Annotated in this window: 217 protein-coding genes, 1 tRNA gene and 1 pseudogene (1 of these 219 running past the window's edge); 97 read left to right on the forward strand and 122 right to left on the reverse strand. The window is 66.9% G+C overall.

The window, feature by feature from the left end; all coding sequences use genetic code 11:
* Positions 1-350, reverse strand: a 350-nt coding sequence (locus AC1DQJ_RS00005) for a hypothetical protein (protein ID WP_477599004.1), incomplete at its 3' end; no start/stop codon positions are given.
* A 147-nt stretch (positions 351-497) separates the two neighbouring features.
* Positions 498-1364: a 50S ribosomal protein L11 methyltransferase gene (locus AC1DQJ_RS00010; RefSeq protein WP_477599006.1), complete on the reverse strand. Its 867-nt coding sequence runs from the start codon at positions 1362-1364 to the stop codon at positions 498-500.
* Positions 1365-1498: 134 nt separating this feature from the next.
* Here AC1DQJ_RS00010 and AC1DQJ_RS00015 point away from each other — a divergent pair, with 134 nt between their 5' ends.
* Positions 1499-1894 carry a DUF7662 domain-containing protein gene (locus AC1DQJ_RS00015; RefSeq protein WP_477599007.1) on the forward strand — a complete coding sequence of 132 codons (396 nt, stop codon included), beginning with the start codon at positions 1499-1501 and terminating at the stop codon, positions 1892-1894.
* Here the strand turns inward: AC1DQJ_RS00015 and AC1DQJ_RS00020 are convergent.
* From AC1DQJ_RS00020 to AC1DQJ_RS00030, 3 genes are all read right to left on the reverse strand, one after another.
* A complete protein-coding gene (locus AC1DQJ_RS00020; RefSeq protein ID WP_477599009.1) occupies positions 1891-2487 on the reverse strand; it encodes a PEPxxWA-CTERM sorting domain-containing protein in 597 nt (198 codons plus the stop codon). The genes AC1DQJ_RS00015 and AC1DQJ_RS00020 overlap by 4 nt on opposite strands.
* Positions 2488-2573: 86 nt before the next feature.
* Entirely contained in the window at positions 2574-3476 is a 903-nt protein-coding gene (locus AC1DQJ_RS00025) for an alpha/beta fold hydrolase (RefSeq protein WP_477599011.1), read from the reverse strand.
* An 82-nt stretch (positions 3477-3558) separates the two neighbouring features.
* Positions 3559-5913, reverse strand: coding sequence for an ATP-dependent helicase (locus tag AC1DQJ_RS00030; protein WP_477599013.1), 2355 nt, complete (start codon positions 5911-5913; stop codon positions 3559-3561).
* 98 nt (positions 5914-6011) lie between these two features.
* Here AC1DQJ_RS00030 and AC1DQJ_RS00035 point away from each other — a divergent pair, with 98 nt between their 5' ends.
* Together AC1DQJ_RS00035 and AC1DQJ_RS00040 are read left to right on the forward strand one after the other, a co-directional pair.
* Positions 6012-6236, forward strand: coding sequence for a hypothetical protein (locus tag AC1DQJ_RS00035; RefSeq protein ID WP_477599015.1), 225 nt, complete (start codon positions 6012-6014; stop codon positions 6234-6236).
* A 3-nt stretch (positions 6237-6239) separates the two neighbouring features.
* Positions 6240-6401, forward strand: coding sequence for a hypothetical protein (locus AC1DQJ_RS00040; protein WP_477599017.1), 162 nt, complete (start codon positions 6240-6242; stop codon positions 6399-6401).
* Here AC1DQJ_RS00040 and AC1DQJ_RS00045 read toward each other — a convergent pair.
* Positions 6398-6610, reverse strand: coding sequence for a ribbon-helix-helix domain-containing protein (locus AC1DQJ_RS00045; protein WP_477599019.1), 213 nt, complete (start codon positions 6608-6610; stop codon positions 6398-6400). The genes AC1DQJ_RS00040 and AC1DQJ_RS00045 overlap by 4 nt on opposite strands.
* A gap of 116 nt (positions 6611-6726) precedes the next feature.
* On the opposite strand from AC1DQJ_RS00045, the gene AC1DQJ_RS00050 reads away from it, so the two are divergent.
* Complete coding sequence (locus tag AC1DQJ_RS00050) at positions 6727-7509, forward strand: Coq4 family protein (RefSeq protein ID WP_477599021.1); 783 nt, start codon at positions 6727-6729, stop codon at positions 7507-7509.
* Positions 7510-7610: 101 nt separating this feature from the next.
* Here the strand turns inward: AC1DQJ_RS00050 and AC1DQJ_RS00055 are convergent, their stop codons facing one another.
* On the reverse strand, positions 7611-7787 hold the full coding sequence (locus AC1DQJ_RS00055; protein WP_477599023.1) for a DUF4169 family protein: 177 nt from the start codon (positions 7785-7787) through the stop codon (positions 7611-7613).
* 147 nt (positions 7788-7934) lie between these two features.
* Between AC1DQJ_RS00055 and AC1DQJ_RS00060 the strand changes: the two genes are divergently transcribed.
* Both AC1DQJ_RS00060 and AC1DQJ_RS00065 read left to right on the forward strand, forming a co-directional pair.
* Positions 7935-9599 (forward strand): CHASE domain-containing protein, encoded by a 1665-nt coding sequence (locus AC1DQJ_RS00060; protein WP_477599025.1) that lies wholly within the window; start codon positions 7935-7937, stop codon positions 9597-9599.
* A gap of 77 nt (positions 9600-9676) precedes the next feature.
* Positions 9677-9907 carry a DUF2171 domain-containing protein gene (locus AC1DQJ_RS00065; RefSeq protein WP_477599027.1) on the forward strand — a complete coding sequence of 77 codons (231 nt, stop codon included), beginning with the start codon at positions 9677-9679 and terminating at the stop codon, positions 9905-9907.
* A 36-nt stretch (positions 9908-9943) separates the two neighbouring features.
* On the opposite strand, the gene AC1DQJ_RS00070 is transcribed toward AC1DQJ_RS00065, so the two are convergent.
* Positions 9944-10150 carry a hypothetical protein gene (locus AC1DQJ_RS00070; RefSeq protein WP_477599029.1) on the reverse strand — a complete coding sequence of 69 codons (207 nt, stop codon included), beginning with the start codon at positions 10148-10150 and terminating at the stop codon, positions 9944-9946.
* 227 nt (positions 10151-10377) lie between these two features.
* On the opposite strand from AC1DQJ_RS00070, the gene AC1DQJ_RS00075 reads away from it, so the two are divergent.
* Both AC1DQJ_RS00075 and AC1DQJ_RS00080 read left to right on the forward strand, forming a co-directional pair.
* Positions 10378-10587, forward strand: a complete 210-nt coding sequence (locus AC1DQJ_RS00075; RefSeq protein WP_477599031.1) for a cold-shock protein — start codon at positions 10378-10380, stop codon at positions 10585-10587.
* Between the two features lie 142 nt (positions 10588-10729).
* Complete coding sequence (locus tag AC1DQJ_RS00080) at positions 10730-11470, forward strand: NYN domain-containing protein (protein ID WP_477599033.1); 741 nt, start codon at positions 10730-10732, stop codon at positions 11468-11470.
* 61 nt (positions 11471-11531) lie between these two features.
* Here AC1DQJ_RS00080 and AC1DQJ_RS00085 read toward each other — a convergent pair whose 3' ends face one another.
* Positions 11532-12734, reverse strand: coding sequence for a pyridoxal phosphate-dependent aminotransferase (locus AC1DQJ_RS00085; RefSeq protein WP_477599035.1), 1203 nt, complete (start codon positions 12732-12734; stop codon positions 11532-11534).
* 18 nt (positions 12735-12752) lie between these two features.
* Complete coding sequence (locus AC1DQJ_RS00090; RefSeq protein WP_477599036.1) at positions 12753-13274, reverse strand: hypothetical protein; 522 nt, start codon at positions 13272-13274, stop codon at positions 12753-12755.
* Positions 13275-13505: 231 nt separating this feature from the next.
* Between AC1DQJ_RS00090 and AC1DQJ_RS00095 the strand changes: the two genes are divergently transcribed.
* The 3 genes from AC1DQJ_RS00095 to AC1DQJ_RS00105 all read left to right on the forward strand — a co-directional run bounded on the left by AC1DQJ_RS00095 (position 13506) and on the right by AC1DQJ_RS00105 (position 14804).
* A complete protein-coding gene (locus AC1DQJ_RS00095) occupies positions 13506-13880 on the forward strand; it encodes a hypothetical protein (protein WP_477599038.1) in 375 nt (124 codons plus the stop codon).
* A 466-nt stretch (positions 13881-14346) separates the two neighbouring features.
* A complete protein-coding gene (locus AC1DQJ_RS00100) occupies positions 14347-14571 on the forward strand; it encodes a hypothetical protein (RefSeq protein ID WP_477599040.1) in 225 nt (74 codons plus the stop codon).
* A gap of 32 nt (positions 14572-14603) precedes the next feature.
* Positions 14604-14804, forward strand: a complete 201-nt coding sequence (locus AC1DQJ_RS00105) for a hypothetical protein (RefSeq protein ID WP_477599042.1) — start codon at positions 14604-14606, stop codon at positions 14802-14804.
* 54 nt (positions 14805-14858) lie between these two features.
* Here AC1DQJ_RS00105 and AC1DQJ_RS00110 read toward each other — a convergent pair whose 3' ends face one another.
* Together AC1DQJ_RS00110 and AC1DQJ_RS00115 are read right to left on the reverse strand one after the other, a co-directional pair.
* A complete protein-coding gene (locus AC1DQJ_RS00110) occupies positions 14859-16010 on the reverse strand; it encodes a calcium-binding protein (RefSeq protein WP_477599044.1) in 1152 nt (383 codons plus the stop codon).
* Between the two features lie 196 nt (positions 16011-16206).
* Positions 16207-17802: a carboxylesterase/lipase family protein gene (locus tag AC1DQJ_RS00115; protein ID WP_477599046.1), complete on the reverse strand. Its 1596-nt coding sequence runs from the start codon at positions 17800-17802 to the stop codon at positions 16207-16209.
* Positions 17803-17902: 100 nt separating this feature from the next.
* Between AC1DQJ_RS00115 and AC1DQJ_RS00120 the strand changes: the two genes are divergently transcribed.
* On the forward strand, positions 17903-18556 hold the full coding sequence (locus AC1DQJ_RS00120; RefSeq protein ID WP_477599047.1) for a TetR/AcrR family transcriptional regulator: 654 nt from the start codon (positions 17903-17905) through the stop codon (positions 18554-18556).
* Here AC1DQJ_RS00120 and AC1DQJ_RS00125 read toward each other — a convergent pair.
* Positions 18553-19017: an HtaA domain-containing protein gene (locus tag AC1DQJ_RS00125; protein ID WP_477599049.1), complete on the reverse strand. Its 465-nt coding sequence runs from the start codon at positions 19015-19017 to the stop codon at positions 18553-18555. The two genes, AC1DQJ_RS00120 and AC1DQJ_RS00125, sit on opposite strands and share 4 nt — an antisense overlap.
* Positions 19018-19108: 91 nt before the next feature.
* Positions 19109-20005, reverse strand: coding sequence for a LysR substrate-binding domain-containing protein (locus tag AC1DQJ_RS00130; protein WP_477599051.1), 897 nt, complete (start codon positions 20003-20005; stop codon positions 19109-19111).
* A gap of 154 nt (positions 20006-20159) precedes the next feature.
* Here AC1DQJ_RS00130 and AC1DQJ_RS00135 point away from each other — a divergent pair, with 154 nt between their 5' ends.
* From AC1DQJ_RS00135 to AC1DQJ_RS00145, 3 genes are all read left to right on the forward strand, one after another.
* Positions 20160-20786 (forward strand): nuclear transport factor 2 family protein, encoded by a 627-nt coding sequence (locus AC1DQJ_RS00135; RefSeq protein ID WP_477599053.1) that lies wholly within the window; start codon positions 20160-20162, stop codon positions 20784-20786.
* 4 nt (positions 20787-20790) lie between these two features.
* Positions 20791-21168 (forward strand): DUF3088 domain-containing protein, encoded by a 378-nt coding sequence (locus AC1DQJ_RS00140; protein ID WP_477599055.1) that lies wholly within the window; start codon positions 20791-20793, stop codon positions 21166-21168.
* A 227-nt stretch (positions 21169-21395) separates the two neighbouring features.
* Positions 21396-22220 (forward strand): class I SAM-dependent methyltransferase, encoded by an 825-nt coding sequence (locus AC1DQJ_RS00145; protein WP_477599057.1) that lies wholly within the window; start codon positions 21396-21398, stop codon positions 22218-22220.
* Between the two features lie 14 nt (positions 22221-22234).
* Here the strand turns inward: AC1DQJ_RS00145 and AC1DQJ_RS00150 are convergent, their stop codons facing one another.
* Positions 22235-22669 carry a CBS domain-containing protein gene (locus AC1DQJ_RS00150; RefSeq protein WP_477599059.1) on the reverse strand — a complete coding sequence of 145 codons (435 nt, stop codon included), beginning with the start codon at positions 22667-22669 and terminating at the stop codon, positions 22235-22237.
* Between the two features lie 79 nt (positions 22670-22748).
* Positions 22749-23165: a GFA family protein gene (locus tag AC1DQJ_RS00155; RefSeq protein WP_477599061.1), complete on the reverse strand. Its 417-nt coding sequence runs from the start codon at positions 23163-23165 to the stop codon at positions 22749-22751.
* A 129-nt stretch (positions 23166-23294) separates the two neighbouring features.
* On the opposite strand from AC1DQJ_RS00155, the gene AC1DQJ_RS00160 reads away from it, so the two are divergent.
* From AC1DQJ_RS00160 to modA, 5 genes are all read left to right on the forward strand, one after another.
* Positions 23295-24020 carry a TVP38/TMEM64 family protein gene (locus AC1DQJ_RS00160; RefSeq protein WP_477599063.1) on the forward strand — a complete coding sequence of 242 codons (726 nt, stop codon included), beginning with the start codon at positions 23295-23297 and terminating at the stop codon, positions 24018-24020.
* 324 nt (positions 24021-24344) lie between these two features.
* Positions 24345-25922: a 2-isopropylmalate synthase gene (locus AC1DQJ_RS00165; protein WP_477599065.1), complete on the forward strand. Its 1578-nt coding sequence runs from the start codon at positions 24345-24347 to the stop codon at positions 25920-25922.
* 103 nt (positions 25923-26025) lie between these two features.
* Positions 26026-26904: an EamA family transporter gene (locus AC1DQJ_RS00170; RefSeq protein WP_477599067.1), complete on the forward strand. Its 879-nt coding sequence runs from the start codon at positions 26026-26028 to the stop codon at positions 26902-26904.
* A gap of 60 nt (positions 26905-26964) precedes the next feature.
* Entirely contained in the window at positions 26965-27756 is a 792-nt protein-coding gene (locus AC1DQJ_RS00175) for a TOBE domain-containing protein (protein ID WP_477599069.1), read from the forward strand.
* Between the two features lie 8 nt (positions 27757-27764).
* Positions 27765-28532 (forward strand): molybdate ABC transporter substrate-binding protein, encoded by a 768-nt coding sequence (gene modA, locus AC1DQJ_RS00180; protein WP_477599071.1) that lies wholly within the window; start codon positions 27765-27767, stop codon positions 28530-28532.
* Positions 28533-28536: 4 nt separating this feature from the next.
* Here modA and AC1DQJ_RS00185 read toward each other — a convergent pair whose 3' ends face one another.
* Positions 28537-28890 (reverse strand): hypothetical protein, encoded by a 354-nt coding sequence (locus AC1DQJ_RS00185; RefSeq protein ID WP_477599073.1) that lies wholly within the window; start codon positions 28888-28890, stop codon positions 28537-28539.
* 32 nt (positions 28891-28922) lie between these two features.
* Positions 28923-30449 (reverse strand): ABC-F family ATP-binding cassette domain-containing protein, encoded by a 1527-nt coding sequence (locus tag AC1DQJ_RS00190; protein ID WP_477599075.1) that lies wholly within the window; start codon positions 30447-30449, stop codon positions 28923-28925.
* A 184-nt stretch (positions 30450-30633) separates the two neighbouring features.
* On the opposite strand from AC1DQJ_RS00190, the gene AC1DQJ_RS00195 reads away from it, so the two are divergent.
* From AC1DQJ_RS00195 to rodA, 6 genes are all read left to right on the forward strand, one after another.
* Positions 30634-32061 (forward strand): sensor histidine kinase, encoded by a 1428-nt coding sequence (locus tag AC1DQJ_RS00195; RefSeq protein ID WP_477599076.1) that lies wholly within the window; start codon positions 30634-30636, stop codon positions 32059-32061.
* 228 nt (positions 32062-32289) lie between these two features.
* Positions 32290-33333, forward strand: coding sequence for a rod shape-determining protein (locus AC1DQJ_RS00200; RefSeq protein WP_056020526.1), 1044 nt, complete (start codon positions 32290-32292; stop codon positions 33331-33333).
* A gap of 63 nt (positions 33334-33396) precedes the next feature.
* The gene (gene mreC, locus AC1DQJ_RS00205) at positions 33397-34566 is read left to right on the forward strand and encodes a rod shape-determining protein MreC (RefSeq protein WP_477599078.1); all 1170 of its coding nucleotides are present in this window, start codon (positions 33397-33399) and stop codon (positions 34564-34566) included.
* Positions 34567-35076: a hypothetical protein gene (locus AC1DQJ_RS00210; RefSeq protein WP_477599080.1), complete on the forward strand. Its 510-nt coding sequence runs from the start codon at positions 34567-34569 to the stop codon at positions 35074-35076.
* 7 nt (positions 35077-35083) lie between these two features.
* Positions 35084-37069 carry a penicillin-binding protein 2 gene (gene mrdA / locus AC1DQJ_RS00215; protein ID WP_477599082.1) on the forward strand — a complete coding sequence of 662 codons (1986 nt, stop codon included), beginning with the start codon at positions 35084-35086 and terminating at the stop codon, positions 37067-37069.
* Positions 37066-38220 carry a rod shape-determining protein RodA gene (rodA, locus tag AC1DQJ_RS00220; RefSeq protein WP_477599084.1) on the forward strand — a complete coding sequence of 385 codons (1155 nt, stop codon included), beginning with the start codon at positions 37066-37068 and terminating at the stop codon, positions 38218-38220. Before mrdA ends, rodA begins: the two co-directional genes overlap by 4 nt.
* A gap of 21 nt (positions 38221-38241) precedes the next feature.
* Here the strand turns inward: rodA and pip are convergent, their stop codons facing one another.
* Together pip and AC1DQJ_RS00230 are read right to left on the reverse strand one after the other, a co-directional pair.
* Positions 38242-39234, reverse strand: a complete 993-nt coding sequence (gene pip / locus AC1DQJ_RS00225) for a prolyl aminopeptidase (protein WP_477599086.1) — start codon at positions 39232-39234, stop codon at positions 38242-38244.
* Positions 39235-39244: 10 nt separating this feature from the next.
* On the reverse strand, positions 39245-40228 hold the full coding sequence (locus tag AC1DQJ_RS00230; protein WP_477599088.1) for an alpha/beta fold hydrolase: 984 nt from the start codon (positions 40226-40228) through the stop codon (positions 39245-39247).
* 78 nt (positions 40229-40306) lie between these two features.
* Between AC1DQJ_RS00230 and AC1DQJ_RS00235 the strand changes: the two genes are divergently transcribed.
* Positions 40307-41518 carry a multidrug effflux MFS transporter gene (locus AC1DQJ_RS00235; RefSeq protein WP_477599090.1) on the forward strand — a complete coding sequence of 404 codons (1212 nt, stop codon included), beginning with the start codon at positions 40307-40309 and terminating at the stop codon, positions 41516-41518.
* On the opposite strand, the gene AC1DQJ_RS00240 is transcribed toward AC1DQJ_RS00235, so the two are convergent.
* Entirely contained in the window at positions 41509-41880 is a 372-nt protein-coding gene (locus tag AC1DQJ_RS00240; protein WP_477599092.1) for a DUF423 domain-containing protein, read from the reverse strand. The two genes, AC1DQJ_RS00235 and AC1DQJ_RS00240, sit on opposite strands and share 10 nt — an antisense overlap.
* Before the next feature lie 61 nt (positions 41881-41941).
* Here AC1DQJ_RS00240 and AC1DQJ_RS00245 point away from each other — a divergent pair, with 61 nt between their 5' ends.
* From AC1DQJ_RS00245 to AC1DQJ_RS00255, 3 genes are all read left to right on the forward strand, one after another.
* Entirely contained in the window at positions 41942-43087 is a 1146-nt protein-coding gene (locus AC1DQJ_RS00245) for an L-lactate dehydrogenase (protein WP_477599094.1), read from the forward strand.
* A gap of 140 nt (positions 43088-43227) precedes the next feature.
* Positions 43228-47871 carry a glutamate synthase large subunit gene (gene gltB, locus AC1DQJ_RS00250; protein ID WP_477599095.1) on the forward strand — a complete coding sequence of 1548 codons (4644 nt, stop codon included), beginning with the start codon at positions 43228-43230 and terminating at the stop codon, positions 47869-47871.
* Between the two features lie 17 nt (positions 47872-47888).
* A complete protein-coding gene (locus tag AC1DQJ_RS00255; RefSeq protein WP_477599097.1) occupies positions 47889-49340 on the forward strand; it encodes a glutamate synthase subunit beta in 1452 nt (483 codons plus the stop codon).
* Positions 49341-49353: 13 nt separating this feature from the next.
* Here AC1DQJ_RS00255 and AC1DQJ_RS00260 read toward each other — a convergent pair whose 3' ends face one another.
* A complete protein-coding gene (locus AC1DQJ_RS00260) occupies positions 49354-49893 on the reverse strand; it encodes a DUF4142 domain-containing protein (protein WP_477599099.1) in 540 nt (179 codons plus the stop codon).
* A 104-nt stretch (positions 49894-49997) separates the two neighbouring features.
* On the opposite strand from AC1DQJ_RS00260, the gene AC1DQJ_RS00265 reads away from it, so the two are divergent.
* On the forward strand, positions 49998-51332 hold the full coding sequence (locus AC1DQJ_RS00265) for an amidohydrolase family protein (protein WP_477599101.1): 1335 nt from the start codon (positions 49998-50000) through the stop codon (positions 51330-51332).
* A complete protein-coding gene (locus AC1DQJ_RS00270; protein WP_477599103.1) occupies positions 51329-52456 on the forward strand; it encodes a dipeptidase in 1128 nt (375 codons plus the stop codon). The genes AC1DQJ_RS00265 and AC1DQJ_RS00270 overlap by 4 nt, the downstream gene beginning before the upstream one ends.
* Positions 52457-52524: 68 nt before the next feature.
* Here AC1DQJ_RS00270 and AC1DQJ_RS00275 read toward each other — a convergent pair whose 3' ends face one another.
* Genes AC1DQJ_RS00275 through AC1DQJ_RS00285 form a run of 3 tightly spaced genes read right to left on the reverse strand, consistent with a single transcriptional unit; the run spans position 52525 to position 55985 of the window.
* Positions 52525-53541 (reverse strand): inorganic phosphate transporter, encoded by a 1017-nt coding sequence (locus tag AC1DQJ_RS00275; protein WP_477599105.1) that lies wholly within the window; start codon positions 53539-53541, stop codon positions 52525-52527.
* Positions 53542-53545: 4 nt separating this feature from the next.
* Entirely contained in the window at positions 53546-54190 is a 645-nt protein-coding gene (locus tag AC1DQJ_RS00280) for a DUF47 domain-containing protein (RefSeq protein ID WP_477599107.1), read from the reverse strand.
* A gap of 58 nt (positions 54191-54248) precedes the next feature.
* On the reverse strand, positions 54249-55985 hold the full coding sequence (locus AC1DQJ_RS00285; protein WP_477599109.1) for a hypothetical protein: 1737 nt from the start codon (positions 55983-55985) through the stop codon (positions 54249-54251).
* Positions 55986-56116: 131 nt separating this feature from the next.
* Between AC1DQJ_RS00285 and AC1DQJ_RS00290 the strand changes: the two genes are divergently transcribed.
* Positions 56117-57760, forward strand: coding sequence for an amidohydrolase (locus AC1DQJ_RS00290; protein WP_477599111.1), 1644 nt, complete (start codon positions 56117-56119; stop codon positions 57758-57760).
* Between the two features lie 3 nt (positions 57761-57763).
* Here AC1DQJ_RS00290 and AC1DQJ_RS00295 read toward each other — a convergent pair whose 3' ends face one another.
* Complete coding sequence (locus tag AC1DQJ_RS00295) at positions 57764-58357, reverse strand: TetR/AcrR family transcriptional regulator (protein ID WP_477599113.1); 594 nt, start codon at positions 58355-58357, stop codon at positions 57764-57766.
* A gap of 71 nt (positions 58358-58428) precedes the next feature.
* Between AC1DQJ_RS00295 and AC1DQJ_RS00300 the strand changes: the two genes are divergently transcribed.
* A complete protein-coding gene (locus AC1DQJ_RS00300; RefSeq protein ID WP_477599115.1) occupies positions 58429-59706 on the forward strand; it encodes an MFS transporter in 1278 nt (425 codons plus the stop codon).
* Here the strand turns inward: AC1DQJ_RS00300 and AC1DQJ_RS00305 are convergent.
* Positions 59703-60056 (reverse strand): PRC-barrel domain-containing protein, encoded by a 354-nt coding sequence (locus tag AC1DQJ_RS00305; protein WP_477599117.1) that lies wholly within the window; start codon positions 60054-60056, stop codon positions 59703-59705. The genes AC1DQJ_RS00300 and AC1DQJ_RS00305 overlap by 4 nt on opposite strands.
* A 56-nt stretch (positions 60057-60112) precedes the next feature.
* The gene (locus AC1DQJ_RS00310; RefSeq protein ID WP_477599119.1) at positions 60113-60919 is read right to left on the reverse strand and encodes a peptidylprolyl isomerase; all 807 of its coding nucleotides are present in this window, start codon (positions 60917-60919) and stop codon (positions 60113-60115) included.
* 120 nt (positions 60920-61039) lie between these two features.
* On the opposite strand from AC1DQJ_RS00310, the gene AC1DQJ_RS00315 reads away from it, so the two are divergent.
* Genes AC1DQJ_RS00315 through AC1DQJ_RS00325 form a run of 3 tightly spaced genes read left to right on the forward strand, consistent with a single transcriptional unit; the run spans position 61040 to position 62750 of the window.
* Positions 61040-61366: a PadR family transcriptional regulator gene (locus tag AC1DQJ_RS00315; protein ID WP_477599121.1), complete on the forward strand. Its 327-nt coding sequence runs from the start codon at positions 61040-61042 to the stop codon at positions 61364-61366.
* Positions 61363-61929 (forward strand): DUF1700 domain-containing protein, encoded by a 567-nt coding sequence (locus AC1DQJ_RS00320; protein WP_477599123.1) that lies wholly within the window; start codon positions 61363-61365, stop codon positions 61927-61929. Before AC1DQJ_RS00315 ends, AC1DQJ_RS00320 begins: the two co-directional genes overlap by 4 nt.
* An 11-nt stretch (positions 61930-61940) precedes the next feature.
* A complete protein-coding gene (locus AC1DQJ_RS00325; protein ID WP_477599125.1) occupies positions 61941-62750 on the forward strand; it encodes a GIN domain-containing protein in 810 nt (269 codons plus the stop codon).
* Here AC1DQJ_RS00325 and AC1DQJ_RS00330 read toward each other — a convergent pair.
* Complete coding sequence (locus tag AC1DQJ_RS00330; protein ID WP_477599127.1) at positions 62747-63388, reverse strand: arylesterase; 642 nt, start codon at positions 63386-63388, stop codon at positions 62747-62749. The two genes, AC1DQJ_RS00325 and AC1DQJ_RS00330, sit on opposite strands and share 4 nt — an antisense overlap.
* Positions 63389-63443: 55 nt before the next feature.
* Between AC1DQJ_RS00330 and AC1DQJ_RS00335 the strand changes: the two genes are divergently transcribed.
* Genes AC1DQJ_RS00335 through AC1DQJ_RS00345 form a run of 3 tightly spaced genes read left to right on the forward strand, consistent with a single transcriptional unit; the run spans position 63444 to position 66929 of the window.
* Entirely contained in the window at positions 63444-64115 is a 672-nt protein-coding gene (locus AC1DQJ_RS00335; RefSeq protein ID WP_477599129.1) for an ABC transporter ATP-binding protein, read from the forward strand.
* Entirely contained in the window at positions 64115-66631 is a 2517-nt protein-coding gene (locus AC1DQJ_RS00340) for an ABC transporter permease (RefSeq protein ID WP_477599131.1), read from the forward strand. Before AC1DQJ_RS00335 ends, AC1DQJ_RS00340 begins: the two co-directional genes overlap by 1 nt.
* A 46-nt stretch (positions 66632-66677) precedes the next feature.
* The gene (locus tag AC1DQJ_RS00345) at positions 66678-66929 is read left to right on the forward strand and encodes a hypothetical protein (protein WP_477599133.1); all 252 of its coding nucleotides are present in this window, start codon (positions 66678-66680) and stop codon (positions 66927-66929) included.
* A gap of 57 nt (positions 66930-66986) precedes the next feature.
* Here AC1DQJ_RS00345 and AC1DQJ_RS00350 read toward each other — a convergent pair whose 3' ends face one another.
* On the reverse strand, positions 66987-67745 hold the full coding sequence (locus AC1DQJ_RS00350; protein WP_477599135.1) for a PEPxxWA-CTERM sorting domain-containing protein: 759 nt from the start codon (positions 67743-67745) through the stop codon (positions 66987-66989).
* A gap of 105 nt (positions 67746-67850) precedes the next feature.
* Between AC1DQJ_RS00350 and AC1DQJ_RS00355 the strand changes: the two genes are divergently transcribed.
* Positions 67851-68114 carry a DUF1272 domain-containing protein gene (locus AC1DQJ_RS00355; protein WP_477599137.1) on the forward strand — a complete coding sequence of 88 codons (264 nt, stop codon included), beginning with the start codon at positions 67851-67853 and terminating at the stop codon, positions 68112-68114.
* On the opposite strand, the gene AC1DQJ_RS00360 is transcribed toward AC1DQJ_RS00355, so the two are convergent.
* Positions 68111-68455, reverse strand: coding sequence for a PilZ domain-containing protein (locus AC1DQJ_RS00360; RefSeq protein ID WP_477599139.1), 345 nt, complete (start codon positions 68453-68455; stop codon positions 68111-68113). The genes AC1DQJ_RS00355 and AC1DQJ_RS00360 overlap by 4 nt on opposite strands.
* A gap of 182 nt (positions 68456-68637) precedes the next feature.
* On the opposite strand from AC1DQJ_RS00360, the gene AC1DQJ_RS00365 reads away from it, so the two are divergent.
* Together AC1DQJ_RS00365 and AC1DQJ_RS00370 are read left to right on the forward strand one after the other, a co-directional pair.
* On the forward strand, positions 68638-69741 hold the full coding sequence (locus AC1DQJ_RS00365; RefSeq protein WP_477599141.1) for an HPP family protein: 1104 nt from the start codon (positions 68638-68640) through the stop codon (positions 69739-69741).
* A 130-nt stretch (positions 69742-69871) separates the two neighbouring features.
* Complete coding sequence (locus AC1DQJ_RS00370) at positions 69872-72142, forward strand: NADP-dependent malic enzyme (RefSeq protein ID WP_477599143.1); 2271 nt, start codon at positions 69872-69874, stop codon at positions 72140-72142.
* A 28-nt stretch (positions 72143-72170) separates the two neighbouring features.
* Here the strand turns inward: AC1DQJ_RS00370 and AC1DQJ_RS00375 are convergent, their stop codons facing one another.
* The 3 genes from AC1DQJ_RS00375 to AC1DQJ_RS00385 form a co-directional block, all read right to left on the reverse strand.
* Positions 72171-72857: a PEPxxWA-CTERM sorting domain-containing protein gene (locus tag AC1DQJ_RS00375; protein WP_477599145.1), complete on the reverse strand. Its 687-nt coding sequence runs from the start codon at positions 72855-72857 to the stop codon at positions 72171-72173.
* Positions 72858-73264: 407 nt separating this feature from the next.
* Positions 73265-73705 carry a nuclear transport factor 2 family protein gene (locus tag AC1DQJ_RS00380; RefSeq protein ID WP_477599147.1) on the reverse strand — a complete coding sequence of 147 codons (441 nt, stop codon included), beginning with the start codon at positions 73703-73705 and terminating at the stop codon, positions 73265-73267.
* 9 nt (positions 73706-73714) lie between these two features.
* A complete protein-coding gene (locus AC1DQJ_RS00385) occupies positions 73715-75301 on the reverse strand; it encodes an ABC transporter substrate-binding protein (RefSeq protein WP_477599149.1) in 1587 nt (528 codons plus the stop codon).
* Positions 75302-75445: 144 nt separating this feature from the next.
* On the opposite strand from AC1DQJ_RS00385, the gene AC1DQJ_RS00390 reads away from it, so the two are divergent.
* Both AC1DQJ_RS00390 and AC1DQJ_RS00395 read left to right on the forward strand, forming a co-directional pair.
* Positions 75446-76240: a GNAT family N-acetyltransferase gene (locus AC1DQJ_RS00390; protein WP_477599151.1), complete on the forward strand. Its 795-nt coding sequence runs from the start codon at positions 75446-75448 to the stop codon at positions 76238-76240.
* Positions 76241-76301: 61 nt separating this feature from the next.
* Entirely contained in the window at positions 76302-76991 is a 690-nt protein-coding gene (locus AC1DQJ_RS00395; RefSeq protein ID WP_477599152.1) for a TetR/AcrR family transcriptional regulator, read from the forward strand.
* Between the two features lie 43 nt (positions 76992-77034).
* Here AC1DQJ_RS00395 and AC1DQJ_RS00400 read toward each other — a convergent pair whose 3' ends face one another.
* From AC1DQJ_RS00400 to AC1DQJ_RS00435, 8 genes are read right to left on the reverse strand one after another with little or no spacing between them, the layout of a single operon-like run.
* The gene (locus AC1DQJ_RS00400; RefSeq protein ID WP_477599154.1) at positions 77035-78960 is read right to left on the reverse strand and encodes a CocE/NonD family hydrolase; all 1926 of its coding nucleotides are present in this window, start codon (positions 78958-78960) and stop codon (positions 77035-77037) included.
* Entirely contained in the window at positions 78960-79760 is an 801-nt protein-coding gene (locus AC1DQJ_RS00405; RefSeq protein ID WP_477599156.1) for an ABC transporter ATP-binding protein, read from the reverse strand. Before AC1DQJ_RS00405 ends, AC1DQJ_RS00400 begins: the two co-directional genes overlap by 1 nt.
* A complete protein-coding gene (locus tag AC1DQJ_RS00410) occupies positions 79757-81655 on the reverse strand; it encodes a dipeptide/oligopeptide/nickel ABC transporter permease/ATP-binding protein (protein WP_477599158.1) in 1899 nt (632 codons plus the stop codon). The genes AC1DQJ_RS00405 and AC1DQJ_RS00410 overlap by 4 nt, the downstream gene beginning before the upstream one ends.
* Before the next feature lies 1 nt (position 81656).
* Positions 81657-82601 carry an ABC transporter permease gene (locus AC1DQJ_RS00415; protein ID WP_477599160.1) on the reverse strand — a complete coding sequence of 315 codons (945 nt, stop codon included), beginning with the start codon at positions 82599-82601 and terminating at the stop codon, positions 81657-81659.
* A 7-nt stretch (positions 82602-82608) separates the two neighbouring features.
* Positions 82609-83805 (reverse strand): M20 family metallopeptidase, encoded by a 1197-nt coding sequence (locus AC1DQJ_RS00420; RefSeq protein WP_477599162.1) that lies wholly within the window; start codon positions 83803-83805, stop codon positions 82609-82611.
* 45 nt (positions 83806-83850) lie between these two features.
* On the reverse strand, positions 83851-84594 hold the full coding sequence (locus AC1DQJ_RS00425; RefSeq protein WP_477599164.1) for an SDR family NAD(P)-dependent oxidoreductase: 744 nt from the start codon (positions 84592-84594) through the stop codon (positions 83851-83853).
* Positions 84595-84596: 2 nt separating this feature from the next.
* Positions 84597-86219 carry an AMP-binding protein gene (locus AC1DQJ_RS00430; RefSeq protein WP_477599166.1) on the reverse strand — a complete coding sequence of 541 codons (1623 nt, stop codon included), beginning with the start codon at positions 86217-86219 and terminating at the stop codon, positions 84597-84599.
* Positions 86216-87004, reverse strand: coding sequence for an enoyl-CoA hydratase/isomerase family protein (locus AC1DQJ_RS00435; RefSeq protein ID WP_477599168.1), 789 nt, complete (start codon positions 87002-87004; stop codon positions 86216-86218). The genes AC1DQJ_RS00430 and AC1DQJ_RS00435 overlap by 4 nt, the downstream gene beginning before the upstream one ends.
* A gap of 73 nt (positions 87005-87077) precedes the next feature.
* Here AC1DQJ_RS00435 and AC1DQJ_RS00440 point away from each other — a divergent pair, with 73 nt between their 5' ends.
* A complete protein-coding gene (locus AC1DQJ_RS00440) occupies positions 87078-87884 on the forward strand; it encodes an enoyl-CoA hydratase/isomerase family protein (RefSeq protein ID WP_477599170.1) in 807 nt (268 codons plus the stop codon).
* Positions 87885-88018: 134 nt separating this feature from the next.
* Here the strand turns inward: AC1DQJ_RS00440 and AC1DQJ_RS00445 are convergent.
* Positions 88019-88094: transfer RNA gene (locus AC1DQJ_RS00445), tRNA-Lys, on the reverse strand.
* Positions 88095-88188: 94 nt separating this feature from the next.
* Between AC1DQJ_RS00445 and AC1DQJ_RS00450 the strand changes: the two genes are divergently transcribed.
* Positions 88189-88539 carry an Hpt domain-containing protein gene (locus AC1DQJ_RS00450; protein ID WP_477599721.1) on the forward strand — a complete coding sequence of 117 codons (351 nt, stop codon included), beginning with the start codon at positions 88189-88191 and terminating at the stop codon, positions 88537-88539.
* Here AC1DQJ_RS00450 and AC1DQJ_RS00455 read toward each other — a convergent pair.
* Both AC1DQJ_RS00455 and gcvA read right to left on the reverse strand, forming a co-directional pair.
* Entirely contained in the window at positions 88512-88844 is a 333-nt protein-coding gene (locus AC1DQJ_RS00455; RefSeq protein ID WP_477599172.1) for a chorismate mutase, read from the reverse strand. The genes AC1DQJ_RS00450 and AC1DQJ_RS00455 overlap by 28 nt on opposite strands.
* A gap of 12 nt (positions 88845-88856) precedes the next feature.
* On the reverse strand, positions 88857-89813 hold the full coding sequence (gcvA, locus tag AC1DQJ_RS00460; RefSeq protein WP_477599174.1) for a transcriptional regulator GcvA: 957 nt from the start codon (positions 89811-89813) through the stop codon (positions 88857-88859).
* Positions 89814-89990: 177 nt separating this feature from the next.
* On the opposite strand from gcvA, the gene cobA reads away from it, so the two are divergent.
* From cobA to AC1DQJ_RS00490, 6 genes are read left to right on the forward strand one after another with little or no spacing between them, the layout of a single operon-like run.
* Complete coding sequence (cobA, locus tag AC1DQJ_RS00465) at positions 89991-90833, forward strand: uroporphyrinogen-III C-methyltransferase (RefSeq protein WP_477599176.1); 843 nt, start codon at positions 89991-89993, stop codon at positions 90831-90833.
* On the forward strand, positions 90833-91189 hold the full coding sequence (locus AC1DQJ_RS00470; protein ID WP_477599178.1) for a DUF2849 domain-containing protein: 357 nt from the start codon (positions 90833-90835) through the stop codon (positions 91187-91189). The genes cobA and AC1DQJ_RS00470 overlap by 1 nt, the downstream gene beginning before the upstream one ends.
* An 11-nt stretch (positions 91190-91200) precedes the next feature.
* Positions 91201-92856 carry a nitrite/sulfite reductase gene (locus AC1DQJ_RS00475; RefSeq protein WP_477599179.1) on the forward strand — a complete coding sequence of 552 codons (1656 nt, stop codon included), beginning with the start codon at positions 91201-91203 and terminating at the stop codon, positions 92854-92856.
* Positions 92840-93343 (forward strand): DUF934 domain-containing protein, encoded by a 504-nt coding sequence (locus tag AC1DQJ_RS00480; protein WP_477599181.1) that lies wholly within the window; start codon positions 92840-92842, stop codon positions 93341-93343. Before AC1DQJ_RS00475 ends, AC1DQJ_RS00480 begins: the two co-directional genes overlap by 17 nt.
* 2 nt (positions 93344-93345) lie before the next feature.
* Complete coding sequence (locus tag AC1DQJ_RS00485; protein WP_477599183.1) at positions 93346-94083, forward strand: phosphoadenylyl-sulfate reductase; 738 nt, start codon at positions 93346-93348, stop codon at positions 94081-94083.
* A gap of 45 nt (positions 94084-94128) precedes the next feature.
* Positions 94129-94944, forward strand: a complete 816-nt coding sequence (locus tag AC1DQJ_RS00490) for a ferredoxin--NADP reductase (protein ID WP_477599185.1) — start codon at positions 94129-94131, stop codon at positions 94942-94944.
* Positions 94945-94977: 33 nt separating this feature from the next.
* On the opposite strand, the gene AC1DQJ_RS00495 is transcribed toward AC1DQJ_RS00490, so the two are convergent.
* From AC1DQJ_RS00495 to AC1DQJ_RS00515, 5 genes are all read right to left on the reverse strand, one after another.
* The gene (locus AC1DQJ_RS00495) at positions 94978-95505 is read right to left on the reverse strand and encodes an AAA family ATPase (RefSeq protein ID WP_477599187.1); all 528 of its coding nucleotides are present in this window, start codon (positions 95503-95505) and stop codon (positions 94978-94980) included.
* Between the two features lie 60 nt (positions 95506-95565).
* On the reverse strand, positions 95566-95880 hold the full coding sequence (locus AC1DQJ_RS00500) for a hypothetical protein (protein ID WP_477599189.1): 315 nt from the start codon (positions 95878-95880) through the stop codon (positions 95566-95568).
* 183 nt (positions 95881-96063) lie between these two features.
* A complete protein-coding gene (locus AC1DQJ_RS00505; RefSeq protein WP_477599191.1) occupies positions 96064-96354 on the reverse strand; it encodes a DUF6958 family protein in 291 nt (96 codons plus the stop codon).
* A gap of 27 nt (positions 96355-96381) precedes the next feature.
* On the reverse strand, positions 96382-97260 hold the full coding sequence (locus tag AC1DQJ_RS00510; protein WP_477599193.1) for an alpha/beta hydrolase family protein: 879 nt from the start codon (positions 97258-97260) through the stop codon (positions 96382-96384).
* A 137-nt stretch (positions 97261-97397) separates the two neighbouring features.
* Complete coding sequence (locus AC1DQJ_RS00515; RefSeq protein WP_477599194.1) at positions 97398-97736, reverse strand: 3D domain-containing protein; 339 nt, start codon at positions 97734-97736, stop codon at positions 97398-97400.
* 316 nt (positions 97737-98052) lie between these two features.
* Here AC1DQJ_RS00515 and AC1DQJ_RS00520 point away from each other — a divergent pair, with 316 nt between their 5' ends.
* The 3 genes from AC1DQJ_RS00520 to AC1DQJ_RS00530 are packed head-to-tail and all read left to right on the forward strand — an operon-like array spanning position 98053 to position 100103.
* Positions 98053-98634, forward strand: a complete 582-nt coding sequence (locus tag AC1DQJ_RS00520; RefSeq protein WP_477599196.1) for a glutathione S-transferase family protein — start codon at positions 98053-98055, stop codon at positions 98632-98634.
* A gap of 10 nt (positions 98635-98644) precedes the next feature.
* Positions 98645-99649: a S1/P1 Nuclease gene (locus AC1DQJ_RS00525; RefSeq protein ID WP_477599198.1), complete on the forward strand. Its 1005-nt coding sequence runs from the start codon at positions 98645-98647 to the stop codon at positions 99647-99649.
* A 4-nt stretch (positions 99650-99653) separates the two neighbouring features.
* A complete protein-coding gene (locus AC1DQJ_RS00530) occupies positions 99654-100103 on the forward strand; it encodes an NUDIX domain-containing protein (protein WP_477599200.1) in 450 nt (149 codons plus the stop codon).
* Here the strand turns inward: AC1DQJ_RS00530 and AC1DQJ_RS00535 are convergent.
* The gene (locus tag AC1DQJ_RS00535; RefSeq protein ID WP_477599202.1) at positions 100045-100500 is read right to left on the reverse strand and encodes a low affinity iron permease family protein; all 456 of its coding nucleotides are present in this window, start codon (positions 100498-100500) and stop codon (positions 100045-100047) included. The two genes, AC1DQJ_RS00530 and AC1DQJ_RS00535, sit on opposite strands and share 59 nt — an antisense overlap.
* Positions 100501-100576: 76 nt before the next feature.
* Between AC1DQJ_RS00535 and folD the strand changes: the two genes are divergently transcribed.
* Positions 100577-101473 (forward strand): bifunctional methylenetetrahydrofolate dehydrogenase/methenyltetrahydrofolate cyclohydrolase FolD, encoded by an 897-nt coding sequence (folD, locus tag AC1DQJ_RS00540; protein ID WP_477599204.1) that lies wholly within the window; start codon positions 100577-100579, stop codon positions 101471-101473.
* Here the strand turns inward: folD and AC1DQJ_RS00545 are convergent.
* Genes AC1DQJ_RS00545 through AC1DQJ_RS00560 form a run of 4 tightly spaced genes read right to left on the reverse strand, consistent with a single transcriptional unit; the run spans position 101470 to position 104971 of the window.
* Positions 101470-102102 carry an ABC-type transport auxiliary lipoprotein family protein gene (locus AC1DQJ_RS00545; RefSeq protein WP_477599206.1) on the reverse strand — a complete coding sequence of 211 codons (633 nt, stop codon included), beginning with the start codon at positions 102100-102102 and terminating at the stop codon, positions 101470-101472. The genes folD and AC1DQJ_RS00545 overlap by 4 nt on opposite strands.
* Positions 102099-103037, reverse strand: coding sequence for an MlaD family protein (locus AC1DQJ_RS00550; protein WP_477599208.1), 939 nt, complete (start codon positions 103035-103037; stop codon positions 102099-102101). Before AC1DQJ_RS00550 ends, AC1DQJ_RS00545 begins: the two co-directional genes overlap by 4 nt.
* Complete coding sequence (locus AC1DQJ_RS00555; RefSeq protein ID WP_477599210.1) at positions 103037-103855, reverse strand: ABC transporter ATP-binding protein; 819 nt, start codon at positions 103853-103855, stop codon at positions 103037-103039. The genes AC1DQJ_RS00550 and AC1DQJ_RS00555 overlap by 1 nt, the downstream gene beginning before the upstream one ends.
* Positions 103856-104971: an ABC transporter permease gene (locus AC1DQJ_RS00560; RefSeq protein ID WP_477599212.1), complete on the reverse strand. Its 1116-nt coding sequence runs from the start codon at positions 104969-104971 to the stop codon at positions 103856-103858.
* 260 nt (positions 104972-105231) lie between these two features.
* On the opposite strand from AC1DQJ_RS00560, the gene AC1DQJ_RS00565 reads away from it, so the two are divergent.
* Together AC1DQJ_RS00565 and AC1DQJ_RS00570 are read left to right on the forward strand one after the other, a co-directional pair.
* Positions 105232-105546 (forward strand): hypothetical protein, encoded by a 315-nt coding sequence (locus AC1DQJ_RS00565; RefSeq protein ID WP_477599214.1) that lies wholly within the window; start codon positions 105232-105234, stop codon positions 105544-105546.
* 34 nt (positions 105547-105580) lie between these two features.
* The gene (locus AC1DQJ_RS00570; protein WP_477599216.1) at positions 105581-106090 is read left to right on the forward strand and encodes a YdcF family protein; all 510 of its coding nucleotides are present in this window, start codon (positions 105581-105583) and stop codon (positions 106088-106090) included.
* On the opposite strand, the gene AC1DQJ_RS00575 is transcribed toward AC1DQJ_RS00570, so the two are convergent.
* The 7 genes from AC1DQJ_RS00575 to AC1DQJ_RS00605 all read right to left on the reverse strand — a co-directional run bounded on the left by AC1DQJ_RS00575 (position 106087) and on the right by AC1DQJ_RS00605 (position 115152).
* Positions 106087-106776: a response regulator gene (locus AC1DQJ_RS00575; RefSeq protein ID WP_477599217.1), complete on the reverse strand. Its 690-nt coding sequence runs from the start codon at positions 106774-106776 to the stop codon at positions 106087-106089. The two genes, AC1DQJ_RS00570 and AC1DQJ_RS00575, sit on opposite strands and share 4 nt — an antisense overlap.
* A gap of 57 nt (positions 106777-106833) precedes the next feature.
* Positions 106834-109512: an ATP-binding protein gene (locus tag AC1DQJ_RS00580; RefSeq protein ID WP_477599218.1), complete on the reverse strand. Its 2679-nt coding sequence runs from the start codon at positions 109510-109512 to the stop codon at positions 106834-106836.
* Positions 109509-110093, reverse strand: a complete 585-nt coding sequence (kdpC, locus tag AC1DQJ_RS00585) for a potassium-transporting ATPase subunit KdpC (protein ID WP_477599220.1) — start codon at positions 110091-110093, stop codon at positions 109509-109511. Before kdpC ends, AC1DQJ_RS00580 begins: the two co-directional genes overlap by 4 nt.
* Before the next feature lie 92 nt (positions 110094-110185).
* Positions 110186-112255 (reverse strand): potassium-transporting ATPase subunit KdpB, encoded by a 2070-nt coding sequence (kdpB, locus tag AC1DQJ_RS00590; RefSeq protein WP_477599222.1) that lies wholly within the window; start codon positions 112253-112255, stop codon positions 110186-110188.
* A 19-nt stretch (positions 112256-112274) separates the two neighbouring features.
* Positions 112275-113984 (reverse strand): potassium-transporting ATPase subunit KdpA, encoded by a 1710-nt coding sequence (gene kdpA, locus AC1DQJ_RS00595; protein ID WP_477599224.1) that lies wholly within the window; start codon positions 113982-113984, stop codon positions 112275-112277.
* A 294-nt stretch (positions 113985-114278) separates the two neighbouring features.
* The gene (locus tag AC1DQJ_RS00600) at positions 114279-114626 is read right to left on the reverse strand and encodes a PRC-barrel domain-containing protein (protein ID WP_477599225.1); all 348 of its coding nucleotides are present in this window, start codon (positions 114624-114626) and stop codon (positions 114279-114281) included.
* A gap of 61 nt (positions 114627-114687) precedes the next feature.
* Complete coding sequence (locus tag AC1DQJ_RS00605; RefSeq protein ID WP_477599227.1) at positions 114688-115152, reverse strand: GtrA family protein; 465 nt, start codon at positions 115150-115152, stop codon at positions 114688-114690.
* Between the two features lie 97 nt (positions 115153-115249).
* On the opposite strand from AC1DQJ_RS00605, the gene AC1DQJ_RS00610 reads away from it, so the two are divergent.
* Complete coding sequence (locus AC1DQJ_RS00610) at positions 115250-116467, forward strand: glycosyltransferase family 87 protein (protein WP_477599229.1); 1218 nt, start codon at positions 115250-115252, stop codon at positions 116465-116467.
* On the opposite strand, the gene ppc is transcribed toward AC1DQJ_RS00610, so the two are convergent.
* From ppc to AC1DQJ_RS00625, 3 genes are all read right to left on the reverse strand, one after another.
* Positions 116468-119170 carry a phosphoenolpyruvate carboxylase gene (gene ppc / locus AC1DQJ_RS00615; protein ID WP_477599231.1) on the reverse strand — a complete coding sequence of 901 codons (2703 nt, stop codon included), beginning with the start codon at positions 119168-119170 and terminating at the stop codon, positions 116468-116470.
* Positions 119171-119322: 152 nt separating this feature from the next.
* A complete protein-coding gene (locus tag AC1DQJ_RS00620) occupies positions 119323-119919 on the reverse strand; it encodes a TetR/AcrR family transcriptional regulator (protein WP_477599233.1) in 597 nt (198 codons plus the stop codon).
* Positions 119920-119992: 73 nt separating this feature from the next.
* On the reverse strand, positions 119993-121252 hold the full coding sequence (locus AC1DQJ_RS00625) for an NAD(P)/FAD-dependent oxidoreductase (protein WP_477599235.1): 1260 nt from the start codon (positions 121250-121252) through the stop codon (positions 119993-119995).
* Between the two features lie 157 nt (positions 121253-121409).
* On the opposite strand from AC1DQJ_RS00625, the gene AC1DQJ_RS00630 reads away from it, so the two are divergent.
* The 3 genes from AC1DQJ_RS00630 to AC1DQJ_RS00640 all read left to right on the forward strand — a co-directional run bounded on the left by AC1DQJ_RS00630 (position 121410) and on the right by AC1DQJ_RS00640 (position 125124).
* Positions 121410-122897 carry a flavin-containing monooxygenase gene (locus AC1DQJ_RS00630; protein ID WP_477599237.1) on the forward strand — a complete coding sequence of 496 codons (1488 nt, stop codon included), beginning with the start codon at positions 121410-121412 and terminating at the stop codon, positions 122895-122897.
* 167 nt (positions 122898-123064) lie between these two features.
* Positions 123065-123619: a TIGR00645 family protein gene (locus AC1DQJ_RS00635; RefSeq protein ID WP_477599239.1), complete on the forward strand. Its 555-nt coding sequence runs from the start codon at positions 123065-123067 to the stop codon at positions 123617-123619.
* A gap of 158 nt (positions 123620-123777) precedes the next feature.
* The gene (locus AC1DQJ_RS00640) at positions 123778-125124 is read left to right on the forward strand and encodes a pyridoxal phosphate-dependent aminotransferase (RefSeq protein WP_477599241.1); all 1347 of its coding nucleotides are present in this window, start codon (positions 123778-123780) and stop codon (positions 125122-125124) included.
* Here AC1DQJ_RS00640 and AC1DQJ_RS00645 read toward each other — a convergent pair.
* The 6 genes from AC1DQJ_RS00645 to AC1DQJ_RS00670 all read right to left on the reverse strand — a co-directional run bounded on the left by AC1DQJ_RS00645 (position 125121) and on the right by AC1DQJ_RS00670 (position 134348).
* A complete protein-coding gene (locus AC1DQJ_RS00645) occupies positions 125121-125912 on the reverse strand; it encodes an alpha/beta hydrolase family protein (RefSeq protein WP_477599243.1) in 792 nt (263 codons plus the stop codon). The genes AC1DQJ_RS00640 and AC1DQJ_RS00645 overlap by 4 nt on opposite strands.
* A gap of 11 nt (positions 125913-125923) precedes the next feature.
* The gene (locus tag AC1DQJ_RS00650) at positions 125924-127522 is read right to left on the reverse strand and encodes a carboxylesterase/lipase family protein (protein ID WP_477599245.1); all 1599 of its coding nucleotides are present in this window, start codon (positions 127520-127522) and stop codon (positions 125924-125926) included.
* A gap of 19 nt (positions 127523-127541) precedes the next feature.
* A complete protein-coding gene (locus AC1DQJ_RS00655; RefSeq protein WP_477599247.1) occupies positions 127542-129083 on the reverse strand; it encodes a carboxylesterase/lipase family protein in 1542 nt (513 codons plus the stop codon).
* Between the two features lie 15 nt (positions 129084-129098).
* A complete protein-coding gene (locus AC1DQJ_RS00660; RefSeq protein ID WP_477599249.1) occupies positions 129099-130484 on the reverse strand; it encodes an MmgE/PrpD family protein in 1386 nt (461 codons plus the stop codon).
* Positions 130481-131200 carry an IclR family transcriptional regulator gene (locus AC1DQJ_RS00665; protein WP_477599251.1) on the reverse strand — a complete coding sequence of 240 codons (720 nt, stop codon included), beginning with the start codon at positions 131198-131200 and terminating at the stop codon, positions 130481-130483. Before AC1DQJ_RS00665 ends, AC1DQJ_RS00660 begins: the two co-directional genes overlap by 4 nt.
* 169 nt (positions 131201-131369) lie before the next feature.
* On the reverse strand, positions 131370-134348 hold the full coding sequence (locus AC1DQJ_RS00670) for a TonB-dependent receptor (RefSeq protein WP_477599253.1): 2979 nt from the start codon (positions 134346-134348) through the stop codon (positions 131370-131372).
* Between the two features lie 172 nt (positions 134349-134520).
* On the opposite strand from AC1DQJ_RS00670, the gene AC1DQJ_RS00675 reads away from it, so the two are divergent.
* From AC1DQJ_RS00675 to AC1DQJ_RS00695, 5 genes are all read left to right on the forward strand, one after another.
* Entirely contained in the window at positions 134521-135258 is a 738-nt protein-coding gene (locus AC1DQJ_RS00675) for an IclR family transcriptional regulator (RefSeq protein ID WP_477599254.1), read from the forward strand.
* A 90-nt stretch (positions 135259-135348) separates the two neighbouring features.
* On the forward strand, positions 135349-135735 hold the full coding sequence (locus tag AC1DQJ_RS00680) for a hypothetical protein (RefSeq protein WP_477599255.1): 387 nt from the start codon (positions 135349-135351) through the stop codon (positions 135733-135735).
* Between the two features lie 430 nt (positions 135736-136165).
* A complete protein-coding gene (locus AC1DQJ_RS00685) occupies positions 136166-137584 on the forward strand; it encodes an FkbM family methyltransferase (protein WP_477599257.1) in 1419 nt (472 codons plus the stop codon).
* Positions 137581-140040: a glycosyltransferase gene (locus tag AC1DQJ_RS00690; RefSeq protein WP_477599259.1), complete on the forward strand. Its 2460-nt coding sequence runs from the start codon at positions 137581-137583 to the stop codon at positions 140038-140040. The genes AC1DQJ_RS00685 and AC1DQJ_RS00690 overlap by 4 nt, the downstream gene beginning before the upstream one ends.
* 31 nt (positions 140041-140071) lie before the next feature.
* Positions 140072-140845 (forward strand): class I SAM-dependent methyltransferase, encoded by a 774-nt coding sequence (locus AC1DQJ_RS00695; RefSeq protein WP_477599260.1) that lies wholly within the window; start codon positions 140072-140074, stop codon positions 140843-140845.
* 81 nt (positions 140846-140926) lie between these two features.
* Here the strand turns inward: AC1DQJ_RS00695 and AC1DQJ_RS00700 are convergent, their stop codons facing one another.
* On the reverse strand, positions 140927-141853 hold the full coding sequence (locus AC1DQJ_RS00700; RefSeq protein ID WP_477599262.1) for a class I SAM-dependent methyltransferase: 927 nt from the start codon (positions 141851-141853) through the stop codon (positions 140927-140929).
* Positions 141854-141984: 131 nt separating this feature from the next.
* Positions 141985-142581: a hypothetical protein gene (locus tag AC1DQJ_RS00705; protein ID WP_477599264.1), complete on the reverse strand. Its 597-nt coding sequence runs from the start codon at positions 142579-142581 to the stop codon at positions 141985-141987.
* A 566-nt stretch (positions 142582-143147) separates the two neighbouring features.
* Here AC1DQJ_RS00705 and AC1DQJ_RS00710 point away from each other — a divergent pair.
* Both AC1DQJ_RS00710 and AC1DQJ_RS00715 read left to right on the forward strand, forming a co-directional pair.
* Positions 143148-143975, forward strand: coding sequence for an ABC transporter permease (locus AC1DQJ_RS00710; protein ID WP_477599266.1), 828 nt, complete (start codon positions 143148-143150; stop codon positions 143973-143975).
* Positions 143976-143984: 9 nt separating this feature from the next.
* Positions 143985-144737, forward strand: coding sequence for an ABC transporter ATP-binding protein (locus AC1DQJ_RS00715; protein WP_477599268.1), 753 nt, complete (start codon positions 143985-143987; stop codon positions 144735-144737).
* A gap of 29 nt (positions 144738-144766) precedes the next feature.
* On the opposite strand, the gene AC1DQJ_RS00720 is transcribed toward AC1DQJ_RS00715, so the two are convergent.
* Both AC1DQJ_RS00720 and AC1DQJ_RS00725 read right to left on the reverse strand, forming a co-directional pair.
* Positions 144767-145510 (reverse strand): TylF/MycF/NovP-related O-methyltransferase, encoded by a 744-nt coding sequence (locus tag AC1DQJ_RS00720; protein ID WP_477599270.1) that lies wholly within the window; start codon positions 145508-145510, stop codon positions 144767-144769.
* Between the two features lie 79 nt (positions 145511-145589).
* A complete protein-coding gene (locus AC1DQJ_RS00725) occupies positions 145590-146375 on the reverse strand; it encodes a TylF/MycF/NovP-related O-methyltransferase (protein WP_477599272.1) in 786 nt (261 codons plus the stop codon).
* Positions 146376-146782: 407 nt separating this feature from the next.
* Between AC1DQJ_RS00725 and AC1DQJ_RS00730 the strand changes: the two genes are divergently transcribed.
* From AC1DQJ_RS00730 to AC1DQJ_RS00740, 3 genes are all read left to right on the forward strand, one after another.
* On the forward strand, positions 146783-147997 hold the full coding sequence (locus AC1DQJ_RS00730; protein WP_477599274.1) for a DUF3363 domain-containing protein: 1215 nt from the start codon (positions 146783-146785) through the stop codon (positions 147995-147997).
* Between the two features lie 74 nt (positions 147998-148071).
* The gene (locus tag AC1DQJ_RS00735; protein WP_477599276.1) at positions 148072-148815 is read left to right on the forward strand and encodes an SOS response-associated peptidase; all 744 of its coding nucleotides are present in this window, start codon (positions 148072-148074) and stop codon (positions 148813-148815) included.
* 453 nt (positions 148816-149268) lie between these two features.
* Entirely contained in the window at positions 149269-149901 is a 633-nt protein-coding gene (locus tag AC1DQJ_RS00740) for a PEPxxWA-CTERM sorting domain-containing protein (RefSeq protein WP_477599278.1), read from the forward strand.
* A gap of 265 nt (positions 149902-150166) precedes the next feature.
* Here AC1DQJ_RS00740 and AC1DQJ_RS00745 read toward each other — a convergent pair whose 3' ends face one another.
* Entirely contained in the window at positions 150167-150595 is a 429-nt protein-coding gene (locus tag AC1DQJ_RS00745; RefSeq protein WP_477599279.1) for a hypothetical protein, read from the reverse strand.
* A 230-nt stretch (positions 150596-150825) separates the two neighbouring features.
* On the opposite strand from AC1DQJ_RS00745, the gene AC1DQJ_RS00750 reads away from it, so the two are divergent.
* Positions 150826-151251, forward strand: coding sequence for a thermonuclease family protein (locus AC1DQJ_RS00750; protein WP_477599281.1), 426 nt, complete (start codon positions 150826-150828; stop codon positions 151249-151251).
* Here AC1DQJ_RS00750 and AC1DQJ_RS00755 read toward each other — a convergent pair.
* From AC1DQJ_RS00755 to AC1DQJ_RS00835, 17 genes are all read right to left on the reverse strand, one after another.
* The gene (locus tag AC1DQJ_RS00755; protein WP_477599283.1) at positions 151248-151610 is read right to left on the reverse strand and encodes a helix-turn-helix transcriptional regulator; all 363 of its coding nucleotides are present in this window, start codon (positions 151608-151610) and stop codon (positions 151248-151250) included. The two genes, AC1DQJ_RS00750 and AC1DQJ_RS00755, sit on opposite strands and share 4 nt — an antisense overlap.
* A 212-nt stretch (positions 151611-151822) precedes the next feature.
* Entirely contained in the window at positions 151823-152422 is a 600-nt protein-coding gene (locus AC1DQJ_RS00760; RefSeq protein ID WP_477599285.1) for a lytic transglycosylase domain-containing protein, read from the reverse strand.
* Positions 152419-152913 (reverse strand): S26 family signal peptidase, encoded by a 495-nt coding sequence (locus AC1DQJ_RS00765; protein ID WP_477599287.1) that lies wholly within the window; start codon positions 152911-152913, stop codon positions 152419-152421. Before AC1DQJ_RS00765 ends, AC1DQJ_RS00760 begins: the two co-directional genes overlap by 4 nt.
* Entirely contained in the window at positions 152910-153824 is a 915-nt protein-coding gene (locus AC1DQJ_RS00770) for a TraB/TrbI/VirB10 family type IV secretion system protein (protein WP_477599289.1), read from the reverse strand. Before AC1DQJ_RS00770 ends, AC1DQJ_RS00765 begins: the two co-directional genes overlap by 4 nt.
* Before the next feature lie 152 nt (positions 153825-153976).
* A complete protein-coding gene (locus tag AC1DQJ_RS00775) occupies positions 153977-154810 on the reverse strand; it encodes a TrbG/VirB9 family P-type conjugative transfer protein (RefSeq protein ID WP_477599291.1) in 834 nt (277 codons plus the stop codon).
* Positions 154789-155472 carry a conjugal transfer protein TrbF gene (trbF, locus tag AC1DQJ_RS00780; protein ID WP_477599293.1) on the reverse strand — a complete coding sequence of 228 codons (684 nt, stop codon included), beginning with the start codon at positions 155470-155472 and terminating at the stop codon, positions 154789-154791. Before trbF ends, AC1DQJ_RS00775 begins: the two co-directional genes overlap by 22 nt.
* A gap of 4 nt (positions 155473-155476) precedes the next feature.
* Positions 155477-156766 (reverse strand): P-type conjugative transfer protein TrbL, encoded by a 1290-nt coding sequence (gene trbL / locus AC1DQJ_RS00785; RefSeq protein WP_477599295.1) that lies wholly within the window; start codon positions 156764-156766, stop codon positions 155477-155479.
* Positions 156767-156776: 10 nt separating this feature from the next.
* A complete protein-coding gene (locus AC1DQJ_RS00790; RefSeq protein WP_477599297.1) occupies positions 156777-157526 on the reverse strand; it encodes a conjugal transfer protein TrbJ in 750 nt (249 codons plus the stop codon).
* Complete coding sequence (trbE, locus tag AC1DQJ_RS00795; protein ID WP_477599299.1) at positions 157492-159900, reverse strand: conjugal transfer protein TrbE; 2409 nt, start codon at positions 159898-159900, stop codon at positions 157492-157494. Before trbE ends, AC1DQJ_RS00790 begins: the two co-directional genes overlap by 35 nt.
* A gap of 9 nt (positions 159901-159909) precedes the next feature.
* Positions 159910-160173 carry a VirB3 family type IV secretion system protein gene (locus tag AC1DQJ_RS00800; RefSeq protein WP_477599301.1) on the reverse strand — a complete coding sequence of 88 codons (264 nt, stop codon included), beginning with the start codon at positions 160171-160173 and terminating at the stop codon, positions 159910-159912.
* Positions 160173-160493 (reverse strand): TrbC/VirB2 family type IV secretion system protein, encoded by a 321-nt coding sequence (locus AC1DQJ_RS00805; protein ID WP_477599302.1) that lies wholly within the window; start codon positions 160491-160493, stop codon positions 160173-160175. Before AC1DQJ_RS00805 ends, AC1DQJ_RS00800 begins: the two co-directional genes overlap by 1 nt.
* Before the next feature lie 295 nt (positions 160494-160788).
* The gene (locus AC1DQJ_RS00810; protein WP_477599304.1) at positions 160789-162117 is read right to left on the reverse strand and encodes a type II toxin-antitoxin system HipA family toxin; all 1329 of its coding nucleotides are present in this window, start codon (positions 162115-162117) and stop codon (positions 160789-160791) included.
* Positions 162114-162458 (reverse strand): helix-turn-helix domain-containing protein, encoded by a 345-nt coding sequence (locus tag AC1DQJ_RS00815; protein WP_477599306.1) that lies wholly within the window; start codon positions 162456-162458, stop codon positions 162114-162116. The genes AC1DQJ_RS00810 and AC1DQJ_RS00815 overlap by 4 nt, the downstream gene beginning before the upstream one ends.
* A gap of 197 nt (positions 162459-162655) precedes the next feature.
* Positions 162656-163606, reverse strand: coding sequence for a P-type conjugative transfer ATPase TrbB (gene trbB, locus AC1DQJ_RS00820; RefSeq protein WP_477599307.1), 951 nt, complete (start codon positions 163604-163606; stop codon positions 162656-162658).
* Complete coding sequence (locus tag AC1DQJ_RS00825) at positions 163606-163893, reverse strand: hypothetical protein (RefSeq protein ID WP_477599309.1); 288 nt, start codon at positions 163891-163893, stop codon at positions 163606-163608. Before AC1DQJ_RS00825 ends, trbB begins: the two co-directional genes overlap by 1 nt.
* 139 nt (positions 163894-164032) lie before the next feature.
* The gene (locus tag AC1DQJ_RS00830) at positions 164033-165919 is read right to left on the reverse strand and encodes a type IV secretory system conjugative DNA transfer family protein (RefSeq protein WP_477599310.1); all 1887 of its coding nucleotides are present in this window, start codon (positions 165917-165919) and stop codon (positions 164033-164035) included.
* A 126-nt stretch (positions 165920-166045) separates the two neighbouring features.
* Positions 166046-166657 carry a helix-turn-helix transcriptional regulator gene (locus tag AC1DQJ_RS00835; protein WP_477599312.1) on the reverse strand — a complete coding sequence of 204 codons (612 nt, stop codon included), beginning with the start codon at positions 166655-166657 and terminating at the stop codon, positions 166046-166048.
* Between the two features lie 88 nt (positions 166658-166745).
* Here AC1DQJ_RS00835 and AC1DQJ_RS00840 point away from each other — a divergent pair, with 88 nt between their 5' ends.
* From AC1DQJ_RS00840 to AC1DQJ_RS00860, 5 genes are all read left to right on the forward strand, one after another.
* Complete coding sequence (locus AC1DQJ_RS00840) at positions 166746-167570, forward strand: GntR family transcriptional regulator (RefSeq protein ID WP_477599314.1); 825 nt, start codon at positions 166746-166748, stop codon at positions 167568-167570.
* Between the two features lie 244 nt (positions 167571-167814).
* Positions 167815-168462, forward strand: coding sequence for a lasso peptide biosynthesis B2 protein (locus AC1DQJ_RS00845; protein WP_477599316.1), 648 nt, complete (start codon positions 167815-167817; stop codon positions 168460-168462).
* Between the two features lie 605 nt (positions 168463-169067).
* The gene (locus tag AC1DQJ_RS00850) at positions 169068-170204 is read left to right on the forward strand and encodes an asparagine synthase-related protein (protein WP_477599318.1); all 1137 of its coding nucleotides are present in this window, start codon (positions 169068-169070) and stop codon (positions 170202-170204) included.
* A gap of 75 nt (positions 170205-170279) precedes the next feature.
* Positions 170280-170453, forward strand: coding sequence for a hypothetical protein (locus AC1DQJ_RS00855; RefSeq protein WP_477599320.1), 174 nt, complete (start codon positions 170280-170282; stop codon positions 170451-170453).
* A gap of 109 nt (positions 170454-170562) precedes the next feature.
* On the forward strand, positions 170563-171084 hold the full coding sequence (locus AC1DQJ_RS00860) for a cold-shock protein (protein WP_477599322.1): 522 nt from the start codon (positions 170563-170565) through the stop codon (positions 171082-171084).
* Between the two features lie 3 nt (positions 171085-171087).
* On the opposite strand, the gene AC1DQJ_RS00865 is transcribed toward AC1DQJ_RS00860, so the two are convergent.
* The 5 genes from AC1DQJ_RS00865 to AC1DQJ_RS00885 all read right to left on the reverse strand — a co-directional run bounded on the left by AC1DQJ_RS00865 (position 171088) and on the right by AC1DQJ_RS00885 (position 178775).
* Positions 171088-171642, reverse strand: coding sequence for a hypothetical protein (locus AC1DQJ_RS00865; protein ID WP_477599324.1), 555 nt, complete (start codon positions 171640-171642; stop codon positions 171088-171090).
* A gap of 74 nt (positions 171643-171716) precedes the next feature.
* Positions 171717-174098, reverse strand: coding sequence for a S9 family peptidase (locus tag AC1DQJ_RS00870; RefSeq protein WP_477599326.1), 2382 nt, complete (start codon positions 174096-174098; stop codon positions 171717-171719).
* A gap of 40 nt (positions 174099-174138) precedes the next feature.
* On the reverse strand, positions 174139-177198 hold the full coding sequence (locus AC1DQJ_RS00875) for a TonB-dependent receptor (RefSeq protein ID WP_477599328.1): 3060 nt from the start codon (positions 177196-177198) through the stop codon (positions 174139-174141).
* A 150-nt stretch (positions 177199-177348) separates the two neighbouring features.
* Entirely contained in the window at positions 177349-178311 is a 963-nt protein-coding gene (locus tag AC1DQJ_RS00880) for a FecR family protein (RefSeq protein ID WP_477599330.1), read from the reverse strand.
* Between the two features lie 14 nt (positions 178312-178325).
* The gene (locus tag AC1DQJ_RS00885) at positions 178326-178775 is read right to left on the reverse strand and encodes an RNA polymerase sigma factor (RefSeq protein WP_477599332.1); all 450 of its coding nucleotides are present in this window, start codon (positions 178773-178775) and stop codon (positions 178326-178328) included.
* Positions 178776-178879: 104 nt separating this feature from the next.
* Here AC1DQJ_RS00885 and AC1DQJ_RS00890 point away from each other — a divergent pair, with 104 nt between their 5' ends.
* The 3 genes from AC1DQJ_RS00890 to AC1DQJ_RS00900 all read left to right on the forward strand — a co-directional run bounded on the left by AC1DQJ_RS00890 (position 178880) and on the right by AC1DQJ_RS00900 (position 180531).
* Positions 178880-179086, forward strand: a complete 207-nt coding sequence (locus AC1DQJ_RS00890) for a helix-turn-helix domain-containing protein (RefSeq protein ID WP_477599334.1) — start codon at positions 178880-178882, stop codon at positions 179084-179086.
* Between the two features lie 615 nt (positions 179087-179701).
* Complete coding sequence (locus AC1DQJ_RS00895; protein WP_477599336.1) at positions 179702-179911, forward strand: hypothetical protein; 210 nt, start codon at positions 179702-179704, stop codon at positions 179909-179911.
* Between the two features lie 5 nt (positions 179912-179916).
* A complete protein-coding gene (locus AC1DQJ_RS00900; RefSeq protein ID WP_477599338.1) occupies positions 179917-180531 on the forward strand; it encodes a GNAT family N-acetyltransferase in 615 nt (204 codons plus the stop codon).
* A 123-nt stretch (positions 180532-180654) separates the two neighbouring features.
* Here AC1DQJ_RS00900 and AC1DQJ_RS00905 read toward each other — a convergent pair whose 3' ends face one another.
* Positions 180655-181113 carry a hypothetical protein gene (locus AC1DQJ_RS00905; RefSeq protein WP_477599340.1) on the reverse strand — a complete coding sequence of 153 codons (459 nt, stop codon included), beginning with the start codon at positions 181111-181113 and terminating at the stop codon, positions 180655-180657.
* Positions 181114-181434: 321 nt separating this feature from the next.
* Between AC1DQJ_RS00905 and AC1DQJ_RS00910 the strand changes: the two genes are divergently transcribed.
* The 3 genes from AC1DQJ_RS00910 (at position 181435) to AC1DQJ_RS00920 (ending at position 184283) form a co-directional block, all read left to right on the forward strand.
* Entirely contained in the window at positions 181435-183327 is a 1893-nt protein-coding gene (locus AC1DQJ_RS00910) for a DUF4365 domain-containing protein (protein ID WP_477599341.1), read from the forward strand.
* An 18-nt stretch (positions 183328-183345) separates the two neighbouring features.
* Positions 183346-183624 carry a hypothetical protein gene (locus tag AC1DQJ_RS00915; RefSeq protein WP_477599343.1) on the forward strand — a complete coding sequence of 93 codons (279 nt, stop codon included), beginning with the start codon at positions 183346-183348 and terminating at the stop codon, positions 183622-183624.
* 185 nt (positions 183625-183809) lie between these two features.
* On the forward strand, positions 183810-184283 hold the full coding sequence (locus tag AC1DQJ_RS00920; RefSeq protein ID WP_477599345.1) for a GatB/YqeY domain-containing protein: 474 nt from the start codon (positions 183810-183812) through the stop codon (positions 184281-184283).
* Between the two features lie 156 nt (positions 184284-184439).
* Here AC1DQJ_RS00920 and AC1DQJ_RS00925 read toward each other — a convergent pair whose 3' ends face one another.
* The 7 genes from AC1DQJ_RS00925 to AC1DQJ_RS00955 form a co-directional block, all read right to left on the reverse strand.
* Positions 184440-184673 (reverse strand): hypothetical protein, encoded by a 234-nt coding sequence (locus AC1DQJ_RS00925; RefSeq protein WP_477599347.1) that lies wholly within the window; start codon positions 184671-184673, stop codon positions 184440-184442.
* Between the two features lie 68 nt (positions 184674-184741).
* Positions 184742-186058 carry a M48 family metalloprotease gene (locus AC1DQJ_RS00930; RefSeq protein ID WP_477599349.1) on the reverse strand — a complete coding sequence of 439 codons (1317 nt, stop codon included), beginning with the start codon at positions 186056-186058 and terminating at the stop codon, positions 184742-184744.
* A 623-nt stretch (positions 186059-186681) separates the two neighbouring features.
* Entirely contained in the window at positions 186682-186945 is a 264-nt protein-coding gene (locus AC1DQJ_RS00935; protein WP_477599351.1) for a DksA/TraR family C4-type zinc finger protein, read from the reverse strand.
* A gap of 375 nt (positions 186946-187320) precedes the next feature.
* Entirely contained in the window at positions 187321-187917 is a 597-nt protein-coding gene (locus AC1DQJ_RS00940; protein ID WP_477599353.1) for a hypothetical protein, read from the reverse strand.
* Between the two features lie 512 nt (positions 187918-188429).
* Complete coding sequence (locus tag AC1DQJ_RS00945; protein ID WP_477599355.1) at positions 188430-189002, reverse strand: DsbA family protein; 573 nt, start codon at positions 189000-189002, stop codon at positions 188430-188432.
* Positions 188968-189480: a redoxin domain-containing protein gene (locus AC1DQJ_RS00950; protein WP_477599357.1), complete on the reverse strand. Its 513-nt coding sequence runs from the start codon at positions 189478-189480 to the stop codon at positions 188968-188970. Before AC1DQJ_RS00950 ends, AC1DQJ_RS00945 begins: the two co-directional genes overlap by 35 nt.
* 67 nt (positions 189481-189547) lie before the next feature.
* Positions 189548-189691, reverse strand: coding sequence for a hypothetical protein (locus AC1DQJ_RS00955; protein ID WP_477599358.1), 144 nt, complete (start codon positions 189689-189691; stop codon positions 189548-189550).
* A 197-nt stretch (positions 189692-189888) separates the two neighbouring features.
* Between AC1DQJ_RS00955 and AC1DQJ_RS00960 the strand changes: the two genes are divergently transcribed.
* The gene (locus AC1DQJ_RS00960) at positions 189889-191670 is read left to right on the forward strand and encodes a PAS domain-containing protein (protein ID WP_477599360.1); all 1782 of its coding nucleotides are present in this window, start codon (positions 189889-189891) and stop codon (positions 191668-191670) included.
* A 6-nt stretch (positions 191671-191676) separates the two neighbouring features.
* Here AC1DQJ_RS00960 and AC1DQJ_RS00965 read toward each other — a convergent pair whose 3' ends face one another.
* Positions 191677-193386 carry a cation:proton antiporter domain-containing protein gene (locus tag AC1DQJ_RS00965; protein ID WP_477599362.1) on the reverse strand — a complete coding sequence of 570 codons (1710 nt, stop codon included), beginning with the start codon at positions 193384-193386 and terminating at the stop codon, positions 191677-191679.
* A 3-nt stretch (positions 193387-193389) separates the two neighbouring features.
* Positions 193390-193839 carry a hypothetical protein gene (locus AC1DQJ_RS00970; RefSeq protein ID WP_477599364.1) on the reverse strand — a complete coding sequence of 150 codons (450 nt, stop codon included), beginning with the start codon at positions 193837-193839 and terminating at the stop codon, positions 193390-193392.
* Positions 193840-194297: 458 nt separating this feature from the next.
* Here AC1DQJ_RS00970 and AC1DQJ_RS00975 point away from each other — a divergent pair, with 458 nt between their 5' ends.
* Together AC1DQJ_RS00975 and AC1DQJ_RS00980 are read left to right on the forward strand one after the other, a co-directional pair.
* Positions 194298-195017, forward strand: a complete 720-nt coding sequence (locus AC1DQJ_RS00975) for a helix-turn-helix domain-containing protein (RefSeq protein ID WP_477599366.1) — start codon at positions 194298-194300, stop codon at positions 195015-195017.
* A gap of 55 nt (positions 195018-195072) precedes the next feature.
* Complete coding sequence (locus AC1DQJ_RS00980; protein WP_477599368.1) at positions 195073-197904, forward strand: ATP-dependent Clp protease ATP-binding subunit; 2832 nt, start codon at positions 195073-195075, stop codon at positions 197902-197904.
* 163 nt (positions 197905-198067) lie between these two features.
* Here the strand turns inward: AC1DQJ_RS00980 and AC1DQJ_RS00985 are convergent, their stop codons facing one another.
* The 5 genes from AC1DQJ_RS00985 to AC1DQJ_RS01005 all read right to left on the reverse strand — a co-directional run bounded on the left by AC1DQJ_RS00985 (position 198068) and on the right by AC1DQJ_RS01005 (position 202307).
* Complete coding sequence (locus tag AC1DQJ_RS00985; RefSeq protein ID WP_477599370.1) at positions 198068-198442, reverse strand: response regulator; 375 nt, start codon at positions 198440-198442, stop codon at positions 198068-198070.
* Between the two features lie 25 nt (positions 198443-198467).
* The gene (locus AC1DQJ_RS00990; protein WP_477599372.1) at positions 198468-199973 is read right to left on the reverse strand and encodes a sensor histidine kinase; all 1506 of its coding nucleotides are present in this window, start codon (positions 199971-199973) and stop codon (positions 198468-198470) included.
* Complete coding sequence (locus tag AC1DQJ_RS00995; protein WP_477599373.1) at positions 199951-201174, reverse strand: hypothetical protein; 1224 nt, start codon at positions 201172-201174, stop codon at positions 199951-199953. The genes AC1DQJ_RS00990 and AC1DQJ_RS00995 overlap by 23 nt, the downstream gene beginning before the upstream one ends.
* Before the next feature lie 231 nt (positions 201175-201405).
* The gene (locus AC1DQJ_RS01000; RefSeq protein ID WP_477599723.1) at positions 201406-201858 is read right to left on the reverse strand and encodes a hemerythrin domain-containing protein; all 453 of its coding nucleotides are present in this window, start codon (positions 201856-201858) and stop codon (positions 201406-201408) included.
* Positions 201859-202022: 164 nt separating this feature from the next.
* Entirely contained in the window at positions 202023-202307 is a 285-nt protein-coding gene (locus tag AC1DQJ_RS01005) for a hypothetical protein (RefSeq protein WP_477599375.1), read from the reverse strand.
* A gap of 696 nt (positions 202308-203003) precedes the next feature.
* On the opposite strand from AC1DQJ_RS01005, the gene AC1DQJ_RS01010 reads away from it, so the two are divergent.
* Positions 203004-204512 (forward strand): ATPase domain-containing protein, encoded by a 1509-nt coding sequence (locus AC1DQJ_RS01010; RefSeq protein WP_477599377.1) that lies wholly within the window; start codon positions 203004-203006, stop codon positions 204510-204512.
* Positions 204505-206544, forward strand: a complete 2040-nt coding sequence (locus AC1DQJ_RS01015; RefSeq protein WP_477599378.1) for a hybrid sensor histidine kinase/response regulator — start codon at positions 204505-204507, stop codon at positions 206542-206544. Before AC1DQJ_RS01010 ends, AC1DQJ_RS01015 begins: the two co-directional genes overlap by 8 nt.
* A 334-nt stretch (positions 206545-206878) precedes the next feature.
* On the opposite strand, the gene AC1DQJ_RS01020 is transcribed toward AC1DQJ_RS01015, so the two are convergent.
* Positions 206879-207103 (reverse strand): hypothetical protein, encoded by a 225-nt coding sequence (locus AC1DQJ_RS01020; RefSeq protein ID WP_477599379.1) that lies wholly within the window; start codon positions 207101-207103, stop codon positions 206879-206881.
* Positions 207104-207424: 321 nt separating this feature from the next.
* Here AC1DQJ_RS01020 and AC1DQJ_RS01025 point away from each other — a divergent pair, with 321 nt between their 5' ends.
* The 3 genes from AC1DQJ_RS01025 (at position 207425) to AC1DQJ_RS01035 (ending at position 209505) form a co-directional block, all read left to right on the forward strand.
* Positions 207425-207709 (forward strand): hypothetical protein, encoded by a 285-nt coding sequence (locus AC1DQJ_RS01025; RefSeq protein ID WP_477599380.1) that lies wholly within the window; start codon positions 207425-207427, stop codon positions 207707-207709.
* A gap of 119 nt (positions 207710-207828) precedes the next feature.
* A complete protein-coding gene (locus AC1DQJ_RS01030; RefSeq protein WP_477599382.1) occupies positions 207829-208782 on the forward strand; it encodes a CorA family divalent cation transporter in 954 nt (317 codons plus the stop codon).
* 156 nt (positions 208783-208938) lie between these two features.
* Entirely contained in the window at positions 208939-209505 is a 567-nt protein-coding gene (locus AC1DQJ_RS01035; RefSeq protein WP_477599384.1) for a cysteine hydrolase family protein, read from the forward strand.
* Between the two features lie 543 nt (positions 209506-210048).
* On the opposite strand, the gene AC1DQJ_RS01040 is transcribed toward AC1DQJ_RS01035, so the two are convergent.
* The 4 genes from AC1DQJ_RS01040 to AC1DQJ_RS01055 form a co-directional block, all read right to left on the reverse strand.
* Positions 210049-210639, reverse strand: a complete 591-nt coding sequence (locus tag AC1DQJ_RS01040; RefSeq protein ID WP_477599386.1) for a sigma-70 family RNA polymerase sigma factor — start codon at positions 210637-210639, stop codon at positions 210049-210051.
* 341 nt (positions 210640-210980) lie between these two features.
* On the reverse strand, positions 210981-211646 hold the full coding sequence (locus AC1DQJ_RS01045) for a DUF6766 family protein (protein ID WP_477599388.1): 666 nt from the start codon (positions 211644-211646) through the stop codon (positions 210981-210983).
* A gap of 268 nt (positions 211647-211914) precedes the next feature.
* Entirely contained in the window at positions 211915-212724 is an 810-nt protein-coding gene (locus tag AC1DQJ_RS01050; protein WP_477599390.1) for a CPBP family intramembrane glutamic endopeptidase, read from the reverse strand.
* Positions 212725-213175: 451 nt separating this feature from the next.
* Positions 213176-214498 (reverse strand): cytochrome P450, encoded by a 1323-nt coding sequence (locus AC1DQJ_RS01055; protein ID WP_477599392.1) that lies wholly within the window; start codon positions 214496-214498, stop codon positions 213176-213178.
* Positions 214499-214674: 176 nt separating this feature from the next.
* Here AC1DQJ_RS01055 and AC1DQJ_RS01060 point away from each other — a divergent pair.
* Positions 214675-214845 (forward strand): annotated as a pseudogene (locus AC1DQJ_RS01060) (hypothetical protein); the annotation flags it as partial.
* Here AC1DQJ_RS01060 and AC1DQJ_RS01065 read toward each other — a convergent pair.
* The gene (locus tag AC1DQJ_RS01065; protein WP_477599394.1) at positions 214807-215370 is read right to left on the reverse strand and encodes a hypothetical protein; all 564 of its coding nucleotides are present in this window, start codon (positions 215368-215370) and stop codon (positions 214807-214809) included. The pseudogene AC1DQJ_RS01060 and the gene AC1DQJ_RS01065 sit on opposite strands and share 39 nt — an antisense overlap.
* 388 nt (positions 215371-215758) lie before the next feature.
* On the reverse strand, positions 215759-216901 hold the full coding sequence (locus tag AC1DQJ_RS01070) for an alpha/beta fold hydrolase (protein WP_477599396.1): 1143 nt from the start codon (positions 216899-216901) through the stop codon (positions 215759-215761).
* Positions 216902-217454: 553 nt separating this feature from the next.
* Between AC1DQJ_RS01070 and AC1DQJ_RS01075 the strand changes: the two genes are divergently transcribed.
* The 3 genes from AC1DQJ_RS01075 (at position 217455) to AC1DQJ_RS01085 (ending at position 219498) form a co-directional block, all read left to right on the forward strand.
* The gene (locus AC1DQJ_RS01075) at positions 217455-218111 is read left to right on the forward strand and encodes a hypothetical protein (protein WP_477599398.1); all 657 of its coding nucleotides are present in this window, start codon (positions 217455-217457) and stop codon (positions 218109-218111) included.
* Between the two features lie 212 nt (positions 218112-218323).
* A complete protein-coding gene (locus tag AC1DQJ_RS01080) occupies positions 218324-219088 on the forward strand; it encodes a 3'-5' exonuclease (RefSeq protein WP_477599725.1) in 765 nt (254 codons plus the stop codon).
* A gap of 206 nt (positions 219089-219294) precedes the next feature.
* Complete coding sequence (locus AC1DQJ_RS01085; RefSeq protein WP_477599399.1) at positions 219295-219498, forward strand: hypothetical protein; 204 nt, start codon at positions 219295-219297, stop codon at positions 219496-219498.
* A 113-nt stretch (positions 219499-219611) separates the two neighbouring features.
* Here the strand turns inward: AC1DQJ_RS01085 and AC1DQJ_RS01090 are convergent, their stop codons facing one another.
* Entirely contained in the window at positions 219612-219902 is a 291-nt protein-coding gene (locus AC1DQJ_RS01090) for a hypothetical protein (RefSeq protein WP_477599401.1), read from the reverse strand.
* Between the two features lie 75 nt (positions 219903-219977).
* Positions 219978-220043, reverse strand: the 3' portion of a protein-coding gene (locus AC1DQJ_RS01095) for a con-10 family general stress protein (RefSeq protein ID WP_477599403.1). Its footprint extends 123 nt past the window's final position; 66 of the gene's 189 nt are visible here — the last part of the coding sequence; its start codon lies beyond the right edge, outside the window; its stop codon occupies positions 219978-219980.

Below are 220043 nucleotides of genomic sequence, written 5' to 3' on the forward strand. Positions count from 1 at the left end.
GCCCCGGCGTTCTGGGCCGCGGTGCGGGTGGCCTCGGCGACGCTGGCGCTGGCCTGGGCCGAAGCGCGGCTGGCGTCAGACGCGGCCAACTGGGCGCGATTGGCGGCGTTGTCCGTCATCGCCTCGGCGCGACCGGTGTCGCGGGCGGCCTGCAGATCGACCTGATCGGTCGTGTTCTGGGCGTAGAAGAAATAGAGGCCCGCGACCGCCACCACGGCGATCAGAGCCGCCGCCCACCAGCCTGCACTCGATCCGCCGCCCGAGCCGCTCCGCCGCACTTCCTCGCGGCGCACCACGCCGGGCCGCTCATAGACGGTGCGCTCTTCGATTGTCTCGTTATGGTCGGCCATGGGGTGTGTCCTCCTCCTGGATTGTCCGCCTCGACGGGGGAGCAAACGCAGGCCCCTAGGGGCGGTTCCGGAGGGGGAAGACGGGGCTGAAGTCGCTAAAGCCTTGAAACAGGCTCCGAAACTCGACTTCGCCCTAGGCCGGACGGGTCAGGCCCGCCGCAGCACCAGGGTCGCCCAGGCGTCGCGGTGCAGCCGCCGATGCAGGCGGAAGCCCTTGGACAGATAGGCGGCCAGCACCCGCCGCTCCTGGGTCCGCAGCAGGCCCGAGAGGATCGCGAAGCCGCCTGGCTTCAGCGCCGTCTTGATGTCTTGCGACAAGGCCACCAGCGGCGGGGCCAGGATGTTGGCGAACACCAGGTCATAGGGCGCCGACTGGCTCACCAGCCGATGGCCCAGGCCCGAGGCGTGGACGAAGCGGGCGGTCGACTTGTTCAGCTTGGCGTTCTCGTTGGAGATCCGCACCGACGGGCCGTCGATGTCGGTGCCGACCGCGGTCTTGGTGCCGGTGCGCGCCGCGGCGATGGCCAGCACCCCGGTGCCGGCGCCCACGTCCAGCACCTTGTCAAAGCGGCGGGCCTTGATCAGGTCGTTATAGGCGGTCAGGCAGCCGACCGTGGTGCCGTGGTGGCCGGTGCCGAAGGCCGCGCCGGCCTCGATCCGCAGGTTGATCGTGTTGGTGGGCGCGCGGCCGCCGTCGTGGGCGCCGAACACGAAAAAGCGGCCCGCGCGAACCGGCGGCAGCCCAGAGAGCGCCATGGCCAGCCAGTCGGCGTCGGCCAGCTTCTCGACGAGCGTCTTCATCTCCCCGTATTCGCCCAGCTTGGCGACGATCCCGTCGACTTCTTCGCTGGTCGTCGGGAAAGCGTCGATCCGCCAGACGTCGCGGTCTTCGTCCTCTTCGAGGATTGAATAGGTCGCGCCTTCCAGCATCGGGTCGGCGTCAATGGCTGCGGCGGCGGCTTCGGCCACGGCGCGGGGCCCGCGGGAGATGATCTGAACGGCGTCTTGGCTCATCCGCGCCCTTTAGAGCCAGGCGCGCCGAAATGCGAGGGGGGATCGCCCCACTACCGCCATTCGCCCTTTTTACTACGTTACCCAGCGGCGCCCTGGCATCATGGCGCTCTCCCCACCGCCGGAAAGCCAGTCAGATGAGCAAATACCGCCCCTTGTCGGACCACCTCTCAAGCCTGACCGGCGATGAATGGCGCGCCAGTTTCAGTGAGATCGAAGCGGTGCTCGGCGCCACGCTGCCCAAGGCGGCGCAACAGGCCGCCTGGTGGACCGGCGCGGACAAGTCGCATCATCGCGCCTGGCTCGATCACGACTGGCGCATTTCGGCGGCGGGGGATGGCATGGTTTCGTTCAAGCGCACGGTGGCCCACGAGGTGCAGCCTCCGGCCTTGAAGGCCGCAGCCGAGATCGCCTCGACCCGTGTCCACGTGCGCCAGACCGCGGGCGTCGCCGCGGTGGTCGGCGGCGCGCTGGCGCTGGTGGCGGGCCTTGGCGTCGTCGCCGTCAAGGCGCTGAAGGGGCGTAAGGCCTAGGCGGCGAGCGCCGCTTGGCCCTGCCGGGCGCGCCGTAGCCCAGTCCCGACCAGTCCGAAGCCCACTATTAGTAGCGCCCAGGTGGCGGGTTCGGGAATGGCCTGCGCGCTTGGGTAGATTCTGTCGATGTTGGGACCGTAGGGGCCGTCGCTCCCGATCAACCATCGGCCAATCGAGTTGGGGTCCGGCGCGTAGATCGAGACGCGGATGATTTCCTCGACGATCTGGTCCGCCGGAATGGTGAAGTAGGTCTTGTAGTCCACGCCATCGATGACGAAGCCGAGGTAGAAGGTCTCATCGAAGCCGGAGCCGCTGTTCATTGCGTAGAGAATGATCGTGGCCCAGTCGTCTTGTGGATACGGCACGGCCCATGGACGCTGTAGCAGCGTGAAGCTCTCCTTGCTCTCAAGACGGGCGCCAGAGATGTTCATGCACGGGCCGTCTACGCAGGCCCTTGGATGGGCCGGCGTGTTCGTGACGAAGGTCACCGAACCCCCGACGACATCGAACTTGTCTAGGTAGGTCGTGGCCCTCGCCGATCCCGCGAGGGCCAGGGTCATCGCAGCCACAGCCGTTCCGAGCAGCTTGAGCATGGCTCTCTCCTTAAGGTGGCGTTAACCAACGCCACCTCTGCGGGAGAGTCAAATCGGATCTTCTTGTTATGCGGGTGGGGGGTTCCCTAGGCGCCGACGCTGGCGCGCTTGGTCGCCCGCTCGATCAGATCGGCGATCTGCACCCACAGCTCCTTGGGCAGGTTGTGGCCCATGCCTGGAACCACGTGCAGCTCCGCCCCGGGAATGGTCGCGGCGGTGTCCTCGCCGCCGGTCAGCGGCACCAAAGGGTCGTCGGCGCCGTGGATCACCACGGTCGGCGCTTTGATGCCGGCCAGCGCCCTGCGGCGGTCGCCGCTGGCGACGATCGCGGCCATCTGCCGGCCGGTGCCGACTGGATAGAACGAGCGCTCGTAGTCGGACTTGAGGTTCGCCCGCTGCTCGGCTTCGTCCTGCGGATAGCCGGGACTGCCGATGATCTTGCCGCTCTCGACGCCGTAGCTGATGAACGCCTCGAAGTCGGCCTTCGGGTCTGGTGCAGGCGTGGAGAGCCGCGCCATCGCCTCGGGCTTGGCCGGGGGCAGGGCGGGGTTGCCGGTGGTCGACATGATCGAGCTTAGCGACAGCACCCGCTCGGGATAGGTCGCGGCGATCATCTGGGCGATCATCCCGCCCATCGAGGCGCCGACGATGTGCGCCCGCTCGATCCCCAGCGCGTCCAGTAGCCCGACGCCGTCGGCCGCCATGTCGCCGACCAGGTACGGCACGTCCGGCTTCTCGCCCTTCATCAGCGCGCCGTAGACCGCCTGCATGTTGGCCGGGCCGGCGGCGTCGAACTTGTATGACAGGCCGCAGTCGCGGTTGTCATAAGCCACAACGCGATAGCCGCGGCCCGTCAGGATCTCGATGAAGCCCTTGGGCCAGCGCGTCATCTGCGCGCCCAGCCCCATGATCAGCAGCAGCGGCTCGCCAGCCTCCGGACCGTGAACCTCGTAGTACAGCTCAATCCCATTGGCGGTGATCGTCGGCATGCGCGCCCTCCCATTCGTTGGGAGCAACCCTGGCCCAGAGCGGAGAGCGGCGCAATGATCGAGCGTTCAGCCGACGTCCGTGTCACGCCTTCTCGACGAAGCTGTCGATGACCTTCTTGTCGCCGGCCTTGTCGAAGGCGACGGTGAGCTTGTTGCCGTCCACCGATTTCACCGCGCCATAGCCGAATTTCTGGTGGAACACCCGCTGGCCGCGCTTGAAGTCGCTGGCCGCCGAGGATTCCGAGACCACAAGCCGACCTTCGCCCTCGATCACCTGGCCGCGACCGGGATGGCTGCCATGGAAATTGCGGGCCTGGGCGCGTTTCCAGCCGGGGCTGGAATAGCCGGCCCCGAATGTCGGGCTCTCATCCCAGCGGCTGCCGTGCTGCTGCTGCATGCCGGGGCCACCGCCGTAGTAGCCGGTCTCGGACGCGGCCTCGACATTGGCGACCGGCAGTTCGTCGACGAACCGGCTCGGCAGCTGGCTGGTCCAACGGCCATAGACCTGGCGGTTGGCGGCGAAGGAGATCCGCGCCTCTTCCCGGGCGCGGGTGATGCCCACATAGGCCAGGCGGCGTTCCTCCTCGAGCCCCTTCTCGCCCTTTTCGTCCATGCTGCGCTGGGACGGGAAGACGCCTTCCTCCCAGCCGGGCAGGAAGACCAGCGGGAACTCCAGTCCCTTGGCCGAGTGCAAGGTCATGATCTGCACCGCGTCGGCTTGCGGCCCGCGGTCCATGTCCATCACCAGCGACACATGCTCCAGATAGGCCTCGAGCGTGTCGAAGGACTGCATCGACTGAACCAGTTCCTTCAGGTTCTCCAGCCGGGTCTGGGCGGTCGGCGTCTTGTCCAGGCGCAGGGCGTCGGTATAGCCGCTCTCCTCCAGCACCTGCTCGGTCAGCCGCGAATGGTGGATCGCCTGGGCCTGGCCGCGCCAGCGGTCGACGTCGCGGATGAAGTTCGACAGCGCCGTGCGCGTCCGCGCCGCCAGCTCGTCGGTGGCGATCGCCTCGCGGGCGGCCTGCATCACCGGCACGCCGTTGATCCGCGCGATCTGCAGCAGCTTCTGCACGGTGGTGTCGCCGATCCCGCGCTTGGGTACGTTGACGATCCGCTCGAACGCCAGGTCGTCGTCGGGCGACTGGATCAGCCGCAGATAGGCGTGCGCGTCACGGACTTCCGCCCGTTCGAAGAACCGCGGGCCGCCGACCACCGTGTAGGGGATCTGCAGCATCACGAACCGCTCTTCGAAGGCCCGCATCTGGAACGAGGCGCGCACCAGGATGGCGATGTCGCGGTACTTCCGCGGTTCCTTCTCGGTTCCGCCTTTCTTGGCTCGCTCGATCTCCTCGGCGATCAGCCGGCTCTCGGCCTCGCCGTCCCAGACGCCGCGGACGATGACCTTTTCGCCGTCGTTGCTCTCGGTCCAGAGGGTTTTGCCCAGCCGGCCCTTGTTGGCGGCGATCAGGCCAGAGGCGGCGGCCAGGATGTGGCTGGTCGAGCGGTAGTTACGCTCCAGCCGGATCACCGTCGCGCCCGGAAAGTCGCGCTCGAAGCGCAGGATGTTGTCCACCTCGGCGCCGCGCCAGCCATAGATCGACTGATCATCGTCGCCCACGCAGCAGACGTTCTGCCGCTTCTGGGCCAGCAACCGCAGCCACAGGTACTGGGCGACGTTGGTGTCCTGGTACTCGTCCACCAGCACGTATTTGAACCGCTCATGGAAGTCGGCCAGCACGTCCGGATTGGACATAAAGATGGTCAGGTTGTGCAGCAGCAGGTCGCCGAAGTCGCAGGCGTTCAGCACTCGCATCCGGTCCTGGTACATCCGATAGAGCGCTGGACCTTTGCCGTTCGCGAATTCGGCGCCTTCGGAGGCGGGCAGCCGATCGGGCGTCCAGCCGCGGTTCTTCCAGTGGTCGATGAGCCCCGCCAGCGTCTTCGGCGTCCAGCGCTTGGCGTCGATGTTCTCGGCCTCGAGCACTTGCTTGATCAGCCGCTCCTGGTCGTCGGTGTCGAGGATGGTGAAGTTCGACTTCAGCCCGACCAACTCGGCGTGCCGACGTAGGATCTGCGCGGCGACCGAGTGGAAAGTTCCCAGCCAGCGCAGACCCTCGGCCGACGGGCCGATGATGTGGGTGATCCGCTCGCGCATCTCGCGCGCGGCTTTGTTGGTGAAGGTGACGACCAGCAGTTCCCACGGCTTGGCCCGGCCGGTGGCCAGGATATGCGCTAGGCGCGTGGTCAGCACCCGGGTCTTGCCGGTCCCCGCGCCGGCCAGCACCAGCACAGGGCCCTCGGTCGCCTCGACGGCGGCCCGCTGCTCGGGGTTCAGGCCCGCTAGGTAGTCGGGGCCGCGTGCGCGCGCGAGATCGCTGACCCGCGGGGCGGGGAGGGCGTCGTCGAACGGGTTTTCGAATGATTCACTCGGAGACATCGGAACATATGTAGCACACGGAGCGCCCGACTTAAGGCCGGAACCGTGACCGCGACGGTTCGTTCATCCGGCGTCGAGGACTAAGCACGGAGGCCGACATGGCCGAGAACTCAGGTAGCAGTTCCACCCCCTGGCTCGCCTTTCTCGTTGGCGGATTGCTGGTGGCGGTGGCCGTCATCGCCTACTTCGTCTACGCCGGAGGCGGCGGAGCGCCCAAGCCCTCCATCCCGGAAAGCGTGAATGTCGACATCAACGTGCCCAAGCCGCCGCCCATGCCGGACGCGCCCAAGCTTCCTGATGCGCCGATCCCCACGCCGAAATAGCCGATGAGCCAGGACGAACGTCCGCGAAAGCCGATCCCGCTCATCCTCTGGGCGCTGATCGGCTTCGTCCTGGTGCTCGGATTCCTGTTTATCCTGCGGGCAGCGAATCCACCGGTTGCTGGTATCGCGCCCCCGCTTCCGGACCTTGCGGCTCCCAAACCCTAGCGGCGTTTCGAAAAGCCTAGCGCCGCCACCCGGCAGGCCGAGGCCAGGGCCCGTTCCCCCCGCTGTTCGTCGATCTGCGCAATCAAGCCGGCCAGGCTGACGCCGCGAGCCAGGGCCATGTCGTCCAGCACCGCCCAGAACTCCGGTTCCAGCGCCATGGAAGTGGCGTGGCCGCTGAGCAGGATGGAACGCTTCTTCAATGTCGGCATGGCTCAGTTGTGGCTTACCGGCCACGTCCTGGCCAAGTGCTCAATTGAGGCTTGCCAGAGTATGACGCCCGCGTCATTTTCAATCCTAACACTGTTAGTTTCGAAGGCTGCCTCCCATGGCCATGACTGCTGACGCTTTTGACGCCCCGTTGATGCGCAAGCCTGCGCCTGCCAACACACGGCTGCCGAAGCCGCGCCTGCAGTGGGGCACAGCGCTGAAGGCGCTCCGCCGGCTCCTGAACGACAAGGAAGACACCGGCCAGGTGTTCGAGATCATGCGGGCCTTGAACGGCACCGCCACCGCCGACGCCTTCCAGCGCCTGCTGACCACCACGCAGGGCGGCCGCATCGCCTATGAGCGCCAGGAACTGGCCGCCAAGCTTATGGACGACGCCTGGCTGGACTCGCTGCCGGCCGGCAGCGTCGGCGCCGCCTACCGCGAGTTCATCCGAACCGAGCAGCTTTCCGCCGAGGGGCTGGCCGAAGTCAGCCGCATCGACGGCAATGACATTGACGTCCAGCATCCCTACGCCTGGATGGGGCGCCGGACCCGCGACGTGCACGACATCTGGCACATCCTGTCTGGCTATCACCGCGACGGCCTGGGCGAGGCCTGCCTCGTGGCCTTCTCCTATGCCCAGACCAAGGGCCTGGGCTGGGCGCTGATCGCACTGGGCGCGGTCACTCGCTCGCGCGGCGGCGACTACCCTTACACAAAGGCGATCTGGCAGGGATACAAGCGTGGCAAGACCGCGGCCTGGCTGTTGGGCGAGGACTATGAGCGCCTGCTGGCCGAGCCGCTGGAGTCGGCCCGCAAGCGGTTGAACATCACGCCGGCGACCATCTACGACGAGATCCCGGCCGAGGCGCGCGACAACGCCGTTCCGGCGCGCATGTAACGACATTCGCAGGCCCGACCGGGGGGACGGGCCTGCGGACGGCGCTGACAGCGCCGGGCGGGTGGGGGAGAGTCGAGCCTTCCCCACCCACGCCCTTAACGTCAGTCATCGCGTTTGGCGCCGTCCAGCGTGCGGTCGGCCCGCTCGGCCTCCAGCTTCGTCTTCGACTTCTCGGTCTTGTCGCGTCCGAACTTGGCGCGGTTTTCACGGGCCTGCTCGCCGGCCTTGACCTTGTCGCGGGCCTTCCGCGCTTTGTTCAAATTCACCACTTCGCCCATGTGCGCTCCTATCGCCGTCCTTTCATAACGCGTCAACCGAACAGCGTTCTCCTTCCCAGGGCGCCTATTCGGAGCTAAGGCGTTGGGGGTCGGCTTGGAATGGTAAGCGCCTTGGCTACCAGCTTTCTTCAGAGGGCGATGGAGCGCGTGCGGACGTGGCCTGCCTCGGCCTTGCCCGCCATCGTGGCCGCCGCCGGATTGCTCGCGACTTTCAGCGGCGCCTTCCTGTTGGAACAGGGGCGCGAGGCGCGCGAACGTCTGCGTTTCGACGCCGTCGTCGACCAGGCCAACGACGCGGTCGGCCGCCGGCTCGACACCTATGTGGCCGTGCTGCGGGCTGGCGCGGGCCTATTCGCCGCCAGCGACGATGTCGGCCCTCAGGAATTCCGCCGCTTCGCCGATCGGGTCGAACTGACTTTGCGCTATCCGGGGATTCAAGGCCTCGGCTACTCGGCCCGCGTGCCCGCGGGGCAGGGGGCCGAGTTGCTGGCACGGATGCGGACGGAGCCAGGATACCCGCCGCCGCACCTGCATCCGACGGTCGAGGACGAGGTTCACGCGGTGGTGTATTTGGAGCCGTTGGACAGCGTCAACCGCGCGGCCCTGGGGCTCAACATGCACGCCTTCCCCATGCGGCGTGAGGCGATGGATCGAGCCCGTGACACCGGCATGCCGGCCCTCTCGGGAAAGGTCGAACAGATCCGCGAGGTTGATCCGGGGGTGCCCGGCTTCCTGATCTTCGAGCCGGTCTATCGCGGCGGCACGGTGCCTAGCACCATCTATGAGCGCCGCGCTCGCCTCAAGGGCTTCGTATTTGCACCGTTCAGCGCCGCCGACCTGCTCGGCAGGGTCTTGCCGTCGGCCAAGCCAGCCGGCCTCGACTACGCGGTCTATGACGGCGACCCACGGGCGGACACCCTGTTGCATCAATCGCCGCAGCCCGCGGCGCAGAGGGGTGGGCCGCGGGCGACCCGCCGGCTGGAGGTAGCCGGGCGCAGCTGGACCATCATCTACCGGGCGCGCGAGAGCTACGTGATCGCTTCTGAGCGCTGGCTGACTTTGTCCTTCATCGTCGGCGGCCTGCTGTCGACGATACTGATCAGCTTCGCCACCTGGCGACAGATGCGGGCCCGCCAGTCGGCCGAACGTGAGGTCGTCGCCCGCATCGCCGCCGAGGCGCATCAGCGGCTGCTCCTGGACGAACTGAACCATCGGGTGAAGAACACCCTGGCCACTGTCCAGTCGATCGCCGCCCAGAGCCTGCGCCACGGCGCAGACGTCAGCAGCGTGCGCCAGAGCTTCGAGGCGCGACTGATTGCGCTGTCACAGGCGCACAACCTGCTGACCCGGGACAACTGGCGCGGCGCCAGCCTGTCGGAGCTGCTGAGCGCTGAACTGGCGCCCTACGGCGGCGACCACGGCGAACGTATCACCATCACCGGGGAACGCGTCTGGCTGCCGCCGAACACCGCCGTCGCGCTCGGCATGGCGTTCCACGAGTTGGCCACCAACGCGGTCAAGTACGGCTCGCTGTCCAACGAGGAAGGCCACGTGCTGGTCACCTGGGCCCTGGCGCGCGGCAGCGGGCCGCGTCAGCTGCGTATCGTCTGGCGCGAGCAGGGCGGGCCGAGCGTGATGCCGCCGGAACGCCGCGGGTTCGGCTCGCGGGTGATCGTCGGCGGGCTGGCGCACCAGCTCGACGGGGTGGTCGACCTGGATTTCGCCTCCACCGGCGTGGTCTGCACCATCGTCTTCATGCTGCCGCCGGTCGGGGTGGAGGAAGAGATCATGGACCTCGGTTCCGCCGCCTGAAGCTGCGGCCAAGCTGAAACCCATCGGCCGAAAGGCCGTTCTCCCCCGACCCCAAATTGCTCGGAAGGAGACCTGCCATGCATCCTGGCATTCGCGAACATATGGAAGTTGTGGGCTCGGACGGCGGCCATATCGGCCGGGTCGACCACGTGGTCGGCAACGACATCGAGCTGGCCAAGCTCGACCTCGGCTCGGGCCTCAAGCACCACCTGATCCCGCTTTCCTGGGTCGACGACGTTCGGGACGAAAAGGTCTGCCTGAGCCTCACGAAGGACGCCGCCAAGGCTGCTTGGCGCGAGAAGCACTAGCCTCGGGCGTGGCCCGGAGCGATCCGGGCCGACCGCCTAGGCGGCGAAGAAGCCGTGCTCGCCATAGACCCGCACCTGGCACGCATGACCTTGGTCCTGCATTTGGCGGGCATGCTTGTTGGCCGCGGCCTTGGCGACCTCTTTGTCGGGGGAGTGGCCAAAATAGCCGCCGTCCAACTCCACAGCCCAACCACCGTCCTGACGGACGACGCTGAGCACGGATCGCGCAACAGTTCTTTGCATGAGTTGCTTCTAGCACACGACATGCTGGTTTTCAGAAAAATCAAAATATTTGTTGCAAATGCTCGCCTGGAGGGTGCATAAAACCAAATATCAAAATTCGTTTTGGCTCGCTGCCGAACTGCTGATGCGCAATACTGACGCTTCAGAAAAAGCCTCCGACCCTCTCCGAAAATTTGATCGACCGCCTAATTCTGGGCGAGAGAACTCATGTCCGGAAGGGACTTAATATGACTACTGGTGTTGTGAAGTGGTTCAACGGCCAAAAAGGCTTCGGCTTCATTCAACCGGATGACGGCGGCCAGGACGTGTTCGTGCACATTTCGGCCGTCGAGCGCGCCGGCATGGGCACCCTGCATGAAGGCCAGAAGCTGAGCTTCGAGCTGGAGCGCGACCAGCGCAGCGGCAAGATGTCGGCCGGCCAACTGCAGTCGGCCTGATCGGCGCGGCCCGCTGCGGCGGGCGGCCTACGCCTACGAGACTAAGAAAAGGCCCGGAGCAATCCGGGCCTTTTCCGTTTGACTATCGGGCCGTGCATCCCGTCGACTATCCTGGCCATCCAGGTCGGCGGGAACATGAAGCATGGCTGAACAGCGCGCGCCCAAACTTGCGGTCCTCATCGACGCCGACAACGCGTCGCCGCGCATCGCCACGGGGCTGTTCGAAGAGATCGCCAAGATCGGTGAGGCCAGCGTCCGGCGTATATACGGCGACTTCTCGGGGACACGGCTAAAGGGCTGGGCCGACATCCTCTCGACCCACGCGATCATGCCCCACCAGAACTTTGCCTATACGGTTGGCAAGAACGCCTCGGACATCGCCCTCGTCATCGACGCCATGGACCTGTTGCACAGCGGCCGGTTCGATGGCTTCTGCCTGGTATCGTCCGACAGCGACTTTACGCGGTTGGCGGCGCGCATCCGTGAGCAGGGCGTCGATGTCTATGGCTTCGGCGAGCAGAAGACGCCTGAGAGTTTCCGTCAGGCGTGCCGCCGGTTCGTTTACACTGAGAACCTGTTGCCGGAGGCCCCGGCGCCCGATCGCCCCGAGCCGACCGTGGCGAGCCCCTCCGGCCCCTCACCGAGCGCCGCCCGGCCCCTGATCCGTAAGGCCATCGCTCAACTCGACGAAGCCGAGGGCTGGGTGTCTCTGGGGCGCGTCGGCCAGCAGCTGGCCATCCTCGCCTCCGACTTCGATCCGCGCTCCTATGGCTGCGGCAAGCTCAGCGATCTCGTCGAGAAGGCCGGGGGCTTCGAGGTCCGCCGCGACGAGGGCGGCCCGGTCGTTGTCAGGACGAAGCCATCGCGAGGCGCGGCGCGCTGATCACATGAAAAAAGGCCCGGATCGCTCCGGGCCTTTTCCGTTTTCGGCCTGTGGCCGGTGACTATTTCACGTTCGCACAGAAGCGCTGGATGCGGGTGCAGGCGTCTTCCAGCACTGCGTTCGAGGTGGCGTAGCTGATGCGGAAGAACGGCGAGAGGCCGAAGGCCGCGCCGAACACCACCGAGACGCCCTCTTGCTCCAGCAGTTCGACCGCGAAGTCCTGGTCGTTGGCGATCACCTTGCCGCTGGGCGAGGTCTTGCCGATCAGCTTCTCGACCGACGGATAGACATAGAATGCGCCTTCCGGGGTCGGGCAGAGGATGCCGCTCGCCTGGTTCAGCATCGACACCACCAGGTCGCGGCGGCTTTCGAACAGCTTGGCGTTCGGCTTGATGAACTCCTGGGTGCCGTTCAGCGCCTCAACCGCCGCCCATTGCGAGATGGAGGAGGGGTTCGAGGTCGTCTGGCTCATCACCTTGGCCATCGACTTGATCAGCGCCTCCGGGCCGGCCGCATAGCCGATCCGCCAGCCGGTCATCGCATAGGCCTTGCTGACCCCGTTCATGGTCATGGTGCGATCATAGAGCGCCGGCTCAACCTGGGCGATGGTCCAGAACTGGAAGTCCCCGAACACCAGGTGCTCGTACATGTCGTCGGTCAGGATCCAGACGTGCGGGTGGCGCAGCAGCACGTCGGCGATGCCACGCAGCTCTTCCTTGGTGTAGGCCGCGCCTGAAGGGTTCGATGGCGAGTTCAGGAACACCCACTTGGTCTTCGGCGTGATCGCCGCTTCCAGATCCGCGGGCTGCAGCTTGAAGCCGGTCTCGGCGCTTGTCGGCACGGCCTTGGGCGCGCCGCCGGCCAGCAGCACGATGTCCCAATAGCTGACCCAGTACGGCGTCGGGATAATCACCTCGTCGCCCGGGTTTAGGGTCGAGAGCATGGCGTTCCAGATCACCGGCTTGCCGCCGGGCGAGACGTTCACCTGGCTGGTCTTGTAGGTCAGGCCGTTCTCACGCTGGAACTTGGCGACGATGGCTTCCTTCAGCTCCGGAATGCCGTCGACGTTGGTGTACTTGGTCTTGCCGTCGCGGATCGCCTTGATGGCCGCTTCCTTGACGTTGTCGGGGGTGTCGAAATCGGGCTCGCCGGCGGCCAGCGAAATCACGTCGCGGCCCTGCGCTTTCAGTTCCCGGGCTTTCGCGTCGGCCGCCAGGGTGGCGGACGGCTTAACGCGGGCGAGCGCGGTGGATTCGAGCGACATGGCGGGCAGACTCCCGGGTCAGGTTGAAAGGAACGCGCGCGGTTTAGCTGAAGGGGGCGCAAAGGCAAACCCGCGATCCGGTTGCTGAGCGCGGTTTCTCTGCGCCCGTTTGCGTGGGATCCGCCAATCGGGGTCGGAAATGCCGGTAGCTCTACGCGGCCGTCCTGGCGCCGCTAGATCCTGACCGCAGCAACCGCCACTGCTACATCCGGCGCTGCTCGGCGTCGCAGCTTCGGACGCGGCGTGAGCGGCGAGCAGTTGCTGCCATTCCTTGGCGCCGGCGACGCTCTGGTGGCGGCCGGAGGCGGGCAGGGACTGGCGGTCCCGTTCGAGAAGCGCCTCGTCGATCCAGAAGGTGTCGAACCCGCGCACATCCATGGTCGAGCCCATCAGGCGCGCGGCCATGTCCGCCGCGGCCGGATCGTTGTCGGCATGGCACAGGTAGCGCTGCCCCTGTCCGGCCCCGTCGCGGAGGCGAATTTGCACCGCCCAGTATCCGGGGGTCTCAGAAATAAGATTTCGATCGGTTATAGTGCTCATCACGCGAGCTTTCATGATCGTTGTCGGAGCTACGCTGCGCGTATCTATCCGATTGGAGCGGCGGCAGGGCCGCTTTTGACCATGCTCATTGTACCACCTTGTCTGGTATCCGGCGCGACGAATATTGAAATGAGGCCGTCCCTGGCAAACCGGCGGCGTGATCACCACCTCTAGAGTCTATCTCCGGCGCTATTTCCCTCTAGCCGGATGGGAAGCATCCAGGAGGCCGTCATGGCCGTGGAGAAAACCGATTTGAAGCGCCGCATCCTGGCGCACGAGCAGATCCTGCAGGCGCTGACGGCGCAACTGGTTGAAGGTCGCCCTAGCCTGTTTGGTCGAATGCGCGAGCGGTTCGCCGGCGGCCGGGCCGCGGCCGCGCTTGCCATCGCCCCGGAAAGTTACACGCCGGCTCGCCCGCGCGCCGCGGGCGCCCCCGTCGTCGTGCGCGCGAGGCGACTGCATGGGGTCTGGCACGTCACTCGGAACGACGCGTTTGTCGGCGACTACCTGACCGAGGAGGCCGCCCACAGCGCGCTCAGTCATGCCGCCGACCAGATCGCCACCCGGGGTGATCGGGTCGAGGTGGTCTTCGAGGCGCGGGCCTAGGTCCGCGGGTGGTTTGGATCGCGGGTCTCGCTGCGGGCGATCAGCGTGTCGAAGTCCAGGATCTCCTTCCTCAGTCGCAAGATCGCGTCTGGGCTGACGTCCACGCTATCCGACAAGATTTTGAAGGTCCCGTCCTCAAGACGATTCAACTGCTGGATCAGGAGATCCCTCAAATACGACCATCGATGTCTGATTTCAGCCGGCGTTTCCATTGCCGGATAATAGGCTCAAGGCAGCAGTTTTGCCATTGCGATCCTTTATGGGTGTCGCTTGATACTTTGCCGTAACAGGCCTATCTATTTGAAGCGCCGTCGGGCGTGTGCCGCCACCGAAGCGGTCGATCCTTCCCGGCGCGACGCCGATCCGGGATTGTGATGTTCACGCTTTTCGTAGCGTCCGCGCTTTGTGCAGCGAGCGCCGTCGTACTTCCCAAGCTCATCGCTCCGCTGATCCGGCGGCCGCGCTCATGAGCGTCGAAGCCAATCAGATACGCGCCGAGCACTATGAGGCCAGGGCGCTTGAGGCCGCCGACCTCGCCAAGGCCAGCCCGCTGACGCAGGTGCGCGAGAAGCACGAATTGGCCGCGGACACCTGGGCTAGGCTGGCCGAATTCGAACGCCGCATCGCCGCCAGTGCGCTCGCGCGCCTGTCGCGGGTCGGGGCCGCCGAGGAGCTAGCAGTCACCGCCTGATCTCGTGCTTTGATCATTTTGAGGAGATGCTCATGTCCAAGAGTCACCAGAGATCCAATCGGGAAATCCGAAAACCCAAGCAGGTGAAGGCCAAGCCCGAAGCTGCGCCCGCCTCGCTCGTCGGCTCGCTCTATCGCGGTGGTCCGGGCGAAGGCGCCGGCGCGCCTGGCGCCAAGCCCGAACACCGGTGGGACAGCGCCCGTTCTTCCGGACACCATCGAGCCCACAGCTAGACTGGCATCGCGCGCCGCTTCCGCCTCTTGCCATGGCGCAGGTTGCCTCTCGGCCTAGCCGATATTGCCCCAGTCGATGTCGGCGAGGGTGCGCCCGGCCAGGACTACAGCCGTGTCGGCGCCGTTGAACAGATTTCCGTCGGTCTCGGCGAAAACCACCACGTCGCCAAGCCCGACCTGCGCGGCGACATAAGCCACCTTGCCCTCGGCCATGATCGCGTTGGCGCGCGCCAGGGCCGCCTCGTAGTCGGTCGCGACGATCTCTTGGTAGGTGTCCACGGCGGCGGGGCGCACGATCGCGCGGTCGAAATGCAGCGTCTCGCGGCGGCTCCAGTCGCGGATCTCGTCGGCGTCCTCGAGCCGGGCCGAGCCCTGGTTCATGAACTCGAAGCGGTCGACATCGGCGCCGCCTTCGATGATGGCCTTGCCGGGACCCGACGACATGATGGTGTCGGCGCCGTCATTCCCATCCGCCTTCCCGGTGGACACCACCAGGAAGTCATCGCCCGCGCCGCCGTCCAGCAGATCGCCGCCGCCGCCCGAGAACACGGTGTCGTTTCCGGCCCCGCCCAGCAGGGTGTCGCCGCCGGTCCCGCCCCGGATGATGTCGGATCCGAGGTCGCCGCTGACATAGTCGGCGCCGTCGCCGCCCTGGATGTCGTCGTTGCCCTGTCCGCCCAGCAAGGTGTCGCCGCCGGAGCCGCCATAGATCGTGTCGGCGCCCATGTTGCCGTGAGCGAAGTCGCCCGCCTCGCCGGCGATGCCCGGCCCGGTGCGGATGACGTCGTTGCCCTGGCCGCCATAGATCAGGTCGCAGCCCCGCTCGCCAGTCAGGCGGTCGTTCCCCGAATTGCCCTGCATCAGGTCGTTGCCGCCCTGGCCGATGATGGTGTCGTCGCCCTGGCCGCCATAGAGGGCGTCGTCCTCGGCCATGCCCACCAGGCCGTCATTGTCCGCGCCGCCGATCTGCAGCCGGGAATCCCCTTCGAAATCCAGGGTGCCGCGCTCGCTTAGCGACAGGACGTTGAGCCCGAACTCGACCTGCCGACCCTCGAATGTGATGGTCACGGTCGCCGGACCGACGGCGGGGATGTTGTAGGCGACCGACACCCCGTGCGCCGGACGTCCGGCGAATGTCACCACGTCCAGCGCCCCGATCGCCAGGGCCTGCTCGGCGGTGATGGTCTCGAAGGCGTAGGTGGTCACGGCGGCGTCTCCTCGTCGAAGAACCTCGCTATGTCATGTTGCGTAATAACGCAACGAATTATTACTGCTAAATCTATAGTCGGTGATTGCTTGGCGGCATTGAACTGCGCCCGGCGCGATCTCTCGCCAATCGTGGACGCCCGGTACTGCGAGACTACCGCGCTGACGGGCCTTGGCGCCGTCAGCGCGGAAAGCCTTACCCGATCTGGCTCAGCGGCAGGGCGGCGAACAGCTGGCGTTCGGCCCCATGGGGATCCTCCACCACCTTCGGCTCAAGGTCGAAGACCATGGCCGTCCGCTTTTCCGTGTCATAGGCCGGCCAGATCGGGACCAAGGCGTTGTTCGGGTTGCCGCTCCGCGCGAAGGCCAGCCAGCTTTCGCTCATCAGGTCGGCGATGCGCTGCTGGTCGGCCCCGACCCCGGACATCGATTCCGACTTGGCGACATTGTCGAACACGAAGCCGATCTCCAGGGCGTGCGGCGCGCGCCACTTGCCGCCATCCACCGGCGTGTTCCAGTTCAGCATGTAGAAATAGACCGGCGCTCCGCCCTGGGCCGCCTTGCGCTCGGCCTCGACCACGTGGCCCCGCAGGAAGCGGCTGTCGGTCGTGGCGGCGAAGAACACGTCGCTGGCGCTGTAGGCAGGGCGCAACTTGCGGTACTCGGCAACCACGCCGCTCACGTCTATCCCGGGCAGCAGCGGCGCCAGTTTGCCCGGCAGGGCCTCCCAGGACAGGTCGAACAAGGTCGGGTCGCGGCCGCCGATCAGCAGGGTGCTCTCGGTGCGGTTCAGGCCGATCAGCAGCGGCACGTCCTTCGACTGCGCCGGGCCGTCGGGCGTGAACGGATGGCGCTTCAGGGTCTTGCCGTCGAGCACCGGCCCCGAGGCGACGCTGAAGCCGCCGCTGCGCGCGGCCGCCTGGATCTTCTCGACCGGCAGGGTGCGGATCTCGCCGATGGTCTCCTTGGTCAGGCCCAGCGCCTCGACCACGCCGGCCGTGGCCTTGGCCTGGCTCTCGGGCTTGTTGATCGTCAGCCAGGCGCCGCTCTGGACAGCGGCCCGGTGGAACAACCCCTTGGCGGCGTCCATCGCCATCAGCGTCGTGACCTTGGCCCCGCCGCCGCTCTCGCCGAAGATCATCACATTGCCGGGGTCGCCGCCGAACGCTGCGGCGTTGTCGCGGACCCACTTCAGGGCCAGCACGATGTCGAGCATTCCGGCGTTGCCGGAATCGGCGAACTCCGGCCCGAAGTCGGCCAGGTACAGGTGCCCGAACAGGTTCAGCCGGTGATTGATGGTGATCACCACCACGTCGCCACGCTTGGCCAGGCGCACGCCGTCATAGCCGTTGCTGGCGCCCGAGCCGGTTGTGAAGCCGCCGCCATGCAGCCAGACCATGACCGGGCGCTTCTTCTTGTCGGCCACCCCTGGCGTCCAGACATTGAGGAACAGGCAGTCCTCACTGTCGGGCTTGCGATTGGCCCACGAGCGGAAGAGGCCGCCGGCCTCGCCGCCGGCCGGCTGCGGCGCCTGGGCGCCGAAGTCGAGGGCGTCGCGGACGTCGCTCCAGGGCTCCGGCGGCTTGGGCGCCTGGAAACGCGTGGCGGCGGTGTCGGCGCCGTAGCGAACGCCCTTGAAGACCTTGATTCCGTCCTCGACCGTCCCGCGGACCTTGCCGGCCTTGGTGGCGGCGACCGGCCCGGCTGCCTGCGCCTGGGCGGTTCCCGCCGCGCTGCTGATCGCGGCCGCTGCGGCGGCCCCCTTGATGATCGTCCTGCGGCTTTGCGCCATGGCGTTTCCCCTTCTTGCTTGTCGCCACTATGAGCCGCGCTGCAATCGGTGGTCAATGCTGACTACAGACGATGGGGGCGAAGCGCGCTATCAAGTGGACATGAGCGCGGTCTCCACCCTTGCGCCGGCCAAGGCCGCGCGCGGCCCCAACGCCCAGCGGCGCAACGCCACGCGCGTCAAGCTGCTGGAGGCGACCATCGGCTGCCTCGCCGAGCTGGGCTACCACCGCACCAGCACCGTGCTGGTGACCGAGCGGGCAGGGGTCAGCCGCGGCTCGCTGCTGCATCAGTTCCCCTCGAAGGCCGACCTGATGGTCGGGGCGGCCAGCCACATCGCCGAACTGCGCGGCCGGGCGCACGCCGCGGGTCTGGAGGGCGTGCCCCTAGGCCCCGAGCGCCTGACCCGCTTGGTCGATATCCTTTGGGGCCAGATGTCTTCGCCTTCGGGCATCGCCCGCCTGGAGATCATGCTGGGCTCGCGCAGCGACCCCGATCTGGCCGCCAAGCTGGCCCCGCTGCACGCGCGGCTCGACGAGCGCCACCGCGACGCGGTCTGGGCGCTGGCCAAGGCCCTGGGCGCCACCGACCGCAAGCCCATCGACGCCATGGTCCAGCTCTACGCCGCCTCTCTGCGCGGCCTCTCGGTCGACGCCCTTTTCCCTGAGTCCCGCGAGCACGTCAGCGCCGCCGTCGAACTTCTGAAGCAGATGCTGGTCCACGTGATCTCCGCGCAGGTCGCGCGCCCGAGCGCCTAGCCGAGCTTCAAGCGCACCGGGTCGAGCGCCGTCCCCGGCGGATAGTGGTCGCCGAGCACCTGGCTGCCGTCCATCGACAGGGCGGTGGGGAGTACGAGCTCACCGTCGTCGGTCGTCATCGCATTCAAATCGAGCTTGGCGATCGCCAGCCGCCGGCCGCCCGCGCCGCCGTCTGCGATCGTCAGCACCGCGCCGGCCTCGCCGATCTCAACGGCCGGATCGGCCAGCTGCACCTTGAGCATGCCGCCGTGCGCTTCGAACCGCAGTTGGCCCTGGAACGCCCCATGTCCAGTGGGCTTGCCGTCCGAGCCCAGCTTCAAGTCGCCGCCCGGCGTCGGCGAAAAGCTGAAAGCCCCGTCCGCCATCCGTTCGGCGCCGCCGCCGGCCTCGATCACCCCGCCCGTCGCCTCGACATAGTTCCGGAAGCTCTGCTTCACGCCCCAGCTCAGCGTCGCGTTCATCTGGTTCTATCCCCAACTCGGCTCGGCTTCGACGCCACGCTCATGTCTAGCGCAGTTCTAGCGCCGAAAGCGCTGCGCCAGAGCGCGCGACCTAGGCTCCCCCGGCGTCGTCGTCCGACCTCAGTTCGTCGGCCAACCATGCGCCAAAACGCTCGATAAGGCCTTCCCTGACGTTTCGTTCGCCCCAGACGCAGGCATAGACGTACTGGGCGCGTACCTCGTTGTCGAACAAGCGCACCAGCCTGCGCTGCCTGAGGTCCTCCTGGGCCATACGCACGCGCCCAAGTACGACGCCGTGGCCCCGCGCGGCGACGTCCAGACCCATGGCGGTGTCGCTGACTTGCAGCCACGAAGGGAAACTGGCCTCGTCGAGCCCCAGGGGATCTAGCCACTTGCGCCAAGAGCTCTCCATCTGCCGAATCAGGTCGCACTCGCGTAGCGCCTCCACCGTTTGGGGGATGTCGCCGTCCCGGTAGGTTGGGCTGCACATCGGAGTAAGCGCTTCCTCGGCCAGGACCAGGCTTCTGAGCCCCGACCACTTTCCCGGTCCGAACCTCAAGGCGACATCCACCTGGCCGTCGGAGAAGTCCTCCAGGGTTTCGGTGACCCTCAACTGCAGGCGCAGTCCAGGAAAGGCAGCCTTCAGGGATCCTAGCCTTGGCAGGAGTATCTTGGCCGCCATCGATGGAAGCGCCGAAACGACTAGTCTGTCAGTCGCCTGCTCATGCCCCAGGTCGAACGCGTCGGACAGCAGCGCCATCCCCAAACGCACCCGCCCCGCGAAGGTCTGACCGGCGACGGTTAGCGCGACATTCCTGCCTTGGCGCTCAAACAGTGTCTGGTTCAGGCGCTGCTCAAGCCCGCGGATGGCGTGGCTCACCGCGCTGGGCGTGAGGGAGAGTTCCACCGCCGCCTTTGCGAAGCTGCCCGTGCGCGCCGCCGCCTCGAAGGCTGAAATGGCTCGCAGTGAGGGTGGGCGAAACGTCATGGCGGCTGCTCAAGTGCTGGATGCTACCCGATTAATGGTGAATTATTCTCGTGTAATTGAGAAAAGCTATCCGTTTTCCTCGCCAATGAAGCTCGGCCATATCCGGGATCGGCGGCCGCCGATCCCGGCGAGCCACGGCTGAGCAGGAGGAATAGTGTCCGATAATCTATCGCCAGCGCCGTCTTCGGCGCATTCACACGGTTCCTCGGCCGGAGAGAGTCCGCTGGCCTATCGTCTGCTGACGGGCGCGGATGACGCCGAGTTTTGCCGCCGGGTGAGTGAAGCCCTTTGCATGGGCTACGATCTCCATGGGTCGCCATGCCTGACCTTCGACGGAAAACGCGTGGTTGCGGGCCAGGCGCTCATCAATCGCATCGTGCCGGAGTGGGCCCCCGCACGTCTGCCTGAAATCCAGTCCTTCCTGGCCGACTATTTCGACGCCTTGCACACGCAGGATCTCGCGGCGTTTGATCGCGTGTTCCACCCCGGCGCGACGCTCTACTCCCAGCAGGACGGAGTCACAGTGATCCGCCCCCTGCCCGAATACCGGAGCGTGGTGGCCGGGCGAGCCTCGCCCGCCTCAGTTCATCAGCCCAGAGACGAGACGGTTCTGATGGTCGACATGTTGTCGGACTGCATGGCCCTTGCGAAGGTGCGCCTAAGACTCTTCGACAACATCATGGAGGACCACCTGAACATGATCCGCACCGAGGCGGGCTGGAGCATCATCGCCAAGACTTTCACCAGAGTCAGATCTGCAATTGTTTTGGAGGAACATTGAGGCGATGGCGAAGCTGGAACGCGACGTCCTAATCCTTATCGAGCCTGGATTTGCTGATGCGGCTTATGGCGGCCCCCAGGGATTGGGGGCGGAGCAGGCCTACTATTGCCCTTACTGCGCCGCGATCGAGGGCGTGCTGGCGATATATCCGGAGCTTGGCAAGCGGATCGACGTCATCCGCGCGCCGTTCGCCCGGCCGCGCACGGCAGTCATCGACTTGATCGGCGAGGACAATCAAACCTTGCCTAAACTCGTTCTGGCGGGGGACGTTGCCGAAGGCGTCGCAACCGGTCAGCACGGGGGCGTATCCTTTGTGTCCGGCCACGAGGCCATCCTGCGCGTGCTGGCCGCACGGCACGGCATTGCCTATCCGCACTTCTGATCTGGGCCGAACCCGCGAATGACTACCAAGCCCGTCGTCCATAGGTAGTACAGTTCGGCTCCGAGTTTCGCCTCGGGCTACAGGCCGACGCCCAAAGCGTGATGCACCTCAATCACCTGCGATACGTTTAGGTGGCGGATCCGCCTGGATATTCAGGATGACCCATCGCCCCGGTCTGCCTCAGGTTCACCGCCGCAGATACTTCGGCCCATTGCGGGAATAGGCGCATGGGCAAGGCGAGGGACGCGCTCAAGCTAGTGGTCGGTCGCTTCGCGGAGTTCGCCTTTGCCGGGCTTGGCCAAGAGATCGACGAGGTCCGCAACACCGCGCACGCCGTTCAGTTGAAACGCGCCATCGTCTACGCTCGTGTGAGGCGCGCCCACGAACGCGGGGACGACGCGGGGATTGATCGCGCTCTTGCGGCGTACTGGAAGGCTGGACCGGGCGACTGGTTCTACAACAGCCTAGTCGAGGCGCGCGTCCGCCTGTTTCGCGAACAGCACGCCGTCGCTATCGACACGTTCGCCCGTCTTATCGATGGCTCCAGCGTCAAGTTTCGCCGGCTCGTCGAGATTGGCTGTGGCGATGGGCGGGTCCTTGCGGAGTGCGCCCGACGGCTGCCCAGGATCCCCGAGGTCATCGGCCTCGACATCAATGCGGCGGCGATTGCGCACGCCTCGTCCAGTCGGCTGACCGATGGCCGGCTCGCATTCGTTAATGCCGAGGCCAGAACCTGGCTGAAGAGGAACCCGCGGCCTGGCACGGTGGTGCTCTCCAACAACGGGGTCCTCGAGTATCTCTCGCAGGACCATGTCGACGAATTGCTTCACGCAATCGCTGCGGCGCCGCCCGCGGGCGTCGTGCTGATCGAGCCGGTCGCTCCGGAACACGATCTGCAGAGGCAACCGAAGTCTTTCCCCTTTGGTCGCGAGTACTCGTTTTCCCACAACCACCGGCGTCGCCTGACCCACGCCGGCTTTGACGTCGTGTTCGAAAGGGAGACTCACGCGGCGCAAATTCGCTTGATGCTGATGGTCGGCCTTCTGGTGTGAGCCCGCAGCCGGCCTCAGCTGCCGATGTACTTCATCAGCTGGTCGATCTTGAACGCCTTGTCGGCCATCAGCTGGCGGGCGATGTCGCCCAGCGTCACCACGCCCAACAGCTTGCCGTCCTCGGCGATCGGCAGGTGCCGGATGCCCTTCTCGGTCATGATCTGCATGGCGTCCATCAACTTGACCTCGGGCGTGGTGGTCAGCACCGGATGGGTCATGATGTCCCCCACGGCGACATCCTTGCCGTTCTTTCCGGCCAGCACGACCCGCGTGCCGTAGTCCTTGGCCGAGAAGATGCCTTCCAGCTTTCCGTCCACCATCACCAGGACCGAAGCGATGTTGTGGGTCGCCATCTCAGCGATCGCCTCATAGGCGCTCGCCTCCGGCCCGACCGAGTAGATTTTGGAGCCCTTTTCCCTCAGCAGCGCGGCGATTGTCGTGGCGATCACGTCCAGGCTCCACTTCGGGCGGCTAGGGAAGCTTGGGAATGATAGGAGCGGGCAGGGCCTCGTCTATCGGGTCAAACCATTAACGGCCCGCGCCCGGCCGCTGGGAGGGGGCCACCGGCACCTGGCTGATGTCGCTCGACCACGGCACGGCCGAACTGCAGAACCCCTGGAACCTGGGCGGCAGGTCGGCGCGTTGCTTCATCGCGCCGACGCGCAGGAACAGGAACTTCGGAGTCTCTCCCTTGTGGGAGTAGAGCCCTGCTCCGCAGGTCCCACAGAAGGCGGTGATCACCTCCTCACCGCTGCCGCCGATCTTGACGTAGCGGGTCGGTGTTCCCCGCAGGTCCAGCTTCGCCGCCGCCACCGGCACGTTCACCCGATAGGGCGCGCCCGAAATGGTCTGGCAGTCGGTGCAGTGGCAGATGATGCTGTTCGCGGGATCGACCTGCGCCTCGTAGCTGATCGCGCCGCAATGGCACGCGCCTTCGATCTTCATGTTTGCGTCCGCCCTGTTTCCGATGGCCGCGCCTAGGCTTGAACTATCGCCCGGTGCGGCCTTAGCGGCAACGCCGCCATCTCGCCGCCCCGCCTTGACCCTGGCCGCTGAAAAGGCGACGGGAAGGCGATGCGCCGCATCCTCCGCTTCCTCACCGAAATGGACGCCAAGGCCTGGCGGACGCTGGCCGTGTCCTTCGTGCTGTTCGGCGGCGTCGGCGTCGTCTTCCTGTTCGGCGCGCAGGTGCTGGGCTTCGATGGCGAGGCGACGGTCGAGCGCTGGCTGGGCATGGCCTCCGACGGCCCTTGGGCGCTGCCATCGGCGGTGGCCGCTTTCGCCATCCTGGCCTTCCTAGGCGTGCCGCAGTTCGTGCTGATCGCCGCTGCGGTGGTGGCGTTCGGCGCCTGGACCGGCTTCGCCTATTCCTGGATCGGCACCATGGTCTCGGCCCTGGTCGGCTTCTATCTCGGCCGTTTCGCCGGCGCGCGGACCTTGCAGGTGCTGTCGAGCCAGAGCGTGCAGCGGTTCATGGACCTCGTCGGCCGCAACGGCTTCCTGGCCAGCCTGATCGTGCGGCTGGTGCCCTCGGCGCCGTTCATCGTCGTCAACATGGCGGCTGGGGTCACCCCGATGCGGATGCGCGATTTCTTCTTCGGCACCGCCATCGGCATCGTCCCGAAGATCGTGCTGACCGCCTTTGCCGGCAACTCGATCGTGCAGGTGCTGAAGGGGCAGGGCGGAGCCCACCTGATCTGGCTGGGGGTGATCGTCCTGGTGTGGATCGCCATCGGTTGGTTCGCCCGCAATTGGCTGAAGACCCGCGAGGACGCGATCAGCGGGCCGCGCAAGGACTGACCGCCGGCTACCGGCAGATTGCTGGAAATCGACCCCGGAAAACCTGCCGATTCCGATAGATAGGCGCCAGCCTGCCGATAGGTTGGGGCAGGTTCTTGCGTTCGGCGCTCAAAAACCCGCGCTCGACGCAATAGTCTTGCGGCCCCGGGAGGGTTTCTGTAAGACCGCGACATGCGTTCGCAGCAAACCTGCCAGCTTCTTCTTGGTCTGGGGCTTAGCCGCCCCTGGGCGACCCTTTAGGCTGCGCGACTCCGCGGCCGGGCGCTCAGGGGACAAATCACCCGTCGCCCGCCCCATCAGAATGCCCGCGAAAAGAGTTCGCAAATGACCCAAGTCACCCAATCCACCACCCGCGATTCTCGTGATCGCGTGATCGTCTTCGACACCACCATGCGGGACGGCGAGCAGTCGCCCGGCGCTTCCATGTCCTTGGAAGAAAAGCTGGAGCTGTCGAAGATCCTCGAAGACATGCGCGTCGACGTGATCGAGGCCGGCTTTCCCATTGCTTCCAATGGGGATTTCGAAGCGGTGCGCGAGATCTCGAAGATCGTAACCGAGAGCACGATCTGCGGCCTGGCCCGGGCCGGCATGGTCGATATCGAGCGTTGCGCCGAGGCGATCCGCCCGGCCAAGCGCGGCCGCATCCATACCTTCCTGTCGACCAGCCCCAGCCACCGCGACCACATCCTGAAGGCCAGCCAGGAAGACATCCTGGAAATGATCACCAAGTCGGTCGGCCTGGCCCGCAATCTGTGCGGCGACGTGGAGTGGTCGGCTCAGGACGCCACCCGCACCGAGCAGGAGTTCCTGCGCCGCTGCGTCGAGGCGGCGATCAAGGCCGGCGCCCAGACGATCAACATCCCTGACACCGTCGGCTACACCTATCCGTCGGAATACGCTGATATTTTCCGAGATCTGATCGAGAATGTCCCCGGCGCCGACGCGGTGATCTTCTCCACCCACTGCCACAACGACCTGGGCCTGGCCGTCGCCAACAGCCTGGCCGGCGTGCAGGGCGGGGCCCGCCAGGTCGAGGTCGCGATCAACGGTATCGGCGAGCGCGCCGGCAACGCGGCGCTGGAAGAAGTCGTCATGGCCCTGAAGGTCCGCGGCGACGCGCTGCCCTACCACACGGCCGTCGAGACCCAGCACATCACCCGCGCCAGCCGCTACGTCTCGGCGATCACCGGGTTCCCGGTTCAGTTCAACAAGGCGATCGTCGGCAAGAACGCCTTCGCCCACGAGAGCGGCATTCACCAGGACGGGATGCTGAAGGACCGCGGCACCTACGAAATCATGAGCCCGGAGACGGTCGGCCAGGGCGCCTCGAACCTGGTCATGGGCAAGCATGCCGGCCGCGCCGGATTCCGCGAGAAGCTGAAGGAACTGGGCTACGAGCTGGGCCAGAACGCCCTGAACGAGGCCTTCCAGCGCTTCAAGGACCTGGCCGACAAGAAGAAGCACGTCTTCGACGACGACATCATCGCCCTGGTCGACGACGCCCTGGCCTCGGGCGCGGACCGTATCCAGGTCAAGCACCTGCGCGTGATCGCCGGCACCGACGGTCCGCAGGAAGCCACCCTGACCGTGACGGTCGACGGCGAGGAGCGCGCAGCGACCGCCACCGGCGACGGTCCGGTCGATGCGGTGTTCAACGCCATCCACGAGGTGGTGCCTCACACCGCGATCCTGCGCCTGTTCCAGGTGCACGCGGTGACCGAGGGCACCGACGCCCAGGCTCAAGTTTCGGTGCGTCTCGAGGAGGAAGGCCGCATCGCGACCGGCCAGGCCGCTGACACCGACACCCTGACCGCCTCGGCCAAGGCCTATGTCAACGCGCTCAATAATCTCTTTGCCCGCAAGGAAAAAAGCGCGCCCGACGCGATCGCCAGCGGCTTCTAAGTTCCCGCTTGTCCCCGCTTCGGCGGGGATATTTCTCGACATTTCGACAGGCTGCGCGGCAGCCTGAAACCTCGCGTGCGCGGGGTGAGTGGGACCTTATCCAATGCTCTGGATCTTGCTGACAGCGGCGGCTGCGCCGCTGCAGGTGGCGCGCAACGCGCTGCAACGCGGCCTGGTGGGCGACGCGGGCCCCTGGGGGGCGACCTTGGTGCGCTTCCTTTTCGGCTTGCCGTTCGCGCTGACCATCTTCGGCGTAGTCGCCCTGGCGACGCCCGGCGCAGACCCGCATTTCACCGGGCGTTTCGCGGCTGCTGTGGCCGCGGGCGCGGCCGGTCAGGTCGCGGCTACGGCCGCGCTGCTGGTGGCCATGCGTCGCTCCGGCTTCGCGGTGGCGACCTTCATGCAGCAATCGTCGCTGCCGCTCGCCGCGCTGATGGGCGTGGCGTTTGGCGACCATCTCAGCTTCCAGGCCTGGGCGGGCGTCGCCGCCACCACGGCCGGCCTGGCGGTCCTCTCCTGGCCGAAGGCCGGGGCGGAGAAGGGCTCGGCGCACGGAGCGCTGTTCGGCTTGGCGTCGGGTCTGGCGTTCGGGGTCACGCTCAACGCCTACCGCCAGGCCGGGGTCGCTCTTGATCCTATGCACCCGCTGTTCGCCGCAACCGCCTCGGTCTGTGTCGCCCAGACCCTCCAGTCGATCGGCCTGCTCACCTTCTTGGCGACGACGCGTCCGGCCTCGCTGCGGGCGGTCGCGGCGTCCTGGCGGCAATCGCTGGGCGCGGGCTTCTTCGGCGCGGCCGGCTCGGCCTGCTGGTTCGCCGCCTTGGCCATGGCCCCAGCCGGCGCCGTACGCGCGGTCGGCGTGATCGAGGCCCCGATCGCCGCCGCCGCGGGCCGGCGGCTGTTCAAGGAGAAGCTCACGATGCGCCAGATGGCCGGCGGGGTGGCGACCGCGCTCGGTGTGGTGATGACCGCGCTCGGCTGAGCAGCCTTGCTTGATCGAAGAGTCTCGTTATGAAGTTTAACTTCATAACGAGGTCCGAGCATGAGCGCCGACGGCCATCTGGATGCGGCAATCTTTCTGAGGCGCGGCGGCAGTCGCGTCGGCGCGGAACGCATCGCGCTGCTCGAAGCAGTGGCGGAGCTCGGCTCGATCAGCGCCGCGGCCAAGCGGTTGGGCCTTAGCTACAAGGGCGCCTGGGACGGGGTGCAGGCGCTGAACAACCTCTTCGACGCGCCCCTGATTGACGCCCAGCCAGGCGGCCGCGGCGGTGGAACGGCCGCCGTGACAGAGCGCGGGCGGGCGGTGATGGCCGCGTTCCAGCAAGTACAGGCCGAGCTGGGTGAAGCCCTGGCGCGGCTCGAGGCGCGGATGGAGAGCGGAGATCTCGGGGGGCTGTTCTGGAGCCTTGGCATGAAGACCAGCGCGCGTAACGCCCTTCGCGGCGTCGTCAGCCGTGTGACCGAAGGGGCTGTGAACTCCGAGGTCGCGCTGCAGGTGGCCCCCGGCGTCGAGATCATATCGGTCGTCACCCGACAGAGCGTCGAGGACCTGGGCCTGGCGGTCGGCAAGCCGGCAGTGGCGCTGATCAAGTCCAGCTTCGTCGTGCTGGCCAAAGGCGAGGGGCTGTTGACCTCCGCTCGCAATCAGCTGCGCGGCGCCCTGGTCGCCCGGGAGGACGGCGCGGTGAGCAGCGAGATCACCCTCTCGCTGGCCGACGGCAAGACCCTGACGGCGACCATCACCAGGGAGAGCGCCGAAGCCATGGCGCTGAACGTCGGCGATCTGGTCCTGGCCTTGATCAAGGCGCCGCACGTGATCCTGGCTGTCGAATAGGAACGCCGATGAAAAAACTGCTTCGCTGGATCGCCGCGATCTTTGCCGCCTCGCTGATGGCCACTGCGGCGTATGCCGCGCCGGTCACCGTCTTCGCCGCCGCTTCGCTGAAGAACGCCCTCGACGAGGTCGGCGCGGAATACGCCAAGGGTGGCGGCGAGGCGCGCTTCTCCTACGCGGCCTCGTCGGCCATCGCTCGCCAGATCGAGCAAGGCGCGCCGGCCGACGTCTACATCTCCGCCGACAGCGACTGGATGAACTATCTGGCGGAGCGCAGGCTGATCGTCCCGGCCAGCCGCCGCGACCTGCTGACCAACAAACTGGCCCTTATCGCGCCGGCCGACTCCAAGGTGGCGATCAAGGTCGGCCGCGGTATGCCGCTGGCCAAGACGCTTGGTGACGGCCGCTTAGCGGTGGCCGGTCCGGACGTGCCGGCCGGCAAGTACGCCAAGGCATCGCTGACCAACCTCGGCGTCTGGGACAGCGTTTCGGGCAAGCTCGCCCAGGCGGAGAACGTCCGTTCGGCCCTGCAGTACGTCGCCCGCGGCGAGAGCCCGCTGGGCATCGTCTACGACACCGACGCCAAGGTGGAGCCGAAGGTGCGGATCGTCGGCCTGTTCCCCGACAACACCCATCCGCCAATCGTCTATCCGGCCGCCGTAGTGGCCAGTTCGCAGAACCCGGATGCCGCGAAGTTCCTCGCTTACATGAGCGGCCCCAAGGCTGCGGCGATCTTCCGCAAGTACGGCTTCGTGGTGCTGCCGGCCAAGCGCTAGCGGCTTAGCGTGCCTTGCGCCGGGTGATGGCCAGCGGCGCCAGCGCGGCCAGGACCCCGGCGACGTTGGAGGCCAGGTCCTTCAGCTGGAAAGTGCCCGAGACGATGTGGAAGGCCTGCAGCGCCTCGAGCCCCACGCCGAGCGCCAGGAAAAAGCCGCCGATCAGCATGGGTCGCACCTTTGGCAGCGCCAGAATGCAGGTCAGGGTCAGCAGGTAGCCATAGATGACGTGCATCACGGCGTCTGGTGGCGGCGCCCACTTGCGGGCGTCGTAGAGCGGATCGAGCGCACCCTGAAGGCAGACGGCAAGGACGCCGATCAGGCCGATGCGCGCGGCCCAGGTGAGGGTTTTCTGCATCGGCCCTACCTAGTGCGCTTCGTCCCCTGCGCCTATTGGGCCGAGAAGAACTCCTCCGGCCCGTCCACCTCGATCAGTCGGCCCTTGCGGATCTCGAGGAACCGGGTGGCGGCGCTGCGCGTGAAGTAGCGGTCGTGCGAGACGAAGATGCAGGCGCTGTCCGCGCCGTCCAACTGCGCTTCCAGGTCCTCCTGGCCCTCGATGTCCAGGTGGTTGGTCGGTTCGTCCAGCAGGTAGAGGTTCGGCCGCCCCAGCTTCATCCGCAGGAACACCAGCCGCGCGCGCTCGCCGTGGCTGAGATCGCCGATCGGTCCCTTGATCCGGACATAAGGGAATCCTGCCTTGGCCAGCAGGGCGTTGGCGTCACGGTTGGTCGCGCCCTCTGCCGCGCAGACATAGTCCAGCAGGCTCTGTTTGAGCGGCAGGTCGGCCAGCTTCTGGTCGAAATAGGCCAACCGGCTCTGCGGATTGAACCGCAGCGGCGCCTGGCCGTCATAGTGTTCGCGCTCGGGATCGAAGGCGGCGGCCAGGGCCGAGAGCAGCATCGACTTGCCCGCGCCGTTAACGCCGAGCAGGGCGACGCGGTCGCCGGCAGCCACGCTCAGGCGATCGATCGAGAACAGCTTGCGCGAGCCGTCCGGCGTGGTCACTGCGTAGTCGCGGATCCGCAGAGCGACCTTGGCGTCCATTTCGCCATCGTGGAGTTCCAACCGCCGATCACGGGCGGAATACGTGCTGGTCCGCTCGGCCTCGATGCGCTCGATCCGTTTCTCTGTGGCCTTGGCGCGCTTGTGGAACTTGTCGTTCTTGACGCCCCAGACACGATAGCGGGCGACCACCTTCTGCAGGCGCTCGATCTCCCTGCTTTCCACCTGGCGGCGCACCGCGTCGGCGGCGTCCCGCTGCAGCAGCGCTTCGCGGGCTTCGACGAAGGGCGTTCGGAAGCTGTGCGCGCCGTCGGCCCGCAGGAACAGCGTGCGGGTCGTCGTCCGCTGCAGGAACTCGCGGTCGTGGCTGACGATCAGCATCGGCAGCCGGTCGTCCTGCTCGAGCCAGGTCTCCAGCATGTTGATGTTCGACAGGTCGAGGTGGTTGGTCGGCTCGTCGAGGATCAGGAGGTCCGGCTCGGTGAGCCGCGCCGCCGCCGCGATCAGCAGTAGCCGCTGCCAGCCGCCGCTGAGCGAGCCGAAGGTCTGTTGCGAGGTCTCGTAGCTGACCCCGATTTCGTCCAGCAGGACGTCGACCTTCCAGTCTTCGGAACCGTCGTTGTGGGGGAGGGCGGCCTCGAGCACCTCGCGGACGGTCTTGTCGCCGAGGCCGTCCGGGACCTCCTGCGGCACATAGCCGATCTTCAGGCCGCGGGAGCGGACGATCTGGCCGTCGTTGAGCTCCAGCCCGCCAAGCAGGCACTTCAGCAGGGTGGACTTGCCAGCCCCGTTTTCGCCGACCAGGGCCGTGCGGGCGTCGTCCAGCTGGAAGCTGACGCCTTCGAAGACGCGGTTCGAACCGTAAAAGAAGCTGGCGTTCTCGACGCCTAGTACGGCCTGACGGGATGACATCTCGGTTCACGCGGACTTGGCCATAGCGGCGATCTTCAAGCGGGCCTTTGTAGTCCCGGGCGCCGCCTCAGGCTGTAACAGGAATGCGACACTCATCCACAGCAGAGTCGTCAATGCGACCGACTCGACGGAACAATCGGATCGCCGTCGTGATTTGAGGCGGGCATGGGTGAGCTTAAGCGACATGGGTGGCACCACCGAGGCGCAGATGGGCGAGGCTGACGTGGTCGGCCGCTCCTCCGCGGCTCGGAGCCTGCTGCAACAGGCCTTCCGGGACTGGGGCGGCATGGCGGCGCGGATGCCGTTGGGCGTCTATGTCTGCGATCGCAAGGGGCGCGTCGTCTTCTACAACGCCCGCGCCATCGAGTTGTGGGGCGACCGGCCGCCAGCCGGCGCCGGCGACGTTCCCTTCTATCGGGCCTATCACGCAGACGGCGCGGCCATGGCGGCGAACCAGTCGCCCATCTCAGAGGCGCTCGCCACCGGCGCGCCGGTGAAGGACCGCGAGGTGATCATCGCCCAGAGTAGCGGGCGGCGGACCCATCTGTTGGCCAATGCCGAGCCGCTGTTCGATGCCGGCGGCTCCCTGATCGGGGCGGTCAACTGCCTTCAGGACATCACCGAGCTGCGTCAGGTGCGCGACATGCTGCGCACTCGCCAGACCTGGTCGCGTCGGGTTGTCGACGCCTCGCCTATCGCTGTCTATCAGACGAACGCGAAGGGTGTGGTGTTGAGCTTCAACCCCGCCGCGGCCGCCCTCTGGGGACGCGAGCCGAAGATCGGCGTCGATCAATGGTGCGGGGCCTTCAAGCTCTACCAGCCGAATGGCGCGCCGCTGCCCCTCGCGCAGTGCCCGATGGCGGTGGCCATCAAGGAAAAGCGCCAGATCGTCGGGGCGGAGGCCATCTTCGAACGACCGGACGGTAGCCGAGGCGCGTTCCTGGCCTATCCGACCCCGCTGATCGGCTCGGACGGCGAGGTGTTCGGCGCCATCAACATGCTGGTCGACATCACCGACCGCAAACGCGCCGAGGACCTGCAGAAGACCCTGTTGGACGAGCTGAACCACCGGGTGAAGAACACCCTGGCGACGGTGCAGTCGCTAGCTGCGCACAGCTTCCATGACGCCGGCGACCCGGCGAACATGCGTAAGGCGTTCGAAGCGCGGCTCATGGCCCTGTCCGGCGCGCACAATCGCCTAGCCGAGCGCAGCTGGGAGGCCGCCGACCTCTGCGACATCGTCCAAGGCATCCTCGCGCCCTATGGCGGCGAGGCGGTCGTCTGGGAGGGGCCGTCACTCCAGCTTTCGACTCGCGCCTCGGTCACCTTCGCGATGATCCTGCACGAGTTGGCGACCAACGCGGCTAAGCACGGCGCGCTGTCGATGCCCGGCGGCAGGTTGACTTTGATCTGGAAGCGGGACGGGGAGTCCTTGTTGGTCGAATGGCGCGAGGCTGGCGGTCCCGCATGCCGCGCCTCGCCCCAGCGCGGATTTGGCCTGCGCTTCATTCGACGGGCGGTCGAGCGTGAACTCGCCGGACAGGTGAATTTCGATTTCTCGGAAGCGGGGTTGATCTGCCGTATTTCCGCCCCGATTCCGGCAGCGGTTTGATCCGTTTCCCAATCGTTCGACTGTTCAGTCAGGCAAGTCGCCCTTCACACGTGCGACGCGAAACCACAGACGTGTCATTAAGCCTTGAAATCAACTTACTGGCAGGGCACACGGACCTTCTGTCCTGCAAGCGGAGGCTGACGCCGCCTGGCGTTTCGAGTTTCGAAACTAAGCGTCGGCAGCCTGGGCTTCGCATACCCCCAATTCCGCTTCTCCCCCGGGCCCTGCATGATCTCGTCCCTCTTCGGCGCTATCTCTAACGACATCGCCATCGACCTCGGCACCGCCAACACCCTCATCTACATGAAGGGCAAAGGCATTGTTCTGAACGAACCGTCGGTGGTCGCTCTCCGCAACGTCGGCGGCCGTAAGGTCGTCCACGCGGTTGGCATCGAAGCCAAGCAGATGCTTGGCCGTACTCCCGGGCACATGGAGGCGATCCGCCCCATGCGCGATGGCGTCATCGCCGACTTCGAAGTCGCCGAGGAGATGATCAAGTATTTCATCCGCAAGGTTCACAACCGTAAGGGCTTCGTGAACCCCAAGGTCATCGTGTGCGTGCCGTCGGGCGCGACCGCGGTGGAGCGCCGCGCCATCAACGACAGCTGCCTCAACGCTGGCGGTCGTCGCGTGGGCCTGATCGACGAGCCGATGGCTGCGGCGATCGGGGCCGGCCTGCCAATCCATGAGCCGACCGGCTCCATGGTCGTCGACATCGGCGGCGGCACGACCGAAGTGGCCGTCCTCTCGCTCTCGGGCATCGTCTATTCGCGCTCGGTCCGCGTCGGCGGCGACAAGATGGATGAGGCGATCATCAGCTACATGCGCCGCAACCATAACCTCCTGATCGGCGAAACCACCGCCGAGCGCATCAAGAAGGAGATCGGCACCGCCCGCGCTCCGGCCGATGGCGAGGGCCTCTCGATCGAGGTCAAGGGCCGCGACCTGATGCAGGGCGTGCCGCGTGAAGTGCGGATCAGCGAGAAGCAGGCTTCGGACTCGCTGGCCGAGCCGGTCGGTCAGATCGTCGATGCCGTGAAAATGGCGCTGGAAGCCACTCCGCCGGAACTGGCCTCCGACATCGCCGACAAGGGCATCATGCTCACCGGCGGCGGTGCGCTGCTCCGCGGCCTGGACGCCGAGATCCGCGACCACACCGGCCTGCCGGTGACGGTGGCCGACGACCCGCTCTCCTGCGTGGCTCTGGGCTGCGGCAAGGTGCTCGAACATCCGAAGTGGATGAAGGGCGTTCTGGAGTCCACCCTGGCGTAGAATTCGCGAGTCGCGGCCTGGGGGCGATTCTCCAGGCTGCGCCTTTAGGGCGAGCAAGTTCAGGTGGCTCTTCGTGAGAATCCGTTCGGCGAGCTGAAGGTCCCCCTGGCTTGGACAGCCGGGGTAGCCCTCATCGTGGCTATGGTGGTCGCATTCGTGCTGCTGCTGTCGGATCGTCGCGAGACCTTCCAGACCGAAGCCTACGGCGCGTCCCGCAAGATGGGCGACGCCATCGCCGCGCCGGTCACCGGAGTGCTGGCGACCCCCGGCCGGTGGATCAGCGACGGCGTCAGCGGCGTCCGCGGCTACTTCTTCGCAGCCTCCGAGAACCGTGAGCTCAAGGAAGAGCTGAAGCAGGCGCGCCAGTGGCAGGTGACCGCCATGGCGCTGCGCGACACCAATGACCGCTACAAGGCGCTGCTGGGCCTGAAGACCGACCCGCCGATCCCGATGGTCGCGGCTCGTACGGTCAGCGAGGCGCGAGGCCCGTTCTCCAACACCCGGCTTGCCAACGCGGGCAAGGAAAAGGGCATCAAGACCGGCAATCCGGTGATGAGCGAGAACGGGGTAGTCGGCCGGATCATCGGCGTCACCGATGGCGCGAGCCGTATCCTGCTGCTCACCGACATCGCCTCGCGAACGCCGGTGATGATCGACCGCACCAACGCCCGCGCCATCCTGGCCGGCGACGGCGGGCCCAATCCGCGGCTCGAATATCTGCGCGGCCAGGACCCGGTGAAGCAGGGCGACCGTATTGTGACCTCAGGCGACGGCGGCGTGCTGCCGCGCGGCTTGCCGGTCGGCGTGGCGGTCAAGGGATTGGACGGTCGTTGGCGCGCGGTCCTGGCCTCGGACGCCGCTCCCGTCGATTTCGTTCAGGTCATGCTGTTTCAGGACTTCGCGCAGCTGTCGGCTGCCGCTGCCGCAGAGCTGGACAAGATGCCGGTGCCGCCGCCGGCCAGCCCCCCGCCAACCGTCGGCGTGGTTCCGGCCTCGCCAGTCGCGCGTGCTCCGTCGGCTCCGGCCGTGAGCACTGTGACCGCCGCCCCGGGCGGCGCGGCGGCCGTGCGGCCTGCTGCGCCGCGTTCGGCCGCTGGAGCGCCTGCGCAGACCGCGCCCAAGCCTCCGCCCGCAAGGTCGCCTGTTCAGAAGGCGGCGCCGCAACGGCCGGCCGCCTCGACGCCTGCGCCGCCGCAGCCCGAGACCACTCCGCCGCCGCAGGCGCCGCTCTAGATGGCCGGCGCGCGCCCCTTGGCCCCGTGGCGCTGGATCGGGGTTCCGCTGGTCCAGTGCCTGATCCTGACCGTCCTGTTGTCGCTGCCCTTCCGGGTCTTCGGCCTGGGCATGCCCGAGCCGATTTTCCCGATGGTCCCGGCCTTCGCCTGGGCGGTGATCCGTCCGTCCATGCTGGCGCCGATCGCGGTCCTGCTGATGGGGCTGTTCCTCGACATCATCTGGGGCGCCCCGCTGGGCCTTTGGGCGCTGTCGCTGCTGCTGGTCTACGGTGCGGCCCTGGTCGGTCGCAGCATGATGGCGGGACAGAGCTTCCCCGTCATGTGGGCCTGGTACGCCGCCGCCACCGGCCTGGCCATGGGCGCAGCCTTCCTGTTCACGATGGTCGGGGCGCATGCGACAGCAAGTCCCGTGGCCGTCACGTGGCAATTCCTCGCCACAATCATATTGTTTCCCTTCGCGCATCTGCTGATCGACCGGTTCGAGGATGCAGACGTGCGCTTCCGCTAGGATCACGATGGCCGAGCCGTCGATCTTCTTCTCCGAGGTGAATGAACGGCAGGGGGTCTTCCACCGCCGGATGTTCCTCATGGGCGGTTTCGCCGGGGTCGGCCTCGCCGCCCTTGGCGCGCGCCTGGCGCACCTGCAGATCATCGAGACCCAGCGATACGAGAAGCTCTCGGCCTCGAACCAGTTCAACTTCCGCCTGGTGCCGCCGCCGCGCGGTCTGGTGATTGACCGCAACGGGGCCATCCTGGCCTCCAACCGCCCGAACTTCCGGCTACTGGTGTCGCGAGAAGAAGACCTCGATATCCCGGCGACGCTGAAGACGCTCTCGACCTTCGTTCCGCTGGACGAGGCGCGGCAGTTGCGTCTGATCCGCGACATCAAGCAGACACCCAAGCGGGTGCCGGTCTCGGTGGCCGAGGACATGAGCTGGGAGGAGTTCTCGGCGATCAACATCCGCGCGCCGGAGTTGCCGGGCGTCACCGCCGACATGGGCGAGGTGCGGGTCTATCCGCATGGTGGAGCCTTCGCCCATGTCATTGGCTACGTGGCCAAGGTCAACAAGGAAGACCTGACGCCGACCGGGCCGAACTCCGACCCGATCCTGCTGCACCCTGGCTTCCGGATCGGACGCCAAGGCGTTGAAAAGGCCTTCGATCTCGATCTGCGGGGGAAGCCTGGCGCGCGCAAGGTGGAGGTCGACGCCAACGGCCGCGAAGTGCGCCAGGACGAGGCTGGCGACATTCCGCCGACGCCGGGCAAGACCATTCAGCTTACCCTGGACGTCGACGTTCAGAACCGCGCGCTCGAGGTGATGGGCGACGAGAGCGGCGCTATTGTGGTCATGGATTGCCGCACCGGCGACCTGCTGTGCATGGCCTCCGCGCCAAGCTTCGACGCCAACAGGTTCGTTCGCGGCCTCTCGGGGCCGGAGTACCGGGCGCTGGCCCAGTACGAGCGCAAGCCGCTGCTCGACAAGGTGATGACCGGGACCTATCCGCCCGGCTCGACCTTCAAGCCGACTGTCGCCCTGGCGGCGTTGCAGGCGGGCATTGATCCGGAGATCCGGGTCAATTGTTCGGGCGGGTGGTACTGGGGCGGCCGCACCTGGCGGTGCTGGAAGCATGGCGGGCACGGCTCGCAGAACATGCACGACGCCATCAAGAACTCCTGCGACATCTATTTCTACCAGACGGCGCTGAAGATTGGCCCCGATCCCATCGCCCGCGCCGCGCACGCCATGGGCTTCGGCCAGACCTTTGACATTGGTATCCCCGGCCAGAAGAAGGGCGTCGTCGGTTCGCGCGAATGGAAGCGCAAGGCGGTGAAGCGCGAACCGGTCTGGCAGCCAGGCGACTCCGTCAGCTACGGCATCGGCCAGGGCTATTTGGCGGTCAACGCCCTGCAGTTGGCGGTCATGACCGCACGGCTGGCCAACGGAAAAAGGGCGCTCAATCCCCGCCTCATCAAGTCGGTCGGCGGCGTGGAGATGCCTAAGGGCGACGCCGCGCCGGACCTGCCGTTCTCGGCCGAACACCTCGCCTATGTCCGCGGCGGCATGGAGGCGGTGGCGAACGACACCAGCGGTACCGCCTATCGCCAGAGCCAGCTTGGCCTGGGCGACATCAAGATGGCCGGCAAGACCGGGACGGCCCAGGTCCGCAGCTATGCGGGCCTGGCGTCGCGAAGCAGCGTCGGCGTCACCTGGCGGCTGAAGGACCACAACCTGTTCGTCGCCTTCGCACCCTACGACGACCCGCGCTACGCCTTGTCGGTGATCATCGAGCATGGCGGCATGGGCGGTGCGACCGCCGCCGCGCCGCGTGCGCGCGAGGTGATGCGCGTGGCCCTGCTGAAGGACCCCGAACTGCGTTCGCGCATCGAGACGCCCTTGCCGTTGCCGGAAGTGCCGCAGGACGTCGAGGTCGAGGGCGCCGCGCCTGAGGCCCCGGTCGTCACGCCTGCGCCGATCGTCCCGACCGGAGGCCCGACATGACCGTCAGCGCCCTGACGCGCCCAGGCGAGCGCGATCGCCTGATCGTCAAGCTCAGCGAGATCGACTGGCTCTTCGCACTGGCTCTCTGCCTGATCGCCGGGGCTGGCGCCCTGATGATGTTCTCCATCGCCGGGTCGTCGTGGGAGCCATGGGCTGCCAAGCACCTGATCCGCTTTGGGCTCTGCTTCGCCCTGATGATCGGGCTAGCGATGATCGACCTGCGGATCTGGTCCGCCTTGGCCTATCCGATCTACGGGATCGGCCTGCTGCTGCTGGTCGCGGTCGAGGCGATAGGTGATGTGCGGATGGGCGCGCAGAGGTGGCTGGCGCTGGGCCCGTTTAGTTTTCAGCCCTCCGAAATCATGAAGCTGGGCATCGTGCTGGCCCTGGCGCGCTTCTATCACGGGATATCGGCCGACGACGCGCGGCTGTCCTGGTGGCTGCTGGCGCCCGCCGCCATGATCGCCGCCCCGGTGCTGCTGGTCATGCACCAGCCCGACTTGGGCACGGCCATGCTGATCGCCATGACCGGCGGGGCCATCGTCGTCCTGGCCGGGCTCTCCTGGCGGATCATCGCTGCGGGGCTCACGGCCTTTTTGCTGTCGATCCCGCCGATCGTGATGTTCGTGCTGCACGACTATCAGCGCAAACGGGTGCTGACGTTCCTCGACCCTGAAAGCGATCCGTCCGGCTCGGGCTACCACATCTTGCAGTCCAAGATTGCCTTGGGCTCGGGCGGCTTCTTCGGCAAGGGCTATGGCCTGGGCTCGCAAAGCCAGCTGAACTTCCTTCCCGAGAAGCAGACTGATTTCATCTTCGCCACCTTGGCTGAGGAGTTCGGCTTCCTCGGCTGCTTCTCGATCTTGTTCCTCTATGCTGTCGTGATCTTCATGGCGCTGCGGACTTCGGCGCTCGCGCACTCGCACTTCGGACGTCTGTCGGCGGCCGGCACGACGGCGACCTTCGCCCTCTATGTGCTGATCAACGGCGGGATGGTCATGGGCCTGGCGCCAGTGGTCGGGGTGCCGATGCCGCTCTTGTCCTACGGCGGCACCGTCATGCTGACCGTGATGATCGGCTTTGGCCTGGTCCAGGCCGTTCGCGTGCACCGCTACTCGGAAGTCACCAGCGGCAAGGGCTCGTTGATGTAAGCGCCGGCAGGAAACTTGCCGTCAGAGCTTCAGCGCCTGATCCGTCGCGCGGACAAGTCCATCGACGATCCCCGGCTCGGTCGAGGCGTGTCCCGCGTCCCAGACGATGTCGAAATTGGCCTCGGGCCAGGCGTTCTTCAGCCGCCACGCGCTGTCCATCGGCGTGACCACGTCGAACCGACCCTGGACGATCCAGCCAGGAATGCCGCGGATCTTGTCGATATTTTTCAGGATCCAGCCGTCTTCCTTGAAGAAGCCGCCATTGGCGAAGAAATGGCACTCGATCCGCGCGAAGGCGATGGCGAAGTCGATCTCGTTGAACTTCGATGGCCGTGCTTCGGGCCCGCGGATCGAGATGGTGTCTCCTTCCCATTGGCTCCAGGCCGCAGCGGCCTCGGCCTGGATGCGGCGGTCGGTGTGGGTCAGCCGCTTGTGGTAGGCGGCCATCATGTCGCCGCGCTCCGCCTCCGGGATCGGCGCGCAGAACCGCTGCCAAGCGTCAGGGAACAGCATAGAAGCGCCGTCCTGGTAGAACCAGCGCAGCTCGCGCTGGGTCAGAAGGAAGATGCCGCGCAGCACCAGCGCCTCGACGCGGTGCGGATGGGTGATGGCGTAGGCCAGCGCCAGGGTCGAACCCCAGGAGCCGCCAAACACCGTCCATTTCTCGACACCGAGATGGATGCGAAGCCGCTCGATGTCCTCGATCAGCGACCAGGTAGTGTTGTCGTCCAGGCTGGCGTTGGGCCGCGACTTGCCGCAGCCGCGCTGGTCAAACAGCGCCATCCGCCACTTCGCCGGATTGAAGAACCGCCGCATGGTCGGGTTGATCGCCCCGCCCGGCCCGCCATGCAGGATGACGCACGGCTTGCCGTTCGGATTGCCGCACTCCTCATAGAAGATCTCGTGCGGGCCGCCGGTCGCCAGCCAGCCGTAGCCATACGGCTCGTTCTCGGGAAACAGCCCCTTGCGGTGCGCGGTGGTGGAGACGCTGAGCGGCGGGGTGTTTCGTTCCATCCCGCGCAGTCTACTTCGGGAAGCGGCGATCCATCCAGTCCAGGATGAGGCGGTTCACTTCCTCCGGCTTTTCCTGCTGCGTCCAGTGGCCGGATTCCTTGATCAGCGCCTTCTCCAGGTCGGAAATGACCTCTTCCATGCCATCGGCCATGGCCGGGGAGAGGACCACGTCCTTCTCGGCCATGATCATCAGGCACGGGATCCCGTCGATCCGCGTGGGCAGGTCGGCCGATCGCTCCCAGTTGCGGGTGAAGTTTCGGTACCAGTTGATGCCGCCGGTGAAGCCTGTCGCCTCAAAGGTCTCGACGAAGGCCGCCAGCTCATCGGGGCTGAGCAGCTGGTTGGAGGTGTCGGATTTATCCCAGGCCTTGAGCGCGTCTCCGAACGCGAAGGTCGAGCCGCCGGCCTCCGGGGCCGCGGCCTGCTCGACGGCGGCCGGCTTGCGCATGAAGAAGCGCATGGTCTTGTCGACATCGGCCGCCAGGGCCGCGTCGGCGATCGCCGGCTTCTGGAACCAGACGATGTACATGTCCTCGCCGAACACCTTGCGCATGCCCTCGATCGGATCGAGCGGCGCGCGGCGCATGAAGGGGGTGTTGAGGCCGATGACACCGGCGACGCGGTCGGGGTGTATCAGCGGCAGTTGCCAGACGACGATGCCGCCCCAGTCGTGCCCGCAGAACACGGCCTTCTCGACGCCGAGGTGATCGAGGAGGCCGACGAGGTCGCCGGTCAGGTGCTCCATGTCGTAATCGGAGACAGGATCAGGGCGCCCGCTGAGGCCGTAGCCGCGCTGGTCCGGGGCGATGGCCCAGACGCCGGCTTCCTCGCAGGCCTTGAGCTGGTGGCGCCAGGAGAAGGCGAGCTCGGGGAAGCCGTGGCAGAAGATCAGCGGCACGCCCTTGCGCGGCCCGACCTCGTAGTAGGCCATGTCGATCCCGTTGACCTGGGCGTGCTTCACCGGAGGCATCTGGCGGGCGAGGGCGGACGACATGCTGGGGTTCCTCTCTGCTCTTTGAGGCGGAGCTTGGCAGGGTTCCTTGCACGGAAAGCAAGGGTTAGAAGCCGAGCGATGACCGACAATCGAATCGACGACACGCGCATCCCCTGGGGTTTGGTGATCCTGCTGGGGGCGCTGACCGCCTTCGCGCCGATGTCGATCGACATGTACCTGCCAAGCCTGCCGGCGATTGGAGCGGACCTGAAGGCCAGCGCCGCCCAGACCCAGGCGACGGTGGCGGCGTTCTTCGCCGGCATGGCCATCGGCCAGTTCTTCTACGGCCCAGCTTCGGACCGGTTCGGCCGCCGCGGCCCGATCCTGGTCGGGGTTGCGATCTATATCGCCGCCTCGGTCGCCTGCGCGCTGGCCACCTCGCCGGAGATGCTGATCGCCTCGCGGTTCGTGCAGGCATTAGGCGGCTGCGCCGGCGGCGTGGTCGCCCGGGCGGTGGTCCGCGACCGCTTCAACCACACCGAGACGGCGCGGATGTTGTCGCTGCTGACCCTGATCATGGGCCTGGCGCCGATCCTGGCCCCGATCCTCGGCGGCGCGCTGCTGGCGCTCGGCGGCTGGCGGTTGAACTTCTGGGTGCTGACCGGCTTCGGGCTCGCCTGCGGCGCGGCGACCCTGCTGTGGCTGAAGGAGAGCCGCTCGGCCGAGACCGCGGCGCAAGCCGCCTCGGAGAGCCCGCTCGCCGCCTATCTGGCCCTGCTGCGCCAGCCCCGCCTGGTCGGCTACGCCCTGGCCGGGGCGCTCAATGGCGCGACCCTCTTCACCTATATCTCGGCCTCGCCGGGCCTGCTGATCGGCGCCTACGGGATCTCGCCACAGCACTTCGGCTGGGTGTTCGGACTCAACGCAGCGGGGGTGATCGGCGCCAGCCAGGTCAACCGCATCCTGCTGCGCACCCGCACCCCCGACCAGGTCCTGGCCCGCTCCAGCTCCGTCGCTGTCATGGCCTCGGTCGCCCTGGCCCTGGCGGCGGTCACCGGCTTTGGCGAGCGCTGGAGTGTGCTGCCGCTGCTGTTCGTGCTGCTGGCCAGCTACGGCTTCATGCAGGGCAACACCATGGCCGGGGCGCTGAACGTCGATCCCAAGCGCTCAGGCTCGATCTCGGCGCTGATGGGGGCGGCCTCGTTCGGGGTCGGGGCCCTGGCCGCCAGCCTGGCCGGCGCCTTCCACGACGGCACGCCGCGGCCGATGGCCATCGTCATGATGCTGGCGCTGATCGGCTCGGCGCTGGCCCTGCGCAAGCTGGCCCTGCCGAAGGACGCTCAGGCCTGAGGCTTCTGCAGGCTGGCCCAGGCCAGCACCGCCCAGCCGGCCAGGAACAGGGTCCCGCCGATCGGCGTGATCGCGCCGAACCAGCGCGGCGCGCCGAGCGCCATGGCGAACAGCGAGCCCGAGAAGATCGCCACCCCGGCCAGGAACAGCGGCGGCGCCAGCCGGGCGCGCGGCTTTCCCTGCGCCGCGAGGAAGGCGGCGGCGAACACCGCGAGCACATGCATGAAGGCGTAGGTCGCGCCGGTGTGCATCCACTCCTTGGCCTTGGGATCGCTCAGGCCATGGGCGGCGAAGGCCCCGAAGGCCACGGCCAGGAAGCCGCCGACGGCGGCCGCGAACATCCAGGGAGCAAGCTTGGTCATGCCCTTTGCCTAGCGAGTCCGGCGCTGCGCCGCTACCAATAGCCGAACAGGGGAGGGCGCTATGAAGCCGGTATCGGTCTCGGACTATCGCGAACTGGCGCGTCGGCGCCTGCCGCCCATGTTCTTCGAGTATATCGACGGCGGGTCCTACGCCGAGGTGACGCTCGGGCGGAACGTCGCCGACCTGGAAGCCATCGCCCTTCGCCAGCGCGTGATGCGCGACATGACCCAGCTCGACATGTCGGTGGAGGTGTTCGGCCAGAAGACGGCCATGCCGCTGGGGTTGTCGCCAGTCGGAATGGCCGGGATGTACGCCCGTCGCGGCGAGGCGCAGGCCGCCGCCGCCGCCGCCGAGGCCGGCATTCCGTTCTGCCTCTCCACCGTCGGGGTCTGCTCGGTCGAGGAGGTCGCCGCCACCGGAACGCCGCCCTGGTTCCAGCTCTACATGCTCAAGGACCGCGGCTACATGCGCGAGCTGCTGGCGCGGGCCAAGGCGGCCGGCTGCCCGGTGCTGGTGTTCACCGTCGATCTGCCGCTGCCGGGCTCGCGCTATCGCGACGTGCGGTCCGGCTTTTCCGGCTCCAGCGGGATCTCCGGCGCGCTCAACACCCTCTGGCAGGGCGCGACCCACCTCGAATGGTCCTGGGACGTCTACGCCAAGGGCAAGCCCCATACGCTCGGCAACGTCCAGAGCGCGGTGACCGAGGGCAAGCGGGTCAACGACTTCCTGAGCTGGATTGCCCGCAACTTCGACCGCTCCGTCACCTGGGCCGACCTCGACTTCGTGCGCGAGATCTGGGACGGCCCGATCGTCATCAAGGGCGTGCTCGATCCTGACGACGCCCGCGATGCGGTGAAGGCCGGCGCGCAGGGCCTGGTCGTCTCCAACCACGGGGGGCGGCAACTCGACGGCGTGCGCTCCTCGATCTCGGCCCTGCCGGCGGTGGTCGACGCGGTCGGCGACGACCTTGAAGTCTTCATGGACGGCGGCGTGCGATCCGGCCTGGACGTGCTGAAGGCGCTGAGTCTCGGGGCCAAGGCCTGCTTCGTCGGCCGTCCCTGGGCCTACGCCCTGGGCGCAGGAGGCCGACCGATGATATCCAAAATGCTCGGAACCCTGCGTTCGGAGCTGGCGACCGCCATGGTGCTGACGGGGTGTAAATCGGCGAGAACGGCTGATAAGTTGCTACTAGACGTCGCACCGTAGAAAATCTTTTCAAATTCCCGCGCTCAGGCCCATCGACAAGGGCTGATCTTGCCGGGTAAATGCCCGCCGAATTTGCGCGCAACAACGGTCTCCCAAGGCCGTCTGATCGCGCGCCTGTGAGTTGAGAGCGAGGTGTCCCCATGGGAGCTCCGGAACGGCAAGGTCTTTACGACCCGCGCAATGAACACGACGCGTGCGGTGTGGGTTTTGTGGCCAATATCAAAGGCCGCAAATCGCATGAGGTTGTGACTGCCGGCCTGGAGATCCTGATCAACCTGGATCACCGCGGCGCCGTCGGCGCCGATCCGCTGGTGGGCGACGGGGCCGGGATTCTGATTCAGATTCCGGATGGCCTGCTGCGCGACTGGGCCGCCAAGGAAGGCGTGAATCTGCCGCCGCCGGGCGAGTATGCGGTCGCCATGTGCTTCCTGCCGCGCGACGAGGCCGCGCGCGATGTGGCGGTCAGCCAGTTCGAGCACTTCCTGAAGGTGGAGGGGCAGACCTTCATCGCCTGGCGCGACGTGCCGACCAACACTGACGGTCTGGGCGAAGCGGTGCTCGCCGAGATGCCGGTGATCCGTCAGGCCATCGTCGGCCGCGGTCCCAACGTGAAGGATCAGGACGCCTTCGAGCGCAAGCTGCTGACCGTCCGCAAGCAGCTGCAGAACCCGCTGGCCGACCTGGCCGTCAAGAAGAACCTGCCGGGCCTGACCCAGCTCTACCTGCCGTCGTTCTCGACGCGCACCGTGGTCTACAAGGGCCTGCTGCTGGCCGATCAGGTCGGCACCTTCTACCAGGACCTGCTGGACGAACGCTGCGAGTCCGCCCTGGCCCTGGTTCACCAGCGGTTCTCGACCAACACCTTCCCGTCCTGGAAACTCGCGCACCCGTACCGGTTCATCGCCCACAACGGCGAGATCAACACCGTCCGCGGCAACGTGAACTGGATGAACGCCCGCCGCCGCACGCTGGAAAGCGACCTGCTGGGGCCGGACCTCAACAAGATGTGGCCGCTGATCCCGCACGGTCAGTCGGACACCGCCTGCCTCGACAACGCGCTCGAGCTGCTGGTCGCCGGCGGCTACCCGCTGGCCCACGCGGTCATGATGCTGATCCCGGAAGCCTGGGCCGGCAATCCGCTGATGAACGCCGAGCGCAAGGCGTTCTACGAATACCACGCCGCCCTGATGGAGCCGTGGGACGGCCCGGCCGCGGTGGCCTTCACCGACGGCCGCCAGATCGGCGCGACCCTCGACCGCAACGGCCTGCGTCCGGCCCGCTTCATCATCACCGACCAGGACCATGTGATCATGGCCTCGGAAGTCGGCGTGCTGACGGTTCCGGAAGAGCGCATCGTCCGCAAGTGGCGCCTGCAGCCCGGCAAGATGCTGCTGATCGACATGGAAGAAGGCCGGATCATCGAGGACGAGGAGATCAAGCGCTCCCTGTCCGAGGCCGAGCCCTATGCCGACTGGCTGCGCAACACCCAGTTCAAGCTCGAAGAGCTGCCGGAAATCGCCTTCAACGAGGCGCTGTCGAACGACGCGGCCCAACTGCTCGATCGCCAGCAGGCGTTCGGCTACACCCAGGAGGACGAGCAGTTCTTCCTGGAGCCGATGGCCGTCACCGGCGACGACCCGATCGGCTCGATGGGCGCGGACACGCCGATCGCCGTGCTCTCCCAGCGCTCGAAGCTGCTCTATGAGTACTTCAAGCAGAACTTCGCCCAGGTGACGAACCCGCCGATCGATCCGATCCGCGAGGAACTGGTCATGAGCCTGGTGTCGATGATCGGCCCGCGCCCGAACCTGCTCGGTCGCCACGCCGGCACCCACAAGCGCCTGGAAGTCTCGCAGCCGATCCTCACCAACGAGGACCTCAGCAAGATCCGGTCGATCAGCGAGCTGCTGGACGGCTCGTTCCGCACCGCCACCATCGACACCACCTGGGCGGCCGACGAAGGCGCGGCGGGCCTGGAGCGCGCACTGGACCGGCTGTGCCGCGAGGCCACCGAAAACGTCCTGGCCGACAAGAACATCCTGATCCTGTCGGATCGCCGCGTCAGTTCCGACCGCATCCCGATCCCGGCGGCGCTGGCCACCGCGGCCGTGCACCACCACCTGATCCGCCAGGGCCTGCGCATGCAGACCGGCCTGGTCATCGAGACCGGCGAAGCGCGTGAAGTGCACCACTTCTGCGTCCTGGCCGGCTACGGCGCCGAGGCGGTGAACCCCTATCTGGCGTTCGAGACCCTGGAAGCCCTGCGCGTGCGCCAAGGCATCACGCTGTCGGCCTATGACGTCCGCAAGAACTACATCAAGGCGGTGGGCAAGGGCATTCTGAAGGTCATGTCCAAGATGGGTATCTCGACCTACCAGTCCTATTGCGGCGCCCAGATCTTCGACGCCGTCGGCCTGTCGTCGGAGCTGATCGAGAAGTACTTCACCGGCACCGCGACCACCATCGAAGGCATCAGCCTGCCGCAGATCGCCGAGGAATCCGTGCGTCGTCACCGCGACGCCTACGGCGACAACCCGATCTACGCCTCCATGCTGGACGTCGGCGGCAGCTACGCCTTCCGCCTGCGCGGCGAACAGCACGCCTGGACGCCGGAGTCGGTCTCCAAGCTGCAGCACGCCGTCCGCGGCGGCCGCTCGGACGAGTACCGGGCCTTCGCCGAGACCATCAACGAGCAATCCGAGCGCCTGCTGACCATCCGCGGTCTGATGCGCTTCAACTTCGATCAGACCCCGGTGCCGATCGACGACGTCGAACCGGCCAGCGAGATCGTCAAGCGCTTTGCCACCGGCGCGATGAGCTTCGGCTCGATCAGCCGTGAGGCCCACACCACGCTGGCCGTGGCCATGAACCGCATCGGCGGCCGCTCCAACACCGGCGAGGGCGGCGAAGAATCCGACCGCTTCAAGCCGCTGCCGAACGGCGACTCGATGCGTTCGGCCATCAAACAGGTGGCTTCGGGCCGGTTCGGCGTCACCGCCGAGTACCTGGTCAACGCCGACGACATCCAGATCAAGATGGCCCAGGGCGCCAAGCCCGGGGAGGGCGGCCAGCTGCCCGGCCACAAGGTCGACAAGAACATCGCCCGCGTCCGTCACTCGACGCCGGGCGTGGGCCTCATCAGCCCGCCGCCGCACCACGACATCTATTCGATCGAGGATCTGGCCCAGCTGATCCACGACCTGAAGAACGTCAACCAGAAGGCCCGCATCTCCGTGAAGCTGGTCTCGGAAGTCGGGGTCGGCACGGTTGCGGCTGGCGTGGCGAAGGCCCGCGCGGACCACATCACCATCTCCGGCTTCGAAGGCGGCACCGGCGCTTCGCCGCTGACCTCGCTGACCCATGCGGGCTCGCCATGGGAGATCGGGCTGGCCGAGACCCAGCAGACCCTGCTGCTGAACGGCCTGCGCACCCGCGTGGCGGTTCAGGCGGACGGCGGCCTGCGGACCGGCCGCGACGTGGCCATCGCCGCCCTGCTGGGCGCCGACGAGTTCGGCTTCGCCACGGCGCCGCTGATCGCCGCCGGCTGCATCATGATGCGCAAGTGCCACCTGAACACCTGCCCGGTGGGCGTGGCGACCCAGGACCCGGTGCTGCGCGCGCGCTTCACCGGCCAGCCCGAGCACGTGATCAACTACTTCTTCTTCGTGGCCGAAGAGCTGCGCGAGATCATGGCCTCGCTGGGCTTCCGGACGGTCAATGAGATGGTCGGCCGCGTCGACCGCCTCAACGCCCGCGACGTGGTCGACCACTGGAAGGCCGATGGCGTCGATCTGTCGAAGCTGCTCTATGCGGCGGCGCCGGAAGGGGCCAAGGGCCTGTGGAACATGGACCGTCAGGACCATGGCCTGGGCAAGGCGCTGGACAACACCCTGATCGCCGACGCCGCGCCGGCGCTGGAGAAGGGCGAACCGGTCCTGCTCGAGTACGCGATCAAGAACATCAACCGCACCGCCGGCGCCATGCTGTCGGGCGAGGTGGCCAAGCGCTACGGCCACGCCGGCCTGCCGGAAGACACCATCGCCATCAAGTTCCGCGGCCAGGCCGGCCAGAGCTTCGGCGCCTTCGCGGCCCGCGGCGTGACGCTGGAGCTGACCGGCGACGGCAACGACTATGTCGGCAAGGGTCTCTCCGGCGGCCGCGTGGTGGTGCGCCAGCCTCCCGAGGCCAACCGCGACCCGACCCAGAACATCATCGCGGGCAACACGGTGCTCTACGGCGCCATCGCGGGCGAGGCCTACATCCAGGGCGTGGCCGGCGAGCGTTTCGCCGTCCGCAATTCCGGCGCCGTGACGGTGGTCGAGGGCGTGGGCGACCACGGCTGCGAGTACATGACCGGCGGCGTGGTGGTGGTGCTGGGCGACACCGGCCGCAACTTCGCGGCCGGCATGTCCGGCGGCGTGGCCTATGTCTACGACCCGGCGGGCCGCTTCGACGTTCTCTGCAACAAGGCGATGGTCGACCTGGAAAAGGTCGAGCCGGCCGGCCCGGCGACCCGCGAGGACGAGCCGTTCCGCCCGAGCCAGCGCTCGCTGTCGGTCGAGAACAACGGCATGGGCGACGTGCTGCGGTTCGACGCCGAGCGCCTGCGCATCCTGATCGAGCGGCACCTGCTCTATACGGGGTCGGCGCGCGCCCGCGAGATTCTCGAAAACTGGGACCAGGCCCTGACCTCGTTCGTGAAGGTCATGCCTAAGGATTATCGCCGCGCCCTGTTGGACATGGCCGCGGAACGCCAGGCGGCTGCGGCCGTCGCGGCGGAATAGGGTGGGGAGTAGAGAAGATGGGTAAGCCCACCGGCTTTCTTGAGATCGAGCGCCAGGAGCGCACCTACGAGGCTCCGCAGGAGCGCCTGCAGAACTGGAACGAGTTCGTGCAAGCCATGCCGGCGGCCGACGTGTCCAAGCAGGCGTCGCGCTGCATGGACTGCGGGATTCCGTTCTGTCACCAGGGGTGCCCGGTCAACAACCAGATCCCGGACTTCAACAATCTGGTCTATCGCGACCAGTGGAAGACGGCTCTGGATAACCTCCAGTCGACCAACAACTTCCCGGAGTTCACCGGCCGCGTCTGCCCCGCCCCGTGCGAGGCGTCCTGCACGCTGAACATCATCGACACACCGGTGACCATCAAGACGATCGAGTGCGAGATCGTCGACCGCGGCTGGCAGGAAGGCTGGATCGGGCCGCAGATGTCGCCGCGCGGCACCGGCAAGCGCATCGCCGTCGTCGGCTCGGGCCCCGCAGGCATGGCCTGCGCCCAGCAGCTGGCGCGCGCCGGTCACGCTCCGACAGTGTTCGAGAAGAGCGACCGGATCGGCGGCCTGCTCCGCTACGGCATTCCGGACTTCAAGATGGAAAAGCATCTGATCGACCGCCGCGTCGCGCAGATGGAGCAGGAAGGCGTGATCTTCCGCACCGGCTTCGAGGTCGGCAAGACGGTCTCGGTCCAGCGGCTGCTGGACGACTATGACGTGCTGATCATGGCCGGCGGCGCCGAGGATCCTCGCGATCTGAACGTGCCCGGCCGCGAGCTGGCCGGCGTGCATTTCGCCATGGATTTCCTGACCCAGCAGAACAAGCGCAACGCCGGAGACGACGAGCTGCGGGCGGCCCCGACCGGCGCGATCTCGGCCACCGGCAAGCACGTGGTCGTCATCGGCGGCGGCGATACCGGAAGCGACTGCATCGGCACCTCCAACCGCCACGGCGCGGTCACGGTCACCCAGCTGGAAATCATGCCCCAGCCGCCGGCGCGCGAGAACAAGCAGCTGACCTGGCCGGACTGGCCGCTGAAGCTGCGCACCTCGTCGAGCCACGAGGAAGGCTGCGAGCGGGACTTCGCGGTCTCGGCCAAGCGCTTCATCGGTTCGAACGGCAAGGTCGAGGCGGTCGAGTGCGTCCGCGTCGAGTGGGTCGCGGGCCCTGACGGCCGCCAGACCCTCCAGGAGGTGGCCGGCAGCGAGTTCGAGCTGAAGGCCGACCTGGTGCTGTTCGCCATGGGCTTCGTCGGCCCGCGCAACAACGAGTTCATGCAGCAGTCCGGCGTCGAGCTGGACCCGCGCGGGAACGTCAAGGCGCCGGTGACCAACTACCAGACCACGACGCCGAACATCTTCTCGTGCGGCGACATGCGTCGCGGCCAGTCGCTGGTCGTCTGGGCGATCCGCGAGGGCCGCCAGTGCGCGCAGGCGGTCGACGCCTACCTGATGGGAACCAGCAAGCTGCCGCGCTGAGGCGCGGCGGCCCCTACGGGTTGATGTTGTTGAGCACGTCCAGGTGCGCGGCGATCATCGTCGCCGACCTGGCGGCGTGGGCGCGCAGCAGCTCGTTGTCGCCCTTCGCGGCATAGTTCTGGTGCAGGGCCAACGCGATCTTGTGGCTCTCCAGCGCGCTCGACTTGAAGCGGTCGTCGAACTCCTGGGTGGCCGCGCCGGCCTGCTGCAGGGCGTCGAGCATGCCGGTCGGGCCCTTGCCGAGCGAGCCGGTGGCCGGAGGCGGCAAGCCCGCTTGCGACAGCACCGCCTTCAGGTCGGTGAAGCTCGCGGTATGCGAGTCGAACACCGTCTTCGCGAAGCTGCGAATTTCCTCCGAACGGGCGCGGGAAACGCCCAGGCGGCCGGTCTCGATCATGAAGCGATCGGTGATCGACGCGGACCGTGCGTAGTCGGCGGCGACGGTGGGCAAGTCCAGCGTCTTCGGAGAGCTGTCCAGGCGGCTCTGAGCGAGAGCGGGGGGTGCTGAGACGGCCAAGATCAGCGTAGCTACGGCCGCAAGGAATACGCGCATTGCAAGTTCCCTCGCCTGATGGTCTGCGACATTAAACACGATCGTCGCCATACGGTTCCGCTGCCGGCTTGGCCGTCGGCCCTAGGTCGCGGTATGGCGGGTGCATGAAGCGTTTTTTCCTCGCCGCCGCCGCGGCCTGCCTCGCCCTCGGCCCGAGCCTCGCGGCCGCCGAGTCCATGACGGTCTACAAGGGCGCGACCCTGATCGACGGGAATGGCGGCGCGCCCAGGCCGGGCATGTCGATCCTGGTCAACGGCGAGCGTATCGAGCGCGTCTGGAAGGACGGCGAGGTGATGTTCAAGCTGCCGCCGGACACCAAGGTGGTGGACATGGCCGGCAAGTACGTCCTGCCGGGCCTGACCGACAGCCACGAGCACCTGGCGACGCCGCCGAACCGGCCGTTCGCGCAGGCGCAGATGAAGCGCGACCTCTACAGCGGCATCACCTCGATCCGCGACATGGCCGACGACCTGCGCAACGTCGCCGACCTGTCGCGCGCCTCGCGGATCGGCGAGATCCCCGGCCCGGATATCTACTACGCGGCGCTGATGGCCGGCCCGTCGTTCTTCGACGACCCGCGCGTGCAGGTCGCCTCGCTGGGGGCCAAGGGCGGGGAGGTCTCGTGGATGAAGGCGGTGACGCCGCAGACCGACCTGGTCAACGCCGTCGCGCAGGCGCGCGGCATCGGCGCCACGGCGATCAAGATCTACGCCAACCTGCCGGGCGAGGAGGTCGCGCGGATCACCCAGGAAGCGCACCGCCAGGGCGTCCAGGTGTGGGCCCACGCCGCGGTGTTCCCGGCCACCCCGGCCCAGGTGCTCGACGCCGGCGCCGACGTGGTCAGCCACGTCTGCATGCTGGCCTACCAGGTCTCCGACCAGATCCCGACCGGCTACCACCGCCGCGCCGCGGTCCAGGAGGAGAAGTTCGGCAAGGACGTGAACCCCGAGATCGCCAAGCTGCTGGCCAAGATGAAGGCCGACGGCCAGGTGCTCGACGCCACGGTCCGCATCTACGAGATGATGAAGGGCCGCACGGCCAAGCCGTACTGCTCGACCGAACTGGCCGCGCAACTGACCAACCAGGCGCTGAAGGCCGGGGTGGTGATCTCGGCCGGCACCGACGGCTTCTCCGATCCCGAGGCGGCCTATCCGGCGCTCTACGAAGAGCTGGAGATGCTGGTCGACAAGGCCGGCTTCACGCCGATGCAGGCCGTGGTCGCGGCCACCCGCAACGGCGCGCTGTCGGTGCGCAAGGACGCCGACTTCGGGACCATCGAGGCCGGCAAGCTGGCCAACCTCGTCTTCACTGCCCAGGACCCGTCCAAGGACATCAAGGCCCTGCGGACCCTGACCCTCACCGTGAAGCGCGGCAAGGAATACCCCCGCGCCGACTTCGACCCCAAGGCCGACCTCGCGGCCCGGAGCAGCGACAAATGATCAACCGCCGCCAGACCCTCAGCCTCGCCGCCGCAGCCTTCGCCGCGGGCGGCCCGGCCTTTGCGGCCAAGGACGAGCCGCTGATGATCAACGCCCTGGGCGGGATCTCCAATCCGAACCTGCAGATCGGCCGCCAGGCCTCGCCGGCGGCCGACACCCTGCTGCTCGACGTCGATGCGCGCGGCATCGCCGATGCCAAGGCGGCCGGGCTCTCGGCGGTCAACATCACGCTGGGCTATGTGGCCGGTCCGCAGGACCCCTACGCCTATACGCATCAGACCCTGGACGCCTGGGACAAGCTGCTGGCCGACAACGCCGGCTCGCTGACCCCGGTGCGCAAGGCGTCGGACATCGCCCGCGCCAAGGCCGACGGCAAGGTCGGGATCATCTACGGATTCCAGAACGCCGTGCAGATCGGCGAGCACCTGGAGCGGGTCGACGAGTTCGCCGCCCGCGGGGTGCGGATCGTGCAGCTGACCTACAACCCGGCCAACATCCTCGGCGACGGCTCGATGGCGCCGGAGAACCGCGGCCTGACCGAGCTCGGCCGCAAGGTGGTCGACAAGCTCAACGCCGCCAAGCTGATGGTCGATCTCTCGCATTCGGGCGAGCGCACCTGCCTGGACGCCATCGCCGCCTCCAAGGCGCCGATCTCGATCAACCACACCGGCTGCCGGGCGCTGACCGACCTGCCGCGCAACAAGACCGACGCCGAGCTGCGCGGGGTGGCGGAGAAGGGCGGCTTTGTCGGTATCTACTTCATGCCGTTCCTGAACCTCAGCGGCCACGCCAGCGCCGCCGACGTGGTGGCCCATGTCGAGCACGCGTTGAAGGTCTGCGGCGAGGATCATGTCGGCATCGGCACCGACGGCTCGGCCGCCACCATCGACGACATGGAGGCCTACAAGGAGGCCCTGGCCCAGGAGAACCGCGAGCGGGTCGCCGCCGGCATCGCCGCCAAGGGCGAGCGGGCCGACACCTATCCCTTCGTGCTCGACCTGCGCGGCCCCGACCAGTTCCGCAAGCTGGCGCGGATGCTCGAGGCCCGGGGCCACAAGCCGCGGGTGGTCGAGAAGGTGCTGGGCCTGAACTTCGTCGCCTACGCCGACCGCGTCTGGGCCTGATCGCAGGTAGGTGGAGCCGGAAGCGGGGCCCGCTTCCGGCTTGGGCGTCAGCCCATCCGGCTTGGGCGTCAGCCCATGTACTTCCCGGCGAGCAGGAAGGTCAGAGCGCTGATTACCGCCGCCGCCGGCAGGGTCACGACCCAGGCGGTGACGATCGACTTGGCCACGCCCCAGCGCACCGCCGAAACCCGCCGGGCCGCGCCGACGCCGACGATCGCGCCGGTGATGGTGTGAGTGGTCGACACCGGCACGCCGAGGCCAGTGGCCATGAACAGGGTGATGGCCCCGCCGGTCTCGGCGCAGAAGCCCTGCATCGGGGTCAGGCGGGTGATGCGCGAGCCCATGGTGTGCACGATCCGCCAGCCGCCGAACAAGGTGCCCAGGCCCATGGCCGCCTGGCAGGACAGCACCACCCACAGCGGCACGTGGAACTGGCCGTCGGCCGGGCCCATGCCGTGGGCGATCAGCAGGGCGGCGATGATGCCCATGGTCTTCTGGGCGTCGTTGCCGCCGTGGCCGAGCGAATAGAGCGACGCCGAGACGAACTGCAGCTTGCGGAACACCCCGTCGACCGCGAACGGCGTCACCTTGATGAACGCCCAGGAGACGATCAGCACCAGCAGCAGGGCCAGGAAGAACCCGGTGGCGGGCGAGAGCACGATGGCGAAGACGGTCTTGCTGAGCCCGGCCCAAACGATCGCGCTGGTCCCGGCCTTGGCGACGCCCGCGCCGACCAGGCCGCCGATCAGGGCGTGCGAGGAGGAAGAGGGGATCGCCATCCACCAGGTCAGCAGGTTCCAGCCGATCGCCCCGATCAGGGCGGAGAAGATCAGGCCGTCGCTGATCAGCTCCGGCATGACGATGCCTGAGCCCACGGTCTTGGCCACGTGCAGGCCGAAGAACAGGAAGGCGATGAAGTTGAAGAACGCCGCCCAGGCCACCGCCGCGAAGGGCGGCAGCACACGGGTGGCCACGATGGTGGCGATGGAGTTGGCGGCGTCGTGCAGGCCGTTCAGGAAGTCGAAGGCCAGCGCGACAACGATCAGGAAGATCAGCAGCGGCCCGTAGCCGGCGAGGAGCTCCACGCGCCTAGACCTGCTCGATCACGATGCCGCTGATGCGGTTCGCCACATCCTCGAAACGGTCCATCACCTTTTCCAGGTGGCTGTAGACGTCGACCCCGACAACGAAGGCCATCGGGTCGTCGTGGCGGTGAGCCAGGAACAGCGCCTTGCGGCCGGCGTCGTAGATGACGTCCGAGCGGTCCTCGATATGGGTGATCTGCTCGGTCAGCTGGCTGAGCCGGGTCACGTTCTGGCGCATCTTCGACATCAGGCCGACGGCTTCGCGGGTCAGCAGGGCGGCCTCGACGATGATGTCGGCCATCTCGCGCATCGGGTCTTCGAACTCGCGCAGTTCGAACAGGGTCACGACCTTCACCGTCTTGTGCATCTGGTCGATCGCATCGTCGAGCGAGGTGATCAGGTCCTGGATGTCGCTGCGGTCGAACGGGGTGATGAAGGTCCGGCGGACGGTCAGCAGCACTTCGCGGGTGATGGCGTCGGCGGCGTCCTCGTGGGCGATCACGCGCGCGCAGGCGTCAGCCACCCCGTCTCCACCCTGCAGCACCTCGCGCAGGGCGGTGGCGCCTTCGACCAAAGTCTCAGCGTGAGCGCTGAAAAGGTCAAAGAACTTCAATTCCTTAGGCATAAGCGCCTGGAACCAGCTCAGCATCGTACCGTCCGTGTTTTTCGTTAAGCGGCCGCGGAGGCCCGATGACTTCTGCGCGCTCTTAGCCGCTTCCGGGCTCGGACCCAAGTGCCGCTGCAGGTCGCGGCGCCGCAGGGGCGCTCGCGCGGCGCGCGTAGACCCCGACGCTGGCGCCTTGGAACAGGGCCCGCCACTCGGCGCCGGGCGCGCGAGCGCCGACGCCGACGACGGTATCGACATCGGCCAGGCTCGCCGGGGCGGCGGCGGCGAGCACGGCTTGTGGCCGGGCGCGCAGCCGCCAGAACGCCAGCCGCGCAGAGGCCGGATCCTTGGCGATCAGCGCCACATCGCCCGGCCGGCGCGAGACGATGGCGTCGGCCGCCAGCAGTTCCGCGCCCAGTCCGTTGCGGCCTGCGGCGCCGGCGCGCTCCCAGACCACGTCACGGCCCGCCGAAAGCAGGCCAAGCGCCAGGAAGAGCGCCAGCCAGATGCGCTCCGCCGGCCAGGCCGTCAGGGCCATGGACAAACCCGCCGCAACCACGGCGGCCGCGGCGGCGGCGGCGTAGATCGGACTGTCCAGGCCAAAGGCGGTGAGGGCGGCGGCGTCCCAGGCCTGCGGCCAGGCGCCGTCGAACTGGCAGGCGGCAAATCCGGCAAGGCCGATCACCGGGGCTACGCCCATGGCGATGCGCCACCAGCGGCCGGCGGCGCGGTCGAACTCGCCGATGAACGGCGTGGCGGTCAACCACAGCAGCGGGATCAGTCCCTCGAAGCTGCGGCCCCAGGTGCGGTTGGGGCCGCCGGCGATGTCGGTCACGGCCAGGGCGGCGGTGACCAGCAGCACGCCGACGAAGGTCAGCAGGGTCAGGAGGAAGGTCGCCTCTTGCGGCTCCAGGGTGAATCGCATGCGGCCGCGGCTCCAGCCCCAGCGCATCTCCACTCGCAGCAGTCCGGTAAGGGTGGGCAGGCCGGAGAGCATCATCGAGGCGGCCACCATCACCACCAGCGCCCGCGCCCCGGTGATCCAGGCGGCCGGGCTCAGTTCGCCAGTGAACAGCGGATCGAACCGCGCGCCGAGATAGAAGGTCAGCGGCTCGGCGACCGGCTGGTTGGCCAGCATCGCCAGCAGGTTGGCGCCGGCCAGGAATCCGGCGCCGAAGGTGGCGATCCGGGCCATGAACACGCGCAGGTTTCGCCGTCCCAGGCCCAGGTCGATGCAGGCCAGCGCCACGAACGCCCCAGGCAAGGCGAGGCCCTGCGGCTTGAACAGCACCATCACCCCGGCCAGCGCGCCGACCAGGGCGGCGTGGATCACGGGGCGGCCATGGTAGAGCCGTGAGGTCGTCAGGATCGCCAGGCCCATCAGGGCGACGAACCATCCGTCTGGCAGCGCGGCGAAGGCGAAGCGGTAATAGGGATAGGCGAGGGCGAGCAGGAGGACGCCCAGCGCGTGGCGCCGCTCCAGGTTCCGCGCGACGCTGAGATAGGCCAGCAGCAGTCCGGCGAAATAGGCCGCCGCGCCCAGGATTCGCAGCCACGGCAGCAGGCTCTGCGTGCCGTAGGTGACGGCGCGGACGATCAGGGCGAAGCCGGTGTCCTGCAACCCCTGCACCTGCGGGAGGAGTTCCGGACGCGCCGCCAAGGTCGTGGCGTAGAGCGCGTGGATCAGGTGGCCGGTCTCGGCCGCCACGTAAAGCGGCAGGGCCAGGAAGATGCGGTTCAGATAGACCAGCGCGATGACGGCTCCGGCCAGGCCCATCAGGCCAAGGGTCACGCGCCCGCCCAGCCCCAACCGCTGCTGTCCGTCCCCCGAAGTCATACCGTCACTTTGGCGAGACTCAGCTCGCCTGACCAGCACCCAGGCGGAGCCTTGCCGATACGGGCGGTTGCGGTTTGCGCTGCGGCCCCGCTTCGCGGATCAATGGGCGCCAGACGACTCAGGGGGACGACATGCGCACGGCGATCCAATCCATGGCCCTGGCCGCCGCACTGGCGATCGCGGCCCCGGCGGCGGCGCAGGACCTGCTGCTCCATGGCGGCCCGATCTACACCGGCGAGGCCAAGGTCGAAGCCCTGGCGGTCAAGGACGGTAAGGTCGTCTTCGCCGGCCCTCTGGCCCAGGCCCGCAAGGCCGCGCCCGGTGCGCGCGACATCGACCTGAAGGGAGCCGCGGCGTTCCCGGGCTTCGTGGACGCCCACGCCCACCTCTCGGGCATCGGTTTCCGTGAGATGACCCTCAATCTCGAGGGAACGCCTTCGGCCGAGGCGCTGGTCGCCACCCTGAAGGCCTGGGCGGACGCCCATCCGGGGACGGACGTGATCTCAGGCCGGGGGTGGATCGAGACCCATTGGCCGGAGAAGCGCTTCCCCAGCCGCGCCGATCTCGACCGCGCCGTTCCCGACCGTCCGGTGGTGCTGGGCCGCGCCGACGGCCACGCCCTGGTCGCCAACTCCAAGATGCTGGCCCTGGCCGGGATCACCCGCGACACCGTCGCGCCGGCCGGCGGCCAGATCCTGAAGGACGCCGCCGGCGAACCGACCGGCATGGTGATCGACAACGCCATGGCCTTGGTGCGCGCCAAGGTCCCGCCGCCGACCCCGGCCGCCGAGGCCGAGGCGGTCCGGCGCGGGGTGGAAGTCTACGCCGCCCGCGGCTGGACCGGCCTGCACAACATGGGCGCCTCCATGCGCGAGGTGACCAACCAGCAGGCCCTGGCGGCCAAGGGCCAGATGCCGATCCGCGTCGATAACTACATGTCGGCCGGCGAAGGCGCCGGCGTGCTCAAGGACGGTCCCTCGCAGGACGCCAGCGGCCTGGTCCGGGTGCGCGGCGTGAAAATGTACATGGACGGGGCCCTGGGCTCGCGCGGCGCGGCGTTGCTGGCGCCCTATTCCGACGCCGAGGGGACCGGCCTGATCCTGACCCCGCGCGAGGTGATCGACGCCGCCCTGGTCAAGGCGCGGGCCTCCGGGGCCCAGATCGCCATTCACGCCATCGGCGACCGCGGCAACCGCATCGTGCTCGACGCCTTCCAACAGGCCTTCGCCGACGACTTGCCGGGCCTGAAGGCGGCGCGCTGGCGGGTGGAGCACGCCCAGGTGCTGTCGCCGGAAGACCTGCCGCGCTTCGCCCAACTCGGCGTGGTCGCCTCGATGCAGCCCTCGCACGCGATCGGCGACCTGTTCTTCGCGCCGGCCCGGCTGGGCCCGCAGCGGCTGAAGGGCGCCTATGCCTGGGAAAGCCTGCTGAAGTCCGGCGCGGTGGTCGCGGCGGGCTCCGACGCGCCGGTGGAGAAGGGCGATCCGCTGGTGGAGTTCTACGCCGCCGCCTACCGCCACGACCTCAAGGGCTTCGCCGGCCCCGACTGGGGACTCGACGAGGCTGTCACCCGGGCCCAGGCCCTGACCATGCTGACCGTCGGCCCGGCCGTCGCCGGCTTCCGCGAGAGCGAACTCGGCAAGCTGGCGCCTGGCCGTCCGGCCGACATCTCGGTGTTCTCGGTCGACCTGATGAGCGCGCCGTTCGCCGACATCGCCAAGGCCCACGCGGTCATGACCGTCGTCGGCGGCAAGGTCGTCTACGAAGCCAAGTAGACCCTAGCCGCGGCGGGCCGTGTAGGCGTCGATCACGGCCTCCGCCGCGCCCACCACTGCGGCGGTCGGGCGGTCGGCGTCGAACAACTGGCTGGTCAGGAAGGCGCCTTCGATCAGCAGCAGCAGGGCGTCGCCCAAGCCGTCGGCGTCAGCTGCGCCCATTTCGCCGGCCATGGTCCGCAGCCGCGCGCGCAGCTCGGCCTTGTGGTCCTGGGCGGTGACGCGGGCCGGGTGTCCGGCTTCGGGATACTCGACCGCGGCGTTGGTCAGGGCGCAGCCGCGATAGGCCTCGTGGTTGGACCGCTCGGCCATGCCGCTGAGATAGTCCAGCAGTTGCGCCTTGGGATCGCCCGGATGGGCGGCGACCGCGGTTTCGAAACGCGCCCAAAAGCCGTCGGCGACTTCGCGCAGCACGGCGGAGGCCAGTTCGTCCTTGGACTTGTAGGTCCGATAGAGGCTGGGCTTGGTGACCCCGGCGCGGGCGACGATCTCGTCCACGCCGACCGCCCGGATGCCCTCGCGATAGAACAGGTCGCGCGCCGTCTCGCGGATCTTGTCGGCGGCGCGGGGGGATGGCGATTTTGCGGGGTCAGTCATGGATACCGTCTTGACGATGTAACTGACCGGTACGTATATCGGGATTCTGAAACTTACAGGTCAGTAACATCATGATAGCCCGCGCCCGACCGTTTGGCCAGAAGTACGCCTTCGTGGCGCTCGCCGTGGTCTTCATCGCCCTGATGGCCGCCGCCGGACTGCGCTCGACTCCCGGCGTGCTGATGCTGCCGCTGGAGCGGGCGTTCGGCTGGGACCGCGGCACGATCTCGGCCGCCGCCGCAGTCGGTATCTTCCTCTATGGCCTGACCGGGCCGTTCGCCGCGGCGCTGATGCAGTCGTTCGGCGTGCGCCGCACGGTCGCCCTAGCCTTTGTGGTCATGGCCGTGTCGACCGCGCTCTCGTCGCTGATGGTCGAGCCCTGGCAGTACGTGGCCACCTGGGGCGTGATGACCGGCGTCGCCTCCGGCGCGGTGGCCATGGTGCTCGGCGCGACGGTGGTGAACCGCTGGTTCGTCGAGCGGCGCGGCCTGATGATGGGACTGCTCAGCGCCTCGGCGGCGAGCGGCTCGCTGGTCTTCCTGCCCGGTCTGGCGGCCCTGGCCGAGGCCGGCGGCTGGCGCCCGGTGGTGCTGACCATCTCGGTGGTGATGGCGGTGCTGGCCCCGCTGGTCTGGTTCCTGCTGCCCGAGAGCCCGGCCGCGATCGGCCAGGCGCCCTATGGCGCGCCGGCCGACTACGTCCCGCCTCAGGCCGCCCCGGCAGGCGGCGCCCTGCGCGGCGCGTTTCGCGCGCTGGGCCGCGCGGCCAAGACCCGCACCTTCTGGCTGCTGTTCGCGGGCTTCTTCGTCTGCGGCCTGACCACCAACGGCCTGGTGGGCGTGCACATGATCGCCATGTGCGCCGATCAGGGCCTGCCGGAGACCCGGGCGGCGACCCTGCTGGCGGTGATGGGCATCTTCGACCTGGTCGGCACCACGGCCTCGGGCTGGCTGACCGACCGCTACGACCCGCGCAAGCTGCTGTTCGTCTACTACGGCCTGCGCGGCCTCTCGCTGATGGTGCTGCCGTTCACCGACTTCTCGATCGTCGCGCTGGGCGTCTTCTCGGTGTTCTACGGCCTCGACTGGATCGCCACCGTGCCGCCGACCGCGCGCCTGGCCACCGAGGCGTTCGGCGACCATGACGGTCCGATCGTGTTCGGCTGGATCGCCGCCGGCCACCAGGCGGGCGCGGCGACGGCCGCAGTGGCTGCAGGAGTTATCCGCGCGACCCAGGGCCGCTACCTGGAAGCCTTCGTCCTGGCCGGCGTCGCCGCCCTGGTCGCGGCGGTCGCCTCGATCATGATCCGGCGGCAGTCCGCCACCGTGGCCCAGGCCGCGACGGCCTAACGCGCCTCGGGCAGGGTCAGCAGCTGATCGCGCGTCTGCCTGGTTTGGATGTCGAAGGTTCCTGGATCATCCCGGTCCGGAACCGCCGTGAGGCCGGTCAGCGGAATGCGGACGCGCCGATCCGGGTTGGGGGAGCGCTGGTCGATCTCGACAAAGAGACTGTTGACCAGCCCATCCGGGCCCAGGACCAGGTCCTCGACCTCGCCGATCTCGCGGCCGCTGGCGTCGATCAGGTCGGCGTCCTCGAGCTGGTCGCGGGTCACGCCCAGCGGGGTGCGGTCTGTGGACTGGGCTGCGGGTTCGCTCGCCATGCAGGTCGCGGCCGCAAAGCCGATCAGCGCAAGTCTCATGAAGGGTCTCCTGATGCCCGCTCCCCGAACGGGCCGGCGACCCTCACGGTTCCGCCTCAGCCCGCCGGGCGGACCGGGACAGCGACGTCGCAGATCGAGAAGTCGGCGCCCTTCTCGGCGCGCAGCTTGTCGACCAGGGCTGCGAAGGCCGGACCGTTCTCGTCCATCACCTCGAAGGCCGGCCGCTCGGCGGCGGACAGGTCGGCGGCGAGGCGGACCTTCAGCATCTTGTCGGGGTCGGCCGGCGGCTCGCCGACCTTGAGCGCCAGGATCACGTCCATGCCGTCCACCGCCCGGCCCCAGACCGTGTAGTCGCGGTCCAGCCGGCGGCTGGCGGCGCGCATGAAGAAGATCTCGGAATTGGCGGTGTTCTCGGCCGCCTGGCGACCCATGCCGGCCACGCCGGGGCAATAGGCGCCCCAGGCCCGCCGCCCGGCCGCAGGATCGCGCTTGGCTTCGGTGTCGGAGGCGGCGACGAACGGCGTCGCGCCCACGAAGCCGGCGATGGCGTCGCTGGCGCGCACCACCACCTTGGCCGGATCGGCGGGCTTCAGCCGGAAGGTGAACTCGGGCGCCAGGTCGGGATGGCGCGAGACGCCGCCGTCCTTGTTGTTGGGGTTGCCGGTCTGGTCGACGAAGTTCTCGATCACCCGGTGGAACTGCAGGCCGTCATAGACGCCTTCGCGGGCCAGGAGCTTGATCCGCTCGACCGCCTTGGGCGCGAAGTCGGGGCGCATCTCGACGACGATCCGGCCCTTGGTGGTGTCGATCACCAGCGTGTTCTGCGGATCGAGCTTGCGCCAGTCGGCGGCGTGGGCGGGCAGGGCGAAGGCGGCGAGTGCAGCGACGAGCGTCCGGATCATGCGGGGACTATCGGTCAAGCTGCCATTCCGGGCCAGTGAAGCTTACTAAGATGTAATGCAAGCTACCTTGCGGTGAACACTACCGCGCGATACACGATACCTCGAACTGGAGGTTCGCTCGTGGCGGAAACCGTACAAGTCCAATTGAAGAAGGGGGTGCTGGAGCTCTGCGTCCTGGCCTTGCTGTCCTCGCACGACAGCTACGCCTACGAGATCGCGAGCCGGCTGGCCGAGGGGATCGATATGGGGGAAGGCACCATCTATCCGCTGATGCGGCGGATGCAGAACGACGGGCTGGTGGAGACCTATCTGGTCGAAAGCCCGGCCGGGCCGCCCCGCAAGTACTACAAGCTGACCGAGACCGGAAAGGCGAGCTTCACCGCGCAAAAGGCGGAATGGGCTGCATTTTCCCGCGCGGTCGCGAAGATTCTGGGAGACGCCGAATGACCCGTCAGGAGTTCATTGACCGGCTGCGGCTCGGGCTCTCCGGCCTGCCGGCCGGCGCCATCAACGACGCGGTCGCCGACTACGAGACCCATTTCGCCGAGGGCGTGGCCGCCGGTCGCACCGAGGCCGAGGTGGCCGAGGCGCTGGGCGATCCCGCCCGCCTGGCCCGCGAGCTGCGCGCCGAGGTCGGCCTCAAGAAGTGGGAAGAGCAGCGCAACCCGACCTCGGCCGCCGGCGCGATCTTCGCCGTGCTGGGCCTCGGGGCCATCGACCTGCTGATCCTGCTGCCGCTGCTGATGGCGGTCGGGGGCGCGCTGTTTGGCCTGATCGTCGGAGCGATCGGCGTCTTCATCGCCGGCGGCGTGGTGTTCGCGGCCGGGCCGTTCCTGGCCCCGCCCGGCGGACCCGTCGCAGCGCTGCTGGCCGGCATCGGCCTGATGGCCCTGGCCGCCTCGGCCGGCGCGATCCTGACGATCATCGTGATCGGCATGGTCAACGCCCTGGTCTGGTACGGCCGTCTGCACTACCGGCTGCTGAAGCCGGCCATCGAACCTCAAGCCTAGGGGCCACAGCCATGATCCGCGTTCTTGTCCTGATCGCCGTCACCGGCTTCCTGGCCGGGGTGGTCGCCTTGGCCGGCGCCGCCGCGCTGGGCGGTCCCGAACTCGCCGCCCGTCACTGGGATTGGTCCGTCGACTGGGACGACCACGATAACCACCCCTCCCGCAGCGAGGACAAACGTCCGGCGAGCGCCGCTGCCGAGGCCGGAGAGACTACCCGCGAACTGGCCTGGGACGGCTCTGCCCAGGCGGTCTTCGAGATCCCGGCGAGCATCGAGTTCACCCAGGCCGCCGGCCCGGGCAAGGTCCGCATTGTCGGTCCCAAGGACGTCGTCGAGCGGGTGAAGCTCAGCAACGGCCACCTGACCCTGGACGGCGACCCGGCCGAATTCGTCCGCCTGCGGGTGGTGATGAGCGCGCCCGCCGTGACCCGCTTCGAGGTCGGCGGCGACGATCGGCTGGAGATCCGCAGCTACAAGCAGGACAAGCTGTCCATCGTCGCCAGCGGCGCCACCGAGGTCGAGGCCGAAGGCGAGACCGCCGCCCTGGACCTGGAGCTCTCCGGCTCGGGCGAGGCCGACCTGTCGGACCTGCGCAGCGAAAAGCTTACCGCCGACGTGTCGGGCAGCGCCCAGGCGACGCTCGCGGCCCGGGACTCGGCCAGCCTCGAGGTCTCCGGATCCGGCTCGGTGAAGCTGAGCGGCCGTCCGGCCCATCTGGACACCGACGTCACCGGTGCCGGCGCGGTCACCTTCGAGGACGGCAGCCGCGCCTCCGACACCGATACGCCGCGCAGGCCGGCGCATGACGCCAAGGAGACCTAGCTGCGGCCCAGCGCCTTAAGGACCACCGGCGCCAGGCCCTGAGCGATCACCCGCACGCCCTGGGCGTTCGGGTGGAAGCCGTCCCGCTGCTTGAGGGCCGGGGTGCGCATGACCCCGGCCAGCAGGTTGGGATAGAGCGCGATCCCCTGGGCCTTGGCGATCGCTGGAAACACCGCCTTGAACTCGCTGGCGTAGGCCCGTCCGATCACCGGCGGCGGGTCCAACCCGGCCAGGACCACCGCGATCTTTCGGGCCTTCAGGCGCGCGACGATCTTCTCGAGATTGGCCTTGGTGCGCTTGGGGTCGATACCTTGCAGCAGGTCGTTGCCGCCCAGGGCGACCAGGCAGACGTCGGTGTCGCTCTGGACGCTGAAGTCGACCCGGGCCAAGCCGCCAGAGGTGGTGTCGCCCGACACCCCGGCGCCGCGCACCAGGGCGTTGGCGCCCCGCTTGCGCAGCTGCGCCTGCAGCTGAACCGGCAGGGCGGCGCTGGTCGGCAGTCCGTAGCCGGCGGTGATCGAGTCCCCCAGGATGGTGACCACGCGCGGCTTTTGGGCGAGGCCAGCTGTGGGCCACGCGGCCAGGGCGCCGGCGATCAGCAGGCGACGGGTCAGCGAAAGGGTGGGTGTCTGCGCCATTCTGCTGTCCTATCTAGGCCGTAACCCGTGAAGCTCAATCTCCTAAGAGGCCCCTTTGTCCGACGCCGTCCCGCCACTGGCCGTAAGGAACGTCTCGCTGACCCTGCCTTCGGCGGCCGGGCCGGTGGAAATCCTTCGCGACCTTAGCTTTTCCGTGGCGCCGCGCGAGCGGGTGGCGATCACCGGACCGTCGGGCTCGGGCAAGTCCAGCCTGATCGCCGTGGCCGCCGGGCTGGAGCAGCCGACCTCGGGCAGCGTCGAGCTGCTCGGGCGCGAACTCTCCAGGCTGAACGAGGACGGCCGCGCCCGGCTGCGGCGCGGCAAGGTCTCGCTGGTCTTCCAGTCGTTTCACCTGCTGCCCAATATGACCGCGCTGGAGAACGTCGCCGCGCCGATGGAGATCGCCGGCATGGCCGATCCCGACGGCGTCGCCCGCGCCTGGCTCGACCGGGTCGGGCTGGCCGGCCGCCTGCGCCACTATCCGCACCAGCTGTCCGGCGGCGAGCAGCAGCGGGTCGCCCTGGCCCGGGCGCTGGCGCCGCGACCGGCCCTGCTGTTCGCCGACGAGCCGACCGGCAACCTCGACGCCGCCAACGCCGCCATGGTCGCCGACCTGCTGTTCGGCCTGGTGGCGGAGGAGGGGGCGGCCATGGTGCTGGTCACCCACGATCCTGATCTCGCCGCCCGCGCAGACCGCCAGGTGCGGCTCAGCGGCGGTCACGCCTGATGCTGGCGCTGCGTTTCGCCCTGCGTGAGTTGCGCTCGGGCGTGAAGGGCTTTCGGATCTTCCTGGCCTGCCTGGCGCTGGGCGTCGCCGCCATCGCCGCGGCCGGTTCGACGGCCGAAGCCTTCCGTCATGGCCTGGCCGGCCAGGCGCGCGAGATCCTCGGCGGCGACCTGGCGGTGACCGTCGAGCAGCGCCGGTTTACGCCGGCGGAGGCCGCCGCCATCGCCAAGGCCGGCCGGATCTCAACCGCGGTCAGCAGCCGCGCCATGGCGGAGTCCTCAGCCGGCGAGCGCCGACTGGTCGAGCTGCGCGGCGTCAGCGCCGCCTATCCGCTGGCCGGCAAGGTGACCTTGGAGGGCGGCGGCGACCTGGCCCACGCCATCGCACCGGCCGCCGACGGGACCGCCGGCGCTGTGGTCGAACGGGTGCTGCTGGAGCGGCTGAACCTCAGGATCGGCGAGCGCATCCTGGTCGGCGAGCTGCCGGTGATCGTCCGCGGCGTGCTGGTCCAGGAGCCGGATCGCCTGTCGCGCGGCTTTGCGCTGGGCCCGCGGGTCCTGGTCCGCCGCGAGGCGGTGGAACAGGGCGGCTTCCTGCAGCCCGGCCTGCCGTTCCTGGAAACCGCCCGCATCGCCTTGCCGGACAACGTCTCGCCGACGCAGGCGCGCAAGGAGCTGCGCAAGACCCTCAAGGACCGGGCCGTGCGGATGCGCGACCGCGAGGACGCCGCGCCGGGCGTGCGCTGGCTGATCGACCAGCTAGAATACTTCCTCGGCTTCATTGGCCTGGCCTCGCTGGTCGCCGGGGGGCTCGGGGTCTTTGGCGCGGTCACCGCCTTCCTGGAGGAGCGCAAGCCGTCGATCGCGGTGCTCAAAGCGCTGGGCGCGGAGGGCGGCTTCATCCGCAATCTCTATCTGGCGCAGATCGGGGTGCTGGCGGTGCTGGGCGTCGCCATCGGCCTGGCGCTGGGGGCGGCCGCGCCGTTCGTGCTGGCCGGCCTCATCCCCGAGGACCTGCCGGTCCCAGCGCTGTTTGCGGTCTATCCGGGGCCGTTGCTGCGGGCCGGGGCGTTTGGGTTGCTGTCGGCCGCCGCCTTCGCCCTGGTCCCGCTGGCCCGGGCGCGTTCGACGCCGCCGGCCAGCCTGTTTCGCCACGACGCCCGCGGTGCGTTGACGTTCAGCGTCGAGACCATCGGCGCGGGCCTCGCCGCCCTGTCGCTGGCGGTGCTGTCGGTGCTCACGGCTCCGACGCCGCTGGCCGCGGGGTTGATGATCGGCGGCGTCGCCGTCTCCTTCGTCCTGTTGTGGGGGCTCGGCCGGCTGGCGGCGCGCGCCGCCGGGCAGTTCCGGGGCAGGACGCGAGGGGCGCTGCGCATGGGCCTGGCCAACCTGGCCGGGCCGCGGTCGGCCGCGCGCACGGCGGCGCCGGCCATCGGCCTTGGGGTCGGCCTGCTGGCGGCGGTGGTGCTGATCCAGTCCAGCCTGCTGCGCCAGGTGGCCGAGGTCGCGCCGCGCACCGCTCCAGCCCTGGTGTTCACCGACATTCCCGGCGACCAGGCGGCGAGGTTCGACCAGGTGGTGGCCGCTGGCTTCGGCCAGAAGCTGACCGCCGACAACTATCTGCGCGCGCCGTTCCTGACCGGGCGGATCGTGCGGCTGAACGGCAAGCCGCTGGACCGCAAGACCATCCCCGAGCGCGAGCGCTGGGCCTATGACAACGACATCTCGATCTCGGCCATCGGCCCCGAGCCGGTCGACCCGGAGATCGTCGAGGGCCGCTGGTGGCCGGCGAACTATTCCGGCCCGCCCTTGCTGGCCATGGAGGTCGAGGCGGCTCGCGGCGGCGGGCTGAAGGTCGGCGATCGAGTGACCCTGTCGGTGCTCGGGCGCGAGATTGAGGCGAAGATCGCCGTCCTGCGCAAGGTCGATGTCGGCGGCTTCGGCGCCAGCTTCCCGTTGATCCTCACGCCTTCGGCCCTGGAAGGGGCGGAGCTGCGCCATGTCGCCATCGCCAAGGCCAATAGGGACCAAGAGGCGCGGGTGACGCGCGCGCTAGGCCGCGACTTCCCGGAGGTGAACGTCATTTCGGTGCGCGAGCAGCTGGAGGCGGCCACGGACCTGTTCGACCGCCTGGCCCTGGCCATACGCGCCGCCGCGGCGGTGGCGGCCCTGGCCGGGCTGCTGGTGCTGACCGGCGCCATCGCCGCGCGCGCCCAGGCGCGGACCCGCGAAGCCTCGATCCTCAAGGTGCTGGGCGCCTCGCGGCTGCAGGTGCTGGCCGCCTATGTGCTGGAATACGGGGCGGTTGGGCTGATCGCCGGCGTCACCGGCGTGGGGCTCGGCGCGATCGCGGCCTGGCCCGTTGTGACACAGGTGTTCAAGGCCGATTGGGCGATCGATTGGTCCGGCGTCGCCGCCCTGGTGCTGGGCGCGGCCTTGCTGGCCGGTTTGGGCGGCGTGCTGGCCTCGCTGCATGCGCTCGCCAAGCGTCCTGCGGCGGCTCTTCGAACAGAGTGAATCCGCCTTAAGAATCTGGTCACCGATGCAGCGGCGTATTTCCCCCATGAGGTCCGCCCGTTCCAGTCCCGCTTTCGATCATGGCGCAGCGCTTCGCGTGCCGCCGCCCAACGACACCCGCAGTTGGCACAAGCTCTGGGCCTGGCTCGGAGAAGACGCCCACGCCATGACCGAGGCCGGCGCGGTGCAGGTCTGCACCCCGGAGGGCTGGGCCATCGCCCAGTCCGGCGACTGGATCGTGCTGTCGGTCAGCGGCGACTTCCATGTCGCCCATACTGGCCGGACCTGGGACGCCTAAAAATAGGGGCCGCCCGTCTCGCGACGCGCGGCCCTGTTCCACCAATATTCTGTCGGGTTAGGCCGCGGCGAAGGCCAGGCGGCGGCGCGAGCTGCGCGCCATCGAGCCCACGGCGCCGAAGCCGATGATCATCATCGCCCAGGTGGCCGGTTCCGGCACAGCGCTGGCGATGCCCGCGCTCTTGATGGTGATGTTGTCGAGGATCAGGCGGTCGGTCTCGCCGGCGTCGAAGTTCTTGTCGAAGATGTTCTGAACCCGCAGTTCGTCGAACAGCGTGCCGTTCGTGCCCAGGAAGCCGACGGTCTTCAGGCTCGAATTGACGTTGCCGAGCGAGCCCGTGTAGCCGCTGGAGATCAGCGAGCCGTTGTTGAACAGCTGGTACTGCAGGCGCGATCCGCCGGTCCAGTTGGTGGTGCCGGCCAGAAATTCGATGGCGCTGAAGTCGGCGCCGCTGGCCAGCGAGATCTTGGTGTAGCCGTTGCCGCCATTGTACGGGGTCCAGCTGTTCTGGCCGACGGCGTCCTGGGTGGTCAGGATCCACGGGTCGCTGCCGACGTACTGGACCTTGATCCCGCCTTCAGTGTAGGCGGTCGAGCCGTTGTAGAAGGTCGAAGAGAAGCCTTCGAAGCCGTTGAAGCTGTTCCCAGCGGCGCTCAGGAAGTCGCTGTTCTGTACGGTGACGCCGGCGTTGGCGGCGGTGGTGATCGACAGGCCGGCGATGAGCGCGACGGCGAAACCCTTGAAGTTCATGTTCAGCCCCTTGGTGCGGGTCGCCTGCGCGTCCCAAAATGAAATTCGATGCAGGGGCTCTCGCAAGGCTGGCGCCAACCAGCAGGCGAGTTTGTCGGCTTTCGAGGGAATAATGTCGTTCCATAGGCGAGCGCCCAGGCGTTAGCTGGCGTCTCCCATCTGGAGCATCCCATGCTGCTGCTGAAGCCAAACTGCGAATGCTGCGACCGAGACCTGCCGCCGGAGTCGGAAGCCGCGCGCGTCTGCTCTTTCGAATGCACCTTCTGCGCGGACTGCGTGGACGAGGTGCTGAAGGGCGCATGCCCCAACTGCGGTGGAAACCTGGTTCCGCGTCCGATCCGGCCGCCGGCCGCGCTCGCACGCTTCCCGGCGTCAGCCGAGCGGGTGCTCAGCAAGGACGGTCCGTGCGTGGAGCGGCAGCGCCGGATGGCCTAGGCCGCGCGCAGGGCGGTCCAGGCTTTCTGGACAGTGGCCAGACGCTCTTCGGTGTTGGTTTCGATATTCGTCTGGGCGTCGAACGAGACGCCGGTCAGGTCGCCGCGGCGCCAGCGCACGCGCACGTCGTAGACCATGCCGCCGAGCAGCTGCAGCACCACGAACCGCGAGGGCAGGGGGTAGATCGCGGAGATCGACAGGCGTGCGCCGCCCTTGCTCAGGTCGACGATGGTGCAATCGGCCCAGTGGGCCATGCCCTGTCCGTAGAACACGCGGGCGCGCAGCGCCGTCGGCTCACGGGGATGCTCTCTGCGATCGTCATAGTCTATCGGCGTGGTCACGAGATCATTCCTGACAGGAAACGCTTTCGGCAGGCTTAACTGTACGGAGGCGTCGGGCGGCACCAAAGCCACAAAACATTGATATATGAAAGGTGACGCTTCGTCGCGCCAACCGAAAAACTTGGGGCCGGCTTAGAGTTTCGGGCGCGCCATCGACGCGCTGCCGCGCCATAAGGCGCTCCATGTTCGCGAGACTTGCAGCCGCCCTGGCCAGGCCCACGCCCATCCGTTTCGCCGATGTCTGGCGCGCCGGTCTTGGCAGCCTGGCCGGCGTGGCCGTCACCGCCGTCGTGGCTCGCCTCGCCGCGGGGGGCGATCTCGCCCTCGGGCCGTTGCTGGTCGGGCCGATCGGCGCCTCGGCGGTGCTGCTGTTCGCAGTGCCGGCCAGCCCGCTCGCCCAGCCGCGCGCCGTGGTCGGCGGCAACGTGCTGTCGGCCCTGGTCGGCGTGACCTGCGCGCTGCTCGTGCCAGAGCCGACCCTGGCCGCGATGCTGGCGGTGTCGCTCTCCATCGTGTTGATGTCGCTGCTCGGCTGCCTGCATCCGCCAGGCGGAGCGATGGCGCTGACGGCGGTGATCGGCGGACCGGCGGTCACCTCGCTCGGCTACGGCTTCGTCCTGGTCCCGGTGGCGCTGTGCTCGGTGCTGATGGTGCTGGCCGCCGTGGGGATCAACCGGCTGATGGGCCGCTCCTATCCGCACAAGGTCGCTGCGCCCGCCAGCCCGCACGCCACCAAGGACGCCGCCCCCCAATCCCGGGTCGGCTACACCGCCCAGGACCTCGACGATGCCCTGGCCCAGTACGGCGAACTACTCGACGTCAGCCGTGAGGACCTCGACGCCCTGTTCCGCCAGGTAGAGCTGAAGGCGCACAAGCGGCTGCACTCGGCGATCCTCTGCGGCGAGATCATGTCGCGCGACGTGATCACCGTCGACGTCCACCAGAGCGCCGAAAGCGCCCTGGCCTTCCTGCAATCGCACGACCTGCGCACTGCGCCGGTGATCGACGCCCAGCGGCGAGTGGTCGGCATGGTCCGCCGGGCCGAACTGCTGGCCGCGCGAAGCCGCTCGGTGGAGACCGCGCTCGATCCGTTCATGCACCGCGTGCGCGAGCGCACCCCGGTCGAGGCGCTGTTGCCGCTGCTGTCCAGCGGCGCGGCGCACGAGGCCCTGGTCGTCGACGAGAACCGGGTGCTGGTCGGCATCATCACCCAGACCGATCTGATCGCCGTGCTCTACCGCGCCCACATCGTCGAGGCGGTAGTCGCCGAGCGCACAGCCGCCTGATCTGCGATTAGTCAGAGCCACGACCGAGATTTCGGCGCCGGCGGGCTAGAATCGGTGTTCGACCCCGTCGTATCGAAGGAGCGTGCGGGCGGATCCCCCGCGCGAGCCCGCTGTACGGAGGCACCTGGCTTTGGAAGACACTCTACGGCGCGCTGCGCTCGCCTATCACCAGTCCGGTCGGCCGGGGAAGCTGAGCGTCGAACCCACCAAGCCGATGGCCACCCAGCGCGACCTGGCCCTGGCTTACTCGCCGGGCGTGGCGGCGGCCTGCGACGCCATCGTCGAGGACCCGGCCTGGGCCGAGAAGCTCACGGCCCGCGGCAATCTGGTTGCGGTGATCACCGACGGCACCGCGGTGCTCGGCCTGGGCAATATCGGGCCGCTGGCCTCCAAGCCGGTGATGGAGGGCAAGGCGGTGCTCTTCAAAAAGTTCGCCGGCATCGACGTCTTCGACCTCGAGGTCGACTCCTCCAGCCCGGACCATTTCGTCGAGGTGGTGGCGGCCCTGGAGCCGACCTTCGGCGGCATCAACCTCGAGGACATCAAGGCCCCCGAGTGCTTCTACATCGAGCGCGCGCTGCGGGCCCGGATGAACATCCCGGTCTTCCATGACGACCAGCACGGCACGGCCATCGTCTGCGCGGCGGCGGTGCGGAACGCCCTGACTATCCAGGGCAAGGCGCTGGAGGAGGTCAAGCTGGTCACCTCGGGCGCCGGCGCGGCCGCCCTGGCCTGCGTCGACCTGCTGGTCAGCATGGGGCTGCCGGCCGACAACGTCACCCTGACCGACATCAACGGCGTGGTGCACAAGGATCGCGGCGACCTGACGCCCGAGCTGGAACGCTACGCCCGCAAGACCGACGCCCGGGCGCTGCCCGACGTGCTGGTCGGCGCCGACATCTTCCTGGGCCTCTCGGCCCCGCGGGTGCTGAAGGCCGAATGGCTGCCGCTGCTGGCCGACAGCCCGCTGATCATGGCGCTGGCCAATCCGGAGCCCGAGATCCTGCCCGAGCTGGTGATGGCCAGCCGGCCGGACGCCATCGTCGCCACCGGCCGCTCGGACTACCCGAACCAGGTCAACAACGTCCTCTGCTTCCCGTTCATCTTCCGCGGGGCGCTGGACGTCGGCGCCACCGAGATCAACGAGGCGATGAAGCGCGCGGCCGCCGAGGCCATCGCCGAGCTGGCCCGAGTCGAGGCCAGCGAGGTCGTGGCCAGCGCCTATGCCGGCCAGGCCCAGCTGTTCGGCCGCGACTATGTGATCCCCAAGCCGTTCGACCCGCGGCTGATCCTCGAAATCGCCCCGGCCGTGGCCAAGGCGGCGATGGACTCCGGCGTCGCCCGCAGACCGATCGCGGACTTCGACGCCTATCGCCGCGAACTGGAAGGCTATGTCTACCGCTCCGGCCAGTTGATGCGTCCGGTGTTCGCCCAGGCCCGCGACAGCAAGCGCCGCATCGCCTACGCCGAGGGCGAGGATGAGCGCGTCCTGCGCGGCGTCCAGACCGTGGTCGACGAGCAGCTCGCCCGGCCGGTGCTGATCGGCCACCGCGAGACCATCGAGGCCAAGGTGCGCGAACTGGGTCTGCGCCTGACCCCCGACGTCGACATCGAAATCTTCGATCCGGACGTGGACCCGTCGGTGGAGGACATCTCGGCCGAGTACCGCGCCATCGTCGAGCGGCGCGGCGTGCCGCCGGCGGCGGCCAACCGGCGCGTGGTGACCCGTCCGACCGTGACGGCGGCGATGCTGCTGCGGCGAGGGATGGTGGACGGGGCCCTGGTCGGCGGCGGCGGCGATTGGTGGCGGCACTTCACCTATGCGACTCCGGTGATCCCGGCTCGCCCGGGCGTCTCGCGCATCTCGGCGCTGTCGGGCGTGATCATGCCCAAGGGCGCGCTGTTCTTCTGCGACACCCACGTCAACGTCGACCCGACCGCCGAGCAGATCGCCGAGGCGACCATCCTGGCGGCCGAGGCGGTGCGCGGCTTCGGCATCACGCCGAAGGTGGCGCTGCTCTCGCACTCCAGCTTCGGGTCATCGAACTCGCCTTCGGCCCGCAAGATGCGCCAGGCCCTGGCCATCGTCCGTAGTCTCGACCCGCAGCTCGAGGTGGACGGCGAGATGCACGGCGACGCCGCGCTCTCCCAGGACGTCCGCGCCCGCTACATTTCGGGCGGAGCATTCGAGGGCGACGCCAACCTGCTGATCGCGCCGTCCCTGGACGCCGCCAACATCGCCCTGACGCTGGTCAGCGCGGTCACGGAGGGCGTCGAGGTCGGACCGCTGCTGCTGGGCCTTTCGCGGCCCCTGCACGTGCTCAGCCCAACCGCGACGGCGCGTGGGGTGGTCAACATGACGGCCCTGGTCGCCAGCCAGGCCGTCGTCGCCAAGGGCTAGGGTGGGGCGCGGGGAGCCGCCATCCGGCTCAGGTCGGCAGGCCCGGCGTTCTGTTGAGGCGCCGTCGACGCCGCAGCATGATCCCGGCGACGCCGACCCCGGCGATCATCATCAGCCAGGTGGCCGGCTCGGGCACAACCGAGGCCGCGGCCGGCACGGTCGAGGCCGCCTGGGGCGCGATCGTGGCCGCGATGTTGTCGAGCTCGAAGGAGTGGCCGCTCGACGAGAAGATCACCTGGGTGACCCGGTGGTCGCCAAACTGGTAGGTCATCCGTCGGCCGATCGACTGGTCGCCATTGAACGATCCGCCAGCCAGGGCTGAGCCGCTCAGGGTCTCGTCATAGCCGTTCAAGCCGATGAACCTGATGCTGTTGTAGGAGTCCGGCGAGCCGATATAGACGCTGAGCTCGCTGAGCAGGGGCGTGAACAGTGTGGCGTTCCCGCCCTGCTGGATGGCCAGGTAGTGGCTGGTCGTGCCGGGCGGCGGCGCCGCGATTCCGGAGATCAGTCCGAGCAATCCATCGAAGATCCCAGCCGGACCGTTCAGGATGAGGTTGAAGCTGGGGGCGATGAGGCCATCGAAATCAGAGACCAATTGCTGGCCGACCGGTGGAGTGTCCACGCCGCCGGACAGAACGGTCAGGGATTCGGCGTTGCTGGCCGTTATGAGACTGGCGGCCATGGCGACCGCGGCGACGTTGATCTTGAGGCCCACGAGTTGTCTCCTCAGCTTGCTATGCGATGTCGATGAGGTGTTCCGGAGTGGGTCGGCAATGGGGCGAACGGCTGCGGCCCAGTCGGCGGCAAAATACTATCGCTATTCTGTTCTTGAGCTCACGAGAGTCAAAAATAGACAGCGCATCTAGGCGTGCATGATCTGTGGGTTTCCCGACTCTCCGGATTATACCCAGAGAACCCCGGGTGGATGCTTAAAGTTCCACGTCGATTCTTGAGACGGGCCGGCGCCTATCTGTTGGCGACGCAGCTTGCGTCTGAACGGCCTGACGCCCGTTCGCGATCACCTGCCTCGGCGGCGCGGCCACTTATCTGCTGGCCGGCAGCCTGTTCCAGGCGCGCTAAGCCCTCCGCGCCTAGCACGGAGGGGATTCACCGGGGTTCGTCTTAGAACGGGGCGACCGTGACGCCTGGGCGCTCATTGTCCCAGATCATCGAGACGATCCGCCAACCGAGATCGGGGTCGCGGAAAAATTGGATCGAATTGATCCCGCGGCGTTCGGGATTTGCGTCGTCCGGCGCGCTCCTGGCCTCGTACAGGCTCCAGACCTGGGCCATATTTCCGAGGCGGTCGATGCGCCGGGCGATCTCGACCTCGAAGAAGTCGGTCGCGTCGAAGAAGGGCGTGGTGTCCCGCCTGTAGTCGTCGCGGTCCATGGCCTTCATCCAGGCCCGCCCTGTTTCATCTACGCCGGTGCGCCGTTGCAGGGCGCCGGGCGCGAAGCAGGCGGCCTGCCGCTCCCAGTCCCGCGGCCCCTTGGGCCCCGAGATCGAGTCGTAGAGGTTATCCAGCAACGCTTCGATGGCGCGAATATCCGGGTCGCTCATGGGGGCTCCTTAATTTGTCGGGCTTGGGATGGGCTCGGGCGTCAGGCGGATGCTGGCGGCCACGATGGAGAGTCCGTTGCGCCGGAAGCTGGCCGAGCGCGTGTAGATAGGGTTGTCGGCGTCCATGATCGGCACGGCCGAGACGGATCGGAGATATTCCCGTTCCACCTCGTCCCAGATCGGACACGAGGCGTCGCCGGGCAGCTGGTTGGCGCTCTCGCTGAGGGTTTCGATCGCGGGCAGGCGCAGGTGCGGGAAATTCACTCCGCGGGGCGGCGTGGGGCCCGAAGTGAACATCAGCAACCGGTTCGGCAGCGAAACGATGATCGGGACCCAGTTGATGTCGTACTCGCTGGTCCCGAACAGGACCTCTGCGATTACTGGCCCGGCGACGCTGCGGGCCTTCACCTCGACGCCGATTGCGCGCCATTGGGCCACGGCCAGCTCGGCGGCGGCGTTCATCAGCGACACATCGACCAGTTCACGGTCGTAGACCATCTGCAGGCTAAGCCGCCGCCCGTCCTTCACCCGAACGCCGTCCGGGCCGACAATCCAACCGGCGCGGTCGAGCAGGCGCGCGGCCGCAACGGGATCAAATGGCGGCGATGCGCCGGTGGCGGTGTCGGTGGTGCATGCCATCGGGTCGGCCCCGGCCAGCCGCCGCGCAGGCAGAGCCCAGCGTCCGCCGCCTCCTGCCGCGCGAGCGATCATGTCGCTGCTGATCGCCATGGACAGGGCACGGCGGATTTCCATGTCGCCGGTGACGCGTCCGGGCGCCTGGTTGAACCACATCTGGATCGCGGGGCTCCGCGTGGTCACGGCCCGGAAGCCGGCCGCCTCCAGGCGCTGCCGGTCGGGCCCGTTGACGCCGGCGGCGGTGAGCTGACCGGCGAGCAGCAGGTTCGCAGCGGTTGTGGGGTTGGCGATCATCCGGAACTCGACCCGTTTGGGCAGCCCCGGCGTGCGCGACGTCGCGCCGTCCGGACCCCACTCGTACCCCTGGCGAAGTTCGAACGCGTAGCTCTCGTTGGGTTGCGCCCGGACCAGCCGATAGAGGCCGGTGCCCTCGGTGCCGCGGCCCAGCCTGGTGCGGTCGCGCAGGCCCGGGCGGCAGACGATCGGCACCGCGCCGGTTATGTCGAGCAGGAAGCTGTTGGGCTTGGGCGCTGTGAGGGTGATCGTACGCGCCGCGGCGTCGAAGCTGACCTTCGAGCCGACCGGGGCGCCGGCTCCCAGCAGCGTCGAACCGTTCTTCGGGTCGAGGATGTAGGCGAAGTTGTCGGCGACGTCGGCGGCCGTCAGGGGCGAGCCGTCGGCGCAGGTGGCGTTGTCGCGCAGCCGGTAGGTGATCGCCGTGCTCGTTTGAGACCATGACTGCGCCAGACCTGGTTGGGGCCGCAGGTCGGCGCCGCGCACCACCAGTCCGTCATAGGCGAAGGCCAGCATGAACGCCGGCCCATAGGTCGCCGCATGGTGAGGATCCAGGCTGCCCGGATCTGCGGGAAGGGCGATGGTGAACAGGGATGCGTCCCTGGCCGCCTGCTCGGGGCGATCGCAGGCGGCCATGGCGAGCGGCAGCAGTCCCCCCGCCGCCATGGTCGCAAGCCGGAGTATAGCCCTTGATATCGTCAGCACCCGACGCGTCTCCCTAAGCGCTCAGACCAGCCGCGCCAGACTTGCAATCATCGGGAAGGTGGCCTATTTGTCAATCGATCGATCGATCGGTTTTCGGGGTTTGAGATGGGCTCGGCAGGACAGGGGTCAAGGCGCTCGGCGATCGAGATCGCTGACGAAGTCGTCGAGGCCTACCTGTCCTCGGCGCGCGACGCGAGCGGCGAGGGCGCGTGGATGGCCCGCCTGCCCGGCGCCACAGCGACCGTGTCCGGCTTGCCGTACGCCAGCTACAACAGCGTGTTCGTGGAGCGCGGCGACGCCGATCCGAAAGTTGTCAGGGACCTTATCGGCCGGGTCGCCGCGAGCGGTCTGCCGGTCGGCCTGAAGACGCGGCCCAACCTGAGCGCCGCAGTCGAGGAGCTGGCGCGCCAGGAAGGCTTCGAGGTCGAGGAACGTCTGCCGCTGATGAGCTTGGAACAGGATGACTTCCGTCCGGCTGCGCCTTCGAACCTGCCGTTTCGCCGGCTCGGGCCGACTGAGGACCGCTTACACCTGCAACTCGTCGCGGACTCGCTGCAGGCGCCGGTCGAAGTGATCGGTGCGGTGATGTCCGAACGCAAGCAGGCCTCGCCGGCCTGGAAGACGTATCTTGGCGAGGCGGGAGGCGAGCTCGCGGTCACCGGCACGGCGGTGCGTTGTGCTGATCACGTCAACCTGATCTCCATCGCCACCGATCCGGGCCATCGCCGAATGGGTCACGCGGCGGCCTTGACCAGCCACATGGTCGAAGAGGCGTTCGCCGCCGGAGCGCGGCGGGTTTTCCTGCACTCATCGGAGATGGGCTACGGCCTCTACGAGCTTCTGGGCTTTCGGTTGCTGGAGCCGTGGTCGCTCTGGGCCAAGGTCAATTCAGATAGCTGAGCTGGTTGTCCCCTTCAGGGCGGGACGATAGGTTCGATCGATCACTCGATAGGATGAAGTCTTGCCTGCAAAACGATCTCCGGCCGCGGGTTCGGAAAAGGTCCAGGATACGGAGAGCACCCGCGACCGGGTGCTGCGCTCCGCTTTGGGGCTGTTCGCCAAGCAGGGCTTCAACGGCACAGGCATCCGCGACATCGCGAACGCCGCCGAGCTGAAGACGGCGACCCTGTACCACTACATGACCAACAAGGACGATCTCCTGGTGGAGATCATGTTCAGCGCGATCACGCCGCTGAACCGAGCCGCCGCACGGGTCGCCGCCGAGGTCGCTGATCCGGCCGCCCGCCTGGCGATCATCGTCGAGCAACACGTCTGGGCGCACGCCAGCGACCGGCTGCGGACCCTGGTCAGCGACACCGAGGTCCGGGCGTTGTCGGGCAAGCAGCGAAAGGACGTGCTGGCGTTGCGCGACGAGTACGAGAGCGCTTGGCGCGGGGCTGTCCGGTACGGGGTGGAGCAGGGCGTTTTCGAGGTCGCCCACGTCGACCTGGCCGCTCGGGCGCTGCTGCAGATGGCGACCGGCGTGTCGCACTGGTTTTCGCCGCGCGGCGAACTCAAGCTTGAGGACCTCTGCCGGGAGTATTCGGACTGGGCGCTGGCGATGGTCCGCGCGCAGACGGCCGACGGCGCGATCCGCCGGGCCGATCTGACCCTGCCGCCGCCGACCCGCTTCGTGAACGCCAACGCCTAGAGCGTGACGGCTTCCGGCTCAGGCGACTGAGCCGGAAAGGGGTCTAGATCCCGTTGAAGGTCGACCAGCGCCGCTCGTAGATCACCTCGCCCATGGCGGTGATCTTCCCCGAAATGTGCCGCCGGCCGAGTGTGGAGTAACCGGCGGTCTCCATGACGATATGCTCACCGCTGGTAAGCCGCATCTCGACGATGGCTCGGGTGCGCATCGAGGCCGCGGCCGGCTGGCTGTCCTCCATTTGGCCGCGGATCGAATGGTCGAGCCGGAACGTCCCGCCCTGCGGCAGGCGCAGGGTCATGTCGACTCCAGCCAGCACCTCGACGCCCTTTCGCGCTTCATCGCGGGTGATCCGGCAGACTGGCGCGGCGCTGATCATCCAGGGCGCGCTGATTGCCGGCGGTTTGTGCGGCGTGAATACCGTGGCCTCGCCGGCCTTCGGATCGGAGACCGGCACGGTGATAAACGACGGCGCACCCTCCGATGAGAACAGGGTGAAGGTCGGCGCCTCCGCCGTCGGCCAAAGACGCGGGAAGTCCGCGCCGGAGACCGTCCAGCGCAGCCGGTGGCCGGCCGGGATGCGGTACGCAGTGGGATAGAAGGGAATGTCGACGGTCTGGACCGGCGCCTCGCCGGCGACCGACGGGGGCAGGCGCAGCCAGCCGGACGTGATCAGGGTCGAGCGGTCGTCCGGGCCCACGTGGCAGAGCTTGATGCAGAGATGGGCTTCCTTGCCCTCCGCCACCTGGACGACTAGCCGGGCGCTGGGCGAACCGGTGATGTCGACCGCGTCGGGGAGCGCTTCAGAGGTGAAGCACATGGACTTCTCGTCGTCGCGACCCTGGTCGAAGGAACCCGCCAAGGTCAGGCCCATCGGATACCAGAGCCCGGCCTCGACCCCGACCAGGGATGGTGATGCGTAGGTCTCGCTGAGCGGCTTTGGCGCGGTGGCGAGGGTCCCGCCTGGTCCAGGACGCCGAACGAGTTCGGTCGCCCCATTCGGGGGCCATTGGTCGGCTGTTCGCCACTCGGCGGCGCCCTGCACGTAGTAGATGACCGGCGGCTGATCGACCTCTACCGGCCGGTCGGTCATCCAGCGATCGAACCAGCCGCGCAGTTCCTCCAGCCAGTCGAAGGGCGCCTCGAGGCTGGCGTCCGGGGCGGCGTGCGTCCAGGGGCCCACCAGAAGCCGCTTCTCGGCCTGGCAGCGGTCGTGGGCGTCGAACATCCCCTTGCAGAGCAGGTCGCGCCATCCCGACAGGAAGAAGCTGGGAACCTCGATGGACTCCACGTCAATCCGCCGCGATTGCCAGTACTCGTCATAGGTGGCGTGCGCCGGCCAGATCATCGAGGAGATCTCGCGATCGTCGAGGCGGGCCAGGCGTTCGCGCCAGACGTCCAGCCAGCGGCCGCCCGAGTCCTGCAGGCTGGGCGGCGCCAGTTCCTTGGCGACCACCAGCGCGCCCCAGGCCGCGGCCCCCAGAGCGTTGGGGCAGCCTCCCGGATAGACGAAGTCCTCGAAGATATCCGCCGCGCCGTAGACGCTGGCGATGGCCCGCAGCGAGGGCGGTCGACGGGTCGCCACGCCCAGCGCCTGCGCCCCGCCATAGGAGGAGCCCCAGACGCCCGTGCGGCCGTTGCACCATGGCTGGCGGGCGGCCCATTCGACGACCTCGGCGGCGTCGTCGAACTCGCGCTGGTCCCACGCCTGGTAGGAGCGGCCCAGCGAACTCCCATAGCCGCGGATATCGACCAGGACGGTCGCGTAGCCGGCTTGGGCGAAGAAGTCGCGGGCATGGGCGACGCCCGCGCCCATGAAGTCGTCCTTGCGGTAGGGGTAGAAGCTCAGCAAGGCCGGGAATGGACCGGGGCCGGCCGGAGTCACCAGGCTGACGGCGATCGTGGTCCCATCGGCAAGCTCCACGAGCAGGTTCTCTGGGATCGTGCCTGGAAATGCGGGGGCAGCGGACATCATGCCTTCTCCGTTTTGAGGTCTGGCGCCGGTCGGGCGTTCTGCCTGGCGCCGAGCCAGGGCGCCGCCTCCAGCAGGGTGCGGGTGTAGGGATGGCTGGGATCGCGGGTGACGGCTTCGGCCGGGCCGCTTTCGACGAGGCGGCCTGCACGCATGACCGCGATCTCATCACTGATGAAGCGGACCGCTGCGAGGTTGTGCGAAATGAAGACCAGGGTGAAGCCCAGCTCAGCGCGCAGGCGGGCCAGCAGGTTCAGGATCGCCGCCTGGACCGAAACGTCGAGCGCAGAGGTGATCTCGTCGGCGACGATCACCTGGGGCCGCGCCGCCAGCGCGCGGGCGATCGCCACCCGTTGCCGCTGGCCGCCGGAGAGCTGGCCGGGGCGCTGACGCCCGTGGGCCGGATCGAGCTCCACCTGGTCGAGGTGATGCTCCACCAGCGCCTCGGCCGCGCGGCCACGGATACCTCGCCCTTCCAACGCCTCGGAGATCGACTGGGCCGCGGTTCGCCGCGGGTCGAGTGCGGCGAGCGAGTTCTGAAAGACCAGTTGGATCGGGAATGGCTGGCCGCTGCGTCGCAGGGACGCCACATCCTGCCCATCGAGAAGGATCTGGCCGTCGCCGATCGGCAGCATCCCAGCGATGGCGCGCGCCAGCGAGGACTTCCCGCAGCCGGACTCCCCGACCAAGCCTAGAGCCGAGCCTCTCGCGGCCGTTAGGCTCACGCCGCCGACGGCCGTTCGCTCGGCCTGCCCCCGGCCATAGCGAATGGCGACGTCCTTGAGGACAAGGCCGTTCATCGCTGCTCTCCAGCCGGAGTGAGGGGCCGCCAGCAGGCGGCGCGCTGTCCTGGTGAATGGACGTCCAGCGGCGGCTCGTGCTCGCGGCATCGAGCGACCGCGTGCGCGCATCGCCCGGCGAACGCGCACCCGGCGCCAGCCTCGTCCGGACGGCGCGCGCGGCCACGCAGAGTGACCAGCGGGAGGCCGCGAGGGGTCCGCATGTCCAGCGTCGCATCGAGCAGGGCCTGGGTGTACGGGTGCGCCGGGCCCGCCAGGAGCTGATCGGCGCTTAGGTCTTCCACGATGCGGCCCGCATACATAACCAGAACCCGGTCGCAGGCCTGGGTGACAACCGCCAGGTCATGGGAGATCAGCAGCAGCCCGGCGCCGGCCTCCTCGCAGGCCCGGTCGATCAGGTCCAGCACCTGCTTCTGCACGGTCACGTCAAGGGCGGTGGTCGGCTCATCGGCGATCACAAGCCGGGGCTTGAGCATCAGCGCCATGGCGATCATCGCCCGTTGCAGCATGCCGCCGGAGAGCTCGTGGGGCCGCTGAGCGGCTCGCCGAGCCGGTGTGTCGATGGCGACCGCGCCCAAGCGATCGATCGCCCTGGCCAGACTGTCGCGTCGGCTCATGCCGTCATGCGTCGCTGCGACCTCGGCGATCTGGCGGCCGACCTTCAGCAGCGGATTGAACGCGCCGAGCGGGTCCTGGAAGACCATCGGCAAGCCGCCGGCGAGTAGGGTTCGCATGGCCTGGCGGTCGATCGCGTGCGGGCCGAGCAGGGGGCGGCCGGCAAAGGTCAGTAATTTCGCCTGCGCCTGCGCGCGCCCATCCAGCAACTGAGCGATGGCGAGCGCGGCCATGGTCTTGCCCGACCCGGACTCGCCGACAATCGCCACTCGCTCGCCGGGTCGGATCGCAAATGTCAGGCCGCGGACGATCTCGATGCGCGCGCCGCCAGGGGCGGACGCCGTGACGTGCAGGTCTTCGACCTGGAGCAGCGCGCCAGCGCTCGGCGCGGCGGCGGCCTCCGCGGTGATGCGCGCCGCCCCCCGGCTCGGGCCGGGGGGCTGAGCCTCTCGCAACCCCAACAGGATCGCCAGGGTTTCGCCGGCCAGGCTCAGTCCGACGCCGGCCAGGACGATGGCCGCCGCGGGCGCGAGCGCCGAAGCGGGGCTGACATAGATCCGGTTGAGGCCCTGGTTGAGAAGCGCGCCCCAATCGTAGTTTGGCGGCTGGACGCCGAGGCCAAGGAACGAGAGGCCGGCCAGGACGATGAGCGCGCTGCTGACGCCCATGACGCCGGTGACCAGCAGCGGTCCGGCGATGTTGGGCACGATGTGGCGGGTCAGGATCGTCAGCGGCTTCACCCCGAGCGCCCGGGCCGCGGACACGTAGTCGGCGTTCTGCACGCCGGCCGACAACGTGTGGGCAAGGCGGGCGAAGATCGGCGCGAGCGCGACGGCGATGGCCAAGGTCGCGCTCTTCACGCCCGCCCCGACGATGGCCGCGACGAACAGGGTCAGCAACAGGGCGGGGAAGGCCAGGGCCAGGTTGACGATGCTTGTGACGATCCGACCGACCCAGGGGGCGGTGACGGCCGGAAGAGCGCCGAGTCCTATGCCGACCGCGGCGCCGATGAGCGTGGCCAACAGGCTGAGCCCCAGGGACACCCGCGTGGCGGTGATGACGCGGGCCAGCAGGTCGCGGCCGAGTTCGTCGGTTCCGAGCAGATGCTGCGCGCTGGGGCCTTGGATGGCGGCGTCGAGATCGACATGCGCGGCGGTCGCTCCGAACAAGGCGGGGCCGAAGACCGCCACCGCCAGCAAGGCCAGGGCCGCCGCCGCGCCGGCGATGGCGGCTGGCGAGCGCGAAATACTAGCGAGATGTCCCGGACCGGCGATGCCCATCTCAGGCCTCGGCCAGTGCTGAGCGGGGGTCGAGGATGGCGACCAGCAGATCGACCGAGAAGTTGATCAGCAACACCATGGCGCCGAGCACCAGGATCACGCCCTGGGTCAGCGGATAGTCCTTCTGGGTGATCGACAGCACGATAGCCGATCCGAGGCCGGGCCAGGCGAAGACGCTCTCGATAAGCACGGTGCCCGCGACCAGGCCGCTCAGGATCAGGCCGGCGACCGTCAGCGTAGCGGTCATGCAGTTGGGCAGGGCGTGAACGACATAGGTGCGCCAGACGCCGAGGCGCTTGGCGCGCGCGGTGCGCATATAGTCTTCGCCCAGCACCCGCAGCCCTTCAGCCCGGACGACGCGGGCGAGGGCGGCGGCCGGTCCGATCGCCAGTGAAAGTATGGGCAGGACATAGGAGGCGGCGCCCGAGCGTCCCGCTACGGGCAACCAGGTCATCAGCACGGCGAAGGCGGCGGTCAACGCCACGGCTGTCACGAATTCGGGCATGGCAGTGAGCAGGCCGCTCACTGAATTGAAGGTCGTATCCACGCTGTGGCGGCGTCCGCCCCAGGTCAGGGCCGCGGCCGCCAGGCCCGAGGCAGTCCCCAGGACGAGGACCACCACCAGTCCGCCGCCGGCCAGGGCGAGGGTGGCCGGCAGCCGCTCGGCGATGATGCGGCCGACCGGCTCGCGGGTGCTGAACGATACGCCTAGATCGCCTCGCGCGAGCGCCTTCAGGTGCGCCAGGAACTGCTCGGGCAGCGGCCTGTCCAGGCCAAGCTGATGGCGGCGGGCGTCGACGAGTTCCTGCGGAGCCAGCATGCCCAGCGAACCGCGTACCGGATCGCCGGGGATCAGGTGGATCAGCAAGAACGCGATGGTCGCCAGCGCCGCCAGCGACAGAATGAGCCGCACGGCCCGCTTGGCGATGTCGCTGGCCGGCCGCATGCGCCCCTCAGGCTCCGCGCGCCGGCGCGAGGCGGTCGAGTACGAACTGCAGATAGGCGCGCGCGGCGATCATCATCTCGTCGATCTCGACCCACTCATCGAGGCTGTGGGCCTGAGCCAGCGAACCAGGGCCGTAGATGACAACCGGCGCCCCGAAATAGGCGGCGTCGGAACTGGCTGGAAAGCCGGTGATGGGCTGATCGCCGCCGCCTGAGCTGGCCACGGCCCGCTGGAAGCCGGCGATCACCTCCGCGTCGGTGTTCTCGTAGGGATCGACCGCCCACCAGGCGTCGGAGAGGCGCCAGCGGTTTTTGCATTGGCAGCGGCTCAGGCGCTCGCCAAGCAGGCTGTGCGCACTGGCCGGCGTCTCGCCAGGCAGGAGCCTGCGGCTGATCTCAACCTCGCAGCTCGAGGGCACGATATTGGGTTTCAGCCCGCCCCGGATCACGCCGATGTTCAGCACGCCGGGGCCCAGAAGCGGATGCTGGTTGGCCTTCAGTTCATCGGCGTGCTCGACGATCGGCTGCAACAAACCTGCGGCGGCGACGATAGCGTTGCTGCCTGCCTCCGGTACGCTGCCGTGGGTGGCCTCGCCGGCGACCTCGAGGGTGTAGGCCGCCAGTCCCTTGGCGGCGGTGCAGATCTTCAGTTCCGTCGGCTCGCCGATCACCACCAGCTCGGTGAGCGGCAGGGCGGGCCGCGCGGCCTTGGCGCCTTCCTGTCGGTACTCCTCGTCGCCGACGCCGGCGATCACAAGGTCGCCTTCGAGCGGCACGCCGGCCTCGGCCAGCGCCTCGGCGACCTCGATATAACAGGCGATCGCCGCCTTCATGTCGCAGGCGCCGCGTCCATGGATGCGGCCATCGGCGATCCGTGCCTCGAAGGGGCGCTCGTAGCCATCCACCTGCACGGTATCGAGGTGACCGGCGAACACGATCGCCTTGCGCTCGCCGCCGCTGTTGCGGGGGGCGGTGGCCAGGACGTTGGCGCGCCCGGGCTGATACTCGGTGACCGCCGCCGTCCACCCCAGCTGCCGAAGCCGCCGCTCCACATATCGCGCGGCAGCGACCTCGCCCATGTCGGGCTCCAGCTCCGACTGGCCGAAGGGATTTACGCTGGGCACGCCGATCAGGTCGGCCAGGGTCTGAGCCAGCCGGTCTCTGTTCAGCAGCGCCATGGGGGCGAGCGGGTCTTGCGCAGTCATCTGGCTCTCATCGGTCGATGGGCGAGGGGGGAAGCAGGCTTTGGCTTAGCCGGCCATGGTCAGGCCGCCGCTGACGCTGAGGATCTGCCCCGTCACGTGGCCGGGTTCCTCGACGAAATAGAGCACGGCGGCGGCGACATCGTCCGGCTGGGCCAGCTTGCGCAGCGGCGTGGCCCGGACCACGGCGTCCATGATCTTGTCGGCCGTGGCGTCGGTGCGGATCTCGTCGAGCAGCGGCGTCGCGGTCGGGCCGGGGCACACGCAGTTCACCAGCACGCCTGAGCGCGCCGCCTCGCGGGCGATGGCCTTGGTGAAGGCAATCACACCGCCCTTGCAGGCGGAGTAGGCGGCCTCGCCCGACGATCCGGCGCGGCCGGCGTCGCTGGCGACATTGACGAAGCGTCCGCCGCGCGAGCCCATGGCGTGCAGGGCCGCGTGCGTGACGTTGAAGACCCCGATCAGGTTGATGTTGACCAGGGTGGTCCAAAGCGCCGGGTCGTTGTCCAGGAACGGCTGTACGCGGTCCCAGCCGGCGTTGTTGACGACGATGTCGAGGTCGCCGAGGCGCTCGACTGTGGCGGCGACCGCGGCCTTCACCGCCTCGTAGTCGCTGACGTCGGTCGGAAGATAGAGGTCGGCGGGACCCGAGGCTGCGGGATCGCGATCAAGAACAGCGACCTTGGCGCCGCGGGCGATCAGTCTCTCGACGATCGCTGCGCCAATTCCCTTGGCTCCGCCGGTCACCAGCGCCACGCGACCCGTCAAAGGCCGATCGGCTTCACTAGGCATGTCTAATCTCCCTGCACGGGCGCCGGCCCGCGCGATCGTGGATCGAAATCTTCGGCGTCAGGCGTCACGCCCAGGGCTTTCAGCAGGTACTTGGCCGCCTTCTCAGTCTCGGTGCGCGGGATGGAGTCCGTGAGCCGCACGTAGCGGGGGACCATGTGGCGGGCGAGCAGGCCCGCCGCCCAATCGACCACGTCGCGGGCGGTCAGACCCGAGCCGGCACGCGGCACGACGCTGACCATCAGGTCCTCTTCCGTCAGCTCGCTGGGAACGCCGTAGGCGGCCGCTTCCATCACGTCGGGATGGGTCAGGAGGGCCTGTTCGACGTCGAACGCCGAGATGTTCTCGCCCCGGCGGCGGATCACGTCCTTCAGCCGGCCCACGAAGTAGAAGTAGCCGTCGGCGTCGCGCCGCACGATGTCGCCTGTATGGAACCACAGGTCGCGGAACGCCTCGGCGGTCGCCGCCGGGTCACCGTAGTAATTGCTGAGAATGATGTGCGGCTCTGCGGCGCGGACGACCAGTTCGCCGGGCTCGCCGACAGGAGCCTCAGCGCCATTGGCGTCGTGGATGCGGACGTCGAACGGGGCGACCGCGCGGCCGCAGCTGCCTGGACGCTTCGGGCCGCCGGGCGGGTTGTAGAGCACGATGCCGACGTCGCTGAGCCCGTAGACCTCGACCAGCTCGACACCGAACCGCACTTCGAAGGCGTCGGCCCAGGGCGGCGTGGGCACTCCCCATCCCAGCCGCAGGACGTGATCGCGGTCCCTTGGCGAAGGCGGCTGCTTGAACAGCATGGCCAACGTCGCGCCCATGAAGTCGAACAGCGTCGCCTCGTGGCGGCGGCAGTCGTCCCAGAAGGTCGACACCGAGAAGCGGGACGCCAGGGCGGCTGTCCCACCGGCCGCCAGCGCCGCGGCGACTGTGAAGATCGCGCCGTCCGCATGAAACAGCGGGAAGGGCGCAAAGAGCGTGTCGTCGGGCCCGACCTGAAGCTCCCGGCAGAATATCTCCGCCTGGCGCAGGACGTAGCGGTGCGGGATCGTGCAGCCCTTGCTGGGGCCGGTGGTGCCCGACGTGAACAGCAACATGGTGGTTTCGCCGGGCAGGGGCTCAATCAGGGCCGGTGCGTCGGCGGGCGAAAGCGCCAAGGTCTCGAACGGCGTCACCAGTTTGAGTGCGTCGCGTCCGACCCGCTCCATGTCGCCGCGCAGGAAGACCTGCCTGATGTTCGGCGCATCGGCCAGCGCCTCCCAGGCCGCCGGGGCCAGGGCGGCGTCGAGCAGGAGGGTGCGCGCGCCGGTCAGCCGCAGGGCGTGGGCCAGAGCCGGTCCGCGGAATCCGGTGTTGATCGGGACCTCGATCGCCCCCAGCCGGGTCAGCGCCAGCCAGGCGGCGACATAGTCGCAGCTCGTCTCGAAGAGGATGCAGACCGGATCGCCACGCCCGACCCCGGCCTGGGCGAGCCCGGCGGCCAGCGCGGCGGCGCGCTCATCGAGATCGCGATAGGAGACCACGTCGCTTTCGAACCGCAGAGCCGTCTTGGCCGGCGTGGCGAGGGCATGGCGGTGCAGCCGCCCGGCGAGGCTGAGGTCGGCCGCGAGCGGGTCAAGTCCAGCGGTGGTCACGACCGCCACTCCGGAGCGCGGGATGCGAAGTAGGACTCCACGCCTTCGCGTCCTTCATGCGACTCCCGGGCTGCGACGCAGGTCGCCGACTCGTCGATCAGCGCCGCGTCGAGCGCGTCCCGCAGCGGGGCGTTGAGCAGCCGCCGGGTCTCAGCGACGGCGCCGGGGCCGCCCTCTGCGAACTCCGCCGCCAGGGCCAGCGCCCGATCCATCAGGACTTGCGGGCCGACAATCTCGTCGATGAGCCCGGCTTCAACACACCAACGGGCGTCCATGCGGGCGCCGGAAAACAGCATGCGGCGCGCCCGCGCGGGCCCGACAAGGTGCGGCAGCAGCACTGTGGCGGCGTTGGTGGCGATCAGGCCAAGCTTCACTTCCGGAGTGCTGCAGGCGAAGTTCGGTGTGGCCAGGCGGATGTCGCAGGCCAGGGACAGCTCCAGGCCTGCGCCGTAGGCGGGCCCGTTGAATGCGCAGATCACCGGGTGCGTGCGGCGCAGAAGGCGAGCGGTGAGGCCCTGCAGCTCTTCGATCGACCGACGGAACTCCTCTGGGCTGGAGTCCCGCACGGTCTGTAGGTCGTCGCCGGCGCAGAACGAGGCGCCTTGGCCGGTGAGGATGACGGCGCGAATCGAAGGGTCGGCTTCAAGACGTTGAAGTTCCGCATGCAACGCCGCGAGCAGCGCCCGGTCGAGGGCGTTGTGGACGTGAGGGCGCTGCAGCCGAAGCACAGCCGTCGATCCCTCTGTCCAGGCGCCGAGTACGCCGCCATGTTTGCCGTCGGCCATTTTTCCCGCTCGTCATATTCCAGGCGTTATGCAACATCTATCGATCGATCGATCGAATGACAAGGAGTTTGCGATGGATTTCGAACGCTACGCTCGACTCAAGCCGAGTCTGAATGAAGCCGGGGTGCTGGAGCTGGTGCTGGACGTGCCGGGCAAGCTCAACGCAGTGGACGGCGAGTTGCATAAGGATCTGGTCGATGTGTGGCGTGACATCGACGCGGACCCGCGTGTCCGCGCGGTGCTGATCCGCGCCGAAGGCCGCGCATTTTCGGCCGGCGGCGAAATGGAATGGGTTCAGACTTTCACGGAGAGCTTCGAGGCGCGCGCCCGCGGGTTCCGTGAGGCCCGTGAACTGGTCCACAACATGGTGAACTGCTGCAAGCCGACAGTCTCAGCGATCAATGGCATCGCCGTCGGCGCCGGCCTCACGCTGGCGGTGCTGACCGATGTGCCGATCGCGGGGCGCTCTGCAGTGCTCATGGACGGGCACACCCGCATCGGGGTGGCGGCGGGCGACCAGGGCTTGCTCTGGCCGATCTTGTGCGGGCTGACCCGCGCCAAATATCATCTGCTGCTGTGCGAGCGGGTCGATGGCGAGACCGCCGAACGCATCGGACTTGTGGCGCTTTGCGTGGAAGACGCTGAACTGCTTGAGCGTGCGAGAGAGGTCGCTCTGCGACTGGCGACGGGGTCGCAGACTGCGATCAGATGGACCAAGCATGCGCTTAACAGCTGGCTGCGGCAGGCGCTTCCGGCCTTCGACTCATCTCTGGCCATGGAGTTCCTCGGCTTCAGCGGCCCGGATGCGCAGGAGGGGTTGGCTGCCGTGCGCGAGCGGCGGGCGCCTGTGTTTACCGGTCCGACGGATGACCCCGTCTGACGCCCGGGAGGTCGAGGCCAGAGGCGCGTTGGTCAGAGTGCTGCGAGTGTCGTCACTGACGCGCCCGCTCCGCAGATGCGCGTGACCTCGCAGCATGCGCCGTGAGGATCAAATGCCACCAATTTTCGAAAAATTGGTGGGTGCAGTAGGATTCGAACCTACGACCCGCTGATTAAGAGTCAGCTGCTCTACCAACTGAGCTATGCACCCGTATCGCCGGCTGGGCATTTGCATGCCCGGCGGCGAGGCGGCGGAACATACTCAAAGCCTCACCGAAAGCAAGGGCTCGATAGGGGGAATTTTCATGGCGAAGCGCGACCTCACCGGAGCTGTTGATTTCCAATACCTTGAGGGCTTCACGGCCGGCGACGGCGATGTGATCGACGAGATCCTCGGCCTGTTCCGCCAGCAGGCGGCGATCTGGTCGAATCTCCTGGACCCTGAGTCGGAGGGCTGGCGCGACGCGCTGCACACCATCAAGGGCGCCTCGCGGGGAATCGGCGCCTTCCAGCTTGGAGACGCGTGCGCGCGCGCCGAGGCCGAAGGCCCCAGCGGCATCGATGCGGTGCGGGACGCGCTGGACGCGGCGTTGGCCGACGTGGCGGCCTACGCCCACGAGCGGGCGCTTCAGTCGCTGCGCTCGCCGCGCAGCTGATCCCAGACGCCGAACTCGTAGGCGATGCACCGGTCGATCAAGGTGCGCCACACGGGTTCGGCGATCTCCTCGGAGAGACCTGCCTCGCGCGCCGACGCCTTGACCTTGGTCACGACGTCCTCGATCCGTCCCTTGTCCAGCACGGTGTTGCGGTCGGTCTTGATGCGGGCGGCGGCGTCCATGTAGCGCTGGCGCTCGGCCAGCATCAGGACAAGCGCGCGGTCCAGAGCGTCGACGCCCTTGCGGACGTCGAGCATGGTCTCGCAGTCGGCCGGCAGCGGCCGCTCATCAACAGCAATTTTCATGGGCGTGTAGGACTAAATCCCGGCCCCGTTGTCCAGGGCTCTCAGCGCCGCTTCGTGCGCTTCGGCCTCGGCGGCGATCCAGTTGATGAACGCCTTGACCTGCGGAAGCCGCCCCTTGGCCTTCGGGTGGACGACGTAATAGGCGAAGTCGACCGCCGTCGCGATCTGCAGCGGGGCGATCAGACGTCCGGCGTCCAGGTCGGCCTGGGCCAGGGTGCGCTTGGCCAGCGCCACGCCGCGGCCGTTCACCGCCGCCTCGATCACCAGGCTCGACTGGTTGAAGCGCGGGCCGCGGGCGCCGTCGATGCCGCGCAGGCCGCGCGCCGCCAGCCACATGGTCCAGTCGGGGCAGGAATCGTCCGGCTCGGGCGAGCCGTCGTGCAGCAGCACATGATTGGCCAGGTCGGCCGGATCATTGAGTGCGTTCGTCGTCGCAAGTTCCGGAGAAATCACCGGAATCACGGTTTCGCCGATCAACCGGCGAACCTCGAGGCCGGGATAGCGGCCGGCTCCGTAGCGGATCGCCACGTCGACCTCGCCGGCGGTCAGGTCGACCAGTTCCAGGCCGGCCGACAGCCAGACGTCGACCTGCGGGTGCAGTTCTTCGAACCGGCCCAATCGCGGCACCAGCCACTTGGCCGCGAACGAGGGCGCTGCGGTCAGGGTCAGCCGCCGGCCGTCCACCGCCGCGGTCAGCATCGAGGCCGCCTCGGCCAGCCGGTCGAAGGCTTCGCGCAGGGCGGGCAGGGCGGTCTGGGCCGCGTCAGTCAGCAGCAGGCCCTTGGGAGTGCGCTTGAACAGCGCCGCGCCCACATAGTCCTCGAGGTTCTGAATCTGTTGACTGACCGCCCCAGGGGTCACCGACAGCTCGTCGGCGGCCCTTGAGAAATTCAGGTGACGCGCCGCGGCCTCGAACGCCCGCAAGGCGTTGAGTGGCGGCAATCGTCGGCGTTCGGAGTTGCGCTCCATCGAGTTTTCCTGACACCCCCGGCAGAAGTACTTGGGTTGCGAATTGGCCCCTTCGCGACCAATTTGCAACCGTCCGCCGAGGTATCGGCCCTTTTCGTCGGCGGATAAATCGGCGGGGCGGGTGAAAGCCCGTCCCGCTCTGATTTTCAAGCCTGGTGTTTAGAGAAGCTAAAAACAATGCGCCACCGCAAGCCCAAAAACGAGGAGAGCAATCGCCTCGTCGTCCTGGGCGGCCCGCGCCGCCGCCCGACCGGCGAGGTGTGGCTGGTCGGCGCCGGTCCCGGCGACCCCGAGCTCCTGACCATCAAGGCCCTCAAGGTTCTGCAGGGCGCCGAGGTGGTGGTCCACGACGGCCTGGTCTCCGATGAGATCCTCGATCTGGCCCCGGGCTCGGCCCGCCGGATCAGCGTCGCCAAGCGCAAGTCGCGCCACTCCTACGCCCAGGAAGAGATCAACCGCATGCTGGTCGCCTTCGCCCAGGAGGGGCTGAAGGTGGTGCGCCTGAAGGGCGGCGATCCGTTCATCTTCGGCCGCGGCGGCGAGGAACTGGAAGCCTGCCGCGCGGCCGGCGTGCCTTGCCACATCGTGCCCGGCGTCACTGCGGCCCTGGCGGCGAGCGCCAACGCCGGCGCGCCGCTGACCCATCGCGGGTCGGCCCAGGCGGTGACCTTCGTTACCGGCCATGCGGCCTCGGGCGGCGACCCGGATCTGGACTGGGAGAGCCTGGCCAAGGCCAACCAGACCGTCGTGATCTACATGGGCGTCTCGACCGCGGCCGGCATAGCCGCGCGGCTGATCGGCGCGGGCCGCAACGGCTCGACCCCGGCCCTGATCGTCGAAAACGCCAGCCGCGCCGACGAGCGCCGCATCGTCACCACACTGGCCGGCCTGCCGCAGGCCGCCGAGGTGGTGGCCGGTCCGGCCCTGCTGATCGTCGGCGAGTCGATGGCGTTGGCCCAAGCCGGCGGCGGCGAGGCGCAGGAAATCGAAGCTCGGTCCGCCGAGCTGGGAGTGAAGTGATGAAAGCCCTGACCGGAAACCGCCTGACCGACGGCGAGGTCGTCTTCTGGAACGCTGGCCAGTGGGTCGAGCGCTTCGTCGACGCCGAGCGGTTCGCCGACGCCGAGGCAGGCGAGGCCGCCGAGGCCCACGCCAAGTCGCAGCAGACCGTGGTCGTCGACCCCTATCTGATCGACCTGGTGGAAAGCGAAGGCCTCTGGGCGCCGCTCAGCTATCGCGAGCGCCTGCGGGCGCTGGGTCCGACCAACCACCTTCACCACGGCAAGCAGGCTGAGGGCGGCGCCGCCATCGAAGCCCTGCAGCACGCGTCCGGCGCGGCCCGCTCGACCGGCCGTGTCAACCTGATCAAGCGCTAGGAGGGGAGGGCATGTATCAGTACGACACCCTCGACAAGGAATTCCTGGCTGACCGTTCCGCGGAATTCCGCGAGCAGGTCGGCCGCCGCCTGGCCGGTGAGATCACCGAGGACCAGTTCAAGCCGATCCGGCTGATGAACGGCCTTTACCTGCAACTGCACGCCTACATGCTGCGGGTGGCGATCCCCTACGGCTCGCTGAACCCGAGCCAGCTGCGCGTGCTGGCCGACATCGGACGCAAGTACGACAAGGGCTACGGCCACTTCACCACCCGCCAGAACCTGCAGTTCCACTGGATCAAGCTGGCCGACACGCCGGAGATCCTGGAGACGCTGGCGGCGGTGGACATGCACGCCATCCAGACCAGCGGCAACTGCATCCGCAACGTGACCTCCGATCCCTATGCCGGCGCCACCGTCGAGGAGATCGACGATCCGCGCGTCTGGGCCGAGGCCATGCGCCAGTGGTCCAGCCTGCACCCGGAATTCTCGTTCCTGCCGCGCAAGTTCAAGATCGCCGTCACTGCGTCCGCCAAGGACCGCACTGCGGCCAAGGTGCACGACATCGGCCTGATGATCCGTCGCGGCCGCGACGGCGTGCTGGGCTTCGAGGTGATCGTCGGCGGCGGCATGGGGCGCACGCCCTTCGTCGGCCCGACCATCAAGGAATTCCTGCCGGCCACGCGGCTGTTCTCGTACCTGGAAGCCGTCCTGCGGGTCTACAATCGCCACGGCCGCCGGGACAACAAGTACAAGGCCCGCATCAAGATCCTGGTCTCAGCGCTGGGCGCCACGGAGTTCGCGCGTCAGGTCGAGGAAGAATGGGCCAAGGTCGGTCCTGAGGGCGACGTGCCCGACACCGAACTCGCCCGGATCCGCGGCGCGTTCGCCCCGACCAACTTCGACACCCTGGTCAACCGCTCGGAAGTCTTCGAGACGGCCAAGGCGGCGGACCCGGTCCTGGCCCGCTTCGCGCGCAACAACCTGCGTGAGCACAAGCGCGCCGGCTACACGATCGTCGAGATCTCGCTGAAGGGCATCGGCGACACCCCCGGCGACGCCAGCTCCGACCAGATGGACGTGGTCGCCGACCTGGCCGAGCGCTTCGGCCAGAACGACATCCGGGTGACGCACGAGCAGAACCTGGTGCTGCCGCACGTGAAGCTGGACGACGTCCCCGCCGTCCACGCCGCGCTCAAGGCGGCCGGCCTGGCGACGCCGAACGTCAACCTGATCACCGACATCATCGCCTGCCCAGGGCTGGACTACTGCGCCCTGGCCAACGCCCGGGCCATTCCGATCGCCCAGGACATCGCCCGCACCTTCGCCGACCAGGACCGCGCCGAACTGATCGGCGAGCTGAAGATCAAGATCAGCGGCTGCATCAACGCCTGCGGCCACCACCACGTCGGCCACATCGGCATCCTCGGCGTCGATAAGAAGGGCGAGGAATTCTACCAGCTGACCCTCGGCGGCTCGGGGGCGGAGGACGCCGCCGTCGGCTCCATGCTCGGCCCGGCCCTGCCGGCCAACCGCGTGGCGCCGGCCATCGACACCCTGGTCGACGTCTATCTGCGAGAACGCCAGGGCGAGGAGCGCTTCCTCGACACCTTCCGCCGCACCGGGGTCGCCCCGTTCAAGGAGGCCGTCTATGCCGACGCGAATTAAGCTGTCCGACGGCGAGTTCTCGCTGGTCGAGGACCCGTACACCGCCGTCACCGACGACGAGGACCTGCCGCGCGGCGACCTGATCATCTCGCTGACCCGCTTCCAGAGCGAGGGCGAGCGCCTGTTGTCGGAAGGCCGCTCGGTCGGCGTGCGGCTGGAGCCGGCCGAAGAGGTCGAGGTGCTGGCCTACGACCTGCCGCGCCTGTCTGTGGTCGCCGTGGCCTTCCCGAAGTTCAACGACGGGCGGGCCTACACCGCCGCGCGGCTGCTGCGCGAACGCTACGGTTTCAAGGGCGAGATCCGCGCGGTCGGCGACGTCTTGCGCGAGCAGTCGGGCTTCATGGTTCGGGTCGGCTTCGACGCCTTCGAGCCGGCCGACGGCTCGACGCCGGAACAGTGGGCCCACGCCGTCCATCGCCAACGTCACGTCTATCAGCGCGCCGCGGACCGCAGGCCCCCGGCCTTCGCCGAAAGAGGGGTCCGCTGACCATGGCTTTCGATCAGATCGAGCGTCCGTCCATCGCCGTCCGCCTCGACGCGGAGCTGCGCCACGCCCATCCGGCCACCGTGCTGGAATCGGCTGTGGAAGCTTTCGGCGACAAGCTGGCCCTGGTTTCGTCCTTCGGGGCGGAGTCGGCGGTGCTGCTGCACATGATTTCGAAGATCAAGCCGGACGTCCCGGTGCTGTTCCTCGACACCGGCATGCTGTTTGGACAGACGCTCGACTATCGAAAAAACCTGGCGGCCAAGCTCGGCCTGACCGAGGTGCGCGACCTGCGCCCGCTCTACAACGACCTGGCCGTGGCCGACCCGAACGCCAAGCTGTGGCAGACCGACACCGACGCCTGCTGCGAAGTGCGCAAGGTCGTGCCGCTGGATCGCGCCCTGTCCGAGTTCGACGCCTGGATCACCGGCCGCAAGCGCTTCCACGGCGGCGACCGCCTGTCCTTGCCGGTGGTCGAGCAGGCCGACGGCCAGGTGAAGTTCAATCCGCTGGCCAATTGGGGCAAGGACGAGCTGGACGCCTATATGAGTGAGCATGACCTGCCCGCTCACCCGCTCGTCGCCCAGGGCTTTCCCTCGATCGGCTGCTGGCCCTGCACCAAGCCGGTGGAGGAGGGCCAGGACGTCCGCGCTGGGCGCTGGGCCGGTCAGGACAAGACCGAATGCGGTATCCACGTCGCGCGCGCGCCTGGCGCTGTGGCCAATGTGGGCGGCGACATCTAGTCGCCGGCTGCTGACATGCGAACCACTCTCAGCTAGAGACGCGTCATGACTGATGTAACCGCTATCGCTCCGGCCCCCACCAAGGCGCGCGGCGCCTTCATGGTCGAGACTGTCACCTGGGTTCAGCACTGGACCGACGAGCTGTTCTCGTTCCGGACCACGCGCGATCCGGGCCTGCGGTTCTCCTCCGGCCAGTTCGTGATGGTCGGCCTGGAAGTCGACGGCAAGCCGCTGGTCCGCGCCTATTCGATCGCCAGCCCGTCGTGGCACGACGAGCTCGAGTTCTATTCGATCAAGGTCGCTGACGGCCCGCTGACCTCGCGCCTGCAGAAGATCAAGGTCGGCGACGAGGTGCTGATCGGCAAGAAGCCCACCGGCACCCTGGTGCTGGACGGCCTAAAGCCCGGCAAGCGGCTGTACATGGTCGGCACCGGCACCGGCCTGGCCCCCTGGCTCAGCCTGGCCCGCGACCCGGAGGTCTACGACCGCTTCGACGAGGTGATCGTCACCCACACCGTCCGCAGCGTCGCCGACCTCAACTACGCCGAGCTGTTCGAGAAGGACCTGCGCGAGGACGAGATCCTCAGCGAGGTGATCGGCGACAAGCTGCGCTACTACCCGACCGTCACCCGCGAGCCGTTCCGCACCCAGGGCCGGATCACCGACCTGATCACCTCGGGAAAGCTGTTCAGCGATCTCGGCGTGCCGCCGCTCGACCCAGCCGTTGACCGGCTGATGCTCTGCGGCGGTCCCTCGGTCCTCGCCGACCTCAAGACCCTGCTGGTCGAGCGCGGCTATGTCGAAGGTTCGCTGGCCGCGCCCGGCGACTTCGTCCTCGAAAAGGCGTTCGTCGAAACCTGACTTTCGAAGGCCCCGCTCCGGCGGGGCCTTTTGCTATTGGGCGTGGGCCAGCACGAATTCCGCCCGCGCTTCGACGTCACCCGGCGGAACCTCCAGCGGCTGGTAGCCCAGCTCGGTCAGCAAGCCGAGGATCGCTTCGTGCGTCGCCAGGCACTCCTCGAAGGTCTGTTTGCGCTCGGCGTCCTGGGCGTAGATCGCCTCCCAGGGCGGCGGCACGAATACGGTGCGGTTGTAGCGCCGCGTCCGCGCCGCTTCCTCCATCCACTCGGGCGCCCTCGGCGTCAGGCTGTCGATGATCCCGCGGTCGAAGAACATCCGCTCGCGAACCTGCGCCATCGCCTCGAAAATCGCGATGTCCTCGCGCGCCGCCTTGGCCAGATAGGCCGGCTCGTCCAGCCAGGGCAGGGCGTCCCCGCCGGCTTCGACCTGCTCGCGGATCACCCGCCGGTGGGTCTCTTCCACCACCCGCTCGCCGCGTCGGCGCAATTCCTCGATTAGCGCGGTCTTGCCCACGCCTGGACCGCCGGTCAGCAGGAAGAAGTTCGGCTTCTCGATGATCATCGACGGCTCCCTTCCCCAGGCGATGCCCGGCAATAGGCGGCGAGGCCCGGGCTGGCCCGCCTAGTCGACCAGCTCGGGCGTCTCGACTTCCAATTCGTCAGGAACGTCGCACATCAGCGAGGCGATGAACTCGCCGTTCGGACGGTACACTTTGCGAAACCGTCCGGCGTCCCAACCGCATTCGCCGCAGGCGCAAGGGCCGCCGCGATAGCAGCTCGGCGTCAGCTCCTTCAGGCGCACGCTCCGGCCGTCCCGGACAGGGCGCACGGAGGTGACGGTGTAGAGGCCGCCCAGGTCCGGCATCACCTGGCTCTGGGGACGGCTGGGCGTGTCGTCGACGCATTCGACGATGTCGCCAGAGGTAATATCGCTCAACGCTGCACGGGCCTTCTGGAACCCCGGCGAAACCAGCCGCCAGGAACCCCGTGAGACTAGCAACGGCCCTGCGGGTTTGATCTGCGGCCTAGTGACCAGCGGCGCGGTGGCGCAGCCGCTGCTCAGGAGTTCGCCGGATACCCGTCGCTCGCCGCGTCCCCGGGGGGCACGGCCGGCGCCGGCCTAGAGCCGGTAGAGCCGCACGGGCGCGCCCTTGGCGCGTCCGATCACCTGCTTGGCCTCAAGGTCCAGCTGTACGCACTTCAGCCACCAGCCGGCCTTGTCGCCGCCGGGGAACAGGTCGTCCGGCAGCAGCGGCAGCAGCTTGGTCTTCGTATCGGCCACCGTGAGGCCTGGCGCCTCGGAGGGCAGCACCGCCAGCATCGCGGTTCTCATCGCCCCGTACTTGGCGCCGTCCACCCGGGTGGTCCGGCCCGGGCTGTTGGGGTTCTCGACTTCGACCTTTTCCGCCATGGCGTATCCTCGCAATCGCGCTGGCCGTCAGCGCGCCGGGTCGGGGAAGTTCGACTGAAGCCAGCTCACGACGGCCGACTGTAGCGCGATGCGCTGGTCGTTATAGCTGTGGTCGGTCTGAAACTTGAGGCTCGTCGGGGTCGGCCCGCCCGAGGCGGCGACCGCCTGGGCCGCGGCCTTGTCGGCCGGCTCGTTGCCGTCGTTGGAACTGATGGTCAGCACCGGCCGCCCGGCCATCTCCGCAGCGTTGCGCCGCCAGTCCCAGGCCTTCGCATTGGCGACTATCTCGTCGGCCAGGGCTGCGGGCGTCGCGTTGGTGAAGCTAGCGTCCTCCGTCAGCCCCGCGACCAGTTCAGCCCTCTCTGCGGCCGTGTCGACCTCCGCCGCCCCGCCGCCAAAGTCTGCGGCCGATATGACCACGAAGCCGGCGACCGGCTCGTCGCCGACCATCACCGTGTCGAAGCCGCCCATGCTGTGGCCGAGCACTACCAGCCGCTTTGTGTCCACGCGGCTGCTGTTGGCCGGCGAGCGCAGCCAGGTCAGAGCCGCGCGGGCGTCTTCGATTGTATGGCTGAAGCTGAACTGCCCCGGCGCGCCCCAGACGCCGCGATAGTGGATGGCCATGACGTTCCATCCCGACCGCTGGACGGCCCGGGCGAGATCCAGGTTCAGCTCCGTGCCGGGGAAGCCGTGCAGCAGCAGCATTGTCGGATGCGGCCCCTCGCCGGCGGCCAGGAACAGCCGCGCCGGAATCTCGACGCCTCCGGTGGGATAGCGAACCTGCAGCAGTTGCGCCGGATGCTGCTTGTCCTGCGGCGGATCGGCGATCACCGCCTGCGGCGGTGAGAGGGCAAGGCTCATCGTCGCGGGCGTCAGCAGCGCCATCGCCAAAAGCAGACTCTTCATCGGCATATCCCCCACGGCGCAGATTTAGCCAGGGGCGTCCGCCCTGTCACCCGCGCGAACGCGCGGCCGCGCCCTGGAAAGGGGGCGGCCGTCACGTATCCGAATTTATGCGTGGGATAGCAGGGGTGCGTACGGCGCTAGGCCGGCGGGCAGCCCTTGAACTCGCCGGCCTTGAGCACGGTGAGCCTAGCGAGGTTCAGCGCCATCAGCGGCTTCATCGAGGACGAGCCGTGACCGGTGTAGAGGTCGACCTTCTGGCCTTTGATCGCGCCGCCGGTGTCGGTGGCGTACCAGAAGCCGTCATGGCGGCCGCCGTCCGGCATCGGCAGGCCGACGGTTTCTTTGATGAACAGTTTGGTCCGGCGCGGGATCACCTTGGTGTCCACGGCCACGGTACGCATCGCAACCACCTTGCAGCCCAGCGAGTCGAGGGCGCCGACGCCCTTGGCTCCCGCATGGTACAGGGTGGCCTTCATACGGAATTCTGGAGTCCCCGGCATTGCGCCGGTCAGGGCCGAAACGATCAGGTCACCTATCGGATCGGGAGCAGGCGCAGCGTGCGCGGTTTGAGTCAGCCCAAAAAAGCAGGGAAGGGCGGCAAGGGCGGCGAGGCGGCGTCGCATGACGGCGGCTCCTTCGTCGTTGATCTTGGCAGCAGCTGGGTTTTTACCCGCAATCCGAGCGAGGGATCAACCCTGTACGGACCTTTCGGCGGGGTGACAAAACCGCACAAGCGCTTGCCCAGGGCTCAGCTTGAGGGCATCAATCCCTTACGCAGCAAGGAATTATCGCATGCAAGTCTATGGTGATTCCATCTCTGGAAACTGCCTGAAGGTGAAGTGGGTCGCCGACCTCCTGGGCCGTAAATACGAGTGGATTGAGACGGATATCCAAAAAGGCGAGTCGCGGACGGCGGCGTTCCTGGCCCTCAATCCGGCCGGTCAGGTGCCGCTGGTGGTTCTCGAAGACGGCCGTCCGCTGGCCCAGTCGAACGCGATCATCCTGCACCTCGCCGAGGACTCCGACCTGGTCCCGGCCGACGCCTACGACCGCGCCCGCATGCTCGAATGGATGTTCTGGGAGCAGTACAGCCACGAGCCCTATGTCGCCGTGGCCCGCTTTCACGTCCGCTACGCCGGCAAGGCGGTCTCGGACCTGGAGCCGCGGCTGGTCGAGCGCGGCAATGGCGCGCTGCAGCGGCTCGAGGACGGTCTGGCGGCTTCGCCCTATCTGGTCGGCGAGCAGGTCAGCCTCGCCGACGTCGCCCTGGTCGCCTACACCCGCGTCGCTCATGAGGGCGGCTTCGATCTGGCCCGCTATCCCCGCGTCGAAGCCTGGGTGAAGCGGGTAGAGGGCGCGCTGAAGATCGCCTAAACGGTTGGGCATGAAAGCTCCGCTGCTCGCCGCCGTCGCCGTCCTCTCGCTGCTGCCCGCCCAGGCCTTGGCCTGGGGCGCCATGGGCCACCGGATCGTCGGGGAGTCCGCCATGCGGGCCATGCCGGAGGAGGTCCCGGCCTTCCTGCGCACGCCGGGGGCCGTGCGCGATGTCGGCGAGCTCTCGCGGGAGCAGGACCGCTCCAAGGGCGCGGGGCGGATCCACGACCACAACCGCGACGCTGGGCATTTCCTGGACCTCGACGAGGACGGCAAGCTGCTCGGCGGCCCGTCCTTCCTGCCGCTGCCCAGCACCCGCGCCGACTACGAAAAGGGCCTGCAGGCCGCCGGGCTGGACAGCTGGAAAGCCGGCTATCTGCCCTATTCGATCATCGACCGGCACCAGCAGCTGGCCAAGGACTTCGGCTACTGGCGGGTGCTGAAGGCGATGGCCGCACGCGAGAAGAACCCGGTCCGCCGCGCCTGGTACGCTCGCGACCTGATCCGCCGGGAGGCGCAGATCCTGCAGACCATCGGCGATCTCTCGCACTTCGTCGGCGACGGCGCTCAGCCGCTGCACGTCACCGTCCACTACAATGGCTGGGGCGAGTTCCCGAACCCGAAGGGCTATACGACCGCCAAGGTGCATGGCCCGTTTGAGAGCGAGTTCGTCTTCGCAAACGTCAAACCTGCCGCGGTTGACGCTAAGGTCGCGCCTCTGAAGCCCAGCGACGGTCCGGTCGAGAAGCGGACCGTTGAATATCTTATGGAAACCGCGACCCAGGTGATCCCATTCTACGAAATGGAGAAAGCTGCCGGTTTCAAGCCTGGCGAGCGTCGCGGCGTCGAATTCGCCACCGAACGGCTCGCCGTGGGCGCCTCGGAGCTGCGCGACATGATCGTCTCGGCCTGGCGCGGCAGCCAGAGCGTCACCGTTGGTTGGCCGGTCGTGAGGGTCGACGACGTGCTGGCCGGCAAGGTCGATCCCTGGGATTCCCTGTACGGTAAGGACTAGGCCCATGCGCGCGGTGCCGCAGTTCGGAGAACGGTTGGCCGGTCGGGCCTACGGCGAGCGTCCGGCGGCGTTCGGCATCCTCGAGCGCGACGGGCAGGTTGCTGTGGTTCGGATCGAAAAACCTGACGGTGCGGCCTGGATCGACCTGCCGGGCGGCGGCGTCGATCCGGGCGAGACGCCGGAGGAGGGCGTGGTCCGCGAGTATGGCGAGGAGGCCGGTCTGAAGGTCGCCGTCAGCGCCCCCTTCGCCAGGGCAGACCAGTTCTTCGTCAACACCGAGGGCCAGGCCTGGAACAACCGCAGCGACTTCTATGTGCTTGAATTGGTGGGCGAAGATCCGACTCTGAAAGTCGAGGACGATCACCAGCTGATCTGGCTGGCTCCGCTGGAGGCCATCACTTCGCTGCGCCACGACTCGCACGCGTGGGCCGTCGCGGCCTGGCTGCGGCGTTAGGCGCCCGCTTCGCCGCCCCAGGCCCGCTGGTTTCCCGCATCCGGCTCGACTTCTTGTCGAGCTCCTTGAGGATCGCCTCGAGCTCCTTGTCGGCTAAATTCTCTATGCCAATGAAGGAGTTATGCCCCTTCGACACGCGGATCAGCTCGTCCAGCTTGGCGTGCAGGGCATTGTTGTCGCGGTTCTGGGTGTTCTGAATCAGGAACACCATCAGGAAGGTGATGATGGTGGTCGAGGTGTTGATCACCAGCTGCCAGGTGTCGGAGAAACCGAACAGCGGCCCGGACACCGCCCACCCGATCACCAGCGCGCAGCAGCCCACGAACACCAGCGGCCGGCCGGTCCATTTCGCGATCTCGGTCGCGAATTTCGTGAACGCCTCCGTGAAACCGCTCATCCTAGGCACTCCTGGCCGCATTGCGCGGCGCAGGCTGAACGGGTAGTGGCAGCGCCAGTTCCGACCAGGAGAATCCATGTCCCAGGCTCAGATCATCGACGGCAAGGTCACGGCCGAGCGCCTGCGCGCCGAGGTCGCCGAAGAGGTGGCTTCGCTCAAGGCCGAACATGGCCTGCAGCCGGGGCTGGCGGTGGTTCTGGTCGGCGAGGATCCGGCCAGCCAGGTCTATGTCCGTTCCAAGGGCGAGCATTCCAAGGCCGTCGGCATGCATTCGGTGACCCATCGGATGCCCGCCGAGACCAGTCAGGCCGAGCTGCTGGCGATGGTCGAGCAACTGAACAACGACCCGGCCATCCACGGCATCCTGGTGCAGTTGCCGCTGCCCAAAGGGCTGGATGAAAAGAAGATTATCGAGGCGATCAACCCGGCCAAGGACGTCGATGGCCTGCATGTCGTCAATGCTGGGCGCCTAGCGCAGGGCCTTCCCTCGCTGGTGCCCTGCACGCCGCTGGGCTGCATGATCATGCTGCGCGAGACCCTGGGCGACCTGACCGGCAAGCGCGCCGTCGTGGTCGGCCGCTCGGTCCTGGTCGGCAAGCCGGTAGCGCAGCTGTTGCTGCAGGCCGACTGCACCGTGACCATCGCCCACTCGCGGACGCAGGACCTGGCCGCCGTCTGCCGCGAGGCGGACATTCTGGTCGCCGCCGTCGGCCGTCCGCAGATGATCAAGGCCGACTGGATCAAGCCCGGCGCGGCGGTGATCGACGTCGGCATCAACCGGGTCCCGTTCAGCGACCCGGTGAAGGCCGCCGAGGGCAAGACCAAGCTGGTGGGGGACGTGGCCTACAAGCAGGCGCTGGCCGTCGCCGGCCACATCACGCCGGTGCCCGGCGGCGTCGGGCTGATGACGGTGGCGTGCTTGCTGAAGAACACCGTCACCGCCGCCAAGCGCATCGCCGGCCTGGACGCCTAGGCGGCTCCCCGGGCGTTGGTCCAGTCGACAAGCTGGCCCAGGGCCTGGCCCACGGCCTGGTCGAAAGCTGAGACGATCGCCGAGACGCGGTTATCGCCGGCCCGGGCCTCGGCGTGGATCAGCTTGGATCCGGCCAGGGTGCGGTCAGCCGCGACCAGAGTGACGCGTAGATCGACGGCGACGTTCGGCGCCGCTTTGTGGCCGCGGTCATAGACGGCCTCGAACCGGATCACCTCGACGCGTAGGGAATAGTCCGCCTTGCCGACCTCGCCGCGGGTCATCAGCCGCGCTGCGCCGGTGTTGGCGTCGAACGCCCGCCCCAGGGCCTCGTTGAACAGGATCGAAGCGGGGGAGACCCAGCGGGAGTCGGCGATATAGGCGATCTGGCTGTTGGTCACGGTCAGCAGGCGGTCGCCCGCCGCCGCCTGGACGAAGCCGCCGCCAGCGCGCACCACGCCGAATTGTTCGGTCGCGGAGGCTGAGGCGCTTGGGCCGCCGGACGGCGGCCTGCCGTCGAACCGGTAGAGCTGGGACGGCTCGGCGTCCGGGAGCAGCGAGATGCAGGCCGAAAGCGCGGCGGCGACCAGCAGGAGGGCCGCCGGGCGCAGGATACGGAGGATCGGCTTCATGGCTTGACCTTGATCTCCTGGGCGGGAGCCTTGCCCACCAGGCCTCGCGGGTTGGTTTCGATGTCGCGGATCAGGCGATCGAGGGACTCGGCGGTCTGCTGGAGCGACTGCACCGAGGTGGTGAGCTGCGGCAGGCCGTTGGTGGCGAAGTCGCTGGTCGGCCCTTCAAGTCGGCCGACGACGGTGCGGATGTCCTTGGCCGCGGCCTGGGCCTCCTGCGAGGCCTCTGCCAGGTTCTTCAGCGTCCGCTTGCCGTCGCTGTCGACCAGGGTCTGGGCCGATTGGCTGAGCGTCGCGATCTCCGCGGCCGCCGTGTCGATATTGTGCAGCGCGCTCTGGGCGTCGGCGATCAAGGCCTTGCGAGCCTTGAGTTCGGCCGTCACCGACTGGGCGTCGGTCAGGGCCAGGCTGAAGGTCTTGATGTTCTGGTCGGACAGCACGCGGTTGACGCGGTCCAGCGCCTCGACGGTGCGGGTCAGCACCGTGCCGCCGCCCTCGAGCAGGTCGGAGAGGGCGCTGCGCTGGGTGCGCAGCTTGGGCACCTCGCCGGGCTCGACCGTGTCCTTGAGCAACAGCTTGCTGGGCGAGCCGGCGGTAATCTGCACGTAGTTCACGCCGGTAATGCCCTGGGGCTCGAGTGTGGCGTAGGAATCGGCGCGGATTGGCACGTCGGAGGTCACCCGGGCCCGGGCGATGACCCGGTTCGGATCGCCAGGATCGAGCTGGATCTTCGTGACCTCGCCGACCTTGATGCCATTGAAGTGGACTTCGCCGCCCTGGCTGAGGCCGCGCACCGGTCCATGGAAGATGATGTCGTAGAGGTCGTAGTCCCGCGAGAACTGCAGCCGCGCCAGCCAGATCGAGAAGATCACCAGGCCGGTGAAAAGCAGCAGGGTGGCGAACCCCACCAGGGCGTAATTGGCGTCTTTTTCCATCAGGCTGACGTCCCCGCTGCTGTGGCGACGGCCGCGGCGCGTCCACGCGGGCCAAGGAAGTATTCCCGTATCCAGGGATGCTCTGAACGCTCGAGCGTCTTCACCGGCGCCGTTTCGATCACGCGCTTGTCGGCCAGTACGGCGACGCGGTCGGTGATCGTGTAGAGCGTATCGAGGTCGTGGGTGATCATGAACACCGTCAGGTCGAGGCTGTCGGAGAGGTCGCGGATCAGCTCGTCGAAGGCTGCCGCGCCAATGGGATCGAGGCCGGCGGTCGGCTCGTCGAGGAACAGCAGTTCGGGGTCGAGGGCCAGCGCGCGCGCCAGGCCGGCGCGCTTGCGCATGCCGCCCGACAGCTCCGAGGGTTTAAGGTCGCCGGCCCCGGAACGCAGGCCGACCAGCGCGATCTTCAGGTCCGCCAGTTCGTCGATGATGTGACGGGGCAGGTTGGTGTGCTCGTGCATCGGGGCGGCGACGTTCTCGCGCACGGTGAGGTTGGAGAACAGCGCGCCCTGCTGGAACAGCACGCCCCAGCTCCGCTCGATCTCCTGCCAGCTGTGCCGCGAGGCGCGCTGGATGTCCTGCCCCAGCACCTTGACCGAGCCGGCGTCGGGCCGGCGCAGGCCGATGATGGTGTTGAGCAGCACCGACTTGCCGGTGCCCGAGCCGCCGACCACGCCCAGGACCTCGCCGCGTTCGACGGTCAGGTCGAGATTGTCGTGCACCACGAGGTCGCCGAACTCGGAGCGCAGGCCGCGCACTTCGATGGCCGGGCCGTCATCGTCGAGAATGTCGGTTTTATCTGGGAGTTCAGCCATTTAGACCCCCAACTGCATGTAGACAAGGGCGAATGCGGCGTCGATCAGGATGATCGCGAAGATCGCGTGGACGACCGCGGCGGTGACCCGGCGGCCGAGGGATTCCACATCGCCGCCGACTTCCATGCCTTGCCGGCAGCCGATGCCGGCGATCACGGCGGCCATCACCGGGGCCTTGGACAGGCCGATCCAGAAGTGGGCGGCCCCGACATTGTCGAGGATCCGCTGCAGGAAGAAGGCCGGCCCAAGGCCGAGCACCGACCAGGTGATCACCATGCCGCCGATCAGGCCAGCGATGGTCGCCACGAAGGTCAGCAGCGGGATAATCGCCAGCAGGGCCGCAAAGCGCGGGAAGACCAGGGCCTCGAACGGATCGACGCCCAGCACCTTCATGGCGTCGATCTCCTGATTCATCTTCATTGAGCCGATCTCGGCGGCGAATGCTGAGGCCGAGCGTCCCGCCAGCAGGATGGCGGTGATCAGGATGTTGAACTCGCGCAGCACCGCGATGCCGATAAGCTCGACGGCGAACACTTCGGCCCCGAACTGGCGCAGCATGTTGGCGCCGAGCAGCCCAACCACTGCACCGATGAAGAAGGAGGTCAGCGCGACGATCGGGATGGCGTCCAGGCCGGCGCGCTCGGCCAGCGATACGCAGGCGGCCCAGCGAATCCGCGAGGGCTTGATGATGGTCCAGCCGACCACCGCCAACAGATGGCCGACGAAAGCCATGGTCTCGATGATCTCGGTGCCGAGATCGAACACGCCGCGGCCCACGCGGATCGAGAGCTCGTAGAAGCCGCGCGGAAGGCGCGCCGGCGTTGGCTTTTCGGCGGCCGCGGCGCCGACCAGGTCGAGCAGGCGTCGGGTCTCGGGGCGCGCCTCGATGTTCTGTGCGACGGGATGATCGCCGACGATCTTGAGGATGCCGTAGGCGCCAGCGGTATCGAGCCGGCGGACCGGAGTGAGGTCAATCGCCTGGAGGCCGCCTTCGTCCATTTCATCGGCCAGGCGGCTGACCGCGTCGCCGGCGGCGGTCGCCGTCCAGTCGCCGGACAGCACGGCTTTGCGGCCTCCGTCCACCTCCACCACGCTGAAATCGGCAGGTCGTTCCATCGGCTCGCGTCGTGGCTCCACCACAGGCGTTTGGTTGAGTCGGTCATGCCTTGAAGCCCCACCCTAGCAGAGCTGTCCCAGGACGCGGAACGCGCTATGGCGAAGGCTGTTCCTATTGGCCAAGCGGCCCGCCGTTTCGCGGCAAGGTGATGCTAGGTCGCAGGGGGGCGGCCCATATTTCGCCCAAGTCACAAGCATTACAGAGGCGCGAGGCGGCTTGTCCGGCCTCGGATCGTCTAGCTCAAGGTCGGGAGCGTGCGTTGGCCCGTCAGATCGAAATCGCCGGCAAGTCCGGCAGCCTCTACCGTTACACCGCCCTGGAGGAGGATCGCATCCTTCCGCCCGCCGGCGCGAACTATGTGATCTGCAAGCCCGCCGGGAACGGCGTGGACGTTCTCTATGCCGGCGAGACCGACAGCCTGTCGCGTCTGGCTTGGCGTGAGCAGCTGGCCAGGGCCCGCGACACCTATGGCGACGACGCCGACGTGCTGACCCGCCTCAACGTGCGCAGCGCCGTGCGTCTGGCCGAGCAGGAAGACCTCATCGAAGAGCACCAGCCGCCGATGAACGGCTAGGGGCGCCTGGATTTCCGGGGGCCTGGCGGCCATTGTGCCGCCGGTGCAAGACCAGCTCATCGTCATACTCGGCGCCGCCGTCCGGCCGGACGGCACGGCGAGCGCAGCTCTGCTCCGCCGGATCAAGGGCGGCCATCGGCTGGCCCTGGCGCGCCCGGACGCCCTGGTGTTCTGCTCCGGCGGCGTCGGACGATATGGGCCGTCGGAAGCCTCGATCATGGCCGAGCGGCTGGTCGCGCTGGGTTTGTCTGCTGACCGCCTGGTCCTGGACGAGGCCAGCCTCGACACCTTGCAAACGGTGCTGGCGGCGACGCGCCTCATTCGCGCGCGGGGCCTGGCCGGCGCCATCGTCTGCACCGACAGTTATCATGCGCCGCGCACGCGGCTGACGTTCGCCGCCCTTGGCGTGCGGACCCTCAATGGCTCGGTGAAGGCTGGGCTACGCCAGATGGGATGGGCGGAATGGGTCAGGATGCGGCTGCGCGAGGCGCCGGCCATTCCCTATGACGGCGTCCTGGCGCTCATGAAGCGCCGCAGCCTCTAGCCGATCCAGCGGTAGCCGACCCCGGGCTCGGTGGTGATCAGGGTCGGGGAGGAGGGATCAGGCTCCACCTTCTGCCGCAGCTGGGCGACGAAGACCCGCAGGTACTGGACGTCCTCTTCGTGCGCAGGCCCCCAGACGGCGGTCAGCAGCTGGCGATGGGTCACCACCTTGCCGCCGCCTTCGACCAATTGGGCCAGCAGGTCGTATTCCTTCGGCGACAAGCGGATCGCCACGCTGGCGCGGGTGACCAACCGCTTGACCAGATCGATGGTCAGGTCCCCGACGACGACGACCGGCTCGGCGCCCTTGTCGCGCAGGCGATGACGCAGGGCGACGCGCAGGCGGGCCAGCAGCTCGCCGACCCCGAACGGCTTCTCGACATAGTCGTCCGCCCCCATGTCGAGGGTGTCGATCTTCTCGGTTTCCTTGTCGCGCGCCGAGAGCACGATGATCGGGCCGTCGTAGAAGGCGCGGGCCTTGGCCAGGGCTTCCTTGCCGTCGAAGTCCGGCAGGCCGAGGTCCAGCACCACCGCGTCGGGCGCCTTGCGGGCGATCTCGCGCAGCCCATCGGCGGCGGTGTCGGCGCGCACCGGTTCATAGCCAGCGGCCTCCAGGGCCGGTTGGAGGAACCGATGGATCTGCGGCTCGTCGTCGATGACCAGGATGCGAGGCCGATGCGCGCTCATCCTACTTCGCTCCTGACGGAGCTACGAAGGACAAGTCTTCCTGCGAGCAGGACTGCTTCACAGCATGTGCCCCGGCATGGCGGTTTCCTTCGGCAGGCTGATCAGGATGCGCGTGCCGCGGCCGTCGTGGATCGGGCTGGCGGCGGCAATGCGGCCGCCCATGGCCTCGACGAAGCCCTTGGAAATGGCCAATCCCAGGCCTGCGCCCTTGCCGCGGTCCGTGGCCTCCTCCATGCGGCGGAACTTCTCGAACACGCGCTCCAGTTCCTCGGTGGGAATGCCGCGACCTTCGTCCTCGATGGAGATCACCACATTGCCTCGGTCCTCATAGGCCGCGACCTCGATGGCCGAGCCGTCTGGACTGTAGGCGATGGCGTTCTCCAGAATGTTCACAAGCGCCTGTTCCAGCAGCGAAGGGTCGGCCTTGACCATCGACAGCTCGGCGGGGAAGTCGCGCGCCACGGCCCGGTTGTCCAGCCGCCGCTTCACGCGATCGACGGCGGCGCGCAGCACGTCGCGGATATCGACCCAGTCACGGCGGGTGACCAGGGCGCCGCCTTCGAGCCGGGTCATGTCCAGCAGATCGCCGACATAGCGGTTCAGGCGCTCGGCCTCCTCGCGGATCGACTGCAGCAGGTCGCGCTGGACGTTGGGCTTCAAGGACCTGCCGTAGTCGATAAGCGTGGTGACCGAGCCGAGCACCGTCGAGAGCGGCGTGCGCAGGTCGTGGCTGACCGAGTTCAGCAGAGCGCCGCGCAGACGGTCGGTGCGCCGCAGGGCCTCGGCGTCGGCCGCCTGGGCCGCGAACTCGGCGCGTTCGAGGGCGACGGCGCCCTGGTCAAGCAGCGCAGTGACGAAGCGCTCGTTGTCTTCGGCGGCCAGCGCGCGCGGCTCGATGCCGCCGACCCCGGCGCGGGACTTCAGCCCCTGGAGCGGCAGGAAGGTCCAGGCGGAGTTGGGCAAGGTCCCCGTACCGGCGCCGGCCGGTTCGCCTTTCTCCCAGGCCCAGCGGGCCGCGGCCATGTCGCCAGGCGCCAGCGCCTCCAGGGGCGGGGAGGCGGCGGTCAGAGTGATGTCCTCGCGATCGGGAGTCAGCACCACGGCCGCGCCGCTGGTGGCGGCCGCAAGTTGCTCGGCCAGGGCCTGGGCGGCGGCGTCCTGTCGGGCGGCGGAGGACAGCCGGCGGCTTGCGGCCAGCAGCGATGAGATCGCCGAGGCGCGGCGCGAGGTGGCCATGGCCTGGTCGCGGACCCGGCCGGTGAGCCAGCCGGTGGCCAGGGCGACGGCGAAGAACACCGCGAAGGTCAACATGTCGGCCGGGTGGCCGATGCGGATGGTGAGGCGCGGTTCGAGGAAGAAGAAATTGTAGGCGAAGGCGCTGAGCGCGGCGGCGGTGAGCGCCGGCCAGAGGCCAAACGCCAGTCCGCTGACCAGCACGCTGAGCATGAAGATCATCGCCAGATTGGCGGTTTCGGCGATGCTGAATGTCAGGCGGGCCAACAGGCCGGCCACGCTGACCAGTGCCATCGCGCCCAGGTGCCCGGCCCATGGCCAGCCGCTCACGGCGGGCCGGACGCGCGGCGGCTCTGGCAACTGCTCCGAAGGCTCGGTGACGATGTGGAGCGCGGCCCCCTCGGCCTCGTCGAGCAGGGCGCGGATCAGCGAGCGGCGGAACGGGTTGTGCCTTGGCCCGGCCGGCTTGCCGACCACGATCTGGGTGACGTTGTTGCGCCGCGCATAGTCGAGGACGCTGGCGACGAGGTCGTCTCCGGTCAGGACCACCGTGGCGCCGCCGAGTTGCTCGGCCAGCTTCAGCGCCTCGTTCAGCCGGGCCTGGCCGCCGGGCGGAGCCGCTGGGGCATTGGGCCGCTCGACATGAGCGACCGTCCATGGCGCGTCCATCATCATGTCGGACAGCCGACGACCGGTGCGGACTAGAGCCCCTGCGGCCGCGTCGGGGGCCAATAGCACCAGGATCCGCTCGCCGGCCGCCCACGGGCCTTGAACCCCGGCGGCCTTCATCGCCCCGATCAGCTGGTCGTCGACGGTCTGTGCGGCGCGGCGCAGGGCCAGTTCGCGCAGGGCGGTGAGGTTCTCGGGCTTGAAGAAGCGTTCGGCGGCCAGGCGGGCGGTGTCGCCGATATAGACCTTGCCCTCGGCCATGCGCTCGCGCAACTCCGAGGGGGTGATGTCGATCAGCTCGATCTCGTCGGCGCGGGAGAGGGCGCTGTCGGGGACCGTCTCGCGCTGGCGCACGCCGGTGATCTTCCAGACCACGTCGCGCAGACTCTCCAGATGCTGGACGTTGAGCGTCGTCCAGACGTCGATCCCTGCGCCAAGCAACTCCTCGACGTCCTGCCAGCGCTTGGCGTGGCGTGAACCCGGCGCGTTGGAGTGGGCGTATTCGTCGACGAGGAGCAGCTGGGGACGACGCTCCAGGGCCGCGTCGAGATCGAACTCAAGCAGGGTGCGTTCCCGGTAGTCGATCGGCTTGCGCGCCATGACCTCCAGCCCGCGCAACAGGGACTGGGTTTCCCGGCGGCCGTGGGTCTCGACGACGCCGACAACGACGTCGCCGCCCTCCGCCTTTCGGCGACGGGCGGCGCGCAGCATTTCGAACGTCTTGCCGACCCCCGGAGACATGCCGAGGAACACCTTCAGCCGGCCCCGGCCCGGCGTCTTGGTGGCCGCAAGCAGGGCGTCTGGATCGGGGCGTCGGGGTTCGTCCATGCTCATGCGGCAGGCGGCGTCGGATAGCGGGCGTCGAGGGCGAGGTTGGTCATCAGCACATTGACCCGCGGCTGGCCTAGTACGCCAAAGGTTCGGCCCTTGATATGGGCGTCGATCAGCCCGGCCACCAGTCGCGGTTCGACCCCGCGCGCCTTGGCGATGCGTTCGACCTGCATGCGGGCGAATTCAGGCGAGATGTCGGGGTCGAGGCCTGATCCGGAGGCGGTGACGGCGTCGGCCGGGATCGTCCCGGTCACGCCCTCACTACGCAGCGCCGCGGCGCGCTGGCCGACTTGCTTGGCGAGGTCGGGGTTGAGCGGTCCAAGGTTCGAGCCGGACGAGGCCGAGGCGTCATAGCCGTCCGATCCCGCCGCGGACGGACGCGGATGGAGGTACTGGGCCTTGGCGAAGTTCTGGCCGACCAGCTCCGAGCCGACGACCTTCCCGCCGGCGACGACCAGGCTACCATCGGCCTGGCGAGGGAGGGCGGCCTGGGCGAGGCCGGTGATCGCCAGCGGATAGGCGATGCCGAGCAGGAGGGTGAAGAAGGCCATCGAGACGAGGGCCGGGCGGATGAGGGAAAGCATGGCTTTCGAGTCCTAGAAGGCCGCGCCGAGGAAGGCGCAGGTGAAGAGAAGGGCGATGAGGCCGAAGGAGACGAGCGCGTCGCGTACGAGCATCAGACGAGCCCCATTCCGGAGACCGCCATGTCGATCAGCTTGATGCCCGCAAACGGGGCGACGAGGCCGCCAAGCCCGTAGATCAGCAGGTTGCGCGACAGCAGCCTGGCCGCGCCGATGGCGCGATAGCGGACGCCGCGCAGGGCCAGCGGGATCAGGGCGACGATGATCAGGGCGTTGAAGATCACCGCCGACAGGATCGCGCTCTGGGGGCTCGACAGACCCATGATGTTCAAGGCGCCGAGAGCGGGAAGCGCGGTCACGAACATCGCCGGGATGATCGCAAAGTACTTGGCCACGTCGTTGGCGATCGAGAAGGTGGTCAGCGCGCCGCGGGTGATCAGCATCTGCTTCCCGACCTCGACGATCTCGATGACCTTGGTCGGGTCTGAGTCTAGATCGACCATGTTGCCGGCCTCGCGGGCGGCCTGTGCGCCGGTCTGCATGGCCACGCCGACGTCGGACTGGGCCAAGGCCGGGGCGTCGTTGGCGCCGTCGCCGCACATGGCGACCAGGCGGCCCTTGGCCTGTTCCTCACGGATCAGGCGCAGCTTGTCCTCGGGGGTGGCCTCGGCGAGGAAGTCGTCAACCCCGGCCTCCGAGGCGATGGCTGCGGCGGTCACCGGATTGTCGCCGGTGATCATGACAGTGCGCAGGCCCATGCGCCGCAGGTCGGCGAACCGCTCCTTCACCCCGGGCTTCACGACGTCCTTCAGGTGGATGACGCCGACCAGGACGCCGTCCTCGCTGACCGCCAGCGGCGTGCCGCCGGAGCGGGCGATGCGGTCGACAGCCGCGGTCAGTTCGGCGGGGACCTGTTGAAGCTGCAGATCGAGGCTCCGCAGCACCGCGTCGACCGCGCCCTTGCGCCAGGAGCGGCCGGCGGCGTCGAGGCCCGATTGCCGGGTGATGGCGCTGAACGGAATGATCGTCGCGCCGGCCGGCGCTTCGGCGTCTAGCCCTTGTCCGCGGGCCAGTTCGACGATCGAGCGGCCTTCCGGCGTCTCGTCGCCCAGCGAGGCCATCAGGGTGGCGTGCATGAGCGCTTCGAGGCGAACGCCTGGCGCCGGGATGACCTCAGTCGCCATGCGGTTGCCGAAGGTGATGGTGCCGGTCTTGTCGAGCAGCAGGGTGTCGACGTCGCCGGCCGCCTCAACCGCACGTCCAGATGTGGCCAGGACGTTGACCTTCAGCAGCCGGTCCATGCCGGCGATACCGACCGCCGAGAGCAGGCCGCCGATCGTGGTCGGGATCAGGGTGATGAAAAGCGCGCCCAACACCATCGGGGCGAGCTGAACCCCGGAGTACTTGCCGAGGCCCAGGAGGGTGACGACGGCGATCAGGAAGATCAGGGTCAGGCCTGCGAGCAGGACGGCCAGTGCGATCTCGTTCGGCGTCTTGCGGCGGTCGGCCCCCTCGACCATGGCGATCATGCGGTCGAGGAAGGTCTGGCCGGCCTCGGAGGTGATGCGGACCTTGATCCAGTCGGAGACGACGGTGGTGCCGCCGGTGACGGCCGACCGGTCGCCGCCGCTCTCGCGGATCACCGGCGCGGACTCGCCGGTGATGGCGGCTTCGTTGACTGAGGCGACGCCCTCGATGATCTCGCCGTCGGCGGGGATGACATCGCCGGCCTCGACCAGCACCACCTCGCCGACGCCGAGCAGGTGCGCCGGGGTCGGGACGATCGTGCCGGTCTTGGAGTCGACGATGAGCTTGGCCTTGGTCGTCACTCTCGTGGCGCGCAGGCTGTCGGCGGCGGCCTTGCCGCGGCCTTCGGCGACGCTCTCGGCCAGGTTGGCGAACAGCACGGTGGCCCAGAGCCACAGGGCGATCTGGACCTCGAAGCCCCAGCGGTCGCCAGCTACGATCTGGGCGACAGCCGAGGCGCTGGCCAGCAGGGCGACGATCCAGGTGGCGAAGATCACCGGATTGCCGGTCAATTTGCGGGGATCCAGCTTGATCACCGCATCGCGGGTGGCTCGAGCAAGCAGGGGGCCTGAAAAACTGGCGGCGAGGCTCGACGCTTTGCGGCGCCCTTCGCCCTGCGAAATGTAGGAAGCGGTCATTGCATGCGCCTTGCTGAAACTAGCGGCCGGCCGACGCGCTGAGCGCTTGGAAGTGCTCGACGATCGGTCCGAGTGCCAGGGCGGGGAAGAACTGCAGCCCGCCGAGGATGAGGATGACGCCCACCAGCAGGCCGACGAACTGGCCGCTGTCGGTCGGCAGGGTGCCGGCCGAGGGGGCGAGCTTGGGCTTGGCGACCAGCGACCCGGCGATCGCCAGGACTGTGACGATGGGAACGAAGCGGCCCATCAGCATGGCCAGGCCCAGGGTGGTGTTCCACCACGGGGCGTTGGCGGTCAGGCCGGCGAAGGCCGAGCCGTTGTTCGCGGTGGCGGAGACGTAAGCGTAGAGGATCTCCGAGAGGCCGTGGGGGCCGGCGTTGAGCAGCCCTTTCAGCGCCTCAGGGAGGACGGCTGCGACGCCGGTGAAGCCCAGCATCGACAGCGGGATGACGAGCACCGCCAGCATGGCGAGCTTGACCTCCTTGGCCTCGATCTTCTTGCCGAGGTATTCGGGCGTGCGGCCGACCATCAGGCCGGCGACGAACACCGCCAGGACGGCCATCACCACCATAACGGCGATGCCAGAGCCGACGCCGCCCGGCAGGATTTCGCCGAGCATCATCAGTAACATGGCGATGCCGCCGCCCAGCGGCATGAAGCTGCCGTGCATGCCGTTGACCGAGCCGTTGGAGGCCCCGGTCGTCTGGGCCGCCCAGGCAGCGGTGGCGGCTGGCCCGAAGCGGACCTCCTTGCCCTCCATGTTGGCGCCGGCGTCGACGCCGGCGGCGACCAGGGCCGGGGGGGCTTGGGTTTCGGCCAGATAGATGCCGCCGGCTCCGGCCGAGAGCAGCACCGCAGCGGCCAATACCAGGGCGCGGATGTCCTTGCCCGCGCGGGCGGTGCGGCCGAAGGCGAAGAAGGAGGCCCAGCCGAGCACGTTGATCGAGACCGCGGTCAGGAAATTTGTCAGCGGAGAGGGGTTCTCGAACGGGTGAGCCGAGTTGGCGTTGAAGACGCCGCCGCCGTTGATGCCGAGTTGCTTGATCGCCAACTGGCTGGCGACCGCGAACAGCGAGAGCTTCTGCTCGCCGCCCTCGAGCGTGGCGGCGACCGCCGAGGCCGACAGGCTCTGGGGCACGCCCAGCGCCACGAGCACCAGGGCCAGAACCATCGAGGCCGGCAACAGCACGTAGAGCGTAGTGCGGGTCAGATCGGCCCAGAAGTTGCCAACGCCCTCGCCGCGGTGACCAATGAAGGCCCGCGCCAGGGCGGCCGCGATGGCTGCGCCGGTGGCCGCCGAGACGAAATTCTGCACGGTCAGCGCAGCCATCTGGCTGAACTGCGACATGGTTGTTTCGCCGCCGTAGGACTGCCAGTTGGTGTTGGTCACGAAGCTGACGGCGGTGTTGAACGCCAGGTGCTCGGAGACCCCGGAGAAGCCCTGCGGATTGAGCGGCAGTCCGCCCTGCAGACGCAGGATCGCGTAGACGATGAAGAAGCCCGCGGCGTTGAAGGCCAGCAGCGCGGCCGCGTAGGCGAACCAGGTTTGGCTCTTGCCGGTGTCGACGCCGCAGCCCTTGTAGACCAACCGCTCCAGCGGCCGCAGGACCGGGTCGAGCCAGGTGCGCTCGCCGTTCCAAACCCGGGACATATAGACGCCGAGCGGCCAGCCGAGCCCAATGGCGAGCGCCAGCGTCAGGGCGATCTCAGCCCATCCTTGCCAAGTCATGTTGTGAATTCCGTCAGAAGCGGTCGGGTCGCAGCAGGGCTGCGAGCATGTAGGCGGCCACGGCGATCGCGCCGCCGGCCCAGAGCAGGTCGACGATCATGGTCAGATGCGCCGCAGGCCGAGTGCGAAGGCGGCGAAGAGCAGAAAGGCTCCCGCGCCCAGGGCGAGGAAGATGAGATCCGCCACGATGAGACTCCAATGCCGTGTGATCAGGCCTGGAGGGTGCTCCTGGGGGGCGTCAGGGTTCGAGACGGCTTGTCAGCGACCCGCATAAGGGAGTCGTAAAGGTGACGTTCAGGCCGGATCGTCGCGGAAGTAGCGTTCGGCCTGCTCGCTCCAGCCGTAGGCGACGTCGTCGAACTGGTTGCGATCGTAGGCCGGGCTGTTCTTCAGCAGGTCCTTGTCCAGGTCGGTTCGATAGCTGTCCGACAGTTCGTCGTAGCGCAGGCGCCGCCAAGGGATCGGGTGGTACTTGCCGCTGGTCCCGAACAGCCCGCCGAATTCCAGAAGCACGAAACGGGCCTGGCCGGTGTCGCGTTCGAAGAACACCTCGCGGATGACGCCCAGCTTCTTGCCGGAGGGGTCCTTAAGGGGAGCGCCCAGCAGGTTGGCGCTGCGGATCATCAGGCTATCGAGACTCATCGGCTTCCTCGGGCTTCCTCTGCCTCCGCAGGGGAACGCCCAGCTTGGCCGTTCGATCCGTCTAGCTTCCAGCGAAGGTGAACCGGCGGTGGCCGATCCAGCTGGTGGCGACCGGAACGACGATCGCCATGCCATGGCCGATGGCCTCGGCGCGCCAGGTGAAGCCGATGAGCGGGAAGAGACCTCGCACCAGGGCGAAGGCGGTGATGAAGGTCAGGCTCGCGCCGATGATGTTGACCACCACGAAGTTGCGCACCTGGACACGAAGCGGCAGCGGCGAGCCTGGGAAGACCAGAAAACGGAACAGCGTGAAGGCCAAGACCATGCCGGTGGCGTAGGCCGCGAGCACGGCGGCCTCGAACGGGAGGATCAGGCTCCAGGCGAAGCGGCTACCGAAATTGGTCGCAGCGGCCAAGCCGCCGACGCCGAGGAAGAGCGCGAAGCTGCGCAGGTCGAAGGCTCCGGGCGTGACCGTCGTCCCCGTGGCGGGCGCATCCTTCGAGCGTTTGGCGCTTGCTGACCGCATGTCCGATCCTTAGCCCAACAGGAGTTGAGACTTCGCTGACGTCGGAATTTTAAGAATGTGACCGCAAGCTGCGCCGGACATTCCGATGGAGCCGGCCTTGAAGCTTGCAGATCTCGATCGTTGGATGACCGCCCGTCGGGTCCGCGACTACAGCATCATCCTGATCGTCGCCTATCTGATCGGCGCCGTCGGCCTGCTGGTCGTCATGGGGCGGAACCACTGGATCGACCCGTACGGCAAGCCCCTCGGCTATGACTTCCTGACCTTCTATGCCGCCTCGGACATGGCGCGGATGGGCGATCTGGTCGGCGCCTTCGACATCGCGAAGATCTTCGCCGTCGAGCGGGCCGCGGTCCCGGCCAATGAGTCAGTGTTTCTCTGGCACTATCCGCCGACCTTCAGTCTGGTGATCGCGCCGCTGGCCCACATGCCTTATCCGGTCGCGCTGGCGAGCTGGCTGGCGGTCACCTTCGCGTTCTACCTGCTCATGGTCCGGCGCATTTCGGATCATCCCTGGGCGCTGTTGATCGCCGCGGCTTTCCCGGCCGTGTTCATCAACATGATGCACGGCCAGAACGGCTTCCTGAACACGGCGCTTCTCGGCTTTGGCCTGCTGCTGCTCGATAGGCGGCCGTGGGTCGCCGGGGTGTTCATCGGCCTGCTGGTCTACAAGCCGCACTTCGGGGTGCTGTTGCCGCTGCTGTTGGCGGTGCAGGGCCGCTGGAAGACTTTCGCTTCGGCGGCGGCGACCGCGATCGCTTTCTGCGCAGCGGCCTATGCGGCCTACGGCCTCGAGCCGTGGTTAGCGTTTTTCAACAATTTCAAGGTGGTGTCGAACATTTTGGAGGTCGGGTTCCTGCCCTGGAACAAGATTCCCAGCGTGCTGATCATGTTCGCCGAGCTCGGCGTTCCGATGCCGGTCGCCTACGCGCTTCACATCGCCGTGGCGATCGCGCTCGCCGCAGCGACGCTGGTTGCGTGGCGCCGGCCCGGTCCCCAGGAACTGAAGGTCGCCCTGGCCGTGCCGGCGATCCTGGCCGTCAGCCCCTACCTCTTCGACTACGACCTCGTCCTGCTGGCCCTGCCGATCGGCTTGCTGGCGAACTATGGGCGACAGGCGTCGCTGCCCGCAGGCTCTCGCACGGTGATGGCGCTCGCCTTCATCGCGCCGATGTTCATGCCGCCGCTCGCCGAGCGGACCCATCTGCAGCTGATGCCGATCACTATCCTGCTGCTCTACGCCGTGATCTGGCGCACCCTGTCGATCGAGCGGCAAGAGACGGCGGTTCCGATCCAGGCCGCCCAGGCCGCCTGATCACCCGCTGTTGCGCAGCCCCGCAGCGACGCCGTTGATGGTCAGGTGGATGCCCTCGCGCACCGCATCATTGGCGTCGCCGGCGCGGCGGCGGCGGATCAATTCGATCTGCAAGTGGTTCAGCGGATCGATGTAGGGCAGGCGAGTGCGCAGGGCTTCGGCCAGGTCGGGATGCCGGTCCAGCAGGGCGCTCTGGCCGCTGATGGTCAGCAGGGCCGCGACGGTCCGCTCCCACTCGGCTTCGATACGGCCGAAGATGGTGTCGGCCAGCGCCTTGTCCTCGACTAGACCGGCGTAGCGGCGGGCGATGAGCATGTCGCTCTTGGCCAGCACCATTTCCATATTGGCCAGCGTGGTCGCGAAGAACGGCCAGGCCTCGTGCAGTTCGTTCAGTTCCGCCAGCGAGACCCCGGACGCCTCGATGGCCGAGCCGAAGCCGTACCAGCCGGGCAACATGGTGCGCGACTGCGACCAGGAAAACACCCAGGGAATGGCGCGCAGGCCCTCGATGCTGCGGGTCGGCTGGCGCGAGGCCGGGCGCGAGCCGATGTTCAGCTCGACGATCTCGGTCAGCGGCGTGGCGGCGTAGAAATAGTCCACGAATCCAGGGGTTTCGTAGACGAGGTTGCGATAGGCCTCCATCGAGGCCTGGGACAGCTTGTCGAGCACCGGGGCGTGCTTCTCGCCGGTTCGTTCGGCCGAAGGCTTGCGCAGTGAGGCCAGGACGACGCCGGCGGTGATGGTCTCCAGGCTTTGGTCGGCAAGCTGCGGATCGGCGTACTTATTGGCGACCACCTCGCCTTGTTCGGTGATGCGGATGCGGCCGCGCACCGTGCCTTCGGGCTGAGCGAGCAAGGCCTCGTAGCTGGACCCGCCGCCGCGGCCGACGGTGCCGCCGCGGCCGTGGAACAGCTGCAATCGCAGGCCCATCTCGTCGGTCACCGCCAGTAGCGCCCGGGAAGCCTGGTGCAGCTCCCAGGTCGAGGTCAGGTAACTGCCGTCCTTGTTGGAATCCGAGTAGCCGATCATGACCTCCTGCAGCCGTCCGGGCGTCAGCAGCGCCTTGATCAGCGGCAGGGACATGTAGGCGCGCATGGTGTCGGGCGCGGCGCGAAGGTCGGGGATGGTCTCGAACAACGGCTCAGCGAACACTTCGGTGCGCGGCGTCTCGCCCGGATGGAAGAGGCCGACCTCCTTCAGCAGGATGTAGACCTCCAGCAGGTCGGAGACCGAGGTGGTGTTGGAGACGATGTAGGCGCGGATCGCCTGGGGCCCGTACCGGGCGCGCGACTGCGCCGCCTGGGCCAGGACCGCGTATTCTCGGCGGGTCTCCTCGCTGTAGTCGGCATAGGGCGAATAGAGCAGGCGGCCGTGCGCCAGCTCCGACAGCAGCAGTTCGCGGCGGGCCGCTTCGTCCAGGGCCTGGTAGTCGGCGCAGACACCGGCGACGGCCATCAGCTCGGCGATGGTGCGGGCGTGGACGGCGGAGTTCTGGCGCAGGTCCAGGGTCGCCAGGTGGAAGCCGAAGCAGTCGATGGCGCGGATCAGCTCCGGCAGCGGCCCGACGCGGAAGGTCTCGCCGTGGTTGGCGATCAGCGAGTCCATGACGACCTGCAGATCGGCCTTCAGCGCGGCGGCGTCGGGATAGGGCTCGGCCGCCAGCGCCGACGGGCGCGGCGGGGCCTCGCCGGTGAGGACGGGATAGGCGGCGGCGAGGCGCGCATAGACCCCGCGCAGGGCGCGTCGATAGGGCTCGTCCTCGCGCTGCGCCGAGGCGTCGCCGCCCTTGTCGGCAAGGGCCTGGAGCTGTGGGGTGACCTTGGCCAGGGAGCTCGAGATCGAGAGGTCGGCGCCGAGCGCATGGATGCGTTCGAGGTAGTTCTGCAAGGCGGCCTGGGACTGACGCGCGAACGCCTGGCGCTGGACCACGTCGGTGACGAACGGGTTGCCGTCGCGGTCGCCGCCGACCCACGAGCCGATGCGCAGGAAGCTCGGCAGCTCCGAGTCAAGTTGGCGGGTCCAACGCGCGTAGAGCCTCGGCAGCTCGGCAAGGAAGCTGCGCTCGAAATAGGAGACGGCGGTCTCGATCTCATCGATCACGCCCAGACGCACGCCGCGCAGCAGCCGGGTGCGCCAGAAGATGGCGACCTCACGCAGGAGCTCGATCTCGCGGTCCTGGCGGGCGGAGTCGGTAGCGGCCTGTTCGACGGCGGTCAGGGCGGCGGCGATCGCGCCCGCGCGGTCCAGCACGCTCTTGCGCCGCACCTCCGTGGGGTGGGCGGTTATGACCGGGGCGATGAAGGCGGTCTGCAGCATCTTGGCGACCGCCGCCCGGTCCACGCCCTCGGCGGCCAGGGCTTCCAGACTGCCAGCCAGGGTGTCGGCGCGCTCGTCGCCAACCTTGAGCTTGCGCCGCTGGATGTAGTCCTCGGCGATGTTGGTGATCTGCAGGAAGCAGGCGAACGAGTGGGCGAAGCGCACGGTCTCGGGCAGGTCGAGGCTGCGCAGCCGTTCCTCCAGCAAGACGGCGTTGGCCGCGCCGCCCTCGCGGTGGAACGCGACCGAGGTCCTGCGGATGTCCTCAATGCGGTCGAACAGAGCCACGCCGTCCTGGGACTTGATCACGTCGCCCAGCACGCGCCCCAACAGACGAACCCTGGCCCTCAGCTCCGAGGGCGACGACTTCTCAGCTCTTTGCGGCACGCTCGCACTTTCAGAATGTCGTTACGCGACCGCTTCTCTACAGGCCAACGGGCGCGCCGTCGCCGTTGACCTTCACCGGCGGCGGAACATTGTTCGAAGACGCCTCGGACAAGGCGTTGGCGCGCGCAGTATCGGCGTCCAGGCGGCGTCAACTAGTGGTCCAAGTGTTCGCGGATCAGCGCCCGAGCGGCGCGCGGCAACGCCCGGGCCAGACCCTGATTGGCCAGGGTGACGCGGGACATATGCGCGCCTTCCAGAAGCAGCATGAGGCCATCGGCGAGGTCGTGGCCCCTTGCGCCGGCGTCGCGGGCAAGGGTGGTCAGCCGGCGATGGGTCTCCAGCTTGTGTTCCTTGGCCACCAGGAAGGCCGGGTGATCGGGCTCGTGCAACTCGACCGCGGCGTTGCACAGCGCGCAGCCATGATCTTCCGACTCCTGGGACATCTGACCGAAGGCGTCGAACAGACCCTCTAGCTGCGCGCGCGGGGTTGGATGGGCGGCGATCACCTCGTCCCACCAAGCCCAGCCCTCGCGGGACTGCTGGCGCAGCACCTCGGCCACCAGTTCGTCCTTGGATGGGAAGTTCCGGTAGAGGCTCATCTTGGTGGCGCCGGCTTCGGTGGCGATGGCCTCGACGCCGACGGCGCGGATACCCTTGCGGTAGAACATGTCGCGCGCGGTTTCGAAGATCCGGTCGCGGGCGGGTCGGCGTGAAGCCTCCGCCATCTGCTTGGATTCCTTCGAGGACATGTCGCCGAGCCTTGCGTTACCGACCGGTACGGTCACACCCCTAAACGGGGGCGTCAAGGAAAGGGTCCAAAGTTCAGGGCTCCCGCCCGCGATGCTGAACAATCAGGCGAATATTGCGCTGCCGGGTCAGCCAGCTCCACAGCCAATCGAAGGCCACGGCGATGCGGTTGCGCAGGCCGACCAGGAAATAGACGTGGGCCACGCCCCAGAACACCCAGCCGATGAACCCGGTCAGCTTGGCCCTGCCGATCTGCACGGCGGCGGCGTGACGGCCGATGGTGGCCAGGTCTCCCGCGTGGAGATAGACGAACGGCGCGCTGCCAACGTCCCCGCTGAGGCGTGCTGCGATCTGCCGGCCTGCATGTTTGCCGGCCTGCTTGGCGGCCGGGGCGATGCCGGGGACGGGCTTTCCGTTGGAGATCATGGCCGCGGCGTCGCCGACTACGAACACCTCCGGATGGCCGGGGACGGAGAGGTCGGCCGCGACTTGAACGCGCCCGGCCCGGTCGTGCCCTGCGGCCAGGTTGGCGGCGAGGGGAGAGGCGGCGACCCCTGCGGCCCAGACAATGGTCGCCGCCTCGATGCGGGTTTCGCCGAGATCGACGCCCCTTGCGTCCAAGCCGGTGACCATCGTGCCGGTCAGCACGTCGACGCCAAGGTCCCGCAAGGCGCGGGACGCGTAGGCCGAGAGATCCTCCGACAGGGCCGGCAGCACGCGCGGTCCGGCCTCGACTAGCAGCACTCGCGCCTGGTTCGGATCGATTTGCCGGAAGTCGCGGCTGAGCGCGTCATGCGCCAGCTCGGCCACTGCGCCGGCCATCTCGACGCCCGTGGCGCCGCCGCCGACCACTACGAAGGTCAGCAGGCCGGCCCGCTCCTCCGCCGGGGCGATCTCCGCCCGCTCGAAGGCCGATAGGACCCGGCGGCGCAGCTCGGTGGCGTCCTCCAGGCTCTTTAGGCCGGGCGCGGCGGCTTCCCATTCAGGCTTGCCGAAGTAGGAGTGCGCCGCGCCGGTGGCGACGATCAGGTAGTCGTACGGGTAGTCGCCGGCCGTCGTCGCCACCTGACGGGCGTCCAAATCGACTGACAGCGCCTGGGTCATCACCACCCGCGCATTGGCCTGATGGGTCAGGACGTGGCGAAGCGGCCAGGCGATCTCGGACGGTGACAGCGCCGCAGTGGCCACCTGGTAGAGCAGCGGCTGGAACAGGTGATAGTTGCGCTGGTCGATCAGGGTGATCTGGCAATTGGCCTTGGCCAGAGCCCGCGCAGCTTCCAAACCGCCGAAGCCTCCGCCCACGATGACGACGCGGGGCTTCTCAGCTTGCGACATGCCGTTGCTCCGCGCCTGAACCAGAAGCGCCATCAAGGATGCCGCGGGTCTTCACGGCAAGTTCCGATTGGCGAACCAAGGCCTGGCGAGCATGATGCCGAACAATTGTTTGACAGGTCTCCGGCACGCTTCGGAGCAGAGCTGAGGGTTTGGACAAGTGGCGGCCGAGCATTTTGACGTCCTGATTGTCGGAGCCGGGCTCTCGGGGATTGGCGCAGCTTATCACCTGCAGAAGAACAGCCCCGGCAAGACCTATGCGATCCTTGAGGGCCGCGACGCCATCGGCGGGACCTGGGACCTGTTCCGCTATCCCGGCATCCGCTCCGACAGCGACATGTACACGCTCGGCTACTCGTTCAAGCCGTGGCGCGAGGCCAAGGCCATCGCCGACGGGCCGTCGATCCTGAAATACGTCCGCGACACCGCCCGCGAGAACCGGGTCGAGAGCAAGATCCGCTTCGGACATCAGGTGAAGCGCGCCTCGTGGTCGAGCGCCGATGCCCGGTGGACGATCGAGGCCGAGGTCGGGCCGAACAAGGACGTCCCTCGGCTGACCTGCAACTTCCTTTTCATGTGCACCGGCTACTATGACTACGCCGAAGGCTACACGCCCCAGTTCGAGGGGACCGAGCGCTTCGAGGGCATGATCGTCCATCCGCAGAAGTGGCCCGAAAACCTCGACTATGCCGGCAAGAAGGTTGTGGTGATCGGCAGCGGCGCGACCGCGGTCACCTTGGTGCCGGAGATGGCCAAGACCGCGGCCCACGTCACCATGCTGCAGCGCTCGCCGACCTATGTGGTCTCGCGCCCGGCCGAGGACGCCGCCGCCAACTGGCTGCGCGCCAAGCTGCCGGCCAAGCTGGCCTATGCCATCACCCGCTGGCGCAACGTGCTGTTCGGCATGCTGTTCTTCAACCTGGCGCGCAAGAAGCCGGAGAAGACCAAGGAGCAGATCATCGGCATGGTGCGCGAGCACCTTGGACCCGACTACGACGTCGAGACCCACTTCACGCCGCGCTACAATCCTTGGGACCAGCGTCTGTGCCTGGTGCCGGACGCCGACCTGTTCGACGCCATCAAGGCGGGTTCGGCCTCGGTGGTCACCGACCACATCGACAGCTTCACGGAAGAGGGCCTGAAGCTGAAGTCCGGCCAGGAACTGGAGGCCGACATCGTCGTCACAGCCACGGGGTTGAAGCTGCAGCTGCTGAGCGGGCTGGAGGTCAGCGTCGACGGCCAGCGCGTCAGCATGGCCGACACCATGAGTTACAAGGGCATGATGTACAGCGGCGTTCCGAACCTGGCCTCGGCCTTCGGCTACACCAACGCCTCCTGGACGCTGAAGTGCGACCTGACCTGCGAGTACGTCTGCCGCCTGCTGAACCACATGGGGCGCACGGGGCAACCGATCGCCACGCCCAAGCCTGATCCCACAGTCGGAGAGGCCCCCTGGCTCGACTTCTCGTCCGGCTACGTCCAGCGCTCGATCGATCAATTTCCCAAGCAGGGGACCAGGAAGCCCTGGAAGCTCTACCAAAACTACGCCCTTGACCTGGTCAGCCTGCGTTTCGGCGCGGTCGATGACGGAGTGATGGTGTTCTCCAAACCGCAGGCCAAGGTCCAGGAGCGCGATCTGGCGGCCTGACGGGCGCTCGTTCGCCCGGCTGGCGAATGGCGGTTTTGGGCCGGTCCTACGCATCGACAGGGCGCTTAGGTTGGGCTCGCGCCGTTCTCGGTACTCCGCCTGATATCGGTGTCGCCCGCTGATGCTAGGCTCGCAAGCTGACGCTCGTTCTTTGTGAGGATCGGACGATGGGCGACGCCGCTCCACCCAAGGTTCAGAAGGCAGGGATCCGGCTGGAACTGTGGCTTGAGCAGGGGCTGTTTCGCGCTCGCTGGCTCATGGCGCCGTTCTATGTCGGCCTAGTCATAGCGCTCGGCATCCTGCTGCTGGCATTCATCAACGAGCTAATCCACGCTGTGCCGGATGCGCTGCGGATGGACGACGCCGATGCGATCATGCTGACGCTCTCGTTGATCGACATGTCGCTGGCCGGAAACTTGATCCTCATCGTGATCTTCGCCGGCTACGAAAATTTCGTCTCCAAGCTCAACACGAACGACCACGAGGATCGGCCCGCTTGGATGGGCCATGTCGACTTTTCGGGCCTGAAGATGAAGCTGATCGCCTCTATCGTGGCGATCTCCGCGGTTGCGCTCCTTCGGGGCTTTATGGAGATGGTGAGAGGTGAGGGCGTCGATCCCGAGCGCCTCAAATGGCTGTTGATCGTACACCTGACCTTCGTCGTGTCCGGATTGTTGCTGGCCCTGATGGACTTTATCTCGGCCAGGACCCCCCGCCACTGACCTCGCCATAGGCGGGCGGACCCTGTGGCTCGATCCACAGTCCGCGGCAGGAAATATCAGGAACGGAGGCCGTTCGGATCAGGCAAAGCTTGCGTTCATGATCTTGATCGAAGATCACCGCCGTCCTGCATCATCGCGCCCCTACGGATACTTCCGCCTTGCGTACGCCCATCGTCCATCCCGGAGCCGACAACCTCCGCTACGAAATCCGTCAGATCGTGGAGGTGGCGCGCGCAATCGAGGCCGCCGGCCAGCCGATCCGCTGGGAGAACATTGGCGATCCGGTCGCCAAGGGCGAGCACGCCCCAGCCTGGATCAAGGAAATCGTCGGCGAAGTGGCCCAGGAAGATCTGAGTTTCGCCTATTCGCCCACCAAGGGGCTGGACGAGACGCGAGCCTATATCGCTGAGGAGCGGAATCTCGAAGGCGGCATCCAGATCACCGCCGACGACATCCTGTTCTTCAACGGCCTGGGCGACGCGATTTCGACGATCTACGGGGCGCTGCATCCGAATGCGCGGGTGATCGGGCCGAACCCGGCTTATCCGACCCACTCTTCTGCTGAGGCCGCCCATGCCGGCGCCCCGCACATCACCTACCGCCTCGACCCGGAGAACGGGTGGAAGCCGGACCTCGTCGATCTGGAAGCCAAGGTGGCCGCCAATCCGCAGATCGCCGCCATCCTGATCATCAATCCCGACAATCCGACCGGCTTCGTCTACCCGCAGGAGACCCTGGCGGAGATCGTCGATATCGCCCGCCGCTACGGCCTCTTCCTGATCTCCGACGAGATCTACTCGAACCTGGCCTATCCCGGCGCCGGCATGCGCAAGCTCGCGTCCGTCATCGGCGAGACGCCGGCTATCGCTATGCGCGGGATCTCCAAGGAGTTCCCCTGGCCTGGTGCGCGCTGCGGTTGGATCGAGATCTACAATCGCGATCAGGACGCGGACTTCGACCGCTTCGCGCGTTCGCTGCTCGAGACCAAGATGCTTGAGGTCTGCGCCACGACCTTGCCGCAGCGCGTGCTGCCGCGGGTCATGGGCGATCCACGCTACTATCCCTACCTTGCTGAGCGAGTGGACGCCTACGACCGCCGCGCGCGCCGCGCGGTCGAGGTGCTGTCCGGTATCCCCGAGATCAACATTCACCCGGCTCGCGGCGCCTTCTACATGACCGCTGTCTTCCGGCCGGGCGCCCTGCATGCGCAGCAGTCCCTGAAGGCCTCGGCGCGCGCCACGGCGATCATCGCGCCGCAGCTTGGCGAGGCGTTCGACCAGCGGTTTGTCCTCCACCTGCTGGCTGCGACCGGCATCTGCGTGGTCCCGCTCTCCACGGGCTTCAATTCCGAGCTGCACGGCTTCCGCTTTACCTTGCTGGAGGTCGACGAGGCGAAATTCGAAACGCTGCTGACAGATCTCGCGGCCGCTCTTCGAGCCTATCTCGCAAGCGAGGCGGTGGAGGTCGCTACCGGCGCTTCCCCAGGTGCAGAGGTACTCGCTTAGCGCGGTCCTCCGCTCTCGAAATTGATCTCCAGGTGGCGTTTCCAGAAGGCCAGCCAGGAGTCGCGTTCGTGGGCTGGGATGCCGACGTGCCCTCCGGGATTGACGTGCATCGTCTTCTCCGTGGAACCGAAGGCGTTGAAGAGCTCCAGGCCCTGCTGCCGGGTCATCAGCTCGTCCTCCCACTGGAACACGAACATCAGCGGCACGCCGATCCGCTCGGCCGCCGCGCGGTGGTCTTCTAGGCCCGGAAAGACCCCGAACAGACCGAAGATGGCGCAGGCGATCCGGGGCTCCTCGGCCACGAACGGCACCCCAAAGCGGGTTCCCATCGATACGCCCCAATAACCGACGCGGTCGTGCCGGCCGACGACGTCGAGTTGCTGAGCGGCGTCGAGGGCGGCGCGCCACTCGGCCACCGCCTTGGCGGCGTTCCCCGGAATTCGGGAGGCGCGGGCAGGAGACGTGCCACCATCCCGGGCGCGCCGGCCCGCTTCTCGCGCGGCTTCCTGGGCGGCGATGGCCTGCTCGCGACTGATGCGATCGCCATGCCCGGGCGCGTCGATGGCGAGGCTCGCATAGCCAAGCTCCCGCGCATGGCTGACAGCGGCGGCGGCGATGTTGGCCGACTTCTTGTGCTGAGAGCCGCCGTGTCCGAGCAGGATCAGCGGCCGCGGACCGACGGCGCCCTGCGGATGCCACAGGCACCCGGGAACCGTGTCGCCGGCGACGGTCAGGCGGAACTCCCGCCGCGTGACGCCATCGGCGGTCTTCTCTCCAACGATTTCCATGGCGTCTACCCTCAGGCCGAGCGGGCCGCAGCGCGCTTCGCCCAGTATTCGCGGAAGTAGCGGCGCGGATCCTTTACTGTGCTGGTGCTCGCGCCGAACACCAGGGTCGAGCGGTCGCGCACGTCGTAGGGCGCCCAGGCCGGGGTCTTGGGATTGTTGGGGTCGCCTGCTGCGGTCAGGGCGACCCAGGCCGAGGCGATCTCGTCGGCCAGCCGCAGATTGTCGGCGGTGGGGCCGGCGAGGGGGAACCTGATGTCGTGCATCGAGTAGGCGACGTCGATTCCGTGGACGGCGCCGTAGCGGCCGCCGAACGCGGGGCTTGGGCTGCTCCAGAGGTACGACCAGGTCTTGGCGCCGCCGGCCGCGACCCGGCGCTCAAGCATCGTGTTGGCGGCCAGTCGGAACGAGCCATCGGTGACGATGCGGGCGTTGATGATGAATGCGGAGGCGGCCGGATCCTCGTCCCGATAGGCCGCGAGCAGCGAGGCGGCGTCCGCGCCAACCCGCCTTTCGAGCCGTTGCTGGACCTCCTCCCAGGCCATGTTGAACTTGACCTCCCGATAGGTCCGTTCGTCCAGGGCGGTCGAGACGATCAGCGGTACGTCGTGGGCTTCGCTGGGGGCGCCGGGCGTGAATGGATGGCGTGGGATCGCCTCGCCCAGGACCGGCGCGAACGAGCGCGGCGCCTCACCACGTGCGCGGTCGGCGGATTCGACGTCGGCCTGGGCCGCGAGCAGGGTGGTGAACGGCACTTGCTGCAGTTCGCGGACCTGATCGCGCCGCAACCCCAGGCGAGCGAGCAACAAGTCAGTGGCCTTGGCGGCGTCCTCGCGGGTCATGGCGGTCAAGCTCGAGCCGCTCATCACACCGGCGCTGGAGAAAAGCCCCTTGGCCGAAGGCATGGCCAGGAGATGGCTGACCTTCGCCCCGCCGCCGGATTGGCCGACGATCATCACGCGAGACGGGTCGCCGCCGAAGGCCTCGACGTTGCGCTTCACCCACTGCAGTGAGGCGACAAGATCCTGAATGCCGGCCGCGCCAGAGTCCGCGTACGGCCCTTCGTCGCCCAGATAGAGGTAGCCGAGCGCGCTGAGGCGGTGATTGACCGTGACCACTACGCAGTCGCCGAAGCGCGACAGCATCTCGCCGTCGCCGCCCGGGTTGTTGCTGGATCCGCCATAGAAGCCGCCCCCGTGGAAACGCACGATCACCGGACGCTTGGTCCGGCGCGAGGGATCCGGCGTCCAGAGGTTGAGGACCAGGCAGTCCTCGCCCATGCCGCCGGGCTGGACGTCGTTGAGGATCAGGTCGGCATAGGCGTGTCGTCGGCTGCCGGGGATCTGGGGAGAGATGTTGCCATAGTCCAGCGCGTCACGAACTCCCGTCCACGGCTCCACCGGCTGGGGCGGGCGGAAGCGATTGGCGCCCGAGGAGTCGGCGCCGTAGCGCACGCCCTTGAATGAGGTGATGCCACCGCTGGCCAGGCCGCGGAGCTTGCCCTCGGCTGTCTCGACGATGGGAAACAGGTTGGCCTCGGACGCGCTCACCGATCCGGCCATGCCCAGGGCCGCGCCTCCAGCGGCGAGGAACGTTCGACGGTCTGAGTTCATGGCGTTTCCTCCAAACTCTCTAACGGTGCAGCGTCCGGCCCATCTGCTGGGTCGGGTAGCGGCTCATGAAAAGGCGTTCGCTGGCGAAGGGGTCTTCGACCAGGGTCGGCGGGACATCGAACAGCATCACCGGGCGGTCGGTGAGGTCGTACGGCCGCCAGGCGGGAATGGCGGCGTTGTTGGGGTCGCCGGTGCGGGCGAAGGCGATCCAGGTGTCGGCCATGGCGTGGGCCAGCGCGCGGGTGTCGTCGCCTTCGGGCCCGGTCAGGTGCAAGGCCCGCGCGACGTTGTCGAACATGAACGGCAGGTCGAGAGTGTGCTGGCTATAGCGCCGTCCATCTTCGGCTGGTGAGCGCCAGGTCAGCTGGTAGGCGAAGGTCGCCGCCGCGCCCGCCTTGGCCCTCTGCTCGCTCATGAGGGTCTGGTCCAGGATATAGCCGCGCGCCGAGGTGATCAGGAAGTAAAGCTCGGAGGGCGAGGCTTCCGGATTGCTCGCCTGGAACGTCGTGATCGCGGCCTCGACATCGGCCTCGCCCACATGTCTCGCGAGCCGTAGGCGCAGTTCCGCTAAGTCGAGGTCGAAGGCTCCGGCTTCGTAACCGAGCTGGTTGGACAGCTCGGTCCGCGTGGTTCCCACCATCATCGGCAGATGGTTGGAGATCGCCGGCGCGCTGGGCAGGAAGGGATGGTCGGTGAACGCCAGGCCGTCGAGCACGGGCGAGAAGCGCGAGCGGGTCTCGCGCATGACCTTGAGCTGTGCAGAGGTGAGGGCGTCCGTCGACGTCTCCAGAAGGCGTGCGGCGTCGCCGGGGCCGAGGTCGAGCGTCTTGAGCAAGGCGTCGGTGAGCCGCGTGGCCTGCTCTGGCGTCTGCACGCGCAGGTGCGAGCCGCTTTGCACGATCCCTCGCTGGAATAGGCCCTGCGCGTCCGCACCCGCATAACAGAGGCTCACCTTCCGGCCCCCCCCTGATTGACCGAAGATGGTGACGTTGTCCGGATCGCCGCCAAACGCGGCGATGTTCTCGCGCACCCAGCGCAGGGCGGCGATCAGGTCCAGATAGCCGACATTTCCGGCCTGGGCGTAGGGTTCGCCGAGTTGGTCGCCGAGATAGCAGTGGCCGAACACATTGAGGCGGTGGTTCAACGTGGCGACCACGACATCGCCCCGCAGCGCCAGCCGGGTTCCATCGTAGACCTTCTGCGAGCCTGAGCCGGCCTCGAACCCGCCGCCGTGGAACCAGACCATCACCGGCCGGCGCGCGCCGTCTGCGGCGGGAGTCCAGATGTTGATCCGCAGGCAGTCCTCGCTCATCGGCCCTTTGTCGGCCAGCGGACTGCGCATCTGCGGCGATTGCGGGCCGTACTCGAAGGCGTCCTGCACGCCGGTCCAAGGCGCGACCGGCTGAGGCGGACGGAAGCGATTGGCCCCGGAGGTGTCCGCGCCGTAGCGCAGGCCCTTAAAGACCGCCACGCCGTGGGGGCGCAGCCCGCGGACCTTGCCTTGGGCGGTCTCCACCGCCTCGGTCGTTTGGGGGCTGTTCTCGGGGGGAGTGGTGCTCATCGAGATATCCTAGGTCTAGCGGGCGATGAGGCCGACGAGGACGCGGGCGTCGGGAAGCTCCTCAAGGCCGCGCACGGCCTCGATTACCGCGTGGGCGCGATTAGCGCCGAGGGTTGGCGACATGAGGTCAGCGGCCTTGGCTTCCACGTCGGCCGCGCTCATCGGGTGCGACGGGAAGCCGAGGACGTGCGGGACGAACCGGGTCTCGCTTCGCCCGTCGGCCAGTGTCAGGGTCACCCGCGCCGACTCCGTCCGCGGCTCGCCGGGCGCGGCCTCCTGCGCGGGGTCATGTCGGATTTCCACCCGTGCCATCAGTGCGCGCACGTCCTGGTCCTGCGCCATGCGTTCGAGGCTCTGGGCGCTCACGAAGTCCAGCCTTCCATCTAGCAGGATGATCGCCGTCAAATATCGGAGATTGAGCGCGGGCATGGCGGCGTCGCGGAACGCCTGCCAGCGCCCCGGGATCTCGATCAGAACAGCGGCGACGGCCTGACCGTCTAGGCAATTGGCAAGCTCGAGCAGGGCCTCGACCGCGGGCTGGGTCGGTCCTCCGACGGGGTAGCGCTTGAAGGCGGTTAGCGGCAGCTCCGAGCGCCGGCCCAGGTCCTCGACCAGGTACGCCCGGTTGGCGTCGCCGCCGGTGAACGGGGCGCTTCGCATCCATCCGCCCGGATGGTCGAGCGCCTCGCGCACGCCGCGGAACCCCGCCGCCGCCATCAGGGCCGCATGCAGTCCGTCCCGTGCGCCCATGCCGGCAAAGACGAAGGCCTTCTCGATGTGCTCGACGTCGAGCAGCCACTGCCAGGACCCGGAGGCCTGCTGGGCGCAGAAGGTGAAGACGTTGGCGATCTTCTCACGGGGCAGGCGCAACAGGGCCGCGGCGCTCGTCGCCGCGCCGAACAGCGGACCGATGCCGTGATTGGCGATCCCGGCGCGGCGCAGGTTGTCGACGCCGAGCGCCTTTGGGATTCGGCCGGCCAACTCGTAGCCGGCGATGACGGCCTTGAGGAGCTCCGCGCCGGTGGCGCCCTTCGTCTCGGCGACGGCGAGGGCGACGCTGAGCACCGCCGGTCCCGGCTGGACGAAGGCCGAGGGAATGAAGTCGTTGATCTCGGCGCCATGCCCGGTCATGGCGCCGGCGAAGGCAGCATCGACGATTCCGGCGCGCAGCTCGGTGCCGAGGATCGTGACGGCGTTCTGTGTCGCCCCGCCGCTTAGCGAGAGGGCGTAATCGCGGGCCAGGGCCGCCGGCTCCAGGTCGCGGCAGGCGACGATGGAGGCGAGCGTGTCGAGAATATGCAGGCGCCCCAGTGCGAGGTCGGAGGCCGATGGGGCCGAGGTGAGCACGCCGGCGACATAGTCGGCCAGGATATCCCCGACCGCGGTCTCTGGTTTGGTCATGGCTGGTCGAGAGCCTCTGTCATCCGGGCCCGGGTCTCGAGCAGGGCGTCCACCAGCGCCTCGCGTGCGCGCGGCGTCAGGCGTTCGCTCGGCGCGGATATCGAAAGCGCCGCCTCAGGGGGTGCGCCTCCGGCTGCAACCGCGGCGCCGATGCTCGTGACGCCAGGACTGTAGCCGGAGAGCGCGTAGCCCCGCTGACGAACCTCTGCGAGCTCCGACATCAATGCGGGGACATCTAGTTCGCGAACGGCGGCGAGACGCTCGACCACGGAGCGGGCGTCGGGCCTGAAGGCGAGCATCGCCTTGCCGCTCGCGGTCAGCGGCGCCGGGGCGCGGCTGCCGACGCGGGTTGAGAAGCGCACCGGTCGGGCGGCAATGATCTTCTCGAGATAGAGAACATCGTCACCGGACATGATCGTCAGGCTGACGGTCTCGGACGTGGCGCGGTGCAGCGCCTGCAGGAACCCTGTAGCCACGCGGTAGATCGGGAGCGCCGAGACCACGCCGGCCCCGAGTTCCCAGGTCCGTAGCGTCGGCCCATAGCGACCGGTCTCGTCCTGCCGCGCGTGGCCCAGGGCGCAGAGCGTGGCCAGGATGCGATGCACTGTGCTCTTTTGCAGGCCTGTCGCGGCGGCGACGTCGGACAGGCGCGACGGCTGCCGCGCCCGCGCCAGGCACTCCAGAATTTCGAAACTGCGAGAGACCGCCCGATCCAACTTCGCCGTCCATCCTAAAGGGTGCGTGAACTATGGCATAGCCGAGCAAGTTGTTCCAACATATGAAATCCTGTTCCGTCAGGCGGAACTTGCGCGACGGCGGGCGCCCAAAAAAAGGAGGCCGCCCCGGTGTCGGGACGGCCAAGGAGGCGGGAAGGAACCGTCGCGATCAGAAGCGCTTGGTCACGCCCAGCTTAAAGATCCTGCCGAGCGGATTGGCGGTGGCGGGGTCGTAGCTGAGGTCGCGGCGAGCGAAGGGCGGGTCAGTGTCGAACAGATTGCTGATCGTCACAGTGGCGGTGGTGTCCCACGGCAGCAGCACCCGATAGGACACGTCGGTGGTGATGAAGGCGTCCAGCTTGGCGCCTTGCGGCAGGATGTATCCGAACACCGCGCCGTTCTGCCCGAAGATGTTGGTGCCGCCGAAGCGCCCGTCACGGACGTCCGCCATGCTGTCGATGTAGCGGAGAGTGACGCGCAGATTGTGGATGTCGCGCGCGTACTCGGCATAGAGATTGGCCCGCAGCTTTGGGAAGGATGTCCCGCCGGCGGTGCCGCCGTGGGTACCCGCCAGTTCCTGCCCCGCCTCGACCTGGATGCCCTCGATGAAACTCGGGCCCTTGTCGTATTTCAGCAGGAAGGACCCATCGAGGCCGAAGTTCATCGAACCGCCCCAGACGCCGTCGGCCCGGAAGTTGGCTGAGAAATCGACGCCCGAGGTCTTCACGTTCGAGCCGTTGATGGTGGTCAGCTTCACTCGCTGGATCGTGGCGGGCGAGCAGACGCCGCCCTGGAACACGAACCTGGCGACCAGCGGCGCATAGGCCGGATTGGCGCAGCCATTGGGCAAGGTGGTGGAAGAGCCGTTCGGGAAGACCGTCGCCAGCAAGCCGGCTCCGGACTCAGCCTCGATGATGTCCTGGAAGTCGAACGACCAGTAGTCGATCGTCGCTTTGAAGCTGCCGACACCGACGATTGCGCCGATGTTCAGCGTGTCGGCGGTCTCCGGCTGCAGGTTCGGATTTCCCGTTGTATCGAAGGCTCGATAACCGCTGGTCTGAGTGATGAAGGCCTGGGTGGTGTTGGCGTCCGGCACCAGGTTCGTCTCGGTCGGGGCGCGGAAGGTGGTGCCGGCCGAGGCGCGGAGCGCCAGCCAGTCGGTCGCCTGCCAGCGGACCGCTAGTTTCGGGTTTGTCGTGGAGCCGACCTCACCGCCGTAGTCTTCATGGCGCAGGGCCAGTTGGACGGACAGGTCGTCGGTGATCGGAACCTGCAGCTCGCCGAAGACGGCCCAGACGTCGCCGCCGAGGTCCTGCTCGGAAAGCGGGCCGAGGAACCCAAAGACGCCGTTGCCGCGGCCGGTCGCGCAGTTGGTGACGTTCTCCTCGGGACAGGGATTGAGCGCGATGTTGTTGATGGCGTTGACGTCGCGGTTGAACGTGTTCTCGCGATACTGCGCGCCGGCCGCCCAGCCGATCTTGCCAGCCCCAAGGTCAAACGGCGCCTCGCCGTTGATGACCGCGTCGACCACCGTCAGCGTGGTCTCGGACTGGTAGCCATAGGGCTGGAACAGCCATTCGCCGATCGCACGGCTGTTGGCGTTGGCCGCAGCGGACCCTGCCACGTAGGTCGGGTTGGTTTCGCCCGAGGCCGCGTTGGCGGCGATCCCGGTGGAGAAGGGGTTGTAATAGAGGCAGGCGCCGACGCCCGCGACGCCGCCCTGCACGCCGGGCGCCACTGGATCGGTGTCGCAGCCCGGGCCGCCCAGCCCATTGAGGGCGTAGTGAAGCCGAGCGACGGGGATGTCGTAGGTGACGATGTCGCTGCGGTTGATCATGTGGGTGACCGCCACATCCCAACCGACGCCGTTATCGAACTCTCCGTTAAAGCCAGCGGAAACGCGGAATCCCTCGAAGAAGCGCTGGTCGGGCTTGGAATCCCCGGTCAGCGGGTTACCGCCGACGCCGTAGGGCCGCCACAGCAGGATGTTTGCCGCAGTGAAGCCGGTGGCGTTCACAGCCGCCTGCTGGGCTGCGGTCAGCTGCGGCAGCAGGCTGCCGGGCAGGCAAGTCGCCAGGCCAGCCGCGCCGCAAAGGCCAGGATTGCTCCTGGGGATGATGAACGAGCCCGAAGCCGCGCCCGGACCGAACGCCTGGGTCGGGCCATAGGACGGGGACGTGCCTTCGTGCGGCACGTCGTGGCTGGCGTAGAGGACCTCGCCGTGGAAACGGGTCTTGTCGGTCAAGTCCCAGTTGACCTGTCCATAGAGCTGATAGTGCTCCTCTTCCTCGACCAGATTGTTGAAGCGGCCGAACTGGAAGTAGCAGCTCTGGGTCCCGGCCGCCGCAGTGACGAGGGTGTTGCCCAGCGCGGTGCAGGCTGGATCGATGATCCGCGCTGTGCCCGAGACATAGGTCCCGGGGTTGCCGAAGCCCGACCAGCTGCCGTTGGGGTTCTCCAGGTAGCTGTTGACCGCCCAGTCGCGCGCGAGGGTGTCGAGCTCGGAGCGGTGGCGGTAGCCCACCGAGATCAGCGCGTCGCCTCGTTCGCCGACCCAGCCATAGTTGGCGCTCAAGGTGTAGTCGCCATCTGAGCCGTCGACGTAGGTGTAGCTGCCGTTGAGCTCCAGCCCGTCGAGATCAGTGCGGGTGATGAAGTTGACCACGCCGCCGATGGCGTCCGACCCGTAGGTGGCGGCGGCGCCGTCTTTGAGGACCTCGATCCGCCCGACCGCTGCACTGGGCAGAAGGTTGGTGTCGACCCCCGATCCGCCGGGCGAGCTGGTCAGGCGCCGGCCGTTCATCAGCACCAGCGTGCGCACCGCGCCCAGGCCACGCAGGTTGACGTTGCCGGAGCCGGTCGTCGCCTGGCTGGCGAATTGGTTTGTCTCGCCGAGCACGCTCTGGACGCCCGGGATCGCCTTGATCACGTCGACCATGGTTGGCGCGCCCTGCTTTTGCAGATCTTGTGCGGACAACACGTCGACCGGGAGCGCCGCGTCCTCAGGCGTGCCGCGAATGAACGAGCCGGTGACGATGACTTCGGCGACTTCGCTGGACGTGTCCTGAGCGTAAGCGGCGCCGGCGAACCCGGCTCCAAGCATCATCGCCAGGACCGAGACGCCACGCAGGCGTTCGGACTTCAACATGGATCCCCCTAATCGGTTGGTCGACCATCATTCGGTGACGGCCGTTACCAGGAGGATAGGACGCGTTTGGATCGGGCGTCCAGATAATAGATCAACGTTCCATTATGCGGAACATTTGGCTGTTTCAGTATTTGGAACGGGTCGGCTAGTGTGCCCCGTCGGAGGGGTTCTGATGGATACAACAGTCGCCAAGGGCTTTGCGGTTCTGGAGGTGCTGGCGCGCGCGAAGCGGCCCATGCGCCTCAGCGCGCTGACGGAGGCGTCGGGGCTTCAAAAGTCCAATGTCCACCGGCTCCTCAGCACCCTGATTGAACTGGGCTACGTGGAAAAGGACGCCGAGACGGCGCGGTACTTCGCGTCGTTGAAAGCCTGGGAGCTCGGGGTGGCGATCATTTCCAGCAACAGCCTGCGCCGGACCGTCTCACCGCACCTTCAGAAACTGCACCAACAGACCCAGGACACTGTGTTGCTGGCCGTTCCTGTCGGCCACGAGGTGCTGTTCCTGGACCGCGTGGCCCCAGCGCGGGCGCTCCGATACACGCCGCTTAACGGAACGCGCGCGCCGATGGTGTTGACCGCGGCCGGACGGGTCTTCATGAGCGCGATGAGCGATCCCGCCCCGGTCGTGACTCTCGGTCTGGCCGGGCAGCCGGCCGATGGTCCGTTCACGCAGGAGGAAGTGCTGGCTGACCTGCCTCTGGTGCGCCAGCGCGGACTTGCTGTGATCGACGGAGGGCTGATGGCCGGAACGCGTTCCGTCTCGGCCGCCATTCAGGGGCCGGACGGCGCGCCCGTGGCCGCCATCACGATCTCCGCCATGGCTGAGCGGATGAGCGGCGAACACCTGCGCGAGGCCTCCGACGCGGTGCTGGCCGCCTGCAACGAGATCGGCGAACTGCCGCCAGGTTGATCGGGCTGCCTCTGGGCGCCACCGGAATGACTTACGCAGTTCACAGAATCGGTGCGGATTCCCGCAGTGGGTGTGTGGGGGGGAGTGCTCATGGGCGAAGATCTGGAACTGGTGCGGCTGGCGGCGGTCGAGGTCGACGATCAGGCGATTGCGGAAATTCGCGCGCTGGCGCCTCACGTCCGCTCGACGAGGGGCGGCACAATCTCGATCGAACGGCTAATCGGTCTGGTCTCGAGCGGGCGGGCGATCGTGGCGCGCCGAGCCTGCGGGATGATCCCTGAGATCATCGGCTTCGCCGTTGTGGCGCCGGCCGCTGATGACGGCGCGACCCGCCGTGTCCTGGCGGTCGATCCGGAGATCGCGGGGGCGGATGTTGAAGGCGGTCTGCGTCGGGCGCTGCACGCTCAGCAGGGACGCGTCTTCCTTTTTCGGCCCAGCCGGCGCCCGCCACTGGGGCTGTCGCACGCGCTGAACTGACTTCGCCGACTTCCTGGTCTGGGTCCCCTAGACCACAGCTGCCTGCTGGCGGGATCACCCGCACGGCGGCGGCCGATGGTGTACGGCAGCGGTCGACCCAAGGCTCGGCCGATCACCGCGATCACATCAACTACGGATTGCCCTTTCCCGCGCCGGCATTGACGGCTGACGTGGAGTCGTTGCTGGCATCGAGGTCAGCTACGAAACGGTCCGATGCTGCACGCTCAGGCTCGGGGTAATTACTTAGTTTGATGTTCTATTTTTCCCTAGAAGTGCAGGCAACAGATTGCAGGGTTGAATCGGTCGAGCCACGATCTGCGTCATGAGAGCGGAGACCGGCTCAGCGCGTCGTGGGGACAGTCCTCGCCAACCCTTGGGCAAGCCGCGTCCCGGCGGATGACCTCTTTCGTGCGGTCGGAGTGATCAACCGATGGTCCAGACAGACGACGGCCGCTCTCTCGCCTCCAAAAGTCGCGCTCCTCGTCCCTTAAGCAAAGTGAAGCCGCCGCAGGCGCTGCGTGAGGTGCGCACATTCGCGCCGGCTGTCGATGAGACAGTATTCACCGAAACCCGGCGCGGCTGGCTCGAATACTACGGGAATGACGCTCCAATCGGACGGGCCCTCACGCAGTATGGCGAATGGGCTGAAGCGGAACTAAGCGTCCTGCGCGCGCTGTGCGGGCCTGGGCAGACCATCGTCGATGTGGGCGCTCACGTCGGCAGCCACACGCTGGCGTTCGCCCGGTTTGTGGGGCCCGGCGGCCGCGTTCTCGCCTTCGAACCCCAGAAGCGGATCTACGATCTCCTTCAGCGAAACATGGATGCAAATGGCTGCGCCATGGTGAAGCTCTACCAAGCTGGCGTTGGTGCGGTGGAAGGTGAGATGCGGGCTCCCCCGATCGACTATGGGGCGCATGCCAACTTCGGGGCGGTGACGCTTCAGCCGAAGGATGGCGAGGGCGATCTGGTGCGCATCCTCACCCTGGACAGCCTTGACCTTGATAGCTGCGATCTCTTGAAGATCGACGCCGAAGGGATGGGGGTCGACGTGCTTGCCGGCGCCCGCGGCGTCATTGATCGTCTGGCCCCCGTCATCGCCATCGAATGCAATGGGGTCGGCGAAGGGGTGGCCGCATTCGAGGCCCTGCCAAGGCCGGGCTACAGCGCGTGGCTAATGCGGGCGGCGGCGTTCAATCCCGAAAACTTCCGCGGAGATCGGGACAATTTCTTCGGTGTCGCCCGGGAAATGACCCTGATTTTCGTACCTGACCGTCTTCGTGGGCTCGTACCCGAGAGCCGGGAAGGGGCGGAGCTGCTGCCAGTTGAAGATCTTGACGATCTAGCTGCGGCCATCCTCGCCACCCCGCGCTACGGAGACGCCACCGACTTCGATCGCGACCCGACCGGGTTGCACGAGGCGCTTGCGAGCGCTGAGCGCGCGCACGAAGAAACCAAATCCCGGTTGGAGGCGGAACGCCAAGCGCTTGCGGCCAGTGAACGCGCGCAGCTGGAAACCAGGTCCAGGCTGGAGGCGGCGGGTGAGGCCGCCAGCCGCCAACGTGACGAAGAGATCGCCAGCCTCAGGGAGGTGCACCGGCAGGAAACGCGGGGTCTGGAATTCCGCGCCGCGTCACTGCTCAAGCAACTCGCCATCACCGAGGCTGCGCTCCTCCGCTCTCAGGAGGAGAGCCTGGAGGAGCATCAGAGGCATCGTGGCTGCGCCGACCAACTCAGGGAGCTCGATCGTAGTCTTCAGACGCGCGACTCCGAGATCGCCGCCTTGCGCAGTTCCACCTGCTGGCGTCTGACCGCGCCGCTGCGGGGTTTTAAGGGCCTGTTCGCCCGATGAGCCTCGAGGCGCCCAACAGTCAGAACGCTCACCCCAGGCGTTTGTCCGAGGTTGAGCGGATCACGGCCAGCGGCCTGTTTGACGCCGACTACTACCATGCCCAGCGTCCACGGCTGCCTAACGACATTTCGAGACTGATCGAAGACTATCTGGCTGAGGGCTGGCGGGCCGGAGCTGATCCGAGTGAGCAGTTCCGGACGAACTATTACTTGACGATCAATGATGACGTTCGCGCCGAAGGCTGCAACCCGCTCCTGCACTACATCGACTACGGCAAGCATGAGGGCCGGCGTCCGGCGCCCCACGGGATCCGCTCCCGGGCTGTGGCCGTGCCGGCTCCCGTCGCGCCGTCGGACGTCGAATGGGACGCACTCGCCCCATCGGGCGGGATACAGGCCGAGGCGCCGCGCATTGATGTGCTTGTGCCTGTTTACGGCGGCTACGGGGAGACCTTGCGCTGCTTGTACAGCGTCCTGGCCACGCCGCAGGTGACGCCCTTCCGCCTTCTGGTGGTCAATGACTGCTCGCCCGATCCCGAAATTCCTGCGGCTCTGACCGATCTCGCAAGCCGCGGTTGGATCGAGCTCCTGCGCACCGACAGCAACCTGGGGTTTCTCGGAGCATGTAATCTGGGCATGGCCGCGCACCGCGAACGCGACATCGTCCTGCTCAATTCCGACACGGAGGTCTACGGGGACTGGCTCGATCGCTTATGCGCCGCGGCCGAGGCTCCGGACGTGGCCACAGTGACGCCGTTCTCGAACAATGCCGAGATATGCAGCTATCCAGTCTTCTGTGAGGACAACTGGCGCGACCTGGAGATCGACGACGCCGAGCTTGATCGCCTGGCTTCGGTCGTAAACCGGGGCGAGACCGTGGAGATCCCCACCGGCGTGGGCTTCTGCATGTACGTGAAACGGGCCTGCCTCGACGAGATCGGCATGTTCGACGCGGCGAGTTTCGGCCAGGGCTACGGCGAGGAGAACGACCTCTGCCGCCGCGCGCTGCAGGCTGGATGGCGCAACCTGATGGCCGTCGACGTCTTTGTCCGACACTACGGCGCCGTCTCCTTCGGGGAGCGGAAAGTGGCCAAGTTGAGGGTCGCCCTTGAGACGCTCGACCGGCTGCATCCGGATTATCAGGCTGCGGTCGCGGCCTTTGTGGCGGCCGATCCGGTCAAACCGTTCCGCGAGGCCTTGGATCTAGCCCGGCTGCTCAGCCGGTCCGGGCGCGGCGCGGTTCTGTTTGTCTGTCACTCCTGGGGCGGCGGCACTGAGCGCCACGTTCAGGAGTTGGCGGCGGCGCTAGAGATGGATGGCGCGCCCGTCTTCTTCTGTCGCGAGGTGGAGGGCGATGCCGGCCGCATCCAGGTTACGGACGCAGGTTCCCCTGACACGGTGAACCTTCCGACGTTCGACCTGACCCGCCACGCGACGGCTTTCGCGGACTTTCTGCGGCACATAGGCGTGCGGCACATCCATATCCACAACCTGGCGGGCATGGCCGCGGCCGCGGTGGACTTCTTCCGGGTGGCGGCGCGGCTGGCGAATCTCGCCTATGACGTCACCCTGCACGACTATATTGCGATCTGCCCGCGGATCGATCTTGTCGACGGGAGCGGCGTCTATTGCGGTGAGCCCGCTGTGGACGTCTGCGAGGCCTGTATAGCGCGGGACGGGTCGCGCTTCGGAAAGCCTTCCGTCTGGCAGTGGCGCGATCGCTGGACGCTCCTTCTGGAAGGCGCCCGCGCGGTGTTCGCGCCGGACCGGGATGTCGCCATCCGCATGCGCCGCCACATGCCGCAGGTGGCGGTCACGGTGCGTCCGCATGCCCACCTCCTCGCGCCGGCCCGGCAGAAGCCAAAGTTCAAAGTCGCGCGCCGTGCGGTCCGGCGTGTCGCCGTGCTGGGCGCGATCGGCCTGAACAAGGGCTCGGCGCTGTTGCTCGACACGGCGCGCGCGGCAGCGACAGCTGGGTTGCCTCTCGAATTTGTCGTCGTCGGCCACACCGATCGCGACGAGGATCTGCTCAGGCTGGGGAACGTCAGGATCACCGGCCGCTATCCCGAGACCGAGGCCGTAGCGCGGGTGGAAGCGGTTGGCGCGTCGCTCGCCTGGTTTCCGGCTGTCTGGCCCGAGACCTTCTCCTACACCCTGTCTATCGCCCTGGAGGCGCTCCTCTACCCGGTTGTCTTCGAGCTTGGCGCGCTGGCCACCCGTGTCAGCGACCTTGGCTGGGGTCAGGTCTTGCCGTTAGAGGCGATGCTCGACCCGGAAGCCCTGGCGATCCGCCTGCTGGAACAGCCGCTGCCGCCGCCGCCGGCGGACATCTTTGAGCGCCTCCAACACGGCAGTTATTTGGACGCGCTGAGGACCTACTACGGATTGGAGGGCGGGGATCGCCTTCGTCCGGAGGGTTCACCAGAGATCGGTTCCGCCCTGGCGCAAGGCGCCTGAGCGCACCAGGGGGCGGACAACTCCAAGCAGAATGACCCGCGCGGCACCAGAAAAGGCACCTTGCTTCATGCAGCTAGCTCTAGACGGCGACGGATACGCGTTCATCGAGCGCCACACCAAGAATATTCCCGGATGGCTTGAGGACTACGCAGCAATACGGACACTCCAGCTGCTTGATTGGCAGCAGGCAAATGGCGTCAAGGGCCCGGTTGTCGAGATCGGGGTGTTTGCCGGCAAGTACTTGTCGCTCCTACTTCGCTCGGCCACCCTCTCCGGCGAGCGGGTCGTTGGTTACGACACATTTCAGTACGTATCCGAACAGGGCCTACGGGAACATATCGCCGCCGTCCCGGGGGCAGATCGGCTTGAACTGGTTTCCGGTGTGACGGCAAATCTCAGTTCTTGGGACATGATGGAGCAACTGGGCGAAAAGCCGCGCTTCGTCAGCATCGACGGCTCTCATGATTGCGGAGACGTCTTTTGGGATTTCTCGCTCATCGAACAAATACTCGCGCCCCAGGGAGTGATTGCCGCGGACGATTTCTTGAACCCACTCACGCTTGGCGTTGGCGAAGCGATCCACAAATTTTTCGCGACACCGCGCAATCTTGCGCCCTTCGCCTACACGTCGAACAAGCTGTTTCTCTGCCGCCCGGCGATGGTGGAAGTCTATCGCAACCTCTTCGAGCAATTCGTCACTCAGGATGAGCGAGAGGTCCAAAGCGCGAATTTCCGTGAGCGCCTGACCCACGGCCGCCATCATGTGGAACAGTCCCTGTGGGGATGGCCCGTGCTCGTGCCCTAGTGGGCACGGGCGGGCGCGAAGGCACGCACGGTTGCATCAAGCGCCGACACCAGGCGACGGAGCCTGGCTGATCGGCCGCCGTCACTTCATGAAGCGGATGACGCCCTCGGGATAGGCTCGTCGCTTCACAGTCTCCGGGATGGAGCTGTCGAGTTCGCGAAGCAATGTCAGCGCCTCGGCCGGAACCTCTGCGCGACTATGGCCGCCCAATTCAACCCCGCTCATCACCACCGCCTCGATGATGTTTGGGTGCTGATCATAGAAGGACCGGAGCTCGAAGTCGGCGAAGCCAAGTTCCTGCGTCAGGCGGCGGATATAGGTGGGGCTGAAGAACCACTTGTCGTCCAGGGTCACGGTCCACTCTTTGGGCCGCATGCCGAGACGGGCGTCGTAATCGCCCACCATCGCCCGGCAGTGGGCGACGAGCCAATCTGGACCGTCGCCTTCGATCTCCTCAAGCAGCATGTGGTAGACTGCGGCCATCAGGTGCCCGCCGATCTCCATGGGCTCGGCGAGCGAGACTGTGCCGCCCGGCTTCACCCATTTGGCCACATTGCGTAGCGCCTCCAGGGGATCGAGCATGTGGTGCAGTATGGCGCCGCCGATGACGTGGTCGAAGCTCTCCGCGGCGAAGAAATCCCGGTGCAGGTCGAAACAGTAGGCCGTGATCCGGTCCTGTATGCCCTGCGCCTCCACCGATTTCATCAGGATGTGCAGGAGAGGGGGCGAGATGTCGCTGGCGGTAATGCGGGCGAGCGGCAGAACGCTGGCTAGTGGAAAGATTGTGTTGCCGCTTCCCGAGCCGATATCGAGTACGTCGCAAGCTTGAGAGGCGTCGATCGGCTCGACCAGGAGCTGGGTGATGTGGCGCCAGTGCAAGTCGTTGAAGTATCGCTCGTGGTAGATGCCTGCATCAGCCAGGAACTGGTCCGTGACGCCAACCGGTTGCCATGCGGTGTCCTTGGCGACGAGGCCTTCCATAATGACACGGGTGTCGCGGTGCAGCATGTAATCTCCGTTGCAGAGACTGCGGGAAGGCTGGCGCAATCATCGCGCAAATCGCCACTCCGGCTATCAGGCCCAACCCTGACCCGCTGCCGACGCTAGAAAAACGTCCGGAGAGATCCCGGGCCGGTTCTTCAGTAAGCCAAGCGGCCCAAGAGGCAGACGGCCTTGCCGCCCTCAACCACGCCATAGGCGTTGATCGGCCCTTTCGTGAGATGGGTCTCCGCCGCCCAACCGGTCTTTCCGCCGGTGATCGAAGGCCTGGCTGCGTTGACGTCGGGGCGCGCCCAACCGCTTACGCCCGCACCTTGCACGACACCGCGATCATCCACGATCAGGATGCGCTCAATCTCGGACTTGGCCTTTGGGTCCCAGGCCCAGCCTTGGATTTGTACGCCGGGCGCTGCGCCGCCGTACCTTTGCAAGATAATCTCGGCATTGCCATCGCATGTCGCCGGCACGCCGGAGAACGTCGCCTGCAACGGCTTGCCGACGTACTCGGCCGCCCATGCGGGAAGCGCGGGCATTGCCGGCCCGGGGGCGGTTGCGGTCGCCTCTGCGGGAGCCGGCTTGGGGGCGGCCGCGGTCGCCTCCGCCGGCGTGGGCGCCTGCTCCTTGGGCTTGCCGCAGCCGGTGACCGCGAGCGCTGTTAAGAGCGCCGCGCAGAGGAGGGGATAGATTTTCACCGATCCGATCATCAGGTCGCCTTTGGCCGGGAAGCTCGCCTGCATGTGACATGAAGGCGGCGACGACGGCAAATTCCGAAAAGGGTTGGCTCGCCGGGCCCCGCAGCACAAGCCGTTCTCCCGAACGTCTCGCAGGCCATCGCCTTTGGATCAGTGTGGCCGACCTGGAAGATCTCAATCGCCCGAACAAGCTTTACCGTAATATATTACAGATCTCTCAATTGCCATCCGATATAACCCGAACTTGACCCCCTTAGATGCAATTGTATCGTCGTCTGCGAAACTTATGGAAGTGGCGGCGCACCTCTCCCGGAACATGAGTATCGAGCATGTCGACAAGCTCTCGCGTTCTGAGGACCGGCAACCGCCGTGACCTCACAGAACTCAAAATGACGCCGGCCTGCTCCAGGCGAGCCGATGCGTGGGGTTTGGCTTGGGCGTCGGCGAGGCGCGATGTTGTGGAGCGCCCCGTGAGCGTTGGCCGGCGAGGTGTCTGAGCCATCGGTCGATCCTGCCTCGCGACGCATCTGGCGTCCCTCGCGCTCTAGGTCGCCTCGCCACACCGTGCTCATGGAGAGGGTGCTCGCCGCCTCTCATCAACCGGGATCGCCATGACAAGCACCTTGATCCTAAAGACCGGACGCCGCGGCTATATGGTCGAGCTCCAGAAGGTCGGCATCGACCTGATGGAATCTACGGTCAGACTGTATGTCGCCTTCTCGCTCGCCAAACACGACATTGCAGCGCGCTATCGCGGATCGCTGCTGGGGCCGTTCTGGATCACCCTGTCGCTCGGAGCGACAATTCTGGGGATAGGGACGCTCTATTCGAAGCTGTTCCACGAGGAATTGACGAGCTTCCTCCCTTACATAGCCGCGGGTCTTACCGCCTGGGCCTTCATTTCCACGACGATTATCGAAGGGTGCGATAGCTTCGTCAGCGCGGCGTCGATCCTGCGCCAGAGCGCTCTGCCGATGTTCACCTTTGTCTGGCGAACAGTCATCCGCAATCTCATGATTCTTATGCACAATTTCATTGTGCTGATTTGCGTGTTCGCCTGGGCCGGCGGCTCCTACACGGGCATTCCCCTGGCCGTGCTGGGACTGATCGCCGTCACACTCATCCTGGCTCCGGTCACGTTTCTCGTCGCCGTGGGCGCCTCCCGATTCCGAGACATCCCTCAGATCGTCGGATCGCTCATGCAGTTCGCGATGTTCGTGAGCCCGGTCTTCTGGAAGTCGGGCCGGATCGACGAGTCGCACCCGCTCCTGCGCTGGAATCCCTTCTACTACATGCTCGACGCTCTTCGCTCGCCGCTGATGTCCACGCCGCTGAATCCCAGCACCTGGCCGGTGCTCATCGGGATGCTGCTTAGCGCCTGGATCGTGGCGGTGCTGGTGTTCGCGGCCACACGCCGTCGCGTCGTCCACTATCTCTAGGAGAAGCCTGTGTCGTTGGTCGACGTCTCCGAGCTAAGCGTCAAGTTCCCCGTCTATGGCGTGGATGAGCGGTCACTCAAGAAGCAGGTCGCTCGAATGGCGGTCGGGGGCGCGCTCAGCCGCTCCCCGCTCGGCGGGGGGCATGTTGTCACCGCACTTGAGGACATCAACCTTCACCTGCGTCCAGGCGACCGCCTCGGCCTCATCGGGCCGAATGGCGCCGGGAAGACGACGCTATTGAGATGCCTTGCAGGCGCCTATGAGCCCGATGCAGGGCGGGTCGAGATCCACGGCCGTGTCGCCGCACTTCTGGACCTTGGTCTGGGGCTCGACACCCACGCCACCGGCTTCGACAATATACGGATCCGGGGCATGCTTGCCGGCATGTCTCCAGCCGAAATAAGCAAAAAAATCGATGCTATAGGCGAGTTCTCAGGTCTTGGCCGATACCTTGCTCTGCCTTTGAAGACCTACAGCATGGGTATGACCGCGCGCCTGGCTTTCGCGGTTGCGACCTCGATCGAGGCCGATGTGCTGCTGCTAGACGAGTGGCTGGCCGTCGGTGACGCCGAATTTCGCATCGCGGCGCACGAGCGCCTCGTGGACATGGTCGACCGGGCGCAGATTGTCGTCCTCGCATCGCATGACCTGGGGCTGGTCGAGAGTTACTGCAACAAGGTGCTTAGGATGGAAGGCGGGCACGCCGGCAAGGTTTTGGGCATCGAGCGGCTCCGTGAGCTATCCTCCGACCTGGCCGCCTGACGGCTCGCCAGAGTTGCTGACGGGGGCGTCTAGGCGGCATAGACGACAAACGATTGGCCGTGCCAGCCGATGGGGAGGTAGCGTTCGAACTCAAACCCTGGCGCGGTTCGCCGGAACTCGGCGAACGCCCGTTGCTCGCCGGATCGACCGTCCGCCGTGTGGCAGTAGAAGTCGTCAAAGGCGAGCAGCATGCCTGTCTTCAGGCGGGGCCGAAGGAACTCGAGGACCGTAGTGGTCGACGAGAAGAGGTCGCAGTCGATGTAGGCCAGGGCGATGTCGCGGCAGTCGCCGAAACCCGAAAGCGTGCGCTCGTAAAATCCCGGCACTAGACGGACAGCCTCCGGCGGGACTTCGCCCAATTGAAGGCGCCGCTGAAAGTCGGCGAGGCCCACGGCATAGGCGCCTTCGGCCCACTCGGGGTGGTGATCTTGTTCGGTCGGCGCTGGAAGGCCTTCAAAGCTGTCGAACCCCCAGAGCGCCCGAGGTTCGTACTTGGCGATCTCTCGATAGGCCGCGACCATCGTCGCGCCGCCGCCGCAACCGAACTCGGCATATGCCCCCGAGATGCCGTTATAGGCGAGCATGCGCAACGCATTCTGCATAAAGGCCTGTCGGCCCTGAAACTCTCGGGCCACCTCGCTGACAGGTTCGCCAAACCCGTGTTCGCGACCTTCCTGTCGGCCATACTGCTCGAAATGTTCGCGAGGATCGGCTCCCGCCGCTGCGACGTCCGGATTGGCGTAGAGATAGAAGATGGGGTCGAAGGCAGGCATCGAAACCCTCGGGCGGTTGCAGGTGAGCGAACTTACGGCTGAGCTTACGTGAGCGATATTTCCGTTGTCGCCCGGAGCGTTAGCCCTTGATCGCCGTTCGGACAGTATAGGTTGTTCTTTGAAGGAATACCGGCGCGTGCGATTTGGCGAAGTACTCGTCGACAGCTTGGCGCGCGCCATTCCAGTGGCCGTAGTCGTCCACGATCAGGACGCCGCCCGGCGACAGTAGTGGATACAGCACCTCAAGCTCGAATTTTGTGGACTCGTACCAATCGGTGTCGAGCCGCAGGACGGATATCCTGCCAGGGCGATGATCGCGTAGTGTCTGGAGGACATCGCCTTTGACCGTCACGAAGTCAGAAGGCGAGAGGCCTCCGGAAAGCAGATTTTGACGGACGTCGTCTTCGGCGCTGTAGCACCACCCTCCGCTGTCGCTGTACTGCTCAAGGTACGATCGCGCCGTGCGGCCACCGACCTCGACGTCGCGCTCCGTCGGTTCGGTCATCCCCTCGAATGTGTCGTAGAGCCAGACCTTCCGCTTTGCGGACCGCGGTTTGAGGGCATCGCGTAGCCGGCGCTTCACAGGAGGGGACGCGGCCGCTTTGAGGGTCAGCCCCGCGAGAAGGCTGCTTCCTCCCCGCCAAACCCCGCACTCGACGATGTCCCCCGGAATGTCGCGGCGGACAACGTACTTCACCGCCTCGAAGAGAGAATGGAGCGCCTCCTTGCTGACCATGCTGTGCACTCGCGCCGCTCGAAAGACCTCCTGAAACGTGGGATCCGCGTCGATGTCCTCTATGGGGTAGTCGACCAGTTCTGTGCGATGCTTTGTTGAGTAGACAATATCCCGGGTTTCCTCGTTCATTGTTGTCCTCCATCGCCGCCCGGCGCCCTGGGGAGCGTGCTCCACAACCATAGCGTCGATGTCTTCACCCGCACAACGGAAGGGCCACGGGGGTTATCCCGGATAGACGCCGGTCATCGGCGTCGTTGCTGCAGTGGGCGAACGCCCAGCTGATCGCCCCTTAAATGTCCTGATATCGACGGCTCCTCGGTGTGAGGAACGCTTAGCTGTATTCAGTGCGTTTCAATCGGTAAAAGTGCCCATAAAAAGCAACAAGTGCCTGTTCCCGCGGTTTCGGTTGGATAGGATGAGCTTTGTTCTACTCGACGCCTGGGACGGACGCCCGCTCGAATTGCATTCGATTCCCGACGAGCCGCCCATGCCAGCGCGCGCGGTCACTTGCGGGCTTGTGAGCCTGAGGTAGGTGAATGCTGGTACGTGACTTCTTCGCCCGTCAGGTGGAGCCGGGGCCACACGGAGAGCCGCCCGACGTCAAATTGCCCACCGCGTTGAAGCGTGGCGAAGATGTGCGCTCATCCATCCTCATGCGGCTGTCGGCGTCTCGCCGGTTCGCCTTTGGCGACAAGAACGGCGTGGTCGCGAGGCGCGCGGGCTTGCGCCTGGACGCGTCCCAGCGGGTCATCGTCAAGGCGCTGGTGTCACGCCATGGCCAGGGGCCTGGCGCGGCCGGCGCGCTTTTCAGGCACATCGCCTATCTCGGCCGCGGGGGCGCCGGTCTCCAAGAGGCCCGGCCTTCCTTCTTCGATCGAGAGAGCAGCGAGCTAAATCCGCGACAGATCGCAGCCGCATGGGAGCAGGATCGCCATCACTTTCGGCTGATCATTTCCCCTGAGCATGGGGAGCGGATAACCGACCTGCCTGGCTATGTGCGTAAAGTGATGGGCAAGGTCGCCGGTGACCTTGATGAGCCGGGGCTCGCATGGACTGCGACCTGCCACTTCGACACCGATCAGCCTCATGCCCACGTTCTTGTACGAGGGCGCAGGGCCGATGGCCGCGATCTTGTGATGCCGCGAGCCTACATCTCGCATGGGATCAGGGCGCGCGCGCAGGCCGCGGCCCAAGAACTGCTTGGGGATCTTAGCCGCCCCGAGGCCGAACGACGCGTCTGGCGCCAGACGCAGGCGAACCATTTCACGCAGCTCGACCGGCGCCTCATTGCGCAGGCGCAGGCCGATGGAACTGTCTCCGACGGCGTTGGTAAGTCGGACGCTTGGGCGGCGCTTACGCGAGGGCGCCTGCGGCACCTGGAGCGGCTGGGGCTCGCGCAGCGGATTGGAGACCGTTACCGACTGGATCCTGCGATGGAGCGCGAGCTTCGAGCCGCCCAGTTGCGGATGGACATCATCCGGACCATCAACCAACGGCGGCTGGAGGGCGCGCGCGATGTGCGCAGCCAAACTGTCGGTCGCGTTTCCGGCGCGGTGATGAAGAGCGGATTTCACGACGAGTTGGGCGTGGCCGGTTACGTCATCGTTCGCGACGTCGAAGGGGTCGAGCACTACGGCGCATTGCGCTCGGGCCTTTCTCCGCCCGTGCCGGGGCAACGCGTCGTCGTTGAGTTCTCGGTCAACGGCACGGCGAGCCTCATTGCCCAGCGTGGGGCCGAGGCGGCGCTCTAGGCCGAGCTTGACCAGAGACATGGCCCAACGCCACGCTCGCGCCATGGGCGACCGTTTCGCTAATGGGGCAAGCGATGTGCAATCTCTACAGCCACACCAAGGGACAGGCGGCGATCAGGGCCCTCGTCGGCGATCTCTTCGACCGCGCCGGCAACCTGCCGCCGCAGCCCGGCATCTATCCGGACTATGACGCTCCGATTGTGCGCCATGCCCCCGACAGAGGGCGCGAACTGGTGAGGGCCAGGTGGGGCATGCCCAGCTCGAAGAAGGCGCTCATGGACGCCGCGTCTAAGCGGGCTGAGAAGCTCCGCGCCAAGGGCAAGGACGTCGAATTCGCGGAACTGCTGCGCATGGAGCCCGATGGCGGCACGACCAATGTCCGCAACACCAATAGCGCCCACTGGAAGCCTTGGCTCGGACCGGCCAATCGCTGCCTGGTTCCCTTCACCTCGTTCAGCGAGCCCGGCCGCAGTGAGGAGGGGGTCTACCAGCCGATCTGGTTTGCTCATGCGCAGGACAGACCGCTGTCCTTCTTTGCGGGCATCCACGCGAGGGATTGGACCTGCGTGCGAAGGATGAAGACTGGCCTGGAAACCTGCGACCTGTTCGCCTTCCTGACGACCGAGCCGAACGCCGAGGTTGGCGCGATCCACCCCAAGGCAATGCCGGTGATCATCTCCACAAGGGAAGAGCGCGAAGTCTGGATGCGAGCGCCCTGGTCGGAGGCCAAGGAGCTGCAACGGCCACTCGACGATGGCGGCCTTGAGATCGTCGCACGCGGGGTGCGCCAGGATGAGGCTGGACTGGAGTTTGCCTAGCGAGCTCTGCGGAGCTGCCTGCAGGGCTGACCGCTCCCCAGCGCCCGCTCCGCCCGCCTTCCCGCGGCGCGGAGATTGGCGTTGGAGGCGTTTCCCTAACCCTTCCGCCAAATGCCTTTCGACCCGACGCTGCGCCGCAGCTGACGTCCTGGCCCGGGTCCCAGAAGTCGCGGCGTCCATGGCATGGCCGCCGCTTGGGGCCGGCCTGCACCATGCGCGCCAGCGCCCACAGGCACCGCGATGTCGTCCCTTGCGATTCATCCCCACCGCTAGACCTCGGCCTGCCTGGCATTGCCGTCAGCTCTCCTGTCGGGCGAGCGCTTAAGGATGTCCCGACCGTTCACCGCTCGTGTGTGTTAGTTCACCGCGAAACTGCTGCGCGCGGAGGCTCAGCGGCCAGACAGGGCTCGAACGGGCGCAATCCCTGCGCTCCAACACCTGTCTGGAAACCCGATGAAGACCCTTCTACCTGCCGCGGCGCTCCTGGTCGCCGCTGCTCTTGGAGCGAGCTCAGCCCAAGCGGCGACTGTCGTTACGTTCACCGAACTCAAGCACGATCAACAGGCCAAGCTTCACCGCGTCAATCCGTTGGTCTCGGGCGGCCTGGAGTTCCGCACCAGCGACCGCGAGCAAGGGTTCGCGTCTTGGGGCGCCCACATGGGCAACGCCGATCCTACCGGCGCGACCCTGATGAACTGGTCCGGAAAAGCCACCATCACGATCAGCAAGGCCGGCGGCGGCCTGTTCGAGCTGACCTCGTTCGACCTGGCTGACACCTACAACCAGGGCGCAGCGAACGTCATGGAGTTCACGTTCTTCGATGGCGTGCGCACGCAAAAGGAGACCGTCCAGCTTGATCGCGCGAAGGGTCTGCAGACCTTCGCCATCAATCGCACGGTCGAGTGGTTCAGCTTCACGGGTCTGACGGGCGGCGACACCGGCCAAATCGACAATGTGGTGTGGGGCGCGCCGGTCGTGACCGGCGTTCCGGAAGCCAGCACTTGGGCGATGATGATCATCGGCTTCGCCGGCGTTGGCGGCGCGGTCCGCCGCACGCGGCGCGTCGCACAGGCTGCATTCGCCTGATCCGACGCCCGCCCAGCTCCGGTCGCGTCGTAAGGCGCGGCTCGGAGACTGGAGCGCAGGCGCCCTGGTCATATCCAGACGGACACCTTTCCAATTTCGTGGCAGCGGCTGCACCGCAGCTTGTGGCGAATGTCAGAAGGGGAGGCATGATCACCAAAGAGGACCACGGCCTCGCCCTGGCTGAAACTGGCCCTATGACCGCACTCGCATGCGATGCTGAGCCTATCGTGATAGCGCATCGAGCGGCTCAAATTCTGGAACATGGTCATTGCGGGTCGTCCGGTTCAGGCGGCGCTGGACCCAGCGCCTGACGAACGACGGCCGGTTCAACATCCTCCTCGCAGATGAACCTTCCACGGCCGCGCGCGAGAGGCCCTGCAGTTGGCCGCAGCGCCCGCGGCTCCTTGCCCAGGAAGTCGAAGTGCGCCCCAGAGCGCGGCAGTCCTTTGAAGAACACACGGCCACGGCAGGACGTCCCGGCCCCGACGATGCGGGGGCAGCTTACGGTGTGGTCCCAAAGGCGATAGCCAGGCCCAAAAGTGCGGATCATCGCCTCGAGGCTGACCTGGCGCTCGTCGCCGCAGCTCTCGCAATAAGCGCGGATCTTCCAGCCGCCACGCCACATGTCGGCGATGGTTGGCGCCTTGCTCTTCCACTGGCTGATGTGGACGCGATCGGGATTTCGAGACCCCATATCAGCGCTCCTCGCCGCTGAAGCGCGAGCTTGGAGAAGAACAGGAACGAGCCTGTGGGTCGCACATGAAACGAGCGCCGATTGACGTGGCTGGAGAAATTACCCCGTGAGAACAAAAAGGAAACATTGAAGTCAAGGCGCGGCGCAGGTCATCCACCGAAAAGCGCGCGCGGGGTGCTGCCCTGGGGCGAGCGGCGCGCTAGTCTGCCGCCATGGTGGCGGGGCGTCGCATGATTACCGGTGGAGGATGGTGGGCGCTTGCCTTGGTGATCGGCACGCCGTCGCTTGCACTGGCCGATCCCTGCAAGGCGATCCCCGACCGGGGCCCCATGCCGGCCCACCTCGCACCGGGCGTCGTGTTTGAAGGCCCGGTCGCCTACGTTGGAGACGGGGACAGCCTCTGCGTGGCTCTGGGCCCAAGTCGCGAAGATTGGGTGGAAGTGCGGGTGGCCGACTTCTACGCCCCCGAACTTGATGCGCCCGGCGGGCGCGAGGCCAAGCGGGCGCTTGAAAAGATCGCAATGGGCCGGACGGTCAGCTGCAAGGCCGGCAAGCGCAGCTACGATCGCGTCGTGGCGCGCTGCAGCCTGGGGCGTACGAGCCTTGGAGACCTTATGCGGCGGGCCGGCGTCGCCGAGGGCGGCGCAGGCCGCTAGAAGTCGAAGCCGAGCTGAGCCGAGGGCGGCTTGGCCTGACTAGGGCTGGTTCGCCCAGGCGGCGGCTCTGACGAAGGTTGCAGCTCAGCGATAGGCGCGGTCAGGCGCAAGGCCCCTGATCCTCTAGCGAGGTGCGTCGCCTTGCGGGGAATACGCTTGTGCAGACCCGCGGCCCAGGCCTCGATCTCTTCCTCCCGCCAGCCGACGCGTCCTGCGGAAATGACGACTGGTAGCGGGAAGGCGCCTTCATTCTGCAGGCGCCAGGCAGTGGTTCGGCTGATGCCGACCTTCTCGCGGACGGCGGGCCAAGACAGCAACCGTGCGCCAGGCGCGCCCGACGGGCCGCTAAGATCGCTCATATCCAGCCTCCATCTCCAGATCTCCCCGAATGCACAGCGTAGCGCTCATCGGCCCCCGCTCCCGCGAGCAATCTGACGTCTTCGGCGCCGTCGATTGGATCGCGACCTACCCAACGGCGCAGGACAACTTGAGCGGCCCGCGGATCTGCGGGTCGACGAGGAGGGGGATGCGATGGTCGGACGCGGATGGTTCAGTTCTGGGCGAGGTCTGGTCATGAGCTGGCTTCCGGCGCGCCGCAGTCGCCGGCCGAGGTCACCGTCCTACCGACCGACAAGGCCAGAAAGCAGCTTACGACCTTGGCCACATAGGCCCTTGTCTCGGCGATCTGAGGAATCGCGCCCGTCGCGGCCACCCGCGAGGGCCCGGCGTTGAAGGCAGCCAAAGCAAGCCGAAGGTCTCCGAAACGGCGGACCTGGCGCGCGAGATATAGCGCCCCGCCAAGGAGGTTTTCTTCGGGGTCAAATCGATCAACCACGCCGAGTTCTCGGGCGGTCGCCGGCATCAGCTGGGTCAGGCCCGCCGCCCCGGCTGGCGAGATGGCGCCGGGCTGATAGCCGCTCTCCACCAGCACCAAGGCATGGAGAAGCTTCGGATCAAGTCCGTGTCGGCCAGCCGCCGCCTCGATGAGGTGGGCGTAGGGCTGCTGCGCCAAACCTGGGGCGGTGGTGAGGGCCTCTGCGCCAAGGTCGACAGGCGCCGCCGCGCCGACGTCCTGCCCGATGAGGAGGCCGCCGCCGGCGCGGCTCCAGTCCAGGCCCTGAGCTGGGCTGGCGATCACGCACCAGGTCAGGAGGATTTCGCGCAACCTCACCACGTCACAGGTCCCCAGAAGGAGCCTTGGAGGTCCGCCGAGCGGACCGGTCCAAAGTAGCGGCTATCGAAACTGTCAGCGGTGTCGCCCAGGAGGAAGACCTCGCCGGGCGCAAGGCGCTCGCAACCACGCCAACGCTGCAAGGCGCGGCCCTGGCGATCTTTGGCCCTAACCGGCGCGATTGCTCGGGGCGTGACGAGCGCACCCCCTACGGCGCAGACCATCTCGCCCTCAACCGCTGCGATCCGTTTTAAGAGCAGGGTGCTGGGCGGAAAACCGAGCTTTGTGAGATAGGCTCGTGCGCCGGCGGGCGCAGGCGCAGCAACGACCGAGCCGACATGCAGATCGGTTGGCGCACGCAGGTAGAGGCCTCGCGGCAGGCTTGGGCTCTCGTTGATGATGGCGAGTTTGACGCCGGACTGACTTGCTAGGCCGAGCGCGGCGAGAGCTAGCCAGCCTAGGCAGGCGATGGGCGAGGCGGGAAGGGTCATAGCGCCTCCACGACAAGATCGCGCGTCAGCAGCACCCGCACGGCCGTGCCAGGCTCGAGATAGATCGATGGAGAGACCTGCAGTTCGCGGTCGACCAGTTTGCCGCCAACCCGGGCGGCCTCGATCGCTGCGGCGTCGCCGACATCAAGGAAGAAGCTGGCCTCGCCATCGCCATCGCCATCGCCGCGCGCAGCCTGACCGATAGCGGTGATCGCGCCGGAGAACAGGGTGGCGAGGGACAGCTGACCGAGCCGTCGATCGACCTTGCCAATCACCCCGCTTGCGCCTTGCGCATCAATTCCGGGCTCACCGCCCAAGGAAAGGCTACGACCGTCTGGGAGGATGAGCCGATCCCAGGTGAGAAAGGCGCGCCGGTCGCCGTAGCGTGAGGCGCCGTCATGTCGCCCGATGAGCCGCGATCCCTGCGCGATCAGCAGATGGCGGCCGCTTACCGTGTCGAACACATCAGTGCTGACGATCGCGACGACGGGGCCTGGCCGCGATGTATCGACCGCAGTCTGAAGGCGCGCGGCGATGATCGAACCGGCCTTCAGGTCAAAAGCGGCGCGCGCGGCCGCGGCTTGAGCTGGGGGCGCGGCGACGGGTGGAAAAGTCTCCGGCGCAGGCGGCCTGATGCTCGCCGGGCGGGAGAGCGACCCGACGAGCAAGGGGGAGCGGCGGGCCTCGTCGCGGGCGAGATCGCCCTGGCTGCGCAACGGCGGACGGACGGGGCGGGGAGGCGGCGCTCGCGCATCGGTGCGTTCTCGCCCGAAGGCGCGGGGCTCCGGCAGCGTCGCGGCCAGGCGGTCGTAACTCGCCGGCTGGCTCGTCACCAGTTCGGTCGGGAGAACCTTCCCTGGCCCTGCTTCCTTGGGGATCTCCTCGGCCGCCTTGCGCTCGGCCGCGCGCAAATGCGGCGCAGCGATGAACGACCAGCCGAGCGCGCCGCCGATCAGGCTGGCGGCGCCAAGTACAAGGGCGAGCGCTGCGCCGCGACGCAGCCGCACGACCGGCGGACGAGGTGCGCGGGCGGCAAGCCCTTCGGACTGCGAAGGCGCGGGGTTCACGGCTGAGACTCCGGCAGTCGCGTGATGCGCACGACCTGTGGGTGCCTTGCGCCAAGCCGCAGTTCGGCGACCCCGATCACCCCATCGACGATCAGCAGCGGTCCCTTCTGGCGGTAATTGGCGAGCGCGCCTTGGCCGTCCTGATCGATGAGGCTCAGGACCGGAACCTCCGTGGCGGCGATCTGCGGCGGCAGAGCAATGTAGGTTCGCCGTCCATCCGTCATGACGGTGCTCGGGGTCCAGGCTGGCCGGCGCCCGCGCGGCGCGATCTCAAAGCGGGTGGCGAGCATCTCCGGCTCGGGTAGGGCCTGAGGCGCGGGCGTAGGCGGAGCCGCAGGAGGTGCGGCGGGCGGGGGCGGCAGCGTCCAGCTGACGATGGCGTTGAAAGTCTCTCCGCTGCGTAGGAGGAGCAGGTAGACGCGGCGGTCGGTCGTGATGACGAGGTTGGTCGCGAGTCCGCGCTCGAAGGGCTTGATGAGGACATGGGCCTGGGCCTGCGCGCCGGCTCCGGATGTCGCCTGCGCGATCTGCCAGCGCACGCTGTCGCCGGCCGCCAGCGAGATGATCTCTTCGCCGGCGCCAAGGGCGATCGTCGTCACCCTCAAGGGCGCAGTCCAGACTTCGTAGAGACGGCCCTTGGCGAAGTGGAAGACCTGCTCTGCGCCAACCAGGTGGTCGAGGGGGGATGGGGCAAGCGCCAGCTTCTGGGATTTGGCTACGGCGGCGGGGCCTTGGGGCAGGTCGTCAGTCAAGGCCCTCGGCCCTGCGCTCGCCCGCGCCGGGCCTGCAAGGATCACCGCGGCCAGGATCAGGCTGCATCGAGCGTCCATGACACATCCTCGATCTTTACGCCCAGGGGGTTCTTGAGCAGCTCGGCCTCAGTGCGCGGCGGCTCGATCTTGACGGTGATGAGCGCGCGCCAGCGCTCGGTCCCGACCAGCTGGCCGTTGAGGTAGCGCTTTTCGCGCCATTGCAGGTCGAAGGTCCGGGGGCTGCGCCCCACCACATTGAGCACCTCGACGTGCACGGCCTCGCGCCCCACCCCTTCAAAAGGGTCATGGGTCTTGGCCCAACTACTGAGGAAGCCTGCGCCTTTGGGCGTCATCAAATCGTAGGCGCGCAGCCACGCGCCGCGCAGGACGATGGGGTCGACGGGTTTGGAGCGCACGTCCCGCACCCAGCCGGCTAGGGCGTGGCCGATCTGGGCCTGGGTCGGGTCATAGCGCCCGCCCAGGGCCGTGATCTTGGGCGGCGCGCCGTACTCCGAAACCTCGACGATAAACGGCTGCACCAATGCGCGGTCGGCCTGGCGCCACCAGCCTGCCCCAAGGAAGGCGGCGAGCGCCAGGTTGGCGATCGCCAGGCGCCTCCAGTTGCGGGCGTGGGCCAGAGCAAGACCGGACCGTTCATCCCAGATCTGTCCGGCGCGCTGATAGGGGGTCTCGTGCGGCGCGGCCGTGAGGGCTCGCTTGGGTCGAAAGAAGGGGTGCATGGCCTTATGGCTCCTTCGGTTTCAGTTGCGGGCTGAGCGTCCCGCTCGACTCCTGACCAGGCAGCAGAGAGCGGGCGGCGTTAGCGGCGAAGAAGGCCTGAAGCGCGCCGGCGCGGGCGCCGCGCTTTTCAGGCTTGCCGCCGCCGTCCACGGCCTTGTGGAAATCGGCCTGCGCCGTGGCGCTTTCGCGCGCGATTGTCCGCTCGCTGCGGGGAGGGGCAGCAGGAGCAGGAGCAGGAGCAGGAGCAGGAGCAGGAGCAGGAGCAGGAGCAGGCGGCGGCGCTCCACCGGTTGATCCGGAAGTGGGCGGCGATGGCGCTGGTCCGGAGGAGGGAGGAGCCCCTGGCGGGGGCGCCGGCCGATGGCTGGAAAGGTTTGCGCCGGAGCCAGCGCGGTAGCCTTGGGAGATGGCCTTGCCCACGCCCGACACGCCCCCTGCGATGAGCGCGCCGGCGCCCCCTACAGCCAAGGCGCCATTCACGGCGGCCCCAGCGCCAAGAGAGGGTCCGCCGGTCACCAGGGCGGCGGCCAGGCTCGGGATGAAGATGGCCAACATGGCCAACAGCAGGGAGGCGGCGAGTATCGCCAGGGCCTCATAAAGATCCGGATTCTCCGACGGCTGCAGTTGATCAAAGACCGTGCGCGCCAGGGAGATGACGATGGCCAGCGCCAGCACCTTGAGACCTGCGGCGACCACATAGCCAAGCGGCCGTTCAGCCAGGAAGGCCGACTTCGACCAAATCCCGAAGGGCAGCAGGACAAAACCGCCAAGCGTGACGATCTTGAACTCAAGCAAGGTGACGATGATCTGCAGGGCAAGCACCGCAAAGGCGAGCATCACCCCGATCATCGATAGGCCAAGGATCAATGCGTCGGTGAGGTTGCCCGCGATATCCACGGGGCTGCGGGTGGGCGCTGGGGTCTCGCCGAGGGCCTTGACGATCTCCCAGCCAGCCTCGAGCACCGCGCCCGGGTTGAGGAATTCACTGCGGCTGAGCGATCCGCCGCCGGCCGCTAGGCCAAGGTCGATGAACCCGGCCTGGAATGTCTCAGACAAGGCCTGCCAGTCATTGATGAGGTAAGCGAAGGCGCCGACCAGCAGCACCTTGCCAAAGGCTCCGGCCAGAAGGTCGCGGCCAGGAGACAGCGCCCACTGGATGCCGGTGAGCGCCACCACCAGCGCGATCATCAAGCCGAAGATCCCGTTGACCGGCGCCTGCAGCGCGGAAAACCCGTCGCTCACCGCGCCGGAGAAGGTAGCCATCAGGTCGTTTGCGCTCTCCATCCCGGCCATGGCCTGCGCCTTACGGCCGAGCGTTGGGGAAGGGATCGAAGGACGGCGCGGCGATCTGGCCGGCGCTGTGGCCATAGTACTGGCGCCGCGCTTCCTCGCCGGCGGCCCGATCGGCCGCGCGTTGCGCTGCGTCCTGCGCCATCAGCCGCGACTGGGCGAGCAGCACTGTGCGCATGGAGCCAAGGTCTTCGGCCAGGACGCCGAGCATCTGGGTGCTGGACTGAATGGCCGCAGTCTGGCCGCTGGCGGCCTGGCTGGCGCTGAGAGCGCCTTGCAAACGCCCGCTGCGGCCCTGGCTCAATCTTTCCAGCTCTGCAGCCGTGGCGGCAAGGTCCAGGGCGCTGGCGCGCGCCGTCGCTGTTCTTGCGCTCGCCTGGGCGAGGGCATCCTCGGGATCCAGGCCCTCGACCAGCGCTGGGTAGAGATCTTCAAACTGGCTTTCCAGGGCGCCGATGTCAGAGGCGATCCCGCGAACGCTCTTGGCCAGATCGGCCATGTCCTTGAGCGTCTGCGAAGCCTCGATCAGGTGGCTGTAGGGAGACGCCGCCAGCTCGCGCGCCTGGTTGATCAACATCTGCGCCTCATTGGTGAGGCTTTGCAGCTGATGGGCCGTCTGCAGGGCGTTTTCGATGTGGTTGGCCGGGTCGAAGACGGTGAGCTGCGCGCTGGCCGGGCCGGCCGCCGCCAGCGCGATCAGCGCCAGTGCGAGGGCGGTCTTGCGCCGCCTAGGATGCGAAGGCGTCGAAGAGATCATCGACATTCTGGTGTCCCTTGGCTTTGAGAAATTCGCGGGCGAAGTCGCCCGGCGCGGCGTGAGCCAGCACCTGGTCGATCAGGGCCTGGTCCTGCGGGCTGGAAGCGCCGCAGATGCTGAGCGCCGCGCCGGTGAGCTTCAGGTCGAAGAGCCGCCGCCCCTGGGGCTGGCGCCAGTAGTAGGAGCGCTTGGGGGGTGCAAAGGCGATCAGCTCCAGTTGCCGCTCGTTCAGGCCAAAAGCGCTGTAGAGCTCGGAGCTCGCCGGCTCGAGGGCGCGAGGATTGGGCAGGAAGATCTGCGTCGGGCAGCTTTCGATCAGGCTGGCGGCGATGGGGGAGCGGGCGACGTCATCGAGGCTCTGGGTGGCGAAGATGACCGCTACCCGCTTCTTGCGCAGGGTCTTCAGCCACTCTCGGATCTTGGCGGCGAAACGCGGCTGGTCGAGGAAGAGCCAGGCTTCGTCGAGGACCAGCAGGACCGGGCGGCCATCGAAGTCGCGCTCAAGCAGATGGAAGAGGGCGGTCAGCGTGGGCGCCAGCGCGCCGCGCGAGCCCATCAGATTCTCAAGCTCGAAAGTGTCGAACGCCCCGGGCGCCAGGGCCTCTCGGTCGCCGTCGAGGAGCGCGCCATAGGGCCCTGCAAGCGTGAACGGGGCGAGCGCTGAACTCAGCTCCCGGTCCTGAGCCAGGGCGCAGAAGACGCTGATGGTTCTCTGCTGCGGCGGCGCCTGACAAAGCGCGCAGAGCGCTGTCCAGATCACCTCCCGGCGGCCCGGCGATAGTTCGAGGCCGGTAGATATCGCCAGGTCCTCAAGCCATTCGGCCGCCCACGCGCGCTCAGCTTCCTCATCGATGCGTGCAAGCGGCTGCAAGGGCGCAACCGCCCCTGGCTCGAGCGCGCGCCAGATCCCTCCCGCCGCCAGGGTCGCAGCACGCGCCGAGCGTCCCTTGTCGAAGAAGACGACCCGTCCGCGCTCATAGCGCCCCCACTGCAGCGCCAGGAACGCCAGCAGGGCGCTTTTGCCTGATCCGGTGGGACCAACGACCATGGCGTGGCCGACATCGCCGACATGGACGACAAGGCGGAAGGGCGTTGCGCCGGCAGTGCGGGCGGTAGCGAGCGGCGGGGCGTTCAGAGCCTCGTCGGCCGGGGGACCTGCCCAGACCGCCGAGACTGGGAGCAGGTCGGCGAGATTGAGGGTTGAGACCAGGGGGCGGCGGACATCCGCATAGGGCTCGCCCGGCAGGGATCCCAGCCAGGCCTCGACAGCGTTGAAGTCCTCCTCGCGCGCCACCAGGCCGCGCGCATTGAGGGCGGCCTCCACCTGGCGGGCCTTGGCGGCGGCCATGCCCGGATCTGGGTCAGTGAGCGTCACGGTCATAGTCAGGTAGCCGAAGGCGCAGGTCTCGGCGCCGAGCGCCTCGAGAGCGCCGTCACATTCGCTGGTCTTGGCCGCCGCGTCGGTGTCCAGCAGGGGAACTTCTTCGCGGGTGATGGCTTCGCGCAGCAGCGTTCCCACGCCCTTGCGCTTGGCGAACCAGCGCTTGCGAATGCGGGCGATCTCGAGTTCCGCCTCATCTTTGGAGAGCGCGATCCAGCGCGAACACCAGCGATACTCGAAGGAAAGGTCGCCAAGCGCATCGAGCAGGCCAGGGCGCGTGGCCGCCGGCAGCCCGCGCACGGAGATGACCTTCAGCGTCTGGCCGCCAAGCCGCGGCGCCAGGCCGCCGCTAAGGTGGTTGTCGGCAAGCAGGGCGTCGAGAAATATCGGCGCCTGCGGCGGAGCGATCGGCAGGTTCGATGTCGAGACGCAGGCATGCAGCCAGGTCAAGAGTGCGCCATCGTCCAGGCCTTGCGCATGGGGGAGCGCTTCAGAGAGAAGATCAATAATACCCGAGGCTTCACGCGAAAAGCTCTCAAGACTGGCACGCCAGTCGCGGCCCATTCGCGAGACGCCGTCCAGCAGCCAGCGCTCGAGAACGGCTGTCTCCTCCCGCGGCGGCAGCCAGGTCAGAGCGCCCAGATAGTCGGTCTCGAACGCCGGTTCGGCGGCGTCGAATACGTGCCGTCGCTCTTCATCGAGGAGCTGGCCGAGCGTGCTTTTGAACCTGCCGGTTTCATAAGGGTCGGCGCGGCGGCGGCGCGCTTCGATGTGCAGGCACCAGCCGGTGGAGAGCCGGCGAAGGGCGTTGTTGAGGCGCGCGCGCACCGCCATGAGTTCGTGTTCGGTGGAGGACTGCAGGTCCGGGCCGCGGAAGCAAAAGCCCGTCGTGAAGGAGCCGTCCTTGTTCAGGATCACGCCGGGCGCGACCAGCGCCGCCCAAGGCAGGTGGTCGGCGAGGGCGGCGGGCCGGCGGCCATATTCCTCAAGGAAACGCATTGCCCGGCCTCACGCGTCCAGATGCGCCGGAAGCGCAAGGTGGCGGCGGGCGATCTCAAAGAAGCGCGGATCGCGGCGCGCGGCGTAGACGCCAAGCGCATGGGAGAGCGCCCACCAGAGGAGGCCGAGCCACCAGATGCGAAGGGCCAGGCCCAGCACCAGCGCCAGCGTGCCCATGAGCACGGCGTAGTCACGCGGCGCGCCCGCCAGCAGCACCGGCTCGGCCAGGGCCTGTGCGAGCGGAAGTTCGAAGCCTTCAGGACGCGCTTGCATCAGCCGATCTCGACGCCGCCGGAGAAGCCGAAGAAGTCGAGGAAGAAGGTCGAGGCGGCGAAGGCGATGGAAATCCCAAAGAGGATGCCGACGCCCCGCCGCATGCCAGAGCCGCTCTCGCTCATGGCTACGCCCGCCCCGAAGATCACTACGGCCACGACAGCGGCGGCCTGGGCTACCGGCCCGGTGATGGAGTCGACGACCTGTTGCAGGGGCCCTTCCCAGGGCATCTGAGTCCCGGCCGCCAGGGCCGGCCGCGCCAGCGCCAGGCCGCAGGTCGCCAACGCGGCGCCAAGGCCGCGCAAAACCGATTTGCGCATGTGTGTGAGTTCCTTCGCTGAGCGCCGCAAACGAGGCGGCGACGACTCAAGGCAAGCGCCAGGTGGTCGTTAAGTCAATCAAAAAATATCAACAAAAACAGTGACTTGTTGGCAAGTTTTCCGGGACTTTTCCGTGACTTATGCGCGATCTGGACAAGCGTCGCGGTCAAGCCGGCTAGAACCCGCGATTTCGCGCCGCGTCCTGGCTCGTTAGTTCATATAATTCAAGGGGTAGTGAGCGAGCGGGGGCAATCGAAAGCAGCGTTTCCCAAACCCAAGCGGTGCTTTGAGCGCGCTATGGCTGCTCGGTTGCTGGGGCGGCTGGCGCCAAATCGAGCCGGAGCGCCTTGCCGATCCGCTCAGCGTCAGGTTCGTGCACGCCCGCCGCGCTTGCATAGACGGGCCACTGGCGGACGCGGTCGGCGATTTCGCTGGCGACCGCGATGCTCTTGCGGCGCTTGAAGCCGCAGAAGGCGCCGAACTCGACAAGGTCCTCGAGGCTAAACCCGTCACGCTTGCCGTTGAAGGTCATCTGGTGAGCGCTCGTCCAGGGCCCTGACGGGTTGTAGGCGTAAGCGACATCGAAGGCCGGCGAGAGGCTCCAGTGGCCCGCGCGGTCCATCAGGAAAGCGATGTTCTTGACGTGGTCGTCCTGGTTTCGAATGAAGAGGTTGAAGAGCGCGCGCCGGAACTGCTGGTCCACGGCCTGCGCCCCCAGGCCCAGCCTTCGAATTGTCTCCACCGCTTGTTCGTAGCTGTAGGCGCCGGCGGCGTTGAAGTCGAAATGTCGAAGGGCGGCGAGCGACTGCATATGCAGCTTTGCGCCGCTTTCGGTGCGGTCGAAGCGCTTCGTCATAAAATGGCTGCGGCCGCCTTCGCGGTGCAGGCGGCACTCGGACATCTCGATGCCAGCGTCGAGCGCCATCTTGTAGAACGCGTACTCGATCAAGCCAAAGCCCTGGGGATCGGCCAGCTCCTTGTCGCGGTTATTGCTCACCCCGTCGAACTTCATGAGCCAATAGGTGAAGCCCTGCGCGATCGGCGCCTGGCCCGATCGGAACTCGCCCGTCCTCTCGTTCCAGGCCAGGACGGCCTTGGCGCGCGCGCCGCCGGCGGACGTGCCCACGCGGAGGATCTCTTCGAGGGTGTCGTGGTCGTCGGCCCCCCCCAGCACGCCCCGAAGGTCGGTTCGCTGGTTTAGAACTTGATTGGCGAGTTCGACCAGAGCCTCGATCTGAAGGCGTCGTGACCGGTCTGCCCCGTTGAGCAGGGTCGGGTGGAACTCAAGGGCCCCCATCCCCCTGGTCCCGATGTAGCAAAGCCGCTCGACGGGATTGAAGGTGGCTGCATCGCGACCTTGGCGCACCAGCCAGGCATCGATCAGGGCGTTGCCGTATTTGTCGGGAAGCGAGTCGGCCAGCAGCCCCGGCAACCCCTTGAACGCTGCCCGCGGAAGGGTCGGAAAGTCATAGGGGGCCAGTTGCGGCGGCATGGTCAGCGGTGCGACCAGGATGCCGCTTTCCACGAACTCGGGGGTGTATTGGAACACCGCGTAGTCGCGATCCTTGGGCCAGGTTACGGCGGCGATGTCCCGTCCCCAGAGGCGGATGACAGCGTCGGTCACGCCTCGTCACCCCATTTCCAGGGCGCGGCTGGCTTGGGCTGAGCTGGGCGCGCGCGTTTGCGTTCAGCCCGGGCGGCCATCCGGACCCGATCAACGGGGCGCACGTCGGCCGGCGGAGTCAGCGCTTCCAGTCGCTCTCCAAGATCCAAGGCCTCCAACACCCTCATCAGCGTGTCGAGGGATACGTTCTGGCCGTCCTCAAGGCGGCGAAGCGTGTTGAGGGATACTGCCGCGTCCTGCGCCAACTGGCGCTGGGTCAGGTTACGGTTGAGCCGATAGGCGGCGAGCCGGGCTCCCAGCTGGGCGGCCTGTGTCTGCAGCTTGGCTTCTGAAATCGACATGTAAGAGCCCACCTATGGGTGCTTATACGGCATATGTCTTATAAGCGCTCATATAGTGGCTTTTAAGGGCCAATCAATCGTGAACGGCTTGAAGTGCATTTAAAGTGCAACATATTGACGGTTATAGCGAAAACGCACCATAAAAACCCATATATTGGCTTTAACAATTCGATGGAATTCACACCCATGGAAGGCTTCTAAGCCAGTTTGACCGCGCCGTGACCGCGACCTGTCTTCGACACGGCGAGGATTTCCTCAACTCTGCGGCCTTGCCGGGTTCGCGCGATATGAACGATGCGGTCGATGGCCCCGGTCACGAGCGAGTTCGCGGGCGCAGCGAGGACCTCGCCGAGCAGGTCCTCCATCCGGGCGATCGCCTCGTGGGCTGAGTTGGCGTGCAGAGTCGCAAGGCCGCCGGGATGGCCGGTGTTCCAGGCCTTGAGCGCCTCGAGAGCCGCAGCGCCATCACGCAGTTCGCCGACGACGATGCGGTCGGGCCGTAGGCGCAATGCATCGCGCACCAGGTCGCCGATCGTGACCGGATGGGGTGGGCGTCGGGTCAGCAGGGCAAGGACATCCCATGACGAACACTGCAGCTCCGGAACGTCCTCGATCAGGATGATCCGATCCTGCGCATAGGCCGGTTCAGCCAGGATCGCGTTGGCGAGCGTGGTCTTGCCAGATCCGGCCCCGCCGCTGATCAGGATGTTGCAGCGCTGGCTGGCGGCTTCGCGCAGGACCGCCGCCTGGGCCGGCGTGATCGAGCCTTCCGCCAGATAATGGTCCAGTCCGAAGATCAGGGCGGGGCGCTTACGAATGGCGTAGGCCGGCTGGCGGCAGACTGGTGCGAGCACGCCTTGAAAACGCTCGCCCGTCGGCAGCGCGCCGCTAAGGCGCGGGGCGTGCGGGCCAACGCTCTCGCCGACATGGTCGCCGATGAGGCGAACGGTGCGCTCCCGAGCCTCGGCGGAAATGACCTCTCCGGTGTCGCAGCGACCTTCGCCGACGATGTCCAGGATCAACCTTCCATCTGGATTGACCAGGATCTCAACGACGCAAGGATCGACGAGGGCGGCCAGCACCCTTTCACCCAGTGCATGGCGCAGGGCCTCAAGCTTGCGCTCAAGGACGATCGGGTGGGCCTGCACTAGGGCGCCGCCGACTGAGACTGGGCCTCATCTCCCGCGCGGACCGAATAGGAGCCGCCGGCGACAATGCGCGCAAGAGTCGCCTCAAGCAGACGCTCGATGCGCCGTTCAACAGCTGCCCTAACCGTCGGATCATTGTCGATGGCCGCATCGGGCAAGCGCAGGAAGAAGGCCCGCGCGAGCTCGACCAGCAGCTCTTGAATGATCACAACGTCGCGGGCGGTGGAGCGCATGTGATCGCGCAAGGAGCGTTCAAGCTGCAGGAGGCGGTCGTCGGCGTCCGGCATGGCGCTGCGATTAAGTCCCCTGGCGATCGCCCGCCCTGCGGCCTGGCTGAGTGGCAGCCTGCCTTGGCGGGCTTCTCGATTAAGCGCCGAGAACAGCTTCGGATCGGTGAGATAGACCTGGACGCGTGCGGTGCGAGGCTCAATCCTTGCCACTTCCCATTCCTTTCAGGTGATCGAGGGCCGCTTCCTGGGCCGCATAGTCCCGCGCCAGATGGTCAAATACTTCGGCGACCCTCGCGACGGTGCGCTTGTCGGCAATCGCAGCTTCGGCTTCTTTGAAGAGCGGCAGGTTTTGCGCGGCCGATAAGCCGACGGCGCGCCGTCCAAGCCAGGGATGGGGACGCCTTGGCGGGACGTCGGGGGCGCTGTCCCCCTGATCAGGCGCAGGCTGCTGGGAGCGCTGCTTGAAGGGTTGGCGCTGATCATAGCGGAGCTTGCGCGCCAGGATCGGTCTGGCGCCTGGCGTGAAGATGATCTGATCCCTGTCTGGGAGTGAGCCGATTTCGCCAGGCGCAAGCCGTGCGCGCTCGACCTGCGCGATGCTGATCGTGCGCCGCCCTGCGTCGGGGAACTGCGGGCTGCTCTGGCTGACCTGGCCGCGCAGGTCGGTTCCAGACAGGCGGCTCACCTTTTCCTGCGTCAGGGGATCGAGTGCGGAGAAGGCGCAGAACGTGTGGCAGTTATCCAGGATCGAGTTGTTGGGGCCATAGGTCTCGACGATGTCGTTCAGGCTTTGGGCGACGAACATGGCCTTGAGGCCATAGCCGCTCATCAGGCGCAGGCTCTTTTCGAAGAACTCCAACCGGCCCAGCAGTGGAAACTCGTCCATCACCAGCAGCAGGCGATGGCGCTTGGCCCGGCCAAGGGCGTCGGCGTCGGGTTTCGTCGTCAGAGCCTGCGTCGCTGTATGGAAGATAAGGCGGACCAGCGGGCGAAGGGCGGCTGCATCGGCCGGGGCCAGCTGGACGTAGAGCGAGACCGCCCGATCGGCGCACATGAGGTCCGATAGCGAAAAGTCGGAGGCGCCAAGCGCGCGGTCGACGTCTGTCCCCGCCAGCCATTTCAGATAGGAGCGCGCGGTACCCTGGACCGAAGTGCGGAAGCGATCGTGCATGGCGACGTAACCCTTCACTGCGATGGCGATGAAGGGATGGCAGCAGGGCTCGCCGTCCGTGCCCTTAAGGTGCCCGGTGCGCAGCATGCGTTCGGCGCTGGCGTCGAGATCGGCCAGCATCCCGCGCACGGTGATCAGGGTCTTGGCGCCGTCTTCGCTCACATAGAGGACGTGCAGGACGACGGCCTCGAGGATTTCGCAGGCGGCCTTGTCCCAGATCGCCTCGTCGTCTCGAACGCCGCCAGGATCAGAGAGGATGGCCACAAGGCGCTGGACCTGGGCGATCTCGCCTTCGCCTGGCGCGATCTCGGCGAGCGGGTTCCAGCGCGCCGTGCCCGCTGAGCGCGGATCGAAGAAGAAGGTGTGCGACAGCCGTGCACGAAATCCTGAGGTCAGCGACCAAAGCTCGCCCTTGGGATCGTGGACCAGGACGCTTTGTCGCCAACTCAGCAGCGTCGGCACAACATGGCCGCGACCCTTGCCCGAGCGCGTGCCGCCGGTAACCAGACTGGGACGCATGTCCTGGGTCGCTAGGAGCCTTCCCCTCAGTTCGCCCAGGATGCAGCCATCGAGATGGCGCAGGCCTGAGCGACGTGCTTCACGAAGGCCGCCCCAGCTGGCGGGCCGTCGCGCGTGGGGAGTCTCCATCGCAAAACCCAGGCCAAGGCCCGCCGCGCCGCCCAGCACCACCAGCCAGGCGCTCGCGCGCCAGACCTTGGGGTGCTCATGTTCGATCAGACCTCGCCAGGCGAGCGCCGCCCAAGGCGGGTAGAGCCGAGCTTCGCCGCCCACGGGAAGGCCCGGCCCCAAGCCCGCAGACCAGTCGAAGGACCAGCCGATGAACTGGCTGGCGCCCTGAAGCCCAGCCACGAGCCCCGCGGCGGCGCAGGTCAGCCGAAGCGCTGCGCTCATGACCACACGTTCCTTGCCCTCGACATGGCGTGTCCCACCCAGGTTTCTCAACCCATGGTAAGAATGTCGGGGAGAGGTCGCTTGATCGGCGACCCCTCAAGTCTTGGGGGCGGCCTTTGAGCGACCTCAAGGAGAGAGCAGGCCCAGGCCAATGGCCCGGGAGACCGCCTGAATACGGGTGCTGACGCCCAGCCGCGTACAGGCTTTGCGGATGTAGTCGTCGACCGTGTGCTGAGATATGCCCAGGATCGCGCCGATGGCGTAGGAGCTCTTGCCGGCCTGTACCCACCTCAGGCACTCCACCTGGCGCGGTGCGAGCATGGGGTCTAGGTCGCCATCGGCCCCAGGCCCGGCGAGCGCTCCAATACGGGCCAGTTCGAAGGCGCTGACGAGACTGGCCGCAGTCAGCCCTGCCAGGCCGGCGGGAAGGCCAGCGTCGATCTCCTCCAGGGCGGACAGCGCGATAGCGGCGGCCTTGTTATCGGCGCAGGCCAGCGCAATGCCCGGATCGCCCAGGTGGCGGCAGAGCAGCAAGGCGACCACGTCGCTGTCGGTGGCGCTCGAGAACGCGGCGAGCCGATCGTAGGTCATCGGTCCGCGTCCGCTTTCGAAGTTCTCGTAGGTCCGGAGCGTCATACCCATCGCGCGTGCGATATCGCGCCGGCGCAGTCCGCGGCGAAGGCGGATCTGCTCCAAAGCGCTCGATAGGATTTCGCGTTCGCCAAGGCCTCTGCCCATGCGTTCGCAACCTCCGGCTGTCGACTCCCCATCGATAGCCGATTTCGCCAAGACGCGCGCCCCTGCAATTGCGTGGGGGCGGGGCGCCGTGAAGTCGGCGATCCCATTGGTCGAAAATCCTTGCGGGCAGGGACTTCGGGTTACGAAAGAAGTTTGCGTATATTCGGCCGCCGAGCGGGTCGGGGGGCGATTCCGTCCGCCTACGGTATTTTCCGCGCTTCCATCTCTACCCACCCTGCGCGACAGGCGACAACCATCGGGCGAGGCAGCGCGGGGGCCGTTAAGCGACGAGATGCAGAGAGTTCGTGATCCTTTCGGCGAGGCCCTGGCCGCTATCCGGAGCAGGGTGCGCGCGGGCCGCTATGTGCATGGCGAGCGTCTGGCGATCACCGATTTCGCCCAGGACCTGGATCTTAGCGCGACGCCTGTGCGCGAGGCCCTCTCGCGCCTCGCAGGCGAGGGCTTGATCGAGGAGCGGCGCGGGCAAGGGTACTTCGCCTGGCGACTGGATGTGGTCGATCTCGCCGAACTCTACGAGCTGCAAGGCGAGCATCTCAATTTCGCGCTCGAGCGCGCCGGCGTCAGGCCCGGCGGCCTTGTCCCGGTGCACGAGGAGGCGCTCGAGGACGCCGAAGCTCTGTTCGCCCAGATCGTCCGTCAGAGCGATAACGCTGCGTTGGTTCGGGCCAATCGTCTCCTGGCGGACCGGCTCGCCGCGCCGAGATTGGCTGAGGCGCGAGTCCTCTGCGACCTCGACCAGGAACTTAAGGAGCTGGTGTCCCTGCGCCATCCGGAGGCCCTCAAACCAGCCCTGGCCGCCTATCACCTTCGCCGTCTGGCCAGGAGTCAGGCGATCATCGCAGCCCTGCGGAACCTGACATCCGAAGCTGCGGAAAATATAGTCTCGCTATAGGCGATATATAGTTTGAATCAACGTGGTCGCGAACGCTTCCTTGGGCCGTCGCATTGACGCGACGAACCCTAACCAGGAGGCGATCATGTCCTCGAAGTTCCTGCTCATTACCTTCGGCGACGCCAAGGCTCTGACCCGCGGCATTGTCGGGGCCGATTTCGAGCTGGATTACCAGCCCCATCCGTAAGTCGACTAAGCGAGCGCCGTCCCGGGACGGCGCTCGCGTCCTCGGCAGGACCTCCCCATGAGCCTTCGATTCTCGTCCCGCACCTTCGCCGCCTGCTGCGGCGAAGACCTCATCCTGCTCGACACCAAGGCCGGTTCGTACGCCTGCCTGCCAGGCTGCGCGCCTCTGGTTGGCCTAAGTCCTGGGAACTCCTCCGTTGCGATCTTCGACAAGGACTTGGCCGAGGGGCTCATGCAGATCGGCGCGGTGGAGGAGGGTGAGGGCGCGCCAAGGCATGCGGTCGCGCCCGCCGAGCGGGACCTGACTTTCGCGGGCAGCACATCCCTACGCATCTCCGACGTGGGCGCCATGCTGGCGGCCCTCGCCGGCATGGCCGTTACCTATTGGCGCGTCCCGTTCGGACAGATGATCGAAGGCGTGGAGGCGAGGGGAACGGGCATTTGCTCGGAGGAGCCTTGGCTCATCCCCGCCGCGCGAGCCTTCGGGCGGATGCTGCCCTGGGTTCCGGCGCAAGGCGTTTGCCTCTACCGCAGCTTCTATCTGCTAGCCTTTCTGCGCCGGCGCGGCCTCTCGGCCAGCTGGGTGTTCGGCGTGCAGACCTACACCTTCGAAGCCCATTGCTGGCTTCAGGCCGGCGATCTGGTTCTGGGCGACCACGTCGAGCATGTCCGCGGCTTTGCGCCCATTCTGGCGCTCGAGCCGTGAGCTACCTCGCAGTCGCCTGGCCTGGCGAGCAGTCCCCGCCCACATGGGTCGGCGCGCTCGTCGGAGCCCTGCCCAGGGATTGGTCTTCGCAGATGGCCACGTCCAACATCTTCGTGGCGTGCGGGGGACGATTTGCGCCGCCCATTCGCGTCTTGGGCGGTGGCGTTCTTATCGGGGAAGCTGTCGGGAGGGCCGGCGCCCTCGAACGGAAGACCTCGAATGTTGCTGAGCAGGCGCGCAGGCTAAGCAATCAGATCTGGGGATCCTATGTCGCCCTCCTGGCGGGCGAGAGGGCGGGCCTGCCTTGCATCCTTCGTGATCCTGGCGGCGGCCTCGACGGCCTGGTCTGGCGCGCAGACGAGGCGCTCCTGATTTCAGACGACTTGCCGGCCTGGCTCAGGCCCTGGATGCCCTTGGAGCTCGCGATAGACTGGGGCCTGGTCGCCGCGATGCTCTGCGACCCGGTCCTTGCCTCAGCTGGCGTCGCTCTCAAAGGCGTCGAGGGACTAGCGCCCGGCGTCCTTTGGTCACCGACGAGCCCGCGACAGGCGATCTGGACGCCGGCGCTGGCCGCAGGCGCGCGCGCGCCATCGAGGCTACAGGCCATGGCCGAGTTGCCTGATCTGGTCGATGAGGTCGTCGGAGCGCTTGCCGGCGAGAAGAGCCTGATCGAGCTCTCGGGCGGGCTGGACTCGGCCATCGTCGCCAGCGCGCTGCGGGCGACAGGCAAGGCGGCGGAAGGCCTCAACTATTTCAGCGCCGAACTTGGCGGTGACGAGCGCACTTACGCCCGGGCCGTCGCTGACCTCAACGGTCTTAAGCTCGCCGAGATCGAGAAGCCGGCGCCGAGCCTTGATCTGGCTGCGCTGGCGTCTGCGGCAGGCGGCGCCCGGCCAGGGTTCAACGCGCTGGATTTTGAGCACGACCTGGACGTGGCCGCGCGATGCATCAGCATGGGCGCAGATACGCTGCTCACGGGCCAAGGCGGCGACCACGTCTTCTTCCAGGCGCCGACCGCGCTCATCGCGGCCGACGCCATGGGGCAGGGCCCGAACGCAGGGATGCTCGCGGTGCTCGCCAGGCGACTGGGCTGCTCGGTCTGGCGCGTCCTGGGCGAGGCGCTCGGCGCTCGCTTGGGCCGGGCGCCGGAAAGGGACAAGCCCGCTCATCTCTCCGCCAAGGCCTGGAAGCTGGCGTCGGGCGCGCCAATTCATCCCTGGCTCGAGGACCTGGGCGGCCTGCCGCCCGCTAAGGCCCTGCAGGCGCGGTGTCTTGCCGCCGCGCTCTCGCTTTCGGGCGCCAGCCGCAGGGGCGCGGCCGCTCGCCTGCGCCATCCGCTGCTTAGCCAACCGGTCATGGAATACTGCCTGCCGATCCGGGTGAAGGACCTCACCTGCGGCGGCCACGACCGCGCCCTGGCGCGGACCGCCTTTGCTTCGCGATTGCCAGCCTCCGTGGCGACCCGACAGGGAAAGGGAAGGCTGACCTCCCACTATGGCCGCGCGATCGCCTCGGGGCTGCCCAGCCTTCGGGCTCTCCTGATTGAGGGGCGGCTCGCTCAGGAAGGACTGCTGAATGTGGAGGTGTTGGACCGCATGCTGACCCGCGAGCACCTCGCCTGGCGCGGGGGCTATGGCGCCATCATGGGGCTGACGGCCGTCGAGCTTTGGGTGCGCGCCTGGGAGGGAGTTGCGCAGCTGAATGAGCGTTGCCCGTCGAGTGAGACGCCAGCCTTCGGCTGAACCTATTTGCGGTGAAGGTGTTCCGCATTTTGCCGAGGGGCAAATGGCCGTCGGCGTAGACGCCATGGAGAGGATATGAAGTCCCGAAACGCCAGCCAGATGCCCGCTCGCGATCGGTCCAAGAGCCCTTCGACATCGTCCCAGGTTCGTCGGAGCCGCGAGGAGATCGCCGAGGGCGTGCGCCGCCAACGTCAGCACATCATGCTGCTTGATGGCGCCGATCCGCTGCGTGGGGGCGTGGCCGACTAGCGCCGGCTGCATTGGGGGGTCCCGCGAGCCTAAGATCCTTCCATTGAGACCAAGCTTTCTAACCGAGCGCTCGCCCGCTAGAGGGTTTGGAGCGTTTTCGGAGGGTCAGATGGCGGACGGCGTCGTCAAATTTTTCAACCAGGCCAAGGGGTTTGGGTTCATTTCACGCAATGACGGCGGGGGAGACATCTTCGTCCACATTTCCGCCCTGCATGACAGCGGCATGGATGATCTGGGCGAAAACGACGAAGTGGCCTTCGAGATCGAACGTGACCGGCGTTCGGGCAAGGAGACCGCCGTCTCTCTGCGGGTGCTTGCGCGAGGCACGCCTTCCCGTGGCGGCGGGGGCCCGCGTCGGGACGATCGCAGTCCGCCGAGGCAGCCGCAGGGCGGCGCCTCCGGCGGGCGGGCGTCGGCCGGCTCGGGAAGCGGCGTCGTGAAGTGGTTCAACCCCACAAAGGGGTTTGGCTTCATTCAGCCCAGCGAAGGCGGCGGCGACATCTTCGTGCACATCTCGGCGGTCGAGCGCGCGGGCCTTGGAACCCTCAACGATGGTCAGGAGCTCGCCTTCGATCTGGAAGCTGATCGGCGCACGGGCAAGATGGCCGCGGTCAATCTCCGCTTCGAGTAAACCCTAGGGGCGCGGCCAGGGCGTCTCTTCGGGCGGCTCGTCCGGCAGCACTACGGTTCTATCACCGGTCAAGGCGTCGCGAGGCCCGTCGGGCATGCCCTCTTGCGCGTCGCCGGGCGGAGCCTCCTGCACGCCCTCAGAGGGCTCCGCCGGGGCGCGAGCGACGGTGAAGTCGCTCAAAGGGACAAGCGAGCGACGACCCTGGTGCTCGTAAGCCAGGAGAATGCGGCCAGAGAGCGCGGCGATCTGTTCGAGCGGGCCCTTGAACTGGATGAAGTGCTCGCGCCCGTCCGCGCCCGCGACGAGCAATTCCACGGAGCTGACGTCGTCGCGCACGCGCGCCGCGTAGGGGATGCAAAGTGACTGCTCGACGCAGAGCTGCTGCCCGAGTTCGCCGCGCGGAGGGGCTTCTTCATCGGTTGGCAGAACGATCGAGGCCCGCACGCCGGCAAAGCTGATCAACGCCATCGATCCGGAGTCGTCGTCCTTCACCTCCAGCTTCAGGCTAGCCTGCGGCAGGCAAAACACCGCGATCATGATGGCGCAGGGCACGTCCATTGGGCTCTCCGGACCACGCGAAGGGCGGCCACGGCAACCTCCACCGCGCCAACTACCCCAACGCGCAATCGCCCCTAAGGCTCCGCTTGGCGCGAGGCGGAGCGATGAGCAAGCCACCGGAATGCGCGCGCGTAGATTTCGCGAACATTGCCCGGCGAGGAGATGACGTGGCCCTCGCCGTGCGCGGTGATCAAGGTGACGTCCTTGGCCTGCCTGGCCAGCGCCATGAACATCTCCTGGGCCTGGCTGAGCCGCACGAAGTCGATGTCGCCGTGGATCAGCAGCACCGGGGTCGTGATCTGCCCAGACAGGAAGACCGGGCTGTTGCGTACATAGAGGTCTGGGGCTTCCCAAGGGCTCGCCCGCAGGCCGGCCTGACCGTCCTCCGACCAACCCAGCAGATAGGCGCTAAGAGCATCCTGGGGCCGTGCCTCCCCATGGGGGTCGAAGGCCCCACGGACGCTGGAAAGATTGGTGGGCGCGGCCGAGGCGATGATTGCGGCGAACCGGTCGCTCTGCGTCGCGGCCATCAGCACGCTGTAGCCGCCAAAGCTCTGGCCCCAGAGGATCGGGTGGGATCCATCGAACCCGCCCGCCTGGGCACCGGCCAGATCCACCGCCTCCAGGATCTGGTCTGCGAGCCCTTCGCCTGGCTCAGCGCCCTTGGGTCGGGGAAGGGCCGGGACCAGGACGGCGTAGCCAGCCGCCGCCATCAGCTCTGCGTTGGCAGGGAAACGGCCAGGTCCGCCGCCGTAGGGTCTTGGCGGCGGATAGGCTTCCAGGCCGGGATAGGGAACGACAATCAGCGGCGGCAGGGCCGAGCGCGGCTTTGGCGGAAGCAGCAGATAGTGCGTGAGCAGCTCGCCGTCCGGGCCCTCATTCTTGATCTCGCGTACGCTTGCAAAGTCGATGTCACGGAAGTCGCGGTTGAGGTTCATGACGATCCTCTGCTTGGACGATGAGAGCTGCAGGTCGAGGTCGCCCGAGGCCTGGGCGAGGACGGAGGCGGACGCGCCCTTCGCGGCGATGATCTGGCGGGCGCGCAGGTCGCCAGAGAGTGGGGCGACGTCGCCGCGTGTTGAGATCAGGACCGAGCGCCCATTGGCCTGCGTTCGAAACCAGCCGACGCTTGGGGCGAGGTTCTGGCGTTCACGGCTGCTCAGGGACAGCCCCTGGACGCCGAGCGGCGCTGCATCGTTCGCCACGGCGGCGGCGCCGGAGGGCGTGACGCACCAGACCTGGCCGGCGCTGGCGGCGAACAGCGCCCGGCCGTCGTTGGCCAGCAGCCGCGGGCTTGGAGGGGCGGGCATGGCCGCAGTCAGGTTGATCGGCCCGTCGGGGGTCAATTGATACCAGTCGGCCCGCGCGCCCGGCGGCGCCATGAGCGCGATCGGCGCGCCCGCGAGCCAGCCGGCCGGCGCGATGACATGGCCTTCGGTGGTTTGGCCCAGCTCCAGCTCAAGGCCGCCTGTCTCCACCGGCAGGGCGGAGGTCGAGGTCAGTCTCAATAGGCGCGCCTGCGGCCAGGTCTGGCCCCGATGGCGGCCATGGACCAGCACCTCGCGGGCGTCAGCCGACCAGGCGATCAGGTGGGGCGAGAGATCACAGTCGCTGCAGGGCGTGGTCGAGACGCCGTTACTGAGATCGACCACGATGAGGTTTCGCCGGCGATTGGGCGTGGCGACGACTCGCGGCGCGGAGTCGGGCTTGATGGCCTCAAGGCTGGCCATGGCCGCGACCAGCTTGCCGTCCGGGGAAATCTCCAGGTCGTAGAAGTCGCCCCTGGCGAGGGTATGGATTTTGCCGCTCGCGGCATCGACAAGGAGCAAGCTCCCGCGCGGGGTGGTGTCGCCGGCAAAGGCGCCCTTGGAACTGACTTCGCTGAGGGCCGCCTCGCCCCTGGCCGCCGCTGCCCAGAGGGCTTGTAGCGCCTCGCGGGCCTGCCAGCCGGATCGAAGCCTCAGGGGCGTGTCCTGCCGCGCGGCGATGACCAGTTGAGTGTCCGACGCCCAAGCCATGGTCCGGCCAAGCTGGGCGAGCTCGGGGATCACCCCCAGCCAGCGGACCTCGCCGCTGGCCAGGGTGACGACGCCGGCCTCCCAGTTCCGTCCCTTCAGGCGGAGCACGACCATGGATTTGCCGCTTGGTGAGATCGGGCCGGCTGTATGGCCTTCAGCGGCTCCAACCTTCAGGAGCAACCGTGCAGGCGCATCGGAAGCGACCTCCGCGACATAGATCTGGCCGCGTCGCAGCGGCGGGTAAGCGTCGTATTCGAACGGTCCGGCCTCCTTGAAGGGGACCAGCCGTTCGAAGACGAGCCGCCGACCATCTGGCGTGAACGCCATCTGCCCGAACTCCTCGGCCGCCAGCAGATCCTCGACCGTGAAGGAGCGGGCGCAGACGGGAGCGGCGATCGCAGCCAGGCACAGGGCCGCGACCTGCGAAGAAAGTCGCATGGGATAGGACCTCGGATTTTGGAAGGATCGGCCCTTAGGCCTACCAGCGCTTGGTCAGTTGCATCGAGACAAAGCGGCCGAGCGGGTCGGCGTTGGCCGGGTCGTAGCCGATGCCGGTCGGCCCGTCATAGAACGGCGGATCGATGTCGAAGAGGTTCTGGACGTTGAGGGCGAGCGTGAGGCCCTCAAGCGCGCCGCTTGTCTCATCAGGCGCCCAGCGCAGCTGAAGGTCGCTGGTCGCCCAGGCGTCGATCTTGCGGCCAGCTTCGGTGTGGTAGGCGTCTACGTAGTTGAGCGCCAGGCTCGCGCCGTAGTCTCCGCGGCTCCATTGGGCGCTTACCCGTCCGCGCAGGTCCACCGGCTGGCCAGGTAGATTGAGGCTATCGACCTTCGGCGCCGTTGGCGTGAATTGACGTTCGAAGTCGGCGAGGTAGCTCAGCGACAGGGCCAGGTCGAAGGCGTCGTCGCCGGCGGTGAAACTGTAGCTGGCCGAAACGTCGATCCCCCGGACCGTCACGCTCCCGGTGTTGACGAAGCGCGCGTCGATGATCGCCCGGTACGCCTCGGCCGGAAAGAGACCGATATTGGCCGAGGTCGAGGCGGCCATGAGGGCGCGGATGCGAGCGAGGTCTGCAGGATTGCCGAGCGGATCGACATAGGTGACGAAGGGCGCAAAGGCCGGGTTGGTCAGGGCGCTGGCCGGACTGGTGAGCACCGGGGTGCCGATCTGGTTGGTGAACTCCACATCGAACCAGGTGGCCGAGAGCTGCAGGCCCGGCAACGCTTCGGAGCCGTAGTCGAACCCTGCTGACCAGGTGGTGGCCGTCTCGGGTTCAAGCTCGCGGTTGCCGCCGCTCATCAGCATGCCTACCACCTGGCCCGTGGGGCTCTGGTTGAGGACGGGTGAGTTGTTCGCGAGCTGATAGAGCTCGGGCATGTTCGGCGCCCGGAACGAGGTCCCGTAGGACGCCCTCAGTTTCAGGGCGTCATTCGGCTCCCAGAAGAGGCCGATCTTGGGATTGGTGGTCTGGCCAAAGTCGCCGTAGTTCTCGATGCGGGCCGCCAGTGAGGCCTCAAGGCGGTTCACCCACGGAACGTCCATCGCCTCGCCCACCAGCGGAACCCGCAATTCCAGGAAAGCCGCTTCGATACTCCGTTTGTAGGTCTCGCCGCCGGCCTTCACTGGACGGGTTGTGGCCACCAGGTTGGTGGTCTGGGGCTTGAAGCGCTCGCGCCGCGCTTGCACCCCGATCGCCGCCTTCAGATCGCCGGCCGGCAGCCGCCAAACCGGGCCATCGGCCTTGGCGTCGAAGGTCTGCACGATGGAGAGATTGCGCGCGAAGCTGTAACCGCTGGCCAGGAAGCCGAGCAGCTGGCGGCTGTTGGCGACCGAGTAGTCGCCATAGGGGTTGAAGAAGCCGTCACGGGCCGCGACGTATGGCGTCGCCGGATCGTCGGGGATCGCGCCCAGGGCTTCGTTCAGGAAGCGCGAATTGACGATGTTGCGGCTGTCGCGCTCGCCAAGCTCGCTGGCCATCGCCGCATAGACATCGCCGCGCCAATCATGCGGCAGGTCGATCTCAAACCCGGCCGATACGCCGAGGCTCTCGGAACTGCCATAGCTCGATTGCGCGCCGATCTCGTCGGAGAACGAATAGCCGATGACGTGAGAGGCCGAGCCGTTCGGGGAGACGAAGAACGGATTGGCTCGGGTGATCGTAAAGGCCGAGATGGGGCTCGGCCGCGAGATCTCGTTGCGGCGATGGTTGTAGCGAACATCGCCCACAAATCGGACGGCGTCGGTCACGTCTTGCGTCAGGCTGGCGTAGAGGCCCTGGCGCTCGTCCTTGGGCAGGACGTCACCGCCCAGGCGCTGGTTCTCCAGATTGGCGACGCCGGCGATGAAGTCCGAGGGGCGCAGGCCTACGCCGCTCTGACCGGGCGGCACTGACCAGCCCACCACGTACGAAGCCAGGGCTGCATTGACGACCAGGATGTTGGCCGGGTGGCTGTAGATAACCCGGTGATCAGTCCCGCCAAGGCCGCGCAGGTCCGACGTGGCCGTAAACGGCCGGTCTGAGCCCTTTAGCCCCCAGCGCCGGCCGTACTCGTAGGAGAAGACGAAATCGCCGCTCGCCCAGCTATGCCCCAGGGTGTGGGCGGCCTGGATTTCTTCGCCGCCGCCCTGGGTCGAGGTCCCGAGCCTCAGCCGCGTCTCCTGACCCTCGAACCGGCGCTTGAGGTTGATGTTGACCACGCCGCCTACGGCGTCGGAACCGTAGAGCGCGCTGGCCCCATCCAAAAGTACGTCGATGCGATCGACTGCCGCCGTCGGCACCGCCGAGACGTCGGCGAAGTCGGCCTTGGAGCCGGTGCCGCCCATCCTGCGCCCATTGACGAGGACGAGGGTCGCGCCGGCGCCTAGTCCGCGCAGGTTGACGCCCGTCGCCGCCAGATCGTTGGTGTTTCTCCCATCCGTCCCGAGGATGGCGGCGTCGGCCGAGCCTGCCCCGCCGAAGTTCTGGGGCAGGGCGGCCAGCATGTCGGCGACGGTGGGCGCGCCCATGCGATCGACGTCATCGCGCCCGAGTAGCAGGACCGGGGAGGTTGGGGCGTCCGCCCCCCGAATTAGGGTGCCGGTGATCACCACCTCATCGAGAAGCGCAGGCTCAGCACGTTCGACGGCGGCGTAGGCGGCGGGCGTCCCGCTCGGCGGATCAGCCGCCTCGCCAGCCTCGCGTCCCTTGGCGTGTGGGTCGCCTGGGTCGCGAGGCTGGCTTGCCCTGGCGGGCTTCGAAGTCGCCCTTAGGACAAAGGCGTTGGGGCCGCTTTGCTGGACGGTGAGGCCTGTGCCTTCCAGGAGCCGGGCGAGCGCGGCGTCGGGCGAGTAGGCGCCCTTCAGCGCCGGCGCGCTGCGCCCGGCGACCTGTTGGGGGGAGAAGAGGATCTGGCGGCGCGATTGGGCGGCGTAGGTCAGCAGCGAGGCCTGCAGCGGCCCTGCCTCAATTGCGAAGGTTGTCTGGGCAGGCGCGGCGCTCGCCGGCTGGCTGAGGATCGCCAGCGCAGATACGCCAACAAGGTAAGAGCTGATCGGATGCACGCGTTTCCCCCTCTAAGGGCCCGATCGTTTTCCGGCGCCCGCCGTCATGGCGGACGGCCCCGGTTTGCGGGCCTTGCGGGAATAGACGGCTCACGACGGCCTCTACCCTGACTGGTGGCGAAGATTTTCTGCTGGAAGGGCGCGCCTCGGTCAGACTGCGGGTTCGAGGCGGATCTCTTTCGGGGATCGGCTGGCGACCTTTAGGCCATAGAGGTCCTTTACGGCGCCCACGAAAGCTTCGGTGTCGCCGGTCTCGAACGAGCCGGAGACGGTCGTCTTGGCCAGGCTAGGTTCGCCAAGGATGACCTTGGTGTCGCTGTAGCGGTTGACCTGATCGATGGCTGATTGAAGCGGTTGGTTCTGGAAGACCAGCCGCCCGCTCGTCCAGCTGGTCGCGGCGGCGGCGTCGATCGGCCGGGGGGCCGGGGCCGGCGCTGAGGGACGGATCTCCTGGCCGGGGGAGAGCGTCCACCCCTTGCCGCTGGCAGCGGATTCCACCCTGACCTTGCCGTCCAGCAGGATGACCTGAACTCCGTCGCTACCTTGTCGGACGTCGAAGCGGGTTCCGATGGCGCGGACGGAGGTCCCGTTCGCGTTAACGATGAAGGGGCGCGCAGGATCGTGGGCTACCTCGAAGAAGGCCTGGCCGCGGACGAGTTCGATCAAGCGTTGGTCACGCCGCATGCGCACACGCAGCTGGCTGTCGGTATCGATCCTAACTCGAGAGCCGTCGGTCAGGCGCACCAGGCGCTGCTCGCCAACTTCGGTCGAGTAGGAGTGACCGAGATAGGTGCGATAGCCGTAGGCCAGCCCCGCGCCGCTCGAAGCGAGCAGGAAGGCGATGACCCCCTTGGTCACCGGCCCAGGGCGACCGGGCTTCTTGCGGTCGAGCGCCTCCTGGCCGGCGGCCTTGATCTCTTCGTCGGCTTTCAGAGCCTCGATGCGCTTCCAGAAGGCGTCGATGTCCGCATAGGCTTGGCGATTGTCCCCGATGTCCCGCCATTCGCGGAACTGCCGAAGGCAGTCGGTCGTGATGGTGGTGTTATTGAGCTTCGCATACCAGCGGGCCGCCTCATCGCGGGTCTCTTTGGCGATGAGGTCCCGGTCGCTCATGGGTCCAGCCTTGCCTAGTCGCGCAAGGCCTCTTCGCATAGGGCCAGCGCGCGGGACATACGATATTCTACAGCCTTCACGCTGAGGCCGCGCTCCACGGCGATTTCGGAATAGCTCATCCCGTGGAAGCGATTCAATATAAACACGTCCCGGTAGAGTTCGGGAAGCCCCAGGATGATCTGCTTCAGCAGCAGGGTCACTTCCTGATCGGCGTCAGTGAACGGAGCCAAGTGGTCTGGCAGGGCGTCGACCTGGAGCGCGACGCCGCCGCGAACCTTGAACTTCCTGGCCTCGTCGATCGCGATGTTGCGCGCGATACGCTGGAGGAAGGCGCGGGGGTGGCGTGCCACCTCACCAGATGCGAGAGCGCGGGCTAGACTCTCCTGGGCGATGTCTTCGGCTTCGGACGCCTTCTGGCGTCGCGAAGTCGCGGCCCACTCGATCATGATTTTCAGCAGCCGCATGTGTCTTGGACCGCGTTCGAGTTGATGTCAGAGACGCAACGAGCACGTGTAGACTTTACTCATAGTCTATTCCGCTGCCAAGGGGGGAGCCGCCTAGTGCGGCCATGGAACTCAAGGCCGTGGTTGGCCAGAACATACGGCGGGAGCGAGAGCGGCGGGGCATCCCTCAGGATGAGCTGGCGCATCGAGCCGACATTCACGTGACCTACTTGTCGGGCGTGGAAAATGGCCATCGCAACATCACCCTCAATGTGCTTGAGCGGCTAGCTAGGGCGCTCGGCCTTAGCGAAGCGGAACTAGTGAAGCGCTGATTTCAGCAATGGGCTCATAGCGGCCTATGGCAGCGTCCGCTTGGGGTAGTTTGCTTCCAGTCATCCGGAGCGTCAGCTTGGCGCAGATTAGCTCCGGCGTCTGACCCGATCCGTGTCGCCCGGCGAACGCTGACGGACTTTCCAGTTTTCGGCTTGGATCGAGCCAGCCTTGCGCATCTGGTTGGCGGGCTCGTTGACACGCGCTTCCGACAACGTGGCGCTCCAGAACCCTTGGCCATAGGTCGCTCCACCTGGCCATTGCTGGCGCTTCGGAATGAGAATGCGGAGGAAATCCTCGCAGGACGCTCCCCTTCAAGAAGGCTTGCAGCCCTGTCGTGTCCTTGAGATTTGGCGGGTCTAGCTCGCGGCATGGGCGAGAAGCGCGCGATTCCGTAACGCTCAAAATGTAAGCCGTCGGCCTATAAAAATGACGAGGGAATTATTAAATCTCGTCCGCGGCCCGGCGCGGGCAAGCGATCATCCGCAACAGAGCGGTTGCTCGTGCCACGGTTCGGCTTGCCCGTCAAGGGTGTCGCCAGTTGACACCACTTAGCTACTAGGTCGTTAGAATTCGGGACGTTGACGGTTCCGTCATCTCCACCTGCGCGTTTATCGATGAAGGAGGCGCAAATGGCAGTTAATTCCAGCTCGTTCAGCAGCGTCACTCTCACTGAGGAAGACGCGAAGAAGTTCAAGCGTCAGATCACGTTCGGAAAGCCGAAGGCGGCTGCCAACGCGAGCGTCTCCCGCGGCGTTGAGCTCGCCGATCAGTTCCGTAGCAGCGGTCGAACGCTGACCATAAAGGTTCCGGGCAAGGCCCGCTAAACCCGGTGGAGGGCGCGGATGAATTTCAGCTGCGCCCGCTTTCGCCTGGGGACTCCTTCACTTCCCTCAAAACGGGTGACGCCGCGTTCGGCCCGCTAAAGACGTTCGCCCGCAAACACGCCCAGAAGTACGAAAAGGCCAATCTCGCCCGGACCTACGTCTTGTGGGACGCTGCCGCCGAGCGCGTTGCCGCGTTCGTGACATTAGTTTGCAGCGACGTCGCCTCCAAAAACGATCTGCTGGAGGGCGAAGGGTATCCCTACGAGCACTATCCAGCGGTCAAAATCGCGCGCCTCTTGGTCGACGCGCGCTATCGTGACGGTCGCGGCTTTGGACGAATGCTCGTCGACTTTTCGCTCGGCATCGCTCGCCAGGAGATTTGCCCCGCGATCGGGTGCAGGTTTGTTGTGGTTGATGCCAAACAGGAGTCGGTGAAGTTCTACGAGAAGCAGGGCTTCACCGCGATCAACACCGAAGAGAACCTCGCCCGCCCCGAGCCGGTCATGTTCATCGACCTGCACAAGACTACGGTTACGCCCCTCTCTGAACCGCAAGCCGCCAATGACGAGGCTGACGTAGCAACGGCCCCAGTCTCTGATACGCTGCCGGTCCACGGCTGAGAAACCGCACCGCCGAAGATCACCGACGCTCGAAGCGGCGTCACAGACAGCGAAGGAGGCGAGGATTCGGACGCCAGAGGGCTGGGGCCGCAAGACTGACAGCGGCGTTTTCTGCGCGGCGAACTAGACCTTTGGTTTGCAAGCGCCGGCAAACTGCGAAATCGCTATATCGGCGGGCGCGATCGCGATGTGCCGAGAGTGGACCGCCGGTAGGGGCTCGCCGTGCGCAGGTGGAGCGAAAACGCTGGTGACAGTCACACTTCCCAACGGCGTCTTCTCGATGAACTGGAGTTGTCCGCCTGAATTCCGAAACTCAACGGTCGAAGCGCCACTGTTTCCGACCAGCTGGGCCGTGCCTGCGCCTTGATCAAGATTGGTGAAAGTGAGGACCAGTCTCTCGCCGGCTTTGTCGCTTGCATAGCCAGGATTCAGCACCCCAACGTGCCTGGCCTCGAGATCGCAGATGAGCGCGACCATCGAGGGAAGCGGGGCGCCTTCGAAGCTCTTGCTTGGCGGCGACTGGGAGCAGCCAGCGATGGCGAGCAGCGCCCCCAAGCCTGCAAGCATTCGGGCATACAGCATCCTGTCGTCTCCGGTTCCGTTGGTCTTCACCGGCGATCGGCCGGATGCCTAGCCTATCGAGGCGCGGTTTGCGGTCGTTGTCGAGACCGCCTAGCTCGCCCATCCGTGAAGGTGTCATTGCTCCCGGGCCCGGGAGGTTCTACTCGGCTGTGGCGCAGCGCGCGCGGCTGCTGCGATAGTCATCGCCGGGGGGGAGCTAGCCGACTAAGACCGGCGTGGTCGATCGTGCGCGAGCTATGAGGCGCGCTCGATCGACTCAAAACGGCGGCCGACACCTTCCGTGGTCTTGGGGCGAACCGTCCCATCGACTAGCCTTGCGCCATGCCGCGCCGCGCTCGCTCACATCAATTGGAAGACCAATCCCGCAATCGCTTCCGCGAGCTGGTCCCGGGCCATTGGGTCGTGCGCGACCGCACCCATGACTACGGCATCGATTTTGAGGTCGAGGTGTTCACCCTGGCCGGCGATGCCACCGGATTGATCTTCTGGGCGCAGCTAAAGGCCACCGACCACCGTGGCTCGGCCGGCCATGTCCGCATGAAGACCGACCAGCTCAACTATCTGGCCAATCTGGGCCTGCCCGTCGCGTTGTTCCGCTACTGCAGCGCCGACGACAGCTGGCGCTGGTGCTGGATCCCGGAAATCGACCGCGGAGAGACGCGGGACGACAACGCGAGCCTCACGGTGCGCTTCAGACCCGACCAAGCTTGGAACGCCGAGGCTTCGCTCGCCATGGTCGCCACCCTAGAGACCCTGCGCGGCGTGAGAACTCTCTCGCCGCGTGGGCAGCTGGCCCTGGTCTGCGCGCCAGGGACAATCTCCAAACGGCGGCAGTTCGAGATCGAAAGCGCGATCGGTCAGATCGTCCAGGAGGTCAGCTGCCTCGCCACCGAGTCCGGCGGGACGAGCGGGTTGGTTCTGCGCGTGCATGCTGACAGCGACACCGGCACTGTCGCGCTCGATCGCCTCGCCCTTGCGACCTTTCCGGCCGGGGCGACCGAGACCCTGGCGGCCGAGTTGCTCTACGCAGTCATCGGCATCCTCCGGCGGGTCGGCCTCCCCAACCAGGCGCACATCGCCGCGCGCTCGGCCTTACGGATCGACGTACGAACCAAGAATCCCATGGCTGCGATCATGGCGATGGCGGCTCTCTTGTCCGACGCGCAAGCGGCCGCCGAGCTGGCGATCGCCAACGGCCTCCACAAGCAACAGGACCCCGTCTTTCTTGTCGCCTATCACCAGCTGCTCACCACCCCCGTGAAGCATGACGCCTGGCAGTCGGCGGTCGACCGGTTCACCTCCGCTGCCCTGGCACAGGCACGCGCCTTCGGCGACCCCACCGCCGAGGCGGCGATGCACTACAATATGGCCAACACCTGCCTCAGTCTCCACCAGGGACTGGCGGCGCTCCTCCATCTCAACCGGGCCCGCAAGCTCAGACCGACCTATGTGAAGGTCGACTATTTCCTCGTCGCCCTTGGCAGCGTTCTGTTCTTGGACCAACGATATCGCCTCGCATCCAAGCTCTACCGCGCAGCACTGGAGATCGCCCCGGACGACGAAGTCTCCCTGTTCCTGGCCGACACCCTCATGTTTAGCGGCAGGATCGCGGAGGCCCAGGCCCTGTACGGGGCGCTGGTCGGGCGGTTGGATCACCGAACTTCGGAGGTGGCGCTGAAGGAGGCGCTTTGCGCGCAACTCCATTCCGAGATCGGAGCGGATAGCGTTCCGATCCGGACCGCCGCCGCCTCGGCGATTCTGGCCGAGCTAGCGCAAGATCAGGCGCTTGAGCACAGGCTGCTACGCACAGCTTGGCTCCAGGACCGGTTTCATCCCTTGGCGAACTTCAACCTCGGAATCCTGCACGCTGCATCCGACGAGCACGACTTAGCGCTCTGGCACTTCCTGGCCTGCGCCTTTCGTCGATCCGGCGATACGGAAGCCTGGATCAACGCTCTGGCCATGGCGATCAAGCACAAGGACGCTCACGTTGGCGCCGCGGTGATCGAGTGCGCGATCCGCATGGGCGGCCCGAGTGTCAGGGAAATGTTCCGCCAGCGGATGATCGATCAGGACCTGACCGACGAGGCGATCGAGGCGTGGGACAACGCCTTCGCGATGGCGCAGGAACACATCCAGCCCAAGAAGCCGGTTCTCTACCGAATCTTGGATCGGGACGCTCCCGAACCTACCTTGACCATGACCTTCGATTAGTCGCGCTGGGGAGGGGGCGTGCAGATCAACACGGGCAAATTCTATGAGCGCGGGATTGGTTGCCGGAAAGCTCTACAGCTGGGATGTGGGCGCCGGCCCGCCCCAGGTCAGCCGCCAGTCAAAGTGATGTATATCTCGGCTGCTCCCGCTGGACTTGCTAAGGTGTTGCTCTATGTCAGCTGCGCAGGTTTCTACTCGTTCAAGTTGCTGAGTCGTGTGTGGCCGGAGAAGCCCCTTTCTACGCCCGGTGAAATCGACAAGGCCGCTTTCGAGCAGTTCGTCCGGCCGAAGAATTAGGCCTGCTGACGTCCGCTTTCGGCATCGGCACCAATGTCTCCAATTGGCGCATGGCTGACGGAATGCGGACAGGGATATTGCTGGGAGCCTGCTACGGTGGCCCTACGGCGCGACCGCGCGTGAACGGCGGTCTCCTTCCCCCCACTACAGAACTGCCGAACAGAGTGAATTGAAAGGACGGCGACATGGCTTTGCTTGACGAGCTCAAAGCTGACCAACTAGCGGCACGTAAGTTGAACGACCGTCTGAAGGCTGACCTGCTCACCACACTGATCGGCGAAGCTACGCAGATCACGACCGAAGAGTTCAAGCGCGGGGTGACGGAAGTCACTGATGAAAAGGTTGCCGCAAGCGTCGGGAAGTTCCTAAAGAATACGAAACTGACGCTGGAGAACCTCGCGAGCGAGCGCGCGCGCCTGATCGAAGCCGGTAGCGATGCGTCGAAGGTCGACCAGCGCACCAAGGCCGCTGAAACCGAACTAGCAATCCTTTCCTCGTATGGCCCAAAGCAGATGACGGAATCGGAACTGCGCGAGGCCATCAACGATTTCCGGGCCAAGAACCCCGACGCCAATGTCGGGACCATCATGGCCCACCTGAAGACTAGCTTCGGCGGCCAGTATGACGGCAAGGCAGCCAGCGCGTTGGCCAGGGGTTAAATGTAGGGCACCCCCGCCGTCAGGAGCTAAGCCCTCCCATCGTCCGCAATGGTTGGAAGCGGACCTTCATCCCCGATTCTGACGTCCGTTCCGGCGCACACGCGCCCTTGCCCGGCCGGACGTCAGTCGCTGCAGATCGCGCCTTTGCAATAGGCGTCACACCTCGTGGATGCCGGCTTCACTCATCCAGGATTTCGCGGAGAGCCTGGGCGCGGCTTCGAGCGCGGCGAGGTCGGCGCTCGTCGCCAGAGGGTGACCATCCAGGACGTCGGCGGCCGCGTCCATCTCGGTCACGACGACGTGGAGCACCCAGACCAGCAGGGGGGCGCTGTCGCTGCCGCGATCGGCGAAATGGCGCGCCACCTGCCGGGCGGACCCGACGGTCTCCACGGCGAGGCCATCGAACCTCTGGCCGCGTTTCAGCAGCCGCTTGCGCGCGCGCCGACTAGGGACGCCGACTAGGGGACCTTGGGCGTCGCGCCGGCAAAGCCCACAAGCTTCACCTTCTGACCCGGGCGGACCTGTTCGTCCGGGCGCAGGCCGTTGATGAGCCGAAAAACCTGCTCCTGCGCCTGCGGGACGGCCATCTGCGCAGCCAGCGACGCTGCCGTGTCGGCCGGCGACACCGTAACGACCTGGATCACCCGCCCCTGGACCGCCGCCATCTCCCGGGCGTCTGGCCTGTGGAAGGACTCGATCAGCGGGGTGAAGGTCGCCGCCTGGCCAGCCGGTGTCAGGGCGATGAACTGGTAGGCTTGGCCTTGGCCGGCGTCGTACGCCGCTATGGTGAGGTCGACCACGCCGTTGCGCGACTGCGCCTGGGCCGGCAGCACGACGGCGGCGATCCCATTGACATCCTGAAGGCTCGGTTGGCCCGCCCGCACCGGCGAGCGACCCACCACGGCCTTCAGCACCGCGTTGGCGTGGGACGACAGATCGCCCTGCAAGGGCGCTCCGGAGAACTGAGCCTTGGCGCCCCCGGGTCCCGCCACCCTCACAGCGCGCACGCCATTGGTGAGCGTGAACCCCGCCGGCACTTCAAAGGCGATGCCCAGACCCGGATGGACGAACCGGCGGCCGTCCACGAAACCCTGTTTGGCGCTGTCGCCCCAGACAAGTCCGGAGGAGCGCGCGAGGAACTCGTCGTGTTTCTCGGCGACATCCTCGGGGGCGACTCCGGTCGCCGCAGCCGCCGCGCTGGCGCCCGTGATCCTGTCGGCGTGCAACGGGTGCGTCTGAGCCCAGTTGGGAGCCGACTTCTCGGGCCTCCCACCGGTCAGCGTCCGCATCAGGCTGTCCTGGTCCTCCAGCGCCTCGAGCACGCCCACCATGCCGTAGGGCGAATAACCGGATCCGGCGGCGTAGCGCACTGAGAGCAGGTCAGATTCACGTTCCTGGTTGCGCGAATAGCTGAGCACGCCAAGCTGCGCAGCCTGGCCCGCGAGGCTGCCGACAAGGTCTGACCCGGTGACCACGCCCAGAAGCGCCGCGCCGATGTTCGCCAATTGCTCGCTTTGCTCGCGCTTGCCGGCGTGGTTGGCGGTGACGTGGCCGATCTCGTGTCCCAAGACGCCGGCCAGTTCGTCTTCGCTGGTGATCAGGCCCAGCATGCCGCGGGTGATGTAGATGTGGCAGCCGGGCGGGCTGGTGAAGGCGTTGACGACATCGGTGTCGACGATGTGGAAGCCGCAATCGCCGCGACCGGCCGCCGTTGCAACCCTTCCGCCGACCTGCGCCACGTAGGGCGCGATCGGCCCCTCATATAGCCCACCCATTTCATCGAGGATGCCAGCATGTTCTCGGGGCGGAGGCGGGTTGAAACCCTGGGCTGTTGCAGCCGGCGCAAATGGTGCGATCAGCGCCAGGAGCGCAAGGACACGGACCGGGCGGACACGCATGGGCAGGCCTCCGTGGTAGCTCTGTCGCAGTTCAGACGGACATTCCGGCCGACGCAATAGCATCGGCGCCGGAGGAGGGCTGCCCAGACTCCCCACAGTGTCGGTGCGGGACGGCCGCGCCGGACCGGGCCCGGGGCGCGCCGACGGAAGCGGCGACGACGCCATGCTTCAGCCGCCACCGCGCGCGGCGTGGCGCCATCTCTTGGGGCGGGACTGAACCTATGCTCAAGCGGCGATGCCGCAAGAGAGCGTGTCGTCCTGGACCTGCTAGTATCAAATGTCTGCTTTCCGGATCTTTCCAAGAGTCCGCAACTGGCGCAGAAGCGACGATGCAGCCAGCGGCCGCAGTCCATCGCGGATGGCGCACTCAGTCCGGAAATTCAGCCAGAGATTCCTGGCAGAGGAACGCTTAATCGCCCAGGCGAACCAGATATTGCGGCACTGGCGGTCGTCTGGATGACGTTGTGAGACACGTTCTGACGCTCGATCTCCAGCAAGCACTATCTGAGCTGGCTATCCTTGCTTCCACGCCGATTGATCATGGAGTGCACGACGTGGCGATCTCGCGCAGATTGACAGGCGATGCAGGTGGTCACGCCGGGTAAGGCCTCACGTCGCCGCGGCGGGATTTCCTCACCGCATTCAACGCACTCCAGTGTTCCTTCGCCTTGGGGGAGGCGCGCGCGCGCACCTTGGACTCCATCGCTGATGGTGTCGTGGATCTGATCCAGAACAGCGCCTTCTTGCGCCCAACCCGTCGCCATGTCGTTCGAATTCCTCTTACTCCAGGCGTAAATAAGACGCGCTCGGCCCTATCCAAGCGCTGCCTATGAAGCCCGGGATATGCCCGGGATATGGACGCGGCCTCCAGCCGGATGGCGCGGACCGGCCCTGTCGAAGGCATGATTTCAGGCGTCGGGTCAGGGAGTGGTGCGGGCGCGCTGCGGCCCCGACCGAGCACCTGACCTGGCCTCGAGCGGTCATGCGCTCGGCCTTGGGGAGCGCATTGCGGCGGTTCAGCGCCTCCTGCGGCACGGCCGGACGAAGTAGGCTCCAGCGGCTGCAGCGGGCGGCGTCAGTCGACGGCTGGCCGCCGCCGCGGACGTGACGAGGTGCGCCTCGGTGAAACGCCCGGTGCTTCAACTTTGGGATCCGTGCCCGCCCTGTATCAGCGGTAGACAGATTTGCTCGATCTGCCGGACGGCGTTGTCGAGGCGCGCCGGGATCCGGTCGTCCTTGCGTTGGCCCCACCCAATCGCGCCTTCCCAAATCTCGCGTCGGGCCTCACCATCCCCGGCCAGATCCGAACTGTCCCTCACGAGCTCGCCTGCGGCGACGACGATTTCGGCGTGTACCGAGCGGATTTGCTCGAAGGCCGATGACGCCGCCTCCCCAAAGTAGGCGATGAACCGGTAGCGATTAGCGTGGAGCTGCGAAAACAGTTCGCTCTCCTCAGTGATGCGTTCGATCGGGGCTGAAAGCGCTTGGTTCCAGCTGACGCTGCGCGCGGTCCTTTCGGGGCCGGCCTCTTCGCCCACGGCCGGCGTACGCGCCCACGTGAGCACGTCCCTGGCGCGGTAGAATTGGGCCAAGACTTCCTCGGCCAATTCGGTCTTCCGCCGGCCGACAAGCTCGGAACGCCAGGTGCCCAAACCCCGCAGCGCCGCCCAGCCGCCGACGAGCGCCGCCAATCCGGTAAGAAGCCCGCCCGCCGCGGAAATCCATTCAGGGTTCATGGACGGGATCATACTCCATGCCGGCTGTGGAGCCGTCAGGACACTCCTGTAGGGCGCCTTTATGGTCCGCTACGTAGGTTTCTCGCTGCCGCGGGAGTAACTGTTCGCTCAGCTCTGGCGTTGAGCTCGGCTTGAGCAGGTGCGCAGCGCGGCGTCACACACCCGCCCGGATGCAAGTGCGGTAGCGGGGACCCAAGCCCTGGGACAATGGAGGGGAGGGGCCACATTCAAATGCAGAGCACAATCGCCGACCGGCATGAGCGTCGCGTGGGCCGCAGAGAAGAGGTGGTGAGGGCCTAGCAAGATCACCATCTCGGGGAGTGAGTGCGGGGTCATCATCTGGTTGCCGACCTAGTGCAGACGGGGCAATGGCGTTCGACGTTGGCGGCCCGCAATGTCCGCAAGTCGCCGTCAACCTGACGTCCGCTGCTGGCGCAGACTCGTTTCGTTGGGGTATCGCCCCCGGAGGGGGAAAGCGCATCTTGGGTGAATTCTCGTTCAGGCTCGGTAGATCAAAGAGCCGGGCGAGGTGAAGGCGAGGGCGGACGCCGCCCGCCCGCGGCTGCGCGCGCTTCTAAGACTGCCGAGGAGAGCGACTCGAAGCTGTAGTCGCCGTTGTGGCGCAGGCCGTTGACAAAGAAGCACGGCGTTCCGTTCACGCCGCTGCGGACGCCCCCGATAAAATCGGCGCGTATTTTTTCGACATAGGTTCCGGCGTCCAACGCCCCGCGCAGTTCCGGCTCGGGCAGGTTCAAGGCCTCGGCAATGGCGAAGATTGTTGGCAAGCTCAGCTGAGACTGGTTGGCGAACAGCGCCTCATGCATGATCCAGAAGGCGTTGTGGGCGCCCGCGAACTCCGCGGCCTGCGCGGCGATCTCCGCGTAAGGGTGGACCGTCGATAGCGGGAAGTGGCGGAAGACGAGTTGGAGTTCCGTGTCGAAGGTCTGAAGCAGGCTCTCGACCACTGGCTCGGCCGCCGCGCAGTACGGGCACTGGTAGTCGCCGTATTCGACGAGGACGACGGCGGCGTCGGCGTCGCCACGTCGGTGATCAAGCGGCGTCGGAGGCGTTTGGAGCAGAGACATTGGAGGCGTCCTGGGCTGAGAGGCGGTCCAGAGCGTCGAGTATTCCGTCCGCGCCTGGATTCACCGCGATGGGGGAGAGGTGGCTCCAGGCGATCACGCCGTCCGCTCGAATCACGAATAAGGCGCGCTCGGCGACACCGTCTGAGGCACGATAGGCGCCATAGGCCCGCGCTACCTCGCCCTTGGGCTCAAAGTCCGAGAGCAGCGGGAAGCTCAGGTTACGGTCCTTGGCGAAGGCGCGATGGCACCAGGGACCGTCGACCGAGAGGCCCAGCAGGTCTGCGCCGCGACTGTGAAACTCGGATAGTACTTGGTTGTAGAGCGTGACTTGATCGCCGCAGACTGGGCTCCAGTCGGCGGGATAGAAGGCCAGGATGACGCGCCGCCCGCGCATTTCGCTGAGGGACAACGACTGATCGGGCGTCACCCGAAGGTGGAAGTCCGGAGCCACGCTGCCGGCTGGCAAAATTTGGTTCATGCGGCCTCCTGTATTGTCCTAAAGCAGGCTAGCGGCGCCCCAGGACCTGCGAACTGACGCACGTCAGTCAGGCGCCAAGTTCGCGCCACGCGCCCAGACGCCGCGACACGTCCAGCTCGACGACGTCGGGTTTGCGTCCGTCGTCCGCCTCCATTCGCGGGCAGCGCTCGATATCGACGAGGCCCTCGACGCTGCCGAGGACCTCGCGCACCCAGGCATTACCTCCACGCCTGCCGAACGCCTGCCGACCAGTACGTGGACAGGATGGCCGGTGGAGCCAGGGTTGCGCAGATCGCCCCGCTTCGGGGCCTATGCAGGGATTTCCGGTTGGGGCGGGGGACCTTCCTGATAGCTGCGGAGTTCTCTCTCCAGGGGAAATATGGCGCTGGAGTCGACCGTCCGAGGGAGGTGACCGTACCCGCCACGCGACCGCACCCGCTTATCGAGCTGCTTGAGCGCCTCGCGCTCGACGCCCCGTGCTTCGTCGGAATCTTCGATCCGGATTTCCGGCCTGTATTCCTGAACGCCTACGGCCGCAAGATGGTCGGGCTGCTCGACGGCGAGGACCTCGCCGCCTTCTCGCTGGCCAGCTTCTTCGCGCCCGGCGTCCGCGACGAGATGCTGCCCACGCTGCTGCGCGAAGGTGAGTGCGAGGGCGTGTACCGGCTCTGGCGCTTCGGCGGCGGGAAGGGCGCGAAAGTGAATTGCAGGGCCTTCATGTTGCGCGATGGCGCAGGCCAGATGACCGGAGCATGTTGCTTCACCACGGACCTGAACCAGCGCTTTGATTTCGAAGCTCGGCTCATGGAGAGCGCCCGGCTGAAGGCGGCCGTCGAGCTCGTGGGGCTGGGCTCCTACATCTGGGAGCCCCAAACGGGCGCCTTGCGGTGGGATGAGCGGCTCAAGGCGCTGTGGGACCTCCCCGCCGACACCGAGCCCGACCAGTTGCTGTGGATGCAGGGGATCCATCCCGACGATCGAGCGCGCGTGCAAGCGGCCGTCGACCAGGCGATAAACCCGGAGGGCGATGGGACCTACGCTATAGAATATCGTGTCATTGGGTTGCAGGGCGCATCGGAGCGCTGGATCTCCACCTTCGGCCAAACTCAGTTCGAAGGATGCAAGCCGGTGTCCGTCACTGGCGCGGTATTGGACATAACAAGCCAGAAGCAGGCCGAGGCGCGTCTTCGCGAGACCGAGGAACGCTTCCGCCGGTTCGCGGAAAACTCCAGCGACGTGATCTGGATCCTCGAACCCAAACAGCAACGGCTCGAGTATTTGAGCCCCGCGTTCTTGCCGACCTGGGGCATGCGGTCCGACGAAGCCCTCCGCGACATCGCGGTCTGGCGCGACAGCATTCATCCCGAGGATCGAGCCGTCCGGGCCCAGACCCTGGAATACGTGAGCGCCCAGGTGGAAGCCGTCACCCATGAATACCGCATTGTGCGGCCTGACGGATCGGTGCGCTGGATCCGCGACACGACCTTTCCGATCCGCAACGCCGAGGGGCGAATGACACAGTTGGGCGGGATCGCCCATGACATCAGCCGCCGTGAGGCGGTCAGCGTTTATGTCGTCGAACCTGACCCTCACGAGCGCGAGATCAAGGGAGCGCTGCTGCGCGGAGCTGGTCAACGCGTCACCACCTTCCCCTCGCAGTCCGCCTTCCTCGACGTGGCCGCGGCGCTGACCTGCGGCTGCGTGCTGGTGCGGACCGACGACAGCAGTCCCGAGCCCTTTAGCCTGGGCCGGGCGCTAAAATCGCGACGCATCAACCTGCCGGTGATCTTCGAGTCGGCGCTGGGCGGCGACGTGGAGCTGGCGATCGCGGCGATGAAAACCGGGGCCGCCGACGTGCTGCAGGCGCCCGCAGATCCCGGGGCTATGCTCGCTGCCGTGGCCTGCGCCATGGCAAATGTGCGCGAGCAGGAGCGCGATGAGCACGAGGTCATGATCGCCCGCACCCAAATCGCGCTTATGTCCCCGCGCGAACGCGAAGTGCTCGACGGACTGCTGGGTGGTGGCACCAACAAGACCATAGCGCGCGAGCTCGGGATCAGTCCGCGCACCGTCGAGATCCACCGCGCTCGAGTTATGGAGCGCTTGGGCGCCCACACAGGGTCAGAAGCGGTGATGACCGCCGCCTCGGCTGGTCTGAAGCCTTTGCGCCGGAACTCGGGCGGCGGCTGAGGCCCGCTATAAGCCGCCGGAGCCTGCGAGTTCCGGGTTGAGCGTGGCGCGCAGAGCCGTCACGACGCGCGCGGCCTCCTGCTGATCAAGGCCCCAAAGGAGCAGGGCCTGATCGGCCAGTCCCAGGCCCGCGGCGAGGTTCTCGGGGAAGACTACGTCGGCGCCTTGCGCCCTCAGTTCGGCCGCCGCGGTCTCGTCGGAAGCGCTGACCAGCCATCGCGAGCGCGGCGCCCCGTCCTTGGCCCAATGCAGGATACGCGCGGCCTCCGGCTCGGCGTCGAAAGTGAGCACCAGCAGCCGGCTACGCTCAAGTCCGGCGGCGGCCAACGCGCCGGTGCGGGCCGCATCGGCGAACACCACTCGCACCCCGCGCTCGCGGGCCTCCCGGTAGCGTCGGAAGTCCTTCTCCAGCGCCACATAAGGGACGCTGGCGGCCTGGAGCGCCGCGGCTACCAGCCGGCCGATCCTCCCGCAGCCGCAGAGGATGACGTGGCCGTCGAGATCGTGGACCGCATCCTGAACTGCCGTCGTCGCTGGAACAGGGGCGAGCCAGCGGATCCGGCGCGCCAGGGCGGCCCAGCGCGGCATCAACACCGGCGTCAATCCCATGCTCGCCGCCAGCGCCGGCAGGAGCGGGCCGGCCAGGCTGGGCGGCGTCAGGCCTGCCGCTTGCGCCTGGGTCAGCAGCAGCAGACCGAACTCTCCGCCGTTGGCGAGCGCCAGTGCGACGCGCAACGCCTCCTCACCCGGCCAACGGCGGACGCGGCCCACCAGCAGCAGGACGGCGGGCTTGACGAGTAGGAACACCGCAAGCCAAGCGGCCACGGCCAGCGGCCGGGCCGCCGCGGCGGCCAGGTCAAGGGTCATGCCGACGGTGACGAAGAACAATCCCACCAGCACGTCGCGGAACGGTCGGATCTCCCCCTCAGCGTGGTGGCGGATCTCGCTCTCGCCGACCAGGACGCCGGCCATGAAGGCGCCCAAAGGCGCCGCAAGGCCGGCGAGGCCCGCGACCCAGGCCGCGCCGAGGGCGGTGAGCAGGACGGTGAGCAGCAGCAGCTCGGCCGATCGGCTTTGCGCGACCCAGACCAGCGCGCCGCGGAACAGCGGCCGTCCGATCACTGCGGCGCCGACCAGGACGATTGCGCCGAGCGCCACGTGCCGCATGACCGCAAGCGGCTCGACGTGCGGGCCGCCGGCGTAGGCGCCGACCACGACTAGGAAGGGCAGGCTGGCTAGGTCCTGGAAGAGCAGCAGGCCAACAGTGCGCCGGCCGAACGAGGACCCCAGGTCACCTTGGTCTGAGAGCTGCTTCAGCACGACGGCGGTGGAAGACATCGCCACTGCGCCGCCGGTGAGAACGGCTGCGGTGGCGTCCGCCCCCAGCAGGGCCGCGAGGCCGGCGGCGAGGGCGGTTGTCAGGCCGACCTGCAGGGCGCCCGCCCCGAAGACATCGCCTCGTGCGGAGAACATGACCGGCAGCGAGAACTCCAGGCCGCCGGTGAACATAAGGAAGATCAGGCCAAGCTCCGCCAGAAAGCGGGTCGCCCCGTCAGGCGCGACGAGACCAAGGCCTTGCGGCCCGATGATCAAGCCTGCCGCGAGATAGCCCAGAATCGCCGGAAGGCGGAGCGGCCGCAGTAGCGCCACTGCGGCGACCGAGGCCGCTATGAAGACCAGGGTCTTGACCAGCAGCGGCTCGCCCAAGACGGTCACCACTTACCAGATGAGGGTGAGGGCGCCGACCAGCGACCTGTGGCCGACCGCCGTGACGCCCGGACCATGCCAGGCAGCGTGCTCAGCCTCCTCTTTCTGGAAGCGCCGCTGGACCTGGCCTTCGAGGGGCGCGGCGCCATGGTGGAATATCTGTGTGACGCCGCTGAGGAAGAGGGCGTGGCTCGCCAGCGCTGGGCCGATGTCCTCAGCCAGCTCCAAATCCAGTCGCTGAACGGCGGACGGCAGCCTCACCTCGAGTTCTTTGGCGATGGCCGGGATATCAACGGCGCGCTTTGCGTCGCACTCCGCCTCGAAGCGCTCAGGATAGGTGCGCACAAAAGCGGCCGTCAGGGTCACAACCCCGGCACCGACCCCGATGTCGCTGGATCGGAGGATCGGATGGTGTCGGATCTGAAGTTCAACCTCGGGTCGGATGTCGCGGTCAGCCCGCATTGGCCCTCTCCCGAAGCGCGTGCCGCGAAGGCAGATCCGACGTCGGAACGCGCTCAAGCTTTTGATTCTAAGGGCGCGATTCCTCGGTCTGGCGTTTGCCCCAGACCACAATCGTGCTCTGCCGGCTCAGGATGCCCGCGGCGGCCATCCGCCCGCACTGACCTGCGTCAGCGCGGGCCCCTCGGCGGCCGACCAGCCTTTGGCGCTGCAGGACGCCGGCCGCCGCTCAGTTCCTCGTCTTGGCCGCCAGGCGGCGCTCGGCCTCTCGGCGTCGGTTTTCGTGGCCCTCATGACTGCGGCTTCGACGCTCGTGCAGCCATCCCCTGGCCTCCGAGAGCACAGATCTCGCCCTGGCAGGTCCCCCGGCGCGGTTCCGGGGATTCATCCTTAGGGATCGTCCGTAATGGCGGCCACCGCGCCCTTGGCCCACGTTCACGCGGGAACTGAGGGAGAGCCCGATGTTCGAGGCCATAGCCGCCGCCAGCCCGGGGACTTCGGCAGGCGCCGCCCCGCTTCAAACGTGGTTAGAGCCGCAGCCGCGGCCGGCGCCTCGCCGGGTGCTGGAGGGCTTTGAGAAATTCCAAGCGGCCAGCTCGACGATCTACGCTCAAAGCGAGCGCGCCGAGTTCATCTATCAGATGATCTCTGGCGTCGTGCGCACGGTCACTCTGCATCGAGACGGCCGCCGGATCGTGCACGGGTTCCACCTTCCCGGCGAGATCTTTGGCCTGGAGCACGAGAAGCTGCATCACTGCTCGGCCGAGGCCGTCCGCGACACGTGCCTCATTCAATGCCCTGTCGGCCGTCTGAACCTTCTGTCTGACACTGACAAAGCCGCCGCTCGGGAACTCTGGACGAGCCTGTTGCTCAGCCGCGACCGCAGCGCCGAGCGCTTTATGTACGTCATGCATGGATCGGCTTTCGAGAAGCTGGCCTATTTCCTGATCGACCTGGCGGGGCGCACGCAGTCGGAGCCGATCGAGCTTCCGATGTCTCGCTACGATATCGCCGACTACCTGGGCCTATCGAGTGAGACCGTGAGCCGGACCTTCACCGCGTTCCGGGAGCGCGGATTCATTTCCACCAAAGGACGCGAAGTGCGGCTGCTCAGCGATGCGCTCCTGCGCCTGAGCGAAGGCCTTTGCGAGGAAGCACGCCCGCACTGGCCACGACAATGACAATGCCCTAGGCGCCGGCCTCCGGCCGCGACGCCTGCAATTGGAGGAAGAACCCATGGCCGAGCTTTGCGACATTTGTGGAGTGCGCCCGGCGACGGTGCGTGCGCGGGTGACCCGGGACGGGGAAAGCGAGGTCCTCAGCCTGTGCGATGTGGATTATCGGCGGCTGGCGGCGCGTCAGCGCTCCGCCTCCCCGATGGAATCGCTGTTCGGCGGCGGTGGCAGCCTGTTCAATGACTTCTTTGGGGGCAGCGGCTTCTTCGGCGGGCCGGGCGCAGAAGGCGAGGACCGCTCTTTCGGCCAGACGCCAGCGCGCGCCGCGGCCCGGCAGATCGGCGAGCCGGAGGACCGTCTCAGCGACCACGCCAAGGATCTCCTGCAGGCCGCCGCTGAGCGGGCTGTGCAGTTCGGCCGCCGCGAAGTCGATACCGAGCACCTTCTCTACGCGCTCACCAACAGCGACGTGGTCCGCACGGTGCTGGAGCAGTTCAAGGTCTCGATCGATGCGTTGCGCCAGCAACTCGACCAGGACTCGCCTCGCGGCGACGCTGGCGACAAGGGCGGCGAGATCGGGGTGACGCCGCGGGTGAAGAGCGCGCTTGGACGCGCCTTCGCCGCCTCGCACGAACTGGGACATTCCTATGTAGGGCCAGAACACCTTCTGATCGGCCTGGCGGAGGAAGGCGAGGGCATCGCCAACGACGTGCTGCGCCGATATGGGCTGACGCCCCAGGCGCTGCGCCAGCAGATCGTAAAGGTAGTGGGCCAGGGCGCCGAGGGCGGCAGCGTCGATACGCCGACCAACACTCCCAACCTCGATAAGTACGGCCGAGACCTCACCCAGCTCGCCCGAGACGGCAAGCTGGACCCGGTGATTGGCCGCGCCAATGAGATCGAGACCGCAATCGAGGTGCTGGCGCGGCGCAAGAAGAACAACCCGGTGCTGATCGGCGAGCCGGGCGTCGGCAAGACCGCCATCGTCGAGGGCCTGGCTCAGCGTATCATCGCGGGGGAGGCGCCCGAGGCGCTACGCAACAAGCGCCTGGTCGAGCTCTCGATCAACGCCATGGTCGCCGGCTCGAAATATCGCGGCGAATTTGAGGAGCGGGCGCAGGAGATCCTCAATGAGGTCGCCGAGCACAAGGATGAACTGATCCTGTTCATCGACGAACTTCACACCATCGTCGGCGCCGGGCAGGGCGGTGGCGAGGGAGGGCTCGACATCGCCAATGTGTTCAAGCCCGCCCTGGCGAGGGGGGAGCTGAACCTGATCGGGGCGACGACCCTCAACGAGTACCAAAAGCACATCGAGAAGGACGCGGCTCTGGAGCGCAGGTTCCAGCCGGTGTTCGTATCCGAACCGACGATCGCTCAGACCATCATGATCCTGCGCGGCCTGCGCGACACGTTCGAGGCGCACCACAAGGCGACCATCACCGACGAAGCGATCATCGCCGCGGCCGAGCTCTCAGAGCGCTACATCACCAACCGCTTCCTCCCGGACAAGGCCATCGACCTGGTCGACCAGGCGGCAGCGCGGGTGAAGATTTCGGCGACCGCCAGACCCCCCGAAGTGCAGGAGCTAGAGGCCGAAGTCCGCCAAATTAAGCGCGAGCTCGACAGCGCCCGGGCTCGCAAACAGGAGGACCGGGTCGCCGACCTGAAGCTCCGCTGCGAAGAGAAGGACAAGGCTTTTGAAGAGGCCTCCGAGCGCTGGCGGCGCACGGTGGGCACCGGAGCTGCGGAGGTGCGGGTCGAGCACATCGCCCAGATCGTCTCCAAGCTTACCGGCGTGCCGGTGTCCGAGCTCACTGTCGAGGAACGCCAGCGACTGACTCAGCTCGAGCAGCAGCTGCACAAGCGGGTGGTCGGCCAGGAAGAGGCGGTGAAGTCGGTCTCGGACGCTGTGCGGCTGGCTCGCGCCGGCCTGCGCGAAGGCCGCGGACCGATCGCCAACTTCTTGTTCCTAGGCCCCACGGGGGTCGGCAAGACCGAGCTCGCCAAGGCCCTGGCCGAGAATGTGTTCGGCTCCGAGGACGCGATGATCCGGCTCGACATGAGCGAGTACATGGAGCGTCACACCGTGGCCCGGCTGATCGGCGCGCCTCCAGGCTATGTCGGCTACGAGGAGGGCGGCCAGCTCACCGAGCGGGTGCGCCGGCGGCCCTTCAGCGTGGTGTTGCTAGACGAGATCGAAAAGGCCCATCCGGACGTGCACAACGTCCTGCTGCAGGTCTTTGACGATGGCCGCCTTACGGATGGCAAGGGCCGCGTGGTGGACTTCACCAACACCATCATCATCGCCACCAGCAATATTGGCGCGGACATCATCCAGCGGCGGCTGCGCCAGAGCGGGGACGAAACAGCCGATCCCGCGCGGATGCGCGAGGAACTGATGGAGCCATTGCGCGCCCACTTCCGTCCGGAGTTCATCAACCGGTTGGACGAGGTCATCGTCTTCCACTCGCTGACCCGCGAGCAGATCCGCCAGATTGTGGAGATGCACCTGGAACGCGTCCGTCGCACGGCCCACGCGCAGGGTGTGGAGCTGGAGACCGACAAGAGCTTGGTTGAGCACCTGTCGAACGCAGGCTACCGGCCCGAGTTCGGAGCCCGAGAGCTGCGGCGGCTGATCCGCTCGACCCTCGAAACCGAACTTGCCCGAAGCATGCTCAGTGGCGAGGTCGCCGATGGCGACCGTGTCCGGGCCCGTTGGGATGAGGCGTCGCAGCGCTTGATGTTGGAGACCCAGCGCGAGGCCGCCGGCGGCAAGGTTTCGCGCAAGCCCGCAGGTTCCGGCGGAGCAAGGCGCGGCGACGGGCAGAACGGTAGGGATGAGCCATCGCCATCGCGATCCGCCGACGAGCAACCGCGGCCGGGAGCCTGAAGCCATGTAAGAAGCCGCCCGCGGGGAAAACCCAAAGCGCAATGCGCCTTCGAGCGCAGGCTATTGGTCCGGACCCAGCTCCGCGGGTGGCGGAGAGCGTCACCTCCAGCAGCCTACGCGCTGCACCACAGATCGAAGACATGGCCGCACCGACCAGGGCTGGCTACGATGGCCTTTCCAAGCACACTTCGCGCCATGCCCGGTCGGCGACCGCAACAAGTTCGGCTTCCCGACAAGGTTTCGGAATGTTGGCGTAGGCGCCAAGTCCCTCGATCGCCGCCAGGGTTTGAGGATCGTTCCATGCTGAGGAAAACGCGATGCGAGTCGGCCGATCGGCCAGGATCTGACGCGCGACTTCCAGACCGTCGCCTGGTCCAAATAGTCCGATATCCATGAAGATCAGGTCGGGGCGGTGGATTTTGGCCATTTGAAGCGCCTCCTCCGCAGATTGGGCGATCCCACAGACGATGTGGCCCTGTTCGACAAGCGCGGCCTCAAGCCCCCAACTGACAAACATCTCGTCCTCGACGAGGAGCACTTTGAGAACTGGAGGAAGGAGAGAACTAGACATGGACGTTGGGCGTAGCGCCCCCTTGGCTGTGGATTGGGGCGGGACGGCCCAGTGGCAGTTCAAAGGTGCAACGCAGGCCGGTGCGGGCGAAATCCAGCACGGGATCTGCGCCCCGGCGCATCATGCCGTCGAGCAGCTCGGTGCCGAATCCCCGGCGCGAGGGGCCCTCCACTGGGGGGCCGCCGCTTTCCCGCCAATGGACGCGCAAACGATGCTGGCCCATCTTCTCTTCGGTCCACCATTCGACGTCGACGCGCCCGCTGTCGGCGGAGAGCGCACCATACTTCGCCGCATTGGTGGCGAGCTCATGAATCGCCAGACTTAGCGGCACTGCGGCTTGCGGCGGGACCTGACGGCGGTCACCCGCCAGCCGCAACCGAGTGACGTCGTAGGGACGCAGTTCGCGTTCGATCAAGTCGCGCACGTCGGCGCCCTCCCAACCGCCCTGCGTCAGCAACTCGTGGGACGTGGCGAGCGCGATCAGCCGGTCTTCAAACGCCTTGATGAACACCTGCGGATCGGGGCTCGTGCGGGCGCTGCGGGCGGCAATGGCCCGGACGGTGGCAAGGGTATTTTTGATGCGGTGCTGTAGCTCGCGCATCAAAAGCCGCTGAGTTTGCTCGGCGCGGATGCGTTCGGTGACGTCGGCGCCCTCCAGAAAGACGCCGAACACCTTTCCCGCGCCGTCGGTCAGCGGCTGAAAGACAAAGTCCAGGTAGCGTTGCTGCGGATCCCCGACCTCATCGACTACCGTCGCGGCCAATCCATGGCCGACAAAGGCCTCACCCGTCGCATAGGCGCGTTCAAGCACCGGGCCATAGTCCCGATAAATCTCGGGTACGGCATCTCGCGCGGGGAGCCCCACCAGCGGCCGGTCGCCTACTAGCCGCTGGTACGCTGCATTGACGAGTTCGAAGATTTGATCCTCGCCGGTCAGCAAGGCGATGAAGCCGGGCGCCTGGTCGAACATTTGGCGCAGTCGATCCCGGTCCACATAGAGCGCTCGGTTGGTCTCCACCAGTTCCAAGGCGCCCGACAGAATCTGCGATGCGACCTGGGAGATATCCGCCGGCGGTGGGCCGTCCGGCGCCAGCCGCGCGAACTCGGTGGCGTTGGTCAGATGCGCCAACACCAGATGAACCGCCCCGGCTTCGTCGAAGATCGGAGAATGGCAGATTGTAAAGAAGGCGCCTTCATCCAGGGCCTCTTCCATTGAGCCGCCATAAAAATGCAGGGCGATGCGGTCGGACTGGCCCGAGCGAAAGACCGCGGCCACTGAGCGGCGAACGACCTCGTCCCCTTGCGCCTCCAGCAACCCGCGGGCGCGCGGAAACGCCTCAAACACGCCCTTGGAGATCAGGTCCGAGCGTGGGTGGCCAAAGCCCTCAGCCAAGGCCGTGTTGACCCACACCAGGGTCAGATCCGCCGAAACGACTGCGTACCAGTTGGGCGAAAGGTCCAGCGCCGCAAAACGATCATGCATGTGCAGCGTCCTCATGGGATGAGCTGAGGGTGCAATGACTGGCCCCGGTGCGGATCGCTTCGGCCAAAAGCTCCTCAGGCACGTCGTGCAGTAGGAAGGCGGGGACCACCCTGCGGACCGCGGCGAGCGGCGCCGCCAGCCGCCGCAGAGACTTCTCCGTGAACGGCTGCCCCGCTTCAGGCATGAGCGATCCGGTCGTGCCGGCGCGCCGGAGTTGCTCGGCGGCCGTGGACGTGAGGGCGAGGCGGCAAACCACTCCGCGGCAATGGGGTCGCAGGAGAGCGACAATTTCGGCCAGACGGTCTGGAGGAATTCCAGCCTCGAGATCGATCAGTTCCCAGGCTAAGGAATTACGCGCGCCCGGCTCCAGACCCTGAACAGCGTGAATCAAGGCGTAGCGACTGCTGGAATTGGAAACCACCTTGTAGGATACCGGCACGAGGAGGCCGCCGGCCGAACGCGGGGAACGAGCTCGCAACGCGATCGCTTCAGTCAGCGCCGCGAGGTCCACGTCCAGATGATCGGCCGGTTGTAGCTCCGCCCGCCGCGCGGCGGATATTTCGCGATTGGCCGCCGGGTCGTAGATGGTCACCCGCGCGTAGCGACCGACCATCCGCAGGCCATTCTGAAGGTCCCACATGGGTTCCAGGCTGAGGGCGACGGCAAGGTCACGACCAAGCCGTGTGGGCACAGCGAAGCGCTTGCGCATTATTTGCGGCCCTGGCGGGCTGCTCGAAGCGGGCACGGCGGCCGCGGCGGCCCGCGCGTGCTCCGCGCGGAACCGCCCTATGTCGATAGGTTCGCAGACGAGTGCGTCGCCTTCCGCTGAGGTGACGTTCCGAACGTCGATATCGCTGTCGCTGGCCGAGCCCAGGAAGAATTGCATCAACTCTCCCGCCAGCCTCAGACATATCGCCTGGGCCGAGGCGCCGCGCTCTTGGGTCTGAGCGATCAGGAAGTGAAGGTCATCAACGCGCACCACAAGGTCGTGCTGCGGCAGTTGCCTCAGCAGCACCGCTTCAAAGTGCGCCCAGATGTGCTCGCACTTCTTTGGCCAGCGGTCACCCAGCCTCGCGCGAATGGGCTGCAGCCCGATCACCTGAACGCTGCCCTGGAGGACAAGGTCATTGATCCCGACGCGCTCCAACTGCGCGCTTGCATCCGGGCGCATTACCGGCCGGGAGGAGGCGATCGACGCTAAAGGGGCTTTACTCATGCACAGGTCGCCCGTTGGAGACGTCCGAACCATGTGGGTGCGCCGCGCCTACTGAGAAGTTAAGCGCGCGCGTGACCCAAGGTCGCGGGTTGGTTCATCGAACGGTGAGCGCCGATCGCGCTGTGAACTCCGCCCAGTGCAGTGCAGATCGGACGCAGCCATGGCTGAGAGCGCGGTGGGCGCTCTCAGCCGGAAGACGGGCTGCATTCCGGGGAAAGTTGGTATTGTTGGCTAGTTCGGCTTGGCCGGAGCAAGCTGCGCCATCAGTTCTTCCTTGCGGGCTTTCAGCCGCTCGCCCATCGCGTCGAGGTCCTCGTCGCCGCGCTTGGCCTGGGCGAAAATCCCGCCGGGCTGTTCCTCTTCCTTTACGTGGTGCTTGATGTACTCGCCGAGCACCTTGACCTTGGCGTCGTAAAATTCGGCGCTGGGCTTCATCGTCTCGATCTCGGCGATCAGCTTCTTGGCGCCGTCATGCTCGACATAGGCCTCGTCGAGCATGTCGTCTTCAACCTCGCCGCGTTCTGCTGGGTAGAAAATCTCTTCCTCGATCTGGGTGTGAACCTTCAGGGCGAGGGCGATTTGGTTGAATAGGGCCAGCTTGTCGGCTTCCTTCTCCAACTGTTCGTACTCGTCGAACCAAGCCTCCACTTGGCGGTGATCCTGCTTGAGCAGACTGACGGCCAGAGGATCTCGGCGTCCTGTCCGGCGCGTGCGGCGCGGAGCCGTCTTGGTTGCGGTTCCAGACTTGGCTTTCGGGGACGTCTTTGCGCTCGTGGCCACGGTTGTCTCCTGACTAAATGTGATGCGGAAATGGAAGGGCCGGGACTCTCCCTCCCGGCCCTTCGGCGTCAGCGGACGCCGGCTTCGCCGGCGTCGCCTTCGCGGTCGTCGTCGAGGGTCTCATCCTCGCGCTCGACGCCTTCGCTCTCGCGATCGACCCCTTCGCCTTGGGTCTGGCGAGGCTGCTGCTCTTCCTGCTGGAAGGAGCGGCGTTCGGGGTCGGGATTCACATCCGGCTGGGCGCCCTGTTGGCCTTGGCCGCCCTGTTGCTGATCCGGACGCTGGTCCTGCCCGGCCGATTGCTGCCCCGGTTGGTTCGGGTTTTGGTCGCCGGTCTGTTCTTGCTGGGTCATGACATCCTCCTTGAACGCAGCACAGAACGGCGCCGGATTGGGTGGGTTCCCCAGTAAAGCTTGTCGGGATCTAAAAAGAATGAGGACTGTACCTGGAGCCGTCGTAGTGTCGGCAACCAGACACTTAGAGCGGGAGTTGAAAAGGGTCGTGGCGCGCGCGAATATTGTCATTGGGCCAGTGTAGGGCGGTAAGCCGACTCCACGACTCATCGCGCTCCGTACGGCCAGGAAGCCGGGCCGGCTCGCGGGATCGGCTGCTCAACTTGCTCTATCTGCAGTGGGCCGGCGATTGCACCGCGAACGCGGTCTAAGATGGCCTGTCCGCTTCTGGGCTAGGCGACCTCCTGCCGGTCCGGGCAGGCTGGCGGGTCTGCGAAGTTTCAGGCTGGCTTTGCGACCGCCAAAAACGCGCTGCCTTGTAGCAGATCGACCTGCCCGCGGCCGTCCATGCTGCAGCGCGCCTTTCGTGGAGGAATCCACCGCCCCAATCCCGTCAATTCGTTCGGCCGCTCGTCGGGTCAGTTGCAGGCTTGGCGGCGGGCCCGACAGTCTCGGCGTCCGCCGCTCGGGCATCGCGTCACCGGGCCAAGACAACAGCGGGATGAGAAACCTTAGCCTTAGCTCCGGGTTATCACCGAGCCGGCGGCCCTGAGGACGCTGGTTCCGGGGTCGCGAGACCCGCCGCCAGGAGACCGCATGCCGCTCGACGCCACGACCCCCAATGCCGACCGTGTCGCCACCGGTGTTCCAGGTCTAGACGAGATCCTGGGCGGCGGATTGACGCGCGACCGCATCTACCTGGTCGAAGGCACGCCTGGCTCGGGCAAGACGACCCTGGCCCTGCAGTTCCTGCTGAAGGGCCGAGAGCTCAAAGAGAGCGGGCTCTACATCACGCTGTCGGAGACCGAGGCCGAGCTTCGCGCCGCCGCCGCCAGTCATGGCTGGTCGCTGGACGGCATCGATCTCTTCGAACTGGTTAGCGAAGAAGGCCTCGATCCCGACAGCGAACAGTCCGTCCTGCATCCTTCCGATGTCGAGCTCGGCGAGACGACGCGCGGCGTGATGGCCCAGGTGGAAAAGACCAGGCCCATGCGTGTGGTGTTCGACAGTCTGTCTGAAATGCGTCTGCTGGCCCAGAACCCCCTACGTCACCGTCGCCAGATCCTGGCCCTCAAGCACTTCTTCTCAACGCGCAAGTGCACGGTCCTCCTGCTCGACGACCAGACCTCCGAGGATGGGGATCTGCAGCTGCACAGCATCGCCCATGGTGTAGTCAGTCTGGAGCGGACGGCTCAGGAGTACGGCTCTCAACGCCGGCGCATGGAGGTCGTGAAGATGCGCGGCATCAAGTACCGCGGCGGCTTTCATGACTTCGAGCTCGACACCGGAGGCATCAGGGTCTTCGAGCGTCTAGTGGCCGCCCACCATGCCGCGGTCTTCAAGGAAGAGGTGGTCTCCACGGGCGCGCCCAGGCTCGATGAGCTCATCGGCGGCGGGCTTTCGCGTGGCACCAACACCCTGATCAGCGGGCCTTCCGGCGTGGGCAAGACAACCACGGCCGTGCGCTGCGCGCTGAGCGCCCTCGAGCGCGGAGAGAAGGTGGCTTACTACCTGTTCGACGAAGGTCTGCCGACCTTGTTGGCGCGCTCGAAGGCCCTGGGCATGGAACTGCAGCCCTATTTGGATACGGGCCAACTGGCGATACGCGCCATCGATCCGGCCGAGCTCTCGCCGGGCGAATTTGCCTTCCATGTCCGCGACGCGGTTGAGCGCGCCCGCGTGGGCACGGTCGTGATCGATAGCCTCAACGCCTACCTGCAGGCCATGCCGGGCCAGAAGTTCCTGCTTCTGCAGATGCACGAGCTCCTGACCTATTTGAACCAGCAGGGGGTGGTCACCCTGCTCATCCTCGGGCAGCACGGGTTCATCGGCGAGGTCCGCAGCGACATTGACCTAAGCTATCTCAGCGACAGCATATTGCTGTTCAGGTTTTTCGAGGCGGCCGGGTCGGTGCGCACCGCGATCTCCGCGGTCAAGAGCCGAACGACCGCGCACGAGAAGACCATCCGCGAAATCCGCCTGACGAGTGAAGGGATCGAAGTCGGCGAAGCTCTGACCGACTTCCAGGGGGTGATGTCTGGCCTGCCGTCCTACGAGGGCAAGGTCGCGATGCTTGGCGCGGAGGCGCCTGCCGCGAATGGATGAGCGGATCCTGATCCTCGCCCCGCGGGGCCGCGACGCACCTGTGATCGCCGAGACCCTAGCTATTCTTGGCCATAAGACGCTGATCTGCTCTGACGTGAACGCCTTGACCGTGGCGCTCCAAGGCAAAGCCGGCGCCGCCATCCTTACAGAGGAGGCGCTTGCCGAGCAGGGGAGCTCGGTATTGACGGATTGGTTGTCGGCTCAGCCGCCATGGTCGGATTTTCCCTTCATCGTCCTGGTCACCAAGCAACCTGGACGGCGGACCCAAGCCGACGCGGAGCGGCTGCTGGGCATGGGAAACGTTGTGCTGCTGGAACGGCCCATCAACGCCGAGACCTTGGTCAGCGCGGCGCGATCGGCTGTTCGCGCCCGCCGGCGCCAGTATCTGGCGCGGGACGATCTTGAAAATCGAACCAAGGCTGAAGAGCAGTTGCGCTTTGCCCTCGAGGCCGGCCACCTGGGCGCTTGGGATTTGGACCTGGAAAGTCGCTTCCTGACCACCTCCCCCACGGCCAGGGCCCATTTTGGCCGCGCGGCCGATGAGGCCATGACCTTGGCAGACGCCGTGGCCGCCGTGCACCCTGAAGACGCCTCTCGGCGCCGCGCCAACCTCGATACTTCCCTCACAGAAGGTGGCGACTATCAGGTCGAATATCGCGTGATCTGGCCCGATGGGTCTATTCACTGGCTTCAGGTGCGAGGCCGCCCCAGTGACCCGGAGCTGGGTGAGCCGCGGCGGATGTCGGGCGTGACGCTGGACGTGACGGCGCGCAAGGCCGCCGAAGCGGCGCTGATTTCAATGAACGAAACCCTCGAGCGGCGGATCGCGCAGAGCATTCGCGAGCTCAAGCGCTCCAATGCGCGCCTGGTCAACGAGATCGGTGCACGCGAGCAAGCCCAGGCCGCCCTGATCCAAGCCCAAAAAATGGATGCGATCGGCCAGCTGACCGGCGGCATCGCTCACGACTTCAACAACCTGCTGACCGCGATCGTCGGCAATGTCGACATGATCGAGCGGCGCAGCGACGACCCCCGCATCGCGCGCATGGCGGCCAACGCCCGTGAAGGCGTCGAGCGCGCCACCAAATTAACGGCCCAGCTGCTGGCCTTCTCGCGCAGCCAGCAGCTCGACCTGCAGGCCGTTGAGGTCGACGCCCTGATCGCCGGGATGGATGATCTGCTGACGCGAACCTTGGGACATACGGTGGAGGTGCGAACCGATCTGCGCGCAGGCACGATGCGCGCCACCGCCGATCCCAACCAGTTGGAACTGGCGATCCTCAACCTGGCGATCAACGCCCGCGACGCCATGGGGGAGGGGGGCGTGGTAGCGCTCGGCAGCCGCCTGGCCGATGACTGGCACGAGGGCTTGCAGCCAGGTCGGCACGTCGTCATCTCGGTCAGCGACACTGGTCATGGCATCCCGGCGGACGTGATCCACAAGGTATTTGATCCATTCTTCACCACAAAGAGCGTCGGCAAAGGCACGGGTCTGGGGCTGAGCCAGGTCTATGGCATCGCCACCCAGTCGGGCGGTACGGTGCGCATCGACAGCACCGTCGGGGTCGGCACGGTGATCGAGATATGGCTGCCGGTTAGCGATGCGGCCGAGCGGCTGCGGCCAAGCGAAATCCCGGTGAACGAGACCCCGCTCAGCCAGGGCGAACGGGTCCTCGTGGTCGATGACGATCCTGGGGTTCGACACTTCATCGTCCAATGCCTGAAGTCCCTCGGGTACGCCGTCACCGAGGCGGCCAGCGGCAAGGAAGCCCTCAATCGCCTCGACGCCGATCGGCCGGATCTATTGGTGGTGGACTTCGCCATGCCCGGTATGAACGGCGCACAGGTGGCCGCTCAAGCCCGGCTGGGGGCCCCAGACTTGGCCGTGCTCCTCGTGACCGGCTATGCGGACGCCCGCGCCATAAAGGATCTCGTTACTTCCGAGGAGGTTCTGCGTAAGCCGTTCAAGGTCAGCGACCTGGCGATCGCTGTGCGGCACGCACTGGAGGAAGCCGGCGTGGTGGAAGCCTAAGTGGCCCCAATGCCTCAAGCGGTCGGACGCGGCTAAGCTTTAAGGCAAGGCTTGGGGAATTCTCAGAAGCATCGCTCGCGGCTAGAGGCCGGGTATCTCGTTCTGTAAGTCCAGCGTGTTCGCCGCCGGGGCGCCGGAAGCTGTATTGTCGAAGATGCACCAGCTGCCGTCCGGGGAGCGTTGCATATTGTCCGTGAGACGGCGAAGCCACGCCTCGTCATAGGACGAATAGTACATGCGGGGCGATCCATGGAGGCGGCGGTAGGTGAAGCCCCTCCAGCCTCCTTGCGCTCCAGATTCGTGATTGGCGAACCGCAGCCGATCAACCGCTTGGTCAGTCAGGGAGCGGAACCGTCGGTGGCACGGTGAAACGACGCACCGTCCCGTCCCTAATGTAGATTTCGACCTGGCTTTCCTCTCCCGCCTCGGCCAGGCCTTGCGCAAGCCGAAGAGCCGCGCTCTCCGCTGAGGCGCCGCTCCTGAAGAAGAGTTGGTTCTCGATGGCGTTGCTGCGAACCATCCAGCCGCCTTCGGCCGGGATGATCTCAATGGCTTTCATTGATCCCTCCAAGCTCAATCGAGGCCACCACTTAGGGCGGATTTCGGGTTCCTCAAGGGGACAGCGACGTTCGCGGGCGGGAACGGCCAGCGATCATGCCCGGGCATGGCCCGAACTCGCGTTTAAGCCGGCCTGCGCGCTAGGGGCCGGCGAAATGCAGCTAGGGCTGGGCCAGGCTCCCCGCGAAGGCGGAGATGCAGGAATTCTCAGCCTTTGCATCTGTCGCTCGGTGCGCACCAATCGTCACATGTGAAGGGGAGGCGGGCCTCGGAAACCAAACTTGAATGTTGGCGTTCTCGGGGGCCGATAGGGAGGCTTTGCATGCGAGTGGAATTTACGGTTGCCGAAGTTGCCGGGCGCTGGCGAGTGCAGCGGGGCTTCACGGGGGCTCTGACCTATCTCGATTTCGATGCGGCGGTGCGGGCCGCCGAAACCCTGGCAAAAGCGGCCGCGGCGAAGGGCGACAAGGGCGCCGTTCGGATCCTGAGGAATTCTTATCCGCCCGAGATCCGGACCTTTCCGCCGGAGTTCCCGCGCGCCCGGCCCAGCGTCGAATATAAGCCCGAGCGCGACTGGCGAAACGTCGGCCACGCCAATACCGGCTAGATAGGCGCCGGTTCGCCGCACGGCGTGATCGTTCGCCACTGCGAGGAGGCGCTTCAGAACTTTTGCCGCTTCATGCGCGTTAGGCCCAGATTCTGGTTTGACCCGGGCAGGTGAACACAGTGAAGGGCTACCTCTACGACGCGAGAGGCGGGGACGCTTCAGTGGAGGTGACCGCGCAAAGCCTGCGTGAGCTCGGCAGCACCAGCCTGCTGTGGCTCGACCTCGAGCGGGAGGACTCCGAGAACCTGGAGGACGCGGCCGTCCTTTTAGAGCTTACCGAAAAGTCGTTACGGCAGCTGAAACGTCCCGAGCTGCCCCGCGTGGACAACTACGGAACCTACTATCAGTTCAGCGTTCAGGCGGCCCCGAATGGCGCGCACACCAGCGCTGCACGGCTGGATTTCCTGGTGGGGGACAACTGGTTGCTGACCGTACGCGACAAGGGGATCGAATTTCTTGCGGCGTTTCGAGGGCAGGATAAGGCGGACACGGCGATCGGTGAATTGCGTGCTCAGGACCTCGCCGCCAGCCTGCTCGACTGGCACCTTGAATCGTACTTCGCTGAAGCGGCAGCTATCGAGGCCGCGATCGATCGGATCGACACCAAAGTGTTGGCCGAGCCCTCCGCTCGTTCTCTGCTCACACGCATGCTGGCCATCCGCCAGCGGATCTCCAGCCTTCGCCGGGCGCTAAGTGCTCAGCGCCCAGTATTCTATGGTTTGGCCCGCCCCGACATCCTGGCCGGTCTACACACGGAAGGCGCGCCGTGGGCGGCCCTTTCGGCCCGGTTCGAACGCTCCGTCGATACGATCGAAAACCTCCGCGACCACTTGCTGGGCAGCTTCGAACTCTTCACCTCCCGAACAGGGCAAGAAACGAACGAGCTGGTGAAGGCTCTCACGTTTTTTACGGTCATCATCGGCAGCGTAGCGGCGATCGCCGGCCTGTTCGGGATGAATTTCGATCCGCCGTTCTTTAGCACCGGCGCAAAAGGGTTCTTCGCTGTGACCGGCGGCCTCCTGATCATCGCCATGGCGGCTTGGTGGTGGGCCCGGCGACGGCGTTGGATTTGAACCGCGAGTTTTCAAATTTGGGAACTGTTGGATGGATTGCGCAATCGCCTGCTTGCGGGCGGAGCCGCCAGAGAACTTCGTCGACCCCGGGAGAGGGTGAAAATGCCGCCCCACAGTGAGGATGACGCAATCGTGGGAAGGAGCAGCCCTGGCGGGGTGGGCCTGCTCATCATCGACCTGATCAATGATATGAGCTTTCCTGGGGCGGAAGCTTACCGCGCCGACGCTGAAGCAGCGGCTGTCACGGCTGCAGGTCTGCGCGAGAAGGCCGATCAGCTCGGGGTTCCAGTCGTCTACGTCAATGACAACTACGGCCAGTGGCATTCCGAAAAGACGCGGATCGTCGAGGCCTGCGCAGCTGTTGAGAGCCCCGGACGCGAAATGGTTCAACGGATTGCGCCCCGGCCCGACGACTACTTCGTCATCAAGCCTCAGTTCTCGGGCTTCTACGCCACCAACCTGCCGGTGCTGTTGCCGCAGTTGGGCGTCAGCAGGCTGGTGCTCACCGGCATCGCTGCAGACATCTGCGTGCTCTTCACGGCGGCCGACGCCCACATGCGGGAGTATGATCTCTGGGTCCCCTGCAACGCAGTAGCCAGCGAGACCAAAGAAAAGGCCGCCTGGGCGCTTGAGATCATGCGGGACAGCATGGGCGCCGAAACCCGCCCCACCCACGAGTTTTCACTCGAGGCGTGGATCGATCGGCGGGCCAAGCGCCCCTGAATACTTCGCCCACGGCGGTGGCTTCGATTACCGCCGCGAGGCGTCCAAATCTCTCATCCGAACGTTCTAGGTGCTCAGGACAGAGGAGTGAGGCGATGCAACTTCGAGTTTTGGCGATTACGCTAGCCCTTGGTTCAACGCTTGCCGCTTGTGAGGGGCCGACCCGTAGCGCACGAGACGACGAGACCGGCGGTGACCGGAGGGTTGAGGCCCTGAAGGGAGCTGACTCAACTGCGTCCGCGAACGTCGATGCCGCGGCGACGGTCAACCAAGTCCAAATTCCGGACTATCCCCCAGCCGATGCGGACCAGAGTTCTCCAGCGGCGTCCGCGAAGGCGCCGCGCTGATTGTGGCCGCGGCTGTTAGGTCTTCAGGCCTCGGCGGGCGCCGTTAGCCCCCTCAGCGGGCTTCTGTCTCGGAGGTTGGCGGGCAACGTCAAAGTGCACGATCCTGGGTCCGTTCCAGTATCAGAACCGGGCTCGCCAGGAGCGCCCGCGCCCCCGACGAACGCGGCGGACGTGGCCAGGCGAGATCCATCCATCGTTAGGCCGCTGAGGGGCCCCCGCGAAGTGCGTCAAGCTCCTGAAGGATCTGTCTCATTGCTGCGTCAGCGGGCTGGCGTTGAGGCCCAAGCTCACCGCCGTTCAAGATCGCTTGCAACCGCTGGCGCGCGCGACTGACGCGGCTCTTGATGGTTCCGATCGGACAGCCGCAGATTTCGCTGGCCTCTTCATAGGAGAGGCCGCCCGCCCCAATCAGAACAAGCGCCACCCGCTGGTCGTCTTCCAGCAAAGCCAAGGCCTGCCGGACCTCTTCCAGTTCGATTGCAGCTAAAGGATTTGTCGGGGAGGTGAGAGTACGTTCCGCGATTTCGGGATCGAGCTGCGTGGCGCGCCAAGACCTGCGCCTCAGGGAATAGAACTGATTGCGGATGATCATGAAGGTCCAGGCTTTCAGATTGCTTCCGGGCTCGTACCGGTCTCGTCCGTTCCACGCCTTCAGCAGGGCCTCCTGCGCGACATCGTCCCCTTCCGCGTGGTCGCGACAGAGCGCACGCGCGAAGGCGCGCATCTGAGGAATGAGAGCCGTCAGCTGAGCTGTGAATTCATCATCGAGGGGGCGTTGCACGGCCATTGTCGCCTCCATATGTCGAGTCACGGCGCTGAACGCCGTAACGTCTAAAAGGCTGCAACCTGCTGAAATCAGCGCCTTGACCTCGGTCGCTGGACGCTCCTTCCAAGGTTGGGCGTCAGCAAGTTGATGCTCACCGGCATCGCCGCGGACATCTGCGTGCCCTTCACGGCCGCCGAAGCGCACATGCCCGAATATGATCTCGGGGGGCGAGCAACGCCGTCGCAAGTGAGACCAAGGAAAGCACCGCTTGGGAGCTGGAGATCATGCAACCGCAGAAATCCCACCGACCACCGAATTTCCCTTGAGGACTGGATCGTATCCAACCCCGCGCTCGGCCCAATCTAATCGGTCCCGGTCTGATCATGTGGCGCCCCGACCGGCTTGCTTTCCGGCGAGCCGCGCTCGCGCAGGAATATCGCCAGCACGATCAACACAGCCGTTGACAGAAATTCGCTCTGCCAGTTCTGGAAGCTTTCAAACCAGAACTCGGGCCCTTGGACGAATTCCATGGGACTGGGCGCTGGGTGGCCGTGGGCGAGCGCTTCACCTGCAGCGCGTCGGGCGCTGTTGAGCCAGTGGAGGAAGAAGCTCGCCAGGAAGAGGGCCAACAGCGTCAACCCCAGAGAATGGGAGTAGATCGTGCGAACCCATCCTCCAACCCGTACCGGGAGAGGCGCCTCTGGGGCGTCGGAGTCGCGTTTGGGGTCCCGGTCCTGCCGGGCCGACTTGTCGGGATCCTTGGATTCCGGAGAACCTCGCTGGAAGAGATACGCCGTGAGCATGACGAACACCCACATCTGTAGGAACTCGCTCTCCCAGTTCTCGAACAGCGCCGAGAGAAAGGCTCCGCTTGCGAGATAGGGGAAGAGGAGAAGCGGGGCCCGGCCGTGATCCAGCAGGTACTGGTTCTGGCTGGCCCAGCCGCTGATGGCCTGCCCTACGAGGCTCGCCGAAAAAAGGCCTAGGAGCGCGATTGTTAGGCCGTTGTCTCGCAGCCAGTACTTCATGCGCAGTGAAGGCGCGGGAGCACGCTCGGGTTCCTGGCTCGCAGAGACGCGAGCCAATAACCGCGACGATTGAATTGTCGTTAAGCTGTGCCCGTAGGTGAGGATGACTCGCCCGTTCGGCGTCGCAGACGATCGTTGAGTCAACAGTGCTTCTCCGGCTCGGCTCAAGCTCAAGCGTTCCGAAAGGGACGCGGTTCTGGAAAGCACGGGGCCGTCATCGCCCTCTTGCCCGTAAGTGGATCTTTGCGCTTCGCCACCGCATGGAAGCTCACCGGATGGGGCGGCCTGCGTTGCCGTTGCGCCGCTCGTAGTTGAACGAGCTCAGTGCGACCACCCCCGCCACAGCCGCCAAGATCACCGCGGCTATGATCGGGTCGTAGTGCGACCCGTGGTTTGGGAAGAGGCTGTATGAGGTATTAATCATCGCGTGGAAAAGGATCGCCGAAAACAGGCTTTGCCCACCGTAGGCGTAAATCCAGCCCATGATCACGCGCATGGCCACGGTCGCCACGAACTGGCCGATCACCCACGTGGGCGCGTGACCTTGGCCGAGCCACCAGGGCGGAACGTGCCATAGCGCCCAGACGGCGCCGACGGCCAGACCAGCGCCTAAGACGCCGTATCGGCGCTGAAGCGGTTCGGTGGCGTAGCCCGTCCAGCCGATCTCTTCGAAGATCGCTGCGAAGAAGTACACCGCGAAGATCAGCGGCGCCTGAACCAAGGGGACCGACACAACGCCAGGGAGGGGCGACCCGAGCCCTCTCATAACCCCATATGCCATTACGGCGCCCGCCGGCATGCAGAGCACTGCAATCGCCAACCACCGAACGCTCCGGATGCACATGATGTCGCCGGTTCGGCGCCAAAGAGCCCGCGCCGCCGCAGCGCCGAGCTCGTGATGGGTCGCTAAAGTCGCGACGGCAGCCGGGACAACGATCATCAGAACGGTCGCTGGCAAGCCGAAGAGCAGATGGCGAACGGGCCAAAAGGCTCCCCAGACGTAGAACGGGATCGAGAGCGCCAGCACCCAGGCAAAGAAGCGAAAAACTCGCGCCGTAGAGTGCTCCTCGTCACCCATCTGCGGGGCCTCCGCTCGGTGAAGAAAACAACTTAGTGCAGATGACCGTCCTCCCGCCGTGAGGCGGATCAAACCACCGTCATACGCACTAGGGAAGCGGGCCTGAGCGCAGGGAAGGTGACGCCCCTCACTTCTGCATGGGGTCAGAAGCGGTCGAGCCTGAAGCGCCCGCCAGCGGACCTCACCAGTGTCCACTTCTCGGCTGCGACCACACTTCCGCTTATGGCGCTGAGCGCCGTCAGGTCAATTTGCCGAGGAGCCGACCCGGCGAACGTCGCAGACGGGTGGATGCGCAACGCAGGCACCGGCCGTCACCCTTACTTTCCCTTGAGGCGTTCGAGGAGGAACCGCGCCGATCGGTACCACATTGCGACGCTGCTGATGGTCGCCAGCCCGTCGAGGCCCCAAAGACCGACCGGCTCGTGCGTACGGGCCGCTTCGGTCGGCGCGCCTAAAGCTTGCGCGGGATCAGAACCTGCATGCTCTTGTAGCCCTTGACGAAGGTCGACGGCACCCGCTGCGGCTCTTCGAGCACCTGGATGTCGGGAAAGCGCTTTAGGATTTCTTCCCAGATGATCTTCAGCTGCAGCTCGGCCAAGCGGTTGCCCACGCAGCGGTGGACGCCGAAGCCGAAGGACAGGTGCTGGCGCGGCCGTTCGCGGTCGATGATGAAGTCGTTGGGCCGGTCGATGACCGTGTCGTCGCGGTTGCCCGAGACGTACCACATGACGACGTTGTCGCCCTTCTTGATGATCTTGCCGCCCAGTTCGTAGTCCTGCGTCGCCACGCGCTTCATGTGGGCGAGGGGGGTCTGCCAGCGAATGGTCTCGGACACCATCGACGGGATGAGATCTGGATTGGCGCGCAGTTTGTCGTACTGGTCGGGGAACTTGTTGAGGGCGTAGATCGAACCGGAGATCGTGTTTCGGGTGGTGTCGTTGCCGCCGATGGTCAGCAGGATGATGTTCCCGAGGTACTCGAACTGGTCCATGTCCTTGGTGGCTTCGCCGTGGGCCAGCATCGAGACCATATCGCCGTCGATCGGGTTGACCTTTCGCTCGGCCCAGAGGTTCAGGAAATAGCCGGCGTAGGCGCCCATCTCGGCGCGCTTTTCTTCCCACGTGTCGACAATGCCGTCCCCCGGGCGAGACATCACCGTATCCGACCAGCGGGTCAGCTTGCGGCGATCTTCCTGCGGCATGCCGAACAGAGTGGCCAGCGTCATGGCCGTCAGTTCCATCGAAACCTTGTCGACCCAGTCGAACAGCTCGCCGATCGGCAAGCTGTCCAAAATGGCTCCAGCGCGCTCGCGGATGAGGGGTTCCATGACCTTCAGGTTGTGCGGCGAGACCGCGGGGCTGACGGTCTTGCGCTGCTCATCATGCTTGGGTGGGTCCATGGCGATGAACATAGTCGGACCGCCGGTCGGTCCGCCAAAGGGGCCGCCGGTCATTTGTGCGCCGCTGGCCACCAGCTTGGCGATCATCTCCTCGCTGGGGCCGAGGCTAATGCCCCCTTCAGAGGAGAACACCGCATGATTGGTGTCGACCTCCATGATGTCGTTGTACCGGGTAATCGCCCAATGGGGTTCGAAGTCGCTGGCGGGCGTCCAGTGGACGGGATCCTCAGCCCGCAGGCGGTCGAAGTACGGCCACATCGCGTCGGCCTGGAAGAGCGCCGACTGCGCCGCGTTGAGGGTCTCGATCGGCTGGGAATAGACCTGGTCAAGCCCTTGCTTGACGGTGGAGGCGTCCCGAATGGCGCTCTCGCTCATTGTCCTGTTCCTCCTTGGGTCAAGCCTCTGAAGGCCTGTTGTCCCTAGGTTTCGCCCCTTGAGCAGCCTTCGACAAGGCTTAACATGACGCGAGCGTCACCTTTTCGCCCAGCATCGGGCCGCGACTTTCTTGGACGTACGTTTTTGGCGACTTGGCCAATGTCTCCTGCTGGCAAAGACGCACCAAGGTGGAGTTCGGCTACAAGAAGGCAGTCAACTTCAGAGCCTTTCAGTTCCTCCTGGGATACCGAAAGCTGGAGAGCACCGTGCGATACCTAGGGATTCCGAGTTCGTGGACGGTTGCGCCATCATCGGCCCGTTCGAGCTCTTTCCGCTTCTATCGCTAAGAAGAGGAAATCCACGACTGGACGCCAGCGCGTGCCAGACCACCCATGCGAGCTCGGGTGATTGATATAGGTCGCCGTCACACGGTTAGGCACGTCGCCCGACCCGCTGAGACTGTAGCGGCGGGCCCATTTGGGCTGGCCCTCGAAATCGAACGTGTAGGCAGGCTCGTCGCTGGCGGGCATATTATTCCAGAGCGCCTCTCCCAGCACGAGGACGGCCTCGGCCTGAGACCGACGCATCACTTCGAAGAAGGGCTCCCGCCCCGCGTCCCACATCGCTTGGGTTGGTCGAATACGGGGGCCGTCGGCCACGACGACGGGAACATAGTTGTAGAAGACGATGGAGGACCAAATGGCCACTCGGTCGTCGATCTCGTTCCCATGCGGCGGGGCCTCTTCGGTGTCCGATGACGGACCCCTCCGTGCCGCAAGCAGCCCACCCACACGGGTGAAAAAGCCCTTCGCCTGCGGAGCAAGGCCGCCGTTCAGATAGTGCTCAACTGCCCATTGGGTCATGTCGGGCACAACGGACCCAACTGAGTGATCGGAGGAATAGTGGGACTCCCCGACGACCATTAGGCGCCGCCCGTTCAATGCGTTGTCGGATGCTCCCCAATGGCCCACGCATATCCACGGCTGAAACAAACTGGCTCTCCTAAAAATTCGGCTAGGGAAGACTGAATTATGCCCGGCATCAGGGGGTCTTGAAGCGGTTTATTTTCTTCGCTCAAGGGGGAAAGTGCGCTCGGTCGAGCGCTTCTATGATCTGTCGCCAATTCACGACCGTTACGATTGAATTGCCGTTAAGCGGCCCTTTGAGGGGGCTTGGCGGAGCTTAGGTCAGCTTCCGCCTCTCAGCCGCATCGCTGCCGCGGGCCCCTTAAGACAAGGAGCCGCCGCTAACACGGCGCCTTTAGCGCCAGGCCTTGGAGAGGCCGGGAGGCGGGCGCTCGCCTGGCGCCGCTCGGGGCTGAAGGGAGTCCGTGAAGTTCGCGATGGCGGAGTTGTAGATCTCAGCCCGTTCGAGAAACCCCATGTGGTTGACGCCGTCGACGCGCTCCAGTCGAGCGTCTCGGGAGCTGTCAGCGATGGCGGTGCTCGCATCCATCAGGGTGACGATGTCGAGCTCGCCGCCAATCACGAGGATCGGAAGCTTGAGGTTTGAGAGCGCGCCGCTGGCGTCCCAGTGAAACATGGCGAGGTTGCCTCGCGCCTGGGCTGCGGGGGAGTTGCGGGTGGCCAGCAGGGTCGTGTGCTCCAGTTGGCTGCGCGTGACGTAGCGGCCAAAGCCCAGGCGATTTGCCATGTGGGCCGAACCGCTGAAGTAGCTCTGCCAGGCGCCAAGCCAGGCAAATGGCGCCAGCCAGATGGCTAGGTGCATCATGGGCTCGATCAACGGGCGCTGAAGCGCACGGGCAAGCGAGCTGAAGACCATGGTTCGGAGGGGATTGGTGTAGGTCGTGTTGAGCAAGATCACGCCGGCCACCTGCTGGAAAGCCTCCGGCCGATCGCGAGCGAGCGTCTGGATGGTCATGCCGCCGATGCTGTGACCCACCAGCACTGGCGGGCGTTCGGCCAAGGCTAGAACGGCCTGCAGGTCGGCGGCGAAGTTGGCGAGGTCGACGGCGCCCTTTCCGGCCTTGGACTTGCCGAGGCCAGGCAGGTCCCAGACGATGACCCGGAAGCGGCGGGCAAGGTCGCGCTTGGCGTAGTACCAGATCGTGGAGTCCAGGCCCCAGCCGTGGGTAAGCACGATCGGCGGGGCGTCCGGAGGACCCAGAAGTTCTACATAGAGCGAGCCGCCGCCCGCGGCGGGAAGGGTGCGCGCCTCGCCGCCCTGTCGTTCAGGGCGGGTCGGCGTTTCGTCACTGTGCGTGATCAGCGGCGACACCAGCAGGCGACCGAAGGCCGACCAGGCCAGCAGCCCCAGACCCAACCAAAGTCTCCAATCGTCATCGCGAATGCGGTGTTCGACGCCAGCGAGGTCGACGAAGGCGTGGCCGTGCCACCAGCTCCAGAGGAAATAGGAGCCTGACGCCAGGACAGCGAGGGACATCAGACCAAGTAGAATTCGCAATAGTATGAGGAGAGGCATGACGTAGGTACCTGCGGAAGGACGCCCACGGACGCCTCGACGCTCGGCTTCGACGAGGGGTGAGCAAGAGTTTTTTGAGGGCGGGGCGCGTATAGCGGCAAAGGAGGAACCCTCACGTCTTGTGGAGGGTTCCTTCGGCGAAGATATGCCTTCAGCATGTCATCACATCTATAAGTGCAGGAGACCGGAATTATTTGGCGAATTGGGTGGAGGTTCTGCATCGATCGGCCACCAAATCCATAGATGAGCACCGGGGTTACTGGTGAAGTGGCGTTCCAGATCCGCGGCGACTCCGGACGACGCGCGGCGATGGCCGGTCGAAGGCCGGCGCTCACCAAAAGCCGCCATGGCGTGTACAGGTCTCGCCTGAGAGCTACGGGTCGGCACGCAGAGTGCATTGCCGTGCCGCTGCGGAGGTCAGGTCAGTTTCGCTGCGGCCGTCCGACATGTGATTGTCGGTTTAGCCCGCCCGATCCTAGGCTAGCGCCCACCGCGCCGATCCTCGAGAGCCCAAATGTTCCGCCTTCTCGCGGCGATTGCCGCCATCGCACTCTCGTTCGCTTCGGCTGCCACCGCGCAGCAGAAGGTCGATTCATCCGCCGCCGAGGGTGCGGCCAAGGCCATGATCTCCCAGGCGAAGGCCGAAGGTATCTTTTCGTCGGGCTCATGGGACTACGGGCCGGTCGTCCGTCACGTCCGCAGCGGCATGTCCTGCCGCTTCCTGCTGAACGAGCCCGCCAACAGCATCACCGTCTTTGATCCTGCGCCCGGTCGCGGCGACGACGTCGGCTGCAACGCGATCGTGGCGGGCGTTCTGACCTCACACTTTGCAAGCCGGGCGAGCTTGGTCGGCAGTTTTGAAAGCTTCGCCGATGCGGCGATCCAGGCCTTCGACGAAAGAGTCGGGGCCTCCGCGCCCTATACCGGCGAAATATTTGAGCTTGAGGCTGCGACCATGCCGCCGACGCGCGTTCATCGCCGCGTCATCGAGATGGAGGGACGCAAATTCTATGAGCGCATCGCGCTCATAGATCTGGGGGAGTGGATCGTCACGCAGCGCATGACGGCTCCGCTCGAAGCTGCACCGTCGGTAGACCGTATGGCGACCATTGGCCTGGCGCTGATGGCCAAGGAGATGCGGGCGAGAGCGAAGAGCGATGATCGAGGCTAGCAAGGCGCCTGTAGTGCGGCCTTGCGGTGCGCCGTCAACGCTTCACCATGGCTGGAGCGCTAACTGCAGAGTCGATGAGTGGATCGCGCAACTGACGATCTTGAAGCCATGGCCGCAGCCCTTGAGGCGAGCGGCAGCTATCGCGTGCTGCGCAAGCTCGAGCCGAGGAGGTCGCACGGCCCCTCGCGGAGCGAGGGGCCGTTAGGACTGGACTGTTTGTCGATGTCGAGACGACCGGGCTCGACCCGGCGCGCGATGAGATCATCGAACTGGCGATGGTCCCATTCCTCTACGATCTAACAGGGCAAGTGCTCGAGGTCGGCGAGGCCTTCGATGAGTTGCGACAGCCCTCGATGAGCATCACTGCCGAGATCTCGGCCTTGACGGGCATCACCGACGAGATGGTGGCGGGGCGCTCGATCGAACCAGCCGCAGTGGCGAGGTTCGCTGCGCCCGCGGCCCTGGTGATCGCCCACAACGCCGCCTTCGATCGACGTTTCCTCGAGCGCTTTTGCCAGACCTTCACCACCAAGCCCTGGGCCTGTTCGATGTCCCAGGTGGACTGGGCCCGCGATGGCCATGAAGGCGCGCGCCTGGTGCATTTGGCCGCCGGCGCCGGGTTTTTCTACGACAAGCACCGCGCGCTCAATGACTGCCTGGCCAGCGTCGAACTGCTGGCGCGGCCGATGCGCCATAGCGGTCAGCCGGCGCTCGCCCACCTGCTAGACGAGGCGCGCCGCCCCAGTTGGCGGATCTGGGCGGAGAATTCACCTTTCGAGCTGAAGGACCTCCTGAAGGCGCGTGGCTATCGATGGAACGGGGAGGGGAACGGTTCGCTCAAGGCCTGGTACGTCGATGTGTCGGAAGCTGAGCGCGAGTCCGAACTCGAATTCCTGCGGCGCGAAATCTATCAACGAGAGATCGACCTGACCGTCCGGCGTATCGATGCGCACGACCGGTTCTCCGACCGGGTCTGACGCGTCGCCACGCTTGCGCGCCGCGCGTATAAGCCAGGCATGGCAGAGCAGCCTTCCATCGATCCGATCGATATCCAGGTGGGGCAGCGCCTTCGCGCCTTTCGTCTGGCTAAGGGCGCGTCGCAGACTTCCCTGGCCCGCGCCGCCGGCATCACCTTTCAGCAGATTCAGAAATACGGCAGGGCAAGAACCGGATCTCGGCCTCGATGATGTGCAAGATCGCTGAACAGCTGCAGATCAATCCCTCCGATCTCTTTCCGCCCGAGCATTGCGGCAGGCCGGTCGAGGGCGTGAGCGGGGCATTGCAGACCAAGGCCGTCGTCGAGGCCCTCAATCTCATTTCCAAGCTTCCGGAGGGGCGACAGAAGCAGGCGCTCAAGATCCTACGGACCCTCGCTGAGGACGATTGAGGCCTGTCGTGCCGATGATGGCGCGTCCCGGCGTGTTCTGGCGGTCGATGACGTGCGACGCTTGGGCTGTCACCCGCTGAACTGACGGCGGCGGCTGGGGGCAGCCCGCTCGTCTAGAGCTCGCAGATGATCCGGTCGAAGACGCGATCGCTGCGACGGTAGCCCTTTCGGGGAGCCCCCGAAGCTTCGTCCGCGATTGCCGCCTCCTGAACCTCGGCCAGATCAAGCACCTTCCAGCCCTTGGCCTCACCGCGCCGCCCGCTTCGAACCCAGGCGCGCACGATCGCTCGCCCGGTCCTGGAATAGCCAATGGCGTGAACCTCCACGCGGCGCGAATAGGTCGCGTAGCGCAGCTCAAGCTGCCTTTGAGTGCGCAGCGCCCGGGCGGCGATGTCGATCAGCATGGATCAAGAATGAGCTGACTCGGTGACGCCCACTGTTGGAAAGCCGACGCACAATCTGCGGCAGGTGGGCGCAGCTCAGTCGTCGCGGGGGCCCCTGGGCGAGACGTCGCCGCCCTTGCGACCGGCGCGGGCGGCAAGGGC

Source organism: Phenylobacterium sp. P4_E10 (assembly GCF_056401675.1).

Coding starts and splice junctions, on each gene's coding strand:
- AC1DQJ_RS01015 (WP_477599378.1), top strand. CDS start 204,505: ATGGATGAGCGGATCCTGATCCTCGCCCCGCGGGGCCGCGACGCACCT.
- AC1DQJ_RS00550 (WP_477599208.1), bottom strand. CDS start 103,037: ATGGAAAAAGACGCCAATTACGCCCTGGTGGGGTTCGCCACCCTGCTG.
- AC1DQJ_RS00775 (WP_477599291.1), bottom strand. CDS start 154,810: ATGGACGCTCGATGCAGCCTGATCCTGGCCGCGGTGATCCTTGCAGGC.
- AC1DQJ_RS00190 (WP_477599075.1), bottom strand. CDS start 30,449: ATGTCATCCCGTCAGGCCGTACTAGGCGTCGAGAACGCCAGCTTCTTT.
- AC1DQJ_RS00690 (WP_477599259.1), top strand. CDS start 137,581: ATGAGCCTCGAGGCGCCCAACAGTCAGAACGCTCACCCCAGGCGTTTG.
- AC1DQJ_RS00680 (WP_477599255.1), top strand. CDS start 135,349: ATGGGCGAAGATCTGGAACTGGTGCGGCTGGCGGCGGTCGAGGTCGAC.
- AC1DQJ_RS00580 (WP_477599218.1), bottom strand. CDS start 109,512: ATGAGCATGGACGAACCCCGACGCCCCGATCCAGACGCCCTGCTTGCG.
- AC1DQJ_RS00385 (WP_477599149.1), bottom strand. CDS start 75,301: ATGGCGGCGGGGGGACTGCTGCCGCTCGCCATGGCCGCCTGCGATCGC.
- AC1DQJ_RS00440 (WP_477599170.1), top strand. CDS start 87,078: ATGGATTTCGAACGCTACGCTCGACTCAAGCCGAGTCTGAATGAAGCC.
- mrdA (WP_477599082.1), top strand. CDS start 35,084: ATGGCCGAGCCGTCGATCTTCTTCTCCGAGGTGAATGAACGGCAGGGG.
- AC1DQJ_RS00165 (WP_477599065.1), top strand. CDS start 24,345: ATGACCCAAGTCACCCAATCCACCACCCGCGATTCTCGTGATCGCGTG.
- AC1DQJ_RS00745 (WP_477599279.1), bottom strand. CDS start 150,595: ATGGGGTCTCGAAATCCCGATCGCGTCCACATCAGCCAGTGGAAGAGC.
- AC1DQJ_RS00300 (WP_477599115.1), top strand. CDS start 58,429: ATGATAGCCCGCGCCCGACCGTTTGGCCAGAAGTACGCCTTCGTGGCG.
- AC1DQJ_RS00040 (WP_477599017.1), top strand. CDS start 6,240: ATGAGCCAGGACGAACGTCCGCGAAAGCCGATCCCGCTCATCCTCTGG.
- AC1DQJ_RS00415 (WP_477599160.1), bottom strand. CDS start 82,601: ATGCGGCCGGCCAGCGACATCGCCAAGCGGGCCGTGCGGCTCATTCTG.
- AC1DQJ_RS00340 (WP_477599131.1), top strand. CDS start 64,115: ATGCTGGCGCTGCGTTTCGCCCTGCGTGAGTTGCGCTCGGGCGTGAAG.
- AC1DQJ_RS00355 (WP_477599137.1), top strand. CDS start 67,851: ATGCTGCTGCTGAAGCCAAACTGCGAATGCTGCGACCGAGACCTGCCG.
- cobA (WP_477599176.1), top strand. CDS start 89,991: ATGCGCCACCGCAAGCCCAAAAACGAGGAGAGCAATCGCCTCGTCGTC.
- AC1DQJ_RS00270 (WP_477599103.1), top strand. CDS start 51,329: ATGATCAACCGCCGCCAGACCCTCAGCCTCGCCGCCGCAGCCTTCGCC.
- AC1DQJ_RS00505 (WP_477599191.1), bottom strand. CDS start 96,354: ATGGCGGAAAAGGTCGAAGTCGAGAACCCCAACAGCCCGGGCCGGACC.
- modA (WP_477599071.1), top strand. CDS start 27,765: ATGAAAAAACTGCTTCGCTGGATCGCCGCGATCTTTGCCGCCTCGCTG.
- AC1DQJ_RS00740 (WP_477599278.1), top strand. CDS start 149,269: ATGAAGACCCTTCTACCTGCCGCGGCGCTCCTGGTCGCCGCTGCTCTT.
- AC1DQJ_RS00600 (WP_477599225.1), bottom strand. CDS start 114,626: ATGAGTCTCGATAGCCTGATGATCCGCAGCGCCAACCTGCTGGGCGCT.
- AC1DQJ_RS00125 (WP_477599049.1), bottom strand. CDS start 19,017: ATGAACGCGACGCTGAGCTGGGGCGTGAAGCAGAGCTTCCGGAACTAT.
- AC1DQJ_RS00890 (WP_477599334.1), top strand. CDS start 178,880: ATGGAACTCAAGGCCGTGGTTGGCCAGAACATACGGCGGGAGCGAGAG.
- AC1DQJ_RS00055 (WP_477599023.1), bottom strand. CDS start 7,787: ATGGGCGAAGTGGTGAATTTGAACAAAGCGCGGAAGGCCCGCGACAAG.
- AC1DQJ_RS00455 (WP_477599172.1), bottom strand. CDS start 88,844: ATGAAAATTGCTGTTGATGAGCGGCCGCTGCCGGCCGACTGCGAGACC.
- AC1DQJ_RS00815 (WP_477599306.1), bottom strand. CDS start 162,458: ATGTCGATTTCAGAAGCCAAGCTGCAGACACAGGCCGCCCAGCTGGGA.
- AC1DQJ_RS00970 (WP_477599364.1), bottom strand. CDS start 193,839: ATGCGGGCTGACCGCGACATCCGACCCGAGGTTGAACTTCAGATCCGA.
- AC1DQJ_RS00380 (WP_477599147.1), bottom strand. CDS start 73,705: ATGAGCGACCCGGATATTCGCGCCATCGAAGCGTTGCTGGATAACCTC.
- AC1DQJ_RS00860 (WP_477599322.1), top strand. CDS start 170,563: ATGGCGGACGGCGTCGTCAAATTTTTCAACCAGGCCAAGGGGTTTGGG.
- AC1DQJ_RS00100 (WP_477599040.1), top strand. CDS start 14,347: ATGAGCGTCGAAGCCAATCAGATACGCGCCGAGCACTATGAGGCCAGG.
- AC1DQJ_RS00450 (WP_477599721.1), top strand. CDS start 88,189: ATGGCGAAGCGCGACCTCACCGGAGCTGTTGATTTCCAATACCTTGAG.
- AC1DQJ_RS00025 (WP_477599011.1), bottom strand. CDS start 3,476: ATGCCGACGATCACCGCCAATGGGATTGAGCTGTACTACGAGGTTCAC.
- AC1DQJ_RS00345 (WP_477599133.1), top strand. CDS start 66,678: ATGAGGTCCGCCCGTTCCAGTCCCGCTTTCGATCATGGCGCAGCGCTT.
- AC1DQJ_RS00920 (WP_477599345.1), top strand. CDS start 183,810: ATGGCTTTGCTTGACGAGCTCAAAGCTGACCAACTAGCGGCACGTAAG.
- AC1DQJ_RS00420 (WP_477599162.1), bottom strand. CDS start 83,805: ATGACTGCGCAAGACCCGCTCGCCCCCATGGCGCTGCTGAACAGAGAC.
- gcvA (WP_477599174.1), bottom strand. CDS start 89,813: ATGGAGCGCAACTCCGAACGCCGACGATTGCCGCCACTCAACGCCTTG.
- AC1DQJ_RS00830 (WP_477599310.1), bottom strand. CDS start 165,919: ATGAGCGCAGCGCTTCGGCTGACCTGCGCCGCCGCGGGGCTCGTGGCT.
- AC1DQJ_RS00695 (WP_477599260.1), top strand. CDS start 140,072: ATGACCCGCGCGGCACCAGAAAAGGCACCTTGCTTCATGCAGCTAGCT.
- AC1DQJ_RS00290 (WP_477599111.1), top strand. CDS start 56,117: ATGCGCACGGCGATCCAATCCATGGCCCTGGCCGCCGCACTGGCGATC.
- AC1DQJ_RS00050 (WP_477599021.1), top strand. CDS start 6,727: ATGGCCATGACTGCTGACGCTTTTGACGCCCCGTTGATGCGCAAGCCT.
- AC1DQJ_RS00845 (WP_477599316.1), top strand. CDS start 167,815: ATGAGCCTTCGATTCTCGTCCCGCACCTTCGCCGCCTGCTGCGGCGAA.
- AC1DQJ_RS00260 (WP_477599099.1), bottom strand. CDS start 49,893: ATGCGCGTATTCCTTGCGGCCGTAGCTACGCTGATCTTGGCCGTCTCA.
- AC1DQJ_RS00655 (WP_477599247.1), bottom strand. CDS start 129,083: ATGAGCACCACTCCCCCCGAGAACAGCCCCCAAACGACCGAGGCGGTG.
- AC1DQJ_RS00940 (WP_477599353.1), bottom strand. CDS start 187,917: ATGAACCCTGAATGGATTTCCGCGGCGGGCGGGCTTCTTACCGGATTG.
- AC1DQJ_RS00045 (WP_477599019.1), bottom strand. CDS start 6,610: ATGCCGACATTGAAGAAGCGTTCCATCCTGCTCAGCGGCCACGCCACT.
- AC1DQJ_RS00560 (WP_477599212.1), bottom strand. CDS start 104,971: ATGGAACGACCTGCCGATTTCAGCGTGGTGGAGGTGGACGGAGGCCGC.
- AC1DQJ_RS00720 (WP_477599270.1), bottom strand. CDS start 145,510: ATGCCTGCCTTCGACCCCATCTTCTATCTCTACGCCAATCCGGACGTC.
- AC1DQJ_RS00730 (WP_477599274.1), top strand. CDS start 146,783: ATGCTGGTACGTGACTTCTTCGCCCGTCAGGTGGAGCCGGGGCCACAC.
- AC1DQJ_RS01005 (WP_477599375.1), bottom strand. CDS start 202,307: ATGACCCAGCAAGAACAGACCGGCGACCAAAACCCGAACCAACCGGGG.
- AC1DQJ_RS00175 (WP_477599069.1), top strand. CDS start 26,965: ATGAGCGCCGACGGCCATCTGGATGCGGCAATCTTTCTGAGGCGCGGC.
- AC1DQJ_RS00525 (WP_477599198.1), top strand. CDS start 98,645: ATGAAAGCTCCGCTGCTCGCCGCCGTCGCCGTCCTCTCGCTGCTGCCC.
- AC1DQJ_RS00230 (WP_477599088.1), bottom strand. CDS start 40,228: ATGTCGTCCGCCCTCGCCCGCCAGATGCCTCCGGTGAAGCACGCCCAG.
- AC1DQJ_RS00120 (WP_477599047.1), top strand. CDS start 17,903: ATGAGCGCGGTCTCCACCCTTGCGCCGGCCAAGGCCGCGCGCGGCCCC.
- pip (WP_477599086.1), bottom strand. CDS start 39,234: ATGGAACGAAACACCCCGCCGCTCAGCGTCTCCACCACCGCGCACCGC.
- rodA (WP_477599084.1), top strand. CDS start 37,066: ATGACCGTCAGCGCCCTGACGCGCCCAGGCGAGCGCGATCGCCTGATC.
- AC1DQJ_RS00030 (WP_477599013.1), bottom strand. CDS start 5,913: ATGTCTCCGAGTGAATCATTCGAAAACCCGTTCGACGACGCCCTCCCC.
- AC1DQJ_RS00735 (WP_477599276.1), top strand. CDS start 148,072: ATGTGCAATCTCTACAGCCACACCAAGGGACAGGCGGCGATCAGGGCC.
- AC1DQJ_RS00805 (WP_477599302.1), bottom strand. CDS start 160,493: ATGCGCAAATCGGTTTTGCGCGGCCTTGGCGCCGCGTTGGCGACCTGC.
- AC1DQJ_RS00495 (WP_477599187.1), bottom strand. CDS start 95,505: ATGATCATCGAGAAGCCGAACTTCTTCCTGCTGACCGGCGGTCCAGGC.
- AC1DQJ_RS00575 (WP_477599217.1), bottom strand. CDS start 106,776: ATGAGCGCGCATCGGCCTCGCATCCTGGTCATCGACGACGAGCCGCAG.
- AC1DQJ_RS00480 (WP_477599181.1), top strand. CDS start 92,840: ATGCCGACGCGAATTAAGCTGTCCGACGGCGAGTTCTCGCTGGTCGAG.
- AC1DQJ_RS00390 (WP_477599151.1), top strand. CDS start 75,446: ATGGGCTCGGCAGGACAGGGGTCAAGGCGCTCGGCGATCGAGATCGCT.
- AC1DQJ_RS00670 (WP_477599253.1), bottom strand. CDS start 134,348: ATGTTGAAGTCCGAACGCCTGCGTGGCGTCTCGGTCCTGGCGATGATG.
- AC1DQJ_RS00750 (WP_477599281.1), top strand. CDS start 150,826: ATGATTACCGGTGGAGGATGGTGGGCGCTTGCCTTGGTGATCGGCACG.
- AC1DQJ_RS00865 (WP_477599324.1), bottom strand. CDS start 171,642: ATGGACGTGCCCTGCGCCATCATGATCGCGGTGTTTTGCCTGCCGCAG.
- AC1DQJ_RS00485 (WP_477599183.1), top strand. CDS start 93,346: ATGGCTTTCGATCAGATCGAGCGTCCGTCCATCGCCGTCCGCCTCGAC.
- AC1DQJ_RS00200 (WP_056020526.1), top strand. CDS start 32,290: ATGATCTCGTCCCTCTTCGGCGCTATCTCTAACGACATCGCCATCGAC.
- AC1DQJ_RS00620 (WP_477599233.1), bottom strand. CDS start 119,919: ATGTCCTCGAAGGAATCCAAGCAGATGGCGGAGGCTTCACGCCGACCC.
- AC1DQJ_RS00475 (WP_477599179.1), top strand. CDS start 91,201: ATGTATCAGTACGACACCCTCGACAAGGAATTCCTGGCTGACCGTTCC.
- AC1DQJ_RS00645 (WP_477599243.1), bottom strand. CDS start 125,912: ATGGAAATCGTTGGAGAGAAGACCGCCGATGGCGTCACGCGGCGGGAG.
- AC1DQJ_RS00095 (WP_477599038.1), top strand. CDS start 13,506: ATGGCCGTGGAGAAAACCGATTTGAAGCGCCGCATCCTGGCGCACGAG.
- AC1DQJ_RS00930 (WP_477599349.1), bottom strand. CDS start 186,058: ATGGGTGGGCTATATGAGGGGCCGATCGCGCCCTACGTGGCGCAGGTC.
- AC1DQJ_RS01085 (WP_477599399.1), top strand. CDS start 219,295: ATGATGTGCAAGATCGCTGAACAGCTGCAGATCAATCCCTCCGATCTC.
- AC1DQJ_RS00790 (WP_477599297.1), bottom strand. CDS start 157,526: ATGTCGATGATCTCTTCGACGCCTTCGCATCCTAGGCGGCGCAAGACC.
- AC1DQJ_RS00195 (WP_477599076.1), top strand. CDS start 30,634: ATGGGTGGCACCACCGAGGCGCAGATGGGCGAGGCTGACGTGGTCGGC.
- AC1DQJ_RS01020 (WP_477599379.1), bottom strand. CDS start 207,103: ATGAAAGCCATTGAGATCATCCCGGCCGAAGGCGGCTGGATGGTTCGC.
- AC1DQJ_RS00070 (WP_477599029.1), bottom strand. CDS start 10,150: ATGCAAAGAACTGTTGCGCGATCCGTGCTCAGCGTCGTCCGTCAGGAC.
- AC1DQJ_RS00140 (WP_477599055.1), top strand. CDS start 20,791: ATGGCGAAGCTGGAACGCGACGTCCTAATCCTTATCGAGCCTGGATTT.
- AC1DQJ_RS00885 (WP_477599332.1), bottom strand. CDS start 178,775: ATGCGGCTGCTGAAAATCATGATCGAGTGGGCCGCGACTTCGCGACGC.
- AC1DQJ_RS00945 (WP_477599355.1), bottom strand. CDS start 189,002: ATGTCTCTGCTCCAAACGCCTCCGACGCCGCTTGATCACCGACGTGGC.
- AC1DQJ_RS00310 (WP_477599119.1), bottom strand. CDS start 60,919: ATGATCCGGACGCTCGTCGCTGCACTCGCCGCCTTCGCCCTGCCCGCC.
- AC1DQJ_RS00935 (WP_477599351.1), bottom strand. CDS start 186,945: ATGGCGACGGGTTGGGCGCAAGAAGGCGCTGTTCTGGATCAGATCCAC.
- AC1DQJ_RS00265 (WP_477599101.1), top strand. CDS start 49,998: ATGAAGCGTTTTTTCCTCGCCGCCGCCGCGGCCTGCCTCGCCCTCGGC.
- AC1DQJ_RS00245 (WP_477599094.1), top strand. CDS start 41,942: ATGAAGCCGGTATCGGTCTCGGACTATCGCGAACTGGCGCGTCGGCGC.
- AC1DQJ_RS00080 (WP_477599033.1), top strand. CDS start 10,730: ATGGCTGAACAGCGCGCGCCCAAACTTGCGGTCCTCATCGACGCCGAC.
- AC1DQJ_RS00535 (WP_477599202.1), bottom strand. CDS start 100,500: ATGAGCGGTTTCACGGAGGCGTTCACGAAATTCGCGACCGAGATCGCG.
- AC1DQJ_RS00895 (WP_477599336.1), top strand. CDS start 179,702: ATGAAGGAGGCGCAAATGGCAGTTAATTCCAGCTCGTTCAGCAGCGTC.
- AC1DQJ_RS00850 (WP_477599318.1), top strand. CDS start 169,068: ATGGCCGAGTTGCCTGATCTGGTCGATGAGGTCGTCGGAGCGCTTGCC.
- trbF (WP_477599293.1), bottom strand. CDS start 155,472: ATGCACCCCTTCTTTCGACCCAAGCGAGCCCTCACGGCCGCGCCGCAC.
- AC1DQJ_RS00405 (WP_477599156.1), bottom strand. CDS start 79,760: ATGAACGGCCTTGTCCTCAAGGACGTCGCCATTCGCTATGGCCGGGGG.
- AC1DQJ_RS00515 (WP_477599194.1), bottom strand. CDS start 97,736: ATGAAGGCCACCCTGTACCATGCGGGAGCCAAGGGCGTCGGCGCCCTC.
- AC1DQJ_RS00155 (WP_477599061.1), bottom strand. CDS start 23,165: ATGAAGATCGAAGGCGCGTGCCATTGCGGCGCGATCAGCTACGAGGCG.
- AC1DQJ_RS00835 (WP_477599312.1), bottom strand. CDS start 166,657: ATGGGCAGAGGCCTTGGCGAACGCGAAATCCTATCGAGCGCTTTGGAG.
- AC1DQJ_RS00910 (WP_477599341.1), top strand. CDS start 181,435: ATGCCGCGCCGCGCTCGCTCACATCAATTGGAAGACCAATCCCGCAAT.
- AC1DQJ_RS00705 (WP_477599264.1), bottom strand. CDS start 142,581: ATGCAGGCGAGCTTCCCGGCCAAAGGCGACCTGATGATCGGATCGGTG.
- AC1DQJ_RS00295 (WP_477599113.1), bottom strand. CDS start 58,357: ATGACTGACCCCGCAAAATCGCCATCCCCCCGCGCCGCCGACAAGATC.
- AC1DQJ_RS00435 (WP_477599168.1), bottom strand. CDS start 87,004: ATGGCCGACGGCAAACATGGCGGCGTACTCGGCGCCTGGACAGAGGGA.
- AC1DQJ_RS00470 (WP_477599178.1), top strand. CDS start 90,833: ATGAAAGCCCTGACCGGAAACCGCCTGACCGACGGCGAGGTCGTCTTC.
- AC1DQJ_RS00950 (WP_477599357.1), bottom strand. CDS start 189,480: ATGAACCAAATTTTGCCAGCCGGCAGCGTGGCTCCGGACTTCCACCTT.
- AC1DQJ_RS00075 (WP_477599031.1), top strand. CDS start 10,378: ATGACTACTGGTGTTGTGAAGTGGTTCAACGGCCAAAAAGGCTTCGGC.
- AC1DQJ_RS01090 (WP_477599401.1), bottom strand. CDS start 219,902: ATGCTGATCGACATCGCCGCCCGGGCGCTGCGCACTCAAAGGCAGCTT.
- AC1DQJ_RS00015 (WP_477599007.1), top strand. CDS start 1,499: ATGAGCAAATACCGCCCCTTGTCGGACCACCTCTCAAGCCTGACCGGC.
- folD (WP_477599204.1), top strand. CDS start 100,577: ATGTCCCAGGCTCAGATCATCGACGGCAAGGTCACGGCCGAGCGCCTG.
- AC1DQJ_RS00660 (WP_477599249.1), bottom strand. CDS start 130,484: ATGACCAAACCAGAGACCGCGGTCGGGGATATCCTGGCCGACTATGTC.
- AC1DQJ_RS00725 (WP_477599272.1), bottom strand. CDS start 146,375: ATGAACGAGGAAACCCGGGATATTGTCTACTCAACAAAGCATCGCACA.
- AC1DQJ_RS00115 (WP_477599046.1), bottom strand. CDS start 17,802: ATGGCGCAAAGCCGCAGGACGATCATCAAGGGGGCCGCCGCAGCGGCC.
- AC1DQJ_RS00520 (WP_477599196.1), top strand. CDS start 98,053: ATGCAAGTCTATGGTGATTCCATCTCTGGAAACTGCCTGAAGGTGAAG.
- AC1DQJ_RS00975 (WP_477599366.1), top strand. CDS start 194,298: ATGTTCGAGGCCATAGCCGCCGCCAGCCCGGGGACTTCGGCAGGCGCC.
- AC1DQJ_RS00240 (WP_477599092.1), bottom strand. CDS start 41,880: ATGACCAAGCTTGCTCCCTGGATGTTCGCGGCCGCCGTCGGCGGCTTC.
- AC1DQJ_RS00330 (WP_477599127.1), bottom strand. CDS start 63,388: ATGGCGCAGACACCCACCCTTTCGCTGACCCGTCGCCTGCTGATCGCC.
- AC1DQJ_RS00020 (WP_477599009.1), bottom strand. CDS start 2,487: ATGCTCAAGCTGCTCGGAACGGCTGTGGCTGCGATGACCCTGGCCCTC.
- AC1DQJ_RS00870 (WP_477599326.1), bottom strand. CDS start 174,098: ATGCGACTTTCTTCGCAGGTCGCGGCCCTGTGCCTGGCTGCGATCGCC.
- AC1DQJ_RS00755 (WP_477599283.1), bottom strand. CDS start 151,610: ATGAGCGATCTTAGCGGCCCGTCGGGCGCGCCTGGCGCACGGTTGCTG.
- AC1DQJ_RS00065 (WP_477599027.1), top strand. CDS start 9,677: ATGCATCCTGGCATTCGCGAACATATGGAAGTTGTGGGCTCGGACGGC.
- AC1DQJ_RS00700 (WP_477599262.1), bottom strand. CDS start 141,853: ATGCTGCACCGCGACACCCGTGTCATTATGGAAGGCCTCGTCGCCAAG.
- AC1DQJ_RS00650 (WP_477599245.1), bottom strand. CDS start 127,522: ATGAACTCAGACCGTCGAACGTTCCTCGCCGCTGGAGGCGCGGCCCTG.
- AC1DQJ_RS00170 (WP_477599067.1), top strand. CDS start 26,026: ATGCTCTGGATCTTGCTGACAGCGGCGGCTGCGCCGCTGCAGGTGGCG.
- AC1DQJ_RS00855 (WP_477599320.1), top strand. CDS start 170,280: ATGAAGTCCCGAAACGCCAGCCAGATGCCCGCTCGCGATCGGTCCAAG.
- AC1DQJ_RS00765 (WP_477599287.1), bottom strand. CDS start 152,913: ATGACCCTTCCCGCCTCGCCCATCGCCTGCCTAGGCTGGCTAGCTCTC.
- AC1DQJ_RS00325 (WP_477599125.1), top strand. CDS start 61,941: ATGATCCGCGTTCTTGTCCTGATCGCCGTCACCGGCTTCCTGGCCGGG.
- gltB (WP_477599095.1), top strand. CDS start 43,228: ATGGGAGCTCCGGAACGGCAAGGTCTTTACGACCCGCGCAATGAACAC.
- AC1DQJ_RS00530 (WP_477599200.1), top strand. CDS start 99,654: ATGCGCGCGGTGCCGCAGTTCGGAGAACGGTTGGCCGGTCGGGCCTAC.
- AC1DQJ_RS00145 (WP_477599057.1), top strand. CDS start 21,396: ATGGGCAAGGCGAGGGACGCGCTCAAGCTAGTGGTCGGTCGCTTCGCG.
- AC1DQJ_RS00980 (WP_477599368.1), top strand. CDS start 195,073: ATGGCCGAGCTTTGCGACATTTGTGGAGTGCGCCCGGCGACGGTGCGT.
- AC1DQJ_RS00995 (WP_477599373.1), bottom strand. CDS start 201,174: ATGAGTAAAGCCCCTTTAGCGTCGATCGCCTCCTCCCGGCCGGTAATG.
- trbL (WP_477599295.1), bottom strand. CDS start 156,766: ATGGCCGGGATGGAGAGCGCAAACGACCTGATGGCTACCTTCTCCGGC.
- AC1DQJ_RS01070 (WP_477599396.1), bottom strand. CDS start 216,901: ATGTCCCTCGCTGTCCTGGCGTCAGGCTCCTATTTCCTCTGGAGCTGG.
- AC1DQJ_RS01055 (WP_477599392.1), bottom strand. CDS start 214,498: ATGAGCGAGAGCGCCATTCGGGACGCCTCCACCGTCAAGCAAGGGCTT.
- AC1DQJ_RS00555 (WP_477599210.1), bottom strand. CDS start 103,855: ATGGCTGAACTCCCAGATAAAACCGACATTCTCGACGATGACGGCCCG.
- AC1DQJ_RS01025 (WP_477599380.1), top strand. CDS start 207,425: ATGCGAGTGGAATTTACGGTTGCCGAAGTTGCCGGGCGCTGGCGAGTG.
- kdpC (WP_477599220.1), bottom strand. CDS start 110,093: ATGCTTTCCCTCATCCGCCCGGCCCTCGTCTCGATGGCCTTCTTCACC.
- AC1DQJ_RS00800 (WP_477599301.1), bottom strand. CDS start 160,173: ATGCAAGCGCGTCCTGAAGGCTTCGAACTTCCGCTCGCACAGGCCCTG.
- AC1DQJ_RS00510 (WP_477599193.1), bottom strand. CDS start 97,260: ATGAAGAGTCTGCTTTTGGCGATGGCGCTGCTGACGCCCGCGACGATG.
- AC1DQJ_RS00130 (WP_477599051.1), bottom strand. CDS start 20,005: ATGACGTTTCGCCCACCCTCACTGCGAGCCATTTCAGCCTTCGAGGCG.
- kdpA (WP_477599224.1), bottom strand. CDS start 113,984: ATGACTTGGCAAGGATGGGCTGAGATCGCCCTGACGCTGGCGCTCGCC.
- AC1DQJ_RS00400 (WP_477599154.1), bottom strand. CDS start 78,960: ATGTCCGCTGCCCCCGCATTTCCAGGCACGATCCCAGAGAACCTGCTC.
- AC1DQJ_RS00210 (WP_477599080.1), top strand. CDS start 34,567: ATGGCCGGCGCGCGCCCCTTGGCCCCGTGGCGCTGGATCGGGGTTCCG.
- AC1DQJ_RS00675 (WP_477599254.1), top strand. CDS start 134,521: ATGGATACAACAGTCGCCAAGGGCTTTGCGGTTCTGGAGGTGCTGGCG.
- AC1DQJ_RS01010 (WP_477599377.1), top strand. CDS start 203,004: ATGCCGCTCGACGCCACGACCCCCAATGCCGACCGTGTCGCCACCGGT.
- AC1DQJ_RS00825 (WP_477599309.1), bottom strand. CDS start 163,893: ATGCCGGACGCCGACGACCGCCTCCTGCAGCTTGAACGCTCCTTGCGC.
- AC1DQJ_RS00035 (WP_477599015.1), top strand. CDS start 6,012: ATGGCCGAGAACTCAGGTAGCAGTTCCACCCCCTGGCTCGCCTTTCTC.
- AC1DQJ_RS00905 (WP_477599340.1), bottom strand. CDS start 181,113: ATGCTGTATGCCCGAATGCTTGCAGGCTTGGGGGCGCTGCTCGCCATC.
- AC1DQJ_RS00280 (WP_477599107.1), bottom strand. CDS start 54,190: ATGCTGAGCTGGTTCCAGGCGCTTATGCCTAAGGAATTGAAGTTCTTT.
- AC1DQJ_RS00320 (WP_477599123.1), top strand. CDS start 61,363: ATGACCCGTCAGGAGTTCATTGACCGGCTGCGGCTCGGGCTCTCCGGC.
- AC1DQJ_RS01050 (WP_477599390.1), bottom strand. CDS start 212,724: ATGGGTGACGAGGAGCACTCTACGGCGCGAGTTTTTCGCTTCTTTGCC.
- AC1DQJ_RS00625 (WP_477599235.1), bottom strand. CDS start 121,252: ATGTCGCAAGCTGAGAAGCCCCGCGTCGTCATCGTGGGCGGAGGCTTC.
- AC1DQJ_RS00285 (WP_477599109.1), bottom strand. CDS start 55,985: ATGACTTCGGGGGACGGACAGCAGCGGTTGGGGCTGGGCGGGCGCGTG.
- AC1DQJ_RS00605 (WP_477599227.1), bottom strand. CDS start 115,152: ATGCGGTCAGCAAGCGCCAAACGCTCGAAGGATGCGCCCGCCACGGGG.
- AC1DQJ_RS00490 (WP_477599185.1), top strand. CDS start 94,129: ATGACTGATGTAACCGCTATCGCTCCGGCCCCCACCAAGGCGCGCGGC.
- AC1DQJ_RS00010 (WP_477599006.1), bottom strand. CDS start 1,364: ATGAGCCAAGACGCCGTTCAGATCATCTCCCGCGGGCCCCGCGCCGTG.
- AC1DQJ_RS01075 (WP_477599398.1), top strand. CDS start 217,455: ATGTTCCGCCTTCTCGCGGCGATTGCCGCCATCGCACTCTCGTTCGCT.
- AC1DQJ_RS00090 (WP_477599036.1), bottom strand. CDS start 13,274: ATGAGCACTATAACCGATCGAAATCTTATTTCTGAGACCCCCGGATAC.
- AC1DQJ_RS00425 (WP_477599164.1), bottom strand. CDS start 84,594: ATGCCTAGTGAAGCCGATCGGCCTTTGACGGGTCGCGTGGCGCTGGTG.
- AC1DQJ_RS01045 (WP_477599388.1), bottom strand. CDS start 211,646: ATGAAGTACTGGCTGCGAGACAACGGCCTAACAATCGCGCTCCTAGGC.
- AC1DQJ_RS01040 (WP_477599386.1), bottom strand. CDS start 210,639: ATGGCCGTGCAACGCCCCCTCGATGATGAATTCACAGCTCAGCTGACG.
- AC1DQJ_RS00410 (WP_477599158.1), bottom strand. CDS start 81,655: ATGGGCATCGCCGGTCCGGGACATCTCGCTAGTATTTCGCGCTCGCCA.
- kdpB (WP_477599222.1), bottom strand. CDS start 112,255: ATGACCGCTTCCTACATTTCGCAGGGCGAAGGGCGCCGCAAAGCGTCG.
- AC1DQJ_RS00235 (WP_477599090.1), top strand. CDS start 40,307: ATGACCGACAATCGAATCGACGACACGCGCATCCCCTGGGGTTTGGTG.
- AC1DQJ_RS00160 (WP_477599063.1), top strand. CDS start 23,295: ATGCGCCGCATCCTCCGCTTCCTCACCGAAATGGACGCCAAGGCCTGG.
- AC1DQJ_RS00365 (WP_477599141.1), top strand. CDS start 68,638: ATGTTCGCGAGACTTGCAGCCGCCCTGGCCAGGCCCACGCCCATCCGT.
- AC1DQJ_RS00710 (WP_477599266.1), top strand. CDS start 143,148: ATGACAAGCACCTTGATCCTAAAGACCGGACGCCGCGGCTATATGGTC.
- AC1DQJ_RS00545 (WP_477599206.1), bottom strand. CDS start 102,102: ATGAAGCCGATCCTCCGTATCCTGCGCCCGGCGGCCCTCCTGCTGGTC.
- AC1DQJ_RS00990 (WP_477599372.1), bottom strand. CDS start 199,973: ATGAGGACGCTGCACATGCATGATCGTTTTGCGGCGCTGGACCTTTCG.
- AC1DQJ_RS00085 (WP_477599035.1), bottom strand. CDS start 12,734: ATGTCGCTCGAATCCACCGCGCTCGCCCGCGTTAAGCCGTCCGCCACC.
- AC1DQJ_RS00255 (WP_477599097.1), top strand. CDS start 47,889: ATGGGTAAGCCCACCGGCTTTCTTGAGATCGAGCGCCAGGAGCGCACC.
- AC1DQJ_RS00685 (WP_477599257.1), top strand. CDS start 136,166: ATGGTCCAGACAGACGACGGCCGCTCTCTCGCCTCCAAAAGTCGCGCT.
- AC1DQJ_RS00305 (WP_477599117.1), bottom strand. CDS start 60,056: ATGAGACTTGCGCTGATCGGCTTTGCGGCCGCGACCTGCATGGCGAGC.
- AC1DQJ_RS00105 (WP_477599042.1), top strand. CDS start 14,604: ATGTCCAAGAGTCACCAGAGATCCAATCGGGAAATCCGAAAACCCAAG.
- AC1DQJ_RS00185 (WP_477599073.1), bottom strand. CDS start 28,890: ATGCAGAAAACCCTCACCTGGGCCGCGCGCATCGGCCTGATCGGCGTC.
- AC1DQJ_RS00635 (WP_477599239.1), top strand. CDS start 123,065: ATGGGCGACGCCGCTCCACCCAAGGTTCAGAAGGCAGGGATCCGGCTG.
- trbE (WP_477599299.1), bottom strand. CDS start 159,900: ATGCGTTTCCTTGAGGAATATGGCCGCCGGCCCGCCGCCCTCGCCGAC.
- AC1DQJ_RS00880 (WP_477599330.1), bottom strand. CDS start 178,311: ATGAGCGACCGGGACCTCATCGCCAAAGAGACCCGCGATGAGGCGGCC.